The organism is Methylocystis sp. WRRC1 (assembly GCF_020733155.1).
Lineage (GTDB): Bacteria > Pseudomonadota > Alphaproteobacteria > Rhizobiales > Beijerinckiaceae > Methylocystis.
Genome location: NZ_JAJFZJ010000001.1, coordinates 1577834 through 1806103, shown reverse-complemented (window position 1 = coordinate 1806103; position 228270 = coordinate 1577834). Strand labels below are relative to the sequence as shown.

The window sequence follows — 228270 nt, the reverse complement described above, 5'->3', positions numbered from 1 at the left end:
CGCGGTGCTCAACGATAATGGAACGCGCTTCACCGATTCTGGCGGAAGGGCGGACCTTCAGGGCGGATGCTTTCGAGTTCGGCTGCGCCCGCGCCGATAACGACCATCGACTGACCAAGTCCAAGCATCCTTGCACGAATGGCAAGATCGAGCGCATGAACCGCACGATCAAGGACGCGACGGTCAAGCGCTACTTCTATGAAACGCAGTCCGAGTTGCGAAAGCATCTCGCCAATTCTCGCCAATCGGATCGGTCATTCAAATGGATCGAGTCGCAGGCCGACCACAAGATCCACGCTCAAATTCCATCATGAAGGCTCGAAACATCGCGCATAAGCAAGAAAAGGCGTGCGAGCGCCCGCCATTTCTATTCGCGGCGTCGGCGTTAATGGCGAAGTTGATAATCTCCCCCCAATCAAAAGCTTCGGTCAAGCCTTCGGCGGCCCGTAATAGCCTGGCTTGGCGTGCGCTTCTTCGCGGAGCAACTTTGCCCCCTCGATGACATGCGGCGCGAGCCCCGCGCCGCCGGCATCGATCAGCGCCAGCAGTTCCTCGCGCATTCGCGGGTCCCAGTAGGTGCGCAGATGGTTGCGAATCCCTTCCGCCCGCCGCTCCGGCGGATAGGGCGCGAAGAAGTCGCCGATCTGGTTGGCCATCGCCGCGATCCGGTCGAGCGCCATCACCGGAATGGCGCCCTCCGCCTCTTGATGCGTCATGCTCATTCGGCGGCCTCCAGCGCTTTCGAACCCGGCTCCGCGTCCTGCTCGGGGCCGTTTGTGCGCACGACATCCACCGCGGTGACCTTATATTCCGGGCAATTCGTCGCCCAGTCCGAGAGATCAGACGTGACCGAGTTGGCCTTGGATTTGGCGTGGTGGAAGGTCGTGTAGACGACCCCTGGATTGACGCGCTCCGAGATCTTCGCGCGCAATTCGGTCTGGCCGAAGCGGCTCGAGAGCTTCACCCAGTCTCCGTCCCTGACGCCACGCGAAATCGCATCCTGTTCATTGAGTTCCAGCACATCCTCGGGATGCCACAGCGAGTTCGGCGTGCGACGGGTCTGCGTGCCGACATTATACTGCGTCAGGATGCGGCCGGTGGTGAGCAGCAGCGGATATTTGTCGTTCGTGCGCTCGGCCGTCGGCACATATTCGGTGAGCATGAATGTGCCGAGCCCGTTGGCGCGCGGGAACTTCTCGCGGTGCAGGACCTCCGTGCCCTCGGGCGCCTCCTCGTTACAAGGCCATTGCGCCGAGCCGATGCGGTCGATGAGCGCGAAGCTTATGCCACGATAGTTCGGCGAGAGCCGCGCAATCTCGTCGAGAACCTCGCCAGGGTTGGAATAGGAGACGTTGTAGCCCATGGCGTTCATGAGCTTCACCGTGATCTCCCAGTCCTGAAGGCCGGCGAGCGGCTCGATCACCTTGCGTACGCGCGAGACGCGGCGTTCCGCATTGGTGAAGGTGCCGTCCTTCTCCAGCGACGAAGAGCCGGGGAAGAAGACATGGGCGTATTTCGAGGTCTCGTTGAGGAAAAGATCGTGGAGCACGACGCACTCCATGTTCTTCATCGCGGCAATGACGTGGTGCTGGTTCGGGTCGCTCTGCACAGGGTCTTCGCCCATGATGTATATGCCCTTGAACGATCCCGCGACCGCGGCGTCGAGCATGTTGGGCAGGCGCAGGCCGGGCTCCGCGTCGAGCGGCACGCCCCATTCGGCTTCGAAGCTCGAGCGGGTGGCGTAATCCGTAACGAAGCGATAGCCGCTGAACACATGCGGCCAGCTGCCAAGACAGCTTCCGCCCTGCACATTGCCCTGGCCGCGCAGCGGGTTCACGCCGACGCCCTCGCGGCCAAGCATGCCGCAGGAAAGGCCGAGATTGCCAAGGCACATCACGCCCGTCGAACCCTGCGAATGTTCGGTGACGCCGAGCCCGTAATAGATCGCGCTGTTCGGGCCGCCTGCATAGATGCGCGCCGCCTTGCGGATGTCTTCGGAATCGACGCCCGCGAGTCGGCCGATGGCGTCGGGCGAATATTTGTCCGAGCCGACTAGAGCCTTCCAGTTCTCGAACTCGTTCACCTCGCAACGCGCCTGAACGAAGGCTTCGTTGTAGAGCTTCTCGCGCACGATGACATGCGCGATGCTGTCGAGGACCGCGACATTCGTGCCGGGCCGGATCGCGAGATGCACATCGGCCTTGATATGCGCGGATTCGACGGTCTCGGTTTTACGCGGGTCGATGACAATGAGTTTCGCGCCTTGACGGATGCGGCGCTTCATCAGCGAGCCGAAGACCGGGTGGCCTTCCGTCGGATTGGCGCCGACGACCATGATGACGTCGGCCTGCAGAATCGAATCGAAGTGCTGGCTCGCAGCGCCCGCGCCGACGGTGTTCGTCAGGCCGAACTGTGTCGGCGAGTGGCAGATGCGGGCGCAGTTGTCGATGTTGTTGTTGCCGAGCACCGCACGCGCGAATTTCTGCGTGAGAAAAATTTCCTCGTTAGTACAGCGCGAGCTGGAGACGGCGCCGACCGACTTCACGCCATATTTCGCCTGGATGCGCTTGATCTCCTTCGCGGCATAGGCAAAGGCCTCGTCCCAGCTCACGGGCGTCCATGGATCGTCGATCGAGGCGCGGATCATCGGCGTGCGCACACGGTCGGGCGAGTTGTAATAATCGTAGGCGAAGCGCCCCTTGATGCAGCTATGGCCGTGGTTGGCCTTGCCTTCCTTCCACGGGATCATGCGCACGATTTTGTCGCGGCGCGTCTCGGCCTTGAATCCGCAGCCGACGCCGCAGTAGGCGCAGGTCGTGACGACCGATTTCTCAGGCTTCAACGGGTTCGGCATGCACATATTCTCCTTCGAAAAGGCTCTTTTCCACGAGAGCATGACTGGGGCAAGCCTGCACGCAGGCGCCGCAAGAGACGCATTCGGATTCGAAGAAAGGCTGCTCCTGACCGGCGACGACTTTCGACTCGAAGCCTCTTCCCGCGATGGTGATCGCGAAGGTTCCCTGAACCTCGGCGCACGCGCGAACGCAACGGCTACAGACAATGCATTTGGCTGGGTCAAACAGGAAATAAGGGTTCGACTGGTCGACGGGTGCGTCAAAATGGTTCTTGCCGCCACCGTACGGATGGGTTTCCACCCCTTCTGCTTTCAGCGATTCATGGAGCTCGCTCCAACCACCCTCAAGTTCACTCTCGGGGAAATCAGAGAGGTAGAGCTCCAAAACGCCCTTGCGCAGACGCCTCAACGTCTCGGTCTGCGTCCTGACCTTCATGCCCTCGACTGCGGGAGTGGTGCAGCTAGCCGGGTATCCGCTACGGCCTTCGACCTCGACAAGACACACGCGGCAACTGCCGAAGGCATTGAGCATATCGGTTGCGCAGAGTTTAGGGATCGGCCGGCCGGCCTTCACTGCCGCGAGCATGACGGAGCTTCCAGCAGGAACGCTAACCGCCACCCCATCGATTTCGAGGGTCACGAGTGGCCCATCTCGCGGCGGTGTGCCAAAATCAATCTCGTCCTTCAATCCCCGCAGTTCAGACCACATTTGCCACCTCACAAAGACAAAGATGCTCTTCTTACTTTTCCGGGAGGCAAGCCCCTATGGAAACGCGCGGGCTCTCCTTCCTGTTCAGTTAGTTCGATCTGTCGCGGACTCAACCTGCTGATTTCATGCAACTGATTAGCCTCTCGTAGGGAGCCGCGTGTTCAAGACTTCATGCGACACGAGAAGCGTGAAGTCCTGATCCACGCCGTTCGTTGTAGGAATCATGAGGTCAGGCCTTCAATCGCCGCAGAGATCACAACAGAAGGATATTTAGTCACACTCGCATATCTCTCAATTTCGAATTATGGAAGATTCCCTTCCATTTTGGCAAAATCATCAGCGATATTTGTAATTCGCGGGGAAGATCTGAGCTGGCCCCGAGACTTCATGACTGGAGAGATAGTCTATTGATCACGAGGCGAAAACGAGGAACGGCATCTGGGGTCAATCCATGCCCAAATGATGATCACCATAGCGTCGAAATATCCGGCGCCGCTGATTGCCGGATATATCAGTGGCAAGAACCCAAACCATTTGCCCGGACCGCAAACGCGATGTCGCGCCCCGGTATTCCTGAGCGCAAACATCTGGCGTCGACAATCGGTCGGAATGACAATTCGATCCGGAAATATCTCCGCAAACAGCAACAAGAGGATCCATGCTTGGATCAGCGAAGCCTTTGACGATGAGGCGACGCGGCTCCACTCGGCGGTGAATAAATCGGTTACCTTCGGCGCCCCAACCCAACCGCCTTGAGCGGTTCGTGTGATCAAACCCGCGGTTTCGCCTTGGCCGATAAATAATTAGCGGTGTTGTCAGAAATAGCCTTCACGCTTTTTTTGCTCTAGCGAACCACCGTCTTCCCCATCACTGATTCGTCCCTGCCGCTCTGACATTTTTGCCGCAAGAGTTTCTTCGAGAACCGCGTCAATGTCCTTCGCCGTCGACTCGATAGCTCCAGTGACCGGCCAGCACCCGAGTGTCCGGAAGCGAACGGTTTTCATCTCAATTTTATCTCCCGGTTGAAAGCGCATTTTCAGTTCATCGTCGACCACGATGAACGCTCCATTGCGTTCAACAACTGGCCTGGGCGAGGCAAAATAGAGGGGCGCAAGATTGATCTTGCGCAAGAGGGAATAGCTCCAGATGTCGTTTTCCGTCCAGTTGGAAAGTGGAAACACACGGGCAGACTGCCCTTTACTAAGCCGCAAGTTATATTGTCGCCAAAACTCAGGGCGTTGTTGACGTGGATCCCAGACGTGCCCAGTGTTCCTCACTGAAACGATGCGTTCTTTTGCCCTGGATTTTTCCTCATCGCGCCGCGCGCCTCCGAAAATCACATCATACCCGCCTCGATTGAGAGCCTCCTTCAAGGGTTCTGTTCTCATTACCATTGTGTATCGATCGCCATAGTCGAACGGGTTGATGCCCTGGACGCGCCCTTCCTCATTCGCATGAACGACCAGTGAAAAGCCATTTTCACGTGCAAAGGCGTCGCGAAACTCAAGAAGAGAGCGGAATTCCCAAGTCGAATCGATATGAAGCAGCGCAAATGGCGGCTTTCCTGGATAAAAGGCGCGAAGCGCGAGATGCGCAAGAACGGTAGAATCTTTCCCGGCCGAAAAGAGCATAACGGGTCGTTCAGCTTCCGCCGTTGCTTCGCGGATGACGTGGATAGACTCTGATTCCAGCCATTCAAGATGAGCAACGCTGCGCATGGCCATCATGTCTCATGATTATGGAACCCGACGCCACAGATGCCTCGCGTAGCAAATGAAACGAGTCCGGCACGCTGGGATACGCCAAAATTGACTTACCCCAGCTCCCGCCTCGATCGCTTGCAGGAAAATCACCGAGCGTATTCCAGGCAGCCTGCAGCGTTTGTCTTTTGAGACCTGATTACGTCCTCGACGGTGCGCAGTCCCGGCTCCGGCGACATGACGAGCACGGCCATGTTGCCCGGCGCATGTTCGTTGCGCCACATCTTCATGTGCGCTTCGGGGATCTTGTCCCAGGCGAGCACTTCCGACATGCAGGGGTCGATGCGGCGATCGATCACCATCTGGTTCGCCGCCGCCGCCTGCTTCAGATGCGCGAAATGCGAGCCCTGGATGCGCTTCTGGCGCATCCACACATAGCGCGCGTCGAAGGTGAGGTTGAAGCCCGTCGTGCCGGCGCAGAACACCACCATGCCGCCGCGCTTGGCGACGAGGCAGGACACCGGGAAGGTCGACTCGCCCGGATGCTCGAAGACGATGTCGATGTCCTTCTTGCCGGTGATGTCCCAGATCGCCTTGCCGAACCTGCGCGCTTCCTTTGTCCATTCGTGGAAGTCCGGCGAATTGACCTTGGGGAGCTGGCCCCAGCACTTGAAGTCCTTTCGGTTGATCACGCCCTTCGCGCCAAGCGACATGACATAATCGCGCTTCGACTCGTCGGAGATGACGCCGATGGCGTTGGCGCCGGAGGCCGCGCAAAGCTGCACGGCGAAGACGCCGAGGCCGCCCGAGGCGCCCCAGACAAGGACATTGTGGCCGGGCTTCAGCTCGTGCGGCTCATGGCCGAAGAGCATGCGATAGGCAGTGGCCAGCGTCAGCGTGTAGCAGGCGGCCTCTTCCCAGGAGAGGTGCTTGGGGCGCGGCAGAAGCTGGCGGTCCTGCGCGCGGCAGAACTGGGCGAAGGAGCCGTCCGGGGTCTCATAGCCCCAGATGCGCTGCGAGGGCGAGAACATCGGGTCGCCGCCGTTGCACTCCTCGTCGTCGCCGTCGTCCTGATTGCAATGGACGATGACCTCGTCGCCGACCTTCCAGCGCTTCACCTTGGAGCCGACGGCCCAGACGATGCCCGAGGCGTCGGAGCCGCAGATGTGGAAGGGTTGCTTGTGGACGTCGAACATCGACACCGGTTCACCGAGCGATGCCCAGACGCCATTGTAGTTGACGCCGGCCGCCATCACGAGAACCAGCACGTCGTGGCTGTCGAGTTCCCATGTCGGCACGACCTCCAGCTGCATCGCCTTGTCCGGGGGGCCCTGGCGCTCACGGCGGATCGCCCAAGCGTACATGCTCTTCGGGACATGTCCAAGCGGAGGGATTTCACCAATTTCATAGAGATCCTTCAGCATCATTTCTCCTTGATCCAATTGCCCGAAAAGACTATAAAAACCTGTCGTCTGTGAGAAATTCGAAGTTAAGAATGAACCCTTCGGAAAATACGAACGGAGGAAGTCAAGCCGGCGCAGGAGCACGATGGTGGATCGCTTGACGCAATCACAGGGGAGGAAACGGGTAGAAGAGGCGAAAGCGGTTTTCAAATTCCGCGACCCCGGCGTTTTCGAATCGATAGCGCGACAGTCGACGCCGCGGGAACGAAAAATTTCCCTTGATGGGGCCAGTCGTCCCGATCCACAGAATGATTTATGAGCTTTTTAAACTATCATCACCTCCGATACTTCTGGGCGATAGCAAATGAAGGCGGACTGACGCGAGCGGCAAAATTGCTGAACGTATCGCCCTCTTCGCTGTCGGTCCAACTGAAGGCCCTGGAAGAGCAACTCGGTCAGCCGCTTTTCGAGCGTGATGGCCGCTCGCTGCGCCTCACCGAAGCGGGGCGCATCGCCTTCGACTACGCCAAGATTGTCTTCAAGTCCGGCGACGAGCTCCTGAGCACGTTCAAGAATTTGAGTCTTGGCCATCGTCGGATGCGCATTGGATCTGTGGCGACGCTCTCCCGCAACTTCCAGATCGAGTTTCTCAAGCCGCTGATCGACCGCAAAGACGTAGAACTGGTCGTGAAGTCGGGAGCGTTCGGAGAGCTTCTGAACCTGCTGGAAACCCATGTGCTCGATCTTGTTCTCGCCAATCAGCCGGCGACCATGGATCTGAATTCGGAATGGCAGAACCTGCTCATCGCCGAACAGCCGGTCAGCATCATCGGGCATCCCGAGTTATTGAAAAAAGCGAGAGGTAAAGGTGAAATTTTTAATTTTCCGAACGATCTCACAAGAGTGCCGATTGTTTTGCCCGGGCGCGGAGAAGCGATCAGGATGGCGTTCGACCGCATCATCGAAGAAGCGGGCATAGAACCAATCGTGCTCGCAGAAGTCGACGACATGGCGATGCTGCGTCTGATCGTCAGGGAAAGCCATAGCGTGACACTGGCGCCGCCGGTCGTGGTTAAGGACGAACTCGCGTCCGGCGCGCTCGTCGAGCTCGTTCGCATTGAGCAGATAAAGGAGTCATTCTACGCCATTACCCGAAACAGCCGCTTCGAGAACCCGCTGCTGACAGAACTTCTCGGGGCCGAGCGGCGGCGATCGTCGATGAAGTAAATCAAGACCCGGAATAACCGAAGCTCGAAACCTGGGTTGATCCGTTTCAGGAGAGCCTCGGAGTTTATTCAGACAAAGGGGTTGCCGGCTTGTTTGTAATCAGCAACGAAAGCGTCTAGGGGAAAGATGAGTTTTTCGGCGCTGGTTAAGGAGGCTCCGACGAAGAACTTCCCGGCAAGAATCGAGAGGCGGATTTCGAACGGATCGAGCCGAGAGCCATAGGTCGGCGTTTAATCGGGATGCCCGTTCCTGTGCCGCTTCAAAAACATATCGTATCTTTGCCTTATTGGCTGGGAGATTGTCGAGGATCAGATTGATCTCCCGCCTCGAAACATGGTGACGAGCTGGTTCATGAAGCTGATAACCTCGGTGCGCCTGCGTCTTTTATAATAGCGACCGACAACTTCGCCACTCTAGAAATCGAGCGTCGCCAACATGCGACTGTTCGTCTCGACCCCGTTTTTTGCTTCGGTTCCCCGTATCCTCGGCTACGAAAAGTCGGCGATACGGTCCATCGTACAGCGCACACCACTTCGACTCCGTGCCAATCGTTCAGCCGATCGCGCCCGCATCGCCGCGCCACCGGCGGCCGTCAGCGCAATTTACGCCTTCAGACGGGCTCGGTGTTCCGTCTTGCTGGAGCGCGCCAGGCACTCGATTTCGACGCGCGCATCTGAAGTCAAAAAGACCGGCGTTGCTTCAGAAAGTTGCACCGCGAGCGCTTGTATCACGGCTCGCTGACCAGTGATATTACACCCTAAACGGCGTCAATAATCCCCAGAATCCGGGCGATGGCGGGATTCCTTATTTTCCTCTGAACGGTCACCGCAAAAATTTTCTCCTCGACGCCGTGGATCGCGCCAAAAAATTCGAGTTCATACCGTTGTTGGACTTCCTGCTGAGCATCGGTCGGCGCAAAAGTAAATGCCTCGTAACTCGCGGCGACGCTCTTTCGTAGTTCGCTGTCCCCGATTTCGGACTTGATTTCTGGTTCAATTCCGTGAGTTTCGAACCAATGATCCAGCGATTGTCGTAACGAGCTCTGCTGAATTGGTAGCACGAACGGCGCGCGATGAAGTGACCGCGGGAAACCCTTTCTATAGCTTTTTACTTTGTATGCTGGGCCGAACAGCGATATTTCCAGGGTTGAAAGCAAGTGCCTAAATATGTTTTTTGATTCCGAGGATGGCGGGAGAGTGGTCAAGATCGCGAGATCGTAGGTGCGCAGTCGCAAATCCTGTATCATGCGTTCCGCATCGCCGCTGGCGCAATAAAAAGCCGGAGAATGCAGACCGTCTAGCGCTGGCGACAGCAACTGGAGCGCGATCGACATGTCGATGCCTTGGCAGACGCCGATCTTGAGGGTGCGGCTCTGTTCCGCCGACACGCCTTCCAGCCATTTTGTCAGTTCGTCACCGATGCTGAAAATTTGATCCGCATAACTGAAGACGAGCCAACCGTTCTCGGTCAGAACGAGTTTCCGGCCCTCCTTCCTGAACACCTTTGAGCCGATCGCCTTCTCGAACAGGGTCAGTTGGCCGCTGATGGTGGGCTGTGCGAGCCGCAAAATTTCACAGGCGTTCCTGATCGACCCTGTTTTAGCGACCATCCAGAAGTAATACAGGTGTTGGTAGTTAAGCCGGTCCAATATGAAAGCCTGTCATTTGTTTCTCGAATCTCATACATTGCAGGCATGGGAGCGGCTATTTCGCATTTGCGAAGCTGGCGTTCGGTTTTTTAAATAAATGTGACAGCGATGGCTCGAGCCAGAATCCGATATCGCCTTCCATTGCGATCTAACCGGAGTGAATCGTATGCCACCGGTGCAGGAAGACAGGGGCTTTCATCAGACAGAGCTCTCGAAACGTAATTTCGAAGCTGATGTGTCAAGGCGCGCATGGAGGCGCGAACGTATCGAAAAAAGCAAAGTTATGTTTGTCTTTTTGAATTTGTTGCGCGTCAGACTTTCTGCTACCAGTCGAAGCGGTCAAAAGCGGCACCCCCGGGCGAAAGTGAATCTCTTATCTGATCGAAGCGTACGACGAGTTTCGTTCGCGGCCATAGATCCAGCGGCGATCAGCAAGTCGTTGCGTCGCAGATTGCGGGCAGCATGAAAGCGTCATTCGACAGGCTGATCGGCGGCAAGCTGCTTCTGTTTCTCGTCACGCTGGGGATCGGATACGTCGACGTATTGTCGAATGTCTCCGGCCATAGCGTGCTGACGCCATACTCGGCGGGATCGCTTGAAGGCGTTACGCCGAGTTTCGGCGCCTGGGGAACTACTTTTTATCTTATTGGCGTAGCGCTAGGCGTGCCGCTCGCGAGGGTTCTTTCCGGTCGCTTCGGCGAATATCGCGTGTTGACTTACGGCTATCTCTGCTACGCGATCACCTCGCTGATTTGCGTCTCGAGCGATAGCGTTTTCATGTATGCCCCAACGCGATTTGTTTTTGGAGTGTTTGGCGGCTTTCTCGCGGTCGTCAGTCAGTCGGCGGCGCTCGGCGAATTGCCGGAAAGACAATACAAAATCGGACTCGGCTATTGGGCCGCGCTCGGCATATTGCCTTATACCCTGGCGGTCTTTCTTGGCGGTTTCTGGGCCGAGTATTTTTCCTGGCGTTGGCTCTTCTACGCCAACGCCACGCTGGGGTTTGTCATCTCGGCGATCATTGGCGCGTTGCTTTATGGTCGCGAATTCGAGCGCAAGATCGTGCGTTTCGACCTCGTGGGCTATGTGCTGCTCGTGATCACCTTGATCGCTTCGCAGATGATGTTGAGCCTGGGTAATGATTTCGATTGGTTTGGCTCTCCGCTTTTGTCGCTCGCATTGCTTACCGTGTTATTCTCCCTGCCCCTCTTCATCATCTGGGAATGGGGCGAACGTAACCCGATCGTAGATGTCCGGCTTTTTTCGCGCTCGAGTTACGCCATTGGCGTGCTCAGCGGCTTCCTCGGCTTTCTCGTAATACAGGGGCTGATGTCGCTGCTCTCGGTGCAGATGCAGCTCCTGCTCGGCTACACGTCTTCGCTCGTAGGCCACATCTACCTCGCGATGATGGTCGCGGGACTGCCGCTTGCGGGCTTTATGTACGAGCTTTCGAAAAAGCTCGATGTGCGTTTCGTGATCTGCTTAATGTGCATATGCTCGTCTGTCGTGCTCACCTGGATCGGGCTCTTCGACAAGAACGCCTCATATGACACGCTTACCATACCTGTTGTTTTCCTGGGCTTTTGTGTCGCAGCGCTCTCCGCGCCGACATCGACTCTCGCTACTTACGGGTTGTCGGGCCCGCTCTATAAGCGGGCGGCTGAAGAGTTCCTGTTGTTTCGACTCGTCGGCGGAGCCTTCGGCATCGCGTTCCAGAGCGTAATCTACTTTCGTCGGACGCCTTGGCATCAGCTCAATCTATCCGAATATCTCGGCGGGCGCCGCTTTGCCTCGCTCGACACGTTGGCCGCATTGACCCAACAGTTGCAGTCGTTGGGAGTTTCCGAATCGGTCACTCGTCGTGTGATTGCGCGCTCCATTCGTCAACAAGCGAGCATTCTCGCCATGGATGATGCATTTTTGCTCGGCGCCTTCATCATGTTCCTTCTTGGCGTCATCGTCTGGTTTGCGAAACTCCAGAAACCTTCCTCAAAACCGGTTGGCGCCCTGGCGTCACCGCCCGGTCAGACGATGGCGGAGCATTGATGCTTCTCATTCGTATAATTCATTGGCTGCCAGCAAAACTGGGGCAGGCCACTCGCGTCAGTGTCGCTGCATGCTCCTGCATTTTGCTTGCATCTTGCATGCCCACCAACCGGGTTGAACGCTCGCAATTCATCGAGCAGCCGAAAATGACCCGCACTCTATCGCAATCGGGACTTCCAGTTGTCGAAGGCGAAAAGGCCTGGCCTCGCGAGGAATGGTGGCGCGCCTTTCGCAGCGCCGAGCTCGACGCGATCATCGACAAGGCTTTGGCCGACAATCAGAACTACCGAAAGGCGCAAGACGCCCTGCGAGAGGCCGACGCCGCCATTCGGATTTCCGGCGCGCGCCTCCTGCCGGAAATCAATTCGCTTTTCGGTACGCGACAGTCGCGCATTCCTCAGAATGGCGTCGTCGCTTCCTACAATCCGGAACAGGGCGGCCTGGAAAAGACCATGGCCTTCCTCAATCCCCTCGCACTGACATGGGAGCTGGATTTCTGGCATAAAAATCGCGCGCTCCTCGACGCCGCGATCGGTGAGGCTGCGGCGCAAGCGGGCGAAACCGAACAAAGCCGGCTTCTGCTTACGACGGGAGTCGCGAGAGCATATTTGCGCGGCTACGCGTTGACACAGCAATTGGGCCTCGCGTCCACGTTGGTGAGGATGCGCCGAGAGCTGCGCGCGCTTGCCGATACACGATACCGGACCGGCCTCGATACGCTCGATGGCGTTCAGATCGCCCGCACCAATGAAGAGGCCGCCGTCCGGCGCGAGGCGACCGTCAGGGCGGCGATCACGCTGCAGCGGGATGCGCTTGCGCGGCTGATGGGCGAAGGGCCTGACGCGGGTCTCGCCGTTTTCAAAGGGGGTGGCAACATAGCGCCAGCACAACCCGCGCTGCCGAAATCTCTCCCGATCGAATTATTGAGGCGGCGCCCGGATCTGGCGGCCTCGCTCGCTCGGGCCGAGGCTTGGGCGGCGCGCATCCACGCCGCGAAAACTTTGTTCCTGCCCTCCATCGATCTTGCGCTTGGAGGCGGCTTCGAGGCCTCCGTCACCTCGACGAAGATCAGTAAGCTCTCAGGCTATCTCTTCAATCCTTCCGCGCTCGGCTATGTCGCCGCTTCGTCCATTCGATTGCCCGTTTTCCAAGGCGGCCGCCTGAGCGGCAATCTTGAAATACAGCGCGCGGAATATGATCAGGCGGTCGATGCCTATAACGACACGCTGCTGCAGGCCGCGCAGCAGGTCGCCGACGCGATCGCCAATCTCAGGCGTGCGCGGTCGGAATTTGACTCGCAAAGCCGCTTCGTTCAAGCGCGTCGAACCGAACTTGCGTTGTCGAAGGTGCGGCTGCGCGACGGCCTGCGCGACCGGCGAGAAATCCTGCAGGAAAGCGCCGATCTGCTCGATGCGATCTTTTCCCTGCGCGGACTCGAAGGCGATCGTCTCATCGCCGCTGTCGATCTCTATCAGGCGCTCGGCGGCGGCTTTGCAAATGGGCCGGCGCCCGATTATCCGAAGCCCGCGCCCGAGACCGATCCGATTACTCCGGTCGTCGAAGGAATCCAGTCGTTGACAGGCGGCTGAGGCGAGATCACGCGGGAGATATTTTTCATGCGGCAACCGGTGGGGTAATCAGCCGATGTCTCTGTCGAGAAAAAGCATTCGTGCGAGGCGGTCGTTTCTTCTCAAGGTCGTCTTCCTGGGGATTGCGATCGCGGCGTTCCTCGCGCTGTTCAAATGGCTCACTTATGATCGTGATCGCGTCACGACCGACAACGCCTTTGTTACTGGAAACATTATTCCGGTGATGGCCGACGCCACGGGCGTCGTCGCCTCTGTGAATGTCGAAGAAACGCAGTTCGTAAAAAAGGGCGATGTGCTGGTTCGGCTCGACGCCCAGCGCGCCCGCGCCGCGCTGGGTCAAGCCGAGGCAGAGCTCGGCCGCGCCGTGCGCGCCGTCGGCGCGCTCTTCGCTAATCGGCAGCAGGTATGCCAGAAGCTCGCCTCCCGTACGGCAATACGCGAAAGGACGCGGCACGATCTCGCCCGTTATCGTTCGGCTGCGCCGAGCGGCGCGGCGTCGCGCCAAATTCTTCAGAACACCGAGGACCAGCTCGCGGCGCAGGAAGCTGATCTGCGCGAGACGCGTTCGGAGCTGGAGGCGTTCGACGCGCGACTCGTCAATGCGACGCGCGTAAGACATCCCGATATCGAGGCGGCGAAGGCGCGTTTCAATGACGCATATGTCGAGACGCTACGCCAGAACATTCGCGCGCCGGTGACGGGCTATGTCGCCAAGCGACGCGTGCAGGTCGGCTTCCGCGTGAAGCCCGGCGATCAGATCATGAATATTGTCCCGCTCGACCATCTCTGGGTCGAGGCCAACCTCTGGGAGAACCGTCTCGAGAGAATCCGGCCAGGACAAAAGGTGGAAATCATCGTCGATTTATACGGTGGCAAGGAGGTCTATCACGGCACCGTGGAAGGGGTAGTGCCCGGCTCCGGCAGTGTTTTTGCCACACTGCCGCCGGACAATGCGACCGGAAATTTTATCCGCATCGTGCAGCGTATCCCCGTTCGAATTGCGATCGATCCGGAGGAACTCAAAAATCGGCCGTTGCGCCCGGGGCTTTCGACAATCACATCGATCGATGTGAACAGTACGCCCGTGTCGCCAAACGATTCGATCGTCAAGACGGCGACCAGCGAATATACGACGGAGGTATTCGACAAGGATTTGGCCGAAGCGCGGGCGCGCGCCGACGCCGTGATCAAGGAGAATTTGCTCGGCGCGGCGACCGGCGCCGAGCCCTGCGTCGTCGCCGAAAAATGAGTTGCGGCGGCGCCACGCTTTGCCTTGAGCGGAACGCACGGGGTGTCCGGTCCGATCGTTATTTTGCAGGCGTCGGAGTAAGCTGAATGGAGCGGAAGAAATACCTTCAGAATATCCTGCTCGGCCTGCTTTCCGGGCCGGTGCTTGCCGCGCTGATCCTGCTCGTTCCGCTGGGAATTCTGACGGGCCTGTCGGCCGCACTCAATCCATCGCTCGCGATGTACGAATTTGTGCCCGAAGAGGAGCTTCTCGCTCCCTTCGTCCTTATCGCCATACTAATCTCCGTGGCCAACGTCCGGCTTGCCCTGGTCATGTCCCGCGATGCGAAAGCCGGGCGCATAATACGAGCCAAAACCGATCGCTATGTCGACGATCCGAGCGGCGCGGAAAATATTCACGGTCATCGCGGTCGCATTCTGGCTGACGAACTAAGACGTTTCATTGCCGCGCATGAGGACACTCCCATTTCATTGAGCAAGCCGATCGGCGAAGATTACGGCTGGGGTTTCTGGGTTCGGGAAAAAGCTTTCTCGCCGGTCTGGGTCGCCATCGCGCATAGCGGCGGCATCGACGTGGATGAGCGCAAAGAAGAATACATCATCGCGATCACGTTGGAGCCGCCCATTCTTCCCTGGCGACGCCTGCGCTACAGACCTGACTTCCCGCTGAGAGACGAGATCGAGCAGCGCGTAACCGAGTTCCTCGCAGAGAAAAACATTTCCTATGCGATCGAGTCGGAAGAATGGGTTGATCCAGAGCCACATTCGCAACCGCCGCCGAGATTTTGATAACGCCAATGGTGGTCCTTGATTTCCGATGCGAAGCGCATCTCCTGCCGAAAGCTGAAGGCGCTCCTGCGCAAAGCCGCTGAACGCAATGTCGACGCCTTGTGGAGCAGGATCGGCGGTTTTCTCAACCAGTCCACGCCACGAGAATGCGCAAACTTACTCGCCATTGCAGGTCATGAGCCGCTTTGAGAAGAATCCGCTCTAGTAACGGTAAAAGTGGGAGAGGCAAGTTCAGAGCTCCGTAAATTGCCGCGTGGGGCGTATTTTTTAAGCGTTGCTGAACTCATTGCGACACATGTTGTCGCCGATATTTGCAGTCTGTCCGCGGGCCGCTGGGAGACACAATCAACGCCAGCACAGTCTCGACAGGCTCGCGCTCGCCTTCCGGAATTCTTGCTTCAGAGAGGGCGTATTTTGTAAGACTGCGACCTCGATGGCGTTCTTTCGATTTTCGACGACGGCGTCATTCGGCGTCAACGTCTCCGGCACACCCCAGAAACGGCCTCCTCGCCGTCGCAGAGATGGCGGAAGCCTTGCTTCTACTGCGCTTGATGCTACGTGAAGCATTTCGCCTCGCATCGCTCGATGTGGATCATCGCCCTCAGTAGATAGAGCAAATGAGCTGATCGAGATGGACCTTCTGGCTCATAGCTTGTCGCTTTCCGGCGTCGAAATGTCACCTGTCGGCAGAAAGGCTTCGCGCGTATTGGACAGATTTGTGCGGAACCCAGTTTCCTTGGACGACGGCGTCGAGACACCAGCGTGCATGGTCGAGCAGCGTCTTGCGCATCGCTTCACCCGCTTTGAAACCAAGCTCAAAGGCGAAGAAGGCGTTGACGCTCTCGCCGGCGATCGCGTCTGGCTCGCCGATAGCGGCCACCTCCGCCGCCGCGGGATGCTCTATCAGCCCGCTCTCCACCTCGAACGCGCCGATCAGACGGCCTGATCATTTGATGACGGAGTGGGCGCGTCGGACGAACCAGAAATATCCGTCGCTACCGTGGCGCGCGAGACCACCCGTGAGGTAACGGTCGCCGAGACAGCATTTCCTGTAGCGAGCCTCGTCATGCAAAAAGCCGCGCATCATTGACGGCGCCTACGGCCTTTCGTCGCGCGACTCCAGTATCCATGCCAGGCAGCGGGCGGTTTTCGCTCATGATCCCGCCCGGAAAGAGGGGCAGTTTGAAAATGGGTGGAGTTGATCGGCATGGAAAAAGGCAGTCGCCCACGCCATATCCGCCGGCATGGCTGGCGGTTTCTTGACGGCTGGCGACTTCAGCAGGGGTTCCACCGATCGACAATTCGAACAGCCGGTCTTCCACCCTTGTCGATCCATTGCAGAGTACGGGCGCGCGCGGCTACTCTGGCGCTTGCAAAAGGCTGATTCAGGAGTTGATCATGGACGTGCTCGAAGCAATCTCTACCCGCCGCTCCATTCGAGATTTCTTGCCCGAGGCGCCTTCGAGGGAGAAGATCATGGCGCTCATAGATGCCGCGACCCAGGCGCCGAGCGCCGTGAATCGTCAACCTTGGTCGTTTCTGGTGGTGCGAGACCGCGTGTTGCTCGACAAGATCTCTGACGCCGCCAAGGCGTTCATGACGAATACGCGGCCGCTCGAACTACCCGAGCAACTATACGAGAAGCTCGCCGATCCGAATTTCCATGTTTTCTATCATGCGCCAGCGCTGATCGTCGTTGCGGCTGAAGCAAAGGGGCCCTGGATTGCAGAGGATTGCGCGCTTGCTGCGGAGAATCTCATGATTGCCGCGCACGCTTGTGGCCTGGGGACTTGCTGGATCGGCCTTTCGCAACCTTTTCTCTCGACGCGGGAAGGAAAGCAGATGATTGGTCTTCCCGAGACTGAAACGCCATTTGCGCCGATCGTCGTCGGTTACCCGCGCGTGTCTGCCCCCGACTCGCCGCGCAAGCCGCCTCGGCTTCGTTGGATTGGATAGTGAATCCTGCCCATCCAAGATCATGGCCTCAGAGGCGGATGAGGATTGATAAGACGGCGGTTCTCAAAGCCTATTTCGATATTTTGGTCAGTAAATGACGATACCCGGTAACGATGCCTGAAGACGCAGGCTCGAAAAATTCGATTTAATGCAGGGGCGCCAGTCGTCTTCCGCAACGTGGGACATGGTCGGGGCGACAGAGAAGGCCGAAATGTCCCGGAAAAGGCGGCGATTGTCGGAACGATCGTTAACAGGCCATCTGCAGATTGCGTTGCACGCGTCTTTTAAAGGATCAGTAACGCATATCAGACCCTGCGATCGAGAAATGTGTCCTGCAGTCTCTGCCATTGCTCCCCTGTCGATGTATTGTAAATGAGAGTGTCGCCGTCGATCTCTCGCGATTTCAGGAGCGCCTGCATTTCGCGCCATGTGATCGGACCGACGACAGAACCCGCTTGTTCATAATACCAGACGCCCGCAGACGCGCCGTCCTCGACTTGTGGCGTTGCCTCGTGCGGCTGGGAAAGCGGCGCAGCGGCGACGTCTTCATCCTGTGTCCGGGCGCGTTTCTCTCTTTGGCCTCCGAACAAGATCGAGCGCAGCTTTTGTGCTCCTATGACTTGTTCTATTTCGAGATAGGCAAAAAACGGGATCAATGCGACAAACATAATGGTGCAAACAAGTACGGTGCCAGTAAGTTTTGCGCCCCCTAGCGTCGAGAAGAAGGCGGCTACGCCTTGCGCCGCGCTCTTGCCGTGCCACATGTCGAGAACGGTTTCCTCGATGACGCGAAAGAAAAATAGCAACCCGGCAAAAATCGCGGCTTTGAAAAGTATCGGCACGATCAGCGGCCTGTTTCTCAATTTATCGCCGATGCGCAACTCCTGTCCGACAAACACGACCTTCGCGAGAGCGAGCGCATTGAGGAACGCGAAGCCGATATGATATCCAAGGTTGCTCTCTCCAAGCAGGAGAGCTTTATGAAGAGCAAAAAGCGTCAGCAACACCCAGATATATAACGCTATCGCCAATAATTTCTTTGAGGTTTCAAGCGCGCGACCTCCAATACGCTTTAGCTGTTCATGCTGCATGGTACGGCTCCGTGTGGCGGCTCGAGACGTATTGGGGGCCCGCGGGGCGGCGCGGGCCGGAATTAGCACCGCATCAGACCTGGTCGCGTCAAAGAATGCGCAACGATTCTTAACTCTGTTTGCGTCATGTGGCAAAGCCGCGCCGCCGATCCCCTGGCGCGTGTCGCCGCGGGGGCGGGGCGTTCGGGGCGTCATTGATTGAGTTCGATCAATGGCCGCATGTTGACCTTCTTTGCCACATTCCCGGCGCGGCAAAATCTCCGACAGCAAAACCGTCAGCGCAGATGATGCGCCGCCGCACGATCGGCGTCGCAAAATTGTGCAGGCCATCCAGGAGTAAATCGGCCCTCAAAAATCTCTGATCCGGAGACTTCAGGTCATGCCAATGCAAAACTGTACGGGTCTGTGCAGAGCGGGCTGAAGTGACGCCGCCATGTCGACAAAAGGATTTGCGCACTTATTGACGAGGGGAGTGAGCCGAGAGGGTGATGGGGTTGCCCGCCGCTGTGATGGTGCCATGCTCGGTTCGATCGAACGTGATCTGTCCGGGCGGCGGGTCCGCTAATTTGCGTGGTTAGATTCATTCGTTTGTCGCGGTCAGCCAGATCGCGCGTCAACCATCCCAAGCAAAACAAGAAATGGATGCGATCAAGAACGATGTCGTCTTCTTCGATATTTGCGCGTAGATCGAAGAAGATGTTGCATATAGGCAACAGGTTGGTTGTTTGAAGACCAAATACCGCCACGGGATCACAATTCCGCCACTTATTGATCGTCCCTTTGAATCATTGCTCTCCTTGGGCAATTCCTCCCTTGACTTGGGCCGCTGATTGTCAGCGGCCTTTTTTCTCCTGGGCGCGCGGGCCGGACAGGCGCCGATCCGCGACGCGCCGGACTTTGCGTCTTTCAATTGCCTTTCGACGCAAAAAGCCCGACCGTCGTGGCCGGGCTTTCAGTTAAAATAGTCTGCGAATTCAAGTAACGCAGTGGCCTCAGACGGCCTGCATCGCCTCCGGCTTCGCGCGACCGCGCTTCACCATCAGCTTGTTGAGCGCGGAGACATAGGCGCGGGCCGACGCGACCAGCGTGTCGGGGTCCGCGCCACGGCCGGTCACCGATTTGCCGTCCTCGGAGAGCCGCACCGAAACCTCGGCCTGCGCGTCCGTGCCTTCGGTGACGGCGTGGACCTGATAGAGCTCCAGCGTCGCCTCATGCGGCGCCAGCGCCTTGATGGCGTTGAAGATCGCGTCCACCGGGCCGTTGCCGGTCGCCTGATGCGTGACCTTGTCGCCGTCGATGTCGAGCGTCAGCGCCGCCGACTGCGGACCATGTGTGCCGGCCATCACCATCAACGCCAGAACCTTGATGTGGTCATGGGCGTTGACGATCTCGTCGTCGACCAGCGCGATCAGGTCTTCATCGTAGACGAATTTCTTGCGGTCGGCCAAATCCTTGAAACGGTTGAACGCATCTTGCAGGGCGTTTTCGCCGAGGTCATAGCCCAGTTCCTTCAGCTTCTCGCGGAAGGCGTGGCGGCCGGAATGCTTGCCCATTACCAGCGAGGTCTTGGACACGCCGACGCTCTCTGGCGTCATGATTTCATAGGTGTGCGCGTTCTTGAGCATGCCGTCCTGATGGATGCCGCTCTCATGCGCAAAGGCGTTTCGGCCGACGATCGCCTTGTTGTATGGCACCGGGAAGCTCGTGACCGCCGACACCAGCTTCGAGGCGCGCGTCAGCAGCTTCGCGTCGATGTTGGTGTAGTAGGGCAGGGCGTCGTGGCGGGTTTTCATCGCCATCACGACTTCCTCGAGCGCGGCGTTGCCCGCGCGCTCGCCGATGCCGTTGATCGTGCATTCGATCTGCCGCGCGCCGCCGCGAACGCCGGCCAGCGAATTCGCGACCGCCAGACCCAGATCGTCGTGGCAATGGACCGAGAATATCGCCTTGTCGGAATTGGGCACGCGCTCCCGCACGGTGCGGAACAGCTGCTCATATTCCGCCGGCGTGATGTAGCCAACCGTGTCGGGAATATTGATCGTCGTCGCGCCGGCGTTGATGGCGATTTCGACGCAGCGGCACAGGAAGTCGATTTCCGTGCGCGTGCCGTCCTCGGCCGACCATTCGACGTCCGCCACGTGGTTGCGCGCGCGGGTCACGGACGAGGCGATCAGCTCCAGCACCCGCTCGGGCTCCATCTGGAGCTTGTATTTCATGTGCACGGGCGAGGTGGAGATGAAGGTGTGGATGCGTGGACGCTTGGCCTCGCGCAGAGCCTCGGCGCAGCGGTCGATGTCTTTTTCGGAAGCGCGCGCCAGACCCGCGACGGAAGCGTTCTTCACGCGCCGCGCCACTTCGCACACACTGTCGAAATCGCCCGGGCTGGCGATCGGAAAGCCGGCCTCGATAATGTCGACGCCCAGATGGTCCAGCAGATCTGCGACCTCCAGCTTCTCCTCGAAGGTCATCGAGGCGCCGGGCGACTGCTCGCCGTCGCGCAGGGTGGTGTCGAAAATCATGACGCGCTCGCCAGTCTGAGCGCCTTTGACGTTTTGATTGGTCATCTCGATAAGTTCCTGCTCTGCTGCGCCCGTTTGCGGGCTCCTGTCGTGGTCGCGTCGCATCCCCTGACGGCCTGGGCGGGAGCCCTGCGGGCGATCAGGGGCGACGAAGAAGCAGCAGGTCGGCGAGACGGCGCGGGGCTGCGGCGACGCAAATCGCGCCACGCGTTCTGGCGCGCGTCGTTCCGGCTCCATATGTGGCGGCGATAACGGCCACGGGCGATTGTCCTCGCATTGACGGCCGCACGGCCGAGACGCGGCAGAATAAAGCAAATGGGCGGCAGGTGGCAAGGACCAGTCGTCACATCGGCAGCGCTTTCGAATGATTAAGAAAAGTTCACTCGGCGGGGTCTTATTTTTTTCTTTCCGGCCAAATCCGCCTCTTGCCGAATCCGCGAATTGAGCCCTAACATTCGCCCATGGTCAAAACCGCCGTCTCCATTCGCCACGCCCGTCCCGGCGACGCCGAGGAAATCGCGCGCGTCCACGACGCTTCCTGGCGCGACGCCTATCGCGGCGTGATCCCCGGCGTCGAGCTGGAGCGGATGATTGCGCGGCGCGGCCCGAGCTGGTGGCATTCGGCGATCGTGCGCGGCACCGGCCTGCTGGTGCTGGATTACGACAGCCAGATCGTCGGCTATTCGACCTATGGCCGCAACCGCGTGCCGTCGATGCCCTATTCGGGAGAGGTGTTCGAGCTTTATCTCGCGCCTCAACACCAGGGTCTCGGTTTCGGACGGCGGCTGTTCAACGCCGCGCGGCGGGAGCTTGCCGAACACGGCTATCTGTCGACGATCGTCTGGGCGCTCGCCGATAATGACAAGGCGCTCCATTTCTATCGCAGGCTCGGCGGCCAGACCGTACGGCGGGCCGAAGAGCGTTTCGGCTCCGACATGCTCACCCGCGTCGCCTTCGGCTTCGTTTCGGCGCCGGTTCGCTGAGACTCAGCGCCCCTTCAGCCGAGCCAGCACTTCCCTGGTCGCAAAACCGTCGGCGGGCTGAATCCCTTCGCTGAGCTGGAAGGCGTGCACGGCGTTGCGGCTCGTGCGCCCCAGCTTGCCGTCCAGCGTCCCGTGATAGAGCCCGCGCTGGGCGAGAAGCTGCTGCATCGACTTCACTTCCGCGGTCGAGAGCGGCGCGACCTTTGGCCAGGGGGTGAGCGGAATCTCCCGTCCGGCGATGCGCTCGGCCAGCAGCGCCACCGACACGGCATAGGCGTCGGAGGTGTTGTACTGCCTGATCGCCTCGAAATTGTCGCTGATGATAAAGGCGGGGCCGGCCGCGCCCGCGGGGAGGTAAAGGCTGGCCGCGCCGCCGGTGGGCAGCGCGTCGCCGTCGGCGCGGGTGACGCCCAACGCCCGCCAGCGCCCGAAGTCGAGATCGAACGCCGCGTAGTCGAAATTCTCCGGCAACCGCGCCTCGACCACCGCCGGGAGTCCCGCGACCCAGCCGGATTTCGCCAGAAAATTGGCGATGGAGGCGACTGCGTCGGCGTGCGAGCGCCAGATGTCCGGCGCGCTCGATCCGTCGTCGCTCTCGGCGTATTTCAGATAGGCGGAGGGCATGAACTGCGGCTGGCCCATCGCGCCCGCCCAGGAGCCGCGAAGCTGGCCGCGCGTCGCGTAGCCCTTCTCCAGCATCACCAGCGCGGCGACGAATTCCTCGATGAAGGTTTCGGCGCGATGACCCTTCCAGGCGAGCGTCGCCAGCACGCGCAGCGCGTCGGCGGCGCCCGTCGCCGTCCCGAAATTGCTCTCGACGCCAAGTATCGCGACGATGATCTCGGGCTGAACGCCATGGCGGGCGCTGGCCCGGCGCAGGGGGCCGGCAAGCTCGGCGGCGACCGAGCGCCCGCGCGCGACGCGGCTATTCGTCACGGTCCCGGCCAGATAGGCGGGGATCGAGATGGTGAATTCGGCCTGCGCCTTGGGCTTTGCGAGCACGGCTGTTTCGGGCGTCAGGCCGGAAATTGCGGCGTCGAAGGTCTCGCGCGAGACGCCGGCCGCCTGGGCGGAGGGCCACAAACCTTCGAGAAATCCTGCGAAATCCGCCGCCCGGGCCGGCCAAATGGGGAGGATCGCGGCGCAGACGCCGAGAGCCGCCGCGCGCAGCAAAAGTCGGCGGTCGGGCGTAGTCGCGGGCGCGGCGTCAGCTTGCTTCATCATGTCTCCCCCCAACGCGCTTCTTTGGAAATATTACATCTTCGGCCATTTCGTTTGACAGGGGCGAAGCGCTGCCGTCTACTGTTCATAGCAACTGCACAATTTCAGGGAAGCGAGAAAAATCGCTGTCGGCCCGAATGACACATCAGCCTCTGACCACGAGTTTCAATAACTCGCTGCGCCTGCGCGAACAGCCTGCCGGCGTCGAAAAACCGGCTGATCACAAGACCAGGCTGCGCAGCGCCGGCCTTCGTCCAACGGTTCAGCGACTGGCGCTGAGCCGGCTGCTGTTCGGCAAGGGCGATCGTCACGTCAGCGCGGAGGCGCTTCACGCCGAGGCCCGCGAGGCCGGGCTGACAATGTCGCTCTCGACCGTCTACAACACGCTCAATCAATTCGCCGAGGCTGGCCTGCTGCGCGAGATCGCCGTTCAGGGCCCGCGCACCTATTTCCATACGCGCACCTCGCCGCATCACCACTTCATGGACGAGGCGACGGGCCGCATGTTCGACGTGGCCGACGGCTCCATCGAATTCGCACGCCTGCCGGCGCCGCCGGAGGGAATGGAGATCGTCGGCTGCGACGTCATCATCCGCATCCGTCCCAAAAAGGGCTGAGCGCGGGATCGCTCGAACTGCGCCGCAACCGCCGGCTCCATGAGGGAGCCGCCTCGTGACAATCGCGCTTTCCGAAAATGTCACGTTCGGGCTTTGACAAGGCCTGATTTTTCTGGTCATCCCGTCGAACTCTGCTGCCGCGCTTTGTTCACAGGGGGCGTTTTGACGATCCGTGCTCAGTCGACCCCCGAAAGATTGGCTTTCGCTGATGTCCTGCGCGGCCTTGCGGCTCCAACGGTCGTTTTCGGACACTTCATCGTGCTTTACCTCCAGGCGCCCCAGGTCGTCGCCGGGATCACGATGGGCGAGCCGATCCAGCCCGTCGCTTTTCCCGCCGTAATCGACTCGCTCTATTCGATTTTCAATCTTCCCGGCATAGGGGTGGCCGTTTTCTTTCTCATCAGCGGCTTCGTGATTCCGCTCTCGCTCGACGGCGCCAGCGTGCCCGGCTATCTGCTGAAACGTCTGCTGCGCATCTTCCCAACCTATTGGGCGGCGCTCGCGATCGGCGTCGCCGCGACCTACATTTCCGCGGCCTACTGGTCGAAGCCGGTCACGCATACCGTCGTCGATTATTTCGCCAACACTTTTCTCATTGCGGATTTCTTCGGGCGGCTCGACATCATCTCGGTGATGTGGACGCTGCAAATCGAGGTGAAATTCTATCTGCTCGCGCCGTTGTTTCACGCGTCGCTGCGCAAGGGGTCGCTGTCGCGCGTCCTGCTCTGGGGCGCCGGCGTGGTCGCGGGCTACTGGTTTGCGATTTCCGGCTGCGAAAGCAGCGACGTCGCCGCCTGCTGGGGCCGTCTGGGCTTCATTTCGCGTTTCACATGGGAGGCGGCGTTCATCATCTACATGCTGATCGGTTCCGTCCTTTATGCGCATTATCGCAAATTCATCAGCGACCGGCAGACCGCCTTCGGCGTCGCTTTCCTGCTCGGCTGCTTCGCCGCCGCCGTCCCTCTGTCGTCGGCGCCGGCGCTTGGCGCGGTGTATGGTCTCGCGTTTTTCTGGGGCCTGCTGATTTTTCTCCCGTTCTATTTTTTCCGCGCCAGGGTCAGGTTGAACCCGGTGTTCCAGTTTCTCGCCGATATCAGCTATCCGCTCTATGTCGTCCATCCATTGCTGGGCTATGTCGCCATGCGGCTCATGATGGCGGCCGGTCTGCCTTATCTCGTGGCCTTCCCCGCCGCGCTGGCGCTTGTGACCGGCGTCGCGATTGCGATTCATGTTTATGCCGAAGCGCCTTCGATCGCGCTTGGCAAACGGCTCGCCGGGAGGCTGTCACGACCTTCGCAAAAGACGCTTCAGCCCGACGCGGCGGCACATGCCGCGCAGCGGGAAACGTCGCCCAATTGAGCGCGCCGGCGGAGTGAGTCGACGCCGCGGTCGTCTCGCTCAGGCGCCTGAATTCCCATGCGGCGCTTCATTCACGCGACGGTCGTTTTCTGCTGCGTCTACGCTGCTCAAACGAAAGGCGGCGGAAGCAGAGTTACAGAAAGCTGCAAGCTTGAGCTGTGTTGAACGGCTCGCGAGCCATCGACAATTTTTCAGGAATTGTGGCAAATTTGTGCGATAAATGTGAACTAAGCGCTTGGCAAAATCCCTGAACTGTTACACCCTGAGTCGGAAGTTACATATTTGCTATCGGCGGTCGGTTCCTGATCTCGGCATCGAGCGAGCCCCGACTTTCTTGTTCGGCTGCGTCAGCAAAGAAGGGCGCAACGAGACAGCATTCGCAATATTTGTGACTGAGGAGGGGCTGAATGAAACGCTTATGGACACCCTTGTCGTGCTTTCTTTCCCTATGGTTTGCCGGTTCGGCCGCCGCGCAAACCGTCCCCGTCAAGACGATCGTCATTTACAACAACTCCAAGACACAGACGATCTATCCTGTAATCCAGGCGCCAATTCGCGCCAATGACCTCTGGATGCAGGCGCATTTCAATGTTCCGCACGCTGCAGGACAGCCATTCGCCAGCACCAAGTTGTACAAGGCTTACATCAACAGACAGAAAGGCGTCCTCCCCGGGCAGTCCGTATCGATCAGGGTTCCCTTTTATACTCAGCTGCTGCCCGTAACGCCCGTCACGAATGGCGATTATCCAGATCAATATATCGACTGGTGGAACGCCATGCGCGTCTATCTCTTCGATGGCGTGACCGCCGCCAGAGCGGCCTTCAATTACAATAATGACTCTGCTGGCAAGACGATTCCGCCGACGCCGGTCAGTCCGCTCGCCGGCGCGCAGATCCCGACCTGTGCGCCGAATAACACTTTCAATTGCGAGGCGCCGACGCTCGTGTCCTATGGCGTCGGCTATCCCTGGCCCATTCCGGCGCAACTGCTCGAATATACTTTCGCCGCCGCGAATGGCCCGCCTCTTCAGCAGAATTTCAGCATCGACTACAGGATCGTCAATTTCAATATTTCCGGCGTGGATTCGGTCTACATGCCGGCCGCCATGGGCGTGCTCGGCAATGCGAATGTCCAGTATCTCGGCACCGTGCAGGCGGCGGACGATTTCAGAGCCCAACTCGCCGTTTTTGCGGACGCAGGGAACAAATGGCCGATTTTCGTTCCGGCCTATTACACTGCGCAAAAACCGCAGACGCCGCTTCCCAGTCCTCCCGCCGGAGTCCAGCCCTATCCCCAGCCTCAGGTTCCTTCTGCCAATTTCGTGCTCGCGGAATCGTACAGGAGGCCGACGCCGGCTCCTCCGGTGCTCACCTCGAACGTCAATGGCGTGACCAAACTCGGCACAGTGGCGCAGAGAATGGTGACCTTGTGGAACAAATGCACATCGAGCACGACAAACACGAGCAAAACCTGCGTCAAGCTCAGGAACGTCTATGCGTTCTTCAAGCGCAACTACACAGAGACCTGCGGCCTTCCGCTTCCGTTGCCGCCGACATGGTCGCTGATGCGCGATGTCTATGGCTGGGTCGAGTTCCCCAATTGCCCGCAGGGCCCGCAGTATAATCTCGCTGCGACGCCCGGCTACAAGGCGGCTTTCGCGGATTACTGCGACCTTCAGTACAATTATCTGGACCCGACAACGCCGCAGCTGGACATCTTCAATCCTTATGTGCCGCTGCTGCACCAGACGATCCAGACGAACGCCTACGCCTTCTCGGTCGACGATGGCATAGCCTTCAAGAGCGCGCCCGGAACCGGGCTCGTGATCACCGTCGGCGGACCGAAGGGCCTGCCGAATCAGACGCAGACGCCGCTGCCGACGCTCCAGACCTACAAGGCGAGCTGTAACGGCTGAGCGCCGAATTCGAAGGGCGACGAAAATATCGCCGCCCTTTTCCCGATCAGCCGAGAAGCTTCTTCAGTTCCGCGCGCAGCCCGTCCGCGACGTCCGGCCGAGCGAGACCGAAGGCCACATTGGCGGCGAGGAAACCGAGCTTCGAGCCCGTGTCATAAGTGCGGCCGTCGAAGCGCACGCCATGGAAAGGCTGCGTCCTGGCGAGATGGATCATGGCGTCCGTGAGCTGGATTTCGCCCCCGGCGCCCTTTTCGCCCTTCTCCAGCAGCGCGAAAATCTCCGGCTCCAGAATATAGCGCCCCGAGATGATGAAATTGCTCGGGGCCGTCCCCTGCGGCGGTTTTTCGACCATGCCGGTGATTTCGAAGGTCGCGCCATAATCCTTGCCGGTGGCGACAACGCCATATTGATGCGTCTCCTCCGGCTTCACCTCCTCGACCGCGATGATGTTGCCGCCGTGCTTTTCATAGGCTTCGACCGCCTGCGCCAGGCAGCGCGCAGTCTTGCCGGCGGCGGGGAGAGTGATCATGTCGGGCAGCAGCACCGCGAAAGGTTCGTCTCCGATGATGTCCCGCGCGCACCACACCGCGTGGCCGAGTCCGAGCGGCGCCTGCTGGCGGGTAAAGCTCGTGGCGCCGGCCTTGGGCAGGTCCGCCATCAGCGCGTCATATTCCCTCGTCTTGTTGCGCCGGCGCAGCGTGTCCTCCAGCTCATAGGCCATGTCGAAATGGTCCTCGATCACCGCCTTGCCGCGACCCGTGACGAAGACGAAATGCTCGATGCCCGCCTCGCGCGCCTCGTCGACGACATGCTGCACGACCGGACGATCGACGACCGTGAGCATTTCTTTCGGAACCGCCTTGGTGGCGGGAAGGAAACGCGTGCCGAGACCGGCGACGGGAAAGACAGCCTTGCGAATGCGCTTGGTCATAGAGGGTCCGTTTACGAGTTGAGATGACGGGAACGCCAGATTGCGCCGTCCCGCGAGAAGGACCGCGCAATTGACGCAAATTTTAGGCTTGCGGCGTTAATTTCGGGTGACAAGCGCAAGGGGCGACGGGAGGAGAGATGGCGGTTCTGGTCACGGGCGGCGCCGGCTATATCGGCAGTCATACGGTTCTCGAACTCCTCGACGCCGGGGAAAAGCCCGTCGTGCTCGACGATCTCTCCACCGGATTCCGATGGGCCGTGCCCGATGGCGCGCCGCTCGTCGTCGGCGATTTCGGCGACGAGGATCTCGTTACGGAAACCATCGCGCGCTACGACATCGACGAGATCATCCATTTCGCCGCCAGGATCGTCGTGCCGGAGTCGGTCGCCGATCCTCTCGGCTACTATCTCAACAATACGGCGAAAGCCCGCACGCTGCTGGCGACCGCCGTCGGCTGCGACATCCCGCGCTTCATCTTCTCCTCGACTGCGGCCGTCTATGGCGAGCCGCAGCATCACCCAGTCACCGAGGACGAACCGTTGAAGCCCGTTTCGCCCTACGGCCGGTCCAAGCTGATGGTCGAATGGATGCTGGAGGACACGTCGCACGCCCACGACCTATCCTATGTGGCGCTGCGCTATTTCAACGTCGCCGGCGCCGATCCGAAGGGGCGCTCCGGGCAGTCGACGCCCAACGCGACGCATCTCATCAAGGTCGCGTCGCAGACCGCGCTCGGCAAGCGCGCGAAAATGCAGGTCTTCGGCACGGATTATCCGACGCCCGACGGCACCTGCGTGCGCGACTATATCCAGGTCACGGATCTCGCCCGCGCCCATCTCGACGCGCTACGCTATCTGCGCAATGGCGGCGCGAGCATGGTCGCAAATTGCGGCTATGCGCGAGGTTTCTCGGTTCTGGAGGTCATCGAGGCGGTCAAGCGCATCTCCGGCGTCGACTTCGAGGTGGAATATGCGCCGCGCCGCCCGGGCGATCCGGCGGCCATCGTCGCGGCCAATGATCGTGTCCGTCACGCGCTCGGCTGGACGCCGAAGCATGACGATCTCGACGCCATCGTCCGTCAGGCGCTCGACTGGGAAAAGCGCCTCGCCGAAAGTCAGTCCTGAAGGCTGTTGAAGGGGGCCGCGTCGCTTCTATTTGCCCTGACAGAAGGTCAGGTTTGGAGCGCGTAATGTTCGTCGCCGATCGAACCCCGTCACGCTATGAGAGGGCGATCGCGCCACATCGTTCGCATCCACCGCGATCCGCAGAAGACGCCTGCGCGGCGCGGACGTCGCGGACGACCCGATGAATCCGAGCCGCTTGCTTCACCGGATCGGGGTCGTGATCGCACGCTTTCTGACGGCCGAGGTCGAGACGCATCCGCTTGCGGCGCCCGAACCGATCGAACGTCTGCGGAGGATCATGCAGCCGGGCGACGTTCTCCTCGTCGAGGGACGCTCGCGCGTGTCGCAACCCATCAAATATCTGACGCAATCGACATGGTCGCACGCCGCGCTTTATGTCGGGCCATTGCCTGGCCGCGTTCAGGCCGACGGCGAGCCGGACGTGCTTGTCGAGGCGGATCTTGCCGATGGCGTCCGCTCCTCGCCTCTGACGAGATATCGCGATTCCCACGTGCGCATTTGTCGTCCGGTCAATCTCGGCGGCGCGGATCTCGAAAAACTCGTCGCTTTCGCCACGACGCGCCTTGGCGCCCAATACGATCTCCGTAATCTCTTCGATCTTTTCCGATTTCTCGCGCCGACGCCGCCCATTCCTTCACGGTGGCGGCGCCGGTTTATCGCGGTGGGGTCCGGCGCGCCGTCGCGCGCGATATATTCGACGCTGATCGCCGAAGCTTTCCATTCGATTCATTATCCGGTGCTTCCGACGATCGAGCTGGTGAGGGCGGGCGACCCCCGAACGCAGAGCCACGTCACGCGCGAAATCCTGCACATCCGCGACTCGTCGCTCTACACGCCGCGCGACTTCGATCTCTCGCCCTTTTTCGCCGTGGTGAAGCCCGAGCTCGTCGAGGGTTTCGATTACCGCCGCGTCATATGGGCGTGAAGGGGCGCGACCGCTCTCCGCCGCGACTCACGCATGGCCCGGCGCGGAAATGCGACAGGCGAGCGGCGCGGCGGCGCGGCGCGGGTTCGCTATGTCGTTTTTCGCGGCATGGTCGACCAGCGACACGCAGGGCCTTTCGGCGATGAGCTGGCGCAGCTCGATCGCGGCCACGCGCGCGGCTTCCCGCATCTCCCCCGTGAGACGGCGATTCTGGGCGAGATGGGTGACTTCGAGGAGTTTGAGCCGCAAAACGGCCGGGCCTGCGGCGGACAGAAATTCGGCATCGGCGCAACGCAGGAGCGCCATCGCATCAGTGACAGTCATTTTGTCCTCGCATCGCGTCTCTCCTCCCGCGTCGGGAGGGCCGGGCATTCGAACATGACGCAAGTGTGAGGTTAGGCTGCGAGGCTGGCGCGAAGCTTGTGCGCGACCTTACGCCTCGAGCCGCTCGACGATCGTGCGCAGCACCTTCAAACGCGCGAATTTCTTGTCATTGGCCTCGACGAGGGTCCAGGGGGCCTGCCGCGAGCTGGTGCGGTCCACCATGTCGGTCATCGCCTGTTCGTAGGCGTCCCACTTCTCGCGATTGCGCCAGTCGTCCGGCGTGAGCTTGTAGCGCTTGAAGGATTTCGCTTCGCGATCCTGAAAGCGGCGCAATTGCTCGTCGGCGGAAATGGCGAGCCAGAATTTGACGACGAGATAGCTGGTCTCGGTGAGCTGGCGCTCGAAGTCGTTGATCTCCTGATAGGCGCGCATCCAGTCGTCGGGCGAGGCGTAGCCCTGCACGCGCTCGACCAGCACGCGCCCATACCAGCTGCGGTCGAAGATTGCGACGTCGCCGCGCCGCGGAATGTTGCGCCAGAAACGCCACAGATAGGGCCGCGCGAGCTCCTCGTCGGTCGGCGCGGCGACGCCGTGGACGCGGAAGCGGCGCGGATCGAGCGCCTCGCGCACGCGGCGTATGGCGCCGCCCTTGCCGGCGGCGTCATTACCCTCGAAAACGAGCACGAGGCCGCGGCTGCGAAAGGATTTCGTGGTCGTGGCCTCTGTGAGGCGCCGCTGCAGGGCGCGCAGCTCCTGGCTGTAGACGTCGGGATTGGCCTTCTGCGTCAGATCGAGGGCCGAAACCAGACTCGGCCGCGGCATTTCCAGGTCCGGCGCGGCAAGGGCGCTCGTGCGCATGGCGGCGCGCGCCGCGCCGGCGGCGCGGGTCAGGGTCTGCAACAGCAGATCGCCGACGGCGGCGTCGCGGTAATGCTGGTCCTGCGCGGGAACAACGGCCCAAGGCGCGCCGCCGGTCGAGGTCATCTCGATCATCTCGAGCGCGGCGTCGTTTAACCTGGCCAGCTCCCTGGGCTTCTTGATTTCCTCCCATTCGATCACGGCGGGGCGGCGCAGCGCGCCATTGCCCTGGCGCAGCCTGTCGAGGCGACGGCGCGCCTCGCCATCATCCAGATGGAGCCAGATTTTCAGCAGATGCACGCCTTCGAGCCGCAGCATTTCCTCTGCGCGGTTCATTTCCTCGAGAACATTGTCATAGGCCGCCTTGTCGAGCCGGCCGAGCGCGCGATTGCGAAGGGCCCGGTGGTGCCAGGACCCCAGCACGAGCCCGATCCGCCCCTTGGCCGTCATGTCGCGCCAGTAGCGCCAGGCGCCGGGCCGCGCCCGCTCCTCGTCGGTCGGCTTGCCGTAGGAGAGGGTCTCGACGAAATGGTCGTCGAGCCAGTCGTAAAGGCGATTGACGACGTCGCCCTTCCCGGCCCCGTCGGAGCCATTGATCAGCACCAGCACGGCGGCGCGTTTCTTTTCGGCCAGGTCGAACTGGGCGTTGAGCAGGCTGTCACGCAGCCGGGCCTCGAAATCGGCGAAGTCCGCCTTCGTCATGGCGTGGGGCAGCCGTGCGGATTCGAACATGAAAGCCTCCTCTGGCCCGACAAGATAAACTTTTCAAAAAAGCGCGCTGTGGTAGATGTGGAGCCGCGCGGTCCCGTAGCTCAGCAGGATAGAGCAGCGGTTTCCTAAACCGAAGGTCAGGGGTTCGAATCCCTTCGGGACCGCCAGTCGATCCGCTGTCCCGTCGCTGGTTTGGCGCGACCAGGGCGCTGCGTGGGTCGTCGCTCAATGGCGTGTGAACGAAGCGGTCGTCTCCAAAATCTTAACAAATTTCTTCCGCGCCGCGCGCGCCTGCGCGTCCTCAGCCTTCCGGCTTCATCAATTGGTCGAGGACGGACTGGATCGGCTCGGGCGTGACGGTCACGCCGCGGCCGAAAGGATCGTCCAGCGTCGCAATGATGAACACCACAGCGGCGAGGAAGAGCGCCAGAGCGCCGTTGAGGACGAAATGCGCATGCAGCTCCATGTCGAACAGGCACATGAGCAGCAGAAACAGCAGCGCCCCGCGGCCGACCACCCACCACAGGGCTCCCGGTATGCTGCCGCCCGCGCTCGCCAGAAGCGTGCGGCGTTGCTCGATAAGCGTGTTGACGCGTCGCAGGCCTTCCGCCTGCACGAGTTCCTCGCCCTTGGTCTTCGGCTGAAACGTCAGGAGCTGGTCCAGAAGGCTTCGAAGGCGCGGCGAAGCGCCGATCGAGGGCTTGGAGGCGGCGTCCGCCGCCCAGTGCGTTTCGACCGCTTCCCGCGCGTAATCGCGCAGTCCGCCCTGCAGCCGTCCGCGCAACGGTTGCGGGAGCCCGTCGAGATCCTGATAGAGCGTCGCGAGCGTCAAAGCCTGTTTTGAAACCGTATCCTGCACGGAGGCGAAGTCCTGATAGGCTTCCACCGCGAGGAGGCCGAGCAGAATGCCGTAAAGCGTCGCATAGCTGGCGAGCGCGAAGCCGATCATGTCATTGGCGCTGCGGCGGGCGTGGATCCACCGCCGGGCGTAGGGACGAAGGACGAGTATGCCGAGCCACGAGGGGGCGAGGAAGGCGACGCTGAAAAACAGCGCCATCTGGAACGTACTAAGATCTTTCAAAAAAGCTTCCACGGTCGTCTCCCTCGCGCGTCAGCCCCCCGTATAACCGCTCAACGGTTGAGCAGCCAGAAGACGGCGCTCAGCAGGACGCTCAGCAAAATCGAGGTCGTGATCGGGAAATAGACACGGAAGTTCCCGCGCTCCAGCATGATGTCGCCGGGGAGGCGGCCCAGGCCGAAGCGTTCGCCGGCCATCCAGACAAGGCCCAGCGCGATCAGCGTCACGCCAGCCAGAATCAATAGTTTGGGCATGGTGTCGACCCCTCTTTCGAGACGGTTGCAGTCGAGTCGCAGGCTCGTGACATATTGTCGCGAGCAGTCGATTCGTTAAGACCTTCGCTTGACCCCTGCGCCGCAAAAAATTACTTGCGCTTCGAAGGGTTCGAACAAAAAGCGTTCTTTGTGCGCGCAGCCGTGCGCCGGGAAGCTCCATCGAACAAAGGCGCGTGTGGCGCGCCTTTCGCAAGGGCCTCACGAGACGCAGGCCCCCTGACCCTTGCAGCGCCGACGTCTCTTTCACTTCGCAGCGACTGCGAGCGCCTGCGCGCGGCTTTGCGCGTCATGAAGAGGTTTTGTACGATGATGAGGCCGGATCATATTTATTTCGCGATGACGATGGTCAAGCATGGCACGCTGGCCGGCGCCTTCATCTTTGCTTTCAAGATTCTGAAATTCGCTATTGTGACCATGTGATCGGCCAAGGCGGCGCCGGCTCGGCAAATCCGCGGCGCCCGTCCATATCAGGTCTTCGCCGATCCGCCTCTTGACCTTCGCGCCCGAACCGCCGACAGCTTCGGCGGTTTCAACAGGGAGCGCGGGAAATGGCGGCGGCGATCGACGGTCCGAGAGTTCAGGCAAAATCGGGAAAACCCCGCCAGCTCGTCATCTTCCTGCACGGCTATGGCGCGGACGGGAACGATCTCATCGAGATCGGCCGGCAATGGCGGTCCTTCCTGCCCGACGCGGATTTCGTCGCCCCCCACGCGCCCGAGCGTTGCGCCATGTCGCCGATGGGGCGGCAATGGTTTCCGCTGACCATGCGCGATCAGACCGAGCGCTGGCGCGGCTGCATCGCGGCTCGCCCGACGCTCGACGCCTTTCTCGACGCAGAGCTGGAAAAGCGCGGCCTCGATGAGCGGGCGCTCGCGCTCGTCGGCTTCAGCCAGGGCACGATGATGGCGCTGCATACGGGCCTGCGCCGGCGCGTCGCGCCGCGCGCCATCGTCGGCTATTCGGGCGTTCTCGTCCTCGGCCCGGATCAGCCCGGCGGCGAGCGTCCGCATCAGGAGCCGCCGCCCGCCGTCCTTCTCGCCCATGGCGAGGAGGATGAAATGATTCCCGTCGAGGCGCTGATGATGTCGGCAAATGCGCTCGCCGACATGAATGTGCCGACGCAATGGCACCTTTCCGCAGGACTCGGCCACGGCATCGACAACGCCGGCCTCATCCATGGCGCGCTGTTTCTGGCGCAGTCCTTCGGGGTGCGCGTCGACTTTTCTCCGCGCGGGCGTTGACGCGATCGCTGGGCGCGGTTGCGGGAAGAAGCGACTTTTCCAGACCCGTTCGAGGCCGTTACGCCGGCTCGGCGCCCTCGGGTTCGAGGACGGGCTCCAGCTCCGGCTCCACCGGCAGCGCCACACGGCGAACGGCGCGGCGCAGCACCGGGCGGTAGAGCTGCTTCATGGCCTCCACCAGATGCACGCCGCCGCCCGGCAGCGAGAAACGTCCGGCGATGCGCTCGAAGGCGGGAGCCGAGCGCAACAGCGACGCGCGCTGGAAGGGCGGAACATAAAGCGCCTCGCCCCAGAAGACGGGCAGGAACTGCGCCCCCTGCAGCAGGCTCTGCAGCTGGCCGCGGGAATAGGGATGGCCGTGGCCGAAGGGAGTCGTGTCGACCCGCGCCCAGAGCCCCGTTCGGCTCGGGGCGACGATGACCACGCGGCCGCCCGGCGCCAGAATGCGCCAGACCTCCTCGAGCAGATCCTGCGGATGCTCCTCCACCTCCAGCGAGTGAACAAGGAGGATTCGGTCGATGCTCGCGTCGGGCAGCGGCGTCATCGAGGCTTCGACCAGCGCGGTGGCGGAGCGGCCGTCGAGCGGCCAGTGCACCACGCCCTGCGTCGCCGGCATGAAGGCCAGAACGCGCTGCGCCTTCTCGCGGAATTCGCCGAGATAAGGCGTTGCGTAGCCCATCCCCAGGACGCGCAGGCCGGCGTGATCCTCCCAGCGCGCGCGCAGCAGGCGCGACACGAGGCGCCGCGCGACCTCGCCCAGGGCGGTCTCGTAAAAAGCCCTAAGTTCCACGACATCGAGCGACATGACCCGATCATCTTCGCAATCGGGTTTCGACGCAAGACGGCTTCGGGTCGCATTTTTGCGCAGCGCGTTTATGATGGCCCCAACGCGCGCGGAGACCCCAAATGCCGATTGAGGTTGTACAATTCACCTGCCTGACGGACAATTTCGGCCTGCTGGTCCACGATGTCGCCACGGGCGCGACGGCGAGCGTCGACGCGCCCGACGGCGCGGCCATCGCGGCCGAGGCCGAGCGGCGCGGCTGGCCGCTCACCCATCTGCTGCTCACGCATCACCATCTCGATCACATCGAGGGGGCGGAAGCGCTGAAGAAGCGCTTCCCGCAGATGAAGATCGTCGGCGCGAAAAAGGACGCCCACCGCCTGCCGCCGCTCGACATCGCCGTCGGGGACGGAGACGTGGTCATGCTCGGCGCCTCCCGCGCGCGCGTGATCGAGACGCCCGGCCACACGCTCGGCCATGTCGCCTATCATTTCGCGGACGACGACGCGGTTTTCGTCGGCGACACGCTGTTTTCGCTGGGCTGCGGCCGCGTGTTCGAGGGCACGATGGAACAGATGCGCCTTTCCCTGGAAACGCTCGCCAATCTGCCGGGCGAGACGCGCATCTATTGCGGACACGAATATACGCAGGCCAACGCGAAATTCGCGCTGACGGTCGATCCCGAAAACCCCGTCCTGCTCGACCGCGCCAACAGCGTCAACGAATTGCGCGCCGCCGGAAAATTCACCCTGCCGTCGACGATCGCGCTCGAGAACGCCACGAACCCCTTCCTTCGCGTCGAAGACCCGCTCGTAAAGAAGGCGATGGGCATGGACGACGCCAATCCCTTCGCCGTCTTCGCCGAGATGCGCGAGCGCAAGAACCGTTTCGTCGCATGAGCGCGCTCGACGGCCTTCCGGCGCAGGAGATCGTGCGCCTGCTCGATCTCGCCCCGCATCCCGAGGGCGGGTTCTATCGCGAGACCTTTCGCGATCCCGCCGCCGTCGGCGGACGCGCGGTCTCGACGGCGATCTATTATCTCCTGCCCGAGGGGCAGGTTTCGGCCTGGCATAGGGTGGACGCCGCGGAGCTGTGGCACTTCTACGCCGGCGCGCCGCTCGAAGTGTCCCTGTTCGACGCGGGCGAGCGCACGGTCCATCGGCTCGGCGTCGATCTTGCCGCCGGGGAGCGGCCGCAGGCGATCGTGCCGGCCGGCGTCTGGCAGTCGGCGAAAAGCCTCGGCGCCTGGACGCTTGTCGGCTGCACCGTGGCGCCGGGCTTCGAATTCGCCCGTTTCGAGATCGCAGCGCCGGGATTGATCCCTGACGAGGCCTGACGCCGGTTCTCGCGCTGTATTGACGGGCTGAGGATTGGCCGGGAGACGATGGCCAGACCGCGAGCGCAAGTATTCGCCGGATCGGTAAGGTTGCTGTAACTTGGCTTGAAATATTGACTTTCTGCGATTTTTGTAGTAGATGAACAATCGGCCGAAATTGATCTCGGTCTTTGAAGTCATTTTCGGCATTTATTGTTCAAGTTGTTCAAATACAAGGATAATTGCAATGGCTGATCCCATTATCAAATTGGGCTCGAAAGGCGACGCTGTCAAGAAAGCGCAGAGAGCTCTCATTGAGAGATATTATCTCGATCCGGGAATGGACGACGGCGTATTCGGTCCCGTCACATTGTCGAAAGTCTTGCGGTATCAACTCGATCGTTCGGCGACGGAGTTCTTCGCCTTTTCCTTCCCCCTGAAGGTCGACGGCATTATTGGGCCGGCGACATGGTTCAGGCTCGCTCCCGCGGAAGTGAAAAAGGGGTCGAAGGGCGCCGGCGTGCGACTGCTTCAGGGGATCCTCAAGAGCTTCGCCGTTCCCGAATATGACCCCGGCGCGGTCGACGGCGATTTCGGCCCGACGACCGAAACCGCGGTGAAAGCGTTCCAGGCCGACTTCTTCGATTTCGACGGCAATCCGCTGAAGGTCGACGGAATCGTCGGCGCAAAGACCTGGGCCGCGCTCTGGAGCTGACCGCTCCCGCCGACCGGGCCCGTCCGCTCCGGTCGAAAAAAGCCAAAGACCCTGATCGAAAGGGCCTTTGGCCGCGCCCGGCGCCTCAGGCGCCACGGCGTTTCCTTTGCTCCCCGTGACTCTTCCTCCCCGACTTCCTCCGTCGCATCCGGCTTTCGATTTTGCCGAATGGGGCGGAGGCCTTATTGTCCGCATGCGGGCATGGGTGAGGGATGCGCGGTGGAGCCGCCGCGCCGGGCTTGAGAACTGTCCCGACCCTGAATCGTCACGCCAGGCCGTCCCCGGCGAATACGAAGCCGCCGCCGCCATGGATTTTAGCCCGCCGCGTCAAGCGGGGGTTTGCCCTGCCGGGCGGATAGTGTATCGGGACGGGACAATTAATAAGAGGAAACGACACCCAATGTGCTGGAGCGGAGAAGCCTCTACTGTATTGGCGGCCACCGGAATCGCGGGGGCGGCCTATTCCGCGCTGAAGAAAGACCCAGAGCCCCTGGCGCTTTGGGTCTGCCTGCTGTATTTCGCCAGCATGGAGTCGCTCCAGGCGGTCGCCTATTCTGTGCTGAACCAGTGCGATTCGCCATTAAATCAGATGATGACCATGTTCGGTTATCTTCACATAACTTTTCAGCCGTTCTTTATTAACGCCGTCGCTCTTTATTTCATGCCCAAGGACAGCGCCAGGGTCATCGCGCCCTGGGTCTATTTCGCCTGCTTCCTCTCCGCCATCGCCATGCTGATCCAGCTTTATCCGTTCAGCTGGGCGGGGCATTGCGCGGCGGGCCGTCCGCTCTGCGGCGACGTGCTCTGCACGGTGCGCGGCGAATGGCACATCGCCTGGCTGCTTCCGACCAACGGCATCGGCAACAGCATGGCCGACAACGCCTATCTCGGCCGCGGCTATCTCTCCTATCCGCTGACCGCCTTCCTGCTCCCGAGCCTCATCGGCAGCTGGCGCTTCACCCTGTTCTCCTATCTCGCCGGTCCATTCCTCGCGGGCCTGACGACCAGCAACATCAACGAATGGCCGGCCGTCTGGTGCCTGTTCTCGATCGGCCTCGTGCTCGCCATCATCAAGACGCCGCTGCGCTACCATCTCCATGTCGGCGATCCGTGGTGGATGATGATCTGGAAGTGGTGGAAGCGCCGCAAGGCGGCCCATGCGCCGGCGGTCGCGGCGCCCGTGGAAGCGCCCGCCCTCGCGAAGCTCGAGGAGCCGGCGGAGTAATCAGTCCCGCGCGCTGACGACGCCGCTGACGAGGTTCGTCGCCAGCAGCGCCTCGGAAGAAAGCCCGGCGGCGAGAGGCGGAAGATCCGCCTCCGCCGCCGTCGCCGTTTCAAGGGCCCGCCGCGCCGCGACGGCCTCCTCCCAGCTCACCGCCCTGAAGCGCAGGCGCTCCCCCGGCCGCAGTTGCGCCAGCCGGCCGAGATCGGCGCCGATCACGCAGGCGATCTTCGGATAGCCGCCCGTGGGCTGGCGGTCCGCCATCAGCACGAAGGGCGCGCCGGAGCCCGGAATCTGCACCGCCCCCATCGCCGCCCCGTCCGAGACGATGTCGTGGCCGCGCGAATGGGCGAGCCGCGGGCCTTCCAGCGCATAGGCCATGCGGTCGCTGCGCGCGCCGACGCGCCATTCCGCCGAGAGGAAGGCCGCAATCGCCTCGGGAGAAAAATAGTCGTCCTGCGGGCCGAGCATGACGCGGATCGGCGCGTCGTCGCGCGCCAGCGCGGGCGCATGAAGCGCGCGAACTTCGCAAGGGGGATCGGCAATGTGCGAGAGCGGCAGGGCGTCGCCAGCCGCGAGCGGCTTCGGGCCGATCCCGGAGCGGGCGTGGGTCGCGAACGATCCCAGCGCGCGAGCGAGCTCGAAACGCGCGCCGACCGCGAGATAGCACCAGGCGCCCGAGGCGCCCGCCCGCACCGACAGGCGCGAACCCGGCGGCAGCGGCGTTACGCAGGCGACGGGCAGTTTCTCACCGTCGAGCCGAATATCGAATGCGCCCCCCGCGAGCGCGACCATCAGCGTCGCGCCCCCGGCCTCGAAGGTCGCGCCGCCGAGCGAAACCTCTATCGCCGCCGCTGCGTCGACGGCCCGCGTCGCGGCGAGAAAGGCGGCCTTGTCCATCGGCCCCGCGGGCGTGACGCCGAAGCGCGAATGGCCGAAGCGTCCGGGGTCCTGCACGGTGACGCCGGGGCCGGCGGCGCGGACGAGAAGCCGCGCGTTCACGCCGCGTCCTCGCGCCGCGCGATGGTCTCGCCACGCCCGGCTCGCGCTTCGAGAGTCGCGAAGCTATGCGCGTCGATCGGCTCGAATCGCAGGATGTCGCCGGGCGCGACGAGGAACGGCGGCTCCCGGCCGAGAGAGAAAAGGCGCTCCGGCGTCCGGCCGACGACATACCAGCCGGTGGGCATCGGGTTCGTCGCAACGAGCGACAGCCCGCCGCCGATAAGCACCGCGCCCTGCGGCGTCGGCCCACGCGGCGCGAGGCGTCGGGGAATCGTGAGCGGCGCCGGCAGGCCGCCGAGATAGCACCAGCCGGGCGCGAACCCATACATGTAGGCCCGGTAGTCGGCGCCGGCGTGAAGCTGCGCGAGCGCGTCGGTCGACAGATCGAGCAGGGCGGCGGCCTCTGCGATGTCTTCGGCCAATTGTGGATCGTAACAGCAGGGCACGATCCAGCGCGCGGCGCCGGTTTCCTCATGCGAGGCAGGGTCGGGGAGCGGGGAAAGCAGTCCGCCGATCCGCGCAATCAGTTCGGCGCGCGAAATCTCCAGCGGCTCGTAATGCACCAGAAGCGAGCGATAGGTCGGCGTCGTCTCTCTCACGCCCGGCGGCGACGCGGCGCGCAGCGCCGAATCCAGCGCCAGCACGCGGGCGTTGATCGCGGGATCGACCGCGTCGCCGAACTCGACCGTCAGCGCCGCCTCGCCCTGGTCGAAAAAGCGCGGGCTTTCGTAAAGCATTCAGGCCTCGATGAAGGGGCGCAGGACAAGACCCTCCGCCTCGAGCGCCGCCCGCAGCCGCCGCGCCATCTGCACGGCATGGGGCGTGTCGCCATGGACGCAGACCGAGTCGATCGGCGTCGGCAGGCGCTTGCCGGTGATGGTCACGAGCGCGCCTTCCGCGAGCATCTCCCGCACGCGGGCGATCGCCTGCCCGCTGTCCGTGATGACGGCGCCGGGCTCCTTGCGCGGTTGCAGCCGGCCATCGTCCACATAGGCCCGGTCGGCGAAAATCTCATGCGCAACCCTGAGCCCCGCGCGTTCGCCCGCTTGCGTCTGTTCGGACAGCGCGATGGCGAGGAGCGTCAGCTCAGGGTCCACCGCGCGCGTCGCCCTGGCGAGAGCGTCGGCGACGGCGGCCTCGCGCTCGGCGATATTGGCCAACGCCCCATGCGCCTTCACATGGGTCACGCGATGCCCGGCGTAGGCCGCGAGCGCCTGCGCAGCGCCGATCTGATAGGCGACGGCGCGTTCGATCTCGCGCGGCGTCATCGCCATCGCGCGTCGCCCGAAACCTGCAAGATCGGGAAAGGCGACATGGGCGCCGATGGCCACCCCCTTCTCTTTCGCGCGCGCGAAAGTCTCCGCCATGATGTCGGGATCGCCCGCATGAAAACCGCAGGCGACATTGGCGCTGGTCACAACGTCCAGCATGGCCGCGTCGTCGCCCATGCGCCACGGACCGTAGCCTTCGCCGAGATCGGCGTTGAGATCAAGGAATTGCGAGGTTTTCGTCATGGCCGGGCCGCGGGTGGGACAATCGCATTCTAAGGGTTTGCGGGCGCTTGCGACAGGCGCTATTGCTTTCAGGGGCGAATTGGCTTTGTGTGCGGGTCATGCTCGACGCGGCGGACCAGACACAAAATGTAGACGCGGGGCCGGCCAATCAAGCCAGCGCCGACAATGTCGGGCTTTCGCCGGAGCTTTCAGGCCCTGCGCGCCGCATACTTTGCGTCTTCCCGCGCTACGAGCCGTCGCTCGGTTCTCTCGAATACGCCTATGACATCACCGGAACACTGCGCGCCTTCATGCCGCCGCAGGGGCTGCTCGTGATCGCGGCCGCGCTTCCGGAAGGATGGGAGGCGCGTTTCGTCGACGAGAATATTGCGCGCGCCAAACGCAGCGACTTCAAATGGGCGGACGCGGTCTTCGTCTCCGGCATGCATGTGCAGCGGCGCCAGATCGACGACATCCGCCGCCGCGCGCAAAAATACGGCAAGCCCGCGGCGCTCGGCGGGCCCTCGGTTTCGGCGTGCCCGGAGTTCTATCCCGATTTCGACTATCTCCACATCGGCGAGATGGGCGACGCCACGCGCGAACTCTTCGCGCGCCTATCGCGCGATTGCGCGCGGCCCGAGAAGCAGATCAGATTCGAGACGCGCGAGCGCACGCCGCTCGAGGAGTTTCCGATCCCGGCCTATGAGCTGGTGAGTTTCGAAAACTATTTCATCGGCTCGATCCAGTTCTCGAGCGGCTGCCCATATCGCTGCGAGTTCTGCGACATTCCGGGGCTTTACGGCCGCGTGCCGCGCCTGAAGTCGCCGCAGCGCATCGTGGCGGAGCTCGACAAGCTGCGCGAATGCGGGCTGACGACCTCCGTCTATTTCGTCGACGACAATCTGATCGCCAATCGGCGCGCGCTGCGTGAATTGCTGCCCGTGCTCATCGAATGGCAGGAGAAGAATTCCTTCCCGCTCTCCTTCGCCTTCGAGGCGACGCTCAATATCGCGCGGTACGACGATCTTCTCTCGCAACTTCGTCTCGCCTGTTTCACGACGATTTTTGTCGGCGTCGAGACGCCGGAGGAGGATGCGCTCGTTTCGCTCGACAAGGAGCAGAACATGACGCTTCCGATTCTGGAGGCGGTGCGGCGGCTCAATGCGCATGGCATGGAGGTCGTCGCCGGCATCATCGTCGGGCTCGACACGGACGGGCCGCAAACGCAGCAACGCATCATCGACTTCATCGAAGCCTCGCAGATACCGATGTTGACCATCAATCTGCTGCAGGCCCTGCCGAAGACGCCGCTATGGGACCGGCTGGAGAAGGAGGGGCGGCTGTGCAACGACGAGGGGCGCGAGTCGAATGTCGTGTTCCTGCGGTCCTATGACGAGACGGTGGCGACATGGCGCAATTGCCTGCGCCACGCCTATGATCCCGCCCGGCTCTTTGCGCGCTACCATCATCTCACGCAGCACACTTTCCCCAACCGCCGGCCGCGTCCGCGCCCGCCGGGGCAGGTGACGCCAAAGAATGTGCGGCGCGGATTCACGATGCTGTTCAAGATCTGCTGGAAGCTCGGCGTCATTGCAAACTATCGCCGAATTTTCTGGGACTACGCCTGGCCGCGCATCAAGACGGGGCGGATCGAGGATGTGATCAGCGTCGGCATTCTCGCCAAGCATCTGATCACCTATGCGCGCAAGGCCTGCGCGGGAAAGCTGAACGCGTCTAATTATTCGGCGAAGGTGAGGTAGGCGCGCAATGATTCGCTCGCTCAATGACGAACGCCTCTTTTCCACTATTCGAAAAAGTCCTCGTCGATTTTTTTGATCTGTAGCGTGTCTTCGACGCGACAGCCGACATTGTGCCGAATCATCAACTTCGACAGCTGCACGCCATCGATAAGCACAATGCGCTTGCTCAGATATTGAGCTGTCTCGATGGCTGATGGAGAGAAACCGGAAGTTGTTACGAAAAGTCCCTTTGTCGCCTTATGTCGATCCAGACTGCCGAAAAAGTCGCGAATTGCGCCCGATCCGATGCTATTGCCTCCGCCATAACGCTTCGCCTGTATATAGACGCGATCCAATCCGAGCGCGTCCTGGTCGATAACGCCGTCGACGCCATCGTCACCGCTTCGACCGAGCGCGTGACCCGCGTCCGTCACCGATCCCCCGTAACCCATGCTCAGCAGCAGACTGACAATAAGACGTTCAAAGAAATCGGGCGGCGCCTTGCGAACGCGCTCGAGCAAGTCCCTTGCGAGCGACGCCTCAATTTTCTTGTGCGCCAGTCGCATGAGTTCATCGGGCGTCTCTTCGACTTCAACGGCCGGCTCGCTCGCACCTTGGTCATGCGAGCTTTTTTCAGGCGATCCCCGTGTAAATTTTTCGAACTCTTCGAATTGACGAAGAAACGCATTGTCGATCCGGACGGGTTTCTTTGCAACGACTTCGCGCCCGCGCGCCGTGATTTGAAAATAACCGCGTCGAGTGCTCTCCACCAAGCCAGCCTTGCCGAGATATGTCTTTGCCCAGTGCACCCGGTTCGCGAAAACCGTTTGTGCGCCTGACGGCAGCAACTGGCTCCTATCCTCGGGCGATAACGCAAGTTGATCACCGAGTTTCTCGATGACTTCTCCGATACGGGTTTCTCCGCCGGCGCAAGCCAAAAGAACCGGAAGCATCAGGGATTGATAATCAGGAATGGACATGCGCCAATGTTTCTTTTTCTTCGTACGTCGCCGCGAATGAATCTCTTACAATTAATTACAAAGGTCCGCTGGGCGGCGTTCTTCCCCTCACTCCGCCGCCAGCACCTGCGGCGGAGGAAACGCCACTTCGATCAGCGTGCCTTCGTTCTTGCGGCTCTTGATCGTGAAGGACGCGTGGTTCGCCTCGATCAGCGCTTTCGTCAGAGGCAGGCCGAGGCCAGTGCCGCGCACCTTGCGCGAGGTTGCGATCTGCTTGAAGGGTTCGAGCGCCGTCTCCACTTCGTCGTCGGACATGCCGACGCCCGTGTCTTTCACGCGGATCACGACATAGCCCGCTTCGGTCAGCGCGGTAGAGACGATCACCTGTCCGCCGGGTTCGTTGAACTTCACGGCGTTGGAAAGAAGGTTGAGTAAAATCTGCTTCAGCGAGCGCTCGTCGGCGCGGATCGGCGGCAGGCGCTGCGCGAGCGCGAGGCGCACCACCACGCGGCCCTGATTGGCCTGCGTCTGCATGATCGACACACATTCGGAAATGATGGCGTTGGCGTCGACGCGCTCGAAGGAAAGCTCCAGCTTTCCGGCCTCGATCTTCGAGAGATCGAGCAGATCGTTGACGAGCGAGAGCACATGCGTTCCCGACGCGTGAACGTCCTTGAGATATTCCTTGTAGCGCTCGGAGCCGATCGGGCCGAAGCGCTCCTCCATCATCACTTCCGCAAAGCCGATGATGGCGTTGAGCGGCGTGCGGATTTCGTGGCTCACGCGCGCCAGAAAGTCGGATTTCGCCGCGCTGGCGTGTTCGGCGGCGACGCGCGCGGCCTCCAGTTCGTCGTTGCGGCGATCGGCCGCCGGCTCCTTCAGGCGCACGCAGATCTTGCCGGCGCCGACAGGCAGGCGCTGCAGGGACGCCTCGATGGGAACGCCGCGGGCCCGGGCGGTGAGGCGGGCGGTTTCGTTCTGCTCGCTCTTCACCCGTGAGATGAGGCCGGCGATCGTGCGCCCTTCCTGCGCCGCGAAGAGCGACGCGAGAGGGAGCCCGTCGAAGGCGCCCGTCTCGGCGCCGAACAGCGCGGCGAAGCCCGCTGTGGCGCTTTCGATCAGCCCGTCATCGCCGACGATCGCGATCGCGGAGCCGTCGGATTCGAGAACGGCGCGCAGAAGATTATTGTTTGCGCGCACGCGGGCGAGCCGCGCCTCCATCTCGCGGGCGAGCGCCAGCGCGCTTTCGTCGGGGCCGCGCGGGCGGTGGTGGTTGCGGCGCAGGGTCAGCAGCGTCGCCGCCTCGCCCTCCCATTCGAGCGTCTGCAAATGCACGTCGACGTCCAGCCTTTCGCCGTCGCTCGACTGCACGGCGGCGGGGCCGGCGTGGCCGTTGGGCTCGCCCGGACCGCGCCCGAAGAACATGCGCGCGAGACCGCCATAGGTGTCGAAGGCGGCGCGGTCGGCGTAACCGAGATAGTCGAGCAGGGTGCGGTTGACGAAAAGCGTGTCCGCCCCTCGCGCGATCAGGACGCCGACCGGCAGGCGGTCGAGCACTTCCTCCACCGTGCGGTCGCGGGCGCGGGGGGCGGCGGCCGGTTCGGCTTCCGCCGGAGCGGATTCCGTTTCCTCCGGCGCGTCGGCGGGCGTTCCCGCCGCGTCATCGCCGCTGGCGTCGCCCGCGAGCAGCGCGCGGGCGATCTCGTCGAAGGCCGATTGCTCCGAGGCGGTCAGCGTCGCGTCCGCCGCCGGGTCGCGGGGTTCTTCGATCCGCGGCGTGGCCGCAGACGGACGCAGGGGCACGACATTGTCGGCGCGATAGCCGATGTCGTCCCGTTCCGGCGCGGGAGCGGACGGCGGCGGCTTTTCCTTTTCGGGTGGCGGCGCCGCGCCCGCCCCGGCCTGCTGGCCGGGGACGACATAGGCGCGCGAAAGATGCAGCACGCCATAGCCCTGGAAACCGGCGAAGCGGCGATCGGAATCGGTCGTCGGAAGGGCGCCGAGCGTCACCGGCACGCGTTCGGAAAGATTTTCGAGAGGCCAGTCGACGTCGACGCCGCTCCAGGATTTCTGGGCGGCGATGGCCTGCGTCAGGGCGGAGTCGAGCGAGAAGCTCCTCGCCACCTCGTCTACCGGGCGGCCAAGAATATCGGCGCTTTCTTCACCCACCACATCCGCGAGCACATGGGTGATGTCGATGAACCGGCCGGCGGCGTCCGTTTTCCAGAGAAAACGCGGGGCGCGGGCGCCATGGCGCGCGACGAGCCTCTCCCGAAGGGCGATCGTCGCGGCGGAAAGGCCGCCGGACGCGACAGGAGCGGAAGCCGGGGCTGGCGCCGGCGGCGCAGAAAGCGCCTGCGGCGCTTCGGCCCGGACGCCGAGCGCGGCGATGACGAAACAGGGCGCGCCGTCCTCGCCCGCAAGCTTGCGGCAGAGGACGGTGATCGTGCGGGGCTCGTCGCCAAGATCAAAACGCAGACGCTCGAGTCGCAACGCCGCGCCATGGCGCACCGACTCGACGAGTTCGGCGAGGCGCCGGGCGCCTGGTTCGTCGCCGAAAAACAGCCGCGCGCCGAGACGTTCGGCGTCCTCGCCGAAAATGTGGCGTGCGGAGGCGTTGAGGTAGACGACGGCGAGCGGGTCGCCGCTCGCGGCGACGATCGGCGCGCCCGAGGCGTCGAGCGCCGAAAAGGCGGGGTCCGCCGCAATGCGCCTGGCCGCGAGACCGCCCTCGTCAAGGTTCACGTCCGAACCGCTCATCTCGCTTGCCGCCCCAATCGACGGAACTCCACTGAACGACTGACGCAACGCCGAGCAGGACGAGGAGACCGCCGCCCTTGGCTTGGCGCTGCCAGTTAACAGGAACTTAATCGCTCGAATCGAGGCGGTCCATGTCACTTCACGGATTTCCGCCACTTTTTTGCGCGCCGGCGGGACAGATTGACGCGCCGCACAATTTATATTGCATTGCAACATCAATTCAGGCAGAGTCTCTCCTGCCCATCGGCCGAGCGTCGAAATCGGGGCGCGCCGCGCCATTCTTGGTTTCAGGGGCGGCGACACATGAATGAGGGACAACGTCCATGGTAGATCCAATTTATCAGGTTCCGAACGAAGTGCGCGATTTTGCGGAAAAGAGCGTCGAGCAGGCGCGCAAGGCATTCGAAGGTTTCGCCGGCGCCGCCCAGAAGGCGCTGAACTCCACGACCGATCTGCCGATCGTGCCGCCGGGCGCGAAGGACGTCGGCGTCAAGGCGCTTTCCTTCGCGGAAGCCAATGTCAACGCCGCCTTCGATCTCGCGCAGAAGCTGGTCCACGCCAAGGATCCGCAGGAAGTCTTCCAGCTCCAGTCGGAATTCGTGAAATCCCAGCTCACCGCAATTCAGGAGCAGACGAAGGAGCTCGGCGCCGCGTTTCAGCGTTCGACGACCACCAAATCCTGATCTTCAACCATAAGGAGCGATCAGATGGCGACGCAGAACAGCAATGCTGGAAAGCCAATGAAGTCCGCCGAATCGAAGCCTGCGGAGACGAAGCGGGAGGCTCCCGCGGCCGCGCCGCAGGATACAACGGTCGCGAAAGACGCAATCGCCGAGGCGTCCGCCGCTGACGCGCCCGTGGTTGAAGCGAAAACAATAGAGATCGTGAGCGAAGCCAAGGCGCCGGAACCCACCGCCGTCGCGATTCTGCCGACCCCCGTGGTCGCCGAATCGGTTGATTCGCAGGAGTTCAGCGCGGCTTTCGATTTCGACGCGTCGCTCTGGTCGAAAAAATATTTCGAGCTCTGGGCGGAGAACGCTCAGGCGTTCCTCGACCTTGCCGAGCAGATCGCCCGGGCGAAGACCTTCGAGGAGGCCGCCGCCCTCCAGTCGCGCTTCGCCGGCGAGCGTTTCGAAGCCTTCCTTCGCCAGTCGAAGGAAGTCATGACGCTCGCGCAGCGCATGGCGACCGTATCGGTCGCGCCGCTGTGCGGCGCGCGCGCAGCGTAACGAACTCGCAGCCTTTTACGGGCGGCGCCCGGCGGTCTCCAGGCCGCCGGCGCCGCCTTTTTTACCTTACAGCGTCGCGACGATCAGCGCGCGCAACTCCGGCGTCACCTCCGGCATGACGCCGCTCCAGTCGCGGAAGGCCGGCCGCGCCTGATGCATGAGCATGCCAAGTCCGTCGACCGCCGTCGCGCCCATCCGCCGCGCTTCTGCGAGAAGTGGGGTCTCCAGCGGCGCGTAAACGATGTCGGCGACAAGCGCTGTCGCGGGCAGGGCGGCGAGCGACAGATCGAGCGGCTGCTGGCCGACCATGCCCTGGCTTGTCGTATTGACGAGCAGCCCCGCGCCCGCCAGCGCCTCATGCCGCTCCTGCCATGCGCAGGCGCGGACCGGCCCGCCAAAATCGGCGGCGAGCGCCTTCGCGCGTTCCATCGTGCGGTTGAACAGCCTGATTTCCCGCGCGCCCGCCTCGATCAGCCCCGAGACGATGGCGCGCGCGCCGCCGCCGGCGCCGATAACGACGCAGGGCGCGCGCGCGGCGTCCCAATCGGGCGCCGCTTCGCGTAGAGAGGCGATGAAGCCATAGCCGTCGTAATTGCGCCCGATGAGTTCGCCGTCCTGTCCCACGACGACGCAATTGACGGCGCCGATTCGCGCCGCCGCCGGCTCGATGCGGTCGAGGAAGTTCAGCGCCGCTTCCTTGTGCGGGATGGTGAGATTGCAGCCCGCGAAACACAACGCCGGCAGGGCGCGCAGAGCGGCCTCGAGCTTGCCGGGCTCGATCGCGAGCGGCACATAGACGCCGTCGATCCCGTATTGGCTCATCCAGTAGTTATGGATTTTCGGCGAGCGCGAGTGGGAAATGGGCCAGCCCATTACGCCGGCGAGAAGAAAGCGGTGGTTGTGGGATCGCATCGGGGCCCTCGGTCAGTGATGATCGTATATCGACCGATACAATGGTTGAACATGCCGCGACCATAATTCTTGCTGCGAGGCCGGCCGTTTCGCCAGCCCGGAAGTTCGAGCCGGGGAACGGGCGAGGCGGGCGAATTTCAGCGAAAGCAGTGTGCCGCGCAAGGACCGCAAGACACTCACGATCCGATCGAACTTACGGCGTATCAACTTCCTCGGCGAGTCGGATTCTGCGCGGCGATGTCAATACCCAAATCGATCAAAGTCCTCGCGATAAATATTTTCGACGAGGCTCAGAGCGTCTTTCGATAGAACCAGGTTTTCGGGCGCATCGCCGCTCGACATTTCGTGCCTCGGACTTAATGCTAGTTTGGTTCCGGGAATCAGAGCTTCCAGTCTGGCCGTCACGGCGCTCAGCCCATCCTCCAGTTTGAAGACCTCCGCGGAAGGGAGGAGGAAATCGACCATTGGCCGCAGATGGTTGTCATAGACAAAGTTGTTTTTTTGAAAGGCGGCGAGGCTGGAAACCAGCCATTCGTTGAATTCAGTCTCGAGCTTGAAGAAGCGGCGTCTCCACTTGTATTCTGACTTCAGCCTCGAAACCGGATGGCGAACGGTCATGAAAATATAATCCAGTTCTTTCACATTGAAGAGCTGCTCGATCATTTTGCCGTGAAAATGCTGAGGCGAACATGGAAAGACGCCCGGACGAAACTCTCGATCGAGAAAGCCAACGCAGTAGCGCGCAAGGCAAAATTCGATAGTGGTTCCCCCCGCCTTCGGAACATGCACAAAAAGCGCCAACTTACCGTCCATCTTATAGAGCGGCATTACATTTCTCCGTTCACAAAGTCTAACGCTTGTGAAACTACGTCGCAGGGCACGCTGAATTTTTGGATGGGAATAGGGCCCGCCGTATTAGGCGGCGGCGCCAGCACCGGCTTGCCGTCATCGCCGAGAATAAAAATATTTGCCTGTCCCCGAACGAGACCGATTGCTTGCTGGACCATGTTAATCCAGTTGAGCGCAATTACGTGAGTTTGTTGTTGCGCAAAGATGGAATTATGCAGCGCTGAGCCATATTCACCCAGCATGCTCTTGGCTCGGGCGAACATGGAAATTTGCTGCGCCAGCGGCAATTTCTCGGGACACACTTCGGAGTAGCCATAATCTATTGCAATCCGCTTGATTTCCTCCCAATTTTCGAGGTCGCGGAAATTGGCGGCGATGTTCTCCCTCGACACGAGAATCTTGTCAGGCATGACGTCGTTAGCATATAAAGATTGGCATTTATTCGCCAGCTCGTCGAAAAAATTCCTGTGAAAGGGAGTAAGCAAATACATTTTACATTGAGAAGGAATCAGGCAGTTTTTCACCAGGGCTCCCTCTTCACTCAACATCTCCACTATGACCGCATCGGGAATGGCAATGCGGATGAAATCAGCAACGAACCCCGGCTCGGAGTGGCCGAGCAGAATCGGGATTTTCATGCCGTGATCATAGTAATGCCTTACGAGCGCCAGCTTCGGAAAAACCTCAAGTAAGGAGTGCCCATAAATTTTCGAAAGAAAATGACTGATGACGAAGGCATGCTCAAGAACAAGATCCGGCGGCGCAGAGTTGAACTGATCGTGCTTATTTTTCCTGACGGGGTTGCTGAACAATTGCTCCAGGTAGCCGGGGAACTCCTCATCCGGCAAAAATAGGGCGTCCTTCGAATATAGGACGCTGGCCCCGACGACACGTATATTTCTGGCGATCAGCGTCGAAACGCCTCCAAGCCCACTACGATTAAGCCAGAGTTCGTTCTTGAAGGGCTCCATGGACCTGGCGTTCAGGACAGAAAAAAAGTGTGTGTGACGATGGGGCTGCGGAGGTTCAAAATCAAAGCGCTGAAAGTCGCCTTGGCAGGAATCAGGCAGTGTCGAGGCGACGTTGCCCGCATTTGTCCTGGGCGCATCGATGCGTCTGATGAGCATCCAGTTTTCTCCACAGGCGTTGATCGCGTTTCGATCAGCCACATAAGCATGCGCCTCATCCCTTTTGCAACCATCGGGAGTGGAGGGCCTTGCGGATTGTAATCTAATTTTTTCAGCAAGTTATGATTTGAAGGAATTGAATGTCGTCGAACAGATGCGATGACCCGCGCAAAGTCCGCCGGTCGAAATGGCGCGCTCTAAAAATCGGAGCCGATCGACCTCATCATGACGACAAACGGTTCATGCGTCGCCACAGCCGGTCGACATCTGCTTCAATTATCGCGCCAATGGCAGGCTACTTCGGGAATTCACCGAATTTGCTCTGGGCTTTCATTTCAAACCGAGGCTTTGGCGCCGGCAGAACTCGAAGGTCGTCCCCGTGCGAGGCGATTGCATCGTCATGCGGTCCGATGACCACATCGGCCGCTCGAAGTCTTGTTTTCGGATTGGTTCACGACCCGTAACGCCAGACGCCGAGATCATAGCCCGGCGGAGCGGCTGCTATGCGCGCCCGAATGTCGGGCGCGCCCCGGCTCAGGCCTGCGCGCAAGCTCCGCGCCCTGCTAGCGCGGTGAACAGCGCGTCGTCCTCGTTCACGCCGGCGTTGCCGGTCGTCAGCAGCTTCTCGCCGTAAAAGATCGAATTGGCGCCGGCGACGAGGCAGAGGATCTGCGCCTCGCGAGTCAGGAAGGAACGACCGGCCGACAGGCGCACGCGCGCCTTCGGCATGACGATGCGCGTCGTGGCGATCATGCGCACCAGATCGAGCGGATCGACCTGCTCGCGTTCGGCGAGCGGCGTGCCCTCGACGGCGACGAGCGTATTGATCGGCACGCTTTCGGGATGCGGATCGAAGCCGGCGAGAATCTGCAGCATGCCGGCGCGATCGCGCACGCTCTCGCCCATGCCGATGATGCCCCCGCAGCACATTTCGAGCCCCGCGCCGCGCACCGCCTTCAGCGTTTCGAGACGGTCCTGATAGGTGCGGGTGGTGATGATGTCGCCGTAGAATTCCGGCCCCGTGTCGAGATTGTGATTGTAGGCGGTGAGCCCCGCCTCGACGAGGCGCCTCGCCTGCGATTCGTCGATCATGCCGAGCGTGACGCAGGCCTCCATGCCGAGTTCGCGCACGCCGCGCACCATGTCGATGACCGCGTCGAAACGCTTGTCCCGGGGAGCCGAGCGCCAGGCGGCGCCCATGCAGAAACGATCGGCGCCGGCTTCCTTCGCGGCTCTCGCCGCGTCGAGCACGTCCGATGTCTGCATGAGATCGACGCGGTCGAGCTTGACCTCGCGGTGGTGCGCCGACTGCGGGCAGTAGGAGCAATCCTCCGGGCAGCCGCCGGTCTTGATCGAGAGGAGCGCCGCTTTCTGCACGTCGTTGACGTCATGATAACGGCGGTGGACGGCGTTGGCCTGCGCGACGAGGTCGAGCAGCGGCAGGTCGTGGATCGCGACGATCTCGTCGATGGTCCAGTCGTGGCGGATGTTGAAGTCGGCGGGAGCGTTCATGCCGCAGCTCACTTTCTGTTCTGCGAGCGCGCGGCGAGCTTTCGCTCCGGCGCCGCGGTCTGCGCCTTGACGTCGGCGCGTCCGCGCAACGCCATATAACCCACATAGAGCAGTGCGCCCACGTCGAAGCCGACGGTCGCCAGCACGAAGGGCGCTGGGGCGAAGGCCGAGCCCGCGCCGATATAATGCACGTAAAGCGCCCAGAACGGATGCAGCGCGAAGCCCGCGACGACGAACCAGGGGGACCCGACAATCGACAGGCCGGCGAGCGTGCCGAAGAAGGCGACGGCGGTCATCTCGAAGCCGATCCAGGTCTCGTAATTCTCCGCGCGGATGGCGAAGCCGACGTAAAGGAAGGAGACGGCGATGAGCGCATAGGCCGCGAGCAGCCCCGGCCGCGTCTTCGACCAGCGCGAAAGGACGGCGAGGCCAATGGCGAACAACAGTCCGAGCCCGGAGAAAAGGGCGATTTCCATAGTGTCGAGCATGACGTGACCGTGTAGACCGCGAGAGCGCGGGTGATTGACGAATTTTGGCCGCGGGTGGTCTATAAGCGGCGGGGCGGTTTGGAACAAGTGCCGACCCCCGCGCCCGGGCGCGGAAGCGCTCCCCCTCCGCGAAGGACTTCGAGGATGCGCCAGCTCAGCTTCCGGACCGATCGCTTCCCGACCGCGCCGGAAATCGCCGGTCAGCCCTGACGTCCGCCGCCGGAGGTCGTCCATTTTTCCGGGCCGCGTCGAAAACCCGCCGCAAGCCTGCTATAGCAGCAAGACGGCGTCTCGGGGGCGCATTCGAATTTCAAGGGTTCAGAGGGATCATGCAGGTCGACGCACAGACGAAGGAAGCGCAGGCAGCCGCAGTTCCGGCTCCGGTTCCGGCCGAAGCCGAGGCCGCGCGCAGCGACGCCTCCCTGATCGAGGACATTCGTCTGCTGGGGCGCCTCCTCGGCGACGCCGTGCGCGAGCACGAGGGGGCGGAGGCGTTCGAGCGCATCGAGACGATCCGCCGGCTGTCGGTCGCCGCCAGCCACAACAAGGACAAGGACGCGGCCGAGAAGCTCGACGCGCTTCTGCGGTCGCTGACCGCCAAGGAGGCCGGCGCCGTCATCCGCGCCTTCAGCTATTTCTCCCATCTCGCCAATATCGCGGAAGACCTGCATCCGCTGCAGCAGCGCGCGCGGGCGCAGGCCGCCGGCGGCGCGCCGACGGGGGGGCCGAGCCTCGCCCGCTCCTTCGCGACATTGCGCAAGGCGGCGGTCGGCGCCGGCAAGATCGCGGCGGCCCTGTCGCGCGGCTGGATTTCGCCCGTGCTCACGGCCCATCCGACGGAAGTGCGCCGCAAGAGCCTGCTCGACGCCGAACGTGCGATCTTCACCCTGCTCGCCGCGCGCGAGAATCTGAAGGGCAAGACCGAGCGCGCGCAGAATGAATTGCAGCTTCGCGCGCGAATCTCGCAGCTCTGGCAGACGGAGCTTCTGCGCGAGTCGCGGCTGACGGTGCGCGATGAAATCGAGAACTCGCTGAGCTATTACCGCTCCACCTTCCTGCGCGAAATCCCGAAGCTCTACGGCGAGATCGAGGCGCGGCTCGAAGGTTTGCGCGTGCCGCCTTTCCTGCGCATGGGCGCCTGGGTCGGCGGCGACCGCGACGGCAATCCCAACGTCACGGTCGATTCGCTCACGACCGCGATGCGCATGCAATGCGAGACGGCGCTGCGCTATTATCTCCTCGAGGTCCACGAGCTCGGCGCGGAGCTTTCGATCTCCCGTCGCTACGCCGGCGCGACCCGCGCGCTCGAGGAGCTCGCCGCGCGTTCGGGCGACGACAATCCGCATCGCGACAACGAACCCTATCGCCGCGCGCTGATCGGCGTCTATTCCCGCCTCGCCGGCACGCTGGAAAAACTCACCGGCGGGCAGGCCGTGCGCCACGCGCTCGCGCCCGGCGAGCCTTACGCCAATTCATGGGCTTTCCTCGCCGATCTGGTAACGATCGACGAATCGCTGCGCGTGCATCACAGCGAGGTGATCGCCACGCAGCGCCTCGAACCGCTCATCCGCGCGGTGGAGGTTTTCGGTTTCCATCTCGCGACGCTCGATCTGCGCCAGAGCTCCGACCGCCACGAAGAGACGCTCACCGAGCTGCTCGCCGTCGCGCGCATCGCCGACGATTACGCCGCTCTCCCGGAGGAGGAAAAACAGCAGCTGCTGATGCAGCTCCTGCGCGACCCGCGGCCCGTGCGCCTGCCGGGAAGGATCTACAGCGAGCGCGCCATGAGCGAACTCGCGATCCTCGAACGCGCGGTCGAGATGCGCCGTCTCTATGGCGACGAGGCGATACGCCATTACATCATCAGCCACACGGAGACGGTCAGCGATCTTCTCGAAGTGCTGCTGCTGCAGAAGGAATGCGGCCTGATGCGCGGCTCGCTCGATCCGCGCGACGCCGATTCCTCGGCCGCCGACCTCATCGTCGTGCCCCTCTTCGAGACGATCGGCGACCTGCGCAACGCCGCCCCGATCATGCGCGACTTCTATGCGCTGCCGGGCATCGCGAAACTCGTCGTCAGCTCCGGCGGCCAGCAGGACATCATGCTCGGCTATTCGGACTCCAACAAGGACGGCGGCATTCTCACGAGCATCTGGGAGCTTTATCGCGCCTCGACAGCGCTCGCGGAATTCTTCTCCTCCATGCCCAACATCACCATGCGGCTGTTCCACGGCCGCGGCGGCACGGTGGGGCGCGGCGGCGGCCCGAGCTACGACGCCATTCTCGCCCAGCCGCCGGGCACAGTGAATGGCCAGATCCGCCTCACCGAACAGGGCGAGGTGATCGCGGCGAAATACGCCAATCCGCAGATCGGCCATGTCAATCTGGAGCTGCTGGTCGCTGCGACATTGGAGGCCACGCTCCTCTCCCAGCACAAGGCGCCGCCGCCGGAGTTTCTGGAGATCGCGGAAGAACTTTCGCAGGCCGGCATGGCCGCCTATCGCGGGCTCGTCTACGAGACCGACGACTTCGTCGACTACTTCTTCTCCTCGACGCCAATCTCGGAAATCGCCTCGCTCAACATCGGCTCGCGTCCGGCCTCGCGCAAACCCTCGCGCAAGATCGAGGATCTGCGCGCCATTCCGTGGAGCTTCTCATGGGCGCAGGCGCGCGTCGCGCTGCCCGGCTGGTATGGTTTCGGCTCGGCGATCGCGGGCTATCTGAAGACCGACCACAAGGCGCGCCTCGAGCTTTTACGCCGCATGGCCCATGAATGGCCCTTCTTCCGCTCGCTCCTGTCCAACATCGACATGATCCTGTCGAAGACCGACCTCTCGATTGCGCGCCATTACGCCGGGCTCGTCGAGGATCGCGCGCTGGCCGACCGCATCTTCGGCATGATCGAGGCCGAGCATGCGCGCTCCGTCGACGCGCTGGAGAAGATTCTGGGCTCGAAGGAGCGGCTCGCGGACAATCCGGCGCTGGCGCGTTCGATCAAGCACCGTTTCCCCTATATCGCGCCGCTCAACTATCTGCAGGTCGAGCTCATCCGGCGCCATCGCTCCGGCATGACCGACGCCGAGATTCGCGAAGGCATTCTGATGTCGATCAACGGCGTGTCGGCGGGCCTGCGCAATACAGGCTGAGCGCCGATCTACGGCGCGCGCTGTCCTCAAATCGCGGGAATCGCGCGCCGCGCCCCTTCCTCGGGGGCCGGGCGAGACTCGGCGCGGCCGTAATAGGCGCCCTGGAAATAATCCACGCCCCATTCGCGGAGGATTTCCGCGGTCTCTTCGTCCTCGACCCATTCGGCGACCGTCTCGAGTTCGAGATGGCGCGCGAGGTCGATGAGCGTGCGCACGAAGAACCGGTCGTCGGCCGAGGTCGAGATGTTCTGCACAAAGGCGCCGTCGATCTTCACGAGGTCGAAGGCGAGATCGCGCAGATTGCGGAAGGAGGTGTGGCCGGCTCCGAAATCGTCCATCGCCACCTTGACTCCGAGGCGCTTGCAGGAGGCGATGAGATTTCGCGTCGTCTCGAAATCCTCGATCATGCTCGTCTCGGTGATCTCGACGATGAGACGCTGCGCGACGCTGGGATTGATCGTGATCGCGCTCGCGAGGCGATCCGGCCATTCCGGATCGAGAATCGAGGCCATCGAGCAATTGACCGACACGCGCAGATCGGGCTCCGCCGCGAGCCGTTCGAGCGCGAGCTCCATCACGCGCTGGTCGAGAAGGCGGACGAGGCCGGCCTTTTCCGCCACCGGGAGGATCGTGGCCGGCGCGACCATCGAACCATCCGCCAGACGCACGCGCAGCAGCGCCTCATGGAACGCGACCTTGCCGTTCGCAGCGTGCACGATCGGCTGGAAGGCGAGTTCGACACGCCGGTCGTTCAGCGCGGAAACGATGCTGTCGGCGACCTGAAGGGCGCGCAGCCGCGCGTCCTCCCGCGCGAGCGAGGCGGTGTAGGCGACGAAGCGCTTGCCGTTGCCCTGGCGGGCGACGTCGAGCGCCTCCTCGGCGTGCTGGAAGAGAATTTGCGGCGCGCGGCCCTCGCGCGGCCCGATGACGCCGCCGATGCGGATCGTCGCCGGGATGGCGCCGGCCGAGGTCTCGAAGGGCGTCTCCTTCACCAGATCGAGCAGGCGGCGGGCGACGGAGAGCGTCTGCTCGGTGTCGCAATTGTCGAGCACCAGCGCGAATTTGTTGCCTGCGTGACGCGCGACGATGTCGCAGACGCGGACATTCGCCCGCAGTCGCCGCGCAAGGCCCGCGATCACCTCGTCGCCCGCGTCATAGCCATAGGTGCGGTTGAGCGCGAAAAGGTTTTCCAGCGCGACCAGCATGACCGCGAAAGGCTTGCGGTTGCGTTCGCTCTGCGTGAGGAAGCGCTGCACGTGTTCGGAGAGCTGGGCGCGGTTCAGAACGCCGGTCAGCGGATCGATCTGCGAGCCGAGCGCGAGCTTGCGCTCCATTTCATGGCGCTCGGTCACGACGCGCACGACGCCATGGGCGCGCGCCGGTCGTCCGTCCGAATCGGCGAACCAGCGGCCGGTGTCCTCGACCCAGACGGACTGCGCCGGGCCATGTTCGCGCGGGGGCGCGAGCGCATAGACGACCTGATAGGCGACGCCCTCGCCGGAATCCTTCGCCTCGGACTGCATGACGACGTCATAGCGGGAGGCGACGCTTTCGGTGGCGATCCTTTCGCCGAAAGCGAGTCCCGTCCCGAGATCGCAGGCGGCGATCGGCCCCAGCGCCTCCGCGAGATTGGCGCCCCAGTCGAGCCGGTCCGTCGCAATGTCCCAATGGTAGACGACCTCTCCGATCGACGACAGGATCGCGCGCGCGTCCGGACCGAAGGCGGGCTCGGCCGCAGCCGGCGGCGGGGCAAGCGGCGCCTTGAGGATGGAGGAGGGCGGACGGGAAACGGGGGCCTCGGCGCCGCGATTGGCGATATGCCGCAATTGCATGAGTGCAGAACTTCCAGCGCTTAAGCTTCGGACGCCAGAGCTTCGCCGACAATTGTAAATTCGGCGTTGCGGAAATCTTCAGATCAGCCGGATTCAGCTACGGAGTTTCCGCGAACCGCCGGAGGGTTGCCAAATCCTTTTGTAAAAACAGTTGTCTACATCGGCGCTGGACGATCGTCGAGCGGCGTGCGAAGGACGCGGGACGCAAAAATTCCGGGGATAGAAAAGATGACCCTCTCCGCCCCCTTCAACGACATCGCCCTTGACGAGCTCAAGGCTGGCCTCGCCGACGGCTCGATCCTTCTCGTGGACGTGCGCGAGGCGGAGGAATACGCCGCCGGCCATATCGAGGGCGCGCTGTTCAATCCGCTGTCGAAATTCGATCCCTCGAAACTGCCGGTCGCGGGCGAGGGCCAGAAGGTCGTGATCTATTGCCGCTCCGGCCGCCGGTCGGTGAGCGCTATGGAGCAGGCGCGGCTCGCGGGCCGCCGCGACGCCGACACCCATTTCGGCGGCGGCATACTCGCCTGGCTCAACGCCGGCGAGCCCGTTGTCGAGGGGATGTAGTCAGCCCCACAGCGCCGGGGGCGGCGGCATCAGGGTCGAGCCTTCATAGACAAGGCCGGGCTCCCGATCTTTTGCAAGCAGCAGCGGCCCGTCGAGGTCGACGAATTCCGCCATCTGCCCGATGAGCGTCGCCGGGGCCATGGCGAGCGACGTGCCCACCATGCAGCCCGCCATGATGGCGAAGCCCTGCGCCTGCGCCGCCTGCGCCATGGCCAGCGCCTCGGTCAGGCCGCCGGTCTTGTCGAGCTTGATGTTGACCGCGTCGTAGCGCCCCCTGAGGCCGGCGAGCGAAGCGGTCTCATGGGCGCTTTCGTCGGCGCAGATCGGAATCGGGTGGGCGATTTTCGCGAGCATTTCGTCCCGGCCGGCCGGCAGGGGCTGCTCGACCAGCGCCACGCCGAATCGGGCGCAGGCGTCCAGCTGGGCGACGAGCGAGTCCTCCCCCCACGCCTCGTTGGCGTCGACGATGAGCCGGGCGTGCGGCGCGCCCTCGCGCACGGCGGCGAGCCGGGCGTCGTCGCCTTCGCCGGCGAGTTTCACCTTCAGCAGCGGCCGGTCGGCGGCCTTCAGGGCCGCGGCGCGCATTTCCTCGGGCGTCCCGACCGAGAGCGTATAGGCGGTGACGAGGGGAACGAGGCGCGCGAAGCCCGCCGCCGCATAGGCGCGCCGGCCGCTGGTCTTGGCCTCGAGATCCCACATGGCGCAATCGACCGCGTTGCGCGCGGCGCCGGCGGGCAAAAGACTTTGCAGCGCCGCGCGATCGGCCCCCGCCTCGATTTCGGCGCGCGCGCTTTCGATCGCGGCGCAGACGCTCTCGACGCTTTCTCCATAGCGCGCATAGGGCACGCATTCGCCACGCCCGATATGGCCGCCGGCGCGCAGCGTCGCGGTTACGACGCGCGCCTCGGTCTTGGCGCCACGGGAAATCACGAATCGGCCCGCAATTGGAAACGCCTCGACGGCGAGCGTCAGCTCGATGCGCAAGTTTTTGCTCCGATTACAATCATTTCGTCAGGATCTTGCGCTCGCAATGTGCGCGGACGCGCTTGCTGACCGCAATTCACGAAGTTAAGACATTTTGCAAGACATTACGAAACGAGCTCGCATGACCGTCGACGCCGTTCATCATCCTCCCGACGTCGTGATTGCAAACGGCGGCGAGCGTCTGGCGCTTTCGGGCGACTGGATCCTTATCGCTTCGCGCCGGCTCGAGCAGAAGGCGCAGCAGCTCGTCGACGAGGGCGCGCGCGTGAAATTCGTCACGATCGATCTCTCCGGCGTCGAGAAGCTCGACACCGCCGGCGCATGGCTCATCAACCGCGCGCGGCACGAGCTCGCGCACGCCGATGTCGGCGTCGCGCTCGCGCACGCGCGGCCCGAGCATCACACCATGCTCGAGGAAGCGGCGTTCCGGGAATTCGAGAAACCGCCGCGCCGGCGCGTCAATGTGATCGTCGACCTTCTCGCCGATCTCGGCGCTTCCGTCGTCGACGCGCTTCGCGAGTTCTATCGCGGCGTCGCCTTTCTCGGCGAATTCATCGCGGCGATGGCTTATGTCGCGACCCACCCGGGCCATTTTCGCTTCACGTCGCTCGTCTTTCACATGGAGACGATCGGCTTTCGCAGCGCGCCGATCATCATTCTCATCAATCTGCTGGTCGGCGCCATCGTCGCGCAGCAGGGCATCTTCCAGCTGCTGAAATTCGGCGCCTCCAGCTACACCGTCAGCCTCATCGGCATTCTGGTGCTGCGCGAACTGGGCGTATTGCTCACCTCCATCATGATCGCGGGACGATCGGGCTCGGCGATCACCGCCGAAATCGGCTCGATGAAAATGCGCGAGGAGATCGACGCACTGCGCGTCATGGGCCTGTCACCGATCGAGGTGCTGATCGCGCCGCGCGTGCTGGCGCTGATCGTCTCGCTGCCGATTCTCACCTTCATCGCCGACATGGCGGCGCTGTTTGGCGGCCTGCTGGTGTCGTGGAGCTACGGGGGAATCAGCCCGGCGGCCTTCCTGTCGCTGCTGAAGGAGGCGATCGCCCTTCACACATTCCTCGTCGGAATGATCAAGGCCCCTTTCATGGCGTTGGTCATCGGCCTGATCGCGGCGATGGATGGCCTGGAGACGAAGGGCTCCGCGGAATCGCTGGGCCGACAGGTGACGTCGTCGGTGGTCAAGTCGATCTTCATGGTGATCGTGCTCGACGGACTCTTCGCCATATTTTTTGCGTCGATCGACTATTGAGCGAGCCGATGACGAACCTCTCCGCAAACACACGGGACGCGCTGCAGACGGCGACGGGCGACGTCGTCATCAGCGTGCGCGATCTCGTCGTGGGCTTCGGCGAAAAACTCGTCATGAACGGCCTGAACCTCGACGTCTATCGCGGCGAGGTGCTGGGTTTCGTGGGCGGCTCGGGTCAGGGCAAATCCGTGCTGATGCGCGCGATCCTCGGCCTCGTGCCGACGCGCGCGGGCTCGATCCGCATCTTCGGCCAGAACCGGGACGCGCTGCCGCCCGCGGCGCGACGGGCGCTGGAGCAGCGCTGGGGCGTGCTGTTTCAGAATGGCGCGCTGTTCTCCGGCCTTACGGTGAAACAGAACATCCAGATGCCGATGCGCGAGACGCGCGACCTTTCGCCCCGGCTGATGGACGAGCTTGCCATGCTCAAGATCGAGCTTGTCGGTCTAAAGCCGGACGCCGCCGACAAATTTCCGTCGGAATTGTCGGGCGGCATGGTGAAGCGCGCGGCGCTGGCGCGCGCGCTGGCGCTCGACCCGGAACTCGTCTTTCTGGACGAGCCGACCTCGGGCCTCGACCCGATCGGGGCCGCAGAGTTCGACGACCTCATCGCGACGCTGCAGCAGACGCTCGGGCTGACGGTCTTCATGGTGACGCATGATCTCGACAGCCTTTACTCCATCTGCGACAGGGTCGCGGCGCTGGCCGAAGGGCGAGTGATCGCCGCCGGTCCGCTGGCGAGCCTGCTCGTATCCGACCATCCCTGGCTGCGCGCCTATTTCCACGGCGTTCGCGGCGGAAGACTGACCGCCACGATCGCCGACCAAGAGGACGAAGAATGGAAACCCGCGCCAATTACGCCCTGATCGGCGTCTTCACGCTGGCGATCGCCTTTGCGGCCTTCGGCTTCGTCTACTGGTTCTCCGGCCCGAGCCAGATCGGCCGGCAGGAGACCTATCAGATCGTCTTCTCGGGCGCGGTGTCGGGTCTGACCCGCGGCTCGGGCGTTCTGTTCAACGGCGTCAAGGTCGGCGAGGTGACGCATCTCGCCATATCGGAGAGCGATCCGAGCAAGGTCGACGTCGAGGTCAAGATCGACAACAGGACGCCGGTCAAGACCGATACGCGCGCGCGCCTGGAAACCCGCGGCTTCACCGGCGTCGCCGACGTGTTGCTCGTCGGCGGAACGCCCCGCGCGCCCAAGCTCGTCGCGCAACCCGGCCAGCGCTATCCGCAGATTCAGGCCGAACGCTCGGAAATCCAGAACCTGCTCGGCAATGTGCAGCATCTCTCGACGAAAGCCGCCGAAGTTCTGGTGAAGCTCGACAAGCTCCTCGACCAGAACAGCGACTCGATCACCGCGACGCTGAAGAACGCCGAGACCTTCACCAAGACGCTCGCCGACAATTCCAGCGCGGTGACGGCCTTCATGCGCGACGCCGCCGACGTCGCCCATTCGCTGAAGCCCGTCGCGGCGCGGCTCGACAAGGTGCTCGCGGCCGGAGAGGCGAGGCTCAAGGCGATCGATCCGCGCAAGATCAAGGAGATCACCGGCAACATCGCCGGCGCTTCCGCCAACATCAACAAATTCTCCGCCACGGGCCTGCGCCAGTACGAGGCGCTCGCCGTCGACGGCCGCAAGGCTGTCGACACGCTCGACCGGACCCTGCGTTCGATCGAGAAGGACCCGTCGCAATTCATCTTCGGTCCGTCTCAGACCGTGCCGGAGTATCAGGGGCGATAAGGCGTCTTCAAGTCTTTGGGCGAATTGGATAATAGGACCATGGCGCGCCGATTTGGCCCGCATGTGAAGACGGGGCGACGGGGCGGCATGGAGATCGAGGGGTTCAGCACGGCGCGCGGCGGTGCGGTGGGGGCGCTGATCCTCTTTGCGCTTGCGCTTGCCGGCTGCGCCCAGCCCCCCCGCCAGACATTCGATCTCGCCGGCGCGGTTTCGGCTGCGCGGGCCGCGCCGCTCAGGTCGGGCCCCGCGCTGATCGTGCGGGAGCCGGCCGCCGTCCAGCCGACGGGCTCCGACAGGGTCGTCGTGCGGGACGTGGACGGCAGCGTGTCGGTTCTGCCGGGCGTGCAATGGTCGGAGCGCCTGCCGCGGCTTTTCCAGAACCGCCTGATCGAGGCCATGCAGCGCGCCGGCGTCCCCGCCGGGCAGATCAGCCTCGGCGCGACAGCGGCGCTTGCGACCGACATCCGCCGGTTCGAGATCGACGTCGCGCGCAGCATCGCCGTCGTCGAGATCGAGGCGAGGCTCGTCAGCGAGTCGAACGGCGCGACCCGGGCGGCCCAGCTCTTCACCGCCGAGGCGCCGGCGCCCGAGCACACCGGCGCTCCCGCCGTCCATGCGCTCGGCGAGGCGTCGGCGACTGTGGCGGCGCGAATTGCAGCCTGGGCGCGAGGGAGGATGTAACTACTTCCGAACCACCCCCTTGCATTCGAAAATATTCAGACAGGCGAGAAAAGTTCCCTTCCCGGACGCCCTCTCGGCGGCGGCCTGCCAGTCATCTGCTTCCTGCGCGGACAATACGCCCGCCGCGACGCAATTCTTCTTCAATCTGGGCAGATCGAAAACGACGTTCGCGTCGTAGAGTCGCGTCAGGACGAGCGCCCGCGCGCGCCAGCAGATTTCCTCGACGCCGGATTTTTCGAACTGCTGGCCGATTTCCCGCCCCATATGGGGGTTGGCGATCGATTCCAGCCATTTTCCCGCCATCCTCGCGCCGGCCTCGTCGTTGCCGTTGAATAAAAAGAAGGTTCCCCAATCCGGCTCCGAAGCGACGATCCGGCCGCCCGACCGGGTCACGCGAATCATTTCTTCGATCGCGGCGAGGGGGGACGTCATGTGCTGAAGCGACCGATCGATCCTCGCGGCGTCGAAACTATCGTCCGGAAAGGGCAGGCGAACCGCGTCGCCGCTGAAAAAGCTGGCGTTGGGCAGATGGGCGGCCCTCGATCTCGCGACGCCGAGAAAACTTTCGCTCCTGTCGACGCCGACAAATTCCGCCCTCGGAAAAAGTTTCGCCATCTCGATGACGTCGAAGCCCACGCCACAGGCGACATCCAGAATTCGCTTTTTCCCCGTTATCTCGAGCGCGTCCCATGTCCTGGCCTTGTAGGCCCTGAAGAACGGCAATCCATTCATGAAATCGAGACAGTGCAGGAGATCGGCCTGCATGGGGCCGTCCGCGTCGCGGAATGCAACTGCGACATCGCTCATCAGGTTCGCCTCAACTTTTTCGCAAAACGTCGACCTGAGCGCTTGATAGCATTGCACAGGGAATCGCGCCCGTCCCCAGCTCCTCCCCGGGGATTCGCCGGGCGCCGCCGCCGCGATTGCACGCAAGTTGCGCAAGGGGCTAGCGCGGCAAACGGCCGGATGCTAATCGAACGGCAAAGCATCGAGCTGTGTCCGACGCGGCCGAACGGCGGGCAAGGCTGCGTCGGGGCTATGAAAAATCGGCTTGGCCCGGCGCGGCCGGCGATCTCACAGGGAAGAGACAGGCGTCATGGTGAAAATGAACTTCCACGACACAGTGGCCCGCTACGGCGCCGAACCGGGCGGCGGCGCGCCGACCAAGGTGAAGATCACCTTCGTCGATTCCCAGGGTCAGGCGCGCACGGTGGAGGGCGAAGTGGGCTCCACTGTGATGGAGACCGCGCGCCGCAACGACATTCCCGAGATCGCCGCAGAATGCGGCGGCGCCTGCGCCTGCGCCACCTGCCATGTCTATGTCGACGAAAACTGGACGGAAAAGGCCGGCAAGCCGTCGCAGATGGAAGAGGATATGCTCGACTTCGCCTTCGACGTGAAGCCGAACTCCCGCCTGTGCTGCCAGATCACGGTCCGTCCCGAGCTTGACGGCCTCGTGGTGACCACTCCCGCCCAGCAGGGCTGACGCTCCGGCTGCGGTGCAAACCCGCCGCAGCGAATTCGTGTTGCATCGCCCGACAAATGCTATAGACGAACCTTGCGCGGCGGATCGAGCATCCGCCGGTCGGCCGGTTGCGCCCGCGATAGCAAACGTCTGCGCCCCCGATCCCTCGCGACGGTTCGTGATTGACTCCCCGACCGACCGGCGCGGCGCGGCGCTGTCCGCCCATTGAGAAAGTCGTTAAGGATCTCGCCATGAACCAGCTCAACGAAGCCGCGATCGAAACCGATGTCGTCATCGTCGGCGCCGGCCCGGCCGGCCTTTTCGCGGTGTTCGAACTGGGACTGCTCGACATCAGGTCGCATGTCATCGACATTCTGCCGCGCGCCGGCGGACAGTGCTCGGAGCTCTATCCCGAGAAGCCGATCTACGACATTCCCGGCCTGCCGATCGTCACCGGCCAGGAGCTGACCGACAATCTCCTCAAGCAGATCGAACCCTTCCATCCGACCTTCCATTTCAACGAAATGGTCGAGACGCTGACGTCGCTCGGCACGGCGGAGAAGCCCTCCTTCCGCGTCACCACCGACGCGGGCAAGGTTTTTCACGCCAAGGTCGTGATCGTCGCGGCCGGGGGCGGCTCCTTCCAGCCCAAGAAGCCCCCGATCCCGAACATCGAGAGCTATGAGGGCAAGTCGGTCTTCTACGCCGTGCGCCGGATGGAGGATTTCCGCGACAGGGACGTCGTGATCGTCGGCGGCGGCGATTCGGCGCTCGACTGGACGCTGAACCTTCAGCCCGTGGCGAAGAGCCTCACCCTCGTCCATCGCCGCGACGCCTTCCGCGCCGCGCCGCATTCGGTGTCGGCGATGCAGGAGCTGGTGGCGGCCGGCAAGATCAGCTTCCGGCTCGGTCAGATCACGGCGGTCGAGGGCGCCGACGGCGAGATGACCCATGCGACGCTGAAGGGCAACGACGGCGCCGAGGAGAAGCTCTCCTGCGAGCGGCTGATGCCCTTCTTCGGCCTCACCATGAAGCTCGGCCCCGTCGCCGACTGGGGGCTCAATCTCAACGAGAATCTCATCCCGGTCGATACGGAGAAGTTCGAGACCAGCCACCCGGGCATCTTCGCGGTCGGCGACATCAATTATTATCCGGGCAAGCTGAAGCTCATTCTCTCGGGCTTCCACGAGGGCGCGCTCGCGGCGCAGAAGGCGCATCGCTACATCTATCCCGAGAAGAAGCTTTTGTTCCAGTACACGACCTCTTCCACCAATTTGCAGAAGAAGCTCGGCGTCTCCTGAGCGTGAAGGTCGCGGTCCGGGCGCTGGAGGTTTCGGGCGTTGCGCCCGAAGAGTGGCCGGCGCTCGCCGCGATGCTGGACGAGGACGAGCGCGCGCGGGCCGCGCGCTTTCATTTCGAAGACGACCGGCGATCTTATGTCGCCGCCCACGCCCTGCTGCGCGCGGAACTCTCGAAGCACGCGGACCGGCCTCCGCAGGACTGGCGCTTCGCCGCGGCGGCCCGGGGCAAGCCCTATCTCGTCGATCCGCCGCGCGATCTGCGCTTCAGCCTGACGCATACGCGCGGCATGGCGGCCGTGGCGGTCACGGAGGGCCTCGAGATCGGCGTCGACGCGGAGTCGGCGGACCGGCGCGCCGACAACATGAAAGTCGCCGAACGCTTCTTCTCGCCCGAGGAGGTCGCGCTGCTCCGCGCCCTGGACGGCGACGCGCGCCGCGAGGCGTTTTTCGCGATCTGGACGCTGAAAGAGGCGGTCGTGAAGGCGACCGGCCAGGGGCTCGCGCGGGCGCTGGACAGTTTCGCCGTGGCGTTCGATCCGCCGCGCGTCACGATGCGCGACGGCTCGGCGCAAAACTGGAGCGCCGCGCATTGGCGGCGGGGATCGTTTCATTTCGCGGTTGCGGCGCAATGCGTCGATGCGAAGGCGACCTTCGAAGAACGGGACGCCGCCGCTCTTTTGCGCCACGCGGATTGAAGTGGTTCCGACGGGCGATAGTTACCGAGAGGTTTCGTAACGCCGGAGATGCGCCATGGACGAAGATTTTTTCAACATGGCCGTGCGCAAGTTTCTCAAGGAAGTCGGCGTCACCTCGCAGCGGGAAATCGAGCGCGTGGTGCGTGAACACGACATACCCGGCGGCAAGCTGAAATTGCGCATGACGCTGCAGGCCGATGGCACGCCGCTGCGGCATATCGTTGAGACGGAAATCGACGTAAGGTGAGGCGCTCGGCGGCTCGGCGGTTTTCCTTGCGTTCCGTCGCCCTTCAGGTGTATAAGGCCCCAAATTCCATCTCATAAACGATCATTCTCGGGTGATCGCCGATTGAGAGTGGGCCCCCCGGGGACCCGCTCTTTTTTGTTTGGCGGCCCCGAAAGCGCAGGACCAGGGCTTGACGCAGAACGACGCCGCAAACATCGACGCCCCGCTGGACGAGCCGCGTCTCGTCTCCGAGACGGGCGTCGCTGCGCGCGTGTCCCATCTCGCCGAGCCGGTGCTGGCGCAGCTCGGCTTCCGTCTCGTTCGCGTGCGGCTCTTGCAGCAGAACGGCCAGACCCTTCAGATCATGGCGGAGCGGCCCGACGGAACCATGACCATCGACGATTGCGAGGCGGCGAGCCAGGCGTTGTCGCCGGAACTCGATGTCGCCGACGTCATCGCCAATGAATATCGCCTCGAAATCTCGTCGCCGGGGGTCGATCGGCCGCTGGTGCGCGTCTCCGATTTCACTCGCGCCGTCGGGCATGAGGCGCGGATTGAGCTGACCCATCCGGTCGAATCGGGCCGCAAGCGCTTTCGCGGCGTTATTCAGGCGGTCGAAGGCGAAGGCCGCAACGCGAAACTGACTCTGGAGCGCCTCGACGCGCGTTCCGACGAAGAGAAAACCGTTGTCCTGCCGCTCGCCGATCTCGACGAGGGCAAGCTGATGCTGACCGAGGCGCTGATCCGCGAGTCGCTGCGCGCCGGCAAGCTCCAGCAGGCGGCCGGCGAAGAAGAAGACGCGGCGGACGAGGACGAGCGCCCCCGCCGCGGACCGGGCCGTTTTCGCGGCCCGAACAGGCAAAAGCCTAAACCGCTGGTTCCCGCCGGCGTGCAAACGCAATTCAAAAAGGGCGGCGGGCCGACAAAACCCCGCGCGACCCGCTCCGAGGGAGACTGACCCATGGCCGTCAGCGCCAACCGACTTGAAATTCTGCAGATCGCCGACGCGGTCGCGCGCGAAAAGTCGATCGATCGCAGCATCGTGATCGCCTCGATGGAGGACGCGCTGCAGAAGGCGGCGCGCTCGCGCTACGGGCAGGAGACCGAGGTGCGCGCCGAGATCAATCCCCGCACGGGCGAAGTGCGCTTCTCCCGCCTGCTCGAGGTGGTCGACAAGGTCGAGAACGACGCGACGCAGATTGCGATCGAGGACGCGCGCAAGCGCAACCCGGCGGCGCAGGCCGGCGACTGGATTTCCGAGACGCTGCCGCCCTTCGATTTCGGGCGCATCGCCGCGCAGTCCGCCAAGCAGATCATCGTGCAGAAGGTGCGCGAGGCCGAGCGCGACCGCCAGTACGAGGAATTCAAGGACCGCATCGGCGAGATCGTCAACGGCGTCGTCAAGCGCGTCGAATATGGCAATGTGATCATCGATCTCGGCCGCGGCGAAGGCGTGATCCGCCGCGACGAGATGATCCCGCGCGAAATGTTTCGCCCCGGCGACCGCGCGCGCGCTTACGTCTACGACGTTCGCCGCGAGCAGCGCGGGCCGCAGATCTTCCTGTCGCGCACCCATCCGCAATTCATGGCGAAACTGTTCAAGCAGGAAGTGCCGGAGATCTACGACGGCGTGATCGAGGTGAAGTCGGTCGCCCGCGACCCGGGCTCGCGCGCCAAGATCGCCGTCGTTTCGCGCGATTCGTCGATCGATCCTGTCGGCGCCTGCGTCGGCATGCGCGGTTCGCGCGTGCAGGCGGTGGTGCAGGAGCTTCAGGGCGAGCGCATCGACATCATTCCGTGGTCGGTGGACGCCGCGACCTTCATCGTCAATGCGCTGCAGCCGGCCGAAGTGGTGAAGGTGGTGCTCGACGAGGACTCCTCGCGCATCGAGGTCGTCGTGCCGGACGACCAGCTGTCGCTCGCTATCGGCCGCCGCGGCCAGAATGTGCGTCTCGCCTCGCAGCTCACCGGCTGGGACATCGACATTCTGACCGAGGCCGAGGAGTCCGAGCGCCGGCAGAAGGAATTTGTCGAGCGCACCAACACTTTCATGACGGCGATCGACGTCGACGAAGTGGTCGGCCGCCTGCTGGCGTCGGAAGGTTTCCGCTCCGTCGAGGACCTCGCCTATGTGGAGCTCGGCGAGCTCGCGTCGATCGAAGGCTTCGACGAGGACACGGCGACCGAGATCCAGAACCGCGCGCGCGCCTATCTCGACAAGCTCGAGGCCGAAAACGAAGCCCGCCGCGTCGAACTCGGCGTCTCCGACGAATTGCGCGAGATCGACGGCATGACCACCGCGATGATGGTCAGGCTCGGCGAGAACGACGTGAGGACGATGGAGGACTTCGCCGGCTGCGTGCCGGACGACCTCGTCGGCTGGAGCGAGAAGAAGGACGGCGAGACCACGAAGCACGAAGGCTTCTTCGAGGGTATCGAACTCTCGCGCGAAGAGGCCGAGGCGATGATCATGGCCGCGCGCGTGCGCGTCGGCTGGATCGAGAAACCGGCGCCCGAGGCTGAGACCGAGGCGGCCGTGGAGGGCGAAGAGCAGCATTGATCGGCAGGGCGACCAGAGAAGAAGAGGCGGAAGGTTCCGAGCGGACCTGCATCGTCACGCGGCGCAAGGCGTCGCCGGAGACGATGATCCGCTTCGTGCGCGGACCGGACGGCGTGATTGCGCCGGACATTCGCGCGCGCCTTCCGGGCCGCGGCGTCTGGGTCGGCGCGCGCGCCGATCTGGTCGCGCAGGCGGCGAAGAAAAGCCTTTTCTCGCGCGGGCTGAAGGAAAAGGTCGAGGCCCCGCCGCAGCTCGCCCAGGACGTCGATCGCCTGCTCGAGGCGGATTGCCTGCAAATGCTGGCCCTCGCCAACAAGGCGGGCGCGGTCGTGACGGGCTTCAACAAGGTCGCCGACGCGCTGGCCAGGCGCGGAACGGCGGCGCTGATCGAAGCCAGCGACGGCGGGATGGACGGCAAGCGCAAGCTGCGGCAAAACGCGCGGCGCGCCGGCGATCCCGATGGGTCACAAGGGGCGGGAGCGCCGCCGGTCGTCGGCTTATTTACGTCGAGCCAATTGGATTTGGCTTTGGGACGCACAAATGTGATACATGCAGCGCTTGGCGCGGGTGGGCCGGCGGAGAGCTTTCTTGCGCGATGCCGTCGTTTGGCGGCTTACCGGGGCGTTGGACTCGACGGCGCGCCGGAAAACGCGCCGATCGCGCGGGATGAGTTGACGGGCGCTGGCGAGCGGCCGGACGAGGAACTGGAATTTATCGGGCTGGAAAAGGCCCAGGATCGGAAGCCGGATGAGTGAGAGCGAGAATAGCGGCGACAAGACTTTGACCGTCGCTCCGTCGAAGACGTTGCATCTTAAGCAGCGGCCGGCCGGAGAACAGGGCATGGTGCGCCAGAGCTTCTCCCATGGCCGCTCGAAAGTGGTCGTGGTCGAGAAGGTGAAACGGCGCGCGCCCGGAAGCGGCGAGCCCCCCGCAAAGCCGGCGACGCCGGCTGCGCCGGCCGCGGCCGCCCCTGCGGCGCCGCCGCCGAGGCAGGAGAGTTCACGTCCGGCGCCCGCGCAAAGGTCCGGATCCGGCGTCGTGCTGCGCGCGCTGACGGATGAGGAGCGCGAGGCCCGCGCCCGCGCGCTGGTCGACGCCCGCTCCCGCGAGGAGGAAGACCGTCGCCGCGCCGAGGCCGAGGCCAAGGCTCGCGCGGAGCGGGAGGAGCGCGAGCGCGCCGAACGCGCCGCCGCCGACGCCCGCAAGCGCGAGGAGGAAGAACGCCTCGCCCGCGAGGCCGAGTCAAAGCGCAAGTCCGAAGAGGAAGCGCGCCGTCGTCTGCCCGGCGAGGCCGCGGCCGCGCCGGCGGCTCCCGCCGCGCCCAGAGCGCCCGCAGCCGCTGCGCCCCGCGCGCCCTCTTCCGCCGCGCCGTCGCCCCGCGCCGCGACGGGCGAAACGCCCGTCAAGCGCCCGCCCGTGCGCTCCATCGGCGGCTTTGCGCCGCCGACGCCGCCGCGTCCCGCGCCTTCTCGTGGCGGCGCCATGAAGGATCGCGGCCGACTGACGGTCGCCACCGCCACGGCGGGAACGGACGAAGAGCGCACGCGCTCCGTGGCCTCCTTCAAGCGCCGTCAGCAGCGCCTGTTCCGCGGCCAGGTGGAGCAGAAGGAAAAAATTTCGCGCGAAGTCGTGCTGCCGGAGACGATCACGATTCAGGAGCTCGCCAACCGCATGTCGGAGCGTGCGGTGGACGTGATCCGCCTGCTGATGAAGCAGGGCGAAATGCACAAGATCAACGACGTGATCGACGCCGACACCGCGCAGCTTGTGGCCGAGGAAATGGGCCACACGGTCAAGCGCGTCGCCGAGTCCGACGTCGAGGAGGGCCTGTTCGACACGCCGGACGTCGAGGGCGACCTCGTATCGCGTCCCCCGGTCGTCACGATCATGGGCCACGTCGACCACGGCAAGACCTCGCTGCTCGACGCCATTCGACAGGCTAATGTCGTGTCGGGCGAGGCCGGCGGCATCACCCAGCATATCGGCGCCTATCAGGTGACGGCGCCCAATGGTCATCCCGTGACCTTCATCGACACGCCCGGCCACGCGGCCTTCACCGCGATGCGCGCCCGCGGCGCCAAGGTGACGGACATCGTCGTCCTGGTTGTCGCGGCCGACGACGGCGTGATGCCCCAGACGGTCGAGGCGATCCATCATGCGCGCGCCGCGCAGGTGCCGCTGATCGTCGCGATAAACAAGATCGACAAGCCGGACGCCAAACCCGAACGTGTGCGCACCGAACTGCTGCAGCACGAGGTGCAGGTCGAAAGCATGGGCGGCGAGACGCTCGAAGTCGAAGTCTCGGCCAAGCAGAAGCTCAATCTCGACAGGCTGCTCGAGGCTATCGCCCTGCAGGCCGAGGTGCTCGACCTCAAGGCCAACGCCGACCGGCCGGCCGAAGGCACGGTCATCGAGGCGCGGCTCGACAAGGGCCGCGGCCCGGTCGCGACGATGCTCGTCCAGCGCGGCACGCTGCGGGTTGGCGACATCATCGTCGCCGGCACGCAATGGGGCCGCGTCCGCGCGCTGCTCGACGACAAGGGCGCGACGCGCCCGGAGGCGGGGCCAAGCTTCCCGGTCGAGATTCTGGGCTTCAACGGCACGCCCGAGGCCGGCGACCGCGTCGCGGTGGTCGAGTCCGAAGCCCGCGCCCGCGAGATCACGGAATATCGTGAGCGCCTGAAGCGCGACAAGCTGGCCGCTCGCGGCGGCACGGCGCGCGGCTCGCTCTCGGACATGATGAGCCAGCTCAAGGCGGCGGGCCGCAAGGAGTTCCCGCTCGTCATCAAGGGCGACGTGCAGGGTTCGGTCGAAGCGATTGCGGCTGCGCTGGAGAAGCTCGGCACGGACGAGGTCGGGGCGCGCGTGGTGCACGCCGGCGTCGGCGGCATTTCGGAGTCCGACATCTCGCTCGCGGAAGCCTCGGGCGCCGCCGTCATCGGCTTCAACGTGCGCGCCCACAAGGAAGCGCGCGAGGCGGCCGAACGCGCGGGCATCGAGATCCGCTACTACAACATCATCTACAATCTCGTGGATGACGTTAAGGCGGCGATGTCCGGGCTGCTTGCGCCGACTCTTCGCGAGACGATGCTCGGCAACGCCCAGATCCTCGAAGTCTTCGACATTTCCAAGGTCGGCAAGGTCGCGGGCTGCCGCGTCACCGACGGCAATGTCGAGCGCGGCGCCAATGTCCGCCTCATCCGCGACAATGTCGTCGTCCACGAAGGCAAGCTTTCGACGCTCAAGCGCTTCAAGGACGAGGTCAAGGAGGTCACCGCCGGCCAGGAATGCGGCATGGCCTTCGAGAACTATCAGGACATGCGTCCGGGCGACGTGATCGAATGTTACCGCGTCGAGGAGATCAAGCGGACGCTGTGAGGCCGGGGGTTCGCCCCTTCACTCTCCCTCCCCCGCTCGCGCGGGCGAGGGAACGCTAACGAACGAGATTAGCGCAGTTCGTCATGACGCCCCCGATTTGCCCCCTCTCCCGCAACGCGGGGGAGGGCCGGGGAGGGGTCGTCGAGAGTCGGTTCGTCCGAGGAATTCATGGCCCGATCCCATCACTCTCACGGCGCCGAGCCGTCGCAGCGCATGCTGCGCGTCGCGGAACTCGTGCGTCACGCCTTCGCGCAGCTCCTGTCGCGCGGAGAAATCAGCGATCCCGTGCTGGAAAAGCATGTGGTCACCGTATCGCGCGTGAAGATGAGCCCCGACCTCAAGCTCGCGACGATCTATGTCATGCCGCTCGGCGGCAAGGACGAGCCCGAGGTGATCTCCGCCCTCGACCGCCACAAGCGGTTCCTGCGCGGGGAAATCGCCCATGAGGTCAATCTCAAATTCGCCCCCGAGATTCGCTTCCGCATCGACGACAGTTTCGACGCGGTCTCGCGCATCGACGCGATCCTGAACTCCGAGCGCGTGAAACGCGATCTCGCAACCGACGACGACGACACGCAAGAGAGCGGCGCCGCCTGATGAAACAGCAGAAAAGATCGAATCGCGCCGTCGTCGACGGATGGGTGGTGCTCGACAAATCCGTCGGCATGACCTCCACGCAGGCCGTGTCGCGCCTCAAGCGCGTCTACAACGCGCAGAAGGCCGGTCACGCCGGCACGCTCGACCCGCTCGCCTCCGGCATACTTCCCATCGCCTTCGGCGAGGCGACCAAGACCGTGCCTTTCGTGCAGGACGGCGAAAAGGCCTATCGCTTCACCGTGCGCTGGGGCGCGGAGACAAACACCGACGATTCCGACGGCGAAATCACGCGCACGAGCGAGGCCCGCCCCGAGCGCGCCGCCATCGAAGCGCTGCTGCCGCAGTTCATCGGCGACATCCTGCAGACGCCGCCGCAGTTCTCCGCGATCAAGATCGCGGGCGAGCGCGCCTATGACCTCGCGCGCGAGGGCGAGCAGGTGGAGCTGAAAGCCCGGGCGGTGACGATCCATTCGCTGACGATCGAAGCGGCGACACCGGACGAAACCGTTTTCTTCATGGAATGCGGCAAGGGCGCCTATGTGCGCGCCATCGCCCGCGATCTCGGGCGGCTCCTCGGTTGCTACGGGCACGTCACGGCGCTGCGCCGGACGCGCGTCGGGCCGTTCGTCGAGGAAGACTCCTACACGCTCGACGAGATCGAGAACCAGAACATGGCGGGCGAGGCGCTGCTCTCCGTCGAGGCGGGCCTTTCCGAGCTTCCCTGCGTCATCGTCGACCGCGACACGGCGGCGCGGCTGCGGCGCGGCGGATCGGTCATCCTTCGCGGCCGCGACGCGCCGCATGAGGGCGTGGTCTATGCGGCCTGCGGCGGCGTGCCGGTGGCTTTCGGCGAGATCGTCGAAGGCGCGCTGGCGCCCGCGCGCGTCTTCAACCTCCCGTTCTGAATTTTTAAAGCCCGCGCATTATCATGACGCGGCGCGAACGATTCGCGCCGCGCAGCATTGTTCGCCGGACGCTCGATGAACCGCCCGCCCAGGATTCTCGTTTTCGACTCAGGCCTCGGCGGTCTCACCGTCTTCGCCGAGATCGTCAAGATCCGTCCGGGCGCGGATTATGTCTATTGCGCCGATGACGCCGGCTTTCCCTATGGCTCCTGGAAGGAGCCGGAACTCGTCGATCGCGTGATGAAGGTGATGGAGCGCCTCATCGCCGAACATGCGCCCGACATGGTCGTCATCGCCTGCAATACGGCCTCGACTCTGGTGCTGCCCTGTCTGCGCGCGCGCTGGCCGGAGATCCCTTTCGTCGGCACCGTCCCGGCGATCAAGCCGGCTGCCGAGCATTCGCGCTCGAAGATGATTTCCGTTCTCGCGACGCCCGGCACGGTCGCGCGCGACTATACGCAAAATCTCATCGCGCAATTCGCCGCCCATTGCCGCGTGGCGCTCGTCGGCTCGACGACTCTCGCGCGGCTCGCGGAAAACTACATGCATCACGGAAGCGTCTGCGACGAGGAGATCGCCGCCGAAATCGCGCCCTGCTTTCAGGAAACCGACGGCCGACGCACGGATGTCGTGGTGCTCGCCTGCACCCATTATCCGCTGCTGCTCGACGCGTTCCAAAGGCTCGCGCCCTGGCCCGTGGAGTGGATCGACCCGGCGCCCGCTATCGCGCGACGCGCGGATCAGTTGCTCGCCGGGCGCTTTGGCCGCGACGAATCCGAACGCTGCGTCGCGCCTGGACGCGCGGTCTTCACCAGCGGCGCGGCGCCGGCGCCGCAGTTGCGCGAAACGCTCGCGCGCTACGGGCTCGCCGCCAAATAAAAAGACGCCGGCTTTCGCGCCGGCGTCCTTTTCTGTCAAATACTCATCAACTCATTGCGGCGCATGGTCGAGTTTCGCGAGCGCCTCCTTCGCATGGCGCGTGGCGATCTTGGCGTGGCCCTTTTCGCCATGCTTGATCGCCTGCTTCAGATGCACGATGCCGGCGCGGACGAAGCGGTTGGATTTTTCTTTTTCAGCGGCGTTGGCGTGCTCCAGCGCGTCCCGGGCGTGCTCCACGAGCGAGCTTGCCTTGCCGTCCAACCCGTCGTTGATCGCCTCGCGCGTGTGGGTGATCGCCTCGGCGACATGGTTCTCGTCGGCGGCGAGCGATAAGCTCGGCGCGACGCCCAGCGCGAAAGCGGCTGCGACGAGGGCGATCAATGTCCTGCGAATCATGTTCCTCTCCCAAGTTCTTTTCTGGCGAAACGACGTCGCTGCGCACAGGCGAGACCTTCTGCACCGATAGTTCCGCTCAAATTGAAATAATCCGCCGACCGGCGCCTGCAAGCCCTCGCGCTCAGCGCGTCGGCTGCATGACGATCTCACGATCCGCCGGCCATTTGACGCGCCATGCGAGCCGCAGTTCCTTTGCCGCGCCGGGCGGCAGGTCGAAGCTCCAGCTCAATATGCCGCGCCTGTCGCTGGGCGTCCTGTCGGCCTGCTTCTCGCTCGCGGGCGTCGTCTGCGGCAGCTGCTCGACGACGATCGAGGAGTTTTCGGAAACGGGAATCTGATCGACGACCGTCACGGCGACGGGAAAGCCGTGCAGATTCTTCACCGTCGTCTTGTAGTCGCGCAACTCCATTTTCGTCTGGCCGAACCAGCCCGGCTCGTTCTCGCTTCGCTTCACGGGCGCGCGCGTCACCTTCACCTTGTCGTCGACGCCGAAGCCGAAATCCGCCGCCTCGCCCGGCGCGATCAGCGCCAGCCGCGTTTCGCCCACATAAACGCCGTCGCGCAGCACGGTGAGCGGTCCGGGGAGCAAGGGCGCGTCTTCGTCGTTGACGAGACGGGCGTTGAGATAGGCCGTCGGATCGAGGGCGGGAGATATGCGGATATCGAGCTTCGGTTCGATCCGCCGCGTCGAGACGATGAAGCTTTTCGTCGCGCCGTCTCCAGGCGCGCTGACGGCGCCGCCGATCTTGTATATCGCCTGATAGGCGCCGGCGTCGAGCGTCGCAATCTGCTGCGGCGCGGGTTCGGATTCCGGGGCGGCGTTCCTGTCCTCTGCTTCGACGGCGGGCGCAGCCGGCGCCGGCGCCGCACCTTCCATCGTCATGCGTCCGCGCGCCGCCTTCGCCATTGGAAACGGCGCCGGCGTTTCGAGGAATGTCACGCGCTTCGGCGCAACTTCGGGCGCGGCGGCGCCGCGATGGGCGCGCGTCGTCGAGACCGTCATCGCAATATCGGTCCAGTCCTCGCCCGTGCGCTGCGAGACGAGGACGCGGCGGGAGAAGTCGATCGCGGGCCTGCGGGCGCCGTCGCCCGTGTCGAGCCGCGCCTCATAGGCGGGCGTCCAGCCGGCGCCATTGGCGAGATAGCTCAATGCGAGGCGCGCGCGACCGCCCGACGTTGCGTCGATGGAAACAGACACGTCGCGGGCGGGACCGCGCCGCGCGCCCCGTCCTTCGCCCGTTTCCAGCGAGCGGATCTCCTCGTCGAGCTCCGCGGCGCGCAATCTTGCGAGCCGCATTTCCTCGCCCGTCTTGGCGTGCGCGGCGCCGACGGCCTCGAAGGCCGCATTCCATTCGCTCGCCTGCATGGGGCGCGTTTCAGGCGACAGCCTTTCGGGACTCGCCTGCGAATAGCGCAGGATCATCGCAAGTTTCGCGGCGAGAGCGTCGAGTTTCGTCTGCACGCTGTCGCGCTCGGCGCGCAGCGCCTTCAGCCGCGCGGCGATGGCGCTGTCGGGCGCCTTCGCGTCGGCGGGCGTCAGCCGCGTCTCCACGGCGCCGATGCTGAAGCGCGCGCCGCCCTCGCCCGAAACGCGCAGCGACGCCGGATCGAGCCCGTAAGGCAATCCTCGAAAGGCGATCGTGCTGGCCCCCGCCGGCAGATCGACCGTCGCTTCGCGCGTCACCGTCGCGGCGTCGGGATGCACGGTGACGGCGGCGACCGCGGATTTCGCCTCTATCTCCCTTGCGGCCGCCGCGTTCTGCGCCAACAGGACGAACAGGCAAAGGGCGGGAATGCGCATGCGGCCTCCAGGGCGTGACTGAAATCGCCCTATACGAGCGCAAGCCTTGTGGCGTTTGTGCGGCGCGCCTTCTTATTGCTGCGGATGGTCCGTCAATGTTTCGAGGAAGGCGACGATCGCGTCGATCTCCTTGTCCGAGAGCCGCGGTTTTTGTCCCGGCTTTCGGTCATAGGGAGCTTCCTTGACGTTCACGTTCTCCCGATAATTCGACGGAAGATCGTCGAATTTCTCCGGCTTTCCCTTCTCGCCCTTCGGGTACCAGCGCGCGGGGTCGGTGTCGCGCGTTGCGTAGAATGCGACGACGTCGCGCAGGCTGGTGAAGACGCCATTGTGGAGATAGGGGCCGGTCACCGCGATATTGCGCAGCGTCGGAACCTTGAAGGCGCCGCAGACGCTCGCGGCGTCGAAGCCCGCGGGCGCGATCTTGTCGAGGCCGGGGCGCTTGCACAGGCCGAGATCGAAAAAGCCGGCGCCGGCGTTGACCGGTATCGCCCTGTTCCTCGGCGCGCCCAGCGCGTCGTAAGTGAAATCGGTGAAGAGCCAGTCCTTTGGCTCGCGCGAATCCTCCTTGCCGACATGGCAGGCGAGACAATTGCCTTTCTTTGGATCCTTGAAGAGCTCGAAGCCTTTTTTCTCGGTCGCCGTCAGCTGCGCCTGTCCGCGCAGATAATCGTCGAATTTGGAGGCGAAGGGATGAAAGCGCGCGCTCGATTCGAAAGCGACGACCGCCTGCGCCAGCTTCTCGAACGCCGCGTCGGGATCATCGAAAATCTTTTCGCCGTATACCTTGCGGGCGAGATCGGCGTAGGCGCCGTCGCGAATGGCCTCGACCGCAAAGCGCTTCGACGGCGCGTTCATTTCGAGCGGATCGAGCAGCGGCCCTTCGAATTGCGCGAGAAGATCGCTCGCGCGCCCGTCGAGAAACTGTCCGCCGACAGGAACCATCTCCACCTTTCCGCTTTCTTCGTCCTTCTCCTCCACGAAGGAGAAGGGTGGCGCGAAAGAGGCGTACATGATGGTCGGGGTGTTGCGCTTGCCGAAGGATGTTGGCAGCGAACCGCGCGCGACGGCCGCAATGGGCGAGCCGTTGACGCCCTGAAACGCCTTCGTCGCATCATGGCACGAGGCGCAGGAAACGCCGGCCGGCCGGGAGAGCGACGTATCCTCGAAGATGCGCTTGCCCAGCAGTTCGACAGGCGTCAGCCCGTTTTCGCCGGCGTTTGCGTTCTGCGCCTTCGCCTCGACGGCGATGAAAGACAAAAGGCAGCAGAGAGCGAGGCGCCGGGCGCCGCGCAACGACGGAAGAATGACTGACATCGCCGCTTGATCCGAAAGCTCGCGCAATTTCATGATCCGATAGTAGGAAGCAGGCGGCGCGTGCGCAATTTATCTTCCTTACATTCGTTCCAAGCAAGGCTGCGCGCCATCGTCGCAGCCGTCGCTCGGCGCCGGCCCGTTCTCGCACGCGGCGCGGGCCTCACCACAGCGGATGTCATGGCGTAAGATCTCGCCAGCTCCACGCAACGGGAGGACACAAGCCATGCGTCGATCAGCTTTCGCTCTTATCTTCATTTTGCTCGCGACGTCGGCCGGCGCGGTGGACTGTTCGATGGATCTCGAAGCCGAGGAGGCGAAAGTGCGCGCCGCCAGGACCTGCGGGGAAGCGCATAAGATCTTTGTCAGTTGTCTCTGGGGCTCCACCGCCGACATTCAGCGCGGCGCGATGGTGACGGCAAAATGCGAGGCCGTATTTTTATCCGCTCTCCCGACGGCGCAGGCGAACGCCTATCGACGCAAGATCGAGGCCTGCGGAAAGAAATACGCCAGGAAAGATGGAACCATGTACCGCTCGATGGCGGCGACTTGCGCCGCCGACGCCGCTCACGCCAATTGGCTCAAATTCGGCGCCGGCAATTGATCGCTGCGTAGAAAGCGGCCGCGAGGCGGCCGCTTCCCTGCATGGGTTTTAGCCGAGCGTGTTCAGCCAGTCGTCGACGGTCTTTTTCACCGCCTCTTTGCCCATGCCGTATTTTTCCTGCAGTTTTCCTTCCAACTGTTCACGCTTGCCTTCCATCTTGTCGAGTTCGTCGTCGGTGATCTCGCCCCACTTTTCGCGGATCATTCCGCTGAACTGCTTCCAGTTCCCTTCGATGCGATTCCAGTCCATGAGGTTCTCCTTTCAGGGACTGCAGGCGGCAGAGGATGAGCCGATCGGCTCGTCCTGCGTACAGTCGCAACGCGTGACCTGAGCCAATGTTCCCGCCCGGATTGAGATTGCGGCGTCCGGGGCCCGCATCCGAATTCGAATAACCGCCACAATTTGGGGGTTTGTTGAGCGCGAGGATCGCTGGGTCAGTCCGGTGAAACAGTCGCGCGCATGTAATTTCCGCGCCCGCGACGCAGTCGAGTGAAAAGGCATGACGGTAAAGGGCGACGACAAGGAACTGATGGCCGCTTTCGCGGAATTCAAGGAAATGTTGCGGCGTGACGTCGAGCCGGCGGTCAACGACCCTTCACGCCCCGCCGCGCCGCCGATCATGCCCGAGAGACACGCCGCGCCGCCCGCCCAAGGGGCGGCGGCCCCGGAGGTCGCCGCGCCGAAATTGCGCGTGGGCGAACCAGATCGCGCCCTGGCCGGGTCGGTCGCGCCGAAGATCCCGACGCCGCCGAGGCCCGACGAGTCATGGCGCCCGTCGCGCCCGAGCGAAAATGTTGTTTTTGCCGCCCCGGACGATGACGACGCCGGCCGGCGCCGGAAACTGATCTATCTTTCCGCCTCGATCGTCGTCGTCGGCCTCGCCGCGCTGGGCTGGACGCTCGCCCAGGGACGGGGACCGCAGGACCAGCAGGCCGCGGTTGCGCGGATCGCCGAACCGGAACCTGCGCCTGTGGCCGAGTCCGCCGCGACGGAGCAGCCGCGCGCGGACGCCGCCGCGCTCGACACGCTCGCCGACCACGCCAGCGATCCGGCGAAAGACTCCGCGCCGCCGCCGATCGAGGCCGCGACCGCGCCTGTTGACCCCTCCGGCAAGACGCCGGCGGCCGGCCCGACAGCGACGACCGGCGAGGCGGCAACCGTCGCGCCGGCGCTCAAGGCCGCGCCTCCCGCGTCGACCGCCTCGCTTCAGTCCGCGGCGCCGTTGGAGTCGAAGCTCTCCGCGCCGGAGCCGGCTGCGCCGCCGCGGCCCAAGGCCGCCGCGCCGGCAGCGGCGCCGGAGGCTCCGGCGGCCGCCTCGCCCGCGTCGGCCGAGCCGCGCGCCGCGCAGGCGAAGCCGGGGAAGCCCAAGGCGAAGCCTGCCGCGCAAAGCGCCGCCCCCGCCAAGCCGAAGAGCGCTAAGCCGGGCCGGAGCGCGCCGGATCAGGCGCCCGCGCCTGCCGCCGCCGCCGAGCCGAGCCCGCCTCCCGCCCCTGCGCCGGCCCCCGCGCCTGCGCAGAGCGACGGCGGCGCCTTCGGCTTCGTGAAGCGCACGGTCAATTCGGTCGGCTCGACAATCGGCAATATCGGACGCAGCGCCGCCGGAATCATTCCGTAGGCGTCTTCCGCGCCTGAGGGTTTGCCAAAATCCCGAACCCGTCGCACTTTAGCGGCGAAGGGGCGGCCGGACGGGGTCGCCCCGATTCGGCGTCGGCCCCGCCGCCGCCGTCCGCCTGCGACTTTTTCGGAGATTTGAGGAATGGCCAAACCCACCCAGGCCGATGCTGAAGCTGCCGTCCGCGTGCTCATTGAATGGGCGGGAGACGATCCGAACCGCGAAGGCCTGCTCGACACGCCGGCGCGGGTCGTCCGTTCCTATCGCGAGCTCTTCGCCGGCTACGCCATCGATCCGCGCGAATATATGAAGCGCACCTTCGAGGAGGTCGGCGGCTATGACGAACTCGTCGTGCTCAAGAACATCCGCGTCGTCAGCTTCTGCGAACACCATATGCTGCCGGTGATCGGCCGCGCCCATGTCGGTTATCTGCCGACGAACCGCGTCGTCGGCATCTCCAAGCTCGCGCGCGTGGTCCACGGGTTCTCGCGCCGTCTGCAGATTCAGGAGAAGCTGACCGCCGAAATCGCCGAGGCGATCCAGGACATTTTGCAGCCCGCCGGCGTCGGCGTGGTGATCGAGGCCGAGCACAATTGCATGACGCTGCGGGGCGTCAACACGCCGGGCTCGTCGCTGACGACGAGCAAACTGCTCGGCGTGATCCGCGACGATCCGCGCACGCGGGAGGAGTTTCTGGGGATGGCGCGGGGAGCGTGAGGCTCCGGCCTCAACCGAAAAGCCACGCGCCCAGCAGCAGCAGCGCCGCAATTCCGACGAGCAGCCTGTTGTCCGAGCGCCGGCGCGTGTCCGCGAGTCCTTCCAGCGCCTGCGGCGACAAATCGACGCCCTGATCCGCCATGCGCGAAATGCGTTCGACGGCGATCTCGGCGTCGGCGAGTGTTTTGGGGAGATGCGTCGCGAGCCGCGCCAGTTCGGCGATGCTCTTGCCGGCGTCCTCGAGCTTCGCCTTGGGTCCGAGATTTTCCTCGATCCATGAGCGGACCACGGGGTCGCAGGTCTTCCAGATGTTGAGCCTCGGATCGAGGGTGCGCGCGACGCCTTCGGCGACGACCATGGTCTTTTGCAGAAGCACCAGCTCGGTGCGCGTGCGCATGTCGAAGAGCGCGGTGACCTCGAACAGCAGCGTCAGCAGCCGCGCCATCGAAATATCTTCGGCGTTCACCGTGTGCAGCGGCTCGCCGATGGCGCGCAGCGCCTGCGAGAATTCCTCGATCGAATGTTTGGCCGGCACATAGCCCGCCTCGAAATGCACTTCCGCCACGCGTTTGTAGTCGCGGGTGATGAAGCCGTAGAGAATCTCGGCGAGAAACCGGCGCTCCTTCGCGCCGAGCCGTCCCATGATGCCGAAGTCGATGGCGATGAGCCGGCCCTGCCTGTCGACGAAAAGATTGCCCTGATGCATGTCGGCGTGGAAGAAGCCGTCTCGCATCGCGTGGCGCAGGAAGGACTGCAGCACATGGGCGCCGAGCGCCTTGAGGTCATGGCCGTCCGCCGCGACGCGCTCGAGGTCCGAGAGCGGCGCGCCGTCGATCCATTCCAGCGTCAGCACCTCGCGCGCCGTGCGGTCCCAGTCGACATGCGGCACGTGAATGTCGGGGTCTTTCGCGACGTTTTCGGCGAATTCGGACGCCGCGGCGGCCTCCAGCCGGAAGTCTGTCTCGAGCTTCACCGTTCGCGCGAGCGTGTCGACGACCTCGATCATGCGCAGGCGCCGGCCTTCGGAGGACCAGCGCTCAGCGATGCGGGCCACCAGATACATGTCGCGCAGATCGCGCGCGAACTGTCCCTCGACGCCCGGACGCAGCACCTTGACCGCGACCTGACGCTCGCCATCCGCGTAGCGCGCGCGAGCCATGTGAACCTGGGCGACCGAGGCGGCGGCGACCGGGTCGCCGAAGAATGTGTAGACCTCGTCGATCTTCTTCCCGAGCGCCTTCTCGACGATCGCGACCGCCTCCTCACGCCCGAAGGGGGCCATGCGGTCCTGCAGGGCGGTGAGCGCGTCGGCGATCTCGCCGCCGACCACGTCCGGCCGCGTGGCGAGGAACTGGCCGAGCTTCACATAGGAGGGGCCGATCTCCGACAGCGCCCGCACCAGCGCCCTGCCGGCGCCCTCGCCGTCGCTGCGCGCGAAGAGATTGGCGAGCCGCACCAGAGGCGCCGCCGCGGGCGGAACCAGATTGGGGTCGAGATTCGCGAAGACGCCCTCGCGCGCCAGTATGTAGCCGGCGCGCGCCAGTCGATAGAAGTGGCCAATTCCGAGAAGCACGGGGACCGCCGCCTGTGTTGGATCAGTACTTCCAGCCGGAATGGATCGCCACGACGCCGCCGGTGAGGCGCTCGAAGCCCGTGCGGCGGAAACCCGCGGCGCGGATCATGCGCTCGAATTCCTCGGCCGGCGGGAACTTGCGGATCGACTCCACGAGGTAACGGTAGGGCTCGGCGTCCCCGGCGACCAGCTTGCCGACCGTCGGAATCACGTTGAACGAATAGGCCTCGTAGATCTTGTCGAGGCCCGGCACGTTGACCTGCGAGAATTCGAGGCAGAGGAAGCGCCCGCCGGGCTTGAGGACGCGATAGGCCTCCTCGAGCGCCACCTGGATGCGCGGCACGTTACGGATGCCGAAAGCGATGGTGTAGGCGTCGAAATGCGCGTCCGGGAAGGGCAGGGACTCGGCGTTGGCCTGCACGAAGTCGAGCTTGCCCTCGATCCCGCGCTCACGGGCCCGGTCGCGGCCGACCTCCAGCATGTCGCCATTGATGTCGAGGACGACGATCTCGGCGTCGGCGGCCGAATTCCGCGCGATGCGGAAGGCGACGTCGCCCGTGCCTCCGGCGACGTCGAGATGCCGGAAACCCTTGCGGTTGCGCGCATTGACCTTGCCCGCGAAAGTGTCCTTCCAGAGCCGGTGCAGGCCGCCGGACATGAGGTCGTTCATGACGTCGTAGCGGCGCGCGACCTTGTGGAAGACGTCGTCCACGAGGTGCTGCTTTTCGGAAAGCGGAACCTCGGAGTAGCCGAAATGGGTCGAACCCTCTCGGTTTGAACGGGAATCGGTCATCTAACGCTCGCATGGAATGGAAAGACGGGGGACGGTATAGCCTCTTGCGGCGGCGATGGCTATGGGCGGGGCGTCAGGCGCTCCGCTTAAGGAGCGCGGCGCTGAAGGCGAGGAAATCGTCCAACCTCCCGGTGATGATCGCGGTGACGATGGGCAGGACCAAAGCCCGGCAGTCGTGGACCGCAATAACGCGAAAACCGACCGTCTTGCGCATGTTTTCCGCGAGTTCGGGCGCGATCCGGCCGCCATCGGCCAGCAGCGTGAAGACGTCGCGGGCGCTCTGCGGGACGCCCAGCCGTTCGCGGCGCACGACATGTTGCCCGATGTCCAGCGCCGCCTCGCAGGCGCGCTGAATATTGAGAATAGCGGCGTCCTGACGGGTGAAGTCCGCCGCGAAGCTGTCCGGTCCCGCCTCGCCGCTCGCCATGCTGCCGAAAAGATATATCGCGAGCGCGTCGGGAAATCGGCGGCGCAGATGGGCGACGAGGGTCGTTTCGTTCAGCTTTTCCAGCCGCCTCTCGCGATTTTTCAGGAGAAGGATTATAGCGCGCGGACGCGGCGCGGCCAAAGCGCCGCGCAGGAAGCCCATCCGATGCCCGAACTGCCCGAGGTCGAAACCGTGCGGCGCGGACTTGCCCCCGCCCTCGTCGGCGCGCGGATCCTGCGCGTCGAGCAGCGGCGCGGCGATCTGCGCTTTCCCTTCCCGCCGGACTTCGCGCGGCGCCTTGGGGGAAGGCGCATTCTCGACCTGCGTCGGCGGGCCAAATATCTCATCGCCGATCTCGACGCCGACGAGGCGCTCGTGATGCATCTGGGCATGAGCGGGTCCTTCCGCATCGACGAGGAGGCCCCCGGCCGCTTTCACCATCCGCGCGACAAGAGCGCCGCGCATGACCATGTCGTTTTTCATCTCGATAACGGAAGGCGCGTCACCTACAACGACCCGCGCCGCTTCGGCTTCATGCTGCTTGTTCCCGCGGGCGACCTCGACGCGCACAAGCTCTTTCGAGGCGTCGGCGTCGAGCCGCTGGGCGGGGATCTGGACGCCGCGATGCTCGCCAACGCCTTTCGGGGCCGCAAGGCGCCGGTGAAGGCGTTGCTACTGGATCAGCGCCTCGTCGCGGGCCTCGGCAATATCTATGTCTGCGAGGCCCTCCATCGCGCCCGTGTCTCGCCGCTCGCGGCGGCGGGAACGCTCGTCACTGCGACGGGAAAGCCGGGCGCGGCGCTGGCGCGGCTGCCGAAGGCGATCAAGGATGTTCTTGCCGACGCACTCCGGGCCGGCGGCTCCTCGCTGCGGGACCATCGCCAGGCGGACGGCTCGCTCGGCTATTTCCAGCACAGCTTCCGTGTCTACGATCGCGAGGGCGCCGCCTGTCCCACGCCCGGCTGCAAGGGGACCGTCGCCCGCGTCACACAATCGGGGCGCTCGACCTTCTATTGCCCGCGCTGCCAGAAGTAACGCCTTGCGGGGGGCGCCGCCGCGGGCGTAGAAACGCTCATGTCTTCGCTATCCAGCGCGCCCCGGCCGACGCTTTCGGTTCAGGGCCTCGCCAAGAGTTACGGCAATCGCAACGTCGTCGGTCCGCTCGATTTCTCGCTCGCCCCCGGCTCCGTGACGGGGCTTCTCGGCGGCAACGGCGCGGGCAAGACCACAACCATCGGCATGATCATGGGGCTGATCGAGCCGAGCGCCGGTTCGATCCGCGTCTTCGGCCATGACATGGCGCGCGACCGTTACAGCGCGCTTGGCCGCATGAATTTCGAAAGCCCTTATGTCGATCTGCCGCATCGCCTCACCGTGCGGCAGAATTTGCGCGTCTTCGGCCTGCTCTATGACGTTCCCGACATAGAGCCGAAGATCGAGGAGCTTGCCGACGCGCTGGCGCTGCGCGATTTTCTCGACCGCCAGACAGGGAAGCTTTCAGCCGGGCAAAAGACGCGCGTCTCCATCGCCAAGGCGCTGATCAATGATCCGCAACTGCTGCTCCTCGACGAGCCGACGGCTTCGCTCGACCCCGACACGGCGGACTGGGTGCGGTCGCGTCTCGAGACGCATCGCCATACGCACAATTGCGCGATCCTGCTCGCCTCGCACAATATGGGCGAGGTCGAGCGCCTTTGCGATCGCGTGCTGATGCTGAAACAGGGGGTGCTCGTCGACGACGATTCGCCGTCGAACCTTCTCGCGCGCTATGGCCGCGACAATCTCGAGGAGGTCTTTCTCGACGTCGCGCGCGGGCGCGTGGGCGGAGTTTCCGAATGATCGGCGACTTCTCGTTCAAGCGCGTCGGCGCGATGGTGCTGCGCTACACATATCTGCTGCGCGCGTCCTGGGCGCGCGTGCTCGACATCATCTACTGGCCGGCGATCCAGCTGCTCACCTGGGGGTTCCTGCAAACCTATCTCGTGCGCGCCGGCGCGCTCACCGAAACGGGCGGCGCCGCGCAGGCGGCGGGCACGCTGATCGGGGCCATTCTCCTGTGGGATATTCTGCTGCGCGGCCAGCAGGGCTTCTGCTTCTCCTTCATCGAGGAGATGTGGTCGCGCAATCTGCCCAATATTCTCATGAGCCCCTTGCGGCCGGTCGAATTCGTCGCCTCGCTCATCGCCATGAGCCTCATTCGCCTCGTCGTCGGCGTGTTCCCGGTCACCATCATGGCGATCGTCTTTTTCGGGTTCAATCTGTGGGCGCTGGGCGTCGCCTTCGCCGCCTTCTTCGTCGTGCTCATGCTTTTCGCCTGGAGCATCGGCCTGTTCGTGTCGGGCGCGCTGCTGCGCTTCGGCGTCGGCGCGGAAAATCTCATCTGGTCGATGATGTTCTTCGTGCAGCCGCTCGGAGCCGTCTATTATCCGGTTTCGACGCTGCCGCAGTGGCTGCAGCCGTTCTCCTGGATGCTGCCGCCGACCTATGTGTTCGAGGGGATGCGCGCCGCGCTGATCGAACATGTCATACGCTGGGATCTCATGGCTCAGGGTTTTGCGCTCGATATCTTCATGTTCGCCGCCGCCTCCTTCGCCTTCGCGCGTTTTCTCAAGAGCGCGCGGCGGGCGGGCACGCTGTTGCAGTCGGGCGAGTGATGAACGCGAAGCGCACCGACGCGGCGCTTCACGAGCGCGGATTTTTTGAAAGCCGCGCCAAGGCGCGCGAGGCGATCGAGGCGGGGCTCGTCACCGTAAATGGCCGCGTCGTGACGAAACCTTCCGCGCCGATCGCGGATGATGCGGAGATCGTCGCGGCCGCGCCTTACCCATGGGTGTCGCGCGGCGGCGTGAAGCTCGCGCATGCGCTGGACGCTTTCGGCGTCGATGTCACGGATCGCTTCTGTCTCGACGTCGGCGCCTCCACGGGGGGCTTCACGGATGTGTTGCTGTCGCGCGGCGCGCGCCATGTCGTCGCGGTAGACGTCGGGCGCGATCAATTGCACGAAAGACTTCGGCGCGATCCGCGCGTGACGTCGCTCGAAGCGCAGGATGCGCGCAACCTGACGCCGGCGCAGCTTGGCGAATCGCCGAGCCTAGTCGTGATGGACGCGAGCTTCATTTCATTATCCGCCTTGCTGCCGCATGCGCTGTCGCTCGCGGCGCCGGCCGCCGATCTCGTCGCGCTGATCAAGCCGCAATTCGAGGCGGGACGCGGCGCCGTGAAGAAGGGCGTCGTGCGCGACGAGAAGATTCATGCGGAAGTCTGCGCGCGCGTGCGCACGGAGATAGAAGCGCTGGGCTGGCGCTCGCTGGGCGTCGTCGCTTCGCCGATCGAAGGCGGCGACGGCAATCGCGAGTTTCTCATTCACGCGGCGCGCAAATGAAGCAATTATTCATCGAACGGCTCGGTCATCGCGGCGAGGGCGTCTCGCGCGATGGCGACAGGCGCGTCTTCGTTCCCTATGCGCTCGCAGGCGAAACGGTGGCGGCCGAGATCGCTGGCGATCATGCCTGCCTTCTGGAAATCATCGAGCCTTCGCCCGATCGCATTGCGCCGATCTGTCCTTGTTACACCCATTGCGGCGGATGCGCGGTGCAGGCGCTGGCGTCCGAAGCCTATGCGCAGTGGAAGCGCGGACTTGTCGAAGCCGCTCTGCGCAACGCCGGGCTCTCGCTCGACCTCGGCCCTCTCGTCGACGCGCATGGCGCGGGACGCCGGCGCGCGACCTTTCACGCGCGCATGGACAGGGGTCGCGCGCGCGTCGGCTTCATGGCGGCGCGCTCGCATGAGATCATCGAGATCGACGCCTGTCCGCTGCTCGCGCCGGAGCTCGCGGGAGCGCTGTCCGCGGCGCGCGCCCTTGCGCAAATTCTTGCGGCGCGGGGCAAGCCCCTCGATCTGTGGTTCACGGCGACGCTCGACGGCATGGACGTCGATCTTCGCGGCGCCGGACCGCTCGAGGAGCATGAAACGGGGGCGCTGATCGCGGCGGCGGAAAGACATGATCTCGCCCGTCTCTCCAATCACGGGCGTCTCGTCACGCTGCGGCGTCCGCCGATGATCGCCGTCGGCGCCGCGCGCGTTCCACTTCCGCCGGGCGCTTTCCTGCAGGCGACGCAGGCCGGAGAAGCGGCGATTGCTGCGCGCGTCGTGGAGGCGGCGACGGGCGCAAGGCGCGTCGCCGATCTGTTCTGCGGCGTCGGCGCCTTTGCGTTGCGCCTTGCGGAAAATGCGCGCGTCGCAGCTTACGACAGCGCGGCCGACGCGGTTGAAGCCATGATGGCGGGCGCGCGCGGCGCGACGGGGCTGCGTCCGCTCGAAGGCGCCGCACGCGATCTCTTCACGCGCCCGCTCACCGCGCAGGAGCTCGCGCCCTTCGACGTCGTCGTCTTCGATCCTCCGCGCGCCGGCGCGCTGGCGCAGGCGAAGGAGCTGGCGCAATCGAAGGTCAACACGGTCATCGCAGTGTCTTGCAGTGCACAAAGTTTCGCGCGGGACGCTTCAATTTTGCTCAGCGGCGGATATTCCGCGCGCAATCTCACGCCCATTGACCAATTCCGCTTCTCTCCCCATGTCGAAATAGTTGCGGTGTTTTCCCGTGAGACGGCCCGCGGCGGCGCTAAGCGGCGTCTTCTCGGCTGACTTGCTTAAGACCCGGGTAAGTTTGCTGTGCCGAGAATGTCACACGGGAGGTGAAAGAATTGGAATTTTCGGACCCCATTGCAAAGCCTGTTGCCGACTGGAAAAAACAGGCATAGGATTTGCGAGATGGTCCAGCGTAACCGGAAATCCAAGTGGTTTTCGAGAACTGGAAGGAGATGGTCATGATGAATGCGCTTATCGCCGCAACATTGTGCAGTGTCATCCTCGCAAGCGCGCCCGTTGCGGCCCGCGCTTACGTCTATGCCCGCAAGAAAGATGCGAGAGCCCGTCGTCGTCACTACTAAGGGCATGTCAAAAAAAGGGCGCCTATACTGACTCTCTCGTCTGATTGGTCTGACGCGCCCGAATTGCCCGATCGCCTTGCGGCGATCGTCGGCAGGACCGCCGTAATCGATGAACCGGCGGCCATGGACGCGTTTATGTCCGAACCGCGCGACCTGTATCGTGGCCGCGCCCGTTGTGTCGTCAAACCGAAAGATGCGCTGGAAGTCGCGCAAGTGCTTTCGCTCTGCAATGCGCATGGCGTCGGCGTCGTGCCGCAGGGCGGCAACACCGGACTAGTCGGCGGACAGACGCCTGATTCGAGCGGCCGGCAAATCCTGCTCTCCCTGCAAAGACTGGATCGTATTCGCGACGTCGATCCGCGTTCGGACGCGATGACGCTTGAAGCGGGCGTCACTCTGGCTCGGGCGCAGGACGCGGCGGAATCGGTCGATCGCTATTTTCCGCTGTCGCTCGCGTCCGAAGGAAGTTGCACCATCGGCGGCAATCTCGCCACCAACGCCGGCGGCGTGCATGTGCTGGCCTATGGCGCGGCGCGTGACCTCGCGCTCGGCGTGGAGGTCGCGCTCGCCGACGGGCGACTGCTGTCCACACTCGGCAAATTGCGCAAGGACAATACGGGCTATGACCTGACGCGGCTCTTCGTCGGCTCGGAGGGCACGCTTGGCGTCATCACCGCCGCGACGCTGAAGCTTTTCCCGCGCCCGCGTTCGCGCGCGGTCGCTTTTCTGGGCGTGAGCGATCCCGCGCAGGCGCTGTCGCTGCTGGGTTTCGTGAAGGAGCGCGCCGGTCCGGGCCTGCACGCCTTCGAACTCGTCCCCCGAATCGGCATGGACCTCGTGCTGCGCCATATTCCCGGCGCGCGCGATCCGCTCAGTGCTGTTCACCCGTGGTATGCTCTCGTCGAAATCGCTGGCTTCGCCGAGGGAGAAGCGGAACGCATCGCCGCCGCGACGCTCTCGCAGGCGATCGACGAGGGCTTCGCGCTCGACGCCGCCATCGCCCAGTCCCTCGATCAGGCGGCTGCGCTCTGGCGACTGCGGGAGAGCATGTCGGACGCGCAGAAGCGCGAGGGCGGCTCGATCAAGCACGACATTTCCGTGCCTGTCGACCGCATTCCCGAATTCATTGCGGAAGCCGGACGGCGCATCGCCGCGCATTTTCCTCAGGCGCGGCCGGTTCCCTTCGGCCACATGGGCGACGGCAATATTCATTACAACGTCTCGCAGCCCGTCGGCGGCGACAAGGCGGCCTTCCTCGCCCGCTGGGACGAGATGAATGAAATCGTGCACGGCCTCGTGCATGAATTCGGCGGCTCCATTTCCGCCGAGCATGGCATTGGCCGGATGAAGCGCGATCTGCTGGCGCGGGTGAAAGACCCTGTCGCGCTCGACGTGATGCGCGCGCTGAAGGCGGCGCTCGACCCGCGGGGCGTATTGAATCCGGGCAAGCTCCTGTAAACTTCAGTCGAGCAGGGAGCGCCGCAAGGGCTCCTGCAATCGGGGTCCGTCTGTCGACGCCTTGTTGATTTCGGGTCCAATCTCGAAAAACGTCAGAACGTCGTCGGCTGCGGGCTTCAGCAATTCGGCGGCCTCATTGGCGCGAATCTCGTCGCAGTCGAGCCAGGCGGAAAAATCGGCGGGCTCGATGATCGCCGGCATGCGGTCGTGAATGGCGGCCGTCGCGCCATTGGCGGCGGTGGTGAGGACGCAAGCGGTGTCGATTTCGGAGCCGTCAGCGCCGGACCAGGTCTCCCAGAGTCCCGCAAGCCCCATCGGCGCTCCGTCCGCTCGGCGGAAAAGATAGGGCCGGCGCTCGACCTTGCGTCCGGCGCCGAGCTTCAGCCACTCGTAATAGGCGTCGGCCGGAACAAGGCAGCGGCGCCGCTTCATCGCGGCCCTGAAACTTGCTTTCCCGACGACTGTCTCTGACCGCGCATTGATGATGAGGGGAAAGTCGCGAATGTCCTTAACGAAACCGGGCAGGAAGCCCCAGCGCGCCAGGTGAAAATGACGACGCCGCTCGCCGCCGGGCTCGCGCGTGAGCGTCACGATGGGGATAGGCTGGGTCGGCGCGATATTGTAACGCGGCGGAAAATTGGGGTTTTCCTCATAGGCGAAGAGGGCGCGCAACGCTTCCGGCGCCGAAGTGAGAGCATATCTTCCGCACATGTCGCTTATCCCGGAGAAGCGTCGCAGCCTCGCCCGCTCGCGCGGAAACCCCGTGAATTTCTACAATTGCGCGAGGTCAGGCGGAGGGCGCCATCAAGGATTTATTATGAGATTACCGGCAAGGTGACACTAGCATTTGGTGAGAACTCATGAATCTGGACGTGCAACTCATCGAGCCGACGCAGACGCGCGAAAAAGCGGTCGAGGAGTTGCAGTCGAAGACGCTCGTCAATCCGGTCTCGGGTCTCGCCAACGACTATCTCAACCTTTTCAATGAACTGGTCATGATACTGGAGCAGATTCCGCAGATGCCGGAGCTGCTCGAGGACCTGTGCGCCTGGCGGCCGGTCAGCTATCAGGAATATTTCCGCAAGTCGAAGCTCGCGGGCCGCCATTCGGCGCTCTCCGCCTATGAGCAGCTGAGCCCCTCGTTCCGGCGGCGATTCGAGACCTTCGTGGCCGAACTCGACGTCATTGCGCTCGCGAGCGTCGCCTCGGTCCGGCTGCATTTCCGAAATGGCGTGCCGCAGGACATGGAGCGGGTGACGAACACCTGCATGCGCGCGGGCGAAAAAATGCGAATTATCCTTATCCGCGCCTCCCGCCTCGTCAATTACGCCAATCTAGAAGGCTGACCGCAACTACTTCGGCCGCGAAAAAAATGCCGCCAGGCGCTCACGCGCCTGCGGCGAGGACAGGGCCCTTGCAAACAGCGCCGCCTCTTCCTCGATGCGCGCGAGAATTTCGGCCGGATCTCCGCGCATCAGGCGGCGTGCAGCGAGTAGGGCCTCGGCGGGCTTTCGGGCGAGACGCCGCGCCGCCTCCATCGCCGTCGCGTCGACCGCCTCCGGCGGCGCAAGGCTGTTGACGACGCCGAGCCGAAACGCCTCTTCGCCGGTAAAAGCTTCTCCCAGAAGGAGAAATTGCGACGCCCGGGCCATGCCGACACGGCGCGGGACGAGAAGACTCGCCGCCGCTTCCGGCACGAGGCCGAGGTCGATGAAGGGCATGCGAAGACGGGCGTCGGGGCTGGCGTAGACCAGATCGCAGTGAAAGAGCATGGTCGTCCCGACCCCGACCGCATCGCCCGTCACGGCGGCGACCATGGGCTTTTCGAAGGACGCGAGGGCGCGCACGAAGGCGAGCGCCGGAAAATCCTGAGGGTTTTCGAGAAAATCGCGGAAGTCGGCGAGATCGTTGCCGGCGGTGAAATCCGCCGCCGCGCTGGTGAAGACCACGACGCGGACGTCCATGTCGCTGCGCGCCGCCTCAAGCGCGCCGATCATCGCGCGATACATCTCGCGGTCGAGGGCGTTTTTCTTGTCGGGGCGGTCAAGCACGAGACGCAGGACGCCATCCGCGCGGGAAACTTGAACTTTGTCGGACATGGGCGGCCTCCGGCGATGCGCCGAAGCAGGGCGCGTCGGTCAGAGCATAAACGAAAAGCCTGTGGCGCGCCTGTGTGAGAGTTTTCGGACGCAGAGGGAGCCGGGGACGGGGCGCTTCTCAGCGAATGAACCCCGGAAACCGCTTTCGGGTCTGGCGCTTCGCCTTTCTCGCGGCGCCGCCGCAATTCGACGGATCAGCGGCGGCGGAGGGGCAAGTCGCGCTGGTCGCGGTGAAATCGATTTCCTCGCGCGCGGGGCGCTTCGCCATCTCCGCCACGGGCGCCGTTGGGGTCGTAGCTTTCCGTTTTGCGACCGAGGCGACGATATTGGCCGCATTGGCCGCGCCGGATGGCGGCCGTCCCCACAACTGAGCCTTGTAGGCAAGGAGGGGAGTGGAGAAAAGAACAAGCGCGCTCAATAACTTGCGTGTCCGTGCGTCACGTTTCGCGCGGGCCCGGGCGGAGAAAACGGCCCGGGAGCCCGGGGTCGGCTCAGCGGCCGGCGCCTTCCTCACGCGAAATTCCTCCGAGATTTCAAAATGAAGCAAAGCCGCGCTCCCAAACGAGGTTAACAATTCAAATAATTGTATACCGGCGGGAGCTTAACCTTTATTTACCGCTCGGATTCGACTTCTTCCGGGGCTTCGAAGCCCGTCACAAGACACGCCCGCCCTTGCCTTGCCCCGAGGAAAATATTAATGAAGCATGATGCATGCGTCTGGCCTAAATCCGCCCGGAGGCGCATCTTGGTCTATGCTGTTCCCCGATTCGAAGTCTGCGAGTGAGGCGGCTGAGAATGGACGATATCGTCAGATGGCTCGTGGGAGACCCTTTTCGGCGCGGCCAAAGCTTCCTGAACGGGCTTGAACAGCGTTTTCTGCAAGAGATCGTGCGGGACCTTCCCCACTGGGTCACGCCCTCGCACTTGTCGCTTTTCGGCGCAAGCGCCGCGGCGATCGTTGCGGGAGCGCTTTTCGGCGCGAATAGCTACCCTTGGCTGATCTGGCTCATTCCGGCGGCCATGACGATGAATTGGCTCGGGCTTTCGCTCGATCTCCCGCTCGCCCGGTTGAACGGCGCGGAGTTGCCGCGGGCGGGGATGGCGCATCATCTCGCTGAGCTGTTTTCGCACCTGCTCATCATTCTCGCCTATGGATTCTCGCCCTATCTGACCTTTCGTTCGGCGACGATCATCCTGGTCTGCTATCTTCTGTTTTCGTCCTACACATATATTCGCGCCGCGACCCGGCACGTCGAACAGATGGCCTATATCGGCATCGGCGTGACGGAGTTCCGCGTCCTTCTGGCGCTCTGGCCCTTCATTGCGGTGGCGCTCGGCGTGCCGGAGAGTCTCGACGACCGGTTGCCCGCGATCGACGTCGCGATCATGGCGCTGGGCTTCTTCACCGTGATCGGCCTCGTCGCCAAGCTTTTCCTCGACGGCCGAAAGATCGCTGCGGCGTCGGGGCGGGAGGACTGACGCTCCCCGCCGCGCGGCCGGAAAGCGCGATCGTGGCGCTCGGGGCGCGCTAAAATCCTCGAGTGCGACATTTCTTGCCGGAACCTTTTTGCGGGGCGTGAATTGTCCCCGTATGCGCTCCTTTCTCGCCACGATCCTGTTTCTTGCCGCCACGCTCCAGGCGGCGGGGGCGGGCGCGACGGATCGTCCGGAGGGGGGCAATTTTTCGCTCTCCTACGAGACCTCGCCGGGCGAGGCATGGCGGGCGCGCGTCGAGCGGGCGCGGTTGCGCTACGAGGCCTTTGCGGCTCGCGCCTATCAGGACTATCTCGCCCATTCCAGCGCGGCCGATCGGCGCGCCTTGGCTCCGCAAGCGGCGGAGCAGACCCTTCGCTCGATCCTCGGCGATCCGACATTGCGCAAAAACGACATCTACGTTTCCGAGGACGGGGTGCTGGTATTCCGCGGCGCTCCCGGTTCATTCCATCAGGCGGCCGATTTTGCGCCCATGCCCGCCAGGCGCGCAGAGGCGTTATCGCTAAAAATTGACGTAAGAATGAAATAACCTTTTTTCTACGATAGGTGGAAAAGCCAGCGAATCTGCAATCGCGCCCCGGTCGATTTGTGGCATATTGGCCACAGAAACCGACGAATGACCTCTCTGTATCTCATTGACGGCTCACGACAATAGAAAGGCGGGGCGGCATCGGTTAGATTGCGCCGTTCATTCGGGGCCGTGGCGAAGTTAAGTTGGAGCGACATTGAAAACCACCCATCTCATTCGCCTCAAGCGCCTTGCCGTCTTCGCGGTCGCTGCGATTCTGGGCGGCTGCGGCATGTTTCCGGCCAGCGGCCCGTCCCGCGACGCGTTCGTGAAGAGCGTTTACTCGCCGGCCGAGGAAGGCCAGCCGCCTTTCGCCTTTGTCGAAATCAACAGTTTCTCCCTCGACGTTCTTGCCCGTCGCGCGCCGCCGACCCTGCATGGATTGTTCGGCGACTACCGCCCGCCTGTCTCCCCGGTCATCGGCGTGGGCGACGCCATTCAGATCACGGTGTGGGAGGCCGCAGGGGGCGGGCTCTTCTCCGCAGCCGACGCCGGCCATGTGAATCCCGGGTCGCGCGCGTCCAGCATCCCCAATCAGATCGTCGCGCGGGATGGTTCCGTGACCGTGCCCTACGCTGGACGAATCCAGGTCGGCGGCAAGACCCAGCAGCAGGTCGAGGCGGCGATCGTCGAGCGCCTCCGGGGCAAGGCCATTGAACCGCAGGCCCTCGTCACGGTCGCCCAAAACGTGAGCAACACTGCGACGGTTACAGGCGAGGTCGCCAATGGCGCCCGCGTGCCGCTCTCCCAGCGCGGTGACCGAATCATGGACGTGATCGCGGCGGCCGGCGGCTATCGCTCGCCGGTGCATGAGACCTACGTCACCCTGACCCGCGGGAATCGCTCGGCGCGCGCGCCCATTCAGGCCCTGCTGACGAACCCCAGGGAAGATATCTATGTCCGGCCGGGCGATATCCTCACCATCGAGCGCACGCCTCCGACCTTTACGGTCGCCGGCGCGACGGGTCAGAATTCCGTCCTGACCTTCGACGCGCGCGGTCTCAGCCTCGAGGAGGCGATTGGCAAGGCGGGCGGCCTCATGGACAGCCGCGCTGATCCGGACGGCGTCTTCATTCTTCGCTACGAGCCGTCGAGCGTGGTTCGGGAATTTCCGAACGTGGCCCCGAATTTGCTGAAAGCTCAACAGGTTCCGGTGGCCTATCACCTGAACATGCGTGATCCGTCCGCTATGTTCGCGGCGCGCCGCTTCGCGATCCGGGACAAGGACATTGTCTATGTGTCGAACGCGGCCATCGCCGAGATCGGAAAGCTGATGCAGCTCGTGCAGATGATGTCGCAGCCGGCGATCCAGGGCGCTCTCGTCAGCCGTTATCTGAACTGAAAACGCTCGGCTTGAGACAAGTTGAAGAAAAACAGTGAACTGCAAAGCTAGAGGAGACACAAAAAATGTGTCTACGAGGCAATAATTTCTTGACCATGGGTCGGGCGAGAGGCAAAGTCGAAAAGAACTCCGGTGCGGAAGTCTGCGAAGCGACTGCCGCCGTTTTTTCGATCGAGACATCTCTTTGCCGATATGATCGACGGCTGGTTCGATTTCATGCGTTGTTCCAGGAGAGGGCGTCGTGGCCAACGTAAGAATCAACGATAGTTTTCTGGCTATCGCAGAGCGCGCCGCCCTTGCGGCGCTGGTCCGCAGGTTGCCGAGCTTCGTTACCCCGGACCATCTGACAGGGATCGGCCTGCTCGGGGCCGTGCTGACGGCCGCAGGCTTTGTCGCCTGCTGGTGGTCGAACTGGTTTCTTGTCGCTGTCGTCTTCGGTCTGTTCCTCAACTGGTTCGGCGATTCGCTCGATGGGACGCTGGCGCGCTACCGAAAGATCGAGCGCCCCCATTACGGCTATTTCGTCGACCATTCTGCCGATCTAATCGCGCAGACGCTCATAGTCGTCGGCCTTGGGGCTTCCCCCTTCTTTACGGTCGCGTCGTCGCTTCTCGTGCTCTCGCTCTATCTGCTGATGAGCTCCTACACCTATCTTCGTGTCGTGACCGAAAGCATTCATCGCCTGTCCTATGGCGGCATGGGCGCGACCGAGTTCCGAATTCTCGTCGCCTGCTGGGCGCTGTTCGCGGGCTGGTTCGGGCCGGGGATCACGACCGGCCGGATCATGTCCTTCGTGGCGCTCGATGTCGTGATCGGCGCCCTGTCCGCCTGCACCTTCCTCATCTTCGTCTTCATCGTCCGGAACGATCTGGCTCGCATGCAGCGCGACGAACTCAGCGCCGAAGACAAAAAGAAAGCTTCAGCAAAAGCCCCGACGCGTGACGAGAACGCGCATTTCGAAATGGCGAAGCAGGATCTCGCGGAGCCGGCGCCCCAATAATTTCAAATCTTGTCATAGCCGCCGCACTCAAAATAGCGGACATGCGTCGTTTCCCGTAAAACCATGTTTGCAAGCTGTTTGCAAAACGGCCAAGCTGGCCCAATTTCCGGTCCTGTTCTATGCATGGTCTTGGTGTTGTGAAGGCGCCATAGTCCTTCGAAACAGCTGTGGCGCTCTGGAAGAATGAATCCCAACGATCGAGCTCTTGTAACCGGCGCAAGCGGATTTATCGGCGGAGCGGTCGTCAGGCTGCTGCTTCGAAAAGGTTACCGGGTGCGCGTTCTCGTCCGCCCGCGCAGCCGGCGTGACAATATTCCGCCTGAATGCGAAATAATCGAAGGCGACATAACGGATCGCGACAGCGTCCGCCGCGCCATGGCGGATGTCCGCTTCCTCTTCCACCTCGCCGCCAACTACCGCCTTTGGGCGCCGGACCCGACGCCCGTGATGGCGGTCAATGTCGGCGGGACCGAGACCGTGATGCGGGAGGCGTTGCGGTCTGGCGTGGAGCGAATTGTCCACACCAGCAGCGTTGCGACGCTGGCGCCGGACAATGACGGCGTCTGTACCGAAGTGAGCCGTTTGCCGCCCGAAAAGGCGATCGGCGCCTATAAGCGGAGCAAGATTCTCTCCGAGCGGATCGTCGAGGAGTTGATTGAGAAGGAGGGCCTGCCGGCGGTGATCGTCTGCCCCTCGGCGCCCCTGGGGCCCGGAGATCTGAGGCCGACGCCGACCGGGCGAATCGTTTCCGAGGCGCTGCGCGGCGGCATGCCGGCCTATGTGGAGACGGGGCTGAATATCGTTCACGTCGACGATGTGGCCGCCGGTCAGTTCGCGGCTCTCGAACGTGGCGTTATTGGCGAGCGCTATATTCTCGGCGGCGAGAACTTGACTTTGCGTGATCTCCTGACCGAGATTTCCCGCATCACCGGGCGGCCCGGGCCACGCTTCCGGGTGCCCTATGCCCCGCTCATCCCTCTCGCCTATGCGAATGAATGGGCGGCGCGCCTGACGGGATCGGAGCCGTTCCTCAATCGTGAGAGCCTGCGTCTTTCCGAGACCCGCATGTTTTTCGACGACAGCAAGGCTCGCGCCGAACTTGGTTACGAGACCCGGCCAGCCGAGGCCGCGATCGAGGACGCCGTGCGCTGGTTTCGTGATTCGGGCGGCCGGAAGGGGTAAGCGCGCGGCCATGACCCGATCGCGCATGGTCCTGGCCCTCCTCCTCGGCGTCGCGGCGACGCCGTCGCTTGCGCAGGGGTTCACCCATTGCGCTCCGCCTTTCCGCCCCCCCTGTATCGACACGGCAGAGACGGAGAAGGAAATCGCCGCCTGCGAGGCCGAGATGCAGGCCTATATCGCCACCGTTTTCAAATATCGCGCCTGCATCGACGCCGAGAGCCAAAGGGCGGTTCGCGACGCAAATGACGCGATCGAGACGTGGAAATGCCAGTCCGGGCAGTTGAAATGTCGTTGACGCCTCAACGAAACCTCCCCGTCGTCTACGACGTCACGCGACTCGTCACGCGCGCGCTCAACCCTTCGCCGAACGGCATCGACCGAATTGATTTCGCGCTCGCGCGGCATTTTCTTTCGACGCCGGGCGCCGGCGCGCTCATCTGCACGGCGCTTGGTCCGCGCCTCACCGACGCCGCCAGGGCGCTAGAGACGGTGCGGGCGATCGAATCATACTGGCGAGAAGACGGCGATCCCGCGCAGGACGCCGTCTACCGATCGATCGTCGCGGCGCTGAAATCCGCGGACAGCGCGAGCGCCGCGCAGGTCCGGCTGGAACGCAGGCCGGGTTTCGAGCGCGTCGCGCGCAACTGGCGCGCCATGCGCGACTGGGCGTTTCATCTCGGCCGGCCGCTCGCGGAGGTTCCGCGGGGCGCGATCTATCTCAACGCCACGCAGTTTCTGCTCGACCGGCCGTGGTATGTGCGCTGGCTCGACGCGCGGCCCGACGTGAAGCCCGTCTGCGTCGTCTATGATCTGCTGCCAGTCGATTTCCCGGAGTTTTTCCGCCCCATCGAGGCGACGCTTCATCCGCGCCGCAACCGCAACATCTGCCGCTTCGCTTCGGGCGTCGTCGTCAGCGCGGAGGATGTCGCCCGACGACTTGCAGCCTTCGCCGCCGAAAACGGCCGCGCCGACCTTCCGATATGCGTCACGCGCCTGCCGGTCTCGCCCATTTTCGAGACACAGCTCGCGCCCCCCGAGGAACTCGCGGGCGTCGATTTTTTCGTCGTCTGCGGCACGATCGAGCCGCGCAAGAACCATCTGCTGCTGCTCAATGTCTGGCGCGAACTCGTGAGGAAAGGCGCGGCGCCGAAGCTCGTCGTCGTCGGCAAGCGCGGCTGGCTCAATGAAGCGGTTATCGACATGATGGCGCGCAGCCCCGCCTTGCGCGCCCATGTGATCGAGGCCGGCGGCCTTTCGACGCCGGGCCTGCGCCGTCTCATGGGAGGCGCCCGCGCGCTGTTGATGCCCTCCTTCGGCGAGGGCTTCGGCCTGCCGGTCGCGGAGGCGCTGATCGCGGGCGTGCCCGTGATCGCCTCGAATCTCGACGTGTTTCGCGAGGTGGGAGGCGACGCGCCCGACTACCTCGATCCTCTCGACGGACTGGGCTGGATGCAGGCGATTCGCGACTACGCTGCGCCCGATTCGCCGCGCCGCGCGGCGACGATGGCGCGGATGAAGGCGACGAAGATCGCCAATAACCCGGACGGCTTCATCGAATCGATCGAGCGCTTTCTGGCGACCCTGTGAGTCAGTAGCCGGTCATTTCCAGATAGCCTTCGCCATTCTGCGAGCCGCTGAATGAAATCGGCCCTTCCCAATAGGGAAAATTCGTCCCCATCCAGCTGAGCGCATTGAGCGGCGTCGTCGCTATGTCGAGGCCGCGGCTCTTGACCTTCACGCGCCAGCGCGTCGGGACGCTGCGCTCGCCGATCGCGGTCTGCGCGAGCGGCTCCAGGGAAATATCGTTGGCGGCGAGCAGATGCGTCTCGCCATCCGCCGCGATCCAGTTTCCCAGCAGAAAGAGCCGCGCGCCGCGCATCCGGTACAGCATCAGCTTTTCGCCGCCCGCAAGATGCAGGGAAAGCCAGTCCCAGCCTTTCTGGTCGGACGCAAGCGGCTGGCTGCTCCATTCCCGGTCCATCCAGGCGCGGCCCGTGACTTTCACCGCGCGGCCGCGCAGGGAAAGCGTTCCGCCGACCGTGAAGAACGGCTGGCTGTAATAATACGAAGCCTGCCCGCTCTCCGATTTGCGGCTGTAGCCGCCTTCGCCCTGCAGCACGAAAGGCGCGTCGCTTTTCAGTTCGAGGTCGTAGGAGAATTGCGGCGCGCGCGCCAGAACGCGCGCTCGCGTAAAGGCTTCATCCGGCGCCTCGAAGGACCAGTCGTCGATATGGGCGTGAAATGGCGCGGCGATCACCTCGGCCTGACCGACGCCGCCCCGCGCGAATTTCTGCGCGAAAACATGCTCCTCCGCGCTCGTCGCGGCCGCATGCGCCATCCATATGTTGCGGTCGTCCCAGCCGTCGCCGGAACCGGGTTCGAGCGCATGGCGAAACAACGTCCATTGCACGCCATATGAGGCGCCGTCGTCCCCCTTCAGATTGGCGGTCAGATACCACCATTCATTGCGGAAACGCGGATGCGCGCCGTGATCCTTCGGAAAGAGGAGCGCCGTTCCCGGATGCGGAAGTTCGAAACCCGGCGCGCCCGAACGCAATCCGTCGAAGACCTGCGCCTGCGCGGGAAGAGGCAGAAGCGCGGCGAGCAACAGGACGGTCCTACCTTTCATTGGCGAAGACCTTCAGCAATTCCGCAGGCGCGCTTCGCGCAAGCCGCGCGACGGGCGCAATAGCGGCGAGGAGGGCGGTGAGCAGCGCAACGACGAACACCTGCGCCCATTGCGCCGGAAAGACATGCATCGGCAGGCGCCAGCCGAAAGCCGCGACATTGACGATTGCGACCAGCGCCCATGTCATGAAGAGGCCGAGCGGAATGGCGAGCGCCGCGGCGCCGGCGGAAAATAGCAGAATGCGCAGCAGCTCCAGGGCCGCGAGGCGGCGCCGGGTCACGCCCACCGCCCAGACCGGCGCGATCTGCGCGAGGCGCAAATTGCTCAGCGTCAGAAGGCTCGCGAAAAGCGCGATGGCCGAAACGATCAGGGTGAGCGTATTGAGCGCGGCGGTGACGGTGAAGGTGCGCTCGAAAATGTCGGTCGAGATTTTCTTGACCTCGGCGTTGTCGACGATGCGCGCGATTTTCGCGCCGAAGCGCGCCTGCATGTCCTCCATTACCGCAGCGATCTTTCCGGGCGCGACGCGAAGGCTGTAGTGAACGCCGGAAGCGTCGGAAAAATGTTGCGCGAGACGCGCGTGATCCACGCGCAGCTGGCCTTTCGGATTGCCATAGTCGGGAAAGACGCCGACGATCCTCGCGCGCCAGTTTTCGTTCGGCGTCGGAATGTCGATCGTTTCGCCCAGCGAGACGCCGAGCCGGCGCGCAAGCTGCTCGCTGATCATCACGGCGTCTTCGTCGCGCAGCGCGCGCCAGGCGTCCTGTCGAGAGTCGATCAACGGAAAATGCGCGGCATAGGTTTCATGCGGCGCCATTCCCATCACCTCGACCGGCCAATCGGCGATGCGAGTCTTCGTTCGCCACACGGGAAGGATCGCGGCGACTTCCGGCCGACCGCGCGCCCAGTCCTCGATTTCGCGCGCGTCGGCCGGCGTCGCGGCCTCGTAATAGATTTCCGCGACAAGCCGTTCGTCGAGCCAGGCCGTGAAGGTCCGGCGAAACCCTTCGACCATGCCGCCGACGCCGATATTCGTCGCGAGCGCCAATAGCAGCGCCATCAACGCGAGCGAGAGCCCGGCGATCTCCTGTCGCCCGTCGGCGAAGAACCAGCGCGCCAGCGGATGGCGCGCGAGCCTTTCGCCGAGGCGCAGCAGGGCGGCGAGCGCGACCGGCAGCAGCAGGGCGACGCCGAGCAGGGCGAATGCGATGACCGCGAAGCCCGCTTCGAGCGTGTCGGCGCTGCGCCACGCAAGCACAGCTGCAATCAGCGAAAGCGTCGCCAAGGCTCCCTGCCGGCGCAGATAACGATGATGCGCCTCGCGCCAGGCGATGGGCCGCGCGACGGAGAGCACGGGCAGGCGCAGGGTCTTGGAAAGGCCGCTCCCAGCAGCGAGCGTCGCGCCGGCCCCGGCCATGGCGAAACCCGACAGCCACCAGCGCGCGTCGAGCGCGAGGCGCCCCGAGACCTGCGCGCCATAGAGCCCTTCGAGACTTGCGGCGACGTCCGGCAACAGCGCGGCGGCGATGAAATAGCCGCAGATCAACCCCGCGCCGCCGGCGAGCAGTGTGAAGACGAGAAGCTCGATCAGCATCGCCGCGATCAGCCCGTGCGCCGGGACGCCAAGCGCGCGCAGGGTGCGCACCATCGGAAGGCGCTGCTCGTAAGCGAGACCGAACGAGGCGTTCACGATGAAAAAGCCGACGAGAAAGGCGAGAAGGCCGAAGGCTGTGAGATTGAGATGGAAACTGTCGGTCAGGCGGGAGAGGTCGCTTTCCTCGTCGGGTTCGACAATTCGCAGCGCGTCGCCCGCGATCTCGCCGAGTCTCGCCGCGTCGACCCTCGTCTCGCCATCGACGATGAGACGCGAGAGCCGTTGCGCCCTGTCGAGCGCCTTTTGCGCGGCGCCGATGTCAACCACGATGGCGCCGGGCGGCGCCTCCTCCATCGCGACCAGCGGCGGCAGCGTGAACCCGCGCTCCGTCGTGACCCGCGCGCCTTCATCGAGACGCAGATCGCGCAGCGTTTGATTCGAGGCGAAACTGCGTCCCTCGCCACTGAGAATATTCGTCGCTTCCTTTGTTTCGCGCAAAGGCGCGAGCGTCGACGCCATCGGCAGGGTCAGCGGCTCGACGCCGATCAGGCGAAAGTTTTTTTCATTCACCCGCGCGGCGCCCTCGAGCGCCGGCGAGACTTTCACGCCCGCGCGACGCAGCTTGACGAAAAGCTCCTGCGCGAACAGCCCGCCGCGCACGGCGACGAGATTTTGCGTTCCGCCGCCTGTGAAAACCGCCGCCGCGCTGTCGTAGCTCCTGCGCGCCTGCGCGTTCAGCGCCTGCACGCCGCTCCACAACGCCGTCGCGACGGCGAGGCCGACCACGAGCGTCGCGAGATTGGCGGGATGCCGGCGCCAGTGGCTCAGCAGCGCGGCGAGCGTCCAGAGCGTCTGCCTCATGACGAAGCGAGCGTCCCCGCCACAAGCGTCTCCCGACGCTCGAGCCTTTGCGCAAGGCGCGCGCTGTGCGTAACCATCAGAAAGGCGCAGCCGGTCTCTTCAACGAGTTCGAGCGCCAGCGCCAGGACGTCGTCGCCCGCAGCCTCGTCGAGATTGCCGGTAGGCTCATCGGCAAGCAGCAGTTTGGGCCGCACGGCCAGCGCGCGGCCAATGGCGACGCGCTGCTGCTGGCCGCCGGAGAGCTGCTCGGGGTAGCGCGCGAGAAGCTTTTCGAGACCGAGCCGCCGCGTCAGAGCCTCCTGCCATGCGGGATCGTAGCGCCCCGCGAGCCGCGCCTGAAAGGCGAGGTTTTCGGAGACCGTGAGGCTCGCGACAAGATTGAACTGCTGAAAGACGACGCCGATCGTTTCGCGCCGCAGCGCCGCGCGTTCGGTTTCGGAAAGGCGCGTGATGTCGACGCCGTCGAGGATGATCTCGCCGTCGTCCGCGTCGTCGAGCGCGCCGACGAGATGCAGCAGCGTGCTCTTGCCGCTGCCCGACTCGCCCATCAGCGCGAGGGTCTCTCCCGCCTCCAGCGAAATATCCACGCCGCGCAACACGGGGAGCGGACCTTGAGGCGTGGGGTAGGATTTTCTCAGGCCCTTTACGCGCAGAAGCTTTGAGTGACTTGAGACGGACGGCCGCGCTTTCCCGCCGGCGACGATGGTCAAAACTGTGGCCTTCTTCTTTGTTTTCATACCAGACGCGGGCGCCGGGCGGCGCGCATGCAGCTATCTAGTCGAAGAAGGCTGAAAGCACAGTCCCCGTCATGTCGTCTTCATGACAATTTCGGACACGCGAGCCTATGCCGCCGCGCCTTGCGCCAGCGCGGCGATGACCGGCCAGCCGACGCTGCCCGCGGGATCGAGCGCGGCGAGCGTTCGCAAATGCCCCTCCGCGACGTTGCGGGCGCCGCGTTTCAACTCGATGAAGCTCAGCGCCTTGAGCGTGAAGAGCGCGAAACGCGCCGGTCCTTCCGCTTGCGACTGATCTTTCGGCCAAAGCTGCGGATCGCTCGGCCAGCCAGCCTGACGCGCGGCCTCCTCCATGCCGGCGAGAGCCATGCTCCGCGCCATGTCGAGATTGCCCATGTAAGTGTGGATTTTGTAGAGACAATAATAAGCGGCGAGGGCCTCGGGCGCGAGATCGAGGGCCGCGCGGAAGAGGCGGTCCGCGCGAATCCGGTCGCTGCGATAGGCGACGACGCCCTGCTGCAAAAGCGTGTCGACAGGTCCGGGCAATACGCCGAAGTCCACGCCTTCGGCTTCCTTGAAAATATCAGTCATAAATGCCGCGTCGCAAACACGGCGCCAGTTCGCGGCCGATTTTGCGCTGCGGCGTAGAGGAGCTATTAACGCGGGCCATGGCGCAGGAAATTGAAAACGACACGGTCGACCGCCGGGCGCTCGACCATGAGCCTTATGCAATTGCGGCGGGGCTCTTTGTTCTGTGCGGGCTCATGCTCGCCTTTCCGTGGCTCTCGGGCCGCGTCACCATCCCTTGGGACTCCAAGGCGCATTTCCTGCCGCAATTCGCCTTCCTTGCCCATGCGCTGCATTCCGGCCAGTCGCCCTTCTGGACGCCGAACGTCTTCGCCGGCATGCCGCAGATCGCCGATCCGCAGTCGCTGATCTTCTCGCCTTTCTTCCTCGTCGCCGCGGCGCTCGTTCCCGAGCCTTCCTTCGTGCTGGAGGACGCCATCGTCTTCGGCATGCTCGGCATGGGCGGTCTCGCGCTGATGGCCTATTTCCGCGATCGCGGATGGAGTGCGGCGGGGGCGTTGCTCGCCGCGCTGGTCTTCGCCTTCGGCGGCTCGGCGGCCTGGCGGATTCAACACACGGGCCAGGTGATGAGCCTGTCGTGGTTTCCCGTCACACTCTGGCTATTGGCGCGCGCGCTCGACCGGCGCTCCGCCGGTTATGGCGCGGCGGCGGGCGCTGTCGCGGCTTTCCTTGTGCTCGGGCGCGATCAGGTCGCCTATCTGAGCGTCCTGCTGCTTGCCGCCTATGCGCTCTACCGCGTCGCGACCGACGAGGAGCCGATCCTCACCGCGCTCGCGCCGCTTCTTGCAGGCGCCGCCGTCGGAAGCGCCATCATCGCCGCGCCGCTCGCCTTCACGCTGGAGCTGGCCGCGAACTCCAACCGGCCGGAAATCGATCTGGAGGGCGCGCACAAGGGCTCGCTGCCGCCGGGCTCGTTCCTCACGCTCATCTCCGCGAACATCTTCGGCACCAATGGACCGCTGAAGGATTTCTGGGGGCCGCCGGCCGCGGTCTTCGGGACGACCGATATTTTCCTCGCCCGCAACATGACGGACATCTACGCGGGCGAATTGACGCTCGCCGCGATCATCGCGGCGCTGGGCGGACGCTTCTTCGCCGACAGGGAGGCGCGTTTCTTCTCCGGCGCCGCGATCTTCTTCGCGCTCTATGCGCTCGGCCGTTTTACGCCCGCCTTTCAGCTCTTCTATCACATCCCGGGCGTCGATCTTTGGCGCCGGCCCGCCGACGCGACCTTTCCTTTCGGCGTGACGCTGGCGATTCTCGCCGGCTACGGATTCAGCCTCATCGAGCGCGGCGAAGTGAAACCGCGCGCGCTCCGGCTCATGGGCGGGATGCTCGCGCTCTTCGCATTCGCCGCCGCTGTCGCGATTGCGAAGGACCATCTGGCCCAGGCCATCGAGCCGCTCGCAATCAGCGCGCTCTTCGCCTTGCTCGCGATCATGCTCGTTCTGGCGACCGCGGCGGGCAAATTGCGCGGCGGCGCCCTGCTCGGCGTCGTCGCCGCTCTGATGACCGTCGATCTCGCCGTCGGCAACGGCCCCAACGAATCGACCGCCCTGCCGCCCGCGCAGTTCGATGTGCTGCGCGCCGATTCGAAAGATCCGGTGATGGCGTTCCTGCGCGAGAAGCTGAAGGAAAACGCGGCGCCCGACCGGCGCGACCGGATCGAACTTGCGGCGATCGACTTCCATTGGCCGAATGCGACGCTGGTCCACGGGCTCGACCATGACCTCGGCTATAATCCGATCCGGCTCAAAATCCTCGAGGACGCGACCGGCGCCGGCGACCATCTCGCGCTGCCCGAGCAGCGCGAATTCTCGAAACTCTATCCGGCCTATCGCTCTCCCATGTCCGACATGCTGGGGCTGCGCTTTATCGCGACGGGCGCGCCGGTCGAGCAGATCGACGAACATTACAAACCCGGCGATCTCGTCGAACTCACTCAGATCGGCAAGGTCCACATCTACGAGAACAAGACCGCCCTGCCGCGCGCGCAGGTCGCGACCTGCGCCATGCACGTCGATTTCAGGCAGATGCTCGAAAGCGGCGAATGGCCGGAAGCCGACTACCGCGAGACCGTTCTGCTGGAGGAGCCGCCGCTCTGCCATTCACGCAAGGACATGTCGCCGGACGCCGCCCGGGCGCGAATCGTTTCCTATGGCAATACGGACGTCACGATCGAAACCCATGCCCCGCCGGGCGGCGGCTGGCTGGTGCTCAACGACGTCTGGCATCCCTGGTGGTTCGCGACGCTCGACGGCGAAGAGGCGCCGATCCTGCGCGCCAATGTCATGTTCCGCGCCGTGGCGATTCCGGAAGGCCAGCACGAGGTGCGCTTCGCCTTCCAGCCGATTCGGGGGTTGCTGAGGGAGATCGCCGGCAATTAGGCGATCCTCGCGTAGACCGCTTCGATCCTCGCTCCCCGGTTCAGCCCGCTGTGTATCGTGAGCGCCAGCTCCTGCGCGCGCGCCGCCGCCGCGAAGCGCTCGACCAGGCGCCGCGCCGCCGCCTCGCTCTCGACGAAGGCGAAGCCCGTCGGCCCCCACGAAGTCTGGCCGACGCCGGTCGCGCCCTCCGCAAGGAGCCCTGCGACGAGCTGCTCGACTTTCGCGCTCGTGTAGCGCCGCCCGCCTTGCGCGGGCGCGAAATAGTCGCCTACGATCTCCTGAATGCGCGTCACGGCGGCGCCGAAGGGCGCAAGCTCGCGCTCCGCCAGCGCGGGCAGCGCCTGCATCAGCACGAGACGGCAAAGCTCGCCGCTGGCGGCCTCGCTCAGGGGCGGCAGGGTCGCGAAGGCCTCGCGCTCGTCCGATCCATGCAGCCCGACCGCGGTCGGATCCGAAACCAGCAGCACGCGCCAGTCTTCGGGAAACTCCGCCCGGGCGATCACCGGCGGCGTCTTCGTCTGCGGCCCGCGGCCGCCGTCCACCACGACGCCCCCCGTTGCGAAGAGTCCCGCGCCCAGTCCCGAGCGCGCGCCTCTCGACGTCATCGCCGCGTCGGCCGCGGGGTCGTGCGGCAAATCCTCGAGCCGCCGCAGCGCCGCCGCCACGGCGAGCGCGAGCTGTGTGCCGGAGCCGAATCCCGAATGGGCGGGAATCGCCTCATGCACGACGAGCGAATGGCGCGCATCCGGCGTGAGCGCCGCCTGGGCCTTTTCCAGAAGTCGCGCCGCCCGCTCGCTTTCCGGCCCCTCGACGCGATTGGCGGGCGCCCGCGTCAGCGTCAGCCGCGTCGCAGGCGAGTCCAGCGACAGGCCGAGGCCGCCGAACTTGCGCCCCAGACCGCCGTTCATGTCGAGAAAACCGAGATGCAGCCGCGCCGTGGCCGTGACGCTTGCCTGTGCCGACATGTCGCTCCCTTACCGATCGAGCAAGACTTCGCGCCGGTTTAGGCTATATCTGCCTCAGGTGAAAGAAGTTGAGCCGGGGTCGCCGGCAGGGAGACGGAAATGTCGAAAGAAGAGCGCGCCTATCCGGAGAACGAGGTCCTCGCCCGTCTGGAGCTGGAGCTTCCCCACTGGCGATATGAAAACGGCTGGATCCGCCGCAAGTACAAGACCCACAGCTGGAAGGGCACGCTGATGGTCATCAACACCGTCGGCCATCTCGCGGAGGCGGCGTGGCACCATCCCGACATCGCCGCGTCCTACGCCTGGGTCGAGGTGAAACTTATGACCCACACCGCGAAGGGCATTACCGACAAGGACTTCGAACTCGCCCGGAAGATCGAGGAAGTGGTCTGTTGGCGACCCGGCCAGGCCGGCGGGGCGCTGGAAGGCACGCCCGAGCACGATCAGCGATTCGCCTATATCAAATATGACAATTGAGACGGCCATGACCTTCGACCGGGCGACGATCGCGGCTGCGCGCGACCGTTTCTTCGCGCCCATCGGCAAGCGCCCGGTCATCATGGGCATCGTCAACGTCACGCCGGACTCCTTCTCCGACGGCGGGCTGTTCGTCTCGAAGGAGGCGGCGCTGGCGCAGGCGAGGAAGCTCGCGGCCGACGGCGCCGACATTGTCGACGTGGGCGCCGAATCGACCAGACCGGGCCACACGCCCGTCCCCGCCGGGGAGGAATGGGCGCGGCTCGAACCGCTGCTCGCCGCGCTGGTGCGGGAGGCGGGCGTTCCGGTGTCGATCGACACTTATAAAGTCGCGACGGCGCGACGGGCGCTCGCCGTCGGCGTGGGCGTGGTGAACGACGTCTGGGGCCTCCAGCGCGATCCCGACATGGCGCCCGCCATCGCCGAGGCCGGCGCGGGCGTCGTCATCATGCACAATCGCGAGACGGCCGACCCCGAGATCGACATCGTCGCCGACATGCAGCGGTTCTTCGAGCGCTCGCTCGACATCGCCCGGCGCGCCGGCGTGCCGGAGGCGCATGTGGCGCTCGATCCCGGAATCGGCTTCGGCAAGAGCCGGCGGCAGAACTACGAGGCGCTTAGGGCGATCCCTACACTGCTGCGCATGGGGTTCCCGCTTCTCATCGGCGTTTCGCGCAAGTCCCTGTTCAAGGGCCTGCCCGACGGCCTTGTCGAGGGGCGGCTGATTGGGACGCTGGCGGCGAATCTCATCGCGGCGGGCGATGGCGCGCAGATCTTCCGGGTCCATGACGTCCTGGAGCATCGGGCCGCATTCGAGGTGTTTTCGGCGTTGCGCGGCGCGCCGGAGCGGGAGTGACTCATGCGGGTGGGATTCGGTCTCGGCAGCAATATCGGCGACAAGCCGGCCAATATCCGGCGGGCGCTCGGCCTCCTGGAATCACGGGAGATCGCGCAGCTCTCTGCGGTGTCGCGCATCTACCGCACTCCGCCCTGGGGCGATACCGACCAGGGCGATTTCGCCAACGCCTGCGCGATCGGCGAAACGAAGCTCTCACCCTATGAGCTGCTGGCCGCCGTCAAGAAAATAGAGGCCGACATGGGGCGTGAGCCGAGCCGCCGCTGGGGGCCGAGGCTGATCGACGTGGATATCCTGTTTCTGGGCGATCACACCCTCGACGACCCCGAACTCACCCTGCCGCATAAGGAGCTGTTCGGGCGCGGTTTTGTCCTTTTGCCGCTGGCGGAGATCGCGCCCGATCTTGTGCTCGATGGCGCGCCGATCGCAGATGCCCTGCAGGCGGTGGAGAGGGCCGGCGTCAGGCCGTGGGAAGAGGGTTAACGACCCCACCCCGGATGGCTGGGAATACCGCATTGCAGCATCGTTCGCCGGGCGGTATCGGAAATGTCTTCATAATTGTTTGTTTCAACCGAGTTCACCAGCTTTTTGCGGTGTCACAGAAAGAGCCCTTCTTGTCGGCTTTCAGCCCCAAAGGGTAGTTTTTCTCCTATCCACTGGGGTTGCACTGACTATTCGATAGACAGTTTTTAGCTATACCAAGGGATATTGTGATTAATTTGGGGAGGGGGAATTGTTGGGCCACGCTAAGCGGGGTCTTTGAACTGGTCCGAGAGGGTCTGTTTTGGGCTTTGTCTTAGGCGGCGACGTCGGTGTTCGTCCGATAACAACAAGCGGCTGTGCCAGGGTTTGGTTTGAGGGTTTCGATCTTCGGGCTGGATTTTTGGAAGGCTGCGGCAAGACAAGGGCGGTGAGGCGCGGATCTACTGAGATAGGTTGCGCCCAACGTTTACGAAAACGAGGACGAAGCAGCTCTGTTCTGGGAGGCGGAGCGATACCGGTCACGCGCATATCCCTGGGAGCACATAGGAGGAGTTAAAATATGAGCTCGACGACAAGCGCGGCTGCTGGCGCAGCTGCAGAAGTAGAATCCGTAGTCGATCTGCGTGGCATGTGGATTGGCCTCGTGCTGCTGAACGTGTTCTATCTGATCGTTCGCATTTACGAGCAGGTCTTTGGCTGGCGCGCGGGTCTGGACTCGTTCGCTCCGGAGTTCCAGACGTATTGGATGTCGATCCTGTGGACGGAGATTCCGCTTGAGCTGGTTTCGGGCCTCGGCCTTGCCGGCTATCTGTGGAAGACCCGCGACCGCAACGTCGACGCTGTTACGCCTCGTGAAGAGATGCGCCGTCTCGTTGTCCTGGTCCAGTGGCTTGTCGTTTACGGCATCGCCATTTACTGGGGCGCTTCGTTCTTCACGGAGCAGGACGGCACGTGGCACATGACGGTGATTCGCGACACGGACTTCACGCCGTCGCACATCATCGAGTTCTACATGAGCTACCCGATCTACTCGGTTATCGCGGTTGGCGCGTTCTTCTATGCGAAGACCCGCATTCCGTATTTTGCTCATGGCTACTCGCTGGCGTTCCTGATCGTCGCCATCGGCCCGTTCATGATCATCCCGAACGTTGGCCTGAATGAGTGGGGCCACACCTTCTGGTTCATGGAAGAGCTGTTCGTTGCTCCGCTTCACTGGGGCTTCGTGTTCTTCGGCTGGATGGCTCTGGGCGTGTTCGGCGTCGTCCTTCAGATCCTGATGCGCATCCATGCCCTCGTCGGCAAGGAAGGCGTCAAGCTCCTGACCGAGTAATGACGATGGCCGCCCGCGCCGAGCGCGCGGGCGGTTTTCTCGGCGGACCTGAAGTTTCGGACAATTTGCGGGGTTTGGCTGCTCGCCTGGCGGCGACGGTTTCCTGGAGTTTGGCCTGAATTCGGGTTCACGAAAGAGAGACGCCGCGGGAACGCGGGGTGGAAGGGGATCTGGACGACGTCATTGGAGCGCCGTCCGGGAGCCGGTCCGGGGAGCGAAGAGCCTTCGGTCTGGTCGCAAAAAGAAACTCGCGCGTTTTGAAGCGCTCGAGAAACACCAAGGAGAAGAGTGATGTCACAATCGAAAAGCGGGGGAGCGGTCGGACCGTTCAACTCCGTCGCCGAGGCGGCGGGTTGCGTTCAGACGGTCGACTGGATGCTTCTTGTTCTGCTGTTTTTCGCCGTTCTCGGCGGTTATCACGTCCACTTCATGCTGACGGCGGGCGACTGGGACTTCTGGGTTGACTGGAAGGATCGTCGTATGTGGCCGACGGTCGTGCCGATTCTGGGCGTGACCTTCTGCGCGGCGTCGCAGGCTTTCTGGTGGGTCAACTTCCGTCTTCCGTTCGGCGCCGTTTTCGCGGCTCTGGGCCTTCTGATCGGCGAGTGGATCAACCGCTACGTCAACTTCTGGGGCTGGACGTATTTCCCGATCAGCCTGGTGTTCCCGTCTGCTCTGATCGTTCCGGCGATCTGGCTCGACGTGATCCTTCTGCTGTCGGGCTCCTACGTGATCACGGCGGTTGTCGGCTCGCTGGGCTGGGGTCTGCTGTTCTATCCGAACAACTGGCCGGCGATTGCGGCGTTCCATCAGGCGACCGAGCAGCATGGTCAGCTGATGACGCTTGCTGACCTGATCGGCTTCCACTTCGTCCGCACGTCGATGCCGGAATACATCCGCATGGTCGAGCGCGGCACGCTGCGCACGTTCGGTAAGGACGTTGTGCCGGTTGCGGCGTTCTTCTCGGGCTTCGTCTCGATGATGGTGTATTTCCTGTGGTGGTTCATGGGTCGCTGGTATTCCACGACCAAGGTCATCGACACCATCTGATGCGGGCTGTGGTCCGCGGTTCGGAAGGGTCGCGGTCCCCGCCTGGAAAAGGAAGAACGCAAACTGGATCAGGTTTGTCCATCGGGTTGGCCTGACGGTTTGCGGATGAAAAAATCGGCTGGCGCGCGAGGCGCCGGCCGGAAGAGGAACCTGGGAGGTTTGTTCATGAAAAAGCTAGTCAAGCTCGCCGCCTTTGGCGCGGCGGCTGCTGTGGCGGCGACGCTTGGAGCGGTTGCTCCGGCCTCGGCGCACGGCGAGAAGTCGCAGCAGGCGTTCCTTCGCATGCGCACGCTGAACTGGTATGACGTTCAGTGGTCGAAGACGACGGTCAACGTCAACGAGGAAATGGTTCTTTCGGGCAAGGTTCACGTCTTCTCGGCGTGGCCGCAGGCCGTTGCGAACCCGCGCGTTTCGTTCCTGAACGCCGGCGAGCCCGGCCCGGTTCTGGTCCGCACGGCGCAGTTCATCGGCGAGCAGTTTGCTCCGCGTTCGGTGTCGCTGGAGATCGGCAAGGACTACGCCTTCTCGATCAACCTGCGCGGCCGTCGCGCCGGCCGTTGGCACGTTCACGCCCAGATCAACGTCGAAGGCGGCGGCCCGATCATCGGACCCGGCCAGTGGATCGAGATCAAGGGCGACATGAAGGACTTCACCGACCCGGTGACGCTCCTCGACGGTTCGACCGTTGACCTCGAGCACTACGGCATCAGCCGCGTTTACGCGTGGCATCTGCCGTGGATGGCGGTTGGCGCCGCGTGGATCTTCTTCTGGTTCGTCCGGAAGGGCATCATCACGTCCTACATCCGCGTTGCGGAAGGCAAGGCTGATGACGTCATTGGCGATGACGACCGCCGCATCGGCGCGATCGTCCTTGCTCTGACGATCCTCGCGACGATCGTTGGTTACGCTGTGACGAACTCGACCTTCCCGCGCACGATCCCGCTTCAGGCCGGCTTGCAGAAGCCTCTGACGCCGATCGAGACGGAAGGCACCGTGGGCGTCGGCAAGGAGAATGTGACGACCGAGCTGAACGGCGGCGTCTACAAGGTTCCGGGCCGCGAGCTGACGATCAACGTCAAGGTGAAGAACAACACGTCGCAGCCGCTGCGTCTCGGCGAATACACCGCCGCTGGCCTGCGCTTCCTGAACCCCGACGTGTTCACGACGAAGCCGGACTTCCCGGACTACCTGCTGGCCGACCGCGGCCTGTCGGTTGACGCGACCCCGATCGCGCCGGGCGAGGCGAAGGAGATCGTCGTGAAGATCCAGGACGCCCGTTGGGACATCGAGCGTCTGTCTGACCTGGCTTACGACACCGACAGCCAGATCGGCGGCCTCCTGTTCTTCTTCTCGCCGGACGGCAAGCGCTACGCCTCCGAAATCGGCGGCCCGGTCATTCCGAAGTTCGTCGCCGGCGATATGCCCTAAGCGTCCTTCAAACGACTGATACAATCGACCGGCCGGATGAAAATCCGGCCGGTTCCTTTTTAGGGCGATGACGAACGCAAGCAGACATTCGCGACGGTTGCAGTCGTCGCTCACCCCTTATTTCAATTTTGTGATTTTCCTGAACGGCGCCTTCGGCAAGGGCAAACCGACCTGACAAATGACGTGTCGTTCCGGGAAAACTGGCGCCACACTGAAGTCGCCGGCCCGTAGCGGTCAATCGCGGTTGCGACACTCGATCCTTCCGATTACGAGGCGGAAAGAAAGCATCGACGTTGCGGGCGGTCGCAACCCTCCTCCCGGAATCGCAGCCGATGTCCTTCCCGCGAGCGCCGGCTCATCGATTGCCGTCGACCTCCCGCGTCCAAGTCGAGATTGAACAAATATTCGCCGACCATAGCGGCCCGCGATTTTCGCCTCCTGAGACGAACCCCCAGAAGCGGGCTCGCGCCGCCGCTTTCCGCTGCGGGGCATCAGGGTCGTAAAATCAAAGCGCCGAAAATTTATCCCGACCAGTGCGAGAGCCCGATGCGGGACTCATCCGTAAGATCGAATCAAACTGCCAGCCAGCAAATTCCAGCCGTCGATCAGGATGAAGAAAAGGATCTTCGCCGGCAGCGATATCGTCGCGGGCGGCAGCATCATCATGCCCATGGACATGGTGAGGACGGCGACGATGATGTCGATCGCGAGAAACGGGACCACGATCAGAAATCCGATTTCAAAGCCGCGCCGAAGTTCCGAAATCATGAAGGCCGGGATGAGAACGGAAAGTTGCAACTCTGTCTTGCCCTTTGCCGAGGGCTCTGCTTTGCGAAGATCCTCGAAAAGTCGAATATCCTTGTCGCGGACATGCGCAATCATGAACTCCCGAAACGGAGCTGAAATCTTTTCGAAGGCTTCGACTTCAGTGATCTTGTTCTCGACGAGTGGTTTGACTCCCGAAGACCATGCCTGATTCATCGCCGGCGTCATCACATAGAAGGTCATGAACAGCGCCAGGCTGATCAGGACGAGATTCGCCGGCGTGCTTTGCAGACCTAGCCCCGTGCGAAGGAATGAGAGGGCAATCGCGAAACGGGTGAAGCTCGTCACCATGATGAGCAAGCCCGGCGCAATCGACAAAACGGTCAGCGCGCCCAGCAGTTGAATTATCTTTCCGCTCGACGACGCCGCGCCATTTGGCAAGAGCGCGTTGAGATCCAGTCCCTCGGCAGCGAAGGCGAATGAGGGCGTCATCATGACGCCGATGATCAGCAAACGATTCATTGAACGACCATGGTTTCGATGATGAATTCCTTAACCTTCCGCTCCGAACGAATCGTTGCGCGCTCGCCAAGTTCTTCCTGCAGCCGACGAAGGCCGTCAGACCCTTCGAGGCTCGAAATGGAGGCCGTGCGCAAAAATGCGGTGATGTCGGCGGTGAGCTCGGCGATGAGCTTTTCGGCGTGTGGAAGCTCTTTCGGGTCATAAACGATCGCGGCCTGAAGCCGTATCCAGCTGGATTCCGGCTGCGCCAGATTCGTCACGATCGCCGGAAGCTCCTTCACTTCGAAGGAAGCGAGGTCCGGCGCCTTCTTCTTTGCATCGCCATGCCCGCCGCCTTTCTTGTGAGGATCGCCATGCGCGTCCGCGTGTTCGCTTCCGGCGTCCGGCGGGGGATTTTGTGCGGCCTGTCCCGCGGGCGGCGGGGCGGCGAGGGTATAGCCCAGAAAGGTGCCGCCGCCGCCGCCAATGAGGGTAAGGAGAAGCAGCGGGATCAGCGTCTGCATCATTCCGGGCTGAGCAGGGGATCCGGATTTCTTGTCATCGACCGCGGCCATGGTCGTCGTCTCTCAGAACGGAACGAAAGTGTCGTAGAGCTGCTGGCCCCACGCCGGCTGCTGAACTTCGGTAAGTCGACCGCGACCGCCGTATGAAACGCGCGCTTCCGCGATCTTGTCGTAGTTGATCGAATTGTCCTTGTTGATGTCGCGCGGCCGCGCCACGCCGCCGATGCTCAGCACCCGAAGCTCCTGGTTGACGCGTATTTCCTGCGAGCCGTGCAGAACCAGATTACCGTTCGGCAGAACCGCTGTGACGACGGCGGCGAGCGTGAAACGAATCTGTTCCGAGCGGTTGATCGTGCCTTGCCCTTGCGTTTCGGTGCTCGAGTCGATGTCGTTTTGCCAGGCGCCGGTCTGCTTCGTCTGCGAATTCGTCGGACCGCCGAGCATTGGCACGAGGTCGAGCAGAAATGTCCATTTGGATTTGATCTTCGCCTCGCGCGATCGATCGGTCGAATTGCCCAGAATGGCTCTGTCGTTCATCTCGATCACGACGGTCACGACGTCGCCCACATTCATCGCCCTGATGTCGTGGAATAGATTCACCCGATTTTCGTCGATGCGCATGCCCGGGCCGAGCACTGCATTTTGCAACGCGCCGACCGGAATCTGATCGTCGTGAAAATTGAGGCCGCTGCCGACGGGCGTCATATGTGGTTCGCGCGTGAAGTCGCGGGGATCTGTGGCGCAGCCCGTGAGAAGCGCGGCCGAAAGACAAAGAAGAGCGGTTTTTTTCAAGGCTTTTTTCCGTCATTCGCCGGGCGCTGTTGCGCGATCCGCTTGGCCAGCGCCGCTCCGCGCGCGGCGTTCATCTCATTGAGAATCGCGCTCGCCGCTTTCGCCTTCAGCCGCAGCAGCAGCGCCGCGGCGATATCGTCGTCGAGTTCAGCGAGTTGCGCCGCCGCCGCGTCGGGCTGCATTCCCGTGTAGAAGGCGACGAGCGCGTCATTGGTTTTGCGTTCGAAGGATTCGAGCTTGTCGAGCTGCGCGGCCACTTCGACCTGTTTCGCTTCCAGCGCCGCCAGTTTCTGACTGAGCTGCGCCTCCATTTCGGTAAGCAGTTTTTGCTGCCGCGCGATCCTTGCCGCCTCTACGGAAGCGGCGATGTTGGAGCAATATTGCTGCTGTTCACGCGGTGAATGAACGGGCGCGCGCGCCGCGGCGGGCGCTTCTTGGGACTCTGCAAGACTGTCGCGTGATGGATGCGTGACGCCCAGCGCCGCCGTTACACAGGCGAAAAGCCAACTTCTGCGGCGTGACGAGCTTTTACGCATCATGCGTCCGTGACGAATAGCTGATGTTATCCCGCTACAAGCTTTGGCCGCTTTACCTTGTGCGTGACTTGAGCGCTTTGTGCACTCGCTAATGCGACGCGGGCCGCAGCCCGACGACGCTCGCGATTTCGCCGATCGCATCGATGCTCGGCTCGCCATGCGGCGACTGTTTCAGAGCTTCGTATAGGCGCGGCGCCAATTCGATCGCGCGGTCGAGCGCGGCGTCGGCGCCGGGCTGATAGCCGCCGAGCATGCGCAGATCGCGCGTGTCTTCATATTTCGAGATGAGCGCGCGACATTCATTGATCAGATCGCGCTGCTCCCCGCTCCAGACGCGATCGGCGAGACGCGAAATCGACTTCAGAACATTGATCGCCGGATAACGCCCCTGCTCGGCAATCTCGCGTTCCAGCACGATATGGCCGTCGAGCGTCCCGCGGATGCAGTCGGCGATCGGGTCATTGTGATTGTCGCCGTCGATCAGGACGGAGAAAATCGCGGTGATCGCGCCGCCGCCCTCGACGCCGGGTCCCGCGCGCTCCAGCAGGCGCGGAAGATCTGCGAAGACGCTCGGCGCAAATCCGTTGGCGACCGGCGGTTCGCCCGCGGAAAGCGCGATCTCGCGCAGCGCATGGGCGTAACGCGTCACAGAGTCCATGATGAGGAGAACGGACTCGCCGCGATCGCGGAAATATTCCGCGATCGATGTGGCGGTGAGCGGCGCGAGGCGGCGCATCATCGGGCTTTCGTCGCCTGTCGCGACAATGGTGATGGCGAGATTGGAGCGGTCGCCGAGAATCTCGTCGAGAAAATCGCGCACCTCGCGCCCGCGCTCGCCGACGAGGCAGACCACAACCGCGTCGAAGGCGGCCGAGCGGCTCATCATGGCCAGAAGCGTGGATTTGCCGACGCCCGACCCCGCGAAGACGCCGACGCGCTGGCCGCGGCACAGCGGCGTGAAGGCGTCGACCACGCGCACGCCTGTCGGCGCCGGATCGCGCACGCGGCCGCGCGACATGGCCTTGGGCGGCGACGCGTCGACGGCGCGCCGCGCCTCGCCGGGCGGCGGCGGCTCGCGGCCGTCTATCGGGGCGGCGAAAGCGTTGAGGACGCGTCCTTTCCAGTCGGGATGCGGAGCAATCTCGAACGGTCCGGTTCGGGTCACGCGCGCGCCGAGCCCGACGCCGGCGTGACTTTCGAAAGCCTTGATCAGCGCGCCGTCGCGATTGATGCGGATCGCCTGCGCGGGAAAGCAGCGGTCATGCCCTTCGAGCATCACGCAATCGTCGAGCCGCAGAAAGGGAGACAGGCCCTCGACGCGAAAATGCGAGGGAAAGGCTTCGGTCACGACGCCGCGAATGCGCACCCAATCCTTTTCCTGCGCATAAAGATCGACAGCCTTTCGCAGGCGGGAAAGCGCGTCGTCCCTCATCCGACGTCACGCGCCGCCGAGGGTGCGGACGGCGGCGCGCTGCGAATTGTCCATCATGTCGTAGGAGGCCGACGCGCTTTCAAAGGAGCGATGCGCCATGATGAGCTTGGTGATTTCGCTCACCGGATTGACATTGGCGTTTTCCAGATGACCCTGCGCCATGCCGTTCTGCGTGAAATTGGTGACGGGGATCGCGGGGGTGGAGGGAATGACGCTGGAGTTTTCGCCGCGCTGCAGGGTCGCATTTCCGTCGATCTCGAAGAGGCCGATCGCCCCCACCTGTCGGTCGCCCTGCGTAATCATGCCGTCGCGATAGATCATCGGCGGCCCGAGCGTCGGATCGAGTTTTATGGGCGAATTGCCGGCGTCGAGCACGGGATAGCCGAGGATCGTCTGTATATCTCCCGTCTCCATCATTCTCATACGCCCGTCGCGCGTGTAGGCGACGCCCTGCGGGGTGCGAATCGCGAACCAGGCGTCTCCGATGACCGCAACGTCGAGAGGATTGTCGGTTTTGGTCAGCCCGCCCGAGGATCTCGATATGTAATCGACGCCCGTGGAGGGGAAATTGGTGACATATGGCGACGTCTTGGACATCACAGTGTCGAAGCTGACGCCGGTGGCGCGATAGCCGATCGTCGAGGAGTTGGCGACATTGGCGGCGATCGTCGTCAGTCGCTTGTCGAGCGTGATCTGGGAGGAGAGTGATACGTAGAAAGCCGAGTGCATGGGCCCTGCGCGCGATTCGACCGTTTGTTGCGCCATGCTGCAGGGTGAAGCTTGCGTGCAGCCTGTAGGGCGCCCCTTGCGCTTGTGGCGTCTCGACGCAGCCTGTAGATAGCTCGAAAGCGCGCCTTCCCGGCCGACGCCACGCCCGCAGGAGCCGCACGGATCCCCATGGCCAGCCTTACGGAAGTCTTCAACGCCGGCGCGGCCGACGCCTGGATCTTCGTTCCGACCGCCATCCTGCTCGGGGCGCTGCACGGGCTGGAGCCGGGCCACTCCAAGACGATGATGGCGGCCTTCATCGTCGCCGTTCGCGGCACGGTCGCGCAGGCGGCGCTGCTGGGGCTTTCCGCCACGCTCTCGCATACGGCGATCGTCTGGGTCATCGCCCTGACCGGCATGTATCTCGGCGCGCGGTGGAATGTCGAAGCCAACGAGCCCTATCTCCAGATCGCCTCCGGCGCGCTGATCCTCGCAGTGGCGGCGTGGATGAGCTGGCGCATCTGGCGCGACAGGGCGTCAGTGGCGGGGGCCCATTGCGGCGGCCGCCATCACCATGACGATCACGCGCATCATCATGACCATGGCCATCATCACCATGATCATGCGCATCCGCATTCGCACGATCGCCATCATCATCACGGCGCCGGCGCCGCTCTGGCCGAGGCGGCGCAAGAAGATAGTTTCGAGAGCGAGCTGCTTTCCGTCGATCCCACCGTCTATGCGGATGCGCATGAGCGCGAACATGCGCTGGACATCGAGCGGCGCTTCGCCAATCGCGAGGCGACGACGGGACAGATCGTGCTCTTCGGCCTCACTGGCGGGCTGATCCCCTGCCCGGCCTCGATCACCGTGCTGCTGATGTGTCTGCAGGTCGGGCGGGTCGCGCTCGGGGCGGCGCTGGTGCTCTGTTTCAGCATCGGGCTGGCGCTCACGCTGGTCTTCGTCGGCGTAGCGGCGGCGCTCGGCATGCGCCAAGCGATCTCGCGCTGGCCGCGCTTCGAGGCTCTGGCCTCGCGCGCCCCCTATTTTTCCAGCGCGCTCGTCTCGGCGGTCGGGCTCTACACGATCTGGATGGGCGCGGCGGCGCTGAGGTAGGGCGTCCGCCTACTTTCCCGGATGGAACGCCGATTTGCGAACATTGGCGCTGATCGGCTCCTCGAGGAAAAAGTCGAGCACCGCATCGAGCGAGGGATCGACGGAATAGGGCGCAAGGTCGCTCACGCCTTCCCCCGCCAATACGCGCACGTCGACGAAGAAATTGCCGGTGCAGTCGCGCGAGGGGCGCGTGAGGATTGCATGAGCGGCGTCGGCGACGATCTCCGGCTTGCGTGCGCGCCTGATCACTTCCTCGCCGCCCAGAAGATTGCCGACTGCGGCGGTGGCGATCGCCGTTTCGGGCCAGAGCGAATTCACCGCGACGCCGTCGCGCGCGAGATCCCTCGCCAGCCCGAGGGTCACGAGGCTCATGCCGTATTTCGCCATTGTATAGGCGAGGTTGGGGCTGAACCATTTCGGGTTCATGTCGAGCGGCGGCGACATGGTGAGTATGTGGGGGTTCTCCGCCTTGCGCAGGAAGGGCAGGGCCGTCTTCGCGCAAAGATAGGTTCCCCGCGCGTTGATCTGATGCATCAGATCGAAGCGCTTCATCTCCAGCATGTCGATCCCGCGCAGATCGATGGCGCTGGCGTTGTTGACGAGTATGTCGACGCCGCCGAAGGTCTCGACCGTCTTCGTCATGGCCGCCTCGACCTGATCGTCGAAGCGAATGTCGCAATGTATCGCCAGCGCCTTGCCGCCGGCGGCCTCGATCTCCGCCGCCGCCGTATAGATCGTGCCGGGGATTTTCGGGTTCTCCGCCACGCTCTTCGCCGCAATGGCGACATTGGCGCCGTCGCGCGCGGCGCGTTTGGCGATTGCGAGTCCGATGCCGCGGCTCGCGCCCGTGATGAAAAGCGTCTTTCCGCTGAGCGATCGGGTCATTGAAGGGCTTTCGATAAAAGGGAAGATGGCGCGCGGCGCATCTGCGCCGCGCGTGATTGCCGTCGCGTCAGGCGGCGACCTGCGCGGGATAGCCGGCCTCGGTGATGGCGTTGGCCAGCGCCTGCGGATCCTTCGGCGCCGGGCTGACTTCCACCTTGCCGGTCGCAAGATCGACCTTCACATCGGCGCCGGGCTCTACCGTCTGCACGGCCTTGGTGACATGTTTCACGCACATGCCGCAGGTCATGTCCTTCACATTGAACGTGGTCATTGGTTCCTCCTTGTTGTCCTGTTCGATGGGCGCGGGCGCCTCGGCGGGCGACCGCGTTTCATGGGCGATCGTTTCCATCGGCGCGCCGACTTCTATCACCGGCGGCCTGAAGCGACGCAGGCGAAGCGCATTGGTGAGCACGAAGGTGCTCGACAACGCCATGGCCGCGGCGCCGAACATTGGCGAGAGCAGCGTGCCATTGATGGGGAACAGCGCGCCGGCCGCCACGGGGATGAGCACGACATTGTAGCCGAAGGCCCAGAAGAGATTCTGCGCGATATTGCGCATGGTCGCGCGCGAGAGCGCCAGCGCCGTGGGCACCTTGGCCAGATCGCCCGACATCAGCACGACGTCCGCGGCCTCGATCGCAATGTCGGTGCCCGTGCCGATCGCAATGCCGGCGTCGGCGGCGGCAAGCGCCGGCGCGTCGTTCACGCCGTCGCCGACGAAGGCGATTTTGTTCTTCTCGCGCAGCCGCTCCAGCGTCGCGACCTTGCCGTCCGGCATCACGCCGGCCACGACCTCGTCGATCCCGAGCCTGCGGGCGATGGCGTTCGCGGTGCGCGCGTCGTCGCCGGTGATCATCGCGGTTTTCACGCCGATCGCGTGCAGCGCTTCGATGGCGGGCTTCGTCGTCGGCTTCAGATCGTCTGCGACCGAAAGGATGGCGCCGAGCCTGCCGTCGACGGCGACATAGAAGGGCGTCTTGCCGTCGGCCGAAAGCGTGGCCGCGCTTTCCTCGAAGGCTTTCGTATCGAGGCCGAGCGAGGTCATGTAGCGTTCGGCGCCGACCGCGATCTTGCGGCCCTCGACGACGCCCGTGACTCCCATGCCGGAGATGGAGGCGAAATCGGCGACCGGCGCGAGCGCAAGGCCGCGATCCCTGGCGGCGGCGACGATCGCGGCGGCGACCGGATGCTCCGACTGCGCCTCGACGGCCGCGGTCAGCCGCAGCAATTCGTCCTCGTTCATCCCTGGCGCCGCGACGAGGTCCGTCAGCCGCGGCTTGCCGAAAGTGAGCGTGCCGGTCTTGTCGAAGGCGATCAAGGTCACGTCACGCAGCGTCTGCAGCGCCTCGCCCTTGCGGAAAAGCACGCCGAGCTCCGCCGCGCGGCCCGTGCCGGTCATGATGGCCGCCGGAGTCGCAAGACCCATGGCGCAGGGGCAGGCGATGATGAGGACCGCGACGGCGTTGACCAACGCATAGGTGAGGCGCGGCTCGGGGCCGACGAACATCCAGATGACGAAGGTGAGCGCCGCCGCCGCGAACACCGCCGGCACGAAGACCGCGGTGACGCGATCCACCATCGCCTGGATGGGCAGCTTCGCGCCCTGCGCCTGTTCGACCATGCGGATGATGCCGGCGAGCGTGGTGTCGGCGCCGACGCGCGTCGCTCGGAAGGAGAAGGCGCCGGCGCCATTGACCGTCGCGCCGGTCACGCTCGCGCCGACGGTCTTCGCGACCGGCGCCGGTTCGCCGGTCACCATGGATTCGTCGACATGGGACGCGCCCGCGGTCACGACGCCGTCGGTTGGAATACGCTCGCCGGGACGCACCAGCACGATATCGCCGACGCGAACTTCATCGATGTCGACGTCGACCGTCTCGCCATCGCGTTCGACGCGCGCGGCCTTCGGCTGCAGTCGCGCCAGCGCCCGGATGGCTTCCGAGGTGCGGCCCTTGGCGCGCGCCTCGAGAAAGCGGCCGAAGAGAATCAGCGTCACGATGACGACCGCCGCTTCGTAATAGACATGCACCGCTCCTTCCGGCAGCAGATGCGGCATGAAGGTGGCGACGACGGAATAGAAATAGGCGCTCGAAGTTCCAACCGCGACGAGCGCGTTCATGTCCGGCTGGCCGCGCAAAAGCGATGGAACACCCTTCAGGAAGAAGACCAGCCCGGGGCCGAACAGCACGAGCGTCGCGCAGAGGAAGGAGATCTGGCGGACCATCTCCTCTCCGATCGTCCCCATCACCCAATGGTGAAAGGCCGGGATCATGTGCCCGCCCATTTCGAGCAAGAAGACCGGCGCCGTGAAGATGGCCGAAGTGATGAGGCGGAAACGCAGCGCGCGCATTTCCTCCTCGCGCCGGGCGCGCTCGCGGTCCGACGCGCCGGCGTCGGTCGCGACGCTGCGCGGCTCGTAGCCGGCCGCGACGACAGCGCGGCGCAGCCTGTCCGTTAGGCCGGGGCCGGCGAGCGCGCGCACGCTGGCGCGCTCCGTCGCGAGATTGACCGTCGCCTCCAATACGCCGGGAACGGCGCGCAACGCCTTTTCGACATGGGCGACGCAAGAGGCGCAGGTCATGCCGCCGACGCCGAGCTCGATGGTTTCCACGACGGGCTCATAGCCGGCGTTGGTTACGGATTTGACGAGCGCCGAGGGGTCCGCGCCGGGCGCGAGCGCGACTTCCGCGCGTTCCGTCGCCAGATTGACGCTCGCCGATTTTACCCCCGGCGTGTGAACGAGCGCCTTTTCTACATGGGCGACGCAAGAAGCGCAGGTCATGCCCCGCACATTGAAGTCAAGCCGCTCGGCGGGCCGGGTTTCAGCGTTCATGTTCAAGCGTCCCGATTTTGGCGTCGCAACCTTAGAGCCAACGGCGCGTGCGCGCCATATAGGCTTGGTATTCGTCGCCGAATTTACGAACAAGATGCCGCTCTTCCGGTTCGATCGAGAGTTTCGCCAAAGCGAAGGCGAGAAGCGGCGTGAGCAAGATGGTGAAAGGCGATTTCAGCAGAAGTCCCAGCCCGAAGACGATCGCGACATGCGACACGTAGATCGGATTGCGCGACCATTGAAACGGGCCGTCGGTCGCAAGACGCGAGGCCGCGCGATGCGGCAGGATCGTCGTCTTGTGCCGCGCGAGCACCATTGCGCACCATATGTCATTGGCGAGCGCCAGCGCCACAATTGCGGCTCCCAGCGCGACCGCTGCGGGGAAGGAAACACAAGATTTGAAGGCGCCGCCGCTCAGCTGGTCGAGGGTCGCGCCGGCCGCCAGAGTCGCCGCCAACAGTATCGGCGGCCATGGCGCGTGCGCGGGAGGAGGATCGGCTTCCTGCGGTGGGTTCATGCGCGGCGCTCGCTTTGGGGAACAGGCTTTAAATTGCGGCGCGAGGCATATTTTTCAACCCTTGCGGCCAAGCTCGGCCATTCTTGACGCTGCGGCGCATGGCCGCTACCACCACGGCAAAAATCGGGAAGAAAATGCGTGCGCGCAATCCTTGAACGCTATGAGGCGGATCTCGCCGGCCTCGCCGCGCGCGACCGGCTGCGCGCGCTCGAGCCGCGCGCGGGACTCGATTTCGCGTCCAATGATTATCTCGGGCTCGCCGAGTCGCCGGCTCTCGCCGAGGCTGCGGCTGCGGCGCTGGCGCGCGGCGCGCCCGTCGGGGCCGGCGGATCGCGGCTGCTGCGCGGCAATCATCCCGAGCATGAGGCGCTGGAAGAAGAAGCGGCGCGCTTCTTCCACGCGCAGAGCGCGCTCTTCTTCGGCGCAGGCTTCTCGGCCAATGAAGCATTGCTGGCGACGCTCCCGCAACGCGAGGATCTGATTGTCCACGACGCGCTCGTGCATGCGAGCGCGCATGACGGCATGCGTCTGTCGCGCGCGCCGCGGGTCTCTTTCGCGCACAATGACGCAAACGCCGCGGAGGAGGCGATCCGCGACTGGCGCGGCAAGGGCGGCGTGGGGCGCGCCTGGATCGTCGTCGAAAGTCTCTACAGCATGGATGGCTGCAAGGCGCCGCTCGACGATCTGATGGCCCTCGCCGAGCGGCATGAAGCCTTTCTCATGGTCGACGAAGCCCATGCGACGGGGGTCTTTGGCCCCGGCGGCCGCGGCCTTGCGGCGGGCCTCGAGGGCCGCGAGAATGTGATCAGCGTGCACACCTGCGGCAAGGCGCTCGGCGTTTCCGGCGCGCTGGCGTGTCTGGCGTCGCCTTTGCGCGATTTTCTCATCAACCGCTGCCGCAATTTCATCTTTGCAACCGCGCCGTCGCCGCTCGTCGCCGCCTGCGTCCGCGCGTCCCTGAAGCTCGTCGAAAAGGCGGACGATCGTCGAGCGGCGCTGCAGGCCCGCGTCGATCGCGCCGGGTTGGCGTTGCAGACGCTGTGCGGCGTCGCGCCCTCCGGCTCCCAGATACAGCCAATCATTGTCGGCGCCGACGGGCGCGCGCTCGCGCTCGCCGCCGCCATGCGCGCGCACGGCTATGACATTCGCGCCATCCGGCCGCCGACCGTGCCGGAAGGAACCGCGCGGCTGCGTCTGTCGCTGACGCTGCACGCGAGCGAGGACCAGATCGCCCGGATGATCGCGCATCTCGCCGATGCGCTCGCAAAGGACAGCGAATGAGCAAGATATTCGTGATCGTCGGGACCGACACCAATGTCGGCAAGACGATCGTCTCCGCCATGCTCGTCGGCGCGCTCGGCGCCAGTTACTGGAAACCCGTGCAATCGGGTCTCGAGGACGAGACGGATTCACAGACCGTCGCGCGGCTTTCCGGCGCTTCGCCGGATCGCATCATCCCCGAGGCCTGGCGACTGCGTCTGCCTGCCTCGCCGCATATTTCCGCGCGCGCCGAGGGCGTCGAGATCGATGTGGCGAGGCTCGGGCCGCCCGTCTGCGACGGCGACCTCATTATCGAGACGGCGGGCGGGGTGATGGTTCCGCTGACCGACGACGTCCTGACGATCGATGTCCTGGCGCGCTGGCGCCTGCCCGTCATTCTGGTTGCGCGCACCGCGCTCGGCACGATCAATCACAGCCTGCTGACGATCGAGGCGCTGCGTCGCCGCGACATTTCGATCCATGGAATCGCTTTCGTCGGCGACGAAGAAGCGCAGGCGCAGCGAACGATTGCGTCCATCGGCGGCGTCCGCATTCTCGGCCGCCTGCCGTTCCTGTCGCCGTTGACGCAGAAAACATTGCAGGCGGCCTTCGACGTATCCTTCGCGCGCGCGGATTTCGTGTCATGAGCGTCGTTTCGGATTCACCCGTCTGGCGTCCCTTCACGCAACATGCGTTGCAGCCCGGCGCCTACAAGATCGCGCATGCCGAGGGCGCCTGGCTCAGCGCCGAAGATGGAACGCGTTTTCTCGACGCCATATCGTCGTGGTGGGTGATCACCCATGGTCATCGGCGGCCGGAAATCATGCAGGCCATCCGCGCGCAGACGGAGTCGCTCGACCAGATCATCTTCGCGGGCTTCACCCATGAGCCGGCCGAGGCGCTCGCGCGACGCCTCGTCGAAATCACGGCGCCGGGGCTGGATTACGTCTTCTATTCCGACAGCGGCTCCACCAGCGTCGAGGTCGCGATCAAGATGGCGCTGGGCTACTGGCGCAATCGCGGCGAGGCGCGCTCGCGCGTCATCGCGCTCGAACACAGCTATCACGGCGACACGATCGGAACCATGTCGGCCGGCGCCCGCTCGGCCTTCAACGCTCCCTATGAACCGCTGCTCTTCGACGTCGGGCGAATTCCCTTTCCAGCCCGCAGCGCCGAGCAAGAGGCGCTCGACGCGCTCGAATCCGCCTGCCGCGAGGGCGCTGCCGCCTTCCTCGTCGAGCCGCTCATCCTTGGCGCAGGCGGGATGCTCATCTATGGCGCCGACACGCTCGTGGAGATGAAGCGCATCTGCGAACGTCATCGCGTTCTCTTCATTGCGGATGAAGTGATGACGGGCTTCGGCCGCACGGGGACGCTTTTCGCCTGCGAGCAGGCGGGCGTCGTTCCCGACATCGCCTGTTACTCGAAGGGCCTCACCGGCGGCGCCGTGCCGCTCGCCGTCACAATGTGCCGGCGCGAGATTTTCGAGGCGCATCTTTCCCCCGAGCGCGCCCGCGCCTTCTTTCATTCGAGCTCCTTTACGGCGAATCCGATCGCCTGCGCGGCGGCGCTCGCCAATCTCGACGTCTGGGAAAAAACCGACGCGCGAGAACGCGTTGCGCGTCTTTGCTCCATGCAGGAAGAGCGCATTGCGCGCTTCGCCGATGACCCCCGCTTTTCGGACGCGCGCCGCATGGGCACGATCACGGCCCTCGATCTCAATGTTGCGCAAAGCGGCTATCTTGCGACGATAAGCCTCGATCTGATGCGCTTTTTCAATGCGCGCGGGCTGCTGCTGCGCCCATTGGGTCCGACGATCTATGTGCTGCCGCCCTACTGCGTCACCGGTGAAGAACTCGATCTCGCCTATACGGCGATCGACGAGGCGGCCGACGAGTTTGGCGCCGCGCGTTAGAGCCAATTCGCCGAATTTGCGCTCGCTTCATTTTCTGTCGCGCGTCTGAACGGAAAGCCGCCTACACTTTTCCCGAACGCACTCTAACTCCGGATTTCCGTCTTGACGCTCATGCCGCGGCCTTCGTCGGGGGCGGTTCTGGCGTGCGCGAGATATTCTTCTCTCAAGGCGCGGCGCAAAACCTTCCCGACATTCGTTTTCGGCAGGCTGTCGCGAAATTCATAGTGGCGCGGAATCTTGTAACCTGTCAGCCGCTCATGTGCGAATTTGCGCAGCTCATCCCGTGTCAGGCTCGGATCGCGCGCGACGATGAACGCCATGGGCGCCTCGCCCGAATGTTCATTCGGCACGCCGATGACAGCGACTTCTTTCACTTTCGGATGTTCGATCAGCACGGCTTCGACTTCATTGGGATAAACATTGAAGCCGGAAACGAGAATCATGTCCTTCAGCCGGTCGACGATCTTGAATTTGCCGTCGGGCGTCATGACCGCGATGTCGCCGGTTCTGAAAAATCCGTCCGCCGTCATCACCCTGGCGGTTTCGTCCGGCCGGCGCCAATAGCCCGGCATCACCTGAGGGCCTTTGGCCACGAGTTCGCCGCGCTCTCCGAAGGGGGCGACGCCACCATCCTCCATGCGCAATGAAACGTCGGTCGACGGCAGCGGATAGCCGATCGAACCCGTGAAGTCCTCGATATCCGGATGGTTGACCGTAAGGATCGGCGAGGTTTCCGAGAGCCCGTATCCCTCCACGATCGCCTTGCCCGTCAACGCCTTCCATTCGCGCGCGACGGTTTCTTGGGTGGCCATGCCGCCCGCGATGCAGAAAAGGAGCTTCGAGAAGTCGACGGTCTTGATCTTCGGGTGATCGACGAGCGCCGCGTATAACGTGTTGACGCCCGAGAAGATCGTGAAGGGCGTGCGCCGCATGGTCGCGATCATGCCGTCGAGATCCCGGGGATTTGCGATCAGGATGCAGCAGCCGCCGGTCATGACGGACAGAAGGCAGCAGGCCGTCAGTCCGAAGATGTGGTAGAGGGGAAGGGGCGTCAGTATGCGATGAGGGCTGCTTGGTCCGAGATGACGCTTCAGCCATGCCCAGGTCTGCGCCACATTGGCGGCGACGTTGCCGTGAAGCAGAACGGCGCCTTTGGCGACGCCGGTCGTTCCGCCGGTGTATTGCAGGAAGGCGATGTCCTCGCGCGCGATCTGCACGGGCGTGAAGCGCTCTTCCGCGCCCGCCTGCAACACCTGGGTGAAGGGCACGGCGCCCGGCAGCGTATAGGCGGGAACCATGCGCTTTACGTAACGCGAGACGAAATTCACGACGAGGCCCTTCAGGCCCATCAGGTCGCCGGGCCTGATGATGATCGCGCGCTCGACTTTCATCCTGCTCCACGCGGCTTCAGCCGTATGGGCGAAATTCTCGAAAACGAACAGGAACCGCGCGCCCGAGTCGTTGATCTGATGTTCGAGCTCGCCGGGCGTGTAGAGCGGATTGACATTCACCACCACGCCGCCGGCGATCAGCACGCCGAAGAGGATCGCCGGATAGGCGAGCACATTGGGCGACATGATCGCGATGCGGTCGCCCTTCCTGATCCCCCGCGACTGCAGCCAGGCGGCGACGGAATCGGCGGCGCGCGCCAGCTCCTTATAGTCGAGCGAGGCGCCGAAACTCTCCATCGCCGGATTCGACGCATATTTCCCGACGCTCGCGCGAAACATGTCGACGAGCGTCGAATAGTCCGACTCGTCGATGTCCGCTGGCGCGCCCTCCGGATAGGAGGCGAGCCAGGGCCGCGCCGCATAGGGATCGTCCCGCCGCTCAATGCTCGTCATTTTTCGCCTCGCGACACACCGCTCGTTGAGACTTCGGACGGCGAAAGCCTCCGAATCGACATGCTACTCAAGATAGCGCGTCTGGCCCGAATTAAACGGCATCCGCGTGACGTGATTATTTTTGCGTTGCGAGAAGACGGTTATTTACGCGGCCGCGCCGGACAGGCCAAAGCCGGCGAGGAGGGCGAGACCCAGACACAGCACGAGAACGGCGGCCCCGAGTTCCGCCCCGCGTCCGAGGACGAGCGCGCGCCGCGAGTCGCGCCCGCTCCAGCGCATGGCGGCGCTCTTCGCATAGACCGCCGTCGCCGCCAGTGCGCCGGTGGTGATCGCCGTGCCGGCCGACATTGCGAACACGGCGGCGATTCCGGCTGCGAACAGTCCCTGCGACAGTGTGAACACCAGCACGAGAATCGCGCCCGAGCAGGGCCGCAGGCCGGCGGCGACGACAGTGGCGATGGCGTCGCCCCAGCGGAAAGAGGGGCCGGTCAGCGTGGCCGGATCAGGCGCATGGGCGTGGCCGCAGCCGGGGCCGTGAATATGGGACGGATCGTCGATCGCTTCGCACATGAAACGGCTCGAACGGGCGGGCGCGGGCGAGCGCAGAGCGTCCAGAAAGGCTCCGCCCTTTGTCCAGACAAGCCGCGCGCCCAGAGCGGCGATCGCCGCATAGCTCGCAATTTCGATCATGCGGGCCGCGTCGGTCATTCGCGCGGCGGTGGCGTTGAAAACGAGCGCCGCGAGAGCGACGACCACGATCGCGACGACACCCTGCAGCAGAGCAGCGAGCGCGGCGAGCAGGAGCCCGCGCTTCAGGGCCGTCTCATTGGCGATCATGTAGGAGGCGAGCACCGCCTTGCCGTGCCCCGGCCCGGCGGCGTGAAAGACGCCATAAGCGAAACTGGCGGCGGCGAGGATGAAAAAGGCCGAGCGGCCGGTCCTGAGAGCGCGGACCGCCGTCTGCAATTCCGCATGGAACTTGTTCTGCCAGGCGAGGATGAGGCCGGCGAGGCCGCCGGTCGCGCCGACGGCCTCCTGTCCGCCGACGGCGAAGGGATGGCGTTGCGCCAGCGCCGGATCGGCGGCGAGACAGACGAGCGCCGCTATGGCGAGCGCCCAGAAACCCAGCCGGGCTGGACTCACGGGCAGGCCACGATCACGCGCGTCGCCAGCTTCACGCCGAAATCCGCTCCCGGCGACATGTTCTGGAAGAAGGCTTCGCTCAGTTTCTGGTTGTCCGTGGCGACGAGCGGGGCGGGCTCCATCAGGCTCACCGAGCAACCCGCCGGGGCCTGCGCCATGGTGACCGGATCTTTCTTCTCCATGCCGAAGGAGACGAAATAGGTCGGGTCGTAGACCTGAAAGGAGAAGGGCTTTTTGGCTGCGACCGGCGTCTCCAGCGGCAGGAAGAAGCGCAGGGTCACGATCTTCTTGTCATTGGCCTCGAGAGTCACGTCCTCCGGGGCCTTGAACGCCGCCTTCGCGTTGTTCTGCTTCGCATAGGTGAAATAGTCGAACTCGGCGAGCGACTCGACATTGGTCTTTGCGAGCGGGGCCAGCTCTTCCTTCGTGGGCGGCTTGCCGTCCTTGCCGAGTCCCTGCACGGCGAAGGCCGAATACATTTCGTCGAATTCCCAGGCGTGGCGCACGCCGAGAACCTTGCCGTCCTTGCCGAAGACGACTTCGCTGCGGACAGCCACCCACACGTGAGGATGCGCCCGGGCGGGGAGAGTGAAAAACAGCGTCGCAAGGATGACGAGCGGCGGCGCGAGACGGAGCTTCATGGGCAAAGCCGATAAGGCCGCAAGGCGGCGAAAACTTGGCGCGTTCTCCCGCCTGCCTGCGGCCTTTCGAAGAGCGGCGAACGTCAGTAGGCCGTCACATTCGCGATCGGACTCAGGCAGTCGACGCTCGTTCCCGAGGAAGTGACCTTCACCGGCAGGGTCGTCGCCCCCAGGGGAACGACCGGAAGCTTCAGCGCGTGACCCGTCACGTCCCACAACTGGGGCAGCGGCCAGCCGGCGCTTCCGTCGAAATCGCCGTCGGTAACGCCCTGGTCGAGATTCGCGCCCGGGCCCCCGATCTTGATGTTGTTGATATAAGTTGTCTCTCTGGCGAGTCCAGCGATGCGGCCGTTGCCCGTCTGCCCGTCAGCGACGATGCTGTCCCACAGCATTGGCGTCGACGACACGCCGCCGGGAAGCGCGAGCGAATAGGTGACGGCGCCGCGGAAGCTCTGGCCGGCGAGGCCGGCGTCGTAGATCGCGACCTTCCGCGTTCCGGCGCCCACAACGACGAGCGACGCGCCCTCGGCCGCCGGAAAGACCACGCGCTCGCCCCAGGGATCCGAGCCATTGCCGACCGCGGATTGCGCTCCGGACAGCACAACCTGGTAGAGGCCGCTCGCCCGAACGTAGTTCGTCACATTCGCGCGATAGACGGCGATTCCGGAGCTGCCCCAGCAAACATCCGACCCCGTTGCGATTTTCGTCCCGGTCACGGCCCGGCAGCTTGGTTCGAGCGCCGAGGAGCCTGCAGTATTGCAGAAGGTGATCGCCTGGCTGGCGGGAGGGGGCGCGGTGGGGCCGAAGAGATAGGCCCAGTACAGAAGGGCGCGTTTGACGGGGGCTGCGACGCCCGTGATCTGGATCGCCCCGATGCGGCGGTTGCGAAGGGGGACGCCCGCCGTCGCATATTGCGCGCTGGTGAAGCTGAAGCTTGGCTGGACGGGGGAGAGGATGGCGAGCGGAGCTGCGGCCTTCGTCGCGCCTGTGGCGGGCGCTGCGCCGCCCTGTTGCGCGCAGGCGGCGGCTGGCGCGGCGAGCCAAAGAAAAACCGCCAAAGCCCGGCGGGTCGATGCGTCAAAAAGATTATCTTGCATTAAACAGCCCCTGATCAAGTAATGCTCCAGCGACAGATTAGAGTGTGAAAATATGTATACGCAACAGAAATATCTTTGATTTTCACCAGGATATGACCTCGATCTCAGGGCAATCCCGCGCACGCCGGGACGCATCGTGGGGCGCGCCTCCCGGCGTCGCGCGGCGAAACGCGGCTGGACCAGACGGGCGATCCCAGCTAGCCGATTGACGGCGCGCGCAAAAATCTGGGAATAAGTCGCCGGATCGTTGCAAGGCTCGTGCTTGCCCTGTCTTGAAAGCGCCTGCTTTGTTCGCTTATTGTTGCAGACGGTACAGGAGCGATTCACGCGGCCGATGCATTGGCGGGTGACGCGCCGGCGTGTAACGAAGACGCATTTTTGGGGGAGCGCGCCAGTCGACAGGGCCGGCCTCCTACGAACGGCGCTAATCGCAGCGGGCTCCGCCAGGCTTCTTAGAGTGACATTGAACGCGTCGAACAAACTCGCCTACGGGCGCTCGACATATCGCAGCGCAGGAAGCAGGTCGCTTCGCTCGGGAGAGATCGGGAATGGCGGACTCTGACGCCGGCTTAACCAGAACCGGCTCCGCCTATGGCGAGGCGAGACTGTCCGATCGTTTCGATCTCGCCCACACGCGCGTGCTGATGACCGGCACGCAGGCGATCGTCCGTCTGCTGCTGATGCAGAAGGAGCGCGACCGGCGGGCGGGCCTCAATACGGCGGGCTTCATCACCGGCTATCGCGGCTCGCCGCTCGGCGGCGTCGACGCGCAGATGCACAAGGCCCGGCCGCTGTTCGAGGCCAACGACATCCTCTTCATGCCCGGCCTCAACGAGGACCTCGCCGCAACCGCCATCTGGGGCGCGCAGCAGGCCGAGATGCGCGGCGAAGGCAAATATGACGGCGTCTTCTCGATCTGGTACGGCAAGGGCCCCGGCGTAGACCGCAGCGGCGACGCGCTGCGCCACGTCAATCTCGCCGGCACCTCCCGCTACGGCGGGGCGCTCGCTCTGATGGGCGACGACCACACGGCCGAATCCTCCACCACGGCGCATCAGTCCGACTATCATTTCGTCGATGTGATGATGCCGATCCTGTCGCCGGCCGGCGTGCAGGAGATTCTCGACTATGGTCTCTATGGCTTCGCCATGTCGCGCTTCGCGGGCGTCTGGGTCGGCCTGAAGCTGCTCAAGGACACGGTGGAGTCGACAGCCTCGATCGACGGTTCGCTCGACCGCGTGCGGCCGGTCATTCCGGCCGACTTCGCAATGCCGCCGGGCGGCCTCAACATACGCCCCGGAGACCCGGTGCTGGCGCAGGAGGAGCGCCTGCAGGAGAGCAAGCGCGACGCGATGCTCGCATTCATCCGCGCCAATCGCCTCAACCGGATCATCACCTCGGGCGGCCAGAACCCGAAGATCGGCGTCATCACGGTCGGCAAGTCCTATCTCGACGTGCGGCAGGCGATGGACGATCTGGGGATCGACGAGGTGACGGCCAACGACCTTGGCCTGCGCCTCTACAAGATCGCCGCGCCCTGGCCGCTGGAGCCGAAGGGCCTGCACGAATTCGCGCGCGGCCTCGACCTCATCATGGTGGTGGAGGAGAAGCGCTCGCTCATCGAAGTGCAGTTGCGCGAAGAGCTCTATGGCGCGGCGCATCAGCCGGTTTGCGTCGGCAAGAAGGACGAGCGCGGCGAGTGGCTCTTCCCGGTCAAGGGCGCGCTCGACGCCAATGACATCTCCATCGCCATCGGCCGCCGCCTGCTGAAATATCACCCGCTCGAGGATCTGCGGGCGCGGGTCGCGCGTCTGGAGCGCCTTCAGGATCGCCGCCGCACGATGTCCGACGTCACCGTGCGCGTCCCGCATTTCTGCGCCGGCTGCCCGCACTCCACCTCGACGCATGTTCCCGAGGGCTCGCGCGCTTACACGGGCATCGGTTGCCATTACATGGCGCAATGGATGGGCCGCTCGACCGAGGGCTACACCCATATGGGCGGCGAAGGCGCAAACTGGATCGGCGAGGCGCCCTTCTCGACGCGCAAGCACATGTTCCAGAATCTCGGCGACGGAACCTACAATCATTCCGGCTCCCTCGCCATCCGCTTCGCCGTCGCTGCGAACACCAACATCACTTTCAAGATTCTCTATAACGGCGTCGTCGCCATGACCGGCGGCCAGAAGCATGAAGGCGAATTGACGGTCGAAGCCATCGTGCATCAGGTCGCGGCGGAAGGCGTCAGGAAGATTGCGCTCGTCACGGACGAGCCCGGCAAATATCCGCCGACCGTAACCTGGCCGCCGGGCCTGACGATCCACCACCGCAACGTCATCAACGAGGTGCAGCGCGAGCTTGCGCAGATCGAGGGCGTGACCGTCCTGATCTACGACCAGACCTGCGCGACCGAGAAACGCCGCCTGCGCAAACGCGGACTGTTTCCCGACCCGGATGCGCGCGTCATCATCAACGAGCTGGTCTGCGAAGGCTGCGGAGACTGCGGCACGGCGTCGAACTGCGTCGCGGTGCAGCCGGTCGAGACCGAATTCGGCCGCAAGCGCCGCATCGACCAGTCGGCCTGCAACAAGGATTTCTCCTGCCTCGAAGGCTTCTGCCCGAGCTTCGTGACCGTGCATGGCGCGCGCATGAAGAAGGCGCCGCTGCCGTCGAAAGAGGATGCGCGCGGCCAGCCCGCCCTGCCCGAACCGAAGATCGCCGGGATCGGCGCGACGCCCTATGGCATTCTCATTGCGGGTCTGGGCGGCACGGGCGTCGTGACCGTCTCGGCCATTCTCGGCATGGCGGCGCATCTCGAGGGCAAGGGCGTCGGCGTCATCGACATGGCCGGCCTCGCGCAGAAGGGCGGCGCCGTCTATTGCCATGTGAAGATCGGCCGCAGCCCGGACGAGGTGCACGCCATCCGCATCGCCGCCGGCGAGGCCAATCTGATGCTCGGCTGCGATCTCGTCGTCGCCGGCGCCAAGCATGTGCTCGCGGCCGTCGAGCAGGGCAAGACGGCCGTGCTCGTCAATAGCGCCGAGGTCTTCCCCGGCGACATCGAGCGCAATCCCGATTTCGTCCTGCCGTCGGACGACATCAAGCAGGCAATCCGCCGCGCGGGCGGGCCGGAGTCGACCTTCATCGACACGACCGCGCTGGCGCAGGCGCTGCTAGGCGACTCCATCGCCGCAAATATCTTCATTCTCGGCTACGCTTGGCAGAAGGGCTATCTGCCGCTTACCGAGGCCTCTCTCCTGCGCGCCATCGAACTCAATGGCGAATCGGTGCCGATGAATCTCTCGGCCTTTCTCTGGGGCCGGCGCGCCGCGCATGACATGAAGAGCGTCGAGGCCGTCGTCGAGTCGCTTCGCCGCCCTTCCGACGTGCGCAAGAGATCGACGACGCTGGAGGAGATCATCGAGCGGCGCGCGGCCTTCCTCGTCGATTACCAGAACGAGGCTTACGCCGCCCGCTATCGCAACCGCGTGGAAGAAATTGCGAAGCTGGAGAAGGCGAGCGTCCCGGGTTCGCGCGAACTCACGGAAGCCGTCGCGCGCTATCTTTTCAAGCTGATGGCCGCCAAGGACTATTACGAAGTCGCGCGTCTTTACACGGACGGCGCCTTCCAGCGCCAGCTCGAAGAGACTTTCGAGGGCGACCTGCGCCTGGAATTGCATCTCGCGCCGAACCTCCCCTCGCTGCAGACCAAGACAGACTTCGGCGGCTCGCGGAAAATCACCTTCGGCCCGTGGATGTTCAAGGTGCTGAAGGCGCTCGCTCGGCTGAAGGGGCTGCGCAACACCTGGCTCGATCTCTTCCGCTTCGATCACGACCGCGTCGTGGAGCGCCGGCTGCTTGCGGATTACGAGGCGCTGCTCGACGAATTTCTCGCCTCGCTCACGGTGGACAATCATGCGGCGGCTGTCGCGCTTGCGCGGCTGCCGGAGAAGATCCGCGGCTTCGGCCACATCAAGGCGCGTCATATCGCGACGGCGGACGCCGAGCGCGAACGCCTCCTCGCCGAGTTCCGTCAGCCGGCGTCGGTGAAGCTTGCGGCCGAGTGAGCCGCGCCACAAAATGAAGCCGTGACAGTCCTGCAACAGCCCTCGCCCCTCACGCGCGCCGCCGTCGCGCCGCGCCGTCGCGTGCTGCTGCTCGGCGGCACGAGCGAAGGCCGGGCCCTTGCCGGACGCATCGCGGCCGATCCGCGCTACGAGGGTGTGGCGTCTCTTGCCGGGCGCACCAGCGCGCCGATGACCCTGGCCTTGCCGACGCGCGTCGGCGGATTTGGCGGCGCCGAGGGTCTGATGCGTTATCTCGCCGAGGAGCGAGTGGAGCGCGTCATCGACGCGACGCATCCCTTCGCCGCGCAAATCTCCGCGAATGCGCGCATGGCCTGCGAGGCGTTGGGAATTCCATTGCTCGTTTACGCGCGAGAGCCATGGCGTCCGGAGCAGGGCGACCGCTGGATCGAGGTCGAAGACAACGCCGCCGCCGCGCGCGCGCTGGGCGAAACGCCGCGCCGCGTGTTTCTGACGATCGGCCGCCAGGGCGCAGCCGATTTTCGCGCCGCGCCTTGGCACGATTACCTGCTGCGCGTGATCGAGCCGCCGCGCGCGGAGGACCTGCCGCCGAAATGCGAGGTGATTTTTGCGCGCGGGCCTTTCACGCGCGAAGAGGAAATTGCGCTGATGCGTGAAAGACGCATCGATCTCGTCGTCAGCAAGAACAGCGGCGGCGCGCTTACGCACGCCAAGATCGAGGCTGCGCGCGAGCTTGGCCTCACTGTCGTGATGATCCGGCCGCCCGAGCGGCGGGGCGTCGCGATTGCGCATGATCTCGACGCGGCAATGGCCTTTCTCGCGTCATGAGCCGCACGCTGATGATTCAGGGCACGGGGTCCGACGTCGGCAAGTCGCTCGTCGTCGCGGGGCTTGCGCGCGCCTTCGTCAATCGCGGGCTCAAGGTCGCGCCCTTCAAGCCGCAGAACATGTCGAACAACGCCGCAGTGACGGCGGACGGCGGCGAGATCGGCCGCGCGCAGGCCCTTCAGGCGCGCGCTGCGCGACTGGCGCCGTGCGTGGACATGAATCCCGTGTTGCTGAAGCCGCAAGGCGGCAATGGCTCGCAGGTCGTCGTGCGCGGCGTCGTCGCGGGGCAGGCGAAGGCGCGTGACTATCAGCACTGGAAGCCGCGTCTGAAACCCGCCGTGATGGAAAGCTTCGCGCGCCTCAGGGCGGCGAGCGATCTCGTTATCGTCGAGGGCGCAGGCAGCGCGGCCGAAATCAATCTGCGCGCGAACGATATCGCCAATATGGGATTCGCGCGCGAGGCCGACGCGCCCGTGGTGCTCGTCGGCGACATCGACCGCGGCGGCGTCATCGCGCAGCTCGTCGGCTGCAAGGCCGTGCTCGACGATGAAGACGCCGCGATGATCCAGGGCTTCATCGTCAATAAATTTCGCGGCGACGCTTCGCTCTTCGACGAGGGCATGCGCTTCGTCGCGGAGCGCACCGGCTGGCGCGCGCTGGGCCTCGTGCCCTATTTCGAGGCCGCGTCGCGTCTGCCGGCGGAGGACGCCTTCGGTCTGCGCGCGCAACGCGATACGCGACGACAAGGCGCCGTGGTTGCGGTTCCGCTGCTGCCGCATATCGCCAATTTCGACGATCTCGATCCGCTGAAGGCGGAGCCGGGCGTCGACGTCGTTTTCGTGCAGCCGGGCGAGCCTTTGCCCGCCAATGCGCAGCTCGTCATTCTGCCCGGCTCGAAGGCGACCATCGCCGATCTCGCCTCGCTGCGCGCCAATGGCTGGGACATCGACATTCTCGCGCATCTGCGCCGGGGTGGACGAGTCTTTGGAATCTGCGGCGGCTATCAAATGCTCGGGCGCATGATCCGTGATCCGCACGGCATGGAGAGCGATGTGGCGGAAGCCCCGGGTCTCGGGCTTCTCGACATCGAAACGACGCTGACCGACAGGAAGACGCTCACGCGCGTCTCCGGCCGCGCGTTGCAATCCGACGCTCCCTTCAGCGGCTATGAGATGCATGTCGGCGAAACATCCGGCGCCGATTGCGCGCGGCCGGTGCTGCGCTTCGACGACGGGCGCGCCGATGGCGCCGTTTCCCGCGACGGGCGCGTCAGCGGCGCCTATGTGCATGGACTCTTCGCGGACGATACTTTGCGCGCGGCGTTCCTTCGCGAGTTCGGCGCCGAAATCTCCGCGCTTCGCTTCGAGGAGTCGATCGAGGCGACCCTCGACGCGCTCGCGGCGCATTGCGAGAAACATATCGATCTCGACGCGCTGTGGGAGATTGCGCGATGACGGCGCATCATGCCCCGGCGGCTCCGGTCTTTCACGGCGGCCGGCTCGACGCCGCGCGGCGTCTTTATCCCGAGGCGCCGCAGCCCTGGATCGATCTCTCGACCGGCGTGAACCCGCATCCCTATCCCTTGCCGCCCGTCGCCCCCGAAGCCTGGTCGCGCCTGCCGGATGACGACGCTTTCGCCGCGCTCTGCGCCGCCGCCCGTCGGGCCTATCGCGCGCCGGCGGAGGCGGCGATCGTCGCCGGCGCCGGCGCTCAGGCCTTCATCCAGATGATCCCGCGCGTCTTTCCGGCGCGCCGCGTCGCCATCCTCGGCTTCACATACGCCGAGCACGAGGCCTGCTGGGCGGCTTCGGGCGCAAGGGTTTCGACTGCCGCGACGCTCGACGCGCTCGGCGAGTCGAATGTCGCGGTCATCGTCAATCCGAACAATCCCGATGGACGCGTGATCGAGCCGCGCGAGATCGCCGCGCTCGCGCAACACATGACGCGAAGGGGCGGGCTCGTCGTCGTCGACGAGTCCTTCATGGATTTCACGCCCCTGCACAGCGTCGCGTCGCTCGCGGCGACGGAAGGCGTGATCGTGCTGCGGTCCTTCGGCAAGGCCTATGGGCTCGCTGGTCTGCGGCTCGGTTTTGCGCTCTGTTCGCCGGCGCTCGCGGCGCCGTTGCGCGCGGCGCTCGGTCCCTGGGCGGCGTCCGGCCCCGCGCTCGCCATCGGCGCTCGCGCGCTTGCCGACGAGCGCTGGCTGCCCGCCGCCGCCGTCGCCTGCGCCACGGACGCAAAGCGTCTCGATTCGCTGCTCGAGCGCGCCGGATTTGGCCTTGTCGGGGGAACGTCGCTCTTTCGCCTCGTCCGCCACGACAAGGCCGGCGACTGGTTTTCTCGTCTCTGCGCGAGCGGCGTGCTGGCGCGGGAGTTCCCGCAGCGGCCGGAGTGGCTGCGATTCGGCCTTCCGGGCGGCGAATCGGCTTGGCGGCGGCTGGCGACGGCCTTAGAGATCGGCTGATGACCGCCGACACGAGGCAAAACCCGCGGCTGAACGCCGCAGCCGAGCTCGCGCCCGCTGCGCCCTTCTCCGACGACGAGCGGGCCGCGGTCTATCGCGCGATTTACACCCGCCGCGACGTGCGCAACGAATTTCTCGACGACGAGGTGCCGCGCGAGGTGGTGATGCGCATTCTCGACGCCGCCCATCACGCGCCTTCCGTCGGCTTCATGCAGCCGTGGAATTTCATCCTGATTCGCGACGCCGCCACGCGCGGGGCCGTGCATGAGGCCTTTCAGCGCGGCGCCGAGGCCGAGGCGGAGACTTTCGACGCCGAGCGGCGCGCCCTCTATCGCAGCCTCAAGCTCGAAGGGATTCTCAAGGCGCCGCTGAACATTTGCGTCACCTGCGACCGCGCCCGCCATGGCGCGACGGGACTGGGCCGCACCCAGCAGCCCGACACCGATATTCTCAGCACCGCCTGCGCCGTTCAGAACCTCTGGCTCGCGGCGCGGGTCGAGGGCGTGGGCGTGGGCTGGGTCAGCATCATGCGGGAAGAGGAGTTGCGCGGAATCCTCAATATTCCCGCCGATATAGCGGTCGTCGCCTATCTATGTGTCGGCTATGTCGACCGCGCCTATCTGCGCCCGGAGCTGGAGGTGAAGCGCTGGGCGCGGCGTCTGCCGCTCGACGATCTCGTCTTCGAAGATCGCTGGGGACGAGGGGTAACTTCTCCATAACTCCGCCTTAAAGCTTCGTGACCATTGAATGACGACCATTCGATCGGCTTTCAACAGCCTCTTAAGCCTCGCAGCCGATGAAGCTTGAGCTGAACGCCGAGTCGATCGATAGTCGACAAGCTCCATGCAGGGGAGCGGCGGAGACGCAGATCATGGCGGCGACAAACTTCGAACAGTTCTTCGAAAAGGCTTTCCCGCTCGACAGCGGCGCGACCCTCACCGTGACGGAAGTTCCAGATTGCGAGGAGGAGCTTCTCAGGCTCCTCGAACGGGCGATGTTGCGCGGCTTCGACAATCACGCGCGACTGACCGAAATCCATCTGCCGATGGAGCGGTTCCCCTTCATGGACTCGAAATTCTGGCATGTGCCGATCGAGGACTGCGGCAAGGCGCAGGTCCTGCGCTTCTTCTTCGAGGCGCCCGATACGCAGGCGCATTAAGTAGATCCCGAAGACTTCTCCCCAGAGACTCAGGCGGGCGCCGCGCGACCGCCTTCTTCCGTCGCCTCCCGCGGCTTGCGGCGCAGCTTGCTCATCAGAAGATAGATCACCGGCGTGGTGTAGAGCGTCAGCGCCTGGCTGAGCAGCAGGCCGCCGATGATGGTGATGCCGAGCGGACGGCGCAGCTCCGCGCCGATGCCGGTCGCGAAAGCGAGCGGCAAGGCGCCGAACATCGCGGCGAGGGTCGTCATCAGGATCGGGCGGAAACGTTCGCGCGCGGCCTCGAGCGCCGAATCGTGGATGGAAAGTCCATGCTCGCGCTCGCCCTGGAGCGCGAAGTCGACGAGCATGATGCCGTTTTTCTTCACAATGCCGATCAGTAGCAGAATGCCGATGAAGGCGATCACCGTGAATTCGACATTGAAAAGTTCGAGCGACAGCAGCGCGCCGAGTCCGGCGGAAGGCAGCGTCGAAATGATCGTCACAGGGTGCACGAGGCTTTCGTATAGAATGCCGAGGATGACGTAGACGGCGAGCAGCGCCGCGAGAATCAGCGTCGCGAGGCCAGCCGCCACTTTCCTGAAATCCGCGGCGTCTCCTGCGAAGGCGGCGTGCAGCCCGCCCGGCGGGTTCATCTCTGCGATGGTCGTCTCGATTGCCTGAGTCGCCGCGTCGAGCGTAGAACCCAGCGCGATATTGTAGGAGATGGTGATGGCCGGCAACACGCCCTGATGGTTGACGACGAGCGGCATGGAGCCGCGCTCGATATGGGCGAGCGCTGTGAGCGGCACCTGCATTCCCGTCGTGCTCGACACATAGACGCCGGCAAGGTCGCGAATGTCGCGCTGTCGGGACTGCGGAGTCTCGAAGATGACGCGATACTGATTGCGCTGCGTGTAGATGATCGTGTCCTGCCGCTGGCCGAAGGCGCTGTTGAGCGCGGCGTCGATCGCCGCGATCGGCACGTTCATGCGCGAAGCGGCGTTGCGGTCGATGACCACCTGCGCCTTCAGGCCGCCCTGTTCCTTGTCGCTCGTGACGTCGGCGAGCTCGGGCAGCTGCTTCAGGCGCGCGATGATCTTGCCGCGCCATTCCTCCAGCTCCTCCAGCGAGGCGTCGGAGAGGGTGAACTGATATTGCGCCTTGCTCTGGCGTCCCCCGCTGCGCAGGTCCTGCGAGGGCACCATGAAGACGCTCAAGCCGGCGATCTTGGCGAATTCCTTCCGCAACCGCGCGATCACCTCCTTGCTCGAGGCCTTGCGCTCGCCGGCCGGCTTCAGCGCGACGAAGAGGCGGCCCTGATTGGCGGAGGCCGTGAGATTGGTGGCGCCGATGAAGGAGCCGACATTCGCGACGTCGGGATCGTTCAGCAGGACTTCCGTGGCGAGCTTCTGCAGCCGCGACATTTCGGTGAAGGAAACGTCGGCGGAAGCTTCCGTCGTGCCGTTGATGAGGCCGATGTCGTCCTGCGGCAGATTGCCTTTCGGGATCGTTCGGTAGAGCTGCACGGTCCAGACGACGGTGACGAGGATGACGACGAGCGTGGCCCAGGGATGATCGACGACGGGCCGCAGGCTTCGCGCGTAAAAGGCCGTGACGCTGTCGACCGCGCCTTCGATCAGGCAGTCGAAACGTGTCGGGGGCTTGTGTTTCTGCGCGGGCAGCCAGGCGCAGACCATCGGCGTCACGGTCAGCGAGACGACAGTGGAGATGAGGATCGCGAATGTCAGCGTGAAGGAGAATTCCCGCAACAGCCGGCCCATCACGCCTTCCATGAAGAGCAGCGGGATGAACACGGCGATGAGCGACAGGCTGATCGAGACGACGGTGAAGGCGATCTGCTTCGACCCCGCGAGCGCCGCCTCCAGGCGGCTCAAGCCGCGCTCCCTGAAGCTCTCGATGTTCTCGATCATGACGATCGCGTCGTCGACGACGAAACCCACCGAAATCGTTAGCGCCATCAGCGACAGATTGTCGATCGAAAAGCCGGCGGCCCACATCGCCGCGCAGGTGCCGACGAGAGACAGCGGCACGGTGATGCCCGCCGCAATGACCGGCGTCGCGCGGCGCAGGAAGACGAAGACGACCATCATCACGAGGATGACCGAGATTGTCAGCGTGAACTGAATGTCGTGTATGCTCGCGCGGATCGTTTGCGTGCGATCCGACAGCACATTGATCTGGATGCCCGATGGAATCCATTTCTGAAGCTGCGGCAGCATCGCCTTGATCTGATCGACCGTCTCGATGACATTGGCGTTGGGCTGCTTGGTGACGATCACCAGCACAGCCGGCTTTCCGTTGAACCACCCCGCCGACATGCGGTTACGCACGCCGCGCTCGACCTTTGCGACGTCGCCGAGCTTGACGACCGCCCCATTGCGCGAAGCGATGACGATGTTGCGATAATCTTCGGGCGTCGACAGCTGATCGGTCGTCGCCAGCGTGATCTCCTGCGTCGTTCCCGCGAGCGCGCCAACGGCGGAATGGGCGTTGGCGGCGTAAAGCGCGCGCGCCACCTCGTCGACGCCCAGATTCATCGCCGCGAGCCGGGCGGAGTCGACCTGCACGCGGATCGCCGGCTGTTCGGCGCCTGCGATGCGCGCCTCGGCGACGCCGGACACCTGCGATATGCGCTGGGCGATGATCGAGTCCGTCGCGTCGAAGATCGCGCTCGTCGGCAGCGTGTCGGAGGTGAGAGCCAGCACCAGCACCGGCATGCCCGACTGACTCGCCTTGCGGAAGGTCGGCGCCATCGGCAGGTCGGTCGGGAGATCGGGAATGGCGGCGTTGATCGCAGCCTGCACGTCGCGCGCGGCGTTGTCGACATTACGGTCAATGTCGAATTGCAGCATGATCTGCGTGGCGCCGAGCGAATTCGTCGAGGTCAGCTCATTGAGCCCGGCGATGCCCGAGAGGCGGCGCTCCAGCGGCGCCGCGACGGACGCCGCCATCGTCTCGGGATCTGCCCCGGGACGCATGGCGCTGACGCTGACAATCGGGAAATCGATCGCGGGCAGGCTTGCGACCGGCAGGAAGAAATAGGCGATCGCGCCCAGGAGAAACAGCGACAACGCGAGAAGGGTCGTTCCGACCGGCCGTCGGATGAAGGGAGCGGAAACGTTCATTCCGCCGCCTCGCGCCGGCCCGCCTCCGGCGATGTTTGCGGCGTGCGGTCCGACACGATGACCGGCGCCGCGGGCTCGGGGGCCGGCAGGAAACGCCGGCGCAGGCGATCGACGGCGAGATAAATGACCGGCGTGGTGTAAAGCGTCAGCGCCTGGCTGAGCAGCAGGCCGCCGATGATCGACACGCCGAGCGGGATGCGCAGCTCGCTGCCGGGACCATGGGCGAGCGCGAGCGGCAGGGCGCCGAAGAGCGCCGCGAGCGTCGTCATCATGATGGGACGGAAGCGCATATGCGCGGCCCGGATGATCGAGTCGCGCGGCGAGAGGCCGTCGACGCGTTCGGCCTCGAGCGCGAAGTCGATCATCATGATCGCGTTTTTCTTCACGATGCCCATCAGAAGCACGACGCCGATCAGCGCGACGATCGACAGGTCGATGCGAAACAGCATGAGCGCCAGCAAGGCGCCGACGCCAGCCGACGGCAGGGTGGTGAGCACGGTGAACGGATGCGCAAAGCTCTCGTAGAGCACGCCGAGAACGACATAGATGGCGACGATCGCCGCCAGAATGAGCCAAGGCTCGCTCGCCAGCGACTTGTTGAACTCGGCCGCGTCGGCGCTGAACACGCCCATGATCGACTCCGGCATGCCGATCGCGGTCTGGGCCTTCGCGATCAACTTCACGGCGTCGCCGAGCGCCACGCCCTCGGACAGGTCGAAGCTGATGGTCGAGGCCGGGAACTGGTCCTGATGGGAAACGGAGAGCGGCGCGGCAACCTGGTCGATATGCACGAAGGCCGCGAGCGGCGTCTGCGGTCCGCCGCCCACCGGCGCGACATAGAGCTTCTCCAGCGCCGAGGCGTTGCGCAGATATTGCTGCGCGGCCTCGAGGATCACGCGATATTGGTTCGACTGCGTATAGATCGTCGAAATCTGCCGCTGACCGAAAGCGTCGTTGAGCACGTCGTCGACGTTCTGCGCCGAGATCCCGAGACGGCCCATCTTCTCCCGATCAATGCGCATCAACGCGCGCAGGCCGCCGTCCTGCGTCTCGGCCGCGACATTGCGCAGCCCCGGCGTCTTGCGCAGCTGGTCGAGGAGACGGTTCGACCATGTCAGCAGTTCGCCGGCGTCGGCCGCGGTGAGGGTGTATTGATATTGCGAGCGGCTCGGCCGCGTCGTGATCTGAATGTCCTGCACCGGCTCGACATAGAGCGTGACGCCGGCGACGCGCTCGCCCGCCGCCTTCAGCCTGTCGGCGATTGCGTCCGCGCCCGTCGTGCGCTCGTCGCGGCTGCGCAATGTCACCGTCAGGCGGCCGACATTGGTCGTGGCGTTGAGCGGCCCGACGCCCAGAACGGAGATGACGCCCGTCACCTCCGGATCGCGCCGGAAGACTTTTGTCACCTCGCCCTGCAAATGTTTCATGCGCTCGAAGGACGTGTCGGCCGAGGCTTCCAGCACGACGCTGAGCAGGCTCGTGTCCTGCCGCGGCAGGAAGCCTTTCGGAATCGTCGCGAAAAGCACCATGGTGAGGGCGAGCGTGGCGCCGGTCAGGGCGAGCATGAAACGCTCGTGCTTCAGCGCCCAGTCGAGCGAACGATAATAGGCGCGGTCGAGCCACAGCGAGAAGATTTCCCACCCCGTGTGCGTGCGCGCGGGGGCGTGGCGCAGCAGCGTCGCGCAGAGCATCGGCGTCAGCGTGAGGGAAATCACCGCCGAGACGACGACGGCGATGGTCAGCGTCAGCGCAAATTCGCGGAACATGCGTCCGACGACGCCGGTCATGAACAGCAGCGGGATGAACACCGCGATGAGCGACACGGTGAGCGACACGACCGTGAAGCCGATCTCGCGCGCGCCGTCGAGCGCCGCCTGGAGCGGCTTCTTGCCGCCCTCTATGTTGCGCACGATGTTCTCGATCATGACGATCGCGTCGTCGACGATGAAGCCGGTGCCGATGGTCAGCGCCATCAGCGACAGATTGTCGAGCGAGAATCCCGCCGCCCACATTATCGCGAAGGTCGCAATGATGGAGAGCGGCAGGCTGACGCCGGCGATGATCGTCGCGCGCCAGCTGCGCAGGAACATCAGCACGACGAATACGACGAGCGCCGCCGCGATCACGAGGGTGAGTTCAACTTCATGGATCGAGGCGCGGATCGTGTCCGTCCGGTCGTTGACGATCTCGAGCGCCATGCCGGCGGGCAGCGCGCCGCGCAGTTGCGGCAGCTCCTTTTTCACCAGTTCGACGGTGCTGATGATATTGGCGCCGGGCTGGCGCATCACGTCGAGCACGATCGACTGCTCGCCGTTGTACCAGCCGCCGACGCGGGCGTTCTCGAGGCCCTCGACCACATTGGCGACGTCGCTCAGCATCACCGGCGCCTTGTTGCGCCAGGCGACGACGATCGTCTTGTATTGATCGGCCTTCAGGATCTGGTCGTTGGCGTCGAGCGTATAGGACTGGCGGCTGCCGTCGAGCGAGCCCTTGGCGCCGGCGATATTGGCGGCGGCGATGGCCTCGCGCAGATCCTCGAGGCCGATCCGGTTCGCCGCGAGCCGCGCGAGGTCCGCCTCGATGCGCACAGCGGGGCGGACGCCGCCCTGAACCGCGACGCGGCCGACTCCCGTGACCTGCGACAGCTGCGGCGCGATAAGCGTGTCGGCGAGATCGCTCAAATCGCGCAGCGTCGCGGTCTTCGAGCGCAGCGTCAGCGTCAGCACCGGCGTGTCGGCGGGGTTAACCTTCGCGTAGACGGGCGGATAGGGCAGATTTTTCGGCAGCGTCGAGGCGGCGGCGTTGATCGCCGATTGCACGTCCTGCGCGGCGGCGTCGATGTCGCGGTCGAGATCGAATTGCAGCGTGATCTGCGACAGGCCGAAGGAGCTCTGCGACGACATGCTCGTCAGCGACGGTATCTGCCCGAACTGGCGTTCGAGCGAGGCCGTCACGAGGGAGGCGATCGTATCGGGGTTGGCGCCGGGAAGCTGCGTCGTGACCTGAATTGTCGGGAAGTCGACCTGCGGCAGCGGCGAGATGGACAGGCGCATGTAGCCCAGCACGCCGAACAGCAGCAGGGCGAAGGCCATCAGCGAGGTGGCCACCGGCCGTTTGATGAAGGGCGCCGAAACATTCATGCCGCGTCAGATCACTTCTTCGGAGCGCCCTCGTGCCGCCTGCCTCGCTCCCGCGGGGCGCCCTCGGGCGGCGGGGAGACATTCTTACCGGAATCCGGCGCCTCTTTGACGTCGGACGTCGAATTGACGACGTGTGTCTTCGCGCCGTCGAAGAGTCGCGAGAAGCCGCTCGTTATGACCGTCTCCCCGGCCCTGAGACCGTCGGTGACCACGACGATCGCCTCGTCCTGGCGCCCGGTCTTCACCGGCCGCATATGCGCCAAGCCGTCGTCGCCCAGCACATAGACGAAGGCGCCGCTCGGGCCGCGCTGCACGGCAGGGCTCGGCGTCACGATCGCGTCCCGGATCGTGTCGAGCATCAGTCGCACATTGACGAACTGTCCGGGCCAGAGCGTCAGATCCGCGTTGGGAAACGTGGCCTTCAGCCGCACTGTGCCCGTCAGCTGGTCGATCTGATTGTCGATCACCGTCAGTTCGCCGCTGGCGATCGCCGTCGCATTGTCCGGTCCCAGCGCGACGACCTTCGGAGGGCCGTCGCGTTGCGCCTTCTGCACCGCCGGCAGCGCCTGCTGCGGCAGCGTGAATACGATATAGATGGGTTTGAGCTGCGTGATTACAACAATTCCGCTCTGGTCCGACGGATGCAGGATATTGCCGACGTCGACGAGACGGATGCCGGCGCGCCCGTCGATCGGGGATCGGATCGTCGCATAATCGAGCGTCGTTTTGGCGCTGTCGATCGCGGCCTGATCGGCGCGAACCTGCGCCGCCAGCTGCTCCACGAGCGCCTTTTGCGTGGCGTATTGCTGAACGGAGGCGAATTTTCCGGCGACGAGCTTCTCGTAGCGCAGGAGATCGACGCGGGCGTTGGCGAGATTGGCCTCGTCCTGAACCTTTTTCGCGACCGCCTGCTCATATTGCGCCCGGTAGAGCGACGGGTCGATCTCGGCGAGGATGTCGTCCTTGCGCACGTCCTGGCCCTCGGTGAAGCCGAGACGCACCAGTCGCCCGTCGACCTGCGTGCGGATCATGACGGTGTTGAGCGCCTGCACCGTCCCGACCGCGTCGATCGTGACCGGCACGTCCGAGATTTTCGCCTGCGCCGTCGTCACGGTGACCGGCGCGTCGCCGCGCGGCGCGCCGCGCCGGCCCTCGGTCGTCTCCTTCTCGCCGCGGGAGGCGCCCGGAAACCAGCCGGCGCGATAGGCCCAGCCCGCCCCCAGCGCAATCGCCAGCGCGGCGACCGCCATCAGAATTCGCCGGTCGGCGCGGATCATGGCCAGGGCCCTTTGTCGGCCTCGTAAGCCGCGGCGGCGCGCGCGATTTCGTCGTTGCGCGTGGTCGGCGACCAGCCGCCGCCGAGCGCCTGATAGAGGCTCGTCGCCGCCTGGAAATAATTCAGCCGCACGACCGCTTCGGCCTCCTGGGTCGTGAACAGATCCCGCTCCGTCGTCGACAGGGTGATGATGTCGATCGTCCCTTCCTGCAGCCGCATGAAGGCGGCGTCATAGGCCCGGCGCGCGGCCGCCACGGCGGCTCCCTGCAGCTTCAGCTGCTGCGCCGTCTCACGAACCGCGATCAGGGCGTTCTCCACGTCCGACAGCGCCGTGAGGATTTGCTTGCGATATAGGGAGGCGAGTTCGGCGTAGCGACCCTTTTGCAGCTCGTACTGGCCCTGCAGATTGTAGCCGTCGAACAGGGGCTGCGCGAGATTCGTGGCCGCCTGCCAGGCGATCGCCTCCGGGCGGATGAGATTGCGCAGCAGCGCGGTCTGCACCCCATACTGTCCGGTGAGCGTCACGGACGGGAAGAAGGCGGCGCGCGCCTGCAACACCGAGAATTCCTGCGAGGCGAGCTGCGCTTCGGCGTTGGCGACGTCCGGACGGCGCAGCAGCACCTCCGACGGCAGGCCCGGCGCAATCTTGGGGAAGGTCAGCTTCGTGAGCGAGCCGCCCTTCACATTGACGCTTTCCGGCGTGCGGCCGAGCAGGACGGCAAGAACGTTTTTCGTTTGCAGCAGCGTCTGCTCGAGGGGCGGGATGGCGGCCCGCTGCTGGGCGAGGACGGTTTCCTGCTGCGCGGTGTCGAGCGCGCTGGCGGTGCCGACGGTGAAACGCGCCTGGATCGCGTCGTTCACCTTCTCGGCGATGGCGACATTGCTGCGGGCGATGCGCACGCGGTCCTGCGCGGTCAGCACCTGGAAATAGGCGTTCATCACCGCCGCGACCGTCGCGATCTCGACGGTGTCGCGATCGAAGCGGCTGGCGTTGGCGAGGAGACGCGCGGCGTTGGAGGCGTCCTCGTTCTTGCCCCAGAAGTCGATCTCGTAACTGGCGTTGAGGCCGAGCTGGAAGAAGCCGAAATGCCGCGCCTTGAAGCCCGTGGCCGTCGTCGTCGTTCCCTGGGTCGCCGGATTGGCGCCGGTGCTGGCCGAGGCGATGTTGAGCGTCGTGCCGGGAATGCGGGTCGTGCGCGCGACGTCCAGCATCGAAATACTCGGCCACAAGGCGGCGCTGGCGACCCGCGCCTGCGCATCCGCTTCGTCGATGCGCGCCACGGCGGCGGCGATGTCGAGATTGTCCGCCAGCGCCTTTTCGACGAGCGCCGTGAGCTCCTTGGAGCCGAACTTGGCCGCGAAGTCCTTCCCCGCCGGGATCGGCGCGGCGGATGCGGGCCTGGCCTCGCGAAAACGTTCCGGCGGCGGGGTTGCGAGGTCGGGCTTCTCCCACTCCAGATCGCAGCCGATGAGCGCGATCGAGGCCGCGCAGACCGAGGCTGTCCGCGCGATGCGCTGAAAGAAGGGGAAGTAGGCGAGGCCGGTCAACAGAACGTCATCTCCGATTCGCCACGGACCAGGGGTCGCGTTCAGATCGTTGCGGCGGCGCTCGACAAGGAAGCGTCGGCGAGCCCGAGCTCCCTTCGCCGCCCGCTTGTCCTCGGCGGACGCCGGAATGTTGCGCTGCGGCTGGATGCGCGCGCGTGGCCGCGCGACGCGCGTGAATCAATCTCTGCAAGCTCTCGCGCCGCGAGAGAAGCGTCAAGTTACCGATCGTTTAACCAACGGGGAATCCCCTGAAAAATCCTATTCGTCCGCATCCTCGGGCGCCGGGTGCTTCGGCGCGGCGGGTTTCCCCGCGGCGGGCGCCGCTCCCGACTTCGGCTTCGCCGGGGTCGTCTTGGCGGGCTGTTCGACGGATTTCGAGTTCTCCTTTTCCGGAGCCTTCTCTTTTTCCTTTTCGCCCTCGTGCGCGGGCGCGCCCTTACCCGCGGGCTTCGCCTCCGCCGCAGCGGGTTTGAGCGGGCCGGAAACGCGCGTCCAGGTCTCGCTCTGGCACAGGAATGCCACGAGGCATCCCGTCAGGGTCAGCTTGGTCGGCGAGTCATAGGTGATCTTGCCGGTGTAGGTCTTGCCGTCCTCCGGGTTGAACAGATCGCCCTTCCAGCTGTTCGGCCCCGTCTTGGCGGCGCTGCGCAGGATCTGCGGCGCGGGCGAACCATCGAGCATCGGCTGGATGCCCTTGGCGCAGAGCTTTCCCGAGCAGTCGTAGAACTCGAGCTTGTCGGTCGGATGGCCGTCGCGCACCCAGACGCCAAAAATCGAGTCGGCGGCATGGGCGGCGATCGGAGCCCACAGGGCCGTCGCGGCGAGGATGTGCAGAAAATTCTTTCCCATTCTCATGAAGCCGGACCCCTGAATCATAATTTGCGCGGAAGCGTTTCGGCCATAGCGAAAGGCCGAAAGGCGATGGTCGTCAAGTCGCATCTGAGGCTTTCCTGGCCGGAACGCGCGGCGGCCCGAGGAAGGCCGGCACGATGATGAAGGCCGCGAGCAACGTAAAGAACAGGGAAATCACGAGAAATTCACCCATGCTCGCGGTTCCCGGATGGCTGGACATGAACAGGCTGCCGAAAGCCGTCCCGGTCGTCAGCGAGCTGAAGAAGATCGCGCGCGTCAGGCTCGAGGCCAGCATGTCCACCATGCCCGCCCGCCAGGCGATGACATAGTAGATGTGGAAGGCGACGCCGACGCCGAACATCAGCGGCAAGGCGATGATATTGGCGAAATTCAGCGACACGCCCAGCGCCTCCGCCGCCTGCAGGCTCATGATTCCGGCGAGCACCAGCGGTCCGAGCGTCAGGGCGACGTCGATCGGATTGCGCAGGGCCACCGCCAGAATAATGAAGATTGAGACAAGCGCATAAAAGCCCGCCTGCAGGAATGCCTTCGTCACCGTCCTGCTCGCCTCCGAGACGATGATCGGGGGTCCACTCGCGTCGGGCGCCACCGCCATCACGGCGTCGGCGAATTTCGTCATGACGATGCGGTCGTTGCTGTCGCCCTTCGGCGTGACTTCGAGCCGCACCAGGCCCGTGTTGGAAATCCAGTCGCCACGCAGATCCTGCGGCAGCGATTCCGGCGTGACGCGCTCGGCGCCGAGAGCCTGCCGGATTTCGCCCAGCATTTTCTCGAAACCGTCGAAGATCGCCGCCCGCGCCCTTGCGCGGATCTCGGGGCTCGCCTTGGCGAGCGCGTCGAGATTGTCGGCGAAGCGCGCGACCGCGGGCGCCGGCTTCTTGAGGCTCTTTACCGCGCCGCGAAGCGCTTTGGCGGCGGCCGTCAGCGCCTTTACGGTTTCGGCCTCCGTGGGCGCGGGCTTCTTCCTGGGTTCAAGCGCGCCCCGCAGCTCCGAGCGCGCGCGCTCGATCAGCGCGAGCTTCTCGTCCTGGTCTTTGGGAATGAGCGAGTCGATCGAGTCGATGTGGTCCACTTCCGGAAGGGCGAGAAGCTTCTTCTCGAGTTCGCGCGCGGCCTCCAGCGAGGGGGCGAGCACCTCGATCTTGTTGGGCGCGGTCCTCGGGTCTTTCGACAGGTCGAGGAAGGTCGCGACCGATTCGACCTGCTGATTGCGCAGATTCATCGGATTGGAATCGAAATGCAGGCGCAACAGGAAGGGCGTTCCGGCGAGGACGGCCAGCGCCGTGAGGATCAGCACGAGCTTGCGGTGCCCCTCGATCCAGTGGTCCACCGCCGCGAGCGAGGCGGTCGCGATCGGCACATGTTCCGGGCGCGGGCGCATCAGCTTGATGGCCGCCGGCAGGAAGGTGAGCGTCGCGAGATAGGCGACGATCATTCCGATGCCGGCGATGAGGCCGAGCTCGGACACGCCGAGGAAAGGCGTCGGCAGGAAGCAGAAGAAACCCGCGAGCAGCGAGACGGCGGCGAGCGTGAGGGAGCCGCCGATGCCGCGCGTCGCGGCCATGATCGCTCGCTCGAGGTCGTTGTCGGTGTGACGCTCCTCGCGATAGCGGGTCGCGAACTGGATGCCGAAATCGACGCCGAGACCGATGAAGAGGGCCGCAAAGGCGACCGAAATCATGTTGAAGCGGCCGATGAGAAGGATGCCGAGGCCGGAGGTGATGGCGAGACCGGCGAGGAGCGTGATGAGCACCGCGAGGATGAGCTTGGGCGAGCGCAACGCGGCGAAAAGGATGAGCGTCACGACGACCAGGGTCGCCGTGGTGTTGAGCGCCATGTTCTCGGAGATCGTGGCGAATTCCTCATCGGCGAGCGGCACCTGTCCGGTGAGGCGGAGTGTGACGCCCTTATCCTTCGTGATCCCGACGTCGGCGGCTGTCGCGCGAACCAGCTCGATGGCGTCGGCGCCGGGCTGCAGGGCCGAATAGTCGATCACCGGCTTGATGAGCACCATGCGGCGCTTTTCGAGCGCGGGCGTCGCTGGCCCGGCGCTGCCGCCGCCGGAAAGCAGCTTGCCCCAGTCGACCTCTGTGCTGCGGCCGGCGAGCGTCTCCTCGAAGACGCGCGAGAACTCGTCGAGGCCGGCGAGGTAGCGGGCGAAAATGCGTTCGCTGACGGAGGCGGATTTCAGATTGCCCAGCAGGACGTTGGAGAGGCCGCGCAGGCTCGGGTCCTCCGCCAGCGGCGTCAGCACGTCGCGCTGGCCCATCATCATGCCGACGGTTTTCTCTACCTCCGCCGTGGGCAGGTAGAGCAGGCCGTTCTTGCGGAAGAATTCGTGATCGTCGGGCCGCCAGGACCGGGAGATCAGCGGGCGATTCTGAAGCGCGTCGTTCAGGCGGCGGGCGGCGTCGTCCGCCTCCTCGCCTGTCGGCGCGTCGATCACCGCGACGATGATGTCCTCCAGCGCCGGAAAAGCGCGATACATCGCCGCCTCGTTTTTCCGCCAGGCGATGTCGGCGGAGAAAAGATGAGCCGTGTCCGTGTCGATCTGGAAGCGGTCGACGGTGAGAAAAACGCCCCCGCCGGTCAGCGCGAGAGTGAGAAAAACGACGGTCCAGGGCCAGCGGAGACAGAAGGCGACCAGTTTTTCCAGCATTCCGTTTCCCCGAACCCTCGCGTTAAGACATTCTGCGGATCAGAAGGACCGCCTTTGAAGTTCGGCTCTTCTATACAAGCGCGCCGCGCCGCGACCAAGGCGGCGTTGCCGGCAGGCGTCCATGCGACAATTTGACGCTGGGCCGGGTTACAGATAGCTGAGCCACCACCAGTCGGCGCGACGGCGCTTGAGTTCCGCGAACCAGCGGCACAGCGGGAAAAGCGCAAGCACCACGGCGATCCACGCGACATAGGCGCCCGCCAACCCCGCGCCGAATTCCGGCGGCGGCGCGCCGGACTTCGCGAATTCGCCGATTTGCGCAAGCGAATAGCCGCGCCCGAGAGCAAGCGCCAGCGCTGCGGCGACTCCGAGGTAAAGGTGCAGGACGTAAAAGAAGAGGGGCGTTCGGCCGAAGATGACCAGCGCCTTTCCGGCCGCGCCTCTCACCTTCTCCAGCAGGGGCAGGACCAGCATGGCGCCGCCGAGGGTGACGAGCAGATAGAGCAGAGACGGCGGATATTTCGTCACGTTCAGAAACGAAAGCGCGGAAAAGACCGCGTCGCGCTGCGCGGCCCAGTCTTTCGGGTCGCCGTAAAAATTGCCGCTGCGCAGCGCAAGGAAAAGCGCCAGCGCCGCAAGCCCGCCGATCCGCAGGATGCGATCGCGCTCCCCGGCCGAGCGCTGGAAAAGCGGCCCGATCCCGTAGCCGAAGGCGACGACGCCGATCCAGGGCGCCGCCGGATAGACGACGTCGCCCCGAAGACCAGGCGGTAGCGGCCCCCTCTCGTGCAGCAGCCGCCACCACGGCCCCCAGGCGCCGAGATCGGCGGCGTGAATTCCATCGAGCAGATTGTGCCCGAAAATGATCGCAGCGCCGATGGCGAGCACGGCGGGCGTCGGCAACCGGGACAGCGCCGAAAGCGCCAGCAGGCCGCAGCCTATGGCGTAAAGCGTGCCGAATTCGATCTTTCCTGAGCCCATGCTCCAGATCGGGCTGATGAGGAAGGCGTCCAGAAAGATCAGCCAAAGGCCGCGCGAAGCCAGAAACAGCGAAAGCTTGCGAGGGTTTTGCTGGCGCGCGCCATAGAGGAACGCGCCGACGCCCGCGAGCAGGGCGAAGGTCGGCGCGCAGAAATGGGTGATGAAGCGGGTGAAGAACAGAAACGGATATGTGTGCGTCAAATCAGTCGGGCTGAAGCGGATGGCGTCCGCGTCGAAGAAGTCGCGCATATGGTCCAGCGCCATGATCACCATGACGAGGCCGCGCAGCCTGTCGACCTCCGGCAGGCGGCGCTCCTCGCCGGCGCCCGCGGTCATCCCAGCGTCGCCAGGCCGGGGAACATCTCCAGCAGCCAGAAGGACATTTCCTGCACGCCGCCGGTGAGGAAGGCGACGCCGGTGAAGATCAGCAGCACGCCGACGACCTTCTCGACCTTGCCGAAATGCTTGCGGAAGCGGGCGACGAAAGCGAGGAAGCGTCCCAGCGCGAAGCCCGCGACGATGAAGGGCAGCCCCAGGCCGAGCGAATAGGTTGCGAGCAGCAAGGCCCCTCGCGCCACGGTCTCCTGCGCGCCCGCGACGGCGAGGATCGCCGCGAGGATCGGGCCGATGCAGGGCGTCCAGCCGAAGGCGAAGGCCAGCCCCATCACATAGGAGCCGAAAAGCCCCATGGGCTTGGTGATTTCGGCGCGCTTCTCGCGATAGAGAAGCCCGACCTTGAGTATGCCGAGGAAGTGCAGGCCCATCAATATTATGACGCCGCCGGCGACCCAGGACAGGATTTGCAGATTGGCGCGGATCACCGCGCCGAAGGCGCTCGCCGTCGCGCCGAGAGCCACGAAGACCGTGGAAAAGCCGAGGACGAACAGAACCGCGGAAAGGAGCACGTCGCGCCGCGCCGCCGAGCGTGTCTCGATTTCGAGATCCTCCATGCTTACGCCGGCCAGATAGGTCAGATAGGGCGGCACCAGCGGCAGCACGCAGGGGGAGAGAAAAGACAGCAAGCCCGCAGCCGCAGCCGCAGGAAATGTGACGTCCGCCGCCATGATGGTCCTCTTGTGCTTTCGCGCGTTTCTGCCACAGGCGGGGCCCGGGCGCAAAGGCTGCAGTCCTTACTGTCGGTTAACACGCGGGCCTTGTCGACAATTAAGACTGCGTGAGGAGTTTGTATGCAATCTCCATTGCTGAAAATCAGCAACGGACTCTCTTCATCATGTCTTTGCAGTCGGATTTCGGGCCAGGCGCTGCGCGGGAGCGTATCCACAATTCTGTCGAGGTCGATCTCGAGGGCCGCTTCATGCTCGCGTCGGGCGCGGAACACCCCTGCCGGATCGTCGCAATGTCCACGGGCGAGATGCTGTTTTCCACACCCGTTCGGCCGCGGCTCGGCGAAAAGGTCATCGTCTATATCGCGGAGCTCGGCCGCTTTGAGGGCGGCGTCTCGCGCCATGAGGGCGAGGGCTTCGCCATCGGCCTGAAGCTGACCGAGATGAAGCACCGGAAACTGGCCGAGCAACTCGTGTGGTTCGCCAACCGCGACGTATTGGATCTGCCCGAAAACCGCCGCCACAAACGCATCGTGCCGATGCTGCAGTGGACGATCGTGCGCCTGTCGAACGGCAAGGAGAAGACCGCCAAGATCAACGACATTTCGCTCTCCGGCGTCAGCGTCGAGGTGAACGCACGCCCGCTCGTGGGGGGGCGCGTCATGGTCGGATCGAAGGCCGCGAAGGTCGTTCGCCTCGTCGACGGCGGTTTCGTCGCGGAGTTCGAGGAGCCTTTCGCGGAGGGCGAGCTCGACGAACGGATAAGACTTTAGGCGCTGGAACCGCCCGTCGTCGCGCTGCGCGCCCACTGTGGCGCCAAGGCCACTCACGATCAATAAAACATTTCTTCAACGCCGCTCCCGTTGCGCCCGCGCGCCCGGCTGCTGTAGCTGTTTACTAAGGGCTAGGGCAGCCTGCGTTTTTCATCAATTGGCAAAGCATTTCGTCGCATCAGCTTCGGGGCGCCTCATGCGTAGAACAGCAATTTCCATTACGGCGCTTTGCGCCCTTGCCGCTCCCTCCTTTGCTCAACAGAAGATCGGCAGCGCCTCGACAATCGAGAAGGACGTTCATGGAGCGACCACCGACCGCAGCATGAAGCTGAGGGCCGGGGACGAAGTCTATTTCGAGGAAGTGTTGACGACCGGCGCGGCAAGCCGCGGCAAATTCAACTTCGACGACCGCACCAATCTGCAGATGGGGCCGTCCTCGAAGGTCAGACTCGACAGCTTCGTTTATGCGGGCAATAACGGCGTCGCCTTCAGCGCCGCGAAGGGCGCCTTCCGCTTCGTCAGCTCGCCGGCCCACAAGAATTATGAAGTGCGCACGCCCACTGCGACGATCGGCGTGCGCGGCACCGCCTTCGGCGTGCGCGCGAGGCAGGGCAGCACGGACGCCGTGCTTTACGGCGGCGTGATCGAGGTCTGTCAGGCCTCGGGCGCCAATTGCCGTATCCTCGACAAGCCCTGCACGACCGTCACGGTCACCGACGCGGGCGTTTCGGCGCCGAGAACGGTCGGCAAAAAGGACTGGAGTTTCGACAAGACCTGCAAGGGCGCGCCGCCGCCCGGCCCGGGCGGAAACGACGTTCCGCCGCCCCCGCCCGGCGATGTCCCGCCGGGGGGCCCGTCCCCCTTCGACCTCGGCTCCGTCCCGGTCAACTGGGGCGGCCTCTCCATTGGCTTCAACGTCGGCACGGCGATCGGCAACGCCGAATTCGCCGATCCGGTCCCGATGAACGGCGTGGGCTTTCTCGGCGGCCTGAAACTCGGATACAACTGGCAAGTCCTGCCGAACATCGTCGCGGGCTTCGAGACGGACGCCGAATATCGCAGTGAAATCGGCGGCTCGACCAACGGCCACGGCACGGTGTCCAGCACGCGCGGCGGCTATCTGGGCACCTTCCGCGGCCGGCTCGGCTATGCATTCAACCGCTGGCTCGTCTATGGAACGGGCGGTCTGGCCTATGGTCACATCATCGCGCCCAGGACTTTCTCGGGCGCCAATCTGCTCGGCCCGGCCTACGCTTTTGGAACCAGCCAGAACAATCCGTTCCTGGCGGGATGGACGGTCGGCGGCGGCGTGCAATTCGCGCTCACCAGCAATATTTCGGTGAAGGCCGAATATCTCTACGTGAAACTGCAGCACGACTATCCGACCTATGCGACCAATGTCGCGCTCTATCCGGTCCCGATCTGCAACATGAGCGGATTGCACAGCATTCGCGCCGGCGTCAGCTACGGCTTCTCGCTGACGGATCTCTTCTCGGGAGCGCCGGGGCGATAGGCTCAGCAGCGGCCCGGCGTTCCAGTCGCCGACTGGAGTCGGGCCATCGCGTCGCCGCGAGGGAGCCGCCCTCGAAGCCGCAACCGTCCGGAAAGCGCGCGCCCCAGCTCGATCAGTCTGCGTTCGATTGTTTCGAACAGGACGATGCAGAAGAAAACCGTGCACGACAGCAGGCCGAGCTGCGCATAAACGCCGAGGCCGTTGAAGACCGGGCCGTTGCACAATTGCTGCCAGAGATAGATCGAATAGCTCGCCCGACCGAGATAGGCGAGGACGCCGCTGGACAGCGCGTCGTGTAATGGGGTCTTCGCGACGCCCGAAAGCAGAACCATCGTCGGAATCGCGGCGACATACAGGAATCTGTAACAGTCGATCAATTCTGCGCGGGCGCGTTCATCATCGCCGAATGAAGCGATGACGCTTCTGGGCAGAAAGACGATGAGCGCCGAGAGGATCAGCGCAGCGTTCCCATATGTTCTCACGCCGACGATGAAGCGCTCGCCATGTTTCGCCGCCGCGTAACCGGCGAAGAACAGCCCGTAGGCGATGAAAAATCCCGTTTTGCCGATCCACCAGATCGTGAAGACGAAGGGAATGGACGCGACCAGCGCCGCGCTCGCGGCGACGATGATCTTCGGCGCCCTTCGCAGTTCGACAAAGGATAGAACGAGGGGAAACAGCAGGTAAAACTGCTCCTCGAAGGCGAGGCTCCATGTATGGCCGACATACCAGTTGCAGGACACGAAAGGAGCCGTCGAATTGCACAGATAGAAAGCCGAACTGAAAAAATTATCGAGAGAAAAGTCGATGACGCCGCCTGCGCCCAGCGACAGGCAGACAAAGAGATAGAGCATCAGGGGCGGAACGATCCTGAACAGGCGGCGGGCGTAGAAGGCTGGCGCGCAAAAATCTCCGGAGGTCTCGATTTCCGTCAGGCATGTCAGGCTGACGACATATCCGCTGATGAAGAAGAAAATGAAAACGCCGGTTTCGCCATATTCGGAGACGACGCCGATCGGGCTCTTTGCGTAGATGGCGCCGATCTCCCTGTTCATGCCGAGGTGGTCGCAGAAGACGAGCAGCATCGCGAGCGCCCGCCATCCGTCGATATAGGCAATTCTGTTCTGCGCCCGCATGAAATGATCCACCCGCGCGCCCAAGCGCTTCCCGACAAGTTTCAGGAAGCTGTAGCGCAGGGAGGTTTCGCCGTGCTTGCGAGGCGATGTGGCTCTCGCTTCACATCTTGTCGCGCGTTCAAACGGAAAACCGCATACATTTTTCCTGAACGCGCTTTAAGGCGCGCCTGGACAGGGAGTTCCGGGGTCCTTCCGGTTAATCATGAGACGGAAAGACTCTAGAACCGGTCGACGCGATAGGGGCGCGGGTCGATGAAGGGCGTCTCGCCGGTCATCATCTCGGCGAGCAAACGGCCTGTGACCGGGCCGAGCGTCAATCCGTGATGGGCGTGGCCGAAATCGAACCACAGTCCCTTGTGGCGCGGAGCGGGGCCCAGCGCCGGCAGCATGTCGGGCAGGCAGGGCCGCGCGCCGCGCCAGGGCGAGGGGTCGAGGCGCTCGCCGAGCGGAAACATCTTGCGTGCAATAGGCTCGCACACCTCGATCTGCACCGGCGTGGGCGGCGCGTCGCGGGGAGCGAACTCCGCGCCGCTGGTCAGCCTTATCCCGCGCGCCATCGGCGCGAGCAGATAGCCGACATCCACGTCGAGGACCGGATGGTTGAGTCTCGCGCCCTCGCGCGCAGCGTAATGCATATGATAGCCGCGCTTCCAGCCCAGCGGCAGATTGTAGCCGAGCGCATGGAAAATCTGGTCGGACCAGGGGCCGAGCGCGACGACGGCGTCGCGGGCGATCACGGGCCCTTCCTCGGTCTCGACGCTCCAGCGGCCGTCGCCGGTCTGCAGCAGGCTCAGCGCGTCTCCGGCGCGAAAGCGCCCGCCGCGCGCGGCGAAGAGATCGGCATAGGCTTTCGACAGGGCGCCGGGATCGACGACGGAGGCCGTGTCGAGAAAATGCGCCGCGCCCGCCACAGCGGCGAGGTCGGGCTCCCGCGCCGCGACGCCGGCCGTGTCCAGCACGTCGATGTGAAGGCCGTAAGCGCGCAGCTTTTCTACGTCAGCCATGCCCCTCGCGAGCGAGGCGTCGCTGCGAAAGAGCTTCATCCAGCCGGTTTTTCGCAGGAGGGCCCCGGCGCCTGCCTGTTGAATCAGCTTTTCATGCTCGGCAAGGCTGTTTTCGATCAGCGGGCGGCGCGCCTCGATGTTCCTGAGCACGCGCTCGGGCGAACTCTCGCGCCAATAGCGCATCAGCCACGGTCCGACGGAGGGCAGGGCCGAAACATGATAATGCGCCTCCGGCAGCAGGTTGAGCGCATATTTGACGAGCCGGGCGGGATCGCGCGGGAAAAGATAGGGGAAGATCGACGACCGCTCGATCAGGCCGGCGTTGCCGAAGCTGGTCTCGAGCCCGGCCCCGCCGCGCCGGTCGATGAGCACCGCGTCGCGTCCCCGCGCTTGCAGATGCAGCGCCGCCGACACGCCCACCATTCCGGCGCCGAGAATGACAACATCCGCCTTTTGCATGACGTCCCCGATATACCGCCCTTCCGGACATATGCGTCCGATGGGCTCATTCGCAACTTTCCGGGCCGCGGCGAATTTGCGCGGCTGATGGCTTCATGCAACGCCTGTGCTAGTTGTGCATAGTGATACAACCGCAGATATGAGCAGGCGCGAAATGCAGACAAAGAAATATTTTCTCATTTTCGCTTTCGTGACGGTTTCCGCCATCGCCTTGCTCTATGGCGTGTCGCCCCGCTGGTTCGCCGCCGCCTTTCTCGGCGTCGACGAACTCGATCCCGACCTTGCGCATATCCTTCGGGCCGTCATGGGCCTTTATCTGGCTCTCGGCTTTTTCTGGCTCTACGCGGCCTTCAATGACGCCTGCCGGAACACGGCCGTGCTGACGACGGCCGTTTTCTCGGGCGGCCTCGTGGCCGGGCGCATCGTGAGCCTGTTCGCGGACGGAACGCCGGCGACATTGCTTCTCGTCTACGCCGCCATGGAGATCACGCTCGTTCCGCTCGCCATCTGGGTCTGGCGCCTGCCGGATTGACCGCGGCCCGCGAATTTGCGAACCGAGGTCGTATCGCCGCCGGCGCGAGAGCGCTCGCGGCGGCCTGCTTTCATGTTCGTATCCGTCGAGGCCCCATGATCCCCCGCTATTCCCGTCCGGAAATGACCGTCATCTGGGAGCCCCAGACCCGTTTCCGGATCTGGTTCGAGATCGAGGCCTACGCCTGCGACGCGCTCGCCGAGCTGGGCGTCATCCCCAGGGAAAGCGCGAAAAACATCTGGGACAAGGCGGATTTCGTCGAGTTCGACGTCGCCCGCATCGACGAGATCGAGCGCGTGACGAAGCATGACGTCATCGCCTTCCTGACCCATCTCGCGGAATTCATCGGGCCGGATTCGCGCTTCGTGCATCAGGGCATGACGTCTTCCGACGTGCTCGACACCTGCCTCGCCGTTCAGCTCTCGCGCGCGGCGGACCTGCTCATCGCCGACGTGGACGCGCTGCTGGCCGCGATCAGGAAGCGCGCCTTCGAGCATAAATTCACGCCGACCATCGGCCGCTCGCATGGCATTCACGCCGAGCCGGTCACCTTCGGGCTGAAAATGGCGCAGGCCTACGCCGAATTCACCCGCAACCGCGAGCGCCTCGTCCACGCCCGCAAGGAGATCGCGACCTGCGCCATTTCCGGCGCCGTGGGCACTTTCGCCAATATCGATCCACGCGTCGAGGAATATGTCGCCCACAAGATGGGGCTCGTTCCCGAGCCCGTTTCGACGCAGGTGATCCCCCGCGACCGTCACGCCGCCTTCTTCGCCACGCTCGGCGTCGTCGCGTCCTCCATCGAGCGGCTCGCGATTGAAATCCGTCATCTGCAGCGCACGGAAGTGCTGGAGGCCGAGGAATATTTCTCGGCCGGCCAGAAGGGCTCTTCCGCCATGCCGCACAAGCGCAATCCCGTGCTCACGGAAAACCTCACCGGCCTTGCGCGCCTCGTGCGCGGCATGGCCATTCCGGCCATGGAGAATGTGGCGCTCTGGCACGAGCGCGACATTTCCCACTCCTCCGTCGAGCGCATGATCGGCCCCGACGCGACGGTGACGCTCGACTTCGCGCTCGTGCGGCTGACGAACGTCATCGACAATCTGCTCGTCTATCCCGAGAACATGCAGAAGAATCTCGACAGGCTCGGGGGCCTCGTCCACTCGCAGCGCGTGCTGCTCGCTTTGACGCAAAAGGGCGTCTCGCGCGAGGACTCCTATGCGATGGTGCAGCGAAACGCCATGCCGGTGTGGCGCGGCGAGGGCGAGTTCCGCACACTGCTAGGGCAAGACAAGGACGTGAGCGCGAAGCTCACGCCCGCTGAACTCGACGAGCTGTTCGACCTCTCGTACCACTTTAAGCATGTGGATACGATTTTCCGGCGGGTGTTCGGCGAAGCATAGGCTTCGCGTCGATCTCCCAATAGCCGAGCCGCACCTCCCGCGCGAAGGCGATGAGGGCGGCCGTGAAGAGCGCCATCGCCAGAGCGAAAAGGAGGCCCGCTCCATATTCGTGGGGAATATGGAAGAACGCGGCCGCAAAACTGACAATGACGAGAAGGCTGGTGACGATGCAACTCGCCACGCCCCAATAGATGGCGCGGTGCATAAGGTCGGCGCGCCGCCTCAAGACCCGCAGCTCGCTCTCGCGATCTCCTGCCTCCTGATCGCCCATCGACCGCGAACGGTCGATGATGCGATCGAGCCGCGAGACCAGCACCGCAAGGAGCTGCGCCTCCGCCGCAAGCAGAAAGGCGGGGCCGGTAACTTCGGAAATCACATTAGAAAGCTGTTCGATCGAGGGCGTGTTGATCAGCATCGCGCGTCTCGCAACAAGGTGAAGCCTTCGCCTATATTACACGTAATATGTAATTCAGCGCATCCGTCGCGGCCTTCGATCAACTGGTCCGATGGCGCGCCCGGCGCATGTCTCTTCCAATGACGGGCGCAAAGCCTTAAACAGCGCTCCATGATCTGGCTCGTGTTCGCCCTTCTCACCGGCGCCGCCGTAATGGCCGTGCTCGCGCCGCTCGCCATGCGCGGCGAAGTCATGGACGCCAGCGCCTCGGACATCGCCTTCTTCGAGGAGCAGATCGCCGAAATCAAGCGAGAGGCCGCCGAGGGGCGGTTGGACCCCGCCGAGGCCGAGGCTGCGAAGACCGAGGCCGCCCGCCGCCTGCTGCGCGCCGAGGCGGCGCCCAGGGCGAGGGCCGCGCGTTCGCGCAAGGCGGCGCTGGCTGCGGCGCTTCTCGCAATCGTCGCAATTCCCGCGCTGGCGCTCACGCTTTACTGGCGCCTCGGCAATGTCGGCATGCCCGACATGCCGCTGACCGCGCGGCTCGACTCCGCGCCGGATCACAACGACCTCGCCGGCGCCGTCGCCCGCATCGAGCAGCATTTGCGCGAGCATCCCGAGGACGGCCGCGGCTTCGAGGTCGTTGCGCCCTACTACCTGCGCACGGGCCGCGGCGACGACGCGATCAACGCTTACTCGCAGGCGCTGAAGCTTCTGGGGCCCACGGCGGCCCGTCACGCCGCGCTCGGCGAAGCCCGCATGATCGTCGCCCAGGGAACGGTGACGCCAGAGGCAAAGAAGGATTTCGAGGCGGCGCTCGCGCTCGAAGCCGACAATGTGGTCGCGCGCTATTACCTCGGCGTCGCCGCCGCGCAGGCTGGCGACAAGGACAAGGCGATCGGGATTTTCGAGAAAATGGCGGCGGAGGCCCCGGAGGACGCCGCCTATCTCAAGGCGGTCAGGGGCCAGCTCGCCATGCTGCGCGGCGAGGCCGAACCCGCCCCGCCGCCCGCGGCCGCGCAGGGGCCGGCGAGCGAGCAGGGCAAGGCCATCGCCGCCATGCCGGCGCAGGAGCGTCAGGCGGCGATCCGCACCATGGTGGACCGTCTCGCGTCGCGCCTCGAGGCCAAGGGCGACGATGTCGAGGGCTGGCTGAAGCTCATCCGCGCCTACAGCGTGCTCGCGGAAACCGAGAAGGCGAAAAAGGCTCTGGCCGACGCCCGCAAGGCGCTGGCGGAAAAGCAGGATGACGTCGCCCGCATCGAGGCGCTGGCGAAAGAGCTGAATATCGGCGGATAGCCGCGTAACCGCCCGGCGCGATGGTCGCGGCCCGCGCGCCGATCCGGATTTCCCGGCCGCCGTGGCGCCAGAGCCGCCGGGACCGGCGCCGGACGCGGCACTTCCAAAGGCCGCGCCGAACCTCTACATCCGTGGTCTCCGGCCGGCGTCGGCCGCGCCGTTCGAAAAGAGAGCATAATGACGCGCAAGGGTAAGCGACTGACCTTGATCATCGGGGCGCTGGCGGTTCTCGGCCTCGCGGCCGGACTGATGCTGTTCGCGCTGCGCGACAATATCGTCTTTTTCTACACGCCTTCTGAACTCGCCCAGAAACAGGTCGCGCCGGGCGCGCGGCTGCGCATCGGCGGTCTCGTGAAGGAGGGCAGCGTCGTGAAGAGCGGCAAGGATGTGACCTTCACCGTCACCGACCGGACGAAGGACCTCGACGTCGCCTATACGGGTCTGCTGCCCGATCTCTTCCGCGAGGGGCAGGGCGTCGTCGTCGACGGGCTTCTGAAGCCGGACGGAAAGTTCAAGGCGGACAGCGTGCTGGCCAAGCACGATGAACGCTACATGCCGCGCGACGTCGCCGATGCGCTGAAGAAGCAGGGCGTGTGGCAGGGCGAAAAGAAGTGAGTCCCGAATGATCGTCGAAACCGGACATTACGCGCTCGTCCTCGCGCTCGCGCTCGCTCTCGCGCAATTCGTCATTCCTTTCGCCGGCGCCCGCCTCAACGACTCGGCGCTGATGCGCGTCGCGCGCCCGACCGCCATCGCGCAGTTTCTTCTGATCGCGCTGGCCTATGGCGCGCTCACCTATGCGCATGTCGTCTCCGACTTCTCGCTCGTGAACGTCATCGAGAATTCGCATTCGCTGAAGCCCTTCATCTATAAAATCTCCGGCGTCTGGGGAAATCACGAAGGCTCCATGCTGCTCTGGGTGCTGGTGCTGTCGCTCTGCGGCGCGCTCATCGCGCTCTTTTCCTCGGCCATTCCCGACAAGCTGCGCGCCGACGCGCTTTCCGTGCAGGGGCTGCTCGGCGCCGCCTTCCTGCTCTTCATCCTGCTGACGTCCAATCCCTTCGCGCGCGTCGCGCAGGCGCCGTGGGAAGGCCGCGACCTCAATCCGATCCTTCAGGACCCCGGCCTCGCGATTCATCCGCCGCTGCTCTACCTTGGCTATGTCGGATTCTCGGTGGTCTTCTCCTTCGCGGCGGCGGCGCTCATCGGCGGGCGCATAGACGCCGCCTGGGCGCGCGTCGCCCGGCCATGGACGCTCTTCGCATGGATCGCCCTGACGCTCGGCATCGCGATGGGCTCCTATTGGGCCTATTACACGCTCGGCTGGGGCGGTTTCTGGTTCTGGGACCCGGTCGAGAACGCCTCGCTCATGCCCTGGATCGCGGGCACGGCCCTGCTGCACAGCGCGGCGGTGATGGAGAAGCGCGAGGCGCTCAAGGTCTGGACGATCTTCCTGTCGATCCTCGCCTTTTCGCTGTCGCTCCTCGGCACGTTCCTCGTGCGTTCGGGCGTGCTCACTTCCGTGCACGCCTTCGCGAGCGATCCCGAGCGCGGCGTATTCATCCTCGCCATCCTCGTCTTTTTCATCGGCGGCGCGCTGGCGCTCTTTGCTATCCGCGCCGGCTCACTGCCGGTGGGCGGGCTGTTCTCGCCCATTTCGCGCGAGGGCGCGCTGGTCGTGAACAACCTTCTGCTCTCGGCGAGCTGCGCGACGGTGGTCATCGGCACGCTCTATCCGCTGGCGCTGGAGGCGCTGACGGGGGAGAAGATTTCGGTCGGCGCGCCCTTCTTCAATACGGTGCTGATCCCCATCGCCCTGCCGCTCGCGCTGCTGATGCCGATCGGCCAGATGCTGGCTTGGAAGCGCGGCGACCTCGGCGCCGCCATGCAGCGCCTGCGCGTCGCCTTCGCGGTCGGCGTTGTCGGCGCGGCGGCCTTCGGCGCCTGGTACGGGACGCCGTTTCTTTCCATCGTCACCGCCGGCATTGCGATCTATCTCATCGTCGGCGGCGTGACAGACATCGCCCAGCGCGTGACCTACCGCGCGGCCTCGTCGCGTTCGGTCTTCTCGCGCCTCCTCGGCCTGCCGCTGTCCGCATGGGGCACGTCGATCTCGCACGCCGGCATGGGGCTGACGCTGCTCGGCCTCGCTGCGACGGGTTGGGGCGTCGAGAACATCCTCGCGATGAAACCCGGCGATTACTACGACGTCGGGCCCTACAAGCTGGGAATCGAGGAAGTCTCGCCGCGGCAGGGGCCGAACTATTCGGAAATTTACGCCGTGATGGCGGTGCGAAAGGGCGGCGAAACGATCGCGACGATCGAACCCGCCAAGCGCTTCTATCAGGCGCGCAAGATGCAGCGTTCCGAAGCCGGCATCGTCACGCTCGGTCTGGGGCAGGTCTATGCGGCCATCGGCGAGTCGCATGGCGACGGCACGATCGACGCGCGTCTCTACTGGAAGCCGCTCGTGACGCTGATCTGGATCGGCGCGCTCGTCATGGCTTTCGGCGGCGCCTGCTCGCTGGCCGACCGGCGCCTGCGCATCGGCGTCGCAAGACGCGCGGCGGCGGGCGCCCTGCCGGAGGCTGCGGAATGAAGTGTCGTTACTTTCTCGCGGCCGCGCTCGTCATCGCGCCGCTCGCCGCCCACGCCGTCACGCCGGGCGAAATGCTCTCCGACCCCGCGCTCGAGGCCCGCGCCCGCGCCATCACCGGCGAATTGCGGTGCCTCGTCTGCCAGAACCAGTCGATCGACGATTCCGACGCCTCGCTTGCGAAAGACCTGCGGGTTCTCGTGCGCGAGAAGCTCAAGGAAGGCATGAGCGACGCCGAGGTGAAGGAATATGTGCACGCCCGCTACGGCGACTTCGTCCTGCTGCGTCCACCGTTGAAGATGGGGACAATCCTGCTGTGGACGGCGCCGCTTATCGCGCTGCTGGCCGGGGCGGCCGCCGTCTGGACCGCCGCCCGACGCAACCGTCGCGCCGCCCTCGCGCCCGCCGCCCTGACGGCGCAGGAGCGCGAGCGGCTGAAGGCGCTGGGCGTCGACCCGAAAGAGTGAGCCCCGCAACCCCTATCCAAGGCGCGCGCGCTGCAATATAGGGGGCGGGAGCTATCCTGAGCCGCCTGAGCGGCGTCACGAAAGAGCGGACCATGGCCGAACATTCCACGCCCCATTTCCACAATACGCCCGGCGTCGCCCAGATTCGCGTGGGGGCGAAGGAGTTCATGTGCATCGGCGCGCTGCCGCCGTTCGACCATCCGCATGTCTATCTCGACATGGGCGCGGATTCGCAGGCGGTCTGCCCCTATTGCTCGACCCTTTTCGTCTATGACGCCTCGCTGCACGGCGGCGCCGACCCGGCGGAATGTGTCTATCACGCGACCGAAGAAGCCGCCTGAGGACCGGGCCGGCGTGAGCGCGCCCATCGTCATCGCGGGCGCCGGCGTCGGCGGGCTGACCGCCGCATTGTCGCTGGCGCGCGCGGGCAGACGAGCGCTGGTTCTGGAGCGCGCGGCGAAAATCGAGGAAGTCGGCGCGGGGTTTCAGATCGCGCCCAACGCCGGGCGGGTTCTGGCCGGTCTCGGCCTCGAGCCGATGCTCGCGGCGGCGGCGCTGGAGCCGCAGGCGATCAACATCCGCCGCGGGCGCGACGGCGCCGTTCTGGCCCGGCTCGATCTTTCCGGCGCGCGCGAGCGCTGGGGCGCGCCTTTCCGTGTTTTCCATCGCGCCGATCTTCAGCAGATTTTGTTGCAGGGCGCGCTCGCGGAGGAGCTCGTCGAGATCCGCACAGGCGCGCGGGTCGGCGATTTCGAGGATCGCTCCGGCGTCGTCTCGCTGCGCGTCCACACATCCGGGGGGCTGGAGCAGATCGACGCCTCCGGCCTTGTCGGCGCCGATGGTCAGCGCTCCGCCGTGCGCGCGCATCTGCATCGCACCGAGCGCGACGCGCCCATCTATTCCGGCGCTACCGCCTGGCGCGCGCTGGTGCCGGCCGAACTGGCGCCTGCGCCGCTGCGGGCGCAGGAGAGCAATCTCTGGCTGTCGCCGGGCGCGCATGTCGTGCATTACCCGCTTCGCGACGGCTCGATCATAAATGTCGTCGTGATCGTCGAGGAGCCGCCGCGGCAGCAGGACGGCGCCTCCATCCTCTCGCTCGACGGGCCGTCGCTGGCGCGCGAGCTGGATCGGCTGCGCTCGGCGCCGATGCTGCGCGAACTGGTGGAGGCGGGGGCCGTCTGGCGGCACTGGCCGCTTTTCGCCCGCCCGCCGCTCAAGAGCTGGAGTCGCGGCGCGGTGACCCTGCTCGGCGACGCTGCGCACCCCATGATGCCCTTTCTCGCGCAGGGCGCCGCGCAGGCGATCGAGGACGCCGACGCGCTGGGCCGCGCCTTCACGCAGTTCGGCGCGACGGCGGAGACGGCCTTCGCCGCCTATGAGCGCGCCCGCATCGCCCGCGCCTCGCAGGTGGTGCGCGCCTCGCGCCGCCAGGGCGAATATTTCCACATGGGCGGTCCGGCGGCCTTCGCCCGCGATCTCGCCATCCGCGCGCTCGGCGGGCGCGGCATGCTCGCGCGCAACGCCTGGCTCTACCGGTAAGGCTCGTCAGCTCTTTCCGGCGCCGCCGCGCCTCACGGCGATGACGCGCCTGATGCAGGGACCGGGCGAAATCCGCATCAGCGTGGCAAGGCCGGAGACCGAGCGCCGGTTTTGCCAGAGCTTCAGCTGTGCAGGCGCTGGCCAGCCGGCGCGCGGCTTGTTAAGAAACTGTCAAGATTCGACGGGCGAGCGGAATTCGGCATTGCGGATCAGCGGCTTGAGACTTTTGCGGCGTGTGTTCGCCGCTTTCTGCTGGCTCATCGGCGCGGCGAGCGCGACCGAACTGACTCCACCGCCAAAAACCGACGCCAATGGCTGGATTGTCACGGTCAGCGTCACGGGCGCGGTCGCGCCGAGCTTTCCGGGCTCGGGCCAGATGCGGCCCTATCCCTTTCCCTCGGTTTCCTTTCGCAAGGTAGGCGAGCCGGAGCTCTTCTCGACGCCCGACGAGGGTTTCGGTCTGGCGCTGATCGACCTCGGCTATCTGCGCGCCGGGCCGGTGGCGAACTTCGTGTTCCAGCGCGGCCAGCGGGACGGGCTCTTCGGCCTGCGCCGGATCGGGCTCACGCATGAGGTGGGCGGCTTCGTCGAGGTCAATCCGCTCGAACATGTCCGCCTTCGCGCGGAGCTTCGCCAGGGCGTCGACGGCCATCGCGGCTTCGTCGCAGCGCTTTACGCCGACGCCTATCAGAGCTTCGGGCGTTTTCGCGTTTCCGCCGGGCCGCGGCTGAACTTCGGCGACAATATCTACGCCAACGCCTATTTCTCGGTGACGCCGTTCGAGGCGCTGATCAACGGGCGACTTACGCCCTACAACGCCACGGGCGGGTTCACCTCCGCCGGCGGCATGGCGACGGTGCGCTACGATTTCGACGAATGGACCAGCGTCTCGGTCTTCGGCGGCGGCCAGCGTCTGCTTGGCGGCGTCGGGGGAAGCCCCATTCCGAACCTCATCGGCTCCCGCAGCCAATACACCGCCGGCCTCTCGGTCGCGCGCTCCTTCGAGGTGCGCAATCCGTTTCCGTTCTGAGCGATTCAGTCTTTCTGGCGCGTGCGTTCCTTCACGCATTCGCGCGTGAAGTCGCGCAGCGCCGCCTTGTCGAGCCCCTTCGCCTCGCCTTCGCGGGCGCATTCGTGGCGCACAGCGCGATGAGAAGCGCGGCCGAAAAAGCATTTCGTAAGAAAAGCGTCGCGCTCGGGGCCCTTGAGACTGTGCTCGTTGGCGCGGTCGCGGCAGGCGTGTCGGATCCGTCGCGCCTCGAATTTCGAAATGCGGCGGGATGAATCATGGCCTGAATTTGGCGCGCTCGCGGCGGCGGGCGCCGGCGTCGCGGGGGATGGACGCGTGTCGGCCCAGGCGGCGCCCACGCAGGCGAGATAGGCGCAAGCGCCGAGAACATTGAAGCGAATCAAGGCGGGAAGGGGAAAAATCGGTTTCATTCTTTCCTGTCTCGCCCGTGAGAAAGCGGTATCAATAGCAGCAATATCTGTGGCGGATTTGCGTCCGAATGGCGCCTCGATCGCGCCGACCCGACCCGGCCTTCGCCACAAAAATTATACCGGCGGCGGCCGCATTAACCAGTGTGCCCCGCCAAAATTTACCAGTTTGAGGGGAAAGTTAAAGGCGCCATTGCGTGAGCTGAGCTATTTTATCGAATGTCCCGCAAAAAAGTCATTAAAAAACAGCAATATGTGCAAAAGCGTCGAATTTTACGGATTTTCCTTGCGAAGAATTATACTTACCTTCTGTCTGCTCAAATCTGAAGTGGTTCGCGTAAAATGCGGCCGAATTACTTTCAGTGACGGCAAAACAAGAAACCTAATCTCGCCTCATCAGACGGAGGCGGGTTATGTTCGGCATCATCGGCAAAGCGGTTGCGGCTCTCGGACTGGCGGGCGTGGCGCTCGTCGCCGTCAATGAGACCAGCTTCGCCGGCGTGGAGGCCGCGACCTTCGCCGCGACGGGCGCCGAGACGAGCGTCCCCTATGGCTGGGTCGATTTCTGCCAGCGCTATCGCGGCGAATGTCAGGAAACGACGCATGAGGCGCGCGACATCGAGCTGACGCCGGCGGCGTTCCGCAAGATCGCCCGCATCAACAGCTGGGTGAACAGGAACATCGACCCCGTCTCCGACACGGACCACTGGGGCGCGGTCGACGCCTGGGACTATCCGACCGACGGCAAGGGTGATTGCGAGGATTACGCCCTCCTGAAGCGCCGCATGCTGATCGAGGCGGGATTTCCGGCCGAGGCCCTGTTGCTCACGGTCGTGAAGGAGAAGAACGGCGACGGCCACTCGGTCCTCACGATCAAGACCAACCGCGGCGAGTTCGTGCTCGACAATCTCGCCGATCAGGTGAAGCCCTGGACCGCCGCCCCCTACCGCTTCGTGAAGCGTCAGTCGCAGGAGAATCCCAATGTGTGGGTCTCGATCGGCGCGCCGACGACCGCCCCCCTCTACGTCTCGAATAAACCATAATTGGAGAAGGCGGCGGCGCACATCTTGGCAAGGCGGACACAATCGTTAATGATTTATTAACGGTTGGGTTCGTCGAGTAAGGTTGCGTCAAGATGTCGGTCTTCTCGCGTCGCGCATTGAAAAGCCTCGGTCTCGCCGCCGGGCTTCTCTGCCTCGCCGCTTCCGGGGTCATCGCCCGCCCGGCGCCGGCGACCTACGCCCCGGTCGGGCCCGAAACCAGCGTGCCCTTCGGCTGGATCGATTTCTGCCAGCGCTACGCATCCGAATGCCGCGAGGGCGACGGCGGCGCGCGCGAGATCGAATGGACGGACGCCGCGCGCCGACGGATCGAGAAGATCAACGCCTGGGTGAACAGGAACATCGATCCCGTCTCCGACAGGGATCATTGGGGCGTCGTGGACGAGTGGGACTATCCCACCGACGGCAAGGGCGATTGCGAGGATTACGCGCTGCTGAAGCGCCGCATGCTGATCGAGGACGGCTTTCCGTCCGGGGCGCTGCTGCTCACGGTCGTCAAGGACGAGCATGGCGACGGCCATTCGATCCTGACGGTGAGGACGGATCGTGGAGATTATGTGCTCGACAATCTCACGGGCGGCGTGAAGCCCTGGTCGAGTGCGCCCTATCGTTTCGTGAAGCGTCAGTCGCAGGCGAGCCCGAATGTCTGGGTCTCTATCGGCGCGCCGACGAGCGCGCCGATGTATGTGTCGAAGTAAGAGGCGTCAATCGGCGATCGGCTCCAGCCCCTTCGCATAGCGCCGGCCGTTTTCGACATAATGTTTCGCTGATTCGAGATGTCGGAGGCGCGCGTCGTCGCCGAGTTCGCGGATGACCTTCGCGGGCGAGCCGACGATCAGCGAATTGTCTGGAAATTCCTTGCCTTCGGTGACGAGCGCATTGGCGCCGACGAGGCAGTTCCTGCCGATCCTGGCGCCGTTGAGGATCGTCGCGCCCATGCCGATCAGGCTGCCCTCTCCAATCGTGCAGCCGTGCAGGATGACATTGTGGCCGATGGTGCAATCCGCCCCGATGGTCAGCGGGAAGCCCATGTCTGTATGGAGAACGCTGTTGTCCTGAATGTTGCTGCGCGCGCCGATGGTGATCCACTCATTGTCGCCGCGCAGGACGCAGCCGAACCAGACATTGGCGTCTTCCTGCAGCTCCACCCTTCCGATGAGATGCGCGCCCGGCCCCACGAAAAAGTGTCCGGGGGCGGGCAGGCGCGGGGCGGTTCCGTCGAGCTTGTAAAGCGGCATGCGAAGCGGTCTCCTCTGGTCCAGCTTGCCTTCGGCGTGTCTGCGACATAGCCATTTCCGCGCGCTGGCGCAAAGGCGCCCGCGAGCTGGCGCCGGACTGGCGTCTTCTCCGCCGCTCATTCGGAGCGCGGGCGAAAATGCGCTATAAGCGCTTGTGTCGGTTTCGTCATTCGGGCGGAGACGCGGTTGACGGGCCGCGCTTCGCCGGCGCCTCGCCTGACGAATCACTGAAACGGAGGGCGCGCCCTGAGCGGCGGATTGTTACGCGATCGGATGCGGCTGGCTGGCGTCTCCGCCGCGCGCGCGCTCGCGCGCCGCGCGGCCGCGCCCTATCATCTCGTGAAGTCCATGGCGATCGCGCCGCCCGAGCGGCTGCGGGTCGCGCCGCCGGAAATCCGCACGACCGATTCGACCGTCGCCGACGAGATTTACGCGGGCTATTTTTCCTTCGAGGGTAAAACCGTCCAGACTCACGGCGCCTCGCCCTTCGGCCTGTCGGCGCCCACGCCCGGATGGCGGCGCGCGCTCGCGGGTTTCTCCTGGCTGCGCCATTTGCGCGCCGCCGACAGGGCGCTGGCGCAGGCGAACGCCCGGGCGCTCGTCGCCGATTTCCTGTCCCTGCGCGGGCTCCCCCGGCGCGATCCGGCGATGGAGCCGGCCGTCATCGCGCGACGCCTGCTGTCCTTCCTCACCCAGTCGCCCGTGCTGCTCGACGGCGCCGACGCCGAATTCTACGACGCTTTCATGCGGTCCCTGGCGCATAGCGCGCGACTTCTGTGGCGGGCGCTGGCGTCCGGCGAGGCGCGCGGGGCCGATCGCATGTTCTGCGCCGTCGCCCTCGCCCAATACGCCGTCTGCGCCGACAATGGCCGCAAGATCGGCCCGCAGGTGACGCACGCCCTTTCCGCCGAACTCGACCGCCAGATTCTGAGCGACGGCGGCCATATCAGCCGCAATCCGCAGGTCGCGGTCGATCTGCTGCTCGATCTTCTCCCCCTGCGCCAGGTCATCGCCGCGCGTGGCCTGCAGACGCCGGAGTCGATGCTGCGCTCGATCGACCGAATGATGCCGACCCTGCGCATGCTGCAGCATGGCGACGGCTCGCTGGCGCTCTTCAACGGCATGGGCGCGACGGCGCTGGACCGCCTCGCCAATGTCCTCGCCTATGAGGATTCGCGCGGCGCGGCGCCGGCGAACGCGCCATATTCGGGCTATCAGCGCCTCGAGGCGCGGGACGCGCTCGTCATTGTCGACGCGGGTTCCCCGCCGCCGCCGGAATTCTCGCGCGGCGCCCATGCGGGATGTCTCTCCTTCGAATTTTCGCTCGGCTTCGAGCGCGTCGTCGTGAATTGCGGCGCTCCCGCGCCCCAGCACGAAGACGCCCGCGAGTTGGCCCGCGCCACTGCGGCGCATTCAACCCTTGTGCTCGGCGACATGTCCTCGGCGCGCATCGGTCCGCGCGGCGCCGGGCGTTGGGCCGCGGGCCGCATTCTCGACGGTCCGCGCGTCGTTTCGGTCGAACGGCGCCAGCTTGAGGACGAGACGACGCTCGTCATGTCGCATGACGGCTATCGGCGCGATTTCGGCCTCGTCCACGCGCGCGAGCTGACGCTGACACATGACGCGACCAACGTGGCGGGCCGCGATCGTCTTCTTGTCGCCGAGAACGCCACGCCCCGGGCCGCTCCGACCGAGTTCGAGATCCGCTTTCACCTGCATCCCCGCGTTCGCGCGGCGCCGCGCGGGGCGGATGTGGAGCTGACGCTCGCCAATGGCGAGACATTGCTGTTCGAAGCCGTCGGCGCCCGGCCGCTCGTCGAGGAGAGCATCTTCTTCGCCAATCCGGGCGGGGCGCGCCGATGCGCCCAGATCGTTCTGCGCGGCTACGCCTCGCCGCAGGCCGAGGTGCGCTGGTCCATTCAGCGCGTCGAGGCGCTTCCGCCGGTTCCGCTGGCGGGGGATGTGTGATAAGCGCGGCGCGAGAAGCGGTTTCGAGCGAAACCGGTTCGCTCGAAGAAAACGCCACAAGACCCAAGGGAATCGCGAACCTTTCCGGCTCCGCCGGACCGGAAAGCCGCCGGTTTTCATGAAGGACAGCTCCATGCCGGTCGATCACCGCAAAATCGCGCGCGCGCTTCTCTCCGTCTCCGACAAGACGGGCCTCGTCGAATTTGCGCGCGCCCTCGCGGATCACGGGGTCGAGCTGGTTTCCACGGGCGGCACGCGCAAGGCGCTCGCCGACGCCGGCCTCGCGGTGAAGGACATTTCCGACCTCACCCATTTCCCTGAAATGATGGATGGGCGGCTCAAGACGCTGCACCCGAAAGTGCATGGCGGCCTCCTCGCGATCCGCGAGAATCCGGAACATGAGGCGGCCATGCTCGCCCATGACATCCGTCCGATCGATCTTCTCGTCGTCAATCTCTATCCCTTCGAGGCGACGCTGGCGAAGGGCGCGCCCTTCGAGGAATGCGTCGAGAATATCGACATCGGCGGGCCTGCGATGATCCGGGCCGCGTCGAAAAATCATGACGACGTCGCCGTCGTCGTCGATCCTTCCGATTACGCCGCGGTGACGACGGAAATGGCCGCAATCGGCGGCGCGACGAGTCTCGCGACCCGCCGCCGCCTCGCGCAGAAAGCCTTCGCGCGCACCGCGGCCTATGACTCGGCGATCTCCAACTGGCTCGCGAAGGAGCTTGGCGAAGCCTCGCCGCCCGTGCGCGCCTTCGGCGGGCGCCTGTCGGAGCCCATGCGCTACGGCGAAAATCCGCATCAGTCGGCGGGCTTCTATCTCACGGGCGAGGCGCGCCCCGGCGTCGCGACGGCCCGGCAGGCGCAGGGCAAGCAGCTCTCCTACAACAATGTCAACGACACGGACGCCGCTTTCGAATGCGTCTCGGAATTCGATCCCGCGCGCACGGCGGCCGTGGCGATCGTCAAGCACGCCAATCCCTGCGGGGTCGCGGAGGGCGCGACTCTGGAGGAGGCCTATCTCAAGGCGCTGCGCTGCGATCCGGTTTCCGCCTTCGGCGGCATCGTGGCGCTCAATCGCAGGCTCGACGCCGAGGCCGCGCGCGAGATCGTGAAAGTCTTCACGGAAGTCATCATAGCGCCCGACGCCGAGGCGGAGGCGATCGAGATCGTCGGCGCAAAAAAGAACCTGCGCCTGCTGCTGACCGGCGGCCTGCCGGACCCGCGCGCGGGTGGCGTCACTTTCCGCAGCGTCGCGGGCGGATTTCTTGCGCAGTCGCGCGACAACGCCGTCGTCGACGACATGGATCTGAAGGTCGTCACGAAGCGCCAGCCGACCGCGCAGGAGCTGGCGGACATGAAATTCGCCTATCGCGTCGTCAAGCATGTGAAGTCCAACGCCATCGTTTACGCCAAGGATCTCGCCACGGTGGGGATTGGCGCGGGACAGATGTCGCGTGTGGATTCCTCGCGCACCGCCGCGCACAAGGCGGGCGAGGCGGCGCAGGCGGCGGGCCTTGCCGAAAGTCTCGCGAAAGGCTCGGTCGTTGCGTCGGACGCCTTCTTTCCCTTCCCCGACGGGCTCCTCGCGGCGGCGGCGGCCGGCGCTACGGCGGTCATTCAACCGGGCGGCTCGATCAACGACAAGGACGTGATCGCCGCGGCGGACGAGAAAGGCCTCGCAATGGTCTTCACCGGGGTGAGGCACTTCCGGCACTAGCCAGGCGATGCTGGTTGTGGCTAAGGTGAGTTTCTATCGGGAGTTTTGGGGGAGTTGAAAATGCGTCGCGCGCTGAAAATCTCACTGGGTCTCGCCCTGCTTTGTGCGCTTGCCTCGGGAGACGCGCTTGCGAAATCCCGCAAGCAGCCGGCGCCCGCCGGTCAGGTCGCCGCCAACAACGAAGACGATTTTCCAATCGCCCTGCCGAAGAATCTCACGACCAACAAGGACTGGCTCGACGACGGCGCCGCTTCGGCGGCGGCGCAGGGAAAGCTGCGGCCGAACGCCCGAGCCAATGACCGTTATTTTCTCGAGCAGCAGGATTTCGCCGACCAGGACCCGCTGCGCTATTCGGAATATGGGAGCGTCTTCGACGGCTGGTGAGTCGCCGTAAGGGATTGCTCATTGCATGAAGACAGGGCCGGCGGCCGCCAGCCCTTCTTCCCTTTTCACCATTTCGGCCGCGCTCAGCACACGGGATAGCGGCGGTAGCCGACGACATCGCCCCAGCGATTGAAGATCGGGCGGCTTTCGTAATAGCAGCCGTCGCTCGCGGCGACGCCCGCGGCGATCGCGCCGATCGCAAGAGCGCCGACTGCGCCGGCCGCATAGGGGCCCCAGCCGTAACCATGGTGATGATGCCAGGCGAGGGCCGGCGTGGCGCTCGCGACCGAACCGGCAAGAACAGCGGCGGCGATGGTCGTGGTGACGATCTTCTTCGATGTGGACATGATGCTCTCCTTTGGTTGTTTCGCGATTTCCGTTTCGCGAATGAGAGCAACTTAAGGCGCGTCTTCGCCCGCGTTTGTACGCGAACGCACATGACGAACGCGCGAGGAAAGAGGATGCTTTACGCCTCGCTCTGCGCGAGCAGCTTCTGCTGATGATCGGTCGTCAGCGCGTCGATGATCTCGTTGAACTCGCCTTCCATCACGCGATCGAGCTTGTAAAGCGTGAGATTGATGCGATGGTCGGTGACGCGCCCTTGCGGAAAATTATAGGTGCGGATGCGTTCCGAGCGGTCGCCTGAGCCGACCTGTTGCTTGCGGTCGTCCGAGCGCTCCTTGTCGAGGCGCTGGCGCTCGGCGTCATAGAGGCGCGAGCGCAACACATTCATGGCTTTCGCCTTGTTGCGATGCTGCGAGCGCTCCTCCTGCATCATCACCACGATGCCCGAGGGAATATGGGTGATGCGGATCGCCGATTCCGTCTTGTTGACGTGCTGGCCGCCGGCGCCCTGGGCGCGCATGGTGTCGATCTGCAAATCCTTTTCGTCGATGTCGATGTCGACGTCTTCGGCTTGCGGCAGCACGGCGACCGTGGCGGCGGAAGTGTGGATCCGGCCCTGCGTCTCCGTCTCCGGCACGCGCTGCACGCGATGCACGCCGGATTCGAATTTCAGCCTTCCATAGACGCCGCGCCCGATGATTTCGGCGACGATTTCCTTGAAGCCGCCGAGCGCGCCGGGGCTCTCCGAGACGAGCTCAACGCGCCAGCCCTTGAGCGCCGCGTATTTCTGATAGGCGCGGAAGAGATCGCCGGCGAAAAGCGCGGCCTCGTCCCCGCCCGTGCCGGCGCGCACTTCGAGTATGACGCCCTTCTCGTCGGCTTCGTCCTTCGGCAGCAGGGCGAGTCGCAGCGTGTTTGCGGCGGCCTCCAGTTTTTCGCGCGCGCCGTCGGTTTCGGATTCCGCCAGCGCGCGCACCTCGGGGTCGAGCGAAGAGTCGGCCAGCATGGCGGCGAGATCGTCGACTTCGCGCTGCGCGTCGCGCCAGGCGCGGATGGCGTCGACGACGTCGTCGAGCGTGGCGCGCTCGCGCGAGAGGGCGACGAATGTCTGTCCGTCGGCGCCGCCGGCGAGTTTCTCGCCGATTTCGTCATAACGGCGCAGAATGAGGTCGAGCTTGTCTTGTGCGAACATGCGGATCGGATTCGTGAGGGAGCGGGCGAGCGACGAAAAGGCGGAAGAGCGTCGCTACAAGGGAATGTTGCGCGAAAGCGCATAATCGCGCAGCTTTTCGCGCACCGAGGGCGCGCCGTCGTCGGCCGCGAGCAGCGTCGCCAGAAACACCTGCGCCTCGTCGAGATCGACATTGAGGATCATCGACTTCACCGGGCCGATGGCGGAGGGCGACATGGATAGCGAGCGATAGCCGATGGCGAGCAGGGCCAGCGCCTCGAGCGGGCGCCCGCCCATTTCGCCGCAAAGAGTGACGGGCGTGTTCGCGCGCCGTCCTGCTTCGGCGACGCGCTCCAGCGCGCGCAGCACGGGCGGCGAGAGATTGTCATAGCGCTTGGAGACGCGCGTGTTGTCGCGGTCCGCCGCATACATGTACTGGACGAGGTCGTTGGAGCCGACCGACAGAAAATCCGCGCGCTCCGCGATGAGGTCGAGCTCCCAAAGGAGCGACGGCACCTCCACCATGGCGCCGAGCCGCAGCGACCGCGGCGGCGAGTAGTCGTGGCGCTTTATGTGATCGAGCTCGCGCAGGGCGATGGCTCTGGCCGCCTCGAACTCCGCGACATTGGCGATCATCGGGAACATGATGCGCAGGTCGCGGTCGGCGCCCGCCTTCAGCATGGCGCGTATCTGCATCCGCAGCAGGCCGGGACGGTCGAGGCCGATGCGGATGGCGCGCCAGCCGAGCGCCGGATTCTCCTCCTCGATCTTCGCCATGTAGGGAAGAATCTTGTCCGAGCCGATGTCGAGCGTGCGGAATGTTATCGGCCGGTCGGGGGCGGCGTCGAGCACGGCCTTGTAAAAGCGGTGCTGCTCGTCCATGCGCGGAAAGCGCGGCGCGAGCATGAATTGCAGCTCCGTGCGGAAGAGGCCGACCGACGCCGCGCCGGTCTCGTGGACATGCGGCATGTCGATGGCGAGGCCGGCGTTCATGTGCAGCGCGATCTGCACCCCGTCTTTCGTGATGGCGGGAACGTCCCGCAGCCTGGCGTATTGCTCCTGACGCCTTGCCCGCAGCCGCGCCTTTTCGGCATAGGCGCTCTGAACGTCGGGCTGCGGCCGCACATGGACTTCGCCGGTGGAGCCGTCGACGATGATCGGATCGCCCGTCTCGACGATGTCGATGAGACCCTGCACGAGGCCGACGGTCGCGACGCCGAGCGCCCGGGCCACGATGGCGACATGGCTCGTCGGCCCGCCCTCCTCGAGCACGAGGCCGCGCAGGCGCTGGCGGTCGTAGTCCAGCAGGGCGGCCGGGCCCATGGTGCGGGCGACGATGATCGCGTTTTCCGGCACGCTGTCGCGGTCGGCGACATAGCTCTGACCGGTGAGCTGGTGCAGCAGCCGATTGGCGATGTCGTCGAGATCATGCAGCCGGTCGCGCAGATAGGGGTCGGTCTGGCGCTGCATGCGCGCGCGGGCGTCGTTCTGGACGCGCTCGACGGCGGCCTCCGCGGTCAGGCCGGACATCACCGCCTCGCGAAGGCGGCGCACCCAGCCGCGGTCGTTTGCGACCATGCGGACAGTCTGGAGCACTTCGCGATGCTCGCCGGCGCCCATGCGGTCGCCATGGGCGACGAGTTCGTCGATCGCGGCGCGCATGGCGTCGATCGCCTGCTCCAGCCGCCCGAGTTCGCCGGAGATGTCCTCGGCCACGAGCTGCTTGACGACGACGCGCGGCTCGTGGAGCAGCACATGGCCGAGGCCGACGCCCTCGACCATCGGCGAACCCCTGAGCGTGGCGGGACGGTAGAGCGCGAGGTCGCGGGGGTCCTCTATCGCCTGCAGCTCGCCCGAGGCGATGAGTTCGGCGAGGAGCATCGCCGTCGTCTGAAGCGCCTCGATTTCCTCCTCGGAATAGACGCGGCGAACCTTGTTCTGGACGACGAGCACGCCGAGCGTGTTGCCGCCGCGCAGGATCGGCACGCCGAGGAAGGAGTGGTAGACTTCTTCGCCCGTCTCCGGCTTGTAGGCGAAGGCCGGATGCTCCTGCGCCTCGGAGAGCGCCAGCGGCTCGGCGCTCTTGGCGATGAGGCCGACGAGGCCTTCGCCCGAGTGCATGGTGGTCTGATGCACGGCCTCGCGATTGAGGCCTTCGGTGGCGTAAAGTTCGAGACGCTGGTCGGCGCGCAGCACGTAGACGGAGCAGACCTCGGCGACCATGTTCGCGGCGATCTGCACCACGATCTTGTCGAGACGCGCCTGCGCGCTCACCGACTCCGCGCTGATTTCGCGCAGCCGGCGCAGCAAAAGGCGGGGGCCGCCAAGAGCGCTACGCATCAGATCCGTTCCCGTTTACATGGCGCCGCCGGCGGACGGACCGTCGCGAAAATGAATGTCGCCTGAGGAATCCCGCGCCGCCGCGCCGCAGCCTGTCCTGAAGCGTATATTGGCGCCGTCGGCCCTCCGCAAGCGCTGCCGACTTCCGCACGCAAGGACCATACCGGATTTTGGGCCAGATTGAATCGACTTGCGGATCGACGCCGAAGGCTCTACTGATTTTTACCATCTGTCCGGCATGTTCGACGCCCGCCGGGCGGGTCCGGGCGCGCGCCTGCGGCCGCCACGCGCGGGCGCTGCGGGAGCGAGACGCGTCCCCGCCACGCTTTTGACGTCTTTGGCGGTTCGCTATCGGATAGAGCCCGTAATCGAGAAGTGAATGTGCGTCTCCAGACCTTTCTGACCGCCCTTTTTCTGCTGTTCGTCTCTGCGACGGCGGCCCTTGCCATGGAGTCGGTGCGCGTGCCGCAGGGCGCGCGGGCGATCGACCTCACCCATGTCGTCGAAAAGCACTCCTCGCAGGGCGACCGCCTGCAGGTTTCGACCGCGCCGGGCTCCGACGGCATCGTCCGCCGCATCGAGGTGGGCGCCCGCGAGGCAGGCAGCCGCCCGAACTGGATCGTCTTCGCGCTGACGAACGACACTGACGAGCAGATCGAGCGCCTGATCGTCGCCCCGCATTTCCGGCTTCAGGGCTCGGGCGTCATATGGCCGGACCTCGGCTCCACGCGCATCAACGCCATCACCGCCAGTCAGGGCTTTCCGCCCGAAGCGGAGGACAGCGCCGACGCCGACGTCTTCAGGCTGACCCTCGATCCCGGCACCACCGTCACTTATGTGGCGGAGCTGCGCACGCCGAACCTTCCGCAGCTCTATCTCTGGGAGCCGGAAGCCTACAAGGACAAGGTGACGAGCCTGACCCTGTACAAGGGCATCGTCATCGGCATCGCGGGACTTCTGGCGCTTTTCCTCACCATCGTCTTCGTGGTGAAGGGCGCGGTCATCTTCCCGGCCGCCGCCGCGCTGGCCTGGGCGGTGCTCGCCTATGTCGTCATCGACTTCGGTTTCTGGGACAAGATTTTCGGCTCCGACGCCAACACCGACCGCATCTGGCGCGCCGGCGCGGAGACGGTTCTCTCCGCGACTCTGGTCGTCTTCCTCTTCGCCTATCTCAATCTCAACCGCTGGCATGTGCGCGCCTGGCATGTGGCGGCGCTGTGGCTGCTGATCCTCGCCGACCTCATCGGCCTCGCCATGTTCGACGCGCCCGTGGCGGCAGGCGTCGCGCGCATCTCGCTCGCGACGATCGCCGTCGTCGGCTTCGTGCTTGTGCTCTATCTCGCGTCGCACGGCTTCGAGCGCGCGATCATGCTCATCCCCACCTGGTTCCTGCTCGTCGTCTGGGTGGCGACGGCGGGATTCGCGGTCGCGGGATGGATGACGAACGACCTCGTCTCGCCGGCGCTCGTCGGCGGCCTCGTCCTCATCGTCATGCTGATCGGCTTCACCGTGATGCAGAACGCCTTCGCGACAGGCGGTCTCTCCCATGGAGCGATCAGCGACGTGGAGCGCAAGGCGCTGGCCATGACCGGCGCCAATGAGATCGTCTTTGACTGGGACGTGCCCTCCGACCATATCTACGTCAGCCCCGAAGCCGAGGCCGCGCTCGGCCTCGATCGCGGCGGGCTGGAAGGCGCCGCCTCCTCCTGGCTCGACCTTCTGCATCCCTTCGAGCAGGACCGTTACCGCGCCTGCCTCGACGCGCTGCTGGAGCAGCGCCGCGGCCGCATCAACCAGGAGTTCCGCCTGCGCGCGGCGGACGGGCACTATCTCTGCTACAGGCTGCGGGCGCGTCCCGTCGTCGGGCCGGACGGCGAGGTCATCCGCGTCGTCGGCACGCTCACCGACGTCACGGACGAGCGCAACGCTCAGGAGCGTCTGCTGCACGACGCCGTGCACGACAATCTGACGGGCCTGCCCAATCGAGAACTTTTCTTCGACCGTCTCGAAGCCGCCCTGGTCTTCGCGCGCATGGACAAGGACGTGCGCCCCACGGTGCTCGTCATAGACATCGACCGCTTCAAGCAGATCAACGAGCAGGTCGGCATCGCCATGGGCGACAGCATCCTGCTGACTGTCGCGCATCGCCTCACGCGGTTGCTGCAGCCGCAGGACACGCTGGCGCGGCTCAACGGCGACGCATTCGCCATCATCCTCGTGTCCGAGACGCACGCCGATCACGTCATCACGCTCGCCGATTCCGTGCGCCGCTCGCTGGCGACGCCGGTGCGCTTCACCGACCGCGAGATCGCGCTTTTCGCCTCCATCGGCATCGCGCTCTACGACCAGCAGATGCACCCCGGCGCCGACGACATGCTCGAGGACGCCGAGATCGCCATGCGCCACGCCAAGCGCAGCGGCGGCAATCGCATCGAGGTCTTCCGCCCGGCGATGCGCGCGCAGCGTTCCGACCGTCTGACGCTCGAGGCCGACATGCGCCGGGCGCTGGAGCGCGGCGAGGTCAAGGTCTTCTTTCAGCCGATCGTGCGTCTCGAAGACCGCACCATCGCCGGTTTCGAGGCGCTGCTGCGCTGGGACCACCCGCGCCTCGGGCGCCTCGAGCCCTCGCAATTCATTCCGATCGCCGAGCAGACCGGCCTCATCATCGACTTCGGCCTGCTGGCGCTGGAGCGCACCGCGCGTGAACTCGCCGCCTGGCAGCGCGCCCTTGCGGTCGATCCGCCGATCTTCGCCTCCGTCAATGTGTCGTCGCGGCAATTGCTGCGGCATGATCTGCTGCGCGACGTAAAGAGCGTGCTGATGCGCCACGACATCGTGAAGGGCAGCCTCAAGCTCGAACTCACGGAAAGCCTCGTGATGGAGAATCCCGAATATGCGGCGCAGATGCTGGCGCGCATAAAGGAGCTCGGCGCCGGGCTCTCGCTCGACGATTTCGGCACGGGCTATTCCTCGCTCGCCTATCTGCAGCGCTTCCCCTTCGACACGATCAAGATCGACCGCTCCTTCGTGAAGCAGAGCGGCAAGGGCGCGCGCCCCGTCATCCTGCGCTCGATCATCGCGCTGGCGCAGGATCTCGGCATGGATGTCGTGGCGGAAGGCGCCGAGACCGAGTCGGACGCGATCGAGCTTTACCAGCTCGGCTGCGGCTACGCGCAGGGCTACGCCTTCGGCCGTCCGATCAGCTCGCAGGAGGCGCGCCGGCTCGTGGGCGCGGCGCCTGAGGCGGCGTAAGCATTCCCTCCGTCCGCAAGGCGGGTTAGGGTGTCGCCGTCATTGCGAGCGGAGCGAAGCAATCGAGAGGCGCGACGCCGCCTCCGCGAACCCTCGTCGCTCCGCGCAATGACGGAACCGACCCGCATTGCGACATGACCAAAAAGCCCGCCTCCCGTCCCCTTTCCGTCGACGAATTGAGTCCCGCCGAAGCGCGCGCCGAACATGCGCGCCTCGGCGACGACATCGCGCGCTACGACGAGGCCTATTATCGGGAGGACGCGCCGCTCGTTCCCGATGCGGAATATGACGCCGCGCGCCGCCGCTACGAGGCGCTGGAAAAAGCCTTTCCGGAACTCGTCACGCCCGAATCGCTGACGAGGAAGGTCGGCGCGAAGCCTTCCGAGAAATTCGCAAAGGTAAAGCACGCCGTGCCGATGCTGTCGCTCGGCAATGTGTTTTCGGACGAGGAGGTCTTCGATTTCGTCGCGCGCGTGCGGCGTTTTCTCGGTCTTGGCGAGCGGGCGCGTCTCGCCTTCACCGCCGAACCCAAGATCGACGGGCTTTCCTGCTCGCTGCGCTATGAAGGCGGGCGCCTCGCGCAGGCGGCGACGCGCGGCGACGGCTATGAGGGCGAGGACGTCACCGCCAATATCCGCACGCTGCAGGAGATTCCGCACAAGCTCCATGGCGATGCGCCCGAGGTGCTGGAAGTGCGCGGCGAGGTCTATATGACCCACGCCGATTTCGCCGCGCTCAACGAGCGCCAGACGGCGGCCGGCAAGCCGCCTTTCGCCAATCCGCGCAATGCGGCGGCAGGGTCGTTGCGCCAGCTCGACCCGAAGATCACAGCCGGGCGGCCACTGCATTTCTTCGCATACGGCTGGGGCGAGGCGAGCGAATTGCCGGGCGAGACGCAATGGAGCGTGCTGGAGGCGTTCAGGCGCCTCGGCCTGAAGGTCAATCCACTCACCAGGCTTTGCGACGGCGCGGAGGAAATGCTCGCTCATTATCGCGCGATCGAGGCGCGGCGCGCGACGCTCGGCTATGACATCGACGGCGTCGTCTACAAGGTCGACGACATTTCGCTGCAGGAGCGGCTCGGTTTCGTCTCCCGCGCGCCGCGCTGGGCGGCAGCGCATAAATTCCCCGCCGAGCGCGCGACAACCATTCTGCGCGACATAGAGATTCAAGTGGGCCGCACCGGCGCGCTGACGCCGGTAGCGCGGCTGGAGCCCGTGACGGTCGGCGGCGTCGTGGTTTCCAACGCCACACTGCACAATGAGGACGAGATCGCCCGCAAGGACATACGCGTCGGCGACACGGTCGTCGTGCAACGCGCAGGCGACGTCATTCCGCAAATTGTGGAAGTGGTGACGGAGAAGAGGCCCCACGGCGCGAAGCCCTATCACTTCCCCCATGTCTGCCCGCGCTGCGGTTCGGCGGCGCTGCGCGAGATCGACGAGAAGACGGGAGAGGCCGATGTCGTGCGCCGCTGCACGGGCTCGCTCGTCTGTCCGGCGCAGGCGGTGGAGCGGCTGAAACATTTCGCCTCGCGCAACGCCTTCGACATCGAAGGGCTCGGCGACAGGCAGATCGAATATTTCTACGACGAGGGGCTGATAAAGACGGCGTCGGATATTTTCACGCTTGAGGAGCGCGACCGCGCGAGCCTGACAAAGATAAAGAATCGCGAGGGCTTCGGCGAAACCTCGGTGCGCAATCTCTTCGCGGCGATCGAGGCGCGCCGCACGATCCCGATCAATCGCTTTCTTTACGCGCTCGGCATCCGGCATGTCGGCGAGACCAACGCCCGCCGCCTTGCGCGCCATTTCGGCGATTTCGAATCCTTGCGCGAAACGGCGCGCGAAGCGGATCCGGGCACGGAAGCCCGCGCGCGCATCGACTCCATCGACGGCGTCGGGCCGGTGGTGGCGGAGGCGCTGCATGATTTCTTCGCCGAGCCGCACAACGAGAAGGAGCTCGACGCGCTGCTTTCGCAGGTGACGCTGGAGCCGATGCCGGAGATCGCCTCCTCGTCGCCCGTCGCCGGCAAGACCGTCGTCTTCACCGGGGCGCTGGAACGCCTCACGCGCGACGAAGCCAAGGCGCAGGCCGAGCGCTTCGGCGCGAAGGTGGCGGCGTCCGTGTCGAAGAAGACGGACCTCGTCGTGGCGGGGCCAGGCGCGGGGTCGAAACTCGCGAAGGCGCGCGAACTCGGGATCGAGGTGATCAACGAGGAGCAGTGGTTTACGCGGACGGGGCAGGGGTGATTCAGGAAATGACTTAACTTAGCGATCTCGTGATTTCTTGGCTGTTTTGTACAACCAAATATAGCCGCGATAGTCATTTCCTCCGGACGATCGCCGATTTTCCATGAAGTTATCAAGTATCTCGTAAGTGCGGATAATGCTGTCGGCCCAGTTGGTCGCGAAAAAACGACCCATGTTCCTTTTCCCTGAAATTAATAGGACACGACCTAGAACGTCATAATGAGCGCAGCAATTGGAAGCCATATTTTCTAGGCGCTCATCGAGCCACCAGTCTGTGCCTTTTTTAGGTCCAATTTCACGGATGACAATACGTCGAGACTCACGAAAATTTTCATCCTGCGCATATTTCAAGAGTTCAAACAACTTAAAGGCGGTCGCTTGGCTGTAAGCAACGAACCCTGCCCAAACCGTGATCAAAATTAAAAGGCACCGAGCGATCGCGGCGGCTATTTGACTGATCCAATAAGCTACCTCCAGTGAAGGATGCCCCGACAGGTCGCTTGGCACCATTGCCTCCCAATGCTCTTGATCGATCAACAATTAAATCAAACCACTTAAACCGCCCGCGTCCCCGGCGTCTCGCCCTTCTTGTAGGCCGTGCCGAACACGTAATCCCACCAGATCGCGTGCACGCCAAAACCCTTCTCCGCGTCGCGGAAGTGGTGCAGCATGTGCAGCCGCTTCACCATCTTGCCGAACTCCGACGTCGGCTGGCCGTGATGCGTCCAGTAGTGCACGCAGTCGTAGATCACATAGCCCGCCATGAAGCCCGCGAGCACCGGCCAGGCGAATGTCGCGCCGAACAGCGCGCGGATGATGGCGAGCGCGATCAGCATGATCGGCGCCGACAGCAGCGGCGGCATCACGAGCCGCAGCGGGTCGTTGGGATAGATGTGATGCACGCCGTGGATCAGGAACTGGAAACGCGGGCCGAGCCCGAAGGGCAGCGGAAACACCGTGTGGAACAGATAGCGGTGGCCGAAATATTCGGTCAGCGTCCAGCCGAGATAGCCCAGCACGAGGCCCAGCAGCACCAGCGCGACGCCGTTCAGCGTCAGCGAATAGAAGACCAGGCCGAGAAAGATCGGCGTATAGACGATGACCGGCGTGAGGTGATGCACGCGCGACATCTTGTCGAGGAGATCGTTCTCGAAAAGGCGCGGGGAGGCGTCGAGCGGCTCGGCCTGGGTCTTTATGTCCTGCGTCATGGGCTTACTCCGCGGCCGCGGCGACGGGGGCCGCGCGCTCGGCGGCCTGCGTCACATTTTCCGAGCGCGTGCCGAGCGAATAGGTGGGATCGAAGATGAAGGTCACGAGCAGAGCCACCCAGGAGCGATGGCAGCGCAGCGTGTCATAGAACTCCGGCGCCATGGCGGTGAGCTGCGGGAGGCGCGTCCACGGAATTTCGTGAAAGTCGTGATGCTCGTTGTGATAGCCGATATTGAGCGCGAGCTTGTTCAGCGGCCCGTAGTAATCGAAGGTGCCCTGATCGGGCGCAAAGGCGAAATGCTCCTGCACCCAGCGTGCGGAGAGGGGATGCAGGCCGCCCACCGAGAACCAGAAGGAGAAGAAGAGATAGAGCAGGGCGTTCGGCCCGAAGGCCCAGAGCACGAAGATGTCGAAGGCGGCGATCACGGCGATGTTGATATAGGTCCATTTGCCCATGATCGGCACCGTGCCCTTCAGCCGCGACAGGCGCGCGAGCTGGATCGCGGGAAAGCCGAAGAGCCACGCCGCCTTGCGCCATGTGCTGTTGCCGACCCACTCGACTTCCCACTGGCTCGGAATGTCGGCGTCGTAGTCATAGGCCGAGAGATGCGAGTGGTGCTTGATGTGATAGCAGCGAAAGCCCATCGCTGTCGGGAAGGCGTTGGGCAGGTCCGCGAGGATCGCCGTCCATTTGTTGGCGAGCGGATTGTCGAAGACGCAATTGTGAATGGCGTCGTGAATGATGACGAAATTGGCGTGATTGGCGAAGGCGCCGACGCAGATCGCCATCAGCAGCGACAGCCACCAGTAGGAAAGGCCGAGCCAGCCGAGCCAGGCGGCGATGACGAGCTGGCCGACGAAGATGCCGGCGGTGATCTTGAAGGTGACGGGGTCCTTGCCGAAGAGCTCGCGCACCTGCGGATATTTCTCGAGGATCAGCCGGCGACGCTCGACATGCGAGCGGTCGGCGCCGTTTGCGGTGACCGAAATGCCGTTCATGATGTTATCCTGTCGCTTGCGGATTTGCTGAAACGCTGTCGGGCGCACGCCGGGCTTCGCCGTCGCCGGAAAGCCGTCTTTCGTAAATGCGATGAATCTTGTCGACCTTGCCGCCGAACATTTCGATCGGCTTGCGCATGGCGAGATTGTTTTCGAGCACCCATCCTGCTTCGAGATGCTTGATCGAGGCGGAAGCGCCGCGCCGGCGCATCTCCTCGATCATCGCGAGCAGAATGGCGCCGCCGGTCGCGCTGTTCTGAAGCGCCTTGCGCGTGCCGAGCAGCACGATGCGCGCGGCGTTGAACTTGTGATGGCGCATGCGCGAGATGAGACGCGGCAGGCCGAAGGGGAAGAGCTTTCCACCCATGTCCGCCACGATCTCGAAGAGATTGGGCAGCGCGATGACGAAGGATTGGGGAACGCCGTCCAGTTCGACGACGATGCCGAATTCCGGCGGCATGACGAATTTCAGCGCGTCGGCGGTGGAGTCGAACTCGGCCTTGGTGAAGGGCACGAAGCCCCAGTTGCCGCTCCAGCCGTCGTTGAACAGCTCCTGCATCAGCGCCGTCTCGCCGGTTTTGAGCGCGTCCATGTTCAGCGGCCGCAGCTTCAGCCGGTCGCGCCATTCCCGGCGGTTCGAGATGCGGGGAGCCTCGTTGAGAAATCCTTCGTCGAGCTCGAAGCGATAGGAGATGAGGTCCTGCGCCTTTGTATAGCCGAGCGCCTCGAGATGGCGCGAGAGATAGGGCGGATGCCAGGGCATGAAGATCATGGGCGTCGCCTCGAAGCCCTCGACCAGCATGCCGCATTCGCCATTGATCGTGGGCGAGAAGGGGCCGTTGGCGCGCGTCGCGCCTTTTTCCCGCAGCCAGTTCTCGGCCGCTTCCGTCAGCGCGCGCACCACCTCGAGGTCGTCGATGGCGTCGAGCGCGCCGAATTGCGCCGGGCTCGCCCCCACGGGCGTTATGCCGTCCTTGTAGACATGCGCACTGATGCGGCCGACCCATTGTCCGTCGCGGCGGGCGAGGAACTTCTGGTCCTCCACCAGTTTGTAATGCGGATTGAGCATATGGGCGAAAAGCGTCCAGCGCTCGAGGTCGAGCGGCGGCGCGAAGCCCTTCGCGCCCGCGTAGATCAGGCGCGGCAGCTTGCAGAAGACCAGGAAGCGCGACAGTCCGTCGACGGGAAGAATCTCGATCCGCGCCATGCACAAGTCCTATCGGTCAAAACGCCGCGCGCGAAAGCGTCATATTGACGCGGAGACGAGCCTGCGGCCGAAGCGTGTCAGGCGCCCGCCATCGCCGCGGCGACGATGCGCTGGGCTTCCTCCGACACCGGAGGCATGTCGCGCAATGCGTGAATGACGCCGCGAATCTCGGCCTCGGTGTGATTGGCGGAGAAGAAGAAGCGCAGGCGCGGGCCGTCTTTGGGCACGCCGATGCGCACGACGGGCGGCACGTAATAGCCCTTTTCGAGCAAATGGCGCGCCGCCCACATGGTCTCGAGGTCGCTTTCGAACAGGATCGGCACCACGCCGCGGCCGATGGCCGGGCCGGTGGAAAAGCCGTTCTCATGCGCGACCTGGCGGAAGAGCTCGGCGTTCTGCGCGAGTTTCCCGATACGCCAGGTCTCCTCCTGCATCAGTTTGAGCGCCGTGCGCGCCGCCGCGAGAATGACGGGCGAGAAGCCGACGCTGTAGACGAAGCCGGGAAGGGTGAAGCGAAACCACTCGATCACCTCCTTCTTCGCGCAGACATAGCCGCCGCAGGAGGCGAGGCTCTTCGACATGGTGCCGACGATGAGGTCGATGCGCTGCGGATCGACGCCCTGATGCTCGGCGAGGCCGCGGCCATGGTCGCCGAGGACGCCCAGCGAATGGGCCTCGTCGACCATCAGCCAGATCTTGTATTTGTCCTTGATCTCATAGAGGCGCGGCAGGTCGGCGGTGTCGCCGTCCATGCTGTAGACGCCCTCGACCACGACGAGCACATTGCGATATTCCTCGCGATGGCGCGCCAGCAGATGGTCCAGGTGATCCATGTCGTTGTGGCGGAACTTGACGACATGGGCGGGCGCGCCCTCGGCGCCGTAGACGATGCTGTTATGCGCGAGTTCGTCGATGAAAATGGCGTCGCGCTTGCCGTTCATCAGATAGGCGATCGTCGTCACATTGGCGAGATAGCCGGAGACCAGCGCCAGCGCGCTCTCCATGCCGATGAATCTCGCGATCTCCGCCTCGAACTGCTTGTGGGTCGTGCGCTCGCCGCCGACGAGCCGCGACGCCAGGGCGCCAATGCCGAGATTGTCGACCTCGCGCTTGGCCTCCTCGCGGATGCGGGGGTGATTCGCGAGGCCCAGATAGTCGTAATTGGCGAAGCTGACGAAATGCGTGCCCTGCGCCTCGAAATCGGCGCGCAGCTTGTCGATCTGGGCGAAGAAGGGGTTGTTGAACTCGAGCAGGGCGTTGCCCGCGAGGCGGAATCTCCGCGACGCATAGTCCGAGAGGCTTCTGTGCTTCGTCACTTAAATCCGCAGTCCCTGCATGACCGGCCGCGTCGCGCGCTCGCCGGCTCAAGATAAGGGCGCGCCGCGGTCGGCGGGCGCCCAAGGAATGATCGCGTCCCTTAGCACCCCCGCCCCGTCGGCGCCAGTGCGCCGGTGCCGGCCGCCCCTATGGCGCTCGCGCGCGGCTTTCTCTATTGGCTTGTCGAATGGAACATCCGCCGCATCGCCCCCACGCCGATTTTCACTCGCCCCTCCGCCTGAGGGTGGAGAATCTTGCAGTCGCGCGCGGCGGCAGGCGGGTGTTGGACGGGGTGAGCTTCGCGCTTTCCGGCGGCGAGGCGCTGGTCGTGACCGGCAGGAACGGCGTCGGCAAGTCGACCATGCTTCGCGCGATCGCCGGGCTGTTGCCGAGAGCCGGCGGAACGGTCGCGCTGGAGGGTGGCGCGGCGGAGGCGGAACTTGCGCAACAGACCCATTATCTCGCCCATGCCGACGGCATGAAGGCGGCGCTCACCGTGGCGGAAAATCTCGATTTCTGGGCGGGCTATCTCTCCCGCGAGCCCGACCCGCGCAGCCGTTCGGTGGCGGACGCGCTCGCCGTGGTGGGGCTGTCGCATGCGCTCGACGCGCCCTTCGGGGCGCTCTCGGCGGGACAGAAGCGGCGCGCGGCGCTGGCGCGGCTCCTCGTCGCCTTCCGTCCGCTGTGGCTCCTCGACGAGCCGATGACCGCCCTCGATCGCGGTTCGCGCGAGAAATTCGCCAAAGCCATGCGCGACCATTGCGCGCTCGGCGGCCTTATCGTCGCGGCGACCCACGAACCATTGGGACTCGAAGAAGCGGCCGAACTGCCGCTGGGAGCATTGAAGTGACGTCGCCGCTCGCCTCTCTCTTCCTGCGTGAATGGCGCATCGCCCGTCGCGTCGGCGGCTCGGGCGCCATGGGCGTCGTGTTCTTCCTCACGCTCGTGACCATCGTGCCCTTCGCGGTCGGGCCGGACCCGAACCTCCTCGCCCGCATCGGTCCGGCGATCCTCTGGATCGCGGCGTTGCTCGCGAGCCTGCTCGCCTTCGACCGGCTGTTCCAGGCCGACGCCGAGGACGGCTCGCTCGACCTGCTTCACCTCGGCGACACGCCGCTGGAGCTCGCAGTGCTGGTGAAATGCGCGGCGCATTGGGCCGCGACCGGCCTGCCGCTGATCGTCGCCGCGCCTTTCCTCGGCCTCATGCTGCAGCAGGAGACGGCGTCTCTCGTCGGCGTCGTCGCGACGCTGCTCGTCGGTACGCCGGCGCTGACGCTGATTGGCGCCATCGGGGCGGCGGCGACCGTCACCGTGCGGCGCGGCGGCCTGCTGATGGCGCTCCTGGTCCTGCCGCTGACGATTCCGGTGCTGATCTTCGGCGTCTCGGCGGCGGAGGCCGCGACGGGCGGGACCGTGCCCTTCTATTCGCCCTTCTCGATCCTCTGCGCGATCACGCTCGCCGCATTGGCGCTTTGCCCCTTCGCGGCGGCGGCGGCGCTGCGGAATCTGGGGGAATGAAAAAGCGCCCGGGGGTCTTCCCGGGCGCTTCTCTTTCAGCCGTTCTCGCTCTGCTCTTTTCTTTCAGTAAAGCCCGCCCGTGCCGCTGCCGACCTGCTGGTCGACGTCGCGCGGCGTGTTGAGCTGGCGCGGCCCGCCGCCGCCGCCGCCGCCCGAATAGGAGTCGGGCGGAGCGGTGCCGGGCTTGAAGGCTTCGAGGATCGTGCCCTGGCCGGACGAACGCAGTCCCGAGCGCGGATCGACGGAGATCAGCTTGATGCCCGGCGGCACGCGGAACGGCGCGTCCGGCTTGTCTTTCAACGCGACCGTCATGAAGTCGCGGAAGATCGGCGCGGCGTAGAGCGCGGCCTGCGCATGGTCGCCCATCGAGCGCGGCCGGTCGTAGCCGATATAGACGCCGACGCAAAGGTCGGGCGAAAAGCCGATGAACCAGAGGTCCTTCGCCTCGTTGGTGGTGCCGGTCTTGCCGGCGAGATGCTTGCCGACCGACTTGATCGACACGCCGGTGCCGCGCTGGATCACGCCTTCCATGATCGAGGTGATCTGATAGGCGGTCAGCGGATCAAGCACCTGCTCGCGCTTGTCGATCAGCTTGGGCTCGTTCTGATTGTCCCACTTCGCCGCGTCGCAGCCGAGGCACTGGCGCTCGTCGTGGCGATAGATCGTCTTGCCCCAGCGGTCCTGCACGCGGTCGACCAGCGTCGCCTTGATGCGCTTGCCGCCATTCGCGAGCATCGAATAGCCGGTGACCATCTTCATCAGCGTGGTCTCGCCGGCGCCCAGCGACAGGGCGAGATAGGCGGGCATGTCGTCATAGATGCCGAAGCGCTTGGCGTATTCGGCGATGAGCGGCATGCCGACGTCCTTGGCGAGACGCACCGTCATCATGTTCTTCGAGTGCTCGATGCCATAGCGCAGCGGATGCGCGCCGGTGCCGTGCCCGCCTTCGAAGTTTTCGGGCGTCCAGTAACTGCCGTCGGCCTGCTGGATGGAGATCGGCTCGTCGAGGATCGACGAGGAGGGCGTGTAGCCGTTGTCGAGCGCCGTGGCGTAGACGAAGGGCTTGAAGGAGGAGCCCGGCTGCCGCAGCGCCTGCGTCGCGCGGTTGAACTCCGACTGGTCGAAGGAGAAGCCGCCGACCATGGAGAAGACGCGGCCCGTATAGGGGTCCATCGCCACCATGGCGCCGGAAATGTCAGGGATCTGGCGCAGGCGATACTGCCCCGGGCGGGCGGCGAACGGCTCGACATAGATCACGTCGCCCACGGTGAGGGCGGCGCGCGGGCTGCGGCCGGTCCAGCGCATGCCCTCGGCGGTCAGCAGGCCGGTCTCGCGCTCGCGGGCGACTTCGCCGGATTTCTCGCGGCCGGGCTGCAATCCGATGCGGGCGCCCGAATCGTTCACGTCGAGAACCACGGCGAGCCGCCAGGGACGCACGTCGCCCAGCGCCGGAATGGCGGCGAGCGTCACGCCCCAGTCCGACGAGACGTCGATATGGTTCATCGCGCCGCGGAAGCCATGGGCCTCGTCGAAGCGGACGAGGCCGTCGGCGAGCGCCTTGCGGGTCCATGCCTGCATCTTCGGGTCGAGCGTGGTGCGGACCGAGAGGCCGCCCTCGTAGAGCGTCTTCTCGCCATAGCGCTCGAGCAATTCGCGGCGCACTTCCTCGGCGAAATAGCCGGCGACATAAGTGTTGGGCGAGAGCACGCGCGGATTGACGCCGAGCGGTTCGGCCTTCGCCTTGGCCGCCTCCTCGGCGGTCACGAAGCCGTCGGCCTCCATGCGGTCGATGACATAGTTGCGCCGCTCGATGGCGCGCTCGCGATGCTGGAAGGGGTGGTAGTTGTTCGGCCCCTTCGGCAGGGCGGCGAGATAGGCGGCCTCCGCGAGCGTCAGCTCGTTGACCGACTTGTTGAAGTAGTTCAGCGCGGCCGCGGCGACGCCATAGTTGCCGAGGCCGAGATAGATCTCGTTGAGATAGAGCTCGAGGATGCGCTCCTTGGAATAGGCGGCCTCGATGCGGAAAGAGATCAGCGCCTCGCGGATCTTTCGGTCGATCGAACGCTCGTTGCCGACAAGGAAGTTCTTCGCCACCTGCTGGGTGATGGTCGAGGCGCCCTGCACATGGCGGCCGCCCTGCGCCAGCACGGTGAGGGCGCGCATCACGCCCTCGGGATCGATGCCGTTGTGCGTGTAGAAATTCTTGTCCTCGGCCGAGATGAAGGCCTGCTTGACCAATTGCGGAATGGCGGAGTTCGGCAGGAACAGCCGCCGCTCCTTCGAATATTCGGCGAGGATGGAGCCGTCGCCGGCGTGCATGCGGGTCGTGACCGGCGGCTCGTAGTTGCGCAGCTGCGCCGTGTCCGGCAGGTCCTTCGAATAGTAATAGATCAGCCCGGCGGCGGCCACCGCGCCAATGAGGAAGAGGATCGTCCCCGTTGCAAAGACAAAGCCTAGAAACCTTGCGAGCAGTCGCATGAATTATCTTCCTCGCAGCATCGGGCCTTGAACGCCCGGGCCTGATATGGGGTCTGTTCCGCCATCTGTCTTCGACCTGTCCCAATTTTAATGGGACATCGCCGGAGAGGCGCGCATCGCGCCGACGCCTTATGCTTGTTGGACCTGGGGCCGAAACGGATATTCATTCCGCCTGTCGACCTTCAGCTTACGTTTGCTTTACCATCGCCGGCGCCTGTCAATCCAGTGGCTTTTGGCCGATCCGTCCATGCGCAACCTGCCGAAACCACGGGATGAACGCCAATTCTTGCGTCGATTGACGGGCTTACTCGTCACGCTCAAGCCAAGCGAACGCCGATAATTCCGTCCGCGCGCGACGCGCCTGCGCCTTCGCGCGCCTCCCTCAACTGACGCTCTTTTGTGTTTTATTGTGGGCGCTGCGCTGTTTCGGCTGGCGCTCGCGCCTCGCGGGCGCGGGTCGCGAAGAAAGCCTCGACCGCCTCGGCGGTCTTGCCCGCGGCGTGATCCCGCCATTCCGGCGAGGTCAGCCGGGCGAGGTCCTTCTCGCTCGAGAGATAGCCGAGCTCCAGCAAAACGGAGGGCACGTCGAACGCCTTGAGCACGACGAAGCCCGCGGAGCGGGCGGGATTCTTGTTGAGGCTGCCGGCGTCCTTCCAGCGCGAAATCAGCGCCTGCGAGAACTGGCGGCTGAAGGCGAGAGTCTCGCGCTGCGTGAGTTCGAACAATATGCCGCCGATCTCCTCCGCGTCCTCCTTGCGTTCGAGTCCGGCCGCCTGATCGGCGAGATTTTCCTTTTCCGCGATTCGGGCGGCCTCGGCGTCCGAGGCCTTGGCCGACACCGTGTAGACGGTCGCTCCTTCGACATGCGGCTCGGCCAGCGTGTCGGCGTGGATCGAGAGAAACAGGGCTGCGTTGCTGGCGCGGGCGAGGCGCACCCGCTCGTTGAGCGGGAGGAAGACGTCCTCGTTGCGGGTCATGACCGCGTGAAGCCGGCCGCCGGCCTCGATCTTGGCGGCGAGCACGCGAGCGAATTCGAAGACGATCGCCTTCTCCTGCTCGCCATGCTTGCCGGTCGCGCCCATGTCGACGCCGCCGTGGCCGGGGTCGATCACCACGACCGGTTTGCCGGAAGGGGCCGCGGGCGGGGCGGCCGGTTGCGCCGCCGCCGGCGCCGGCAGGGCGGCGCTTTCGGCGGCGGCCGCGGCGAATTTGGCGGGGTCGGTCGGCGCGAGTTCGAGGATAAGGCGGGCCCCGTCCTTCACCGGCTCGCTTTCGGCGCGCAGGATCTTCGCCGGCCCCGCGAGATCGACGACGACGCGCGAACGCCCCGGCGCGAATTGGCCGTAACGGTATGATTTGACGAGCTTCGAGCCGGCCGGCGCGCGTCCCTCCTGCGGATCGATCCGGAAGGCGACCTCCGGCAGGTCCACGATGACGCGCGGGGGATCGGCGACCGGGTGGGCGCTCGCCTTGACGGCGCCGGTAAGATCGAAAATGAGCTTCGTGCGATCGGGAAGGGCCTCGACCCGGCTGGCGAACGCAGTCACGGTCTCGGGGCCGGCTCCGAAAGCGGAACAGGCGAAAAGGCCCCAGATCAGCGCCGACGTCGCGCCGATTCGCCCCGGCGCGCGCGCGAAAAGCCGCCCAAAGATTTGTTTGCGCTTCAAAAGCGACCGCCCCATTCCCCCTCGCTCCCACGCACGGCTGCCAACTCGAGGTTGGCGTGTAAAGGATTTTGAAAGAAACTCCGTTAAGGGATCGTTAGCCTCTCCCGGTCCCGCCCGCCAGCCTCATATGTCAGGAAAATGGCGGCGCCTCGTTGCGGCGCTTGCGCGTTTCGCGGGCGCCAGCTATGAAGTAACGCGCTCTGTGGGAATCCCTGGGCCGGCCCGGCCGCATCGAGCCATGAAAGCTTGGGTCAGCGGATTTTCGGGACAGCAGTCTTTACGTCATGCGCGGCCCTGGCCGGTTGTGACGCATACTCGCCGCCTTCGGGCGTCGCGAAAGGTTTTTTGACGATCTCATGGCCACGACCATGACATGCGAAAAAGCGAAAAGTCTCCTCGCCCGGTCCGACCGAGCGGTGGACTTTCGCTTCTCTCGCGCGGGCCTTGGCCGCCTTGAACTGGGCCGCGGACTGAAATTCGGTCGCGCCCCGGATTGTCATCTCGTTCGGCTGATCGCCGCGACGCCCGGCCAAGGCCGGCGTCGGGCGGCACATCCCAGCGATCTGTCCGCCGGTCCTCGCGCCGGCCAGCGTGTTAGAGGCCTTCGGCCTTCTCCCCTTTCTCCGACAACAAGCGCACGCGCCGTCAGGCCGCGCCGAATAGCGGTCGCCGCATCCCCAACAGGATTGCGGCGCGGCCCGCCGGCGCCGACGCGCGCAGCGCTGCAAAGAGTTCCCCATGGCCAACAAAATGCTGATCGACGCCTCCCATCCGGAGGAAACCCGGGTGGTGGTGCTACGCGGTAACCGCGTTCAGGAATTCGACTTCGAGGCTGCCGACAAGAAACCGTTACGCGGCAATATCTATCTGGCGAAGGTGACGAGGGTCGAACCCTCGCTGCAAGCCGCCTTCGTCGACTACGGCGGCAATCGCCATGGTTTTCTGGCCTTCGCGGAAATCCATCCCGACTATTACCAGATCCCCGTCGCCGACCGTCAGGCGCTGCTGGAGGAGGAGAGCCGCGCCCATCGTCAGGACGAGGAGGAGGAGCATCACCGGCCGCATGGCCGCGGCCGCCGTTCGCGCCGCCGTCAGCATGAGGGCGCCGAGAAGCGCGCCAGCGCCGACGAGGCGCTGAGCAGCGAGCCGATCGACGTCGAGGCGCTGCTGGAGGCGGCCGCAATCGAGACGCAGGAAACGCCCGCCGATCAGACGTCAGCGGGCCCGTTCGCGCCGGAGAGCGCGGAGGAGCCCGCGCCGACCGCCGAGGCGGAGGGCGCTCCGGAGACCCCCTTCGCGCCCGCGGAAGAAGCGCTCGCCCCGGCCGACATCGAGGTCGAGGCCGAGGCTGTCGAGGAGCTCGAAGCCGAGTTGACGCGCGCCGAAGAGGCGCATCACACCATCTCCGTCGATCCGTCGGGCTTCGGCTCGGTGGAGGAAGGCGAGGCTGCTGAATACACTGCCGAGACTCAGGCCCCCGACCATGAGCTGAAGGCGTTCCGTCAGGACGAGCGCGACGAGGCGCGCGAGCGCGCCCGCGAGGAGTCGGCCGAGGAAGGCCCGGAGGGCGTCGCCGAGACGCAGGCTCGCGCCGATCATCCGGCCGACGAGGACCACGACGACGAGGAGCACGACGAAGAGGACGACGTCGAGCATATCGGCGGCGACGCCATGGATGAGGCTCCCTATCGCGCCGCCCGTTCGCGTCGCCAGTACAAGATTCAGGAAGTCATCAAGCGCCGGCAGGTGCTGCTGGTGCAGGTCGTCAAGGAAGAGCGCGGCAACAAGGGCGCGGCGCTCACCACCTATCTCTCGCTCGCCGGCCGCTATTCGGTGCTGATGCCCAACACCGCGCGCGGCGGCGGCATTTCCCGCAAGATCACGGACGGGGCCGACCGCAAGCGCCTCAAGGAAATCGTCCACGATCTCGAAGTGCCGGAGGGCATGGGCGTCATCCTGCGCACCGCCGGCGCCACCCGCACCAAGGCGGAGGTCAAGCGCGACTTCGAATATCTGCTGCGCCTTTGGGAGAGCGTGCGGGAGCTGACGCTGCGCTCGAGCGCGCCGACCCTCGTCTATGAGGAGGGTTCGCTCATCAAGCGCGCCATCCGCGACCTTTATGGCCGAGACGTGGAGGAGGTCGTGGTCTCCGGCGATGAGGCCTATCGCGAGGCCAAGGACTTCATGCGCATGCTCATGCCGAGCCATGCGAAGAATGTGAAGCAGCACCGCGAGGCCTTCCCGATCTTCGCCGAGAGCGGGGTCGAGGCGCAGCTCGACGCGATGTTCTCCAATCACGTCACGCTGAAGTCCGGCGGCTATCTGGTCATCAACCAGACGGAGGCGCTGGTCGCGATCGACGTGAACTCGGGCCGCTCGACGCGCGAGCACAATATTGAAGACACGGCGCTGCGCACGAATCTCGAAGCCGCGGACGAAGTCGCCCGCCAGCTGCGCCTGCGCGATCTCGCCGGCCTCATCGTCGTCGACTTCATCGACATGGAGGAGAGCCGCAACAATCGGGCGGTGGAGCGCCGCCTGAAGGACGCGCTCAAGAACGACCGAGCCCGCATTCAGGTCGGCCGCATCTCGCATTTCGGGCTGCTCGAAATGTCACGCCAGCGCATCCGCGCGGGCGTCGTCGAAGGCTCGACCGTGCAATGCCCGCATTGCCTCGGCGCCGGTCATGTGCGCTCGACGGCCTCCGTCGCGCTGCATGTGCTGCGCGTGCTGGAGGAGGCGCTCATCAAGAGCGCGGCGCATGACGTGACGCTGCGCACCCGCGCCGTCGTCGCGCTCTACATCCTCAACCAGAAGCGCGCCCATCTGCACGAGCTGGAGAGCCGCTTCGGCGTCCACATCACCGTCGCGGCCGACGATACGCTGACTGGCGCGACGTATCATGCGCTGGAGCGCGGCGAACTCGCCAGCGGGCCGCGCCTGCCGGCGGCGCCCGCGCCCTTGCGCGTAGACTCCTTGCGCGCCGAGCCGCTCGAGGAAGAGCCGATCGAAGAGGAAGCGCTCGTCGAGACGGGCGAGGAGGGCGAAGAGGAAATCGCCCGCGCCGAATCCCGCCGCGAGGAGCGCGTCGCCCGCAGCCGTTTCAACGGCGAAGAGGGCGAGGAAGGGGCGCAGCGCTCGCGCCGTCGCCGTCGCCGTCGCGGTCGAGGCGGCGGACAGGCCGGCGAGCAGATGCCGCTCGGCGCCGAACAGCCGTCGGACGAGGGCCTCGCCTTCATGGCCGCGATCGAGGGAGCGCCGGCGCCGCGCGAGCCGCGTCCGGAGCGAGCCGGCCGCAGCCGCGGCCCTGAACGCGGACCCGGCCGCTGGCGCCGTTCGGCGCCGCTGCCCGAGGAGTTCCGCCATCCCTCGGAGATGTTCCCGCTCGACGAGGGCGTCGTGGATGCGGCGGATTTCGTGTCGCCGGGCGAGGCGCATATGCCTCCCTTCGCGCCGGAGACCGTGAGCCTCGAGGCTGCGTCGCCTTCCGTTCCCGCGGCGCCTGTCGAGGAGGCGGCTCCGCCCGTCGAGGCCGCAAAACCCGAGGCGGCGCAACCCGAGGCGGCGTCTGTCGAGACGCCCGGCGCCGCGTCTGCGCCTGTCGAACCCCAGGCTGTCGAGCCCCAGGCTGTCGAATCCCAGGCTGAAATGGCGACCGAGCCGACGCCCGCGCCGCAACCTCCGGCTCCGCCGCGTCAACCGACCGAGGTGGTCATCACCGAGGCCGATCCCAACCGCCCCAAGAAGGGCGGCTGGTGGCAACGCGTGCGCACTCCATTCGGGGAATGAGCGCGAGAGGCGCAGACAGGGTGAGGCGAGCGCGAGCCGGCGGCTCGCGCCCCTCGCCCCGGGCGTCTCAGCCGCGCGGCGCCTGGTCGCGAAGCCAGTCCTCGAGCCGCGCGACGCCTTCGGCGACCTGCGACGGGGCGCCGGCGTAGGAAAGGCGCAGGGTCGTCGCGCCGCGTCCGGGATCGAAATCGGGGCCGGGGGTCGCGGCGACGCCCGCTTCCGCCAGCATGCGTCTGCAGAAGTCCATCGAGTCGCAGGTGAAGCGCGAGACGTCGGCATAGATGTAAAAGGCGCCGTCCGGCGGCGCGAACCGGTCGAGCCCCATCGCCGGGAGGCGCTCCATCAGCAGCGCGCGGTTTTTCGCGTAAGCCGCACGATTTTCCTCCAGCTCCCCGGTCGCGTCGAATGCGGCGAGCGCCGCGCGCTGCGACAGCGTCGGGGCGCATATCGCGAGCGACTGCTGGAGCCGTTCGAGCGGACGCATCAGTTCCGGCGGCGCGATGAGCCAGCCGAGCCGCCAGCCGGTCATGGCGTAATATTTCGAGAAGGAATTGACGACGATGGCGCGATTCGTGAAACGGAGCGCCGTCTGCGCAGGCGCCGCATATTCGAGCCCGTGGTAGATTTCGTCCGAGACGAAGACGATCCCCGCCTCGTCGCAATAGCGCGAGATGCGCTCCAGTTCCTGCGCGCCGATCATCGCGCCGGTGGGATTGGCGGGGCTCATGAACAGCGCGCCGTCGAGCCGCTTCTCGCGGTGCGCGGCGGCGAGCATGTCGGCTGTCGGCGCAAAGCGGGTCTGCGGCCCGACGTCGAGCGGGACCGCCTCCAGTCCGAGCGACGACAGAATATTGGCGTAGGCCGGATAGCCGGGCGCCGTGACGGCGATGCGCGCGCCGGCGTCGAAAGCCGCGAGCAGCGCGAGGAGAAATCCGCCTGAAGAACCCGTGGTGACGATCACGCGGTCCGGCGTCACATCGACGCCATAGCGTTCCCCGTAATGCGCCGCTATGCGTTCGCGCAGCCCGATCTCGCCGAGCGCCTCTCCATAGCCGAGCGCGCCGTCGCGCAATGCCGCCGCGGCGGCCTCGCGCACGAGACGAGGCGCCGGCGCGCCGGGTTCGCCGAGCTCCATATGGATGATGCGCCGCCCCGCCCGCTCCAGCGCCCGCGCCTCGCGCAACACGTCCATCGCCATGAAGGGGGCGACGGCGGAACGCCGCGAAGGCCGCAGTGGCGAAGTCATTAAGCATTTCCTTTCGTCGCGCGTCCGCAGAGGCGCATTTGTCGGTGTCGCTTCGGGGGTCTACCTGTAAAACAGCAGATGTTGTGAAGCGAGGTTCTTCGAAATGTACGAGTTGGGCACGGTCGAGCTGATCCAGCGACTTTCGATTGCGCTGGCGATCGGCCTGCTCATCGGTCTCGAGCGCGGGTGGAATACGCGCGACGAGCATGAGGGGGAGCGCGCCGCCGGGCTTCGCACCCATGGCCTCGCGGCGCTTCTGGGCGGCGTCTGGGGCGCCATCGCCGAGCATTTCGGCGGCGGCGGCGCGATCGCCCTGGCCATTGCCTTTGCGCTTTTCGGCGCGGTCATCGGCTTCTTCCGCTATCGTGAAACCGTGCGCCTCAACACATTCGGCGCGACGACGCTCGTCGCCGTGTTGCTCGCCTTCGCGCTCGGCGCTTTCGCGGTCGTGGGTGATCAGCAGGCCGCAGCGGCCGCCGCCGTCGCGACGACGACGCTTCTCGCACTCAAGCAGCTCCTGCATGGCTGGGTGCAGCGGCTCACATGGCCGGAGCTGCGTTCCGGCCTCCTGTTGCTCGCGATGAGCTTCATCCTGCCGCCGGTGTTGCCCGACCATCCGATCGACCGCTGGGGCGCGATCAATCCTTTCGAACTCTGGCTGATGACGGTGCTGATCGGCGTCATCTCCTTTGCCGGCTATGTCTCGGTGAAGATCGTCGGCTATCGCCGCGGCGTCGTCGTGGCGGGCATGGCGGGCGGCCTCGCTTCTTCCACCGCCGCGACTGCGGCCATGTCGCGTCTCGTCAGCGACTACCCGCGGCAGGTCAACGTGCTGGCGGCGGGCGCGATGTTCGCCAACGCCGTCATGGGGCCGCGCGTCCTCACCGTTCTCGGCCTCGTCAATGGCGACCTCGCCATGCGGCTCGCAGCGCCGCTGATCGCCGTGGGCCTTGTCTATGCGTTGGGCGGCGCCTTGCTGATGATGCTTCGCGCCGGCGACGGCGCGGGGGCGAGCGAGACGCTGACGATCAGGAATCCGCTGGATTTGCCCTCCGTGCTGAAATTCGGCGCATTGCTGGCGACCGTGATGGTTCTCTCCAAGATCGCCACCCGCTTCGCCGGCAGCAAGGGCGTATTCGCGCTCGCGACTTTGTCGGGCGTGGCCGACGTCGACGCCATCTCATTGACCATGGCGCGCCAGGGCGTTGGCGAGATCGGTCTTGAACCCGCGGCGGTCGCGGTTCTTCTGGCGATTGTCTCCAACACAATCGTCAAGGCGGGCATAGGCTGGTTCATCGGCGGCGGGGCGATGGGTCTTCGGTTCACGCTCGTATCGGTTCTGGCGCTGGGCGCCGGCGTCGCGGCGCTGATGACGGCACCGGCCTTCGGCCTATAGCGCGCGCTCGTCCAGCGCGACGGATTTGACGAGCGCGAACACTTCGGCGCCGGCTGCTAATTCAAGTTCGGCGAGCGCGAGCCGCGTGACGGCGGCGACGAGTTTCTCCCTCCCGACGAGCTCCAGCGTGACGAAGGCGAGCGGGCTCTCGGTGGCGTCGATCTTGATGATGCGTCCCCGCAAAATGGTGCGCACGCTCGTGTCGGATGGCGGCGATTTCGCGAGCGCGACATCCGTCGCCTTTATCGCGACGCGCGTATGGCTTTCTTCAGCGAGCTGCGCGGCGACGAGAATTTCGCCCGCGGGATGCGCCAGTCGCGTCACGCCGAATCGCGCATCGACGGCTGCGACGCGCGCGGTCAGCGCATTGATGAGCCCGAAGCGTCCGCCCTCGATCAGCCGGCTCGCGCCGGGCAGAACGTCGAGCGGCGCGCCCTGCGCGACGATGCGGCCATGATCGAGAATGATCGCTTCGTCGGCGAGGCGCGCGATCTCTTCCGCAGAATGCGAGACGAGCACGATCGGCGTCCTGAATTCGTCGCGTAATCTTTCGATCAGCGTCATGATTTCCTGCCGCCGCGCGTAATCGAGCGACGCCATGGGTTCGTCCATCAGCAGCAGGCGCGGCGAGGACAGAAGCGCGCGGGCGAAGCCGACGCGCTGGCGCTCGCCGCCCGAAAGCGACGCCGGGCGGCGGTCGAGAAGATGACCGACGCCGAGCGTCTCGATGATCGCGTCGAAAGGCGCCGTGCGCTCGGTCTTCGGCGTGAAGTAGCGGCCGAAGAGAATATTCGTGCGCACGCTGAAATGCGGAAAGAGCAGCGCGTCCTGAAAGACGACGCCGATGCGGCGTTTCTCCGGCGGCGTAAAAAGTCTGCGCTCCGTATCGACCAGCGTCACGCCATCGATCGCAATGCGTCCCCTGTCCGGACGCAACAGGCCGGCGATGAGATGGGCGAGCGTCGTCTTGCCGGCGCCCGATGGACCATGGAGCGCGAGAACGCGCGCGCGGCTCTCGAAAGCGCAGGCGAGGTCGAAGCCCTTGTGCGCGAAACCTATGTCCAGCGCGATCATTTGCGCGCGATCCATCGCGACTGCAAAGCTTCCGACGCAAGAAGCGCGGCCACGGCGATCGCGGCCGAAATCGCAGCAAGCCGCATGGCGGAAGCGTCGCCGTCCGGCGCCTGCAACAGCGCATATATTGCGGCCGGTATGGTGCGCGTCTCGCCGGGGATGCTCGAGACGAAAGTGATCGTCGCGCCAAATTCGCCGAGCGCCTTGGCGAAGCCGAGAATCGCGCCGACCAGAACGCCATTCGCCGCGAGCGGCAATTCAACGAGCGCGAAAGCATAAGCTCTGCTGGCGCCGAGCGAGCGCGCGGCCGTCGTGAGACGTGGATCGACGCCCTCGAAAGCGAGACGCACGGGCCGCACCATGAGCGGAAAGCTCATCACGGCGGCGGCGAGCGCCGCGCCGGTCCAGCGAAACGCGAAGACGATCCCGAAATGGTTTGCGAGAAAGGCGCCGATCGGACCGTGGCGGCCGAAAAGAAGCAACAGCGCGAAGCCGGTGACGACCGGCGGCATCACGAGCGGCAGATGCACCAGCGCATTGATCGCGGCGTGTCCGGGAAATCGCCAACGCGCGAGCGCATAACCGATGACGATAGCGAGGGGCAGGGCGGCGAGGATCGCGACGCTCGCGACTTTCACGCTGAGGCCGATGGCGGTGAGTTCGTCAGCCGAAAGGTCGAGCACTGTCCTGGCGTTGCGCCTGTATGAAACGAACCTGAAGCGCTGCGGCCCACTTGCCTTCCGGACCGCGCGCCTTCAGGCTCGCAAGAATCATGTCAGACCGCGGCGCTGATCCAGCGCGACAGTTCGCCCTTCGCGGCCGCGCCTACCTTCTGCGCGGCGGCCTTGCCGTCCTTGAAGATGATCAGCGTCGGGATCGACCGGATGCCGAGCTTGCTGGCGACGGCCGGATTCTCGTCGATGTTGAGCTTGACCACTTTGACCTTGCCCTTCATCTCCGCGGCGATTTCTTCCAAGGCGGGCGCAATCATGCGGCAGGGTCCGCACCACTCGGCCCAGAAGTCGACAACGACGGGCTCGGCGGATTTCAACACTTCCTGCTCGAAAGTGGCGTCGGTAATTTTTTGCGTGGACATGAGGGGCCTTTCGTTGCGGGCCTTTTTAAAAGGATTCCGGCTGGAAAGTAGGAACGGCGCCGTCGCGCGTCAAGCACAAGCCGGGCGCATGCGCTCTATTGCTCGAGCTTATCGGATGAGAGGGAAAATCTATGAAGGGTCCTTAAACACAAAGAGCGGGGACGGCCGGGCCGATCCCCACTCTTTGGCACCCTGTCCTTTAACCGGCGTGAGCGCCTGGTCCCGAAGTCTTTGTGTCGCTTCGATAACCCCTCGCAGCGGCTCGTTCGTCGAGCCATGTCGCGAGTTGCGTTCCTACCGGCGTCCTCCCCGACTTGGACCGTTGCTGGGACTTAGAAAAGCTTAAACGCATTTTACGCTTAGGCTTACCCAATCAACTTGGCGAAACGGACACTATGACAAATTACATGGGCTGTCACTCGAAAATGTGCAGTCTGGCGAAATTTCAAGTCACATGCCGGGCAATTGAGCAATGCTCGCAAACGGGCGTGTCATATTGACGCAAATGAAAAGAGCGCGGCTGTTCGCCGCGCTCGCATAAGTTGCAATCCGACACATCCTTACAAAGGAATGTTGTCGTGCTTCTTCCAGGGATTTTCCAGTTCCTTGTGACGCAGCAGCGCAAGCGCGCGCGCGATTCGCTTGCGCGTGCTGTGCGGCATGATCACCTCGTCGATATAGCCGCGCTCCGCGGCGACGAAGGGTGAAAGGAAGCGGTCTTCATATTCCTTCGTGCGCTGCGCGATCTTGTCGGGATCGCCGATGTCGGCGCGGAAGATGATCTCGACGGCGCCCTTGGCGCCCATCACCGCGATTTGCGCCGACGGCCATGCGTAGTTGACGTCGCCGCGCAGATGTTTCGAGGCCATGACGTCATAGGCGCCGCCGAAAGCCTTGCGGGTGATGACCGTCACTTTCGGAACTGTAGCTTCAGCGTAGGCGAAGAGCAGTTTCGCGCCATGCTTGATGAGGCCGCCATATTCCTGCGCCGTGCCCGGCAGGAAGCCCGGCACGTCGACGAAGGTGACGATCGGAATGTTGAAGCAGTCGCAGAACCGCACGAAGCGCGCCGCTTTCTTCGACGCGTCGATGTCGAGCACGCCGGCGAGCACCATCGGCTGGTTGGCCACAATGCCGACTGTACGCCCCTCGACGCGGCCGAAGCCGATGACGATGTTCTTGGCGTGGGCTTCCTGAAGCTCGAAGAAATCGCCCTCGTCGACGACCTTCGTGATCAGCTCCTTGATGTCGTAAGGCTTGTTCGGATTGTCGGGGATCAGCGTGTCGAGCGAATTGTCGAGACGGTCGACGTCGTCGAAGCTTGGCCATTCCGGCGGCTCCTCCGTGTTGGAGGAGGGCAGGAAGTCGATGAGGCGGCGCATCTGCAAAAGCGCCTCCACGTCATTGTCGTAGCCGCGGTCGGCGATGGAGCTCTTCGTCGTGTGGACGGAGGCGCCGCCGAGCTCCTCCGCCGTGACGGTCTCGTTCGTGACGGTCTTCACCACGTCCGGGCCGGTGACGAACATGTAGCTCGTGTCGCGCACCATGAAGATGAAGTCGGTCATCGCCGGCGAATAGACGTCGCCGCCGGCGCAGGGGCCCATGATCAGCGAGATCTGCGGAATGACGCCCGAGGCCATCACATTGCGCTGGAAGACCTCGCCATAGCCGCCGAGCGCCGCGACGCCCTCCTGGATGCGCGCGCCGCCCGCGTCGAACAGGCCGATGATCGGCGCGCGGTTCTTGAGCGCCATGTCCTGAAGCTTGGTGATCTTCTGCGCATGCGTCTCGGAAAGCGAGCCGCCGAAGACGGTGAAGTCCTTGGCGAAGACGAAGATGGCGCGGCCATTGACCGTGCCCCAGCCGGTGACCACGCCGTCGCCCGAGGTCTTCTCGCCCTGGTCCATGCCGAAGTCCGTGCAGCGATGCGTCACGAACATGTCGAATTCTTCGAACGATCCCTGATCGAGCAGCAATTCGATTCGTTCGCGCGCCGTCAGTTTGCCGCGAGCGTGCTGCGCCTCGATGCGCTTGTGGCCGCCGCCCAGTCGCGCGGAGGCGCGGCGTTGTTCGAGACCGTCGATAATATGTTTCATGTCCAGCCCTGTTCGTCGTTCGTCGATATTTTCCTGCGCGCTTATAGTTTGCGCGAGCCGAGGCGCCAACGGGCGATATCGGCGCCCGTCAGCATGTAGAGCTGGTCGGGCGACGTCCGCTCTGCGAGATTAACGAGGTCCGTGCTCACGCCCATCATGCTCGCGTAACGCGAGAGCGTGGCGCGCATGCCGCCGTCATCGTAATTGCGCTCACGCACCAGCCCGCCTTCGGCGAGGTCGAAGCTCGTGGAATAATTGAACATTCTGTGAACGCCGACGCGGCTTTCCGGCGGGATGACGCGCTTCTTTCCGCCCATCAGCGCATAGACGCAGGCCGAGTAGCAGCGGCCGGCCGCGACCGCCATGGCGCCGGAGGACTGGTCCGCAGCCGGCCGCGCGACGATCACCGCCATGCCGAGGCGACGAATCGCCTGGCCGAGCTCCATTGAGGCGACGACCTTGCCGCCGGGGGAATCGAGCAGAACGATTCCGTGAAGATTGCCGCCGCCGACGTTCTGGCGAACGAAAGCCAGAAAGGCGTCCGGCGTTCCCTCGACGATTTCGCCCTGCGCGGCGATCACCTGCGGGCAGCGCGCGCCGCAGGCGCCCGAGCCGAGACCCACGACGCGAAAGCCCATGTCCTCCGCGCGCGCCGCGAGGGTCGGGTGAAGGAGCGTCGAGAGAAGGAGAAGGAGAAAAAGTCGCAACAGCACGGCGCCGCTCTTGCCCATGTAATTCAAGTTTCCGCACTCGCTGTCGTTTCGCCGTCTGGCGTCGCAGACGATCCTAAAGCGTCATTGCGCCGCGGTGAAGAGGCCGGGCGGAGGCTTTTTCATAGAAAAACGAGCGACAACTCCTCGCTCGAGCATAGGAGACGCCGCTGACGGGCGGGAGGGCGCGCTCCGCCGGACAGATCGGATCTTCCCATGTCCGCGTCGGGCGTTGTGGCGCCGCCGTCAGCCTCGTCGGCGCGATCGCCGTCGATTTGCCTCTTCCACGAAGCATATTTTAGGAAATGGTGGGCGGTGAGAGGATCGAATTCCGAGCTTGATTTAGAAGTTACTTATAAATCAATAACATAAATATATCGCTTGAAAGCGGTTTGTAGATTTGTAGCGGGATGAAATTTGTGGATTATCCATAGCTTCGCTAGTCGATGCTGCCTACCTTTCGCTAGGCCGTTGTTCAAAGTCCGGATTGGAAGGAGGGAAGAGTTTATCTTCCTCAAGTAATTTATCGTAATATCCTTTCTTCGAATTGTATTGTTCTAGTCTGTTTAAGGCACGTTCATTATTTTGGTCTATCACATCCAATATAATTTCTTCTGAACCCTTCTTTCGTGAGTGCTTTGCAAAAATTTTCGCGAGGCCAATCGCCCTCTCTGCCCAGTCAGAAATTATTTGCTTTTCTTCACTTGAAATGTTTCTATCTTTTGATGTATCCAAAACAACGGTGTCGATTAGCTGGTGATATTTTTTAAAACATAACAATGTGTCCTTGATGTCTGTTCTTTTTGCCTCTCCTAAGTCCTTTTTATTCTGGTAAATTATTGTAGACATGGCGCATTCGAAAAATTTTATGGTCAACGTGCCGTAAGATTTTTTTACAATATCTATTGTTGCCGTCGACGCCATCGCATGTGTCTGAAAACATCCGATCATGCCGATAAGATAAACTATTGTTCTGCCAAAACGCATCCTGCACCCGTTCGAGCTCACGTATTGATGGTGTCCGATTATCTAGCATGGCGGTGTAATGGATTGTCTGTCGACTTAGAGGTCACACCAATCAGCTTGACGCGAGTGATTGTGGTTCTTACATTTTAGTCAATGAAGGTTGGCAGGAACGATAAATCATGGCGAATGGCGGATTTGTTTCTTATCTCCGGGTTTCGACCGATCGCCAAGGCAAGTCCGGCCACAGTCTTGAAGCGCAACGCGCCGCCGTCGCCGGATACCTCAATGGTGGATCATGGACGCTCATTAACGAGTTTGTGGAAGTCGAGTCGGGCAAGCGCGACGACCGTCCGGAACTTGCCAAAGCGCTCGCGCTATGTCGCGTTCATGACGCCACGCTCGTCATCGCGAAGCTTGACCGTTTGTCGCGCGACGCACATTTCCTCTTGAGCATGCAAAAGGCAGGCGTCCGGTTCGTCGCCGCCGACATGCCCTTCGCCGACAATTTCACTGTCGGTCTAATGGCGATGGTCGCGCAAAAAGAGCGCGAAACGATCAGCGCTAACACGAAAGCAGCGCTTAAGGCTGCGAAAGATCGTGGCGCGAAGCTTGGCGGACTTCGTGAAGGGCAGGTCCTTACCGATGATATGCGCGCCGCCGGTCGCGCCGCTCGCACGGATAAGGCAAACGCTCGCGCCGTCGACCTTGCGCCTGTCATCGCCGAACTTCGTGTCGCAGGCGTCACGACGCTTTCCGCAATCGCCAAGGCGCTGACACAACGCGGGATCCGCACGCCGCGCGGCAAGGACGTGTGGTCAGAAGTCCAAGTATCCCGGCTTCTGGCGCGTCTGTAACTGTTACTGGAGTTTGATAGGAATGTCCGAAACATCGAAGCGCACATATCGTCGCCTCTTGCCGGAAGAATGGAGCGCCGCGCGCGGTCTATGGGAATCTGGTCGAGCGACCGTCGCCGAGATTGCGACCGAATTTGGTGTATCGGAGCGCGCCATTCAAATGCGCTTCAAGAAAGACGGCGCGGTAAAAGGTTCAACCGCCGCCGATCTTTCCGCCAGCGTTGCGCATGCCGTCGTTAGCGCCGAGTTCGGATCAATCGAGGATCGAATCGAGAAAGGGCGTCACGCCCGAGCCGGATCATTCACGCTCGCCGGAAAGATCGAAGCTTGTTTGTCTATCATCGTCGACGATATCAGCGCCGATCCTTCTACCGCCTACCGCCATGGTCAATCCCTCAAGGCGCTTGAGCGCGCGATGGCGACGGCAGAACGGGGTTTCCTGCTCAAGGAGAAGGCTCTCGGGCTCACCGCCGCGGAAACCATCGATCCATTGCCGATCATCGAAATCCGCGACCTTGGCGAGTCGGACATTGAGGCAATTCGCGCTGTGAATGACGACGGTGACGATCTTCCGGACGCCGCCGCTGCCGACGTGTAGTCATTCGCATTCGAGAATGATCGGCACGCCGATCGGCGCGAGGCATGATCGGTTTACATTCGTCTGACGGCGCGATGGTCTCGGCGATTGCCGGTGAACTTCGTCCGGCGACGATCTGACACGAACGAAGACATAACGAGGAAGTCCTAGAGGATCGTCAGGCCCCCGATGGGGGTGCGTTCTGTCCACAGGGAAAAATTTCGACCACGAAGATTAGCAACCAGAAATTAATGTCGACGGCGATCGCCTCAGCGTATAGATTAAAGGCCGTCCTACTCTCACAAAGCAGGACGGCCACCAATCGCCTCGCATGCAAGTAACTCATACAATGTCAGCAATCAAATTACAAGCGCGCGTCCATGCAATTTCGGCAAACAACAGCATCAGGTCTGATTACCGCGACGATATTAGACGAGAATTAGATGCCCCGCAGGTCGAGAATATCAAGGCGGTGGTCGTCCATATGGCAACCGCCGCCGCCCGTCTAAAGGCGGCCGAACGCCCGCCGTCAGAAAAATACAAAGTCCGAAAATTCCGCTGCCTGAGACTGCCCGAGGTTGAGGTCGAATTTCTTAATAAATCCAGGGCCTTCGCGGATTTTACGAAATACGAGATGCGCTTGGGCTCCAGTGGCGAAATCATCTCCTTTACAGAATCAGAAAAACGACGGCGCGAACACGATCGATCAGCAGAAATCGAAGCGCTCTGGCTAGACGAAAAGCGACATAAGCCGCCGGAATGGAATCGCCTGTCAGAGCCGACGCGCTTCGTTGAGGCCTGCCGCGCGATGATTGAGCGCCACCAAGGGAATGTCTACGCTTTCAGCCTGCGGATTGATCCAGACATCCTCGCGGAGCTGGAAAACGTCGTCGATTGCATCCGTCGGCGCATTCGAGACAGCTTGAAGAACTATCTCGGCAGACCTGTAGAAACGGCCTTCGCCTTTCACATTCACAATCGCGAAGGAGATGAGCTTCACGTCCATGGCGTGGTTCCTCTTTCTCCAAACGAGATACCCAGCGCCAGCCTCGCGTTTCACAAGGCCGGCGGCGACTGGCGCGAGGGGCCGGGCAAGGGTCGCCAACTCCACTTAAGACCAGTGTGGGAAATCGACGGCTGGTCATCCTACTGTCTAGGCGAAGCCGACGGCGTTCGCGCGCACCTACAGGCTCGCCGGAAAGCCCTTGGCGTCGCCGCGACGCGAGCGCCGCGCGTCACGTCGATTTCAGACAAGCTACTGATCGTCGCGCAGGCGCGCCACGAAACCCTCCGGCGCGAAATGAAGCGGCTCCCGAAAGAAAGGCTCGCATACATAGCTGAAATCAAGGCAGCGTGAAGAATTAATAAATATACACGTCAGTAAGCGCTGACGTATTAGCGATTTCGCTAAATTAAATCTCCTTGCTCGCGTGGAATATAGGCACTATAAACAGGTTGAGGCTCGCGAATATGAGAGAGATTGTCATGCAAGTGAGGACGATCGGCATTTGTGACTTCGTTGATATTCTTGAAGACCATCCGGCCTATGAAATCGAGCAGGTAGGAGAATTCCAGCTGGAGACCTCCATAAACCGCGATTTTGGCTGGTGGAGGTCGTCGCATACCGGCGACCGTCTCGCGAGCGCGGATTGGGCTGGCTGATATCTTGGCCTCAGGCGGCTGCGGCAGCCTTACTGTCGGCTCCCGGCCTCAGGCCGTTGCGTATTTTCCCTTCAGGAAGACGAAGCGGCGCATGTTGTAGGCGAGATTGGCGAGGCCGATCTTGACCCTGGCCCTTCCGATGCCGATCGTGCGGACAAAGAGGGCCATCGGTCCCTTTTGCAAGGCGAACACATGCTCGACTGCGCTGCGCACCTTCGACTTCTGCGCATTGGCGATCCGCACGCGTTCCGGCATCGGCCGGCCCTGCGGCTTCTTCCTGTGGATGCGCGAGACGAAGCCGCGCCGTGTCAGCATGGCCTCGTTCTTCGCCGAGCGATAGGCCGTATCCGCCCAGACGTCGCTCGCCGTGTTGGTCCGGTCCAGAACGTCTTCGAGCCGCGCGCCGTCATGCGCGGCGGCGTGGGTCGCCGTCCATTTGCGGATGAGGCCGAAGCCGCGGTCGATCGACACGTGATTCTTGTAGCCGAACGCCGCAATGGCCAGATCGACCGGCGGAAGCGAGCCATCCTCGCGCGGCTTGGCCTTGCTGTATTTCACCGTCCAGCGCGCGTCGCGATCTTTCTGCGCGAGCTTCTTCGGCTTGTCCGTCCAGCCATTCGGAATGCGGCCGTCCCGGATCGCCTTCTTTTCTTCAAGCGTATTGCGCTGCCTGGGCGCGGCGACGATCGTCGCATCGACAATCTGTCCGCTCATCGCCAGAAAGCCCGCTTCGCGCAGCGCCGTGTCGAAGCGCGCGAACAGGGCGTCGACGGCGTCGGCCTTTTTCAGCGCCTCGCGAAACGACCAGATCGTATTGGCGTCGGGAACCGCGTCGGCGAGCCCCAAGCCGAGGAAGCGCATGAAGGACAGCCGGTCCTTGATCAGATATTCGCAGCGCTCGTCGGAGAGCGCATGCATGGCCTGCAGGATCAGGATCTTGAACATGAACACATGATCGAATGGCGGCCGCCCGCCCTTCGAGCGATCCCCGCGCGGAACCGCCGACTCCAGAGAAGGGCGGAACAATTCGAAATCGACGAGAGCGTTCAGCCGCTCCAGATCGTCGCCCTTGGCCGACAACTCCGCCAGGCGCTCGTCCACATCGAAAAAACCGGGAGCTTCTTTCGTCATGCCCGCCATCCCCTTCGCGACATGATATGAGTGAATCAGCTCAAGCGCATTTTGCCCAGGGGTTTATGGAGGTGTCCAGCTTTGGCGCTTACAGACAGAAAATCACGGCGTCATCATAGGTATACAGGGCTGCATCAGTGATAACATTCTTGTAATACGCGAGCAAAAACAGCCGCTTATGGTCGTGAAATAAGGAAACATTGAACATGAAAACAACGGGAGCTATGAAAAAGCGACCAACCGCCCGGTTCTTCGACCTTGGTCACTTCGCCGAGGCCATTGTTTTCGACGCGTGCGGCGTCGACACGAAGAACGATCCTGAATCGCCAGACTGGCGCATGACAGGAATACATCCCCGGTTTGGCCACTTCGTCGCGAAATGGGTCGACGTTCCGGGCGGTGTGATTGTCGCTGCGACGCAGTTCTGATCGTCGCCAGCAACTGAATGCGCGCCAGAATGCTCTAGGAAGGCCGCTGGCGCGTCTTTATGTTCTTTGTGCTATCTTCCTTACTGGAATCATATAAGGCCGTTCCATAGTCTTCTAAAGCGATCCTATGGCCTATGCGGGAAATCCTTGCCTGCGATGGTCGATATGATCGATCCGTCCTCATGCGTGACACTCATCGACAATATCGCCTCATGGCAAGCCACGGTTGGACATGGGGCCGCTGTCTCGCTTTCTCATGGGCGCGAGCGAAGGCAATGCGCTCCCAGTTTCCGGCGGCAATGGCGCGGCCCCGCTCAATCATCGCCCTGCGCGCGATGGATTGCCTTCACGGCCGCGCCAGCGCGCCGCCTCTCTAGCTCCAGTTGCTCGCGCACATATTCCAAGACGAGCCGCTCATCACTGATTTTCGCGAAGGCGCACCCATGTTTTTGGCGGAAAAATTCAAGGTCGCGCGCGTCGTCATCGGAGAAGAGACATGCGATCGAAAAGGCAGGCGTCTTCACTGTTGCGGGCGTCGCTTCAATAAGGTCGCGTCCAAAATCGAGAAATTCTGCGTCAAGCTCTAGCTTATCAACGCGGACTTTCAGCTCGGCGTTTTGTGCCTCCAGTTCGGCAACGCGTCCTTCCAGCTCCGGCACGCGCTTCCGGGCGTTCTGTAAATTCATGTGATACCGGCGCTGCCGGTCTGATTGCTTAACCTTGTCCATAGCTTTCCATTCCATATTAATACGCATCCGTATTAATACGCCCGCTGCGGGTTCTGGACAAGGGCGCATTAATATGGGCCGCATTAATATGCTGCCCGATCAGCGGGGCTTATGCCTCATAGCGCGGAAATTGCTCGATAATCCGCTTTTTCGCCTTTAGGGAAAAATGCCCGTAAGTCTCGCCGGCCGTGCGCGCCGCATGTCCTTGGAAAGCGTCCAGCGTAGAAATGTCAACGCCAAGCTCCCGGCCGATGGTTTTCAAACGATGACGCCACCCATGATTGGGCTGGACGCCGGCGCTGATAACGCCAATTTCCCGAATCCACTCCCGCACGGCTTTCGCGGCCTTTTCCGCCGGGGGCGTTTTGCTTTTGCGACTTTCGACAAGGCTATAGAACAAGGGACCATCGGGCGCGGCGTCGACGAAACGCAAAAAGCCAAGTTCAAGGACTTGATCGTGCAAGGGAACGTCGCGAAATTCGTCTGTCTTGATCGATCCGGCCTCAGGCGTCAGACGAATGTATACGATATCGCCGTCCCGCCGCACGTCTTCCTTACGAAGCTGCGCAAGTTCCCCAACGCGCGCCCCGGAAAATGCCGCTAACCACGCAATCCAGCGCTTCGCCGCTGTCGTCTGCGGACTTTCTCGAATCGTTCCTTTCCGGCTGTAGCGTCTCGGTTCATAATCGCGAGCCGCCTTCAGGATTGCGATAGCTTCAGCGTCACTAAAACCTTTCTCCCGCGTCACGACTTCCTTGTCGCGCCGGAATGTCATTCCGGCCAGCGGATTTGCCGACAGACGATCTTCATTAACCGCCCAATTCAGGACCGTCTTGACGGCGGCAAAGTAGACGTTCTTGATCGTGCGCGGTGCGAGCTTCGATTGAAGTTTCCTGCGCCAGTTCCGCATGTCGGCGCGCGTAATTCGAGCGGCGTCGTCATGTCCGAGAAATTCGATAAGGTTGTCAAACACCGGCCGCCAGCGCCGTTCCGCAACGCGGCCGCCTCCACTGGCCTTCAGGTCCGCAATGTAGTCGTTAAATAGGTCCCATAGGGGCGCAGCGTCGGCGCTGGTTTCATGCGGCGCTTGTCCCGTGAGAAGCGGAAATGCGGTTTTACCGCTGTAGTCACCATCGTCGCGTTCGGTCGACCGTGACAATGCTTCGATATGCACTGACGCGAACATGCGCGCCAATTCTCGCCATTGCCGGGATGCGGGCGGCGCGTCGACGTATCCGCGCTCGCGGAACGTTTCGATCCACGCGCCGACGTTCGCCGCTATTTCATCGTCTGAGGCTGCGCCGCTCACGATCTTGCGAAGGATCATGGCTCGCTCCGAAGCGAATAACTTGTTCAGGTCAGGCATTGTGACGCCTGTTCGGTCAGACGAGACATTGCGCGACTCGTCGTCGACGGCGAGTAGTTCCTGATAAAGGAGGTGCGCGAGCGCGGCTTGACTCAAAGGGCGGCGCGACGGTTTCGGCGATGGTTGTCCGTCGCGCGCCGCCCTCCGTTTCGCTTCGGCAAGTTGGTCCAGAAACCGCGCTACGACTCCCGGAAGGAGTCGCTGGGCTTCCTTGCGGTCAGGTCCAAGCGCCTTAAGCAGCTCCCGCTTGCCGACATATGGCCGCAGCGGTTCAGAAACTGCGACCCGCGCATAGTAGCGGCCGTTTCGATACAGAAGGTGTCGGAGTGGTCCGGCCATCGTTCAGTCCCGCGCGCAGCTTTTTGTAGCAAGCTTTGTAGCGAGAGAATGGGAAAAACCGCCGGAATTACAATCTGTTTCTTTAATATCAACGGGGTAGGGTGGTGGGCGGTGAGAGGATCGAACTCCCGACATTCTCGGTGTAAACGAGATGCTCTACCAGCTGAGCTAACCGCCCGAAAGCGACCAGAACGCGGCCGCGAGAACGCTTTTAAAGACGCCGCGAACGCGAGGCAAGCGGACAGGAGGATGTGAAACGGGAACGGCCATCGGAAGCGTTCCGACGGCCGTGAAAGGAATCCTGACTGCTCACCCATTCGCCCGGAGCGCGGGCGTTTTACTTCGCCTTGTTGAGCGCGGCCTTCAGCGTCGCGCCGGGCTTGAAGCGGGCGCTCTTCGAGGCAGGAATCTTGATCTCTTCGCCGGTCGCCGGATTGCGGCCCTTGCCGGCGGCGCGCTTCTTCACCGAGAAGGTGCCGAACCCGACGAGACGGACTTCGTCGCCCTTTTTCAGCGCCTTGGTGATGCCGTCGATCACAGCGTCGATCGCAGCAGCCGCCGCAGCCTTCGAGGTCTCCGTCTCGTTCGCGACGTGCTCGACCAGTTCCAATTTGTTCATGGCCTTTTCCTTCTCCAATCGCGCTGCGGGGCCGACGATCTTCCGCTGGAAACCGTGCCGCGGCCTCGAATCGTCAGCGCGTAGCGATGGGGAGTGTTGGGTCCGAATCGCAGGAAAAGCAAGGCGTTCGCGGCGGAGAGAGCCAGAAACCGCCGGAAAACCGGGGAAAATCCCCGCTGCAACGCGGAAAGACCGGGAAACAGGCCGGTTGCGCGATTTTTGAACGGCGACGCGGGCCTTTCGGCGCGACGCTCCAACGAAAAGAGCCCCGTCTGCTCGACGGGGCTCTCATCATGGTTTTGACTGGCCGCGGTCAGTGCGCCCGAACGCCCGAGCCGTCGTCTTCGGCGATCCCGGAGCGCTTCGAGAGCGCTGCGGCGTCCTCCTCCCACACGATCGGCGTGGGCTGGGAGACCAGCGCGTGCTGGAGAACTTCCTCCATCCGCGCCACCGGCACGATTTCGAGCCCGTTCTTCACCGCGTCCGGGATGTCCGCCAGATCCTTGGCGTTCTCCTCCGGGATCAGCACCTTCTTGATTCCGCCGCGCAACGCCGCGAGCAGTTTCTCCTTCAGGCCGCCGATCGGCAGAACACGGCCGCGCAAGGTGATTTCGCCAGTCATGGCGATATCGGCGCGAACCGGAATGCCGGTGATGATAGAGACGATCGCCGTGGCCATCGCCACGCCTGCCGACGGTCCATCCTTCGGCGTCGCGCCTTCCGGCACATGCACGTGAATGTCGCGGCGGTCGAACAGCGGCGGCTCGACGCCGAAGTCAACGGCGCGCGAGCGGACATAGGACGCCGCCGCGGAGATCGACTCCTTCATCACGTCGCGCAGATTGCCCGTGACCGTCATCTTGCCCTTGCCGGGCATCATGACGCCTTCGATCGTCAGCAATTCGCCGCCGACCTCCGTCCAGGCGAGGCCCGTGACGACGCCCACCTGATCCTCGAGTTCCGCCTGGCCGTAGCGATATTTCGGAACGCCCAGATAGTCCGCGATATTGTCCGCCGTGACGACGATCCTGGCCGTCTTCTTGAGCAGGATCTCCTTCACCGCCTTGCGGGTGAGGTTGGAGATTTCACGCTCCAGATTGCGCACGCCCGCTTCGCGCGTATAGCGGCGAATGAGTTCGAGCAGGCCGTCCTCGGCGATCATCCATTCCTCCGGCGCGAGGCCGTGCTTGTGCACCGCATTGGGGATGAGGTGCTTGCGCGCGATCTCGGCCTTCTCGGCTTCCGTGTAGCCGGCGATGCGGATGATCTCCATGCGGTCCATCAGCGGCGCCGGAATGTTCAGCGTGTTCGCGGTTGTCACGAACATGACATTCGAAAGGTCGTAGTCGACCTCGAGGTAATGATCGTTGAACGAAGCGTTCTGCTCCGGGTCCAGCACCTCGAGCAGCGCCGATGACGGATCGCCCCGGAAGTCCATGCCCATCTTGTCGATCTCGTCGAGCAGGAAGAGCGGGTTGGACGTCTTGGCCTTGCGCATCGACTGGATGATCTTGCCGGGCATCGAGCCGATATAGGTGCGGCGATGCCCGCGGATTTCCGCTTCGTCACGCACGCCGCCGAGCGACATGCGAACGAATTCGCGCCCCGTGGCCTTCGCGATCGACTTGCCGAGCGACGTCTTGCCGACGCCGGGCGGGCCGACGAGACACAGGATCGGGCCCGTGAGCTTGTTGGCGCGGCTCTGCACGGCGAGATATTCGAGGATGCGCTCCTTGACCTTCTCGAGGCCGAAATGCTCCGCGTCGAGCACTTCCTCGGCCTGTCCCAGATCACGCTTCACCTTGGAGCGCTTGCCCCACGGGATCGACAGGATCCAGTCGAGATAGTTGCGCACCACCGTGGCTTCGACCGACATGGGCGACATCTGGCGCAGCTTCTTGAATTCGGCGACCGCCTTGTCGCGCGCCTCCTTCGAGAGCTTGGTGTTTTTGATGCGCTCCTCGAGCTCGGCGAGATCGTCCTTGCCGTCCTCGTCGCCCAGCTCCTTCTGGATCGCCTTCATCTGCTCGTTGAGATAATATTCGCGCTGCGTCTTCTCCATCTGGCGCTTGACGCGCGTGCGAATACGCTTCTCGACCTGAAGGACGGAGATTTCACTCTCCATCAGCGACAGGCACTTCTCGAGACGGCGGGCGACGTTGATCGTCTCCAGCACGTCCTGCTTGTCGGCGATCTTGACCGAGAGATGCGAGGCGATGGTGTCGGCGAGCTTCGAGAAATCGTCGATCTGCGTCACCGCGCCGACGACCTCGGACGACACGCGCTTGTTGAGCTTCACATAGCTTTCGAATTCGGCGACGACCGAGCGGCCGAGCGCCTCGACTTCGACGGGCGAACCCATGTCGTCGGCGATGGCTTCCGCGTCGGCCTCATAGTAATCGTCGGTGCGCGAATAATTGCGCACGCTGGCGCGGGCCACGCCCTCCACGAGCACTTTCACCGTGCCGTCGGGAAGCTTGAGAAGCTGCAGCACCGAGGCGAGCGTGCCGACCGAATAGATCGCGTCGGTCGCCGGATCGTCGTCGCCGGCGTTCTTCTGCGTGGCGAGCAGGATCAGCCGGTCGGTCTTGGTGACCTCCTCCAGCGCCCGGATGGATTTCTCGCGCGCCACGAAAAGGGGCACGATCATGTGCGGAAAGACGACGATGTCGCGCAGGGGCAGGACAGGATAGCTATCAACCGCACCCGGCGTGATGGCGTCGCGCTTTTCGTTCGTCATTTGGTCTCGTCCTGTCATCGTTGCGCGTCCCAGTATAGGCGACGCGGACTACTGTGCCGAGCGGATTTTGGGACTAGCAAAGTTTGGGCCGCGGGGCGTTCGCTCATGCGCCCGCACGCCCGTCGAGGCTCCCGGCTTGTCTCAGCCCGCACAACCTCGTTAACGGAGAAATGGGATACGCGAACTGGCGATTCAAGGACGCTGCAAGCCGCGGATGAGCGCGGCTTGCGTCAGGTCAAGGATATGGCGTCGGCGCGCGCATCATGCGCTGGCGCCGCCGCTCTTCTCGTTGCGCTCCGCATAGATATACAACGGACGCGCCTTGCCCTCGACGACTTCGGGGCCAATCACCACCTGCTCGACGCCCTCGAGCCCCGGCAGGTCGAACATCGTGTCGAGCAGAATGCCCTCCATGATCGAGCGCAGGCCGCGGGCGCCGGTATGGCGTTCGATGGCCTTGCGAGCGACGGCGGACAGCGCGTCGTCCTGGAAGGTGAGCTCGACATTCTCCATCTCGAACAGCCGCTGATACTGCTTGACCAGCGCGTTCTTGGGCTCGGTGAGGATCTTCTTCAGCGCGTCCTCGTCGAGATCCTCGAGCGTCGCGATCACCGGCAGGCGGCCGACGAACTCCGGAATCAGACCGAATTTCAACAAATCTTCGGGTTGCACCTGACGGAAGATGTCGCCGGTGCGGCGGTCGTCCGGCGCCTGAACCGTGGCGCCGAAACCGATCGACGTGGAGCGTCCGCGCGCCGAGATGATCTTCTCGAGGCCGGCGAAGGCGCCGCCGCAGATGAACAATATGTTTGTCGTGTCGACCTGCAGGAACTCCTGCTGCGGATGCTTGCGCCCGCCCTGCGGCGGCACGGAGGCGACCGTGCCCTCCATGATCTTGAGCAGCGCCTGCTGGACGCCCTCGCCCGACACGTCTCGGGTAATGGACGGATTGTCGGACTTGCGCGAAATCTTGTCGATTTCGTCGACATAGACAATGCCGCGCTGGGCGCGTTCGACATTGTAGTCGGAGGCCTGCAGCAGCTTCAGGATGATATTTTCGACATCCTCGCCGACATAGCCCGCCTCGGTCAGCGTCGTGGCGTCGGCCATGGTGAAGGGCACGTCGAGGATGCGGGCGAGCGTCTGCGCGAGCATGGTCTTGCCGACGCCGGTCGGGCCGATCAGCAGGATGTTCGACTTTGCGAGCTCCACGTCGCCGTGCTTGGTGGCGTGGTTCAGTCGCTTGTAATGATTGTGGACCGCGACCGACAGGACGCGCTTGGCTTGCGCCTGGCCGATCACATAATCGTCCAGAACCTTGCAGATTTCCCGCGGGGTGGGAATGCCGTCTCGCTGCTTGACCAGCGAGGACTTGTTCTCCTCGCGGATGATGTCCATGCAGAGTTCGACGCATTCGTCGCAGATGAACACCGTCGGACCGGCGATCAGCTTGCGGACTTCGTGCTGGCTCTTCCCACAAAACGAGCAGTAAAGCGTGTTCTTGGAATCGCCGCCGCCGACTTTGCTCATGTTATTCTCCTGAAGGGGCGATCCGACGACGAATCGACCCAAACATGTGTTACCGGCATCAGCCTAACAAAAGGTGGAAAGCGATGTTTGCGTTTCCGCCTTTCGGGGTCTACCGCGTCGACGCGTTCCTGCGCCTGTGTGCCCGCACCTCAAGGCTCCCATTTTATTGGAGGCCGGCCCGGTTTTGCAACCTTGTCATAAATGAACCGGATAGCAAGTTCCGGGCCTGGGGCGGTTCAGCTCAGAATCTTCGGAACCCGGTTCAGCCGGAGCCTGTAGGCGTCCGGCATGCCGCTGCCCAGCAGCGGCCGCAAATAGAGGCGGAAGGCGTCTGTGACGTCCGTCCCGCAGGGGCTGATGAACTCATCCGGCATGACTTTGGTCTTGGCTGCGATTTCTTCAAGGGGCGTCAGCTGGTAGTCCACGGAATAAAAGCCGGTGCGATGGATCGTCACCGAGCCGTCGCGTCCTCCCCAGAGGCCATATTGGACGGCCTTTTCGCCCACTTCGCGGGCTTCGCGCTGGTCCACGTCCGAGACGCAACCCACGAAGCTGCGCTGCACATAGCCGAAAGTGTCGGCGCGAACGCGCTTGAATCCGAGCTTTTCTTTCACAAGCTGGGTCAATTCGTCCGCCAGCGCCCCACCCCCGAGGTGTACATTGCCATGGGCGTCGCGCTCGACCTGCCTGGCGAGCTTTTCGGCGATGGGCGTGTGATTCTCGTCGCAGACGCCCTCGGAAACGGCGACGACGCAGCGTCCGTATTTGTCCATGGTCGCCTTCACGTCGGCGAGGAACTTCTCGATGACGAAGGCGCGTTCGGGCATGTAGATGAGATGCGGTCCGTCATCGGGGAACTTCTTGCCGAGCGCCGATGCGGCCGTGAGAAAGCCCGCGTGGCGGCCCATGACGACGGCGATATAGACGCCGGGCAGGGCCCAGTTGTCGAGATTGGCGCCGGCGAAAGCCTGCGCCACCCAGCGGGCCGCGGAGGGAAAGCCGGGCGTGTGGTCGTTGACCATCAGGTCGTTGTCGATCGTCTTGGGGATGTGGATGGCGCGGAGCGGATAGCCTGCGCTCCTCGCCTCCTGCGAGACGATGCGGACCGTATCGGAGCTGTCGTTGCCGCCGATATAAAAGAAGCAGCCGACGCCATGGGCGCGCAGCACCTTGAAAATTTCCTGACAATATTTCAGGTCGGGCTTGTCGCGGGTGGAGCCCAGCGCCGAGGACGGAGTGTTTGCGACCATTTCGAGATTGTGGGTGGTCTCTTGCGTCAGGTCGAGGAAGTCCTCATTGACGATGCCGCGCACGCCATGGAAGGCCCCATAGATTCGCTCGACCTCTCGGAACTTGCGTGATTCCAGCACCGTGCCGACGAGCGACTGGTTGATGACGGCGGTGGGTCCGCCGCCCTGTGCGACAAGGACCTTGGAGAAATCGATAGCGGTCACGAAGGGGCTCCTATTTAGCGCCAGCGGCGACATGCCCGCCCTGAGGCGGAGAGTCGGCGGCGCGCTTGAACCGGCGCGCAATGGCGGCGCTCGATTGTCGATTCGTCGCCGGCGGGCGGCAACTTAAAGCGTTTTCGAGCGAAGTGGAAACCGGTTCGCGTGAAGAAAATGCGTCGAGCGAAGAGATTCCGGGCCATTCCGGTTCAATCTGAACCTGAATGGCCTGGTCGCCGGCGCAATTCGCCGCAACCGCGCCCCTCCGTGGCGATCGCCTTGTCTCGAGGCGTCGCGGATGGTTGAAGCCGGGCTGGCGGATGATGCTTGCGTCGCGTCGACGCCCGGCGGGCGATTTGATCGCAAATCGCGGCGCGCGCGGGCGACGAAAGCGCGCCGAAGCGGAGTCGCCAAAATCATTCTGAAGACGCTCCGTAAAAAATAGCCCGGCCGACGCCGGGCTAATGATTCTGCCGAATTACACGAGCTGTCCGTGACAATGCTTGTATTTCTTTCCCGAGCCGCAGGGGCAGGCCTCGTTTCGGCCCACCTTGCCCCAGGTCGAGGGGTCGGCGGGGTCGCGGACCGGCGCGGGGGCTAGGGCCTGCGGCGAGAAATCCGACGATGCGAGGCGTGCATTGAGGTCTTCGAGCGCCGTCTGTTCAGCGCTGACGCCCGCGGAAATGGCGACCGGATCGGGGTGCATCATCTCCATTGGCGGCAGTTCCGGCGGCGCCGAGGGCGGCGCCTCGAAGCTGACCTCGACGCGCATCAGCTGCGCGGTGACAGTCTCGTCCCAATGGCTCATGAGGCTGCGGAACAGCTCCAGCGCCTCGGACTTGTATTCGTTGAGCGGATCGCGCTGCGCCATGCCGCGCCAGCCGATGACCTGGCGCAGATGGTCGAGCGCGACGAGATGCTCGCGCCACAGCGTGTCGAGCGACTGCAGCACGACCTGCTTTTCGATCATGCGCATGAGCGGCGCAGTGTTCCTCTCGACGCGCGCTTCATAGGCGGCGTCGGCCGCATCCAGCAGGCGCTCCTTGATCTCCTCGTCGGCGATGCCTTCTTCCTTCGCCCAGTCGGCGACCGGCTCGTCGAGATTGAGTTTCGCCTTGACCTCCTCGGCGAGCCCCTCGACGTCCCATGCTTCGGCGTAAGCGTCATGCGGAATGTGGCGCGACACGAGATTGTCGACCACCTCGGCGCGCATGTCGGAGACCTGCTCCTCGACGCTCTCCTCGCCCATGATTTCGCGCCGGCGCTCGAAGATGACCTTGCGCTGGTCGTTCATGACATTGTCGAACTTGAGGATGTTCTTGCGAATGTCGAAGTTGCGCGCCTCGACCTTGTGTTGCGCTTTCTCGATCGCCTTGTTGATCCAGGGATGGACGATCGCCTCGCCCTCCTGCAGCCCGAGCTTCACGAGCATGGAGTCCATGCGCTCGGAGCCGAAGATGCGCATCAGATCGTCCTGCAGGGACAGGAAGAATTTGGAGCGGCCGGGATCGCCCTGACGACCCGAGCGGCCGCGCAGCTGGTTGTCGATGCGGCGGCTCTCGTGGCGCTCCGTGCCGATGATGTAGAGGCCGCCGGCGGCCAGCGCCTTCTCCTTGAAGGCCGCGACTTCCTCGCGGATCTCGGCTTCCCTGGCGGCGCGCGCATCGCCCTCGAGGCCGGCGCATTCCTGTGCGACGCGCATCTCGACATTGCCGCCGAGCTGAATGTCCGTGCCGCGGCCGGCCATGTTGGTGGCGATGGTGATCGCGCCCGGAACACCGGCCTCCGCGACAATATAGGCTTCCTGTTCATGGAAGCGGGCGTTGAGCACCGCGAACATCTTCGACGGCTCGCCGGAACGCGCCGCCTTGTAGAGCTCCGACAATCCCTTGCCGTCGGCGAAGTCGATCATCTTGTAGCCCTGCTGGACCAGGAACTCCGCGAGTTGCTCCGACTTCTCGATCGAGGTCGTGCCGACGAGCAGCGGCTGCATGCGCGCATTGGCGTCCTTGACCTCTTCGAGGATCGCGCCGAGTTTCTCCTTCGCCGTGCGATAGACCTCGTCATCGTCGTCGCGGCGCTGAACCGGACGGTTCGTGGGGATCTCCACGACATCGAGCCTGTAGATCTCGGCGAATTCATTGGCCTCGGTCGCCGCCGTGCCGGTCATGCCGGCGAGCTTGTCGTAGAGGCGGAAATAGTTCTGGAAGGTGATCGAGGCGAGCGTCACGTTCTCCGGCTGGACCTGCACGCGCTCTTTCGCCTCCAGCGCCTGATGAAGCCCTTCCGAGTAACGGCGGCCCGGCATCATGCGGCCGGTGAATTCGTCGATGATGACCACCTCGCCCTTGCGGACGATATAGTCCTTGTCCTTCTGGAAGAGCTTGTGGGCGCGCAGCGCCTGATTGACGTGATGGACCAGCGTGACGTTGTGGGCTTCGTAGAGCGCCCCCTCCGTCAGCGCGCCGGCGTCGATCAGCAGCTGCTCCATGTGCTCGTTGCCGGCGTCGGTGAGGCTGATCGAGCGCTGCTTCTCGTCGAGGTCATAGTCCTCGGCGGAGAGCTTCGGGATGAGACGGTCGATCGTATTGTAGAGATCCGACTTGTCGTCGACGGCGCCGGAGATGATGAGCGGCGTGCGCGCCTCGTCGATGAGAATCGAGTCCACCTCGTCCACGATCGCGAAATTATGCCCGCGCTGCACCATCTGCGCGAACTCGTATTTCATATTGTCGCGCAGATAATCGAAGCCGAATTCGTTGTTGGTGCCGTAGGTGATGTCGCAGTTGTAAGCGTCGGAGCGGCCTTCGTCGGAAAGGTCATGGACGACGCAGCCGACGGTCATGCCCAGGAAGCGGTAGATCTGACCCATCCAGTCGCTGTCGCGCTTGGCCAGATAGTCGTTGACGGTGACGACATGCACGCCCTTGCCGGCGAGCGCGTTCAGATAGACGGCGAGCGTGGCGACGAGGGTCTTGCCTTCGCCGGTGCGCATTTCCGCGATCGCGCCCTCGTGGAGCACCATGCCGCCGATGAGCTGGACGTCGAAGTGGCGCTGGCCGAGCGTGCGCTTGGCCGCCTCGCGAACGGTGGCGAAGGCGGGAACGAGAAGGTCGTCGAGCGTCTTGCCGGCAGCAAGCTGTTCGCGGAATTCCTCCGTGCGGGCGCGCAGCTCCTCGTCGGAGAGAGCTTCGAGCTGCGGCTCCAGCGCATTGATGGCCTTGACTTTCGGCGCATAGGTCTTGAGGCGGCGGTCATTGGCCGTGCCGAAAATCTTCTTGGCGATGGCGCCGAGCATCCCGCAAACCTTTCTAACGATGGCGCGCCGCCGCCGGGGCGCGCGCAGAATTGGCGGGCGGGGCGGAGCGTCGCAAAGCTTTGGAAAAGCAACCGCTTGTGACGGCGACCGGGACTCCGGGCGTCAGGGCCCACGCGGCATTTCCGCCGGAGAGATAAGGGGGTGGGGAAGCCTTGTCAATGTAAGGGGCGCCTTGACAAAGTCGCTCTCGGGCAGACTTGGCCGCTGCGGCCATCGGGTGGACTTCCTCGTCCTTCGAGACGCCGCCTGCGGCGGCTCCTCAGGATGAGGAAGTCCGCCCGACGCCTTGATTTCCGCTCTTTCGTCCTTCGAGACGGCTTCTGCGAGGCCTCCTCAGGATGAAGGAGCGGAAAACAGACCTTCAATCGGGTGGTCGGAAAGCGGCGATGGGCGAGAGTTTCCCTCCGCGACTGAGCAGATCCATACTTTGTGAAGATGATCGTTGACGGAGTGGCGGCTGTCGACAGCGCACAAACGGAGGGGCGTTCACGGCGCCTCCGTGATGTCCCGAAACGGTTTCGGCATCCGCCCGCTTTTCAACAGCCGCGAGAAAATCGCCAAGCCGCCCGGCTCATTGCCGTTGGGATGCACCAGCACGATCGAGCCCGCCCGCGGCGGCGGGCCGAGCGCCAGCCAGGAATCCGCCCCCAGCGCGACAAGATGGCGTTCCCGCAGCTTCTCCAGCAGCGCGCCGTCGGCGACGAGCCCGGGAAAGCGGAAGAAGACCGACGGTGTCTCCCCATGGGCGATGAGCAGCTTCTCGGTTTCGAAAATCTCGCGGTCGAGATCGACGCCCGGCCGCAGCAGATAATTCTGCGCGTCCTTCAGCCCCGGAACGTAAGGGTGGGAATAGGAGTGGTTGGCCCAGGCGATGGCGAGCGCGCCGGAGCGGGCCTTCTCCTGCAGCCAGGCGAAATCCTCGGCGTGATGCGCGATCCAGCCGCCCGAGACCGCGAGCGTCAGCGGCGTTCCCGGCCCCTGCGCGGCGACCTCTTCTATGAAGGCGCGGTCGAGCGGCTTGTGGCTGGGGCAGAGATCGCCGGTGATGAAGGCGCCGCCGCCCTTGCCGTGGATGAGCCCGGCGTTGACCAGCGCCGGGGGCCTCGCCGGATCGGCCGGCGGCCTGACGGCTTGCAGGAAGCGCGTCTCCGCCTGCTCCTCCTCGCTCGTCTGCGCGCAGCGCCAGCAGGCGGCGCGCTCCAGCGTGGTCTCCAGCGACCGGGGATCGACCGTGAGAAGCAGCTTCTCGCCGTCGATGGTCATGCGGCGGATGGCGAGGCGGATCGCCTCCCCTTGCGCGCAGCTCTCGAAAACGGGCGCATAATCGCGCACCCGCGCGCCCGTCGCCGCGGGCGAGGGGGCGATTGTCGCGGGAGCGCAGGCTTCCCCGGCGCGCGCCGTTGTGGCGGCGGCGAGGCTCGCGCAGAATAGCAGGGAGAAGAGGGTTCGTTTCACGCGCGCGATCATGACCAAAAACCCGCCAATTGAGAAGCCGACGCTTGAAATCGAAACCGGCGAATCGGCCGAGGTCGCCGCGCGGCTCGGCGCGGAAGTCGCGGCGCGCTTCGGGCCGCGCGACGAGGCGCCGCTGTCGATCGTCGCGCGCGATGCGTCCGGCGCGCTGATCGGAGGCCTGAATGGCGTCAGCCACTGGCGCTGGCTCTATGTCCGTCACCTGTGGGTGTCCGAGGCGCAGCGCGGCCGCGGACTTGGCGGAAGGCTGATGGAGGAGGCCGGGCGCGCCGCCCTCGCGCGCGGCTGCATCGGCGTCTATATCGACACATTCGATCCGCGCGTCGCGGATTTCTACGAACGCGCCGGCTTCTCGCGGGTTGGCGAGATCGCGGATTTTCCGCCCGGCGGCCAGCGGATTTTTCTGAGCAGGCGACTGCGATGACGATGAAGGCAATGGTCCTGCGGCGGCCGAACACGCCGCTCGTGATGGAGGAGCGTCCGCTCCCGGCGCCCGGCGAAGGCGAGTTGCGCCTGCGCGTCGAAGCTTGCGGCGTCTGTCGCACGGACCTTCACGTCGTCGACGGCGAACTCACGCAGCCGAAGCTCCCGATCATACCGGGCCACGAGATCGTCGGGCGCGTCGAGGCGCTCGGGCCGGGCGTTTCCGGTTTCACGCCCGGCCAGCGCGTCGGCGTGCCCTGGCTCGGCCACACATGCGGCCATTGCCCCTACTGCGCCAGCGCGCGCGAAAATCTCTGCGACGATCCGCTCTTCACCGGCTATACGCGCGATGGCGGCTATGCGACCCACGCCGTCGCCGACGCCTCCTACAGTTTCGCGCTGCCCGACGAGGGCGATCCGGCGACGCTCGCGCCGCTCCTCTGCGCCGGGCTCATCGGCTGGCGCACGCTGAAAATGGCGGGTGCGGCGAGTGTGATCGGCATATACGGCTTTGGCGCGGCCGCGCATATCATCGCGCAGGTCGCGATCCAGCAGGGCAAGCGCGTGCACGCCTTCGTGCGACCGGGAGACGCGCCCGCGGCCGAATTCGCGCGCTCGCTCGGCGCCGCCTCCGCGCAGGATTCCGACGCGCCCGCGCCCGAGAAGCTCGACGCCGCGCTGATCTTCGCGCCAGTCGGGGCGCTCGTGCCGCGCGCGCTGGCCGCGACGAGGAAGGGCGGCGCGGTGGTGTGCGGCGGCATCCATATGAGCGACATTCCGGCCTTTCCCTATGCGCTATTGTGGGAGGAGCGGCGGCTCTTGTCCGTCGCCAATCTCACGCGTGAGGACGCCCGCGAGTTTCTCTCGCTCGCGCCGACATTGGCGCTAGAGATGCATGCGGTTCGCTATCCCCTCGCGCAGGCCAATGAGGCGTTGAACGATCTGCGCGACGGGCGCCTGCAGGGCGCCGCGGTGCTGATCCCATGACGAAGGGCGTGCTCGCCTTCAGCCGCGCGCGAGCACTGACGGGAGAGAGCTGCATATCGCCCCGACGATAGCAGTGATATCCCGCGCCGCGTCGATGCGCAGCCACCCGATCTGGCCCGTGTCCTTCGCCATCTGCGCCTGAAGCACGTCGCGCGTCGCGTCGGACACGTCGTTGAAGCGGTTTTCAACCCGCGCGACGCGGCGAGCGAGATCGACGTCGAGCCACACGCCAGAAAAGGGAACGCCGAGTCCGCGCGCGATATTTTCGATTTCCGCGCGGTCCTGCGGACGATCAAGCACCGCATCGACGATCACCGGCCAGCCCGTCGCGGCGACGCGCGCCGCCGCCGTGAACATGTCGCGATAGACGCGCGCGGACACGTCGCTCCCATAGGCCTGTTGCGGCAGGCGCTCCGTCGGCCCCACGCCGAACATGCGCTTGCGGATACGGTCGCTGTTGATCGTGCGCGCGCCGGGCGCCGCGCCGAGACGCGGCGCCAAGGCCGCCGCGACGCTCGACTT

General features: G+C 64.4%; 199 protein-coding genes, 2 tRNA genes and 3 pseudogenes (2 of these 204 only partly in view). 107 read left to right on the top strand and 97 right to left on the bottom strand.

The window, feature by feature from the left end; genetic code table 11:
• Nucleotides 1-230 (top strand): annotated as a pseudogene (locus tag LG047_RS08705) (IS481 family transposase); its annotated part reaches 495 nt to the left of the window's first position; the annotation flags it as partial.
• Between the two features lie 198 nt (nt 231-428).
• On the opposite strand, the gene LG047_RS08700 reads toward LG047_RS08705, so the two are convergent.
• The 4 genes and pseudogenes from LG047_RS08700 to ccrA all read right to left on the bottom strand — a co-directional run bounded on the left by LG047_RS08700 (nt 429) and on the right by ccrA (nt 6690).
• The gene (locus LG047_RS08700) at nt 429-722 is read right to left on the bottom strand and encodes a formate dehydrogenase subunit delta (protein ID WP_051134219.1); all 294 of its coding nucleotides are present in this window, start codon (nt 720-722) and stop codon (nt 429-431) included.
• Nucleotides 719-3563 (bottom strand): annotated as a pseudogene (gene fdhF, locus LG047_RS08695) (formate dehydrogenase subunit alpha). Before fdhF ends, LG047_RS08700 begins: the two are co-directional and overlap by 4 nt.
• An 815-nt stretch (nt 3564-4378) precedes the next feature.
• A complete protein-coding gene (gene cysD / locus LG047_RS08690; protein WP_227968460.1) occupies nt 4379-5281 on the bottom strand; it encodes a sulfate adenylyltransferase subunit CysD in 903 nt (300 codons plus the stop codon).
• A 131-nt stretch (nt 5282-5412) separates the two neighbouring features.
• The gene (gene ccrA / locus LG047_RS08685) at nt 5413-6690 is read right to left on the bottom strand and encodes a crotonyl-CoA carboxylase/reductase (RefSeq protein WP_227966323.1); all 1278 of its coding nucleotides are present in this window, start codon (nt 6688-6690) and stop codon (nt 5413-5415) included.
• A gap of 291 nt (nt 6691-6981) precedes the next feature.
• Between ccrA and LG047_RS08680 the strand changes: the two genes are divergently transcribed.
• Nucleotides 6982-7893 carry a LysR family transcriptional regulator gene (locus LG047_RS08680; protein ID WP_227966322.1) on the top strand — a complete coding sequence of 304 codons (912 nt, stop codon included), beginning with the start codon at nt 6982-6984 and terminating at the stop codon, nt 7891-7893.
• A gap of 757 nt (nt 7894-8650) precedes the next feature.
• On the opposite strand, the gene LG047_RS08675 is transcribed toward LG047_RS08680, so the two are convergent.
• Nucleotides 8651-9541, bottom strand: coding sequence for a LysR substrate-binding domain-containing protein (locus LG047_RS08675; protein WP_227966321.1), 891 nt, complete (start codon nt 9539-9541; stop codon nt 8651-8653).
• Nucleotides 9542-10084: 543 nt separating this feature from the next.
• Between LG047_RS08675 and LG047_RS08670 the strand changes: the two genes are divergently transcribed.
• From LG047_RS08670 to LG047_RS19740, 5 genes and pseudogenes are all read left to right on the top strand, one after another.
• Nucleotides 10085-11587 carry an MFS transporter gene (locus tag LG047_RS08670; protein WP_227966320.1) on the top strand — a complete coding sequence of 501 codons (1503 nt, stop codon included), beginning with the start codon at nt 10085-10087 and terminating at the stop codon, nt 11585-11587.
• Complete coding sequence (locus LG047_RS08665) at nt 11587-13176, top strand: efflux transporter outer membrane subunit (protein ID WP_227966319.1); 1590 nt, start codon at nt 11587-11589, stop codon at nt 13174-13176. Before LG047_RS08670 ends, LG047_RS08665 begins: the two co-directional genes overlap by 1 nt.
• Before the next feature lie 55 nt (nt 13177-13231).
• Entirely contained in the window at nt 13232-14425 is a 1194-nt protein-coding gene (locus LG047_RS08660) for an HlyD family secretion protein (RefSeq protein WP_227966318.1), read from the top strand.
• Between the two features lie 86 nt (nt 14426-14511).
• A complete protein-coding gene (locus LG047_RS08655; RefSeq protein WP_227966317.1) occupies nt 14512-15213 on the top strand; it encodes a hypothetical protein in 702 nt (233 codons plus the stop codon).
• Nucleotides 15214-15264: 51 nt separating this feature from the next.
• Nucleotides 15265-15402 (top strand): annotated as a pseudogene (locus LG047_RS19740) (IS630 family transposase); the annotation flags it as partial.
• Nucleotides 15403-15889: 487 nt separating this feature from the next.
• On the opposite strand, the gene LG047_RS19735 reads toward LG047_RS19740, so the two are convergent.
• Both LG047_RS19735 and LG047_RS08645 read right to left on the bottom strand, forming a co-directional pair.
• Nucleotides 15890-16093: a hypothetical protein gene (locus LG047_RS19735; protein ID WP_370635069.1), complete on the bottom strand. Its 204-nt coding sequence runs from the start codon at nt 16091-16093 to the stop codon at nt 15890-15892.
• Nucleotides 16094-16277: 184 nt separating this feature from the next.
• Nucleotides 16278-16535 carry a hypothetical protein gene (locus tag LG047_RS08645; RefSeq protein ID WP_227966315.1) on the bottom strand — a complete coding sequence of 86 codons (258 nt, stop codon included), beginning with the start codon at nt 16533-16535 and terminating at the stop codon, nt 16278-16280.
• 76 nt (nt 16536-16611) lie between these two features.
• Here LG047_RS08645 and LG047_RS08640 point away from each other — a divergent pair, with 76 nt between their 5' ends.
• Nucleotides 16612-17169: a nitroreductase family protein gene (locus LG047_RS08640; protein ID WP_227966314.1), complete on the top strand. Its 558-nt coding sequence runs from the start codon at nt 16612-16614 to the stop codon at nt 17167-17169.
• A 305-nt stretch (nt 17170-17474) separates the two neighbouring features.
• On the opposite strand, the gene LG047_RS08635 is transcribed toward LG047_RS08640, so the two are convergent.
• Nucleotides 17475-18260 (bottom strand): DUF4339 domain-containing protein, encoded by a 786-nt coding sequence (locus LG047_RS08635; protein WP_227966313.1) that lies wholly within the window; start codon nt 18258-18260, stop codon nt 17475-17477.
• 992 nt (nt 18261-19252) lie between these two features.
• Nucleotides 19253-20824: a 2-isopropylmalate synthase gene (locus LG047_RS08630; RefSeq protein WP_227966312.1), complete on the bottom strand. Its 1572-nt coding sequence runs from the start codon at nt 20822-20824 to the stop codon at nt 19253-19255.
• A gap of 416 nt (nt 20825-21240) precedes the next feature.
• Here LG047_RS08630 and LG047_RS08625 point away from each other — a divergent pair, with 416 nt between their 5' ends.
• Nucleotides 21241-21762 (top strand): GNAT family N-acetyltransferase, encoded by a 522-nt coding sequence (locus tag LG047_RS08625; RefSeq protein WP_227966311.1) that lies wholly within the window; start codon nt 21241-21243, stop codon nt 21760-21762.
• A 3-nt stretch (nt 21763-21765) separates the two neighbouring features.
• Here LG047_RS08625 and LG047_RS08620 read toward each other — a convergent pair whose 3' ends face one another.
• Nucleotides 21766-22986 (bottom strand): lytic murein transglycosylase, encoded by a 1221-nt coding sequence (locus LG047_RS08620; RefSeq protein ID WP_227966310.1) that lies wholly within the window; start codon nt 22984-22986, stop codon nt 21766-21768.
• Nucleotides 22987-23120: 134 nt separating this feature from the next.
• On the opposite strand from LG047_RS08620, the gene irrA reads away from it, so the two are divergent.
• The 3 genes from irrA to LG047_RS08605 all read left to right on the top strand — a co-directional run bounded on the left by irrA (nt 23121) and on the right by LG047_RS08605 (nt 26875).
• Nucleotides 23121-23600 carry an iron response transcriptional regulator IrrA gene (irrA, locus tag LG047_RS08615; RefSeq protein ID WP_227966309.1) on the top strand — a complete coding sequence of 160 codons (480 nt, stop codon included), beginning with the start codon at nt 23121-23123 and terminating at the stop codon, nt 23598-23600.
• Nucleotides 23601-23795: 195 nt separating this feature from the next.
• The gene (locus LG047_RS08610) at nt 23796-24959 is read left to right on the top strand and encodes an acyltransferase (RefSeq protein WP_227966308.1); all 1164 of its coding nucleotides are present in this window, start codon (nt 23796-23798) and stop codon (nt 24957-24959) included.
• Between the two features lie 407 nt (nt 24960-25366).
• Nucleotides 25367-26875: a hypothetical protein gene (locus LG047_RS08605; RefSeq protein ID WP_227966307.1), complete on the top strand. Its 1509-nt coding sequence runs from the start codon at nt 25367-25369 to the stop codon at nt 26873-26875.
• Between the two features lie 46 nt (nt 26876-26921).
• Here LG047_RS08605 and galU read toward each other — a convergent pair whose 3' ends face one another.
• Nucleotides 26922-27806, bottom strand: coding sequence for a UTP--glucose-1-phosphate uridylyltransferase GalU (gene galU / locus LG047_RS08600; protein WP_227966306.1), 885 nt, complete (start codon nt 27804-27806; stop codon nt 26922-26924).
• Nucleotides 27807-27943: 137 nt separating this feature from the next.
• Between galU and galE the strand changes: the two genes are divergently transcribed.
• Nucleotides 27944-28930 carry a UDP-glucose 4-epimerase GalE gene (gene galE, locus LG047_RS08595; RefSeq protein ID WP_227966305.1) on the top strand — a complete coding sequence of 329 codons (987 nt, stop codon included), beginning with the start codon at nt 27944-27946 and terminating at the stop codon, nt 28928-28930.
• Nucleotides 28931-29111: 181 nt separating this feature from the next.
• The gene (locus LG047_RS08590; protein ID WP_227966304.1) at nt 29112-29876 is read left to right on the top strand and encodes a YiiX/YebB-like N1pC/P60 family cysteine hydrolase; all 765 of its coding nucleotides are present in this window, start codon (nt 29112-29114) and stop codon (nt 29874-29876) included.
• Nucleotides 29877-29903: 27 nt separating this feature from the next.
• On the opposite strand, the gene LG047_RS08585 is transcribed toward LG047_RS08590, so the two are convergent.
• Together LG047_RS08585 and pap are read right to left on the bottom strand one after the other, a co-directional pair.
• Nucleotides 29904-30200, bottom strand: coding sequence for a hypothetical protein (locus tag LG047_RS08585; protein ID WP_227966303.1), 297 nt, complete (start codon nt 30198-30200; stop codon nt 29904-29906).
• Between the two features lie 108 nt (nt 30201-30308).
• Nucleotides 30309-31790: a polyphosphate:AMP phosphotransferase gene (gene pap / locus LG047_RS08580; RefSeq protein ID WP_227966302.1), complete on the bottom strand. Its 1482-nt coding sequence runs from the start codon at nt 31788-31790 to the stop codon at nt 30309-30311.
• A 69-nt stretch (nt 31791-31859) separates the two neighbouring features.
• Between pap and LG047_RS08575 the strand changes: the two genes are divergently transcribed.
• Nucleotides 31860-31936, top strand: a tRNA-Arg gene (locus LG047_RS08575).
• A 134-nt stretch (nt 31937-32070) separates the two neighbouring features.
• On the opposite strand, the gene LG047_RS08570 is transcribed toward LG047_RS08575, so the two are convergent.
• Both LG047_RS08570 and LG047_RS08565 read right to left on the bottom strand, forming a co-directional pair.
• A complete protein-coding gene (locus tag LG047_RS08570) occupies nt 32071-32850 on the bottom strand; it encodes a DUF4239 domain-containing protein (protein WP_227966301.1) in 780 nt (259 codons plus the stop codon).
• Nucleotides 32851-32900: 50 nt separating this feature from the next.
• On the bottom strand, nt 32901-33101 hold the full coding sequence (locus tag LG047_RS08565; RefSeq protein ID WP_036283842.1) for a DUF2905 domain-containing protein: 201 nt from the start codon (nt 33099-33101) through the stop codon (nt 32901-32903).
• Between the two features lie 114 nt (nt 33102-33215).
• Between LG047_RS08565 and LG047_RS08560 the strand changes: the two genes are divergently transcribed.
• On the top strand, nt 33216-33542 hold the full coding sequence (locus LG047_RS08560; RefSeq protein ID WP_144259629.1) for a hypothetical protein: 327 nt from the start codon (nt 33216-33218) through the stop codon (nt 33540-33542).
• Between the two features lie 128 nt (nt 33543-33670).
• Nucleotides 33671-34363 (top strand): alpha/beta hydrolase, encoded by a 693-nt coding sequence (locus LG047_RS08555; protein WP_227966300.1) that lies wholly within the window; start codon nt 33671-33673, stop codon nt 34361-34363.
• A gap of 58 nt (nt 34364-34421) precedes the next feature.
• Here LG047_RS08555 and LG047_RS08550 read toward each other — a convergent pair whose 3' ends face one another.
• Nucleotides 34422-35168 carry a class I SAM-dependent methyltransferase gene (locus tag LG047_RS08550; protein WP_036283838.1) on the bottom strand — a complete coding sequence of 249 codons (747 nt, stop codon included), beginning with the start codon at nt 35166-35168 and terminating at the stop codon, nt 34422-34424.
• Nucleotides 35169-35269: 101 nt separating this feature from the next.
• On the opposite strand from LG047_RS08550, the gene gloB reads away from it, so the two are divergent.
• The 4 genes from gloB to LG047_RS08530 all read left to right on the top strand — a co-directional run bounded on the left by gloB (nt 35270) and on the right by LG047_RS08530 (nt 38402).
• On the top strand, nt 35270-36046 hold the full coding sequence (gene gloB, locus LG047_RS08545; protein ID WP_227966299.1) for a hydroxyacylglutathione hydrolase: 777 nt from the start codon (nt 35270-35272) through the stop codon (nt 36044-36046).
• Nucleotides 36043-36483 carry a cupin domain-containing protein gene (locus tag LG047_RS08540; RefSeq protein ID WP_227966298.1) on the top strand — a complete coding sequence of 147 codons (441 nt, stop codon included), beginning with the start codon at nt 36043-36045 and terminating at the stop codon, nt 36481-36483. The genes gloB and LG047_RS08540 overlap by 4 nt, the downstream gene beginning before the upstream one ends.
• Nucleotides 36484-36709: 226 nt before the next feature.
• A complete protein-coding gene (locus LG047_RS08535; protein ID WP_036288195.1) occupies nt 36710-37177 on the top strand; it encodes a peptidoglycan-binding protein in 468 nt (155 codons plus the stop codon).
• A 400-nt stretch (nt 37178-37577) separates the two neighbouring features.
• Nucleotides 37578-38402 carry a DUF5765 domain-containing protein gene (locus LG047_RS08530; RefSeq protein ID WP_036283832.1) on the top strand — a complete coding sequence of 275 codons (825 nt, stop codon included), beginning with the start codon at nt 37578-37580 and terminating at the stop codon, nt 38400-38402.
• Here LG047_RS08530 and LG047_RS08525 read toward each other — a convergent pair whose 3' ends face one another.
• Genes LG047_RS08525 through LG047_RS08515 form a run of 3 tightly spaced genes read right to left on the bottom strand, consistent with a single transcriptional unit; the run spans nt 38403 to nt 40915 of the window.
• Nucleotides 38403-39401: a biotin-dependent carboxyltransferase family protein gene (locus LG047_RS08525; protein WP_227966297.1), complete on the bottom strand. Its 999-nt coding sequence runs from the start codon at nt 39399-39401 to the stop codon at nt 38403-38405. It abuts the gene before it with no gap.
• Nucleotides 39398-40138, bottom strand: a complete 741-nt coding sequence (locus tag LG047_RS08520) for an allophanate hydrolase subunit 1 (protein WP_227966296.1) — start codon at nt 40136-40138, stop codon at nt 39398-39400. The genes LG047_RS08525 and LG047_RS08520 overlap by 4 nt, the downstream gene beginning before the upstream one ends.
• Entirely contained in the window at nt 40139-40915 is a 777-nt protein-coding gene (locus tag LG047_RS08515) for a LamB/YcsF family protein (protein ID WP_227966295.1), read from the bottom strand.
• A gap of 98 nt (nt 40916-41013) precedes the next feature.
• On the opposite strand from LG047_RS08515, the gene LG047_RS08510 reads away from it, so the two are divergent.
• Nucleotides 41014-42654: a B12-binding domain-containing radical SAM protein gene (locus LG047_RS08510; protein WP_227968459.1), complete on the top strand. Its 1641-nt coding sequence runs from the start codon at nt 41014-41016 to the stop codon at nt 42652-42654.
• A 44-nt stretch (nt 42655-42698) separates the two neighbouring features.
• Here the strand turns inward: LG047_RS08510 and LG047_RS08505 are convergent, their stop codons facing one another.
• A complete protein-coding gene (locus LG047_RS08505) occupies nt 42699-43613 on the bottom strand; it encodes a restriction endonuclease (RefSeq protein WP_227966294.1) in 915 nt (304 codons plus the stop codon).
• 87 nt (nt 43614-43700) lie between these two features.
• A complete protein-coding gene (locus LG047_RS08500) occupies nt 43701-46352 on the bottom strand; it encodes a HAMP domain-containing sensor histidine kinase (protein ID WP_227966293.1) in 2652 nt (883 codons plus the stop codon).
• Between the two features lie 323 nt (nt 46353-46675).
• Here LG047_RS08500 and LG047_RS08495 point away from each other — a divergent pair, with 323 nt between their 5' ends.
• Nucleotides 46676-47035, top strand: coding sequence for a phasin (locus LG047_RS08495; RefSeq protein WP_036283817.1), 360 nt, complete (start codon nt 46676-46678; stop codon nt 47033-47035).
• Between the two features lie 24 nt (nt 47036-47059).
• A complete protein-coding gene (locus tag LG047_RS08490; protein WP_227966292.1) occupies nt 47060-47581 on the top strand; it encodes a phasin family protein in 522 nt (173 codons plus the stop codon).
• 66 nt (nt 47582-47647) lie between these two features.
• On the opposite strand, the gene LG047_RS08485 is transcribed toward LG047_RS08490, so the two are convergent.
• The 5 genes from LG047_RS08485 to LG047_RS08465 form a co-directional block, all read right to left on the bottom strand.
• Nucleotides 47648-48493: a shikimate dehydrogenase gene (locus LG047_RS08485; RefSeq protein WP_227966291.1), complete on the bottom strand. Its 846-nt coding sequence runs from the start codon at nt 48491-48493 to the stop codon at nt 47648-47650.
• Nucleotides 48494-48733: 240 nt separating this feature from the next.
• On the bottom strand, nt 48734-49321 hold the full coding sequence (locus LG047_RS08480; RefSeq protein WP_227966290.1) for a sulfotransferase family 2 domain-containing protein: 588 nt from the start codon (nt 49319-49321) through the stop codon (nt 48734-48736).
• Entirely contained in the window at nt 49321-50511 is a 1191-nt protein-coding gene (locus tag LG047_RS08475) for a glycosyltransferase 61 family protein (protein ID WP_227966289.1), read from the bottom strand. Before LG047_RS08475 ends, LG047_RS08480 begins: the two co-directional genes overlap by 1 nt.
• 492 nt (nt 50512-51003) lie before the next feature.
• The gene (gene bioB / locus LG047_RS08470) at nt 51004-51981 is read right to left on the bottom strand and encodes a biotin synthase BioB (protein ID WP_227966288.1); all 978 of its coding nucleotides are present in this window, start codon (nt 51979-51981) and stop codon (nt 51004-51006) included.
• Between the two features lie 8 nt (nt 51982-51989).
• Entirely contained in the window at nt 51990-52469 is a 480-nt protein-coding gene (locus LG047_RS08465) for a PTS sugar transporter subunit IIA (protein WP_227966287.1), read from the bottom strand.
• 329 nt (nt 52470-52798) lie between these two features.
• Between LG047_RS08465 and ppc the strand changes: the two genes are divergently transcribed.
• Complete coding sequence (gene ppc / locus LG047_RS08460; RefSeq protein ID WP_227966286.1) at nt 52799-55615, top strand: phosphoenolpyruvate carboxylase; 2817 nt, start codon at nt 52799-52801, stop codon at nt 55613-55615.
• Nucleotides 55616-55641: 26 nt separating this feature from the next.
• Here ppc and LG047_RS08455 read toward each other — a convergent pair whose 3' ends face one another.
• Complete coding sequence (locus LG047_RS08455) at nt 55642-57447, bottom strand: bifunctional diguanylate cyclase/phosphodiesterase (protein ID WP_227966285.1); 1806 nt, start codon at nt 57445-57447, stop codon at nt 55642-55644.
• A gap of 228 nt (nt 57448-57675) precedes the next feature.
• On the opposite strand from LG047_RS08455, the gene LG047_RS08450 reads away from it, so the two are divergent.
• The gene (locus LG047_RS08450; RefSeq protein ID WP_036283790.1) at nt 57676-58014 is read left to right on the top strand and encodes a rhodanese-like domain-containing protein; all 339 of its coding nucleotides are present in this window, start codon (nt 57676-57678) and stop codon (nt 58012-58014) included.
• Here LG047_RS08450 and dgcA read toward each other — a convergent pair whose 3' ends face one another.
• Nucleotides 58015-58998 carry an N-acetyl-D-Glu racemase DgcA gene (gene dgcA / locus LG047_RS08445; protein ID WP_227966284.1) on the bottom strand — a complete coding sequence of 328 codons (984 nt, stop codon included), beginning with the start codon at nt 58996-58998 and terminating at the stop codon, nt 58015-58017.
• 121 nt (nt 58999-59119) lie between these two features.
• On the opposite strand from dgcA, the gene LG047_RS08440 reads away from it, so the two are divergent.
• The 4 genes from LG047_RS08440 to LG047_RS08425 are packed head-to-tail and all read left to right on the top strand — an operon-like array spanning nt 59120 to nt 62684.
• Entirely contained in the window at nt 59120-60262 is a 1143-nt protein-coding gene (locus tag LG047_RS08440; protein ID WP_227966283.1) for an ABC transporter permease, read from the top strand.
• 8 nt (nt 60263-60270) lie between these two features.
• Nucleotides 60271-61125: an ABC transporter ATP-binding protein gene (locus LG047_RS08435; RefSeq protein WP_227966282.1), complete on the top strand. Its 855-nt coding sequence runs from the start codon at nt 60271-60273 to the stop codon at nt 61123-61125.
• Entirely contained in the window at nt 61098-62003 is a 906-nt protein-coding gene (locus LG047_RS08430; RefSeq protein WP_227966281.1) for an MlaD family protein, read from the top strand. Before LG047_RS08435 ends, LG047_RS08430 begins: the two co-directional genes overlap by 28 nt.
• A 39-nt stretch (nt 62004-62042) precedes the next feature.
• Nucleotides 62043-62684 carry an ABC-type transport auxiliary lipoprotein family protein gene (locus tag LG047_RS08425; protein ID WP_227966280.1) on the top strand — a complete coding sequence of 214 codons (642 nt, stop codon included), beginning with the start codon at nt 62043-62045 and terminating at the stop codon, nt 62682-62684.
• Here the strand turns inward: LG047_RS08425 and LG047_RS08420 are convergent, their stop codons facing one another.
• Nucleotides 62685-63491, bottom strand: a complete 807-nt coding sequence (locus tag LG047_RS08420; RefSeq protein WP_227966279.1) for a methyltransferase domain-containing protein — start codon at nt 63489-63491, stop codon at nt 62685-62687.
• Nucleotides 63492-63780: 289 nt separating this feature from the next.
• On the opposite strand from LG047_RS08420, the gene LG047_RS08415 reads away from it, so the two are divergent.
• From LG047_RS08415 to murI, 11 genes are all read left to right on the top strand, one after another.
• Nucleotides 63781-64170, top strand: coding sequence for a 2Fe-2S iron-sulfur cluster-binding protein (locus tag LG047_RS08415; RefSeq protein ID WP_227966278.1), 390 nt, complete (start codon nt 63781-63783; stop codon nt 64168-64170).
• 230 nt (nt 64171-64400) lie between these two features.
• A complete protein-coding gene (locus LG047_RS08410) occupies nt 64401-65450 on the top strand; it encodes an NAD(P)/FAD-dependent oxidoreductase (RefSeq protein WP_036288181.1) in 1050 nt (349 codons plus the stop codon).
• A gap of 2 nt (nt 65451-65452) precedes the next feature.
• Nucleotides 65453-66145, top strand: coding sequence for a 4'-phosphopantetheinyl transferase superfamily protein (locus LG047_RS19730; RefSeq protein WP_227966277.1), 693 nt, complete (start codon nt 65453-65455; stop codon nt 66143-66145).
• A gap of 55 nt (nt 66146-66200) precedes the next feature.
• Nucleotides 66201-66392 carry a DUF6494 family protein gene (locus tag LG047_RS08400; RefSeq protein ID WP_036283776.1) on the top strand — a complete coding sequence of 64 codons (192 nt, stop codon included), beginning with the start codon at nt 66201-66203 and terminating at the stop codon, nt 66390-66392.
• A 169-nt stretch (nt 66393-66561) separates the two neighbouring features.
• Nucleotides 66562-67329, top strand: a complete 768-nt coding sequence (gene rimP / locus LG047_RS08395) for a ribosome maturation factor RimP (protein ID WP_227966276.1) — start codon at nt 66562-66564, stop codon at nt 67327-67329.
• A gap of 3 nt (nt 67330-67332) precedes the next feature.
• A complete protein-coding gene (nusA, locus tag LG047_RS08390) occupies nt 67333-68931 on the top strand; it encodes a transcription termination factor NusA (protein WP_227966275.1) in 1599 nt (532 codons plus the stop codon).
• Nucleotides 68928-69686 (top strand): RNA-binding protein, encoded by a 759-nt coding sequence (locus LG047_RS08385; RefSeq protein ID WP_227966274.1) that lies wholly within the window; start codon nt 68928-68930, stop codon nt 69684-69686. The genes nusA and LG047_RS08385 overlap by 4 nt, the downstream gene beginning before the upstream one ends.
• Nucleotides 69679-72309, top strand: coding sequence for a translation initiation factor IF-2 (gene infB, locus LG047_RS08380; RefSeq protein WP_227966273.1), 2631 nt, complete (start codon nt 69679-69681; stop codon nt 72307-72309). The genes LG047_RS08385 and infB overlap by 8 nt, the downstream gene beginning before the upstream one ends.
• 168 nt (nt 72310-72477) lie before the next feature.
• Nucleotides 72478-72906 (top strand): 30S ribosome-binding factor RbfA, encoded by a 429-nt coding sequence (gene rbfA, locus LG047_RS08375; RefSeq protein WP_036283764.1) that lies wholly within the window; start codon nt 72478-72480, stop codon nt 72904-72906.
• Nucleotides 72906-73811: a tRNA pseudouridine(55) synthase TruB gene (gene truB / locus LG047_RS08370; RefSeq protein WP_036283762.1), complete on the top strand. Its 906-nt coding sequence runs from the start codon at nt 72906-72908 to the stop codon at nt 73809-73811. The genes rbfA and truB overlap by 1 nt, the downstream gene beginning before the upstream one ends.
• A gap of 75 nt (nt 73812-73886) precedes the next feature.
• The gene (gene murI, locus LG047_RS08365) at nt 73887-74690 is read left to right on the top strand and encodes a glutamate racemase (protein WP_227966272.1); all 804 of its coding nucleotides are present in this window, start codon (nt 73887-73889) and stop codon (nt 74688-74690) included.
• 51 nt (nt 74691-74741) lie between these two features.
• On the opposite strand, the gene smbP is transcribed toward murI, so the two are convergent.
• The 3 genes from smbP to LG047_RS08350 all read right to left on the bottom strand — a co-directional run bounded on the left by smbP (nt 74742) and on the right by LG047_RS08350 (nt 78204).
• Nucleotides 74742-75086, bottom strand: coding sequence for a small metal-binding protein SmbP (gene smbP, locus LG047_RS08360; protein ID WP_036283757.1), 345 nt, complete (start codon nt 75084-75086; stop codon nt 74742-74744).
• A 121-nt stretch (nt 75087-75207) separates the two neighbouring features.
• The gene (locus LG047_RS08355; RefSeq protein WP_227966271.1) at nt 75208-76887 is read right to left on the bottom strand and encodes a mucoidy inhibitor MuiA family protein; all 1680 of its coding nucleotides are present in this window, start codon (nt 76885-76887) and stop codon (nt 75208-75210) included.
• A gap of 72 nt (nt 76888-76959) precedes the next feature.
• On the bottom strand, nt 76960-78204 hold the full coding sequence (locus tag LG047_RS08350; protein ID WP_036288169.1) for a cytochrome-c peroxidase: 1245 nt from the start codon (nt 78202-78204) through the stop codon (nt 76960-76962).
• 223 nt (nt 78205-78427) lie between these two features.
• Here LG047_RS08350 and LG047_RS08345 point away from each other — a divergent pair, with 223 nt between their 5' ends.
• Nucleotides 78428-78805 (top strand): hypothetical protein, encoded by a 378-nt coding sequence (locus LG047_RS08345; RefSeq protein ID WP_227966270.1) that lies wholly within the window; start codon nt 78428-78430, stop codon nt 78803-78805.
• Between the two features lie 48 nt (nt 78806-78853).
• On the opposite strand, the gene LG047_RS08340 is transcribed toward LG047_RS08345, so the two are convergent.
• Entirely contained in the window at nt 78854-79054 is a 201-nt protein-coding gene (locus tag LG047_RS08340; protein WP_227966269.1) for a CsbD family protein, read from the bottom strand.
• Between the two features lie 250 nt (nt 79055-79304).
• Here LG047_RS08340 and LG047_RS08335 point away from each other — a divergent pair, with 250 nt between their 5' ends.
• Both LG047_RS08335 and folE read left to right on the top strand, forming a co-directional pair.
• Nucleotides 79305-80420, top strand: a complete 1116-nt coding sequence (locus LG047_RS08335; protein ID WP_227966268.1) for a hypothetical protein — start codon at nt 79305-79307, stop codon at nt 80418-80420.
• Between the two features lie 141 nt (nt 80421-80561).
• Nucleotides 80562-81134, top strand: a complete 573-nt coding sequence (gene folE, locus LG047_RS08330; protein WP_036283751.1) for a GTP cyclohydrolase I FolE — start codon at nt 80562-80564, stop codon at nt 81132-81134.
• A gap of 10 nt (nt 81135-81144) precedes the next feature.
• On the opposite strand, the gene ubiB is transcribed toward folE, so the two are convergent.
• From ubiB to LG047_RS08315, 3 genes are all read right to left on the bottom strand, one after another.
• Complete coding sequence (ubiB, locus tag LG047_RS08325; RefSeq protein WP_227966267.1) at nt 81145-82707, bottom strand: 2-polyprenylphenol 6-hydroxylase; 1563 nt, start codon at nt 82705-82707, stop codon at nt 81145-81147.
• Nucleotides 82708-82729: 22 nt separating this feature from the next.
• Nucleotides 82730-83500 (bottom strand): bifunctional demethylmenaquinone methyltransferase/2-methoxy-6-polyprenyl-1,4-benzoquinol methylase UbiE, encoded by a 771-nt coding sequence (ubiE, locus tag LG047_RS08320; protein ID WP_036283745.1) that lies wholly within the window; start codon nt 83498-83500, stop codon nt 82730-82732.
• 73 nt (nt 83501-83573) lie between these two features.
• A complete protein-coding gene (locus tag LG047_RS08315; RefSeq protein WP_227966266.1) occupies nt 83574-84089 on the bottom strand; it encodes a HepT-like ribonuclease domain-containing protein in 516 nt (171 codons plus the stop codon).
• A gap of 3 nt (nt 84090-84092) precedes the next feature.
• Between LG047_RS08315 and mutM the strand changes: the two genes are divergently transcribed.
• The 7 genes from mutM to LG047_RS08280 all read left to right on the top strand — a co-directional run bounded on the left by mutM (nt 84093) and on the right by LG047_RS08280 (nt 90331).
• Nucleotides 84093-84962 (top strand): bifunctional DNA-formamidopyrimidine glycosylase/DNA-(apurinic or apyrimidinic site) lyase, encoded by an 870-nt coding sequence (mutM, locus tag LG047_RS08310; protein ID WP_227966265.1) that lies wholly within the window; start codon nt 84093-84095, stop codon nt 84960-84962.
• Between the two features lie 39 nt (nt 84963-85001).
• Nucleotides 85002-85766 (top strand): ABC transporter ATP-binding protein, encoded by a 765-nt coding sequence (locus LG047_RS08305; protein ID WP_227966264.1) that lies wholly within the window; start codon nt 85002-85004, stop codon nt 85764-85766.
• Complete coding sequence (locus tag LG047_RS08300; RefSeq protein WP_084679102.1) at nt 85763-86581, top strand: ABC transporter permease; 819 nt, start codon at nt 85763-85765, stop codon at nt 86579-86581. The genes LG047_RS08305 and LG047_RS08300 overlap by 4 nt, the downstream gene beginning before the upstream one ends.
• Nucleotides 86581-87309 (top strand): TlyA family RNA methyltransferase, encoded by a 729-nt coding sequence (locus tag LG047_RS08295; protein WP_227966263.1) that lies wholly within the window; start codon nt 86581-86583, stop codon nt 87307-87309. The genes LG047_RS08300 and LG047_RS08295 overlap by 1 nt, the downstream gene beginning before the upstream one ends.
• Nucleotides 87306-88568 (top strand): class I SAM-dependent RNA methyltransferase, encoded by a 1263-nt coding sequence (locus tag LG047_RS08290; protein ID WP_227966262.1) that lies wholly within the window; start codon nt 87306-87308, stop codon nt 88566-88568. Before LG047_RS08295 ends, LG047_RS08290 begins: the two co-directional genes overlap by 4 nt.
• A 152-nt stretch (nt 88569-88720) precedes the next feature.
• A complete protein-coding gene (locus LG047_RS08285; RefSeq protein ID WP_210162337.1) occupies nt 88721-88873 on the top strand; it encodes a hypothetical protein in 153 nt (50 codons plus the stop codon).
• Nucleotides 88874-89008: 135 nt separating this feature from the next.
• Nucleotides 89009-90331 carry an FAD-binding oxidoreductase gene (locus LG047_RS08280; protein ID WP_227966261.1) on the top strand — a complete coding sequence of 441 codons (1323 nt, stop codon included), beginning with the start codon at nt 89009-89011 and terminating at the stop codon, nt 90329-90331.
• A 3-nt stretch (nt 90332-90334) separates the two neighbouring features.
• Here the strand turns inward: LG047_RS08280 and LG047_RS08275 are convergent, their stop codons facing one another.
• Nucleotides 90335-91042: an SOS response-associated peptidase gene (locus LG047_RS08275; protein ID WP_227966260.1), complete on the bottom strand. Its 708-nt coding sequence runs from the start codon at nt 91040-91042 to the stop codon at nt 90335-90337.
• Between the two features lie 149 nt (nt 91043-91191).
• Here LG047_RS08275 and LG047_RS08270 point away from each other — a divergent pair, with 149 nt between their 5' ends.
• A complete protein-coding gene (locus LG047_RS08270; RefSeq protein WP_036283726.1) occupies nt 91192-91677 on the top strand; it encodes a hypothetical protein in 486 nt (161 codons plus the stop codon).
• Between the two features lie 6 nt (nt 91678-91683).
• On the opposite strand, the gene LG047_RS08265 is transcribed toward LG047_RS08270, so the two are convergent.
• Complete coding sequence (locus LG047_RS08265) at nt 91684-92430, bottom strand: enoyl-CoA hydratase-related protein (RefSeq protein WP_227966259.1); 747 nt, start codon at nt 92428-92430, stop codon at nt 91684-91686.
• 125 nt (nt 92431-92555) lie between these two features.
• Between LG047_RS08265 and LG047_RS08260 the strand changes: the two genes are divergently transcribed.
• The 8 genes from LG047_RS08260 (at nt 92556) to LG047_RS08225 (ending at nt 99603) form a co-directional block, all read left to right on the top strand.
• On the top strand, nt 92556-92801 hold the full coding sequence (locus tag LG047_RS08260; protein ID WP_227966258.1) for a hypothetical protein: 246 nt from the start codon (nt 92556-92558) through the stop codon (nt 92799-92801).
• Nucleotides 92802-93225: 424 nt separating this feature from the next.
• On the top strand, nt 93226-93909 hold the full coding sequence (locus tag LG047_RS08255; RefSeq protein ID WP_227966257.1) for a hypothetical protein: 684 nt from the start codon (nt 93226-93228) through the stop codon (nt 93907-93909).
• A 112-nt stretch (nt 93910-94021) separates the two neighbouring features.
• On the top strand, nt 94022-94453 hold the full coding sequence (locus LG047_RS08250; RefSeq protein WP_227966256.1) for a hypothetical protein: 432 nt from the start codon (nt 94022-94024) through the stop codon (nt 94451-94453).
• A gap of 196 nt (nt 94454-94649) precedes the next feature.
• Entirely contained in the window at nt 94650-95834 is a 1185-nt protein-coding gene (locus LG047_RS08245) for a polysaccharide biosynthesis/export family protein (protein WP_227966255.1), read from the top strand.
• Nucleotides 95835-96075: 241 nt separating this feature from the next.
• On the top strand, nt 96076-96834 hold the full coding sequence (locus LG047_RS08240; protein WP_227966254.1) for a CDP-alcohol phosphatidyltransferase family protein: 759 nt from the start codon (nt 96076-96078) through the stop codon (nt 96832-96834).
• 183 nt (nt 96835-97017) lie between these two features.
• Entirely contained in the window at nt 97018-98016 is a 999-nt protein-coding gene (gene hpnA / locus LG047_RS08235) for a hopanoid-associated sugar epimerase (RefSeq protein ID WP_227966253.1), read from the top strand.
• Between the two features lie 10 nt (nt 98017-98026).
• A complete protein-coding gene (locus LG047_RS08230) occupies nt 98027-98311 on the top strand; it encodes a hypothetical protein (protein ID WP_227966252.1) in 285 nt (94 codons plus the stop codon).
• Nucleotides 98302-99603 carry a glycosyltransferase family 1 protein gene (locus LG047_RS08225; RefSeq protein ID WP_227966251.1) on the top strand — a complete coding sequence of 434 codons (1302 nt, stop codon included), beginning with the start codon at nt 98302-98304 and terminating at the stop codon, nt 99601-99603. Before LG047_RS08230 ends, LG047_RS08225 begins: the two co-directional genes overlap by 10 nt.
• A 1-nt stretch (nt 99604) precedes the next feature.
• On the opposite strand, the gene LG047_RS08220 is transcribed toward LG047_RS08225, so the two are convergent.
• The 4 genes from LG047_RS08220 to LG047_RS08205 form a co-directional block, all read right to left on the bottom strand.
• Nucleotides 99605-100645 carry a lipocalin-like domain-containing protein gene (locus LG047_RS08220; RefSeq protein ID WP_227966250.1) on the bottom strand — a complete coding sequence of 347 codons (1041 nt, stop codon included), beginning with the start codon at nt 100643-100645 and terminating at the stop codon, nt 99605-99607.
• On the bottom strand, nt 100635-103100 hold the full coding sequence (locus tag LG047_RS08215; RefSeq protein WP_227966249.1) for an ABC transporter permease: 2466 nt from the start codon (nt 103098-103100) through the stop codon (nt 100635-100637). Before LG047_RS08215 ends, LG047_RS08220 begins: the two co-directional genes overlap by 11 nt.
• Nucleotides 103097-103837 carry an ABC transporter ATP-binding protein gene (locus LG047_RS08210; RefSeq protein ID WP_227966248.1) on the bottom strand — a complete coding sequence of 247 codons (741 nt, stop codon included), beginning with the start codon at nt 103835-103837 and terminating at the stop codon, nt 103097-103099. Before LG047_RS08210 ends, LG047_RS08215 begins: the two co-directional genes overlap by 4 nt.
• Nucleotides 103838-103942: 105 nt before the next feature.
• Complete coding sequence (locus tag LG047_RS08205) at nt 103943-104425, bottom strand: M48 family metallopeptidase (protein ID WP_227966247.1); 483 nt, start codon at nt 104423-104425, stop codon at nt 103943-103945.
• 77 nt (nt 104426-104502) lie between these two features.
• Here LG047_RS08205 and LG047_RS08200 point away from each other — a divergent pair, with 77 nt between their 5' ends.
• On the top strand, nt 104503-106809 hold the full coding sequence (locus LG047_RS08200) for a YfhO family protein (RefSeq protein WP_227966246.1): 2307 nt from the start codon (nt 104503-104505) through the stop codon (nt 106807-106809).
• On the opposite strand, the gene LG047_RS08195 is transcribed toward LG047_RS08200, so the two are convergent.
• Nucleotides 106806-107774, bottom strand: a complete 969-nt coding sequence (locus LG047_RS08195; RefSeq protein ID WP_227966245.1) for a beta-ribofuranosylaminobenzene 5'-phosphate synthase family protein — start codon at nt 107772-107774, stop codon at nt 106806-106808. The two genes, LG047_RS08200 and LG047_RS08195, sit on opposite strands and share 4 nt — an antisense overlap.
• A 99-nt stretch (nt 107775-107873) precedes the next feature.
• Here LG047_RS08195 and LG047_RS08190 point away from each other — a divergent pair, with 99 nt between their 5' ends.
• The 6 genes from LG047_RS08190 to amoB all read left to right on the top strand — a co-directional run bounded on the left by LG047_RS08190 (nt 107874) and on the right by amoB (nt 113398).
• Nucleotides 107874-108251: a 4a-hydroxytetrahydrobiopterin dehydratase gene (locus LG047_RS08190; protein WP_036283691.1), complete on the top strand. Its 378-nt coding sequence runs from the start codon at nt 107874-107876 to the stop codon at nt 108249-108251.
• A gap of 7 nt (nt 108252-108258) precedes the next feature.
• Nucleotides 108259-109107, top strand: coding sequence for a dihydropteroate synthase (folP, locus tag LG047_RS08185; RefSeq protein WP_227966244.1), 849 nt, complete (start codon nt 108259-108261; stop codon nt 109105-109107).
• Nucleotides 109108-109110: 3 nt separating this feature from the next.
• On the top strand, nt 109111-109590 hold the full coding sequence (folK, locus tag LG047_RS08180) for a 2-amino-4-hydroxy-6-hydroxymethyldihydropteridine diphosphokinase (RefSeq protein WP_227966243.1): 480 nt from the start codon (nt 109111-109113) through the stop codon (nt 109588-109590).
• Nucleotides 109591-110149: 559 nt separating this feature from the next.
• Complete coding sequence (amoC, locus tag LG047_RS08175) at nt 110150-110920, top strand: bacterial ammonia monooxygenase, subunit AmoC (protein WP_084678888.1); 771 nt, start codon at nt 110150-110152, stop codon at nt 110918-110920.
• Between the two features lie 291 nt (nt 110921-111211).
• Nucleotides 111212-111970 carry a bacterial ammonia monooxygenase, subunit AmoA gene (gene amoA / locus LG047_RS08170; RefSeq protein WP_036281738.1) on the top strand — a complete coding sequence of 253 codons (759 nt, stop codon included), beginning with the start codon at nt 111212-111214 and terminating at the stop codon, nt 111968-111970.
• Nucleotides 111971-112135: 165 nt separating this feature from the next.
• A complete protein-coding gene (gene amoB / locus LG047_RS08165; protein ID WP_036287217.1) occupies nt 112136-113398 on the top strand; it encodes a bacterial ammonia monooxygenase, subunit AmoB in 1263 nt (420 codons plus the stop codon).
• A 555-nt stretch (nt 113399-113953) separates the two neighbouring features.
• Here the strand turns inward: amoB and fliP are convergent.
• The 6 genes from fliP to flgF form a co-directional block, all read right to left on the bottom strand.
• Nucleotides 113954-114685, bottom strand: a complete 732-nt coding sequence (gene fliP, locus LG047_RS08160) for a flagellar type III secretion system pore protein FliP (RefSeq protein ID WP_227966242.1) — start codon at nt 114683-114685, stop codon at nt 113954-113956.
• The gene (locus LG047_RS08155) at nt 114682-115239 is read right to left on the bottom strand and encodes a flagellar basal body-associated FliL family protein (protein ID WP_227966241.1); all 558 of its coding nucleotides are present in this window, start codon (nt 115237-115239) and stop codon (nt 114682-114684) included. Before LG047_RS08155 ends, fliP begins: the two co-directional genes overlap by 4 nt.
• Before the next feature lie 12 nt (nt 115240-115251).
• On the bottom strand, nt 115252-115980 hold the full coding sequence (locus tag LG047_RS08150; protein WP_036283680.1) for a flagellar basal body L-ring protein FlgH: 729 nt from the start codon (nt 115978-115980) through the stop codon (nt 115252-115254).
• Nucleotides 115977-116519 carry a MotE family protein gene (locus LG047_RS08145; protein ID WP_227966240.1) on the bottom strand — a complete coding sequence of 181 codons (543 nt, stop codon included), beginning with the start codon at nt 116517-116519 and terminating at the stop codon, nt 115977-115979. Before LG047_RS08145 ends, LG047_RS08150 begins: the two co-directional genes overlap by 4 nt.
• 85 nt (nt 116520-116604) lie before the next feature.
• On the bottom strand, nt 116605-117948 hold the full coding sequence (locus LG047_RS08140) for a FliI/YscN family ATPase (RefSeq protein WP_227966239.1): 1344 nt from the start codon (nt 117946-117948) through the stop codon (nt 116605-116607).
• Nucleotides 117949-117954: 6 nt separating this feature from the next.
• Nucleotides 117955-118677: a flagellar basal-body rod protein FlgF gene (gene flgF / locus LG047_RS08135; RefSeq protein WP_036288135.1), complete on the bottom strand. Its 723-nt coding sequence runs from the start codon at nt 118675-118677 to the stop codon at nt 117955-117957.
• A 168-nt stretch (nt 118678-118845) separates the two neighbouring features.
• On the opposite strand from flgF, the gene LG047_RS08130 reads away from it, so the two are divergent.
• Entirely contained in the window at nt 118846-119772 is a 927-nt protein-coding gene (locus LG047_RS08130) for a nickel/cobalt efflux transporter (protein ID WP_227966238.1), read from the top strand.
• 9 nt (nt 119773-119781) lie between these two features.
• On the opposite strand, the gene LG047_RS08125 is transcribed toward LG047_RS08130, so the two are convergent.
• The 3 genes from LG047_RS08125 to LG047_RS08115 form a co-directional block, all read right to left on the bottom strand.
• Nucleotides 119782-120657: an NAD(P)-dependent oxidoreductase gene (locus LG047_RS08125; RefSeq protein ID WP_227966237.1), complete on the bottom strand. Its 876-nt coding sequence runs from the start codon at nt 120655-120657 to the stop codon at nt 119782-119784.
• Nucleotides 120658-120724: 67 nt separating this feature from the next.
• A complete protein-coding gene (locus LG047_RS08120; protein WP_227966236.1) occupies nt 120725-123490 on the bottom strand; it encodes a heavy metal translocating P-type ATPase in 2766 nt (921 codons plus the stop codon).
• Nucleotides 123491-123521: 31 nt separating this feature from the next.
• On the bottom strand, nt 123522-124007 hold the full coding sequence (locus LG047_RS08115) for an isoprenylcysteine carboxylmethyltransferase family protein (RefSeq protein WP_227966235.1): 486 nt from the start codon (nt 124005-124007) through the stop codon (nt 123522-123524).
• Nucleotides 124008-124154: 147 nt separating this feature from the next.
• On the opposite strand from LG047_RS08115, the gene LG047_RS08110 reads away from it, so the two are divergent.
• Genes LG047_RS08110 through LG047_RS08100 form a run of 3 tightly spaced genes read left to right on the top strand, consistent with a single transcriptional unit; the run spans nt 124155 to nt 127182 of the window.
• Nucleotides 124155-125288 (top strand): 8-amino-7-oxononanoate synthase, encoded by a 1134-nt coding sequence (locus tag LG047_RS08110; RefSeq protein ID WP_227968458.1) that lies wholly within the window; start codon nt 124155-124157, stop codon nt 125286-125288.
• Entirely contained in the window at nt 125285-125914 is a 630-nt protein-coding gene (gene bioD, locus LG047_RS08105) for a dethiobiotin synthase (protein WP_227966234.1), read from the top strand. The genes LG047_RS08110 and bioD overlap by 4 nt, the downstream gene beginning before the upstream one ends.
• Nucleotides 125911-127182, top strand: coding sequence for an adenosylmethionine--8-amino-7-oxononanoate transaminase (locus LG047_RS08100; protein WP_227966233.1), 1272 nt, complete (start codon nt 125911-125913; stop codon nt 127180-127182). Before bioD ends, LG047_RS08100 begins: the two co-directional genes overlap by 4 nt.
• Nucleotides 127183-127265: 83 nt before the next feature.
• Here the strand turns inward: LG047_RS08100 and LG047_RS08095 are convergent, their stop codons facing one another.
• The 4 genes from LG047_RS08095 to LG047_RS08080 all read right to left on the bottom strand — a co-directional run bounded on the left by LG047_RS08095 (nt 127266) and on the right by LG047_RS08080 (nt 131907).
• On the bottom strand, nt 127266-129026 hold the full coding sequence (locus tag LG047_RS08095) for an AMP-binding protein (protein ID WP_227966232.1): 1761 nt from the start codon (nt 129024-129026) through the stop codon (nt 127266-127268).
• Between the two features lie 144 nt (nt 129027-129170).
• On the bottom strand, nt 129171-130169 hold the full coding sequence (locus tag LG047_RS08090) for a nickel/cobalt transporter (protein ID WP_227966231.1): 999 nt from the start codon (nt 130167-130169) through the stop codon (nt 129171-129173).
• On the bottom strand, nt 130166-130810 hold the full coding sequence (locus LG047_RS08085; protein WP_227966230.1) for a DUF1007 family protein: 645 nt from the start codon (nt 130808-130810) through the stop codon (nt 130166-130168). Before LG047_RS08085 ends, LG047_RS08090 begins: the two co-directional genes overlap by 4 nt.
• Before the next feature lie 83 nt (nt 130811-130893).
• Complete coding sequence (locus LG047_RS08080; RefSeq protein WP_227966229.1) at nt 130894-131907, bottom strand: hypothetical protein; 1014 nt, start codon at nt 131905-131907, stop codon at nt 130894-130896.
• Nucleotides 131908-132455: 548 nt separating this feature from the next.
• On the opposite strand from LG047_RS08080, the gene LG047_RS08075 reads away from it, so the two are divergent.
• The 6 genes from LG047_RS08075 (at nt 132456) to LG047_RS08050 (ending at nt 140401) form a co-directional block, all read left to right on the top strand.
• Nucleotides 132456-135971, top strand: a complete 3516-nt coding sequence (locus tag LG047_RS08075) for an indolepyruvate ferredoxin oxidoreductase family protein (RefSeq protein WP_227966228.1) — start codon at nt 132456-132458, stop codon at nt 135969-135971.
• Nucleotides 135972-135992: 21 nt separating this feature from the next.
• Complete coding sequence (locus tag LG047_RS08070) at nt 135993-136778, top strand: cobalt-precorrin-6A reductase (protein WP_227966227.1); 786 nt, start codon at nt 135993-135995, stop codon at nt 136776-136778.
• On the top strand, nt 136775-138232 hold the full coding sequence (locus LG047_RS08065) for a cobyric acid synthase (RefSeq protein WP_227966226.1): 1458 nt from the start codon (nt 136775-136777) through the stop codon (nt 138230-138232). Before LG047_RS08070 ends, LG047_RS08065 begins: the two co-directional genes overlap by 4 nt.
• Nucleotides 138229-139242, top strand: a complete 1014-nt coding sequence (gene cobD / locus LG047_RS08060; protein WP_227966225.1) for a threonine-phosphate decarboxylase CobD — start codon at nt 138229-138231, stop codon at nt 139240-139242. The genes LG047_RS08065 and cobD overlap by 4 nt, the downstream gene beginning before the upstream one ends.
• The gene (bluB, locus tag LG047_RS08055; protein WP_227966224.1) at nt 139242-139961 is read left to right on the top strand and encodes a 5,6-dimethylbenzimidazole synthase; all 720 of its coding nucleotides are present in this window, start codon (nt 139242-139244) and stop codon (nt 139959-139961) included. Before cobD ends, bluB begins: the two co-directional genes overlap by 1 nt.
• 152 nt (nt 139962-140113) lie before the next feature.
• Nucleotides 140114-140401, top strand: a complete 288-nt coding sequence (locus LG047_RS08050) for a hypothetical protein (RefSeq protein ID WP_036288126.1) — start codon at nt 140114-140116, stop codon at nt 140399-140401.
• 29 nt (nt 140402-140430) lie between these two features.
• On the opposite strand, the gene LG047_RS08045 is transcribed toward LG047_RS08050, so the two are convergent.
• The 8 genes from LG047_RS08045 to LG047_RS08010 form a co-directional block, all read right to left on the bottom strand.
• Nucleotides 140431-143529, bottom strand: a complete 3099-nt coding sequence (locus LG047_RS08045; protein WP_227966223.1) for an efflux RND transporter permease subunit — start codon at nt 143527-143529, stop codon at nt 140431-140433.
• Entirely contained in the window at nt 143526-146669 is a 3144-nt protein-coding gene (locus tag LG047_RS08040; RefSeq protein WP_227966222.1) for an efflux RND transporter permease subunit, read from the bottom strand. Before LG047_RS08040 ends, LG047_RS08045 begins: the two co-directional genes overlap by 4 nt.
• Nucleotides 146670-146680: 11 nt before the next feature.
• Nucleotides 146681-147946: an efflux RND transporter periplasmic adaptor subunit gene (locus tag LG047_RS08035; RefSeq protein ID WP_227966221.1), complete on the bottom strand. Its 1266-nt coding sequence runs from the start codon at nt 147944-147946 to the stop codon at nt 146681-146683.
• Complete coding sequence (locus LG047_RS08030) at nt 147943-149493, bottom strand: efflux transporter outer membrane subunit (protein WP_227966220.1); 1551 nt, start codon at nt 149491-149493, stop codon at nt 147943-147945. The genes LG047_RS08035 and LG047_RS08030 overlap by 4 nt, the downstream gene beginning before the upstream one ends.
• A gap of 258 nt (nt 149494-149751) precedes the next feature.
• Nucleotides 149752-150348 carry a DUF2147 domain-containing protein gene (locus LG047_RS08025; RefSeq protein WP_227966219.1) on the bottom strand — a complete coding sequence of 199 codons (597 nt, stop codon included), beginning with the start codon at nt 150346-150348 and terminating at the stop codon, nt 149752-149754.
• A 73-nt stretch (nt 150349-150421) separates the two neighbouring features.
• Complete coding sequence (locus LG047_RS08020; protein WP_227966218.1) at nt 150422-153025, bottom strand: MMPL family transporter; 2604 nt, start codon at nt 153023-153025, stop codon at nt 150422-150424.
• Between the two features lie 147 nt (nt 153026-153172).
• On the bottom strand, nt 153173-154342 hold the full coding sequence (locus tag LG047_RS08015) for a DUF1624 domain-containing protein (protein ID WP_227966217.1): 1170 nt from the start codon (nt 154340-154342) through the stop codon (nt 153173-153175).
• Complete coding sequence (locus LG047_RS08010) at nt 154339-155070, bottom strand: cytochrome c biogenesis CcdA family protein (protein WP_227966216.1); 732 nt, start codon at nt 155068-155070, stop codon at nt 154339-154341. The genes LG047_RS08015 and LG047_RS08010 overlap by 4 nt, the downstream gene beginning before the upstream one ends.
• 167 nt (nt 155071-155237) lie before the next feature.
• On the opposite strand from LG047_RS08010, the gene LG047_RS08005 reads away from it, so the two are divergent.
• Both LG047_RS08005 and LG047_RS08000 read left to right on the top strand, forming a co-directional pair.
• Nucleotides 155238-155843 (top strand): PilZ domain-containing protein, encoded by a 606-nt coding sequence (locus tag LG047_RS08005; RefSeq protein WP_227966215.1) that lies wholly within the window; start codon nt 155238-155240, stop codon nt 155841-155843.
• A gap of 196 nt (nt 155844-156039) precedes the next feature.
• Nucleotides 156040-157356, top strand: a complete 1317-nt coding sequence (locus LG047_RS08000) for a FecR domain-containing protein (protein ID WP_227966214.1) — start codon at nt 156040-156042, stop codon at nt 157354-157356.
• A 2-nt stretch (nt 157357-157358) separates the two neighbouring features.
• On the opposite strand, the gene LG047_RS07995 is transcribed toward LG047_RS08000, so the two are convergent.
• Together LG047_RS07995 and LG047_RS07990 are read right to left on the bottom strand one after the other, a co-directional pair.
• Nucleotides 157359-158492: an acyltransferase gene (locus tag LG047_RS07995; RefSeq protein WP_227966213.1), complete on the bottom strand. Its 1134-nt coding sequence runs from the start codon at nt 158490-158492 to the stop codon at nt 157359-157361.
• Nucleotides 158493-158710: 218 nt separating this feature from the next.
• A complete protein-coding gene (locus tag LG047_RS07990) occupies nt 158711-159955 on the bottom strand; it encodes an FAD-binding oxidoreductase (protein WP_036283617.1) in 1245 nt (414 codons plus the stop codon).
• A 154-nt stretch (nt 159956-160109) separates the two neighbouring features.
• Here LG047_RS07990 and LG047_RS07985 point away from each other — a divergent pair, with 154 nt between their 5' ends.
• Together LG047_RS07985 and purB are read left to right on the top strand one after the other, a co-directional pair.
• The gene (locus LG047_RS07985; RefSeq protein WP_036288117.1) at nt 160110-160487 is read left to right on the top strand and encodes a DUF4345 domain-containing protein; all 378 of its coding nucleotides are present in this window, start codon (nt 160110-160112) and stop codon (nt 160485-160487) included.
• Nucleotides 160488-160582: 95 nt separating this feature from the next.
• Nucleotides 160583-161890 carry an adenylosuccinate lyase gene (purB, locus tag LG047_RS07980; protein ID WP_227966212.1) on the top strand — a complete coding sequence of 436 codons (1308 nt, stop codon included), beginning with the start codon at nt 160583-160585 and terminating at the stop codon, nt 161888-161890.
• Here the strand turns inward: purB and LG047_RS07975 are convergent.
• Complete coding sequence (locus LG047_RS07975; protein WP_227966211.1) at nt 161844-162305, bottom strand: DUF2721 domain-containing protein; 462 nt, start codon at nt 162303-162305, stop codon at nt 161844-161846. The two genes, purB and LG047_RS07975, sit on opposite strands and share 47 nt — an antisense overlap.
• Nucleotides 162306-162455: 150 nt before the next feature.
• Here LG047_RS07975 and ccmI point away from each other — a divergent pair, with 150 nt between their 5' ends.
• From ccmI to LG047_RS07940, 7 genes are all read left to right on the top strand, one after another.
• Nucleotides 162456-163580: a c-type cytochrome biogenesis protein CcmI gene (gene ccmI, locus LG047_RS07970; RefSeq protein ID WP_227966210.1), complete on the top strand. Its 1125-nt coding sequence runs from the start codon at nt 162456-162458 to the stop codon at nt 163578-163580.
• Nucleotides 163581-163757: 177 nt separating this feature from the next.
• Nucleotides 163758-164195, top strand: coding sequence for a cytochrome c maturation protein CcmE (gene ccmE / locus LG047_RS07965; protein ID WP_036283609.1), 438 nt, complete (start codon nt 163758-163760; stop codon nt 164193-164195).
• Between the two features lie 7 nt (nt 164196-164202).
• Nucleotides 164203-166179, top strand: a complete 1977-nt coding sequence (locus tag LG047_RS07960; protein WP_227966209.1) for a heme lyase CcmF/NrfE family subunit — start codon at nt 164203-164205, stop codon at nt 166177-166179.
• Nucleotides 166176-166643: a cytochrome c-type biogenesis protein gene (locus tag LG047_RS07955; protein ID WP_227966208.1), complete on the top strand. Its 468-nt coding sequence runs from the start codon at nt 166176-166178 to the stop codon at nt 166641-166643. The genes LG047_RS07960 and LG047_RS07955 overlap by 4 nt, the downstream gene beginning before the upstream one ends.
• Nucleotides 166644-166735: 92 nt before the next feature.
• Nucleotides 166736-166984, top strand: coding sequence for a zinc-finger domain-containing protein (locus LG047_RS07950; protein ID WP_036283602.1), 249 nt, complete (start codon nt 166736-166738; stop codon nt 166982-166984).
• Between the two features lie 13 nt (nt 166985-166997).
• Nucleotides 166998-168182, top strand: a complete 1185-nt coding sequence (locus LG047_RS07945) for an FAD-dependent monooxygenase (protein ID WP_227966207.1) — start codon at nt 166998-167000, stop codon at nt 168180-168182.
• Nucleotides 168183-168399: 217 nt separating this feature from the next.
• Complete coding sequence (locus LG047_RS07940) at nt 168400-169212, top strand: MipA/OmpV family protein (RefSeq protein WP_227966206.1); 813 nt, start codon at nt 168400-168402, stop codon at nt 169210-169212.
• 5 nt (nt 169213-169217) lie between these two features.
• Here the strand turns inward: LG047_RS07940 and LG047_RS07935 are convergent, their stop codons facing one another.
• Nucleotides 169218-169622, bottom strand: coding sequence for a hypothetical protein (locus LG047_RS07935; RefSeq protein WP_227966205.1), 405 nt, complete (start codon nt 169620-169622; stop codon nt 169218-169220).
• 410 nt (nt 169623-170032) lie between these two features.
• On the opposite strand from LG047_RS07935, the gene LG047_RS07930 reads away from it, so the two are divergent.
• Both LG047_RS07930 and LG047_RS07925 read left to right on the top strand, forming a co-directional pair.
• On the top strand, nt 170033-170662 hold the full coding sequence (locus tag LG047_RS07930; protein WP_036283597.1) for a transglutaminase-like cysteine peptidase: 630 nt from the start codon (nt 170033-170035) through the stop codon (nt 170660-170662).
• A gap of 92 nt (nt 170663-170754) precedes the next feature.
• Nucleotides 170755-171378 carry a transglutaminase-like cysteine peptidase gene (locus LG047_RS07925; RefSeq protein WP_370635028.1) on the top strand — a complete coding sequence of 208 codons (624 nt, stop codon included), beginning with the start codon at nt 170755-170757 and terminating at the stop codon, nt 171376-171378.
• Nucleotides 171379-171384: 6 nt separating this feature from the next.
• Here LG047_RS07925 and LG047_RS07920 read toward each other — a convergent pair whose 3' ends face one another.
• On the bottom strand, nt 171385-171918 hold the full coding sequence (locus LG047_RS07920; RefSeq protein ID WP_227966203.1) for a gamma carbonic anhydrase family protein: 534 nt from the start codon (nt 171916-171918) through the stop codon (nt 171385-171387).
• 258 nt (nt 171919-172176) lie between these two features.
• On the opposite strand from LG047_RS07920, the gene LG047_RS07915 reads away from it, so the two are divergent.
• The 3 genes from LG047_RS07915 to LG047_RS07905 all read left to right on the top strand — a co-directional run bounded on the left by LG047_RS07915 (nt 172177) and on the right by LG047_RS07905 (nt 175996).
• Complete coding sequence (locus LG047_RS07915; RefSeq protein ID WP_227966202.1) at nt 172177-173886, top strand: heparinase II/III family protein; 1710 nt, start codon at nt 172177-172179, stop codon at nt 173884-173886.
• 133 nt (nt 173887-174019) lie between these two features.
• A complete protein-coding gene (gene purH, locus LG047_RS07910; RefSeq protein ID WP_227968457.1) occupies nt 174020-175612 on the top strand; it encodes a bifunctional phosphoribosylaminoimidazolecarboxamide formyltransferase/IMP cyclohydrolase in 1593 nt (530 codons plus the stop codon).
• A gap of 60 nt (nt 175613-175672) precedes the next feature.
• The gene (locus LG047_RS07905) at nt 175673-175996 is read left to right on the top strand and encodes a hypothetical protein (RefSeq protein ID WP_036283594.1); all 324 of its coding nucleotides are present in this window, start codon (nt 175673-175675) and stop codon (nt 175994-175996) included.
• Nucleotides 175997-176079: 83 nt separating this feature from the next.
• Here LG047_RS07905 and LG047_RS07900 read toward each other — a convergent pair whose 3' ends face one another.
• The 3 genes from LG047_RS07900 to ptsP all read right to left on the bottom strand — a co-directional run bounded on the left by LG047_RS07900 (nt 176080) and on the right by ptsP (nt 179852).
• Entirely contained in the window at nt 176080-176343 is a 264-nt protein-coding gene (locus tag LG047_RS07900) for a hypothetical protein (RefSeq protein ID WP_036283593.1), read from the bottom strand.
• Between the two features lie 119 nt (nt 176344-176462).
• Nucleotides 176463-177533, bottom strand: coding sequence for a peptide chain release factor 1 (prfA, locus tag LG047_RS07895; RefSeq protein ID WP_227966201.1), 1071 nt, complete (start codon nt 177531-177533; stop codon nt 176463-176465).
• A 54-nt stretch (nt 177534-177587) separates the two neighbouring features.
• Nucleotides 177588-179852 (bottom strand): phosphoenolpyruvate--protein phosphotransferase, encoded by a 2265-nt coding sequence (ptsP, locus tag LG047_RS07890; protein WP_227966200.1) that lies wholly within the window; start codon nt 179850-179852, stop codon nt 177588-177590.
• A 381-nt stretch (nt 179853-180233) separates the two neighbouring features.
• On the opposite strand from ptsP, the gene LG047_RS07885 reads away from it, so the two are divergent.
• On the top strand, nt 180234-183104 hold the full coding sequence (locus tag LG047_RS07885) for an EAL domain-containing protein (RefSeq protein WP_370635026.1): 2871 nt from the start codon (nt 180234-180236) through the stop codon (nt 183102-183104).
• A gap of 134 nt (nt 183105-183238) precedes the next feature.
• The gene (ligA, locus tag LG047_RS07880) at nt 183239-185356 is read left to right on the top strand and encodes an NAD-dependent DNA ligase LigA (protein WP_227966199.1); all 2118 of its coding nucleotides are present in this window, start codon (nt 183239-183241) and stop codon (nt 185354-185356) included.
• Nucleotides 185357-185374: 18 nt separating this feature from the next.
• Here the strand turns inward: ligA and LG047_RS07875 are convergent, their stop codons facing one another.
• From LG047_RS07875 to LG047_RS07855, 5 genes are all read right to left on the bottom strand, one after another.
• Entirely contained in the window at nt 185375-185893 is a 519-nt protein-coding gene (locus tag LG047_RS07875) for a hypothetical protein (protein WP_227966198.1), read from the bottom strand.
• A gap of 17 nt (nt 185894-185910) precedes the next feature.
• Nucleotides 185911-186564 (bottom strand): sterol desaturase family protein, encoded by a 654-nt coding sequence (locus tag LG047_RS07870; RefSeq protein ID WP_227966197.1) that lies wholly within the window; start codon nt 186562-186564, stop codon nt 185911-185913.
• A gap of 4 nt (nt 186565-186568) precedes the next feature.
• A complete protein-coding gene (locus tag LG047_RS07865) occupies nt 186569-187564 on the bottom strand; it encodes a fatty acid desaturase (RefSeq protein WP_036283585.1) in 996 nt (331 codons plus the stop codon).
• A gap of 4 nt (nt 187565-187568) precedes the next feature.
• The gene (locus LG047_RS07860) at nt 187569-188771 is read right to left on the bottom strand and encodes a hypothetical protein (RefSeq protein ID WP_227966196.1); all 1203 of its coding nucleotides are present in this window, start codon (nt 188769-188771) and stop codon (nt 187569-187571) included.
• 77 nt (nt 188772-188848) lie between these two features.
• Entirely contained in the window at nt 188849-190087 is a 1239-nt protein-coding gene (locus LG047_RS07855) for an aminotransferase class I/II-fold pyridoxal phosphate-dependent enzyme (protein WP_227966195.1), read from the bottom strand.
• Between the two features lie 188 nt (nt 190088-190275).
• Here LG047_RS07855 and ccmA point away from each other — a divergent pair, with 188 nt between their 5' ends.
• Nucleotides 190276-190938 (top strand): heme ABC exporter ATP-binding protein CcmA, encoded by a 663-nt coding sequence (gene ccmA / locus LG047_RS07850; RefSeq protein ID WP_227966194.1) that lies wholly within the window; start codon nt 190276-190278, stop codon nt 190936-190938.
• Complete coding sequence (gene ccmB, locus LG047_RS07845; protein WP_036283580.1) at nt 190935-191606, top strand: heme exporter protein CcmB; 672 nt, start codon at nt 190935-190937, stop codon at nt 191604-191606. Before ccmA ends, ccmB begins: the two co-directional genes overlap by 4 nt.
• A gap of 63 nt (nt 191607-191669) precedes the next feature.
• On the opposite strand, the gene LG047_RS07840 is transcribed toward ccmB, so the two are convergent.
• On the bottom strand, nt 191670-194084 hold the full coding sequence (locus LG047_RS07840) for a penicillin-binding protein 1A (RefSeq protein WP_227966193.1): 2415 nt from the start codon (nt 194082-194084) through the stop codon (nt 191670-191672).
• 404 nt (nt 194085-194488) lie between these two features.
• Nucleotides 194489-195751, bottom strand: coding sequence for an N-acetylmuramoyl-L-alanine amidase (locus tag LG047_RS07835; protein ID WP_227966192.1), 1263 nt, complete (start codon nt 195749-195751; stop codon nt 194489-194491).
• A 738-nt stretch (nt 195752-196489) separates the two neighbouring features.
• Here LG047_RS07835 and LG047_RS07830 point away from each other — a divergent pair.
• Nucleotides 196490-199540: a ribonuclease E/G gene (locus LG047_RS07830; protein WP_227966191.1), complete on the top strand. Its 3051-nt coding sequence runs from the start codon at nt 196490-196492 to the stop codon at nt 199538-199540.
• Between the two features lie 67 nt (nt 199541-199607).
• Here LG047_RS07830 and LG047_RS07825 read toward each other — a convergent pair whose 3' ends face one another.
• Entirely contained in the window at nt 199608-200786 is a 1179-nt protein-coding gene (locus LG047_RS07825; protein ID WP_227966190.1) for an aminotransferase class I/II-fold pyridoxal phosphate-dependent enzyme, read from the bottom strand.
• Between the two features lie 103 nt (nt 200787-200889).
• Between LG047_RS07825 and LG047_RS07820 the strand changes: the two genes are divergently transcribed.
• On the top strand, nt 200890-202182 hold the full coding sequence (locus LG047_RS07820; protein ID WP_227966189.1) for an MgtC/SapB family protein: 1293 nt from the start codon (nt 200890-200892) through the stop codon (nt 202180-202182).
• Here the strand turns inward: LG047_RS07820 and modC are convergent.
• From modC to LG047_RS07790, 6 genes are all read right to left on the bottom strand, one after another.
• On the bottom strand, nt 202177-203256 hold the full coding sequence (gene modC / locus LG047_RS07815) for a molybdenum ABC transporter ATP-binding protein (protein WP_227966188.1): 1080 nt from the start codon (nt 203254-203256) through the stop codon (nt 202177-202179). The two genes, LG047_RS07820 and modC, sit on opposite strands and share 6 nt — an antisense overlap.
• A complete protein-coding gene (gene modB / locus LG047_RS07810; RefSeq protein ID WP_227966187.1) occupies nt 203253-203939 on the bottom strand; it encodes a molybdate ABC transporter permease subunit in 687 nt (228 codons plus the stop codon). The genes modC and modB overlap by 4 nt, the downstream gene beginning before the upstream one ends.
• 92 nt (nt 203940-204031) lie before the next feature.
• Nucleotides 204032-204352 (bottom strand): thioredoxin, encoded by a 321-nt coding sequence (gene trxA / locus LG047_RS07805; protein WP_036283570.1) that lies wholly within the window; start codon nt 204350-204352, stop codon nt 204032-204034.
• 560 nt (nt 204353-204912) lie between these two features.
• Entirely contained in the window at nt 204913-206448 is a 1536-nt protein-coding gene (locus tag LG047_RS07800; RefSeq protein WP_036283569.1) for an acyl-CoA carboxylase subunit beta, read from the bottom strand.
• A gap of 41 nt (nt 206449-206489) precedes the next feature.
• Nucleotides 206490-207179 carry a hypothetical protein gene (locus LG047_RS07795; RefSeq protein ID WP_227966186.1) on the bottom strand — a complete coding sequence of 230 codons (690 nt, stop codon included), beginning with the start codon at nt 207177-207179 and terminating at the stop codon, nt 206490-206492.
• A gap of 432 nt (nt 207180-207611) precedes the next feature.
• The gene (locus LG047_RS07790; protein WP_227966185.1) at nt 207612-208007 is read right to left on the bottom strand and encodes a hypothetical protein; all 396 of its coding nucleotides are present in this window, start codon (nt 208005-208007) and stop codon (nt 207612-207614) included.
• Between the two features lie 296 nt (nt 208008-208303).
• On the opposite strand from LG047_RS07790, the gene LG047_RS07785 reads away from it, so the two are divergent.
• The 4 genes from LG047_RS07785 to LG047_RS07770 all read left to right on the top strand — a co-directional run bounded on the left by LG047_RS07785 (nt 208304) and on the right by LG047_RS07770 (nt 211217).
• The gene (locus tag LG047_RS07785) at nt 208304-208978 is read left to right on the top strand and encodes a recombinase family protein (RefSeq protein ID WP_227966184.1); all 675 of its coding nucleotides are present in this window, start codon (nt 208304-208306) and stop codon (nt 208976-208978) included.
• Nucleotides 208979-209138: 160 nt separating this feature from the next.
• On the top strand, nt 209139-209576 hold the full coding sequence (locus LG047_RS07780) for a hypothetical protein (RefSeq protein WP_227966183.1): 438 nt from the start codon (nt 209139-209141) through the stop codon (nt 209574-209576).
• 328 nt (nt 209577-209904) lie between these two features.
• On the top strand, nt 209905-210912 hold the full coding sequence (locus LG047_RS07775; protein ID WP_227966182.1) for a hypothetical protein: 1008 nt from the start codon (nt 209905-209907) through the stop codon (nt 210910-210912).
• Between the two features lie 128 nt (nt 210913-211040).
• A complete protein-coding gene (locus LG047_RS07770; RefSeq protein ID WP_227966181.1) occupies nt 211041-211217 on the top strand; it encodes a hypothetical protein in 177 nt (58 codons plus the stop codon).
• 48 nt (nt 211218-211265) lie between these two features.
• Here LG047_RS07770 and LG047_RS07765 read toward each other — a convergent pair whose 3' ends face one another.
• Complete coding sequence (locus LG047_RS07765; protein ID WP_227965592.1) at nt 211266-212348, bottom strand: transposase; 1083 nt, start codon at nt 212346-212348, stop codon at nt 211266-211268.
• A 224-nt stretch (nt 212349-212572) separates the two neighbouring features.
• Here LG047_RS07765 and LG047_RS07760 point away from each other — a divergent pair, with 224 nt between their 5' ends.
• Nucleotides 212573-212776 carry a hypothetical protein gene (locus LG047_RS07760; protein ID WP_227966180.1) on the top strand — a complete coding sequence of 68 codons (204 nt, stop codon included), beginning with the start codon at nt 212573-212575 and terminating at the stop codon, nt 212774-212776.
• Between the two features lie 314 nt (nt 212777-213090).
• Here the strand turns inward: LG047_RS07760 and LG047_RS07755 are convergent, their stop codons facing one another.
• The 7 genes from LG047_RS07755 to LG047_RS07725 form a co-directional block, all read right to left on the bottom strand.
• Nucleotides 213091-213504: a hypothetical protein gene (locus tag LG047_RS07755; protein WP_227966179.1), complete on the bottom strand. Its 414-nt coding sequence runs from the start codon at nt 213502-213504 to the stop codon at nt 213091-213093.
• Nucleotides 213505-213613: 109 nt separating this feature from the next.
• Entirely contained in the window at nt 213614-215209 is a 1596-nt protein-coding gene (locus LG047_RS07750) for a tyrosine-type recombinase/integrase (protein WP_227966178.1), read from the bottom strand.
• A 102-nt stretch (nt 215210-215311) separates the two neighbouring features.
• Nucleotides 215312-215387 (bottom strand) — tRNA-Val (locus LG047_RS07745).
• A 159-nt stretch (nt 215388-215546) separates the two neighbouring features.
• Nucleotides 215547-215846, bottom strand: coding sequence for an HU family DNA-binding protein (locus LG047_RS07740; RefSeq protein ID WP_227966177.1), 300 nt, complete (start codon nt 215844-215846; stop codon nt 215547-215549).
• A 295-nt stretch (nt 215847-216141) separates the two neighbouring features.
• Nucleotides 216142-218568, bottom strand: coding sequence for an endopeptidase La (lon, locus tag LG047_RS07735; protein WP_227966176.1), 2427 nt, complete (start codon nt 218566-218568; stop codon nt 216142-216144).
• A 261-nt stretch (nt 218569-218829) separates the two neighbouring features.
• Nucleotides 218830-220098 carry an ATP-dependent Clp protease ATP-binding subunit ClpX gene (gene clpX, locus LG047_RS07730; protein WP_036288088.1) on the bottom strand — a complete coding sequence of 423 codons (1269 nt, stop codon included), beginning with the start codon at nt 220096-220098 and terminating at the stop codon, nt 218830-218832.
• A gap of 236 nt (nt 220099-220334) precedes the next feature.
• Nucleotides 220335-221552: a 6-phosphofructokinase gene (locus tag LG047_RS07725; RefSeq protein WP_227966175.1), complete on the bottom strand. Its 1218-nt coding sequence runs from the start codon at nt 221550-221552 to the stop codon at nt 220335-220337.
• 80 nt (nt 221553-221632) lie between these two features.
• Between LG047_RS07725 and LG047_RS19545 the strand changes: the two genes are divergently transcribed.
• Complete coding sequence (locus LG047_RS19545; protein ID WP_255679548.1) at nt 221633-221764, top strand: hypothetical protein; 132 nt, start codon at nt 221633-221635, stop codon at nt 221762-221764.
• A gap of 260 nt (nt 221765-222024) precedes the next feature.
• Here the strand turns inward: LG047_RS19545 and secA are convergent, their stop codons facing one another.
• Entirely contained in the window at nt 222025-224844 is a 2820-nt protein-coding gene (secA, locus tag LG047_RS07720) for a preprotein translocase subunit SecA (protein WP_227966174.1), read from the bottom strand.
• A 507-nt stretch (nt 224845-225351) separates the two neighbouring features.
• Nucleotides 225352-226320: a polysaccharide deacetylase gene (locus LG047_RS07715; protein WP_227966173.1), complete on the bottom strand. Its 969-nt coding sequence runs from the start codon at nt 226318-226320 to the stop codon at nt 225352-225354.
• Nucleotides 226321-226330: 10 nt separating this feature from the next.
• Between LG047_RS07715 and LG047_RS07710 the strand changes: the two genes are divergently transcribed.
• Both LG047_RS07710 and LG047_RS07705 read left to right on the top strand, forming a co-directional pair.
• A complete protein-coding gene (locus tag LG047_RS07710; protein ID WP_227966172.1) occupies nt 226331-226762 on the top strand; it encodes a GNAT family N-acetyltransferase in 432 nt (143 codons plus the stop codon).
• Between the two features lie 2 nt (nt 226763-226764).
• Nucleotides 226765-227748, top strand: a complete 984-nt coding sequence (locus LG047_RS07705) for a zinc-dependent alcohol dehydrogenase family protein (RefSeq protein ID WP_227968455.1) — start codon at nt 226765-226767, stop codon at nt 227746-227748.
• Between the two features lie 18 nt (nt 227749-227766).
• Here LG047_RS07705 and LG047_RS07700 read toward each other — a convergent pair whose 3' ends face one another.
• A protein-coding gene (locus LG047_RS07700; protein WP_227966171.1) for an AAA family ATPase crosses the window boundary here: on the bottom strand, nt 227767-228270 show its 3' portion. The gene runs 996 nt beyond the window's last position; the window shows 504 of its 1500 coding nt (coding positions 997-1500); its start codon lies beyond the right edge, outside the window; it ends in the stop codon at nt 227767-227769.

Bases quoted from the DNA above. Each gene is read 5' to 3' on its own strand.
- LG047_RS08700 (WP_051134219.1), bottom strand. From the start codon at position 722: ATGAGCATGACGCATCAAGAGGCGGAGGGCGCCATTCCGGTGATGGCG.
- cysD (WP_227968460.1), bottom strand. From the start codon at position 5,281: ATGCGCAGCGTTGCTCATCTTGAATGGCTGGAATCAGAGTCTATCCAC.
- ccrA (WP_227966323.1), bottom strand. From the start codon at position 6,690: ATGATGCTGAAGGATCTCTATGAAATTGGTGAAATCCCTCCGCTTGGA.
- LG047_RS08680 (WP_227966322.1), top strand. From the start codon at position 6,982: ATGAGCTTTTTAAACTATCATCACCTCCGATACTTCTGGGCGATAGCA.
- LG047_RS08665 (WP_227966319.1), top strand. From the start codon at position 11,587: ATGCTTCTCATTCGTATAATTCATTGGCTGCCAGCAAAACTGGGGCAG.
- LG047_RS08660 (WP_227966318.1), top strand. From the start codon at position 13,232: ATGTCTCTGTCGAGAAAAAGCATTCGTGCGAGGCGGTCGTTTCTTCTC.
- LG047_RS08655 (WP_227966317.1), top strand. From the start codon at position 14,512: ATGGAGCGGAAGAAATACCTTCAGAATATCCTGCTCGGCCTGCTTTCC.
- LG047_RS08640 (WP_227966314.1), top strand. From the start codon at position 16,612: ATGGACGTGCTCGAAGCAATCTCTACCCGCCGCTCCATTCGAGATTTC.
- LG047_RS08635 (WP_227966313.1), bottom strand. From the start codon at position 18,260: ATGCAGCATGAACAGCTAAAGCGTATTGGAGGTCGCGCGCTTGAAACC.
- LG047_RS08630 (WP_227966312.1), bottom strand. From the start codon at position 20,824: ATGACCAATCAAAACGTCAAAGGCGCTCAGACTGGCGAGCGCGTCATG.
- LG047_RS08625 (WP_227966311.1), top strand. From the start codon at position 21,241: ATGGTCAAAACCGCCGTCTCCATTCGCCACGCCCGTCCCGGCGACGCC.
- LG047_RS08620 (WP_227966310.1), bottom strand. From the start codon at position 22,986: ATGATGAAGCAAGCTGACGCCGCGCCCGCGACTACGCCCGACCGCCGA.
- irrA (WP_227966309.1), top strand. From the start codon at position 23,121: ATGACACATCAGCCTCTGACCACGAGTTTCAATAACTCGCTGCGCCTG.
- LG047_RS08605 (WP_227966307.1), top strand. From the start codon at position 25,367: ATGAAACGCTTATGGACACCCTTGTCGTGCTTTCTTTCCCTATGGTTT.
- galU (WP_227966306.1), bottom strand. From the start codon at position 27,806: ATGACCAAGCGCATTCGCAAGGCTGTCTTTCCCGTCGCCGGTCTCGGC.
- galE (WP_227966305.1), top strand. From the start codon at position 27,944: ATGGCGGTTCTGGTCACGGGCGGCGCCGGCTATATCGGCAGTCATACG.
- LG047_RS08590 (WP_227966304.1), top strand. From the start codon at position 29,112: ATGAATCCGAGCCGCTTGCTTCACCGGATCGGGGTCGTGATCGCACGC.
- LG047_RS08585 (WP_227966303.1), bottom strand. From the start codon at position 30,200: ATGACTGTCACTGATGCGATGGCGCTCCTGCGTTGCGCCGATGCCGAA.
- pap (WP_227966302.1), bottom strand. From the start codon at position 31,790: ATGTTCGAATCCGCACGGCTGCCCCACGCCATGACGAAGGCGGACTTC.
- LG047_RS08565 (WP_036283842.1), bottom strand. From the start codon at position 33,101: ATGCCCAAACTATTGATTCTGGCTGGCGTGACGCTGATCGCGCTGGGC.
- LG047_RS08555 (WP_227966300.1), top strand. From the start codon at position 33,671: ATGGCGGCGGCGATCGACGGTCCGAGAGTTCAGGCAAAATCGGGAAAA.
- LG047_RS08550 (WP_036283838.1), bottom strand. From the start codon at position 35,168: ATGTCGCTCGATGTCGTGGAACTTAGGGCTTTTTACGAGACCGCCCTG.
- gloB (WP_227966299.1), top strand. From the start codon at position 35,270: ATGCCGATTGAGGTTGTACAATTCACCTGCCTGACGGACAATTTCGGC.
- LG047_RS08540 (WP_227966298.1), top strand. From the start codon at position 36,043: ATGAGCGCGCTCGACGGCCTTCCGGCGCAGGAGATCGTGCGCCTGCTC.
- LG047_RS08535 (WP_036288195.1), top strand. From the start codon at position 36,710: ATGGCTGATCCCATTATCAAATTGGGCTCGAAAGGCGACGCTGTCAAG.
- LG047_RS08530 (WP_036283832.1), top strand. From the start codon at position 37,578: ATGTGCTGGAGCGGAGAAGCCTCTACTGTATTGGCGGCCACCGGAATC.
- LG047_RS08520 (WP_227966296.1), bottom strand. From the start codon at position 40,138: ATGCTTTACGAAAGCCCGCGCTTTTTCGACCAGGGCGAGGCGGCGCTG.
- LG047_RS08515 (WP_227966295.1), bottom strand. From the start codon at position 40,915: ATGACGAAAACCTCGCAATTCCTTGATCTCAACGCCGATCTCGGCGAA.
- LG047_RS08510 (WP_227968459.1), top strand. From the start codon at position 41,014: ATGCTCGACGCGGCGGACCAGACACAAAATGTAGACGCGGGGCCGGCC.
- LG047_RS08505 (WP_227966294.1), bottom strand. From the start codon at position 43,613: ATGTCCATTCCTGATTATCAATCCCTGATGCTTCCGGTTCTTTTGGCT.
- LG047_RS08500 (WP_227966293.1), bottom strand. From the start codon at position 46,352: ATGAGCGGTTCGGACGTGAACCTTGACGAGGGCGGTCTCGCGGCCAGG.
- LG047_RS08495 (WP_036283817.1), top strand. From the start codon at position 46,676: ATGGTAGATCCAATTTATCAGGTTCCGAACGAAGTGCGCGATTTTGCG.
- LG047_RS08490 (WP_227966292.1), top strand. From the start codon at position 47,060: ATGGCGACGCAGAACAGCAATGCTGGAAAGCCAATGAAGTCCGCCGAA.
- LG047_RS08485 (WP_227966291.1), bottom strand. From the start codon at position 48,493: ATGCGATCCCACAACCACCGCTTTCTTCTCGCCGGCGTAATGGGCTGG.
- LG047_RS08480 (WP_227966290.1), bottom strand. From the start codon at position 49,321: ATGCCGCTCTATAAGATGGACGGTAAGTTGGCGCTTTTTGTGCATGTT.
- bioB (WP_227966288.1), bottom strand. From the start codon at position 51,981: ATGAACGCTCCCGCCGACTTCAACATCCGCCACGACTGGACCATCGAC.
- LG047_RS08465 (WP_227966287.1), bottom strand. From the start codon at position 52,469: ATGCTCGACACTATGGAAATCGCCCTTTTCTCCGGGCTCGGACTGTTG.
- ppc (WP_227966286.1), top strand. From the start codon at position 52,799: ATGCAGGTCGACGCACAGACGAAGGAAGCGCAGGCAGCCGCAGTTCCG.
- LG047_RS08455 (WP_227966285.1), bottom strand. From the start codon at position 57,447: ATGCAATTGCGGCATATCGCCAATCGCGGCGCCGAGGCCCCCGTTTCC.
- LG047_RS08450 (WP_036283790.1), top strand. From the start codon at position 57,676: ATGACCCTCTCCGCCCCCTTCAACGACATCGCCCTTGACGAGCTCAAG.
- LG047_RS08440 (WP_227966283.1), top strand. From the start codon at position 59,120: ATGACCGTCGACGCCGTTCATCATCCTCCCGACGTCGTGATTGCAAAC.
- LG047_RS08435 (WP_227966282.1), top strand. From the start codon at position 60,271: ATGACGAACCTCTCCGCAAACACACGGGACGCGCTGCAGACGGCGACG.
- LG047_RS08430 (WP_227966281.1), top strand. From the start codon at position 61,098: ATGGAAACCCGCGCCAATTACGCCCTGATCGGCGTCTTCACGCTGGCG.
- LG047_RS08425 (WP_227966280.1), top strand. From the start codon at position 62,043: ATGGCGCGCCGATTTGGCCCGCATGTGAAGACGGGGCGACGGGGCGGC.
- LG047_RS08420 (WP_227966279.1), bottom strand. From the start codon at position 63,491: ATGAGCGATGTCGCAGTTGCATTCCGCGACGCGGACGGCCCCATGCAG.
- LG047_RS08415 (WP_227966278.1), top strand. From the start codon at position 63,781: ATGGTGAAAATGAACTTCCACGACACAGTGGCCCGCTACGGCGCCGAA.
- LG047_RS08410 (WP_036288181.1), top strand. From the start codon at position 64,401: ATGAACCAGCTCAACGAAGCCGCGATCGAAACCGATGTCGTCATCGTC.
- LG047_RS08400 (WP_036283776.1), top strand. From the start codon at position 66,201: ATGGACGAAGATTTTTTCAACATGGCCGTGCGCAAGTTTCTCAAGGAA.
- nusA (WP_227966275.1), top strand. From the start codon at position 67,333: ATGGCCGTCAGCGCCAACCGACTTGAAATTCTGCAGATCGCCGACGCG.
- infB (WP_227966273.1), top strand. From the start codon at position 69,679: ATGAGTGAGAGCGAGAATAGCGGCGACAAGACTTTGACCGTCGCTCCG.
- rbfA (WP_036283764.1), top strand. From the start codon at position 72,478: ATGGCCCGATCCCATCACTCTCACGGCGCCGAGCCGTCGCAGCGCATG.
- truB (WP_036283762.1), top strand. From the start codon at position 72,906: ATGAAACAGCAGAAAAGATCGAATCGCGCCGTCGTCGACGGATGGGTG.
- murI (WP_227966272.1), top strand. From the start codon at position 73,887: ATGAACCGCCCGCCCAGGATTCTCGTTTTCGACTCAGGCCTCGGCGGT.
- smbP (WP_036283757.1), bottom strand. From the start codon at position 75,086: ATGATTCGCAGGACATTGATCGCCCTCGTCGCAGCCGCTTTCGCGCTG.
- LG047_RS08355 (WP_227966271.1), bottom strand. From the start codon at position 76,887: ATGCGCATTCCCGCCCTTTGCCTGTTCGTCCTGTTGGCGCAGAACGCG.
- LG047_RS08350 (WP_036288169.1), bottom strand. From the start codon at position 78,204: ATGTCAGTCATTCTTCCGTCGTTGCGCGGCGCCCGGCGCCTCGCTCTC.
- LG047_RS08345 (WP_227966270.1), top strand. From the start codon at position 78,428: ATGCGTCGATCAGCTTTCGCTCTTATCTTCATTTTGCTCGCGACGTCG.
- LG047_RS08340 (WP_227966269.1), bottom strand. From the start codon at position 79,054: ATGGACTGGAATCGCATCGAAGGGAACTGGAAGCAGTTCAGCGGAATG.
- LG047_RS08335 (WP_227966268.1), top strand. From the start codon at position 79,305: ATGACGGTAAAGGGCGACGACAAGGAACTGATGGCCGCTTTCGCGGAA.
- folE (WP_036283751.1), top strand. From the start codon at position 80,562: ATGGCCAAACCCACCCAGGCCGATGCTGAAGCTGCCGTCCGCGTGCTC.
- ubiE (WP_036283745.1), bottom strand. From the start codon at position 83,500: ATGACCGATTCCCGTTCAAACCGAGAGGGTTCGACCCATTTCGGCTAC.
- LG047_RS08315 (WP_227966266.1), bottom strand. From the start codon at position 84,089: ATGGGCTTCCTGCGCGGCGCTTTGGCCGCGCCGCGTCCGCGCGCTATA.
- mutM (WP_227966265.1), top strand. From the start codon at position 84,093: ATGCCCGAACTGCCCGAGGTCGAAACCGTGCGGCGCGGACTTGCCCCC.
- LG047_RS08305 (WP_227966264.1), top strand. From the start codon at position 85,002: ATGTCTTCGCTATCCAGCGCGCCCCGGCCGACGCTTTCGGTTCAGGGC.
- LG047_RS08300 (WP_084679102.1), top strand. From the start codon at position 85,763: ATGATCGGCGACTTCTCGTTCAAGCGCGTCGGCGCGATGGTGCTGCGC.
- LG047_RS08295 (WP_227966263.1), top strand. From the start codon at position 86,581: ATGAACGCGAAGCGCACCGACGCGGCGCTTCACGAGCGCGGATTTTTT.
- LG047_RS08290 (WP_227966262.1), top strand. From the start codon at position 87,306: ATGAAGCAATTATTCATCGAACGGCTCGGTCATCGCGGCGAGGGCGTC.
- LG047_RS08280 (WP_227966261.1), top strand. From the start codon at position 89,009: ATGTCCGAACCGCGCGACCTGTATCGTGGCCGCGCCCGTTGTGTCGTC.
- LG047_RS08275 (WP_227966260.1), bottom strand. From the start codon at position 91,042: ATGTGCGGAAGATATGCTCTCACTTCGGCGCCGGAAGCGTTGCGCGCC.
- LG047_RS08270 (WP_036283726.1), top strand. From the start codon at position 91,192: ATGAATCTGGACGTGCAACTCATCGAGCCGACGCAGACGCGCGAAAAA.
- LG047_RS08265 (WP_227966259.1), bottom strand. From the start codon at position 92,430: ATGTCCGACAAAGTTCAAGTTTCCCGCGCGGATGGCGTCCTGCGTCTC.
- LG047_RS08260 (WP_227966258.1), top strand. From the start codon at position 92,556: ATGAACCCCGGAAACCGCTTTCGGGTCTGGCGCTTCGCCTTTCTCGCG.
- LG047_RS08255 (WP_227966257.1), top strand. From the start codon at position 93,226: ATGGACGATATCGTCAGATGGCTCGTGGGAGACCCTTTTCGGCGCGGC.
- LG047_RS08250 (WP_227966256.1), top strand. From the start codon at position 94,022: ATGCGCTCCTTTCTCGCCACGATCCTGTTTCTTGCCGCCACGCTCCAG.
- hpnA (WP_227966253.1), top strand. From the start codon at position 97,018: ATGAATCCCAACGATCGAGCTCTTGTAACCGGCGCAAGCGGATTTATC.
- LG047_RS08230 (WP_227966252.1), top strand. From the start codon at position 98,027: ATGACCCGATCGCGCATGGTCCTGGCCCTCCTCCTCGGCGTCGCGGCG.
- LG047_RS08225 (WP_227966251.1), top strand. From the start codon at position 98,302: ATGTCGTTGACGCCTCAACGAAACCTCCCCGTCGTCTACGACGTCACG.
- LG047_RS08220 (WP_227966250.1), bottom strand. From the start codon at position 100,645: ATGAAAGGTAGGACCGTCCTGTTGCTCGCCGCGCTTCTGCCTCTTCCC.
- LG047_RS08215 (WP_227966249.1), bottom strand. From the start codon at position 103,100: ATGAGGCAGACGCTCTGGACGCTCGCCGCGCTGCTGAGCCACTGGCGC.
- LG047_RS08210 (WP_227966248.1), bottom strand. From the start codon at position 103,837: ATGAAAACAAAGAAGAAGGCCACAGTTTTGACCATCGTCGCCGGCGGG.
- LG047_RS08205 (WP_227966247.1), bottom strand. From the start codon at position 104,425: ATGACTGATATTTTCAAGGAAGCCGAAGGCGTGGACTTCGGCGTATTG.
- LG047_RS08200 (WP_227966246.1), top strand. From the start codon at position 104,503: ATGGCGCAGGAAATTGAAAACGACACGGTCGACCGCCGGGCGCTCGAC.
- LG047_RS08195 (WP_227966245.1), bottom strand. From the start codon at position 107,774: ATGTCGGCACAGGCAAGCGTCACGGCCACGGCGCGGCTGCATCTCGGT.
- LG047_RS08190 (WP_036283691.1), top strand. From the start codon at position 107,874: ATGTCGAAAGAAGAGCGCGCCTATCCGGAGAACGAGGTCCTCGCCCGT.
- folP (WP_227966244.1), top strand. From the start codon at position 108,259: ATGACCTTCGACCGGGCGACGATCGCGGCTGCGCGCGACCGTTTCTTC.
- folK (WP_227966243.1), top strand. From the start codon at position 109,111: ATGCGGGTGGGATTCGGTCTCGGCAGCAATATCGGCGACAAGCCGGCC.
- amoC (WP_084678888.1), top strand. From the start codon at position 110,150: ATGAGCTCGACGACAAGCGCGGCTGCTGGCGCAGCTGCAGAAGTAGAA.
- amoA (WP_036281738.1), top strand. From the start codon at position 111,212: ATGTCACAATCGAAAAGCGGGGGAGCGGTCGGACCGTTCAACTCCGTC.
- amoB (WP_036287217.1), top strand. From the start codon at position 112,136: ATGAAAAAGCTAGTCAAGCTCGCCGCCTTTGGCGCGGCGGCTGCTGTG.
- fliP (WP_227966242.1), bottom strand. From the start codon at position 114,685: ATGAATCGTTTGCTGATCATCGGCGTCATGATGACGCCCTCATTCGCC.
- LG047_RS08155 (WP_227966241.1), bottom strand. From the start codon at position 115,239: ATGGCCGCGGTCGATGACAAGAAATCCGGATCCCCTGCTCAGCCCGGA.
- LG047_RS08145 (WP_227966240.1), bottom strand. From the start codon at position 116,519: ATGATGCGTAAAAGCTCGTCACGCCGCAGAAGTTGGCTTTTCGCCTGT.
- LG047_RS08140 (WP_227966239.1), bottom strand. From the start codon at position 117,948: ATGAGGGACGACGCGCTTTCCCGCCTGCGAAAGGCTGTCGATCTTTAT.
- flgF (WP_036288135.1), bottom strand. From the start codon at position 118,677: ATGCACTCGGCTTTCTACGTATCACTCTCCTCCCAGATCACGCTCGAC.
- LG047_RS08130 (WP_227966238.1), top strand. From the start codon at position 118,846: ATGGCCAGCCTTACGGAAGTCTTCAACGCCGGCGCGGCCGACGCCTGG.
- LG047_RS08125 (WP_227966237.1), bottom strand. From the start codon at position 120,657: ATGACCCGATCGCTCAGCGGAAAGACGCTTTTCATCACGGGCGCGAGC.
- LG047_RS08120 (WP_227966236.1), bottom strand. From the start codon at position 123,490: ATGAACGCTGAAACCCGGCCCGCCGAGCGGCTTGACTTCAATGTGCGG.
- LG047_RS08115 (WP_227966235.1), bottom strand. From the start codon at position 124,007: ATGAACCCACCGCAGGAAGCCGATCCTCCTCCCGCGCACGCGCCATGG.
- bioD (WP_227966234.1), top strand. From the start codon at position 125,285: ATGAGCAAGATATTCGTGATCGTCGGGACCGACACCAATGTCGGCAAG.
- LG047_RS08100 (WP_227966233.1), top strand. From the start codon at position 125,911: ATGAGCGTCGTTTCGGATTCACCCGTCTGGCGTCCCTTCACGCAACAT.
- LG047_RS08095 (WP_227966232.1), bottom strand. From the start codon at position 129,026: ATGACGAGCATTGAGCGGCGGGACGATCCCTATGCGGCGCGGCCCTGG.
- LG047_RS08085 (WP_227966230.1), bottom strand. From the start codon at position 130,810: ATGAAGCTCCGTCTCGCGCCGCCGCTCGTCATCCTTGCGACGCTGTTT.
- LG047_RS08080 (WP_227966229.1), bottom strand. From the start codon at position 131,907: ATGCAAGATAATCTTTTTGACGCATCGACCCGCCGGGCTTTGGCGGTT.
- LG047_RS08075 (WP_227966228.1), top strand. From the start codon at position 132,456: ATGGCGGACTCTGACGCCGGCTTAACCAGAACCGGCTCCGCCTATGGC.
- LG047_RS08065 (WP_227966226.1), top strand. From the start codon at position 136,775: ATGAGCCGCACGCTGATGATTCAGGGCACGGGGTCCGACGTCGGCAAG.
- cobD (WP_227966225.1), top strand. From the start codon at position 138,229: ATGACGGCGCATCATGCCCCGGCGGCTCCGGTCTTTCACGGCGGCCGG.
- bluB (WP_227966224.1), top strand. From the start codon at position 139,242: ATGACCGCCGACACGAGGCAAAACCCGCGGCTGAACGCCGCAGCCGAG.
- LG047_RS08050 (WP_036288126.1), top strand. From the start codon at position 140,114: ATGGCGGCGACAAACTTCGAACAGTTCTTCGAAAAGGCTTTCCCGCTC.
- LG047_RS08045 (WP_227966223.1), bottom strand. From the start codon at position 143,529: ATGAACGTTTCCGCTCCCTTCATCCGACGGCCGGTCGGAACGACCCTT.
- LG047_RS08040 (WP_227966222.1), bottom strand. From the start codon at position 146,669: ATGAATGTTTCGGCGCCCTTCATCAAACGGCCGGTGGCCACCTCGCTG.
- LG047_RS08035 (WP_227966221.1), bottom strand. From the start codon at position 147,946: ATGATCCGCGCCGACCGGCGAATTCTGATGGCGGTCGCCGCGCTGGCG.
- LG047_RS08025 (WP_227966219.1), bottom strand. From the start codon at position 150,348: ATGAGAATGGGAAAGAATTTTCTGCACATCCTCGCCGCGACGGCCCTG.
- LG047_RS08020 (WP_227966218.1), bottom strand. From the start codon at position 153,025: ATGCTGGAAAAACTGGTCGCCTTCTGTCTCCGCTGGCCCTGGACCGTC.
- LG047_RS08015 (WP_227966217.1), bottom strand. From the start codon at position 154,342: ATGACCGCGGGCGCCGGCGAGGAGCGCCGCCTGCCGGAGGTCGACAGG.
- LG047_RS08010 (WP_227966216.1), bottom strand. From the start codon at position 155,070: ATGGCGGCGGACGTCACATTTCCTGCGGCTGCGGCTGCGGGCTTGCTG.
- LG047_RS08005 (WP_227966215.1), top strand. From the start codon at position 155,238: ATGTCTTTGCAGTCGGATTTCGGGCCAGGCGCTGCGCGGGAGCGTATC.
- LG047_RS08000 (WP_227966214.1), top strand. From the start codon at position 156,040: ATGCGTAGAACAGCAATTTCCATTACGGCGCTTTGCGCCCTTGCCGCT.
- LG047_RS07995 (WP_227966213.1), bottom strand. From the start codon at position 158,492: ATGCGGGCGCAGAACAGAATTGCCTATATCGACGGATGGCGGGCGCTC.
- LG047_RS07990 (WP_036283617.1), bottom strand. From the start codon at position 159,955: ATGCAAAAGGCGGATGTTGTCATTCTCGGCGCCGGAATGGTGGGCGTG.
- LG047_RS07985 (WP_036288117.1), top strand. From the start codon at position 160,110: ATGCAGACAAAGAAATATTTTCTCATTTTCGCTTTCGTGACGGTTTCC.
- purB (WP_227966212.1), top strand. From the start codon at position 160,583: ATGATCCCCCGCTATTCCCGTCCGGAAATGACCGTCATCTGGGAGCCC.
- LG047_RS07975 (WP_227966211.1), bottom strand. From the start codon at position 162,305: ATGCTGATCAACACGCCCTCGATCGAACAGCTTTCTAATGTGATTTCC.
- ccmI (WP_227966210.1), top strand. From the start codon at position 162,456: ATGATCTGGCTCGTGTTCGCCCTTCTCACCGGCGCCGCCGTAATGGCC.
- ccmE (WP_036283609.1), top strand. From the start codon at position 163,758: ATGACGCGCAAGGGTAAGCGACTGACCTTGATCATCGGGGCGCTGGCG.
- LG047_RS07960 (WP_227966209.1), top strand. From the start codon at position 164,203: ATGATCGTCGAAACCGGACATTACGCGCTCGTCCTCGCGCTCGCGCTC.
- LG047_RS07955 (WP_227966208.1), top strand. From the start codon at position 166,176: ATGAAGTGTCGTTACTTTCTCGCGGCCGCGCTCGTCATCGCGCCGCTC.
- LG047_RS07950 (WP_036283602.1), top strand. From the start codon at position 166,736: ATGGCCGAACATTCCACGCCCCATTTCCACAATACGCCCGGCGTCGCC.
- LG047_RS07935 (WP_227966205.1), bottom strand. From the start codon at position 169,622: ATGAAACCGATTTTTCCCCTTCCCGCCTTGATTCGCTTCAATGTTCTC.
- LG047_RS07930 (WP_036283597.1), top strand. From the start codon at position 170,033: ATGTTCGGCATCATCGGCAAAGCGGTTGCGGCTCTCGGACTGGCGGGC.
- LG047_RS07925 (WP_370635028.1), top strand. From the start codon at position 170,755: ATGTCGGTCTTCTCGCGTCGCGCATTGAAAAGCCTCGGTCTCGCCGCC.
- LG047_RS07920 (WP_227966203.1), bottom strand. From the start codon at position 171,918: ATGCCGCTTTACAAGCTCGACGGAACCGCCCCGCGCCTGCCCGCCCCC.
- purH (WP_227968457.1), top strand. From the start codon at position 174,020: ATGCCGGTCGATCACCGCAAAATCGCGCGCGCGCTTCTCTCCGTCTCC.
- LG047_RS07905 (WP_036283594.1), top strand. From the start codon at position 175,673: ATGCGTCGCGCGCTGAAAATCTCACTGGGTCTCGCCCTGCTTTGTGCG.
- LG047_RS07900 (WP_036283593.1), bottom strand. From the start codon at position 176,343: ATGTCCACATCGAAGAAGATCGTCACCACGACCATCGCCGCCGCTGTT.
- prfA (WP_227966201.1), bottom strand. From the start codon at position 177,533: ATGTTCGCACAAGACAAGCTCGACCTCATTCTGCGCCGTTATGACGAA.
- ptsP (WP_227966200.1), bottom strand. From the start codon at position 179,852: ATGCGTAGCGCTCTTGGCGGCCCCCGCCTTTTGCTGCGCCGGCTGCGC.
- ligA (WP_227966199.1), top strand. From the start codon at position 183,239: ATGACCAAAAAGCCCGCCTCCCGTCCCCTTTCCGTCGACGAATTGAGT.
- LG047_RS07870 (WP_227966197.1), bottom strand. From the start codon at position 186,564: ATGACGCAGGACATAAAGACCCAGGCCGAGCCGCTCGACGCCTCCCCG.
- LG047_RS07865 (WP_036283585.1), bottom strand. From the start codon at position 187,564: ATGAACGGCATTTCGGTCACCGCAAACGGCGCCGACCGCTCGCATGTC.
- LG047_RS07860 (WP_227966196.1), bottom strand. From the start codon at position 188,771: ATGGCGCGGATCGAGATTCTTCCCGTCGACGGACTGTCGCGCTTCCTG.
- ccmA (WP_227966194.1), top strand. From the start codon at position 190,276: ATGGAACATCCGCCGCATCGCCCCCACGCCGATTTTCACTCGCCCCTC.
- LG047_RS07840 (WP_227966193.1), bottom strand. From the start codon at position 194,084: ATGCGACTGCTCGCAAGGTTTCTAGGCTTTGTCTTTGCAACGGGGACG.
- LG047_RS07830 (WP_227966191.1), top strand. From the start codon at position 196,490: ATGGCCAACAAAATGCTGATCGACGCCTCCCATCCGGAGGAAACCCGG.
- LG047_RS07825 (WP_227966190.1), bottom strand. From the start codon at position 200,786: ATGACTTCGCCACTGCGGCCTTCGCGGCGTTCCGCCGTCGCCCCCTTC.
- LG047_RS07820 (WP_227966189.1), top strand. From the start codon at position 200,890: ATGTACGAGTTGGGCACGGTCGAGCTGATCCAGCGACTTTCGATTGCG.
- modC (WP_227966188.1), bottom strand. From the start codon at position 203,256: ATGATCGCGCTGGACATAGGTTTCGCGCACAAGGGCTTCGACCTCGCC.
- trxA (WP_036283570.1), bottom strand. From the start codon at position 204,352: ATGTCCACGCAAAAAATTACCGACGCCACTTTCGAGCAGGAAGTGTTG.
- LG047_RS07800 (WP_036283569.1), bottom strand. From the start codon at position 206,448: ATGAAACATATTATCGACGGTCTCGAACAACGCCGCGCCTCCGCGCGA.
- LG047_RS07795 (WP_227966186.1), bottom strand. From the start codon at position 207,179: ATGGGCAAGAGCGGCGCCGTGCTGTTGCGACTTTTTCTCCTTCTCCTT.
- LG047_RS07790 (WP_227966185.1), bottom strand. From the start codon at position 208,007: ATGTCTACAATAATTTACCAGAATAAAAAGGACTTAGGAGAGGCAAAA.
- LG047_RS07785 (WP_227966184.1), top strand. From the start codon at position 208,304: ATGGCGAATGGCGGATTTGTTTCTTATCTCCGGGTTTCGACCGATCGC.
- LG047_RS07780 (WP_227966183.1), top strand. From the start codon at position 209,139: ATGCGCTTCAAGAAAGACGGCGCGGTAAAAGGTTCAACCGCCGCCGAT.
- LG047_RS07775 (WP_227966182.1), top strand. From the start codon at position 209,905: ATGTCAGCAATCAAATTACAAGCGCGCGTCCATGCAATTTCGGCAAAC.
- LG047_RS07770 (WP_227966181.1), top strand. From the start codon at position 211,041: ATGCAAGTGAGGACGATCGGCATTTGTGACTTCGTTGATATTCTTGAA.
- LG047_RS07765 (WP_227965592.1), bottom strand. From the start codon at position 212,348: ATGACGAAAGAAGCTCCCGGTTTTTTCGATGTGGACGAGCGCCTGGCG.
- LG047_RS07760 (WP_227966180.1), top strand. From the start codon at position 212,573: ATGAAAAAGCGACCAACCGCCCGGTTCTTCGACCTTGGTCACTTCGCC.
- LG047_RS07755 (WP_227966179.1), bottom strand. From the start codon at position 213,504: ATGGACAAGGTTAAGCAATCAGACCGGCAGCGCCGGTATCACATGAAT.
- LG047_RS07750 (WP_227966178.1), bottom strand. From the start codon at position 215,209: ATGGCCGGACCACTCCGACACCTTCTGTATCGAAACGGCCGCTACTAT.
- lon (WP_227966176.1), bottom strand. From the start codon at position 218,568: ATGACGAACGAAAAGCGCGACGCCATCACGCCGGGTGCGGTTGATAGC.
- clpX (WP_036288088.1), bottom strand. From the start codon at position 220,098: ATGAGCAAAGTCGGCGGCGGCGATTCCAAGAACACGCTTTACTGCTCG.
- LG047_RS19545 (WP_255679548.1), top strand. From the start codon at position 221,633: ATGGCGGCGCTCGATTGTCGATTCGTCGCCGGCGGGCGGCAACTTAAA.
- secA (WP_227966174.1), bottom strand. From the start codon at position 224,844: ATGCTCGGCGCCATCGCCAAGAAGATTTTCGGCACGGCCAATGACCGC.
- LG047_RS07710 (WP_227966172.1), top strand. From the start codon at position 226,331: ATGACCAAAAACCCGCCAATTGAGAAGCCGACGCTTGAAATCGAAACC.
- LG047_RS07705 (WP_227968455.1), top strand. From the start codon at position 226,765: ATGAAGGCAATGGTCCTGCGGCGGCCGAACACGCCGCTCGTGATGGAG.